Source organism: Pseudomonas sp. MH9.3 (genome assembly GCF_034354675.1).
Taxonomy (GTDB): domain Bacteria; phylum Pseudomonadota; class Gammaproteobacteria; order Pseudomonadales; family Pseudomonadaceae; genus Aquipseudomonas.
The window spans coordinates 2,300,347-2,526,787 of sequence record NZ_CP133785.1; the positions used below are offsets into that span (position 1 = coordinate 2,300,347).

At 61.1% G+C, this 226,441-nt stretch carries 215 protein-coding genes, 3 tRNA genes and 2 pseudogenes (1 of these 220 cut by a window edge); 104 read left to right on the top strand and 116 right to left on the bottom strand.

The window, feature by feature from the left end; all coding sequences use genetic code 11:
* Nucleotides 1-152: 152 nt before the first annotated feature.
* From RHM60_RS09950 to acs, 8 genes are all read right to left on the bottom strand, one after another.
* Nucleotides 153-1,373, bottom strand: a complete 1,221-nt coding sequence (locus tag RHM60_RS09950; protein WP_209984016.1) for an aspartate aminotransferase family protein — start codon at nt 1,371-1,373, stop codon at nt 153-155.
* Nucleotides 1,374-1,596: 223 nt separating this feature from the next.
* The gene (locus RHM60_RS09955) at nt 1,597-2,577 is read right to left on the bottom strand and encodes a GlxA family transcriptional regulator (RefSeq protein WP_057010051.1); all 981 of its coding nucleotides are present in this window, start codon (nt 2,575-2,577) and stop codon (nt 1,597-1,599) included.
* 210 nt (nt 2,578-2,787) lie between these two features.
* On the bottom strand, nt 2,788-3,552 hold the full coding sequence (locus RHM60_RS09960) for an ABC transporter ATP-binding protein (RefSeq protein ID WP_231422917.1): 765 nt from the start codon (nt 3,550-3,552) through the stop codon (nt 2,788-2,790).
* A gap of 27 nt (nt 3,553-3,579) precedes the next feature.
* Nucleotides 3,580-4,692 carry a succinylglutamate desuccinylase/aspartoacylase family protein gene (locus tag RHM60_RS09965; protein ID WP_322214315.1) on the bottom strand — a complete coding sequence of 371 codons (1,113 nt, stop codon included), beginning with the start codon at nt 4,690-4,692 and terminating at the stop codon, nt 3,580-3,582.
* A 1-nt stretch (nt 4,693) separates the two neighbouring features.
* The gene (locus tag RHM60_RS09970; RefSeq protein ID WP_060549693.1) at nt 4,694-5,392 is read right to left on the bottom strand and encodes an ABC transporter permease; all 699 of its coding nucleotides are present in this window, start codon (nt 5,390-5,392) and stop codon (nt 4,694-4,696) included.
* Entirely contained in the window at nt 5,389-6,078 is a 690-nt protein-coding gene (locus RHM60_RS09975; protein ID WP_057010047.1) for an ABC transporter permease, read from the bottom strand. Before RHM60_RS09975 ends, RHM60_RS09970 begins: the two co-directional genes overlap by 4 nt.
* A 92-nt stretch (nt 6,079-6,170) precedes the next feature.
* Entirely contained in the window at nt 6,171-6,956 is a 786-nt protein-coding gene (locus RHM60_RS09980) for an ABC transporter substrate-binding protein (protein WP_003233533.1), read from the bottom strand.
* 599 nt (nt 6,957-7,555) lie between these two features.
* A complete protein-coding gene (gene acs, locus RHM60_RS09985; RefSeq protein ID WP_209984025.1) occupies nt 7,556-9,511 on the bottom strand; it encodes an acetate--CoA ligase in 1,956 nt (651 codons plus the stop codon).
* A 397-nt stretch (nt 9,512-9,908) separates the two neighbouring features.
* Here acs and RHM60_RS09990 point away from each other — a divergent pair, with 397 nt between their 5' ends.
* From RHM60_RS09990 to RHM60_RS10015, 6 genes are all read left to right on the top strand, one after another.
* Nucleotides 9,909-10,178, top strand: a complete 270-nt coding sequence (locus RHM60_RS09990) for a DUF2790 domain-containing protein (protein ID WP_231422915.1) — start codon at nt 9,909-9,911, stop codon at nt 10,176-10,178.
* Nucleotides 10,179-10,750: 572 nt separating this feature from the next.
* The gene (locus RHM60_RS09995; RefSeq protein ID WP_209984029.1) at nt 10,751-12,001 is read left to right on the top strand and encodes a ribonucleotide-diphosphate reductase subunit beta; all 1,251 of its coding nucleotides are present in this window, start codon (nt 10,751-10,753) and stop codon (nt 11,999-12,001) included.
* A gap of 230 nt (nt 12,002-12,231) precedes the next feature.
* Entirely contained in the window at nt 12,232-12,945 is a 714-nt protein-coding gene (locus tag RHM60_RS10000; RefSeq protein ID WP_322214316.1) for an HNH endonuclease, read from the top strand.
* 71 nt (nt 12,946-13,016) lie between these two features.
* Complete coding sequence (locus tag RHM60_RS10005; protein ID WP_322214317.1) at nt 13,017-13,664, top strand: HAD-IB family hydrolase; 648 nt, start codon at nt 13,017-13,019, stop codon at nt 13,662-13,664.
* A gap of 385 nt (nt 13,665-14,049) precedes the next feature.
* Nucleotides 14,050-15,003 (top strand): hypothetical protein, encoded by a 954-nt coding sequence (locus RHM60_RS10010; protein WP_322214318.1) that lies wholly within the window; start codon nt 14,050-14,052, stop codon nt 15,001-15,003.
* Nucleotides 15,004-15,109: 106 nt separating this feature from the next.
* On the top strand, nt 15,110-15,490 hold the full coding sequence (locus RHM60_RS10015) for a helix-turn-helix transcriptional regulator (protein WP_322214319.1): 381 nt from the start codon (nt 15,110-15,112) through the stop codon (nt 15,488-15,490).
* Here RHM60_RS10015 and RHM60_RS10020 read toward each other — a convergent pair.
* Together RHM60_RS10020 and RHM60_RS10025 are read right to left on the bottom strand one after the other, a co-directional pair.
* Entirely contained in the window at nt 15,432-15,737 is a 306-nt protein-coding gene (locus RHM60_RS10020; protein ID WP_322214320.1) for a hypothetical protein, read from the bottom strand. The two genes, RHM60_RS10015 and RHM60_RS10020, sit on opposite strands and share 59 nt — an antisense overlap.
* Before the next feature lie 133 nt (nt 15,738-15,870).
* The gene (locus RHM60_RS10025; RefSeq protein WP_322214321.1) at nt 15,871-16,911 is read right to left on the bottom strand and encodes an MBL fold metallo-hydrolase; all 1,041 of its coding nucleotides are present in this window, start codon (nt 16,909-16,911) and stop codon (nt 15,871-15,873) included.
* Nucleotides 16,912-17,032: 121 nt separating this feature from the next.
* Between RHM60_RS10025 and RHM60_RS10030 the strand changes: the two genes are divergently transcribed.
* The 3 genes from RHM60_RS10030 to RHM60_RS10040 all read left to right on the top strand — a co-directional run bounded on the left by RHM60_RS10030 (nt 17,033) and on the right by RHM60_RS10040 (nt 20,484).
* Nucleotides 17,033-17,671, top strand: a complete 639-nt coding sequence (locus RHM60_RS10030; RefSeq protein ID WP_209984044.1) for a TetR/AcrR family transcriptional regulator — start codon at nt 17,033-17,035, stop codon at nt 17,669-17,671.
* A gap of 177 nt (nt 17,672-17,848) precedes the next feature.
* Nucleotides 17,849-18,907, top strand: coding sequence for a diguanylate cyclase (locus tag RHM60_RS10035; RefSeq protein ID WP_231422908.1), 1,059 nt, complete (start codon nt 17,849-17,851; stop codon nt 18,905-18,907).
* 257 nt (nt 18,908-19,164) lie between these two features.
* On the top strand, nt 19,165-20,484 hold the full coding sequence (locus tag RHM60_RS10040) for a PAS domain-containing methyl-accepting chemotaxis protein (protein WP_322214323.1): 1,320 nt from the start codon (nt 19,165-19,167) through the stop codon (nt 20,482-20,484).
* A gap of 644 nt (nt 20,485-21,128) precedes the next feature.
* Here the strand turns inward: RHM60_RS10040 and RHM60_RS10045 are convergent.
* Nucleotides 21,129-22,016 (bottom strand): LysR family transcriptional regulator, encoded by an 888-nt coding sequence (locus RHM60_RS10045; protein WP_322214324.1) that lies wholly within the window; start codon nt 22,014-22,016, stop codon nt 21,129-21,131.
* An 80-nt stretch (nt 22,017-22,096) separates the two neighbouring features.
* Here RHM60_RS10045 and RHM60_RS10050 point away from each other — a divergent pair, with 80 nt between their 5' ends.
* From RHM60_RS10050 to RHM60_RS10080, 7 genes are all read left to right on the top strand, one after another.
* On the top strand, nt 22,097-22,804 hold the full coding sequence (locus RHM60_RS10050; RefSeq protein ID WP_231422905.1) for a CTP synthase: 708 nt from the start codon (nt 22,097-22,099) through the stop codon (nt 22,802-22,804).
* Nucleotides 22,801-23,121, top strand: a complete 321-nt coding sequence (locus RHM60_RS10055; protein WP_209984054.1) for an antibiotic biosynthesis monooxygenase family protein — start codon at nt 22,801-22,803, stop codon at nt 23,119-23,121. Before RHM60_RS10050 ends, RHM60_RS10055 begins: the two co-directional genes overlap by 4 nt.
* A gap of 178 nt (nt 23,122-23,299) precedes the next feature.
* Complete coding sequence (locus RHM60_RS10060) at nt 23,300-24,427, top strand: glycerophosphodiester phosphodiesterase family protein (protein ID WP_322214325.1); 1,128 nt, start codon at nt 23,300-23,302, stop codon at nt 24,425-24,427.
* An 89-nt stretch (nt 24,428-24,516) separates the two neighbouring features.
* The gene (locus RHM60_RS10065; RefSeq protein WP_322214326.1) at nt 24,517-24,831 is read left to right on the top strand and encodes a PepSY domain-containing protein; all 315 of its coding nucleotides are present in this window, start codon (nt 24,517-24,519) and stop codon (nt 24,829-24,831) included.
* A gap of 169 nt (nt 24,832-25,000) precedes the next feature.
* Complete coding sequence (locus RHM60_RS10070; protein WP_322214327.1) at nt 25,001-26,173, top strand: GAF domain-containing sensor histidine kinase; 1,173 nt, start codon at nt 25,001-25,003, stop codon at nt 26,171-26,173.
* Nucleotides 26,174-26,273: 100 nt separating this feature from the next.
* A complete protein-coding gene (locus tag RHM60_RS10075; protein ID WP_057007087.1) occupies nt 26,274-27,296 on the top strand; it encodes a transporter in 1,023 nt (340 codons plus the stop codon).
* Between the two features lie 230 nt (nt 27,297-27,526).
* A complete protein-coding gene (locus RHM60_RS10080) occupies nt 27,527-29,143 on the top strand; it encodes an inorganic phosphate transporter (RefSeq protein WP_209984062.1) in 1,617 nt (538 codons plus the stop codon).
* A gap of 123 nt (nt 29,144-29,266) precedes the next feature.
* Here RHM60_RS10080 and RHM60_RS10085 read toward each other — a convergent pair whose 3' ends face one another.
* From RHM60_RS10085 to RHM60_RS10095, 3 genes are read right to left on the bottom strand one after another with little or no spacing between them, the layout of a single operon-like run.
* On the bottom strand, nt 29,267-30,241 hold the full coding sequence (locus tag RHM60_RS10085) for a biotin-dependent carboxyltransferase family protein (RefSeq protein ID WP_231422902.1): 975 nt from the start codon (nt 30,239-30,241) through the stop codon (nt 29,267-29,269).
* Entirely contained in the window at nt 30,238-31,116 is an 879-nt protein-coding gene (locus RHM60_RS10090) for a 5-oxoprolinase subunit B family protein (protein WP_209984066.1), read from the bottom strand. The genes RHM60_RS10085 and RHM60_RS10090 overlap by 4 nt, the downstream gene beginning before the upstream one ends.
* Nucleotides 31,117-31,173: 57 nt before the next feature.
* Nucleotides 31,174-31,932, bottom strand: coding sequence for a 5-oxoprolinase subunit PxpA (locus RHM60_RS10095; RefSeq protein ID WP_209984068.1), 759 nt, complete (start codon nt 31,930-31,932; stop codon nt 31,174-31,176).
* Nucleotides 31,933-32,053: 121 nt separating this feature from the next.
* Between RHM60_RS10095 and RHM60_RS10100 the strand changes: the two genes are divergently transcribed.
* On the top strand, nt 32,054-32,971 hold the full coding sequence (locus RHM60_RS10100) for a LysR family transcriptional regulator (RefSeq protein WP_322214328.1): 918 nt from the start codon (nt 32,054-32,056) through the stop codon (nt 32,969-32,971).
* Here the strand turns inward: RHM60_RS10100 and RHM60_RS10105 are convergent.
* Nucleotides 32,968-33,864 (bottom strand): LysR family transcriptional regulator, encoded by an 897-nt coding sequence (locus RHM60_RS10105; protein WP_231422900.1) that lies wholly within the window; start codon nt 33,862-33,864, stop codon nt 32,968-32,970. The genes RHM60_RS10100 and RHM60_RS10105 overlap by 4 nt on opposite strands.
* A gap of 104 nt (nt 33,865-33,968) precedes the next feature.
* Between RHM60_RS10105 and RHM60_RS10110 the strand changes: the two genes are divergently transcribed.
* Entirely contained in the window at nt 33,969-34,727 is a 759-nt protein-coding gene (locus RHM60_RS10110; protein WP_209984072.1) for an SDR family NAD(P)-dependent oxidoreductase, read from the top strand.
* On the opposite strand, the gene RHM60_RS10115 is transcribed toward RHM60_RS10110, so the two are convergent.
* A complete protein-coding gene (locus tag RHM60_RS10115; RefSeq protein WP_322214330.1) occupies nt 34,626-35,138 on the bottom strand; it encodes a multidrug/biocide efflux PACE transporter in 513 nt (170 codons plus the stop codon). The genes RHM60_RS10110 and RHM60_RS10115 overlap by 102 nt on opposite strands.
* Nucleotides 35,139-35,227: 89 nt before the next feature.
* Here RHM60_RS10115 and RHM60_RS10120 point away from each other — a divergent pair, with 89 nt between their 5' ends.
* A complete protein-coding gene (locus RHM60_RS10120) occupies nt 35,228-36,082 on the top strand; it encodes a LysR family transcriptional regulator (protein WP_322214332.1) in 855 nt (284 codons plus the stop codon).
* Between the two features lie 258 nt (nt 36,083-36,340).
* Nucleotides 36,341-36,832, top strand: coding sequence for a GNAT family N-acetyltransferase (locus RHM60_RS10125; RefSeq protein WP_322214333.1), 492 nt, complete (start codon nt 36,341-36,343; stop codon nt 36,830-36,832).
* A gap of 72 nt (nt 36,833-36,904) precedes the next feature.
* On the opposite strand, the gene RHM60_RS10130 is transcribed toward RHM60_RS10125, so the two are convergent.
* The gene (locus RHM60_RS10130; RefSeq protein ID WP_322214334.1) at nt 36,905-37,387 is read right to left on the bottom strand and encodes a GyrI-like domain-containing protein; all 483 of its coding nucleotides are present in this window, start codon (nt 37,385-37,387) and stop codon (nt 36,905-36,907) included.
* Nucleotides 37,388-37,580: 193 nt separating this feature from the next.
* On the opposite strand from RHM60_RS10130, the gene alaC reads away from it, so the two are divergent.
* Nucleotides 37,581-38,792 (top strand): alanine transaminase, encoded by a 1,212-nt coding sequence (alaC, locus tag RHM60_RS10135; protein ID WP_322214335.1) that lies wholly within the window; start codon nt 37,581-37,583, stop codon nt 38,790-38,792.
* Nucleotides 38,793-38,935: 143 nt separating this feature from the next.
* Here the strand turns inward: alaC and RHM60_RS10140 are convergent, their stop codons facing one another.
* Together RHM60_RS10140 and RHM60_RS10145 are read right to left on the bottom strand one after the other, a co-directional pair.
* Nucleotides 38,936-40,288, bottom strand: coding sequence for a GntP family permease (locus RHM60_RS10140; protein WP_186751752.1), 1,353 nt, complete (start codon nt 40,286-40,288; stop codon nt 38,936-38,938).
* A gap of 84 nt (nt 40,289-40,372) precedes the next feature.
* Nucleotides 40,373-40,906: a gluconokinase gene (locus tag RHM60_RS10145; protein ID WP_209984087.1), complete on the bottom strand. Its 534-nt coding sequence runs from the start codon at nt 40,904-40,906 to the stop codon at nt 40,373-40,375.
* Between the two features lie 226 nt (nt 40,907-41,132).
* Here RHM60_RS10145 and RHM60_RS10150 point away from each other — a divergent pair, with 226 nt between their 5' ends.
* The 5 genes from RHM60_RS10150 (at nt 41,133) to RHM60_RS10170 (ending at nt 45,946) form a co-directional block, all read left to right on the top strand.
* Entirely contained in the window at nt 41,133-42,164 is a 1,032-nt protein-coding gene (locus RHM60_RS10150) for a LacI family DNA-binding transcriptional regulator (protein ID WP_209990484.1), read from the top strand.
* A 312-nt stretch (nt 42,165-42,476) separates the two neighbouring features.
* Entirely contained in the window at nt 42,477-42,710 is a 234-nt protein-coding gene (locus RHM60_RS10155; RefSeq protein WP_209984089.1) for a DUF6124 family protein, read from the top strand.
* 506 nt (nt 42,711-43,216) lie between these two features.
* Entirely contained in the window at nt 43,217-43,849 is a 633-nt protein-coding gene (locus tag RHM60_RS10160; protein WP_209984091.1) for a glutathione S-transferase family protein, read from the top strand.
* Nucleotides 43,850-43,939: 90 nt separating this feature from the next.
* Complete coding sequence (locus tag RHM60_RS10165) at nt 43,940-45,355, top strand: MFS transporter (RefSeq protein ID WP_209984093.1); 1,416 nt, start codon at nt 43,940-43,942, stop codon at nt 45,353-45,355.
* Between the two features lie 132 nt (nt 45,356-45,487).
* Complete coding sequence (locus tag RHM60_RS10170) at nt 45,488-45,946, top strand: hypothetical protein (RefSeq protein WP_209984095.1); 459 nt, start codon at nt 45,488-45,490, stop codon at nt 45,944-45,946.
* Between the two features lie 159 nt (nt 45,947-46,105).
* On the opposite strand, the gene RHM60_RS25685 is transcribed toward RHM60_RS10170, so the two are convergent.
* The 3 genes and pseudogenes from RHM60_RS25685 to RHM60_RS10180 form a co-directional block, all read right to left on the bottom strand.
* A complete protein-coding gene (locus RHM60_RS25685; RefSeq protein ID WP_373460631.1) occupies nt 46,106-46,678 on the bottom strand; it encodes a methyl-accepting chemotaxis protein in 573 nt (190 codons plus the stop codon).
* A gap of 21 nt (nt 46,679-46,699) precedes the next feature.
* Nucleotides 46,700-47,425, bottom strand: a pseudogene (locus RHM60_RS25690) (PAS domain-containing protein); the annotation flags it as partial.
* Nucleotides 47,426-47,526: 101 nt separating this feature from the next.
* Nucleotides 47,527-48,468 carry an aliphatic sulfonate ABC transporter substrate-binding protein gene (locus RHM60_RS10180; protein WP_322214336.1) on the bottom strand — a complete coding sequence of 314 codons (942 nt, stop codon included), beginning with the start codon at nt 48,466-48,468 and terminating at the stop codon, nt 47,527-47,529.
* A gap of 169 nt (nt 48,469-48,637) precedes the next feature.
* Between RHM60_RS10180 and RHM60_RS10185 the strand changes: the two genes are divergently transcribed.
* Nucleotides 48,638-49,048: a GNAT family N-acetyltransferase gene (locus tag RHM60_RS10185; protein WP_209984100.1), complete on the top strand. Its 411-nt coding sequence runs from the start codon at nt 48,638-48,640 to the stop codon at nt 49,046-49,048.
* 126 nt (nt 49,049-49,174) lie between these two features.
* Here the strand turns inward: RHM60_RS10185 and def are convergent, their stop codons facing one another.
* The 3 genes from def to RHM60_RS10200 all read right to left on the bottom strand — a co-directional run bounded on the left by def (nt 49,175) and on the right by RHM60_RS10200 (nt 51,033).
* Nucleotides 49,175-49,714, bottom strand: coding sequence for a peptide deformylase (gene def, locus RHM60_RS10190; protein ID WP_057007110.1), 540 nt, complete (start codon nt 49,712-49,714; stop codon nt 49,175-49,177).
* Nucleotides 49,714-50,667, bottom strand: coding sequence for a YihY/virulence factor BrkB family protein (locus RHM60_RS10195; protein ID WP_209984102.1), 954 nt, complete (start codon nt 50,665-50,667; stop codon nt 49,714-49,716). The genes def and RHM60_RS10195 overlap by 1 nt, the downstream gene beginning before the upstream one ends.
* Before the next feature lie 174 nt (nt 50,668-50,841).
* Nucleotides 50,842-51,033, bottom strand: coding sequence for a CsbD family protein (locus tag RHM60_RS10200; protein WP_003237824.1), 192 nt, complete (start codon nt 51,031-51,033; stop codon nt 50,842-50,844).
* A gap of 200 nt (nt 51,034-51,233) precedes the next feature.
* Here RHM60_RS10200 and RHM60_RS10205 point away from each other — a divergent pair, with 200 nt between their 5' ends.
* The gene (locus tag RHM60_RS10205; RefSeq protein WP_057007112.1) at nt 51,234-51,611 is read left to right on the top strand and encodes a hypothetical protein; all 378 of its coding nucleotides are present in this window, start codon (nt 51,234-51,236) and stop codon (nt 51,609-51,611) included.
* Between the two features lie 50 nt (nt 51,612-51,661).
* Here RHM60_RS10205 and fadD1 read toward each other — a convergent pair whose 3' ends face one another.
* Nucleotides 51,662-53,353 (bottom strand): long-chain-fatty-acid--CoA ligase FadD1, encoded by a 1,692-nt coding sequence (fadD1, locus tag RHM60_RS10210; protein WP_231422895.1) that lies wholly within the window; start codon nt 53,351-53,353, stop codon nt 51,662-51,664.
* Between the two features lie 391 nt (nt 53,354-53,744).
* Entirely contained in the window at nt 53,745-55,433 is a 1,689-nt protein-coding gene (fadD2, locus tag RHM60_RS10215) for a long-chain-fatty-acid--CoA ligase FadD2 (protein WP_231422894.1), read from the bottom strand.
* Nucleotides 55,434-55,624: 191 nt separating this feature from the next.
* Here fadD2 and RHM60_RS10220 point away from each other — a divergent pair, with 191 nt between their 5' ends.
* Both RHM60_RS10220 and RHM60_RS10225 read left to right on the top strand, forming a co-directional pair.
* Complete coding sequence (locus RHM60_RS10220; RefSeq protein WP_322214339.1) at nt 55,625-56,569, top strand: alpha/beta hydrolase; 945 nt, start codon at nt 55,625-55,627, stop codon at nt 56,567-56,569.
* Nucleotides 56,570-56,622: 53 nt separating this feature from the next.
* Nucleotides 56,623-57,093: a MaoC family dehydratase gene (locus tag RHM60_RS10225; RefSeq protein ID WP_057007116.1), complete on the top strand. Its 471-nt coding sequence runs from the start codon at nt 56,623-56,625 to the stop codon at nt 57,091-57,093.
* 74 nt (nt 57,094-57,167) lie between these two features.
* On the opposite strand, the gene RHM60_RS10230 is transcribed toward RHM60_RS10225, so the two are convergent.
* Nucleotides 57,168-57,635: a PA2169 family four-helix-bundle protein gene (locus RHM60_RS10230; protein WP_322214340.1), complete on the bottom strand. Its 468-nt coding sequence runs from the start codon at nt 57,633-57,635 to the stop codon at nt 57,168-57,170.
* 208 nt (nt 57,636-57,843) lie between these two features.
* Between RHM60_RS10230 and RHM60_RS10235 the strand changes: the two genes are divergently transcribed.
* Nucleotides 57,844-58,080, top strand: a complete 237-nt coding sequence (locus tag RHM60_RS10235) for a DUF3820 family protein (RefSeq protein WP_231422891.1) — start codon at nt 57,844-57,846, stop codon at nt 58,078-58,080.
* Between the two features lie 10 nt (nt 58,081-58,090).
* Entirely contained in the window at nt 58,091-59,266 is a 1,176-nt protein-coding gene (locus RHM60_RS10240) for an aminotransferase class V-fold PLP-dependent enzyme (protein WP_322214341.1), read from the top strand.
* A gap of 156 nt (nt 59,267-59,422) precedes the next feature.
* On the opposite strand, the gene RHM60_RS10245 is transcribed toward RHM60_RS10240, so the two are convergent.
* Genes RHM60_RS10245 through zwf form a run of 3 tightly spaced genes read right to left on the bottom strand, consistent with a single transcriptional unit; the run spans nt 59,423 to nt 62,272 of the window.
* Nucleotides 59,423-60,088 (bottom strand): bifunctional 4-hydroxy-2-oxoglutarate aldolase/2-dehydro-3-deoxy-phosphogluconate aldolase, encoded by a 666-nt coding sequence (locus tag RHM60_RS10245; RefSeq protein ID WP_057007119.1) that lies wholly within the window; start codon nt 60,086-60,088, stop codon nt 59,423-59,425.
* Nucleotides 60,089-60,105: 17 nt separating this feature from the next.
* On the bottom strand, nt 60,106-60,819 hold the full coding sequence (pgl, locus tag RHM60_RS10250) for a 6-phosphogluconolactonase (RefSeq protein WP_209984118.1): 714 nt from the start codon (nt 60,817-60,819) through the stop codon (nt 60,106-60,108).
* A complete protein-coding gene (gene zwf / locus RHM60_RS10255; RefSeq protein WP_209984120.1) occupies nt 60,806-62,272 on the bottom strand; it encodes a glucose-6-phosphate dehydrogenase in 1,467 nt (488 codons plus the stop codon). The genes pgl and zwf overlap by 14 nt, the downstream gene beginning before the upstream one ends.
* 220 nt (nt 62,273-62,492) lie before the next feature.
* On the opposite strand from zwf, the gene RHM60_RS10260 reads away from it, so the two are divergent.
* Entirely contained in the window at nt 62,493-63,353 is an 861-nt protein-coding gene (locus RHM60_RS10260) for a MurR/RpiR family transcriptional regulator (RefSeq protein ID WP_172832156.1), read from the top strand.
* Nucleotides 63,354-63,473: 120 nt separating this feature from the next.
* Here the strand turns inward: RHM60_RS10260 and RHM60_RS10265 are convergent, their stop codons facing one another.
* From RHM60_RS10265 to RHM60_RS10310, 10 genes are all read right to left on the bottom strand, one after another.
* Nucleotides 63,474-64,319 carry a D-hexose-6-phosphate mutarotase gene (locus RHM60_RS10265; RefSeq protein ID WP_322214343.1) on the bottom strand — a complete coding sequence of 282 codons (846 nt, stop codon included), beginning with the start codon at nt 64,317-64,319 and terminating at the stop codon, nt 63,474-63,476.
* Between the two features lie 99 nt (nt 64,320-64,418).
* Nucleotides 64,419-65,765, bottom strand: a complete 1,347-nt coding sequence (locus tag RHM60_RS10270) for a carbohydrate porin (protein ID WP_003237795.1) — start codon at nt 65,763-65,765, stop codon at nt 64,419-64,421.
* 87 nt (nt 65,766-65,852) lie between these two features.
* Nucleotides 65,853-67,013, bottom strand: coding sequence for an ABC transporter ATP-binding protein (locus RHM60_RS10275; protein WP_209984126.1), 1,161 nt, complete (start codon nt 67,011-67,013; stop codon nt 65,853-65,855).
* A 2-nt stretch (nt 67,014-67,015) separates the two neighbouring features.
* Nucleotides 67,016-67,861, bottom strand: coding sequence for a carbohydrate ABC transporter permease (locus tag RHM60_RS10280; RefSeq protein WP_322214344.1), 846 nt, complete (start codon nt 67,859-67,861; stop codon nt 67,016-67,018).
* Nucleotides 67,854-68,762 carry a carbohydrate ABC transporter permease gene (locus tag RHM60_RS10285; RefSeq protein ID WP_209984129.1) on the bottom strand — a complete coding sequence of 303 codons (909 nt, stop codon included), beginning with the start codon at nt 68,760-68,762 and terminating at the stop codon, nt 67,854-67,856. Before RHM60_RS10285 ends, RHM60_RS10280 begins: the two co-directional genes overlap by 8 nt.
* A gap of 90 nt (nt 68,763-68,852) precedes the next feature.
* Nucleotides 68,853-70,139 (bottom strand): ABC transporter substrate-binding protein, encoded by a 1,287-nt coding sequence (locus tag RHM60_RS10290; RefSeq protein WP_209984132.1) that lies wholly within the window; start codon nt 70,137-70,139, stop codon nt 68,853-68,855.
* Between the two features lie 104 nt (nt 70,140-70,243).
* The gene (locus RHM60_RS10295; protein ID WP_209984134.1) at nt 70,244-71,503 is read right to left on the bottom strand and encodes an AGE family epimerase/isomerase; all 1,260 of its coding nucleotides are present in this window, start codon (nt 71,501-71,503) and stop codon (nt 70,244-70,246) included.
* 787 nt (nt 71,504-72,290) lie between these two features.
* Entirely contained in the window at nt 72,291-73,124 is an 834-nt protein-coding gene (locus RHM60_RS10300) for an ATPase (protein ID WP_322214346.1), read from the bottom strand.
* Nucleotides 73,125-73,247: 123 nt separating this feature from the next.
* Nucleotides 73,248-74,246 (bottom strand): NAD-dependent epimerase/dehydratase family protein, encoded by a 999-nt coding sequence (locus RHM60_RS10305; RefSeq protein ID WP_209984138.1) that lies wholly within the window; start codon nt 74,244-74,246, stop codon nt 73,248-73,250.
* Nucleotides 74,247-74,295: 49 nt separating this feature from the next.
* On the bottom strand, nt 74,296-75,192 hold the full coding sequence (locus tag RHM60_RS10310; RefSeq protein WP_231422888.1) for a LysR family transcriptional regulator ArgP: 897 nt from the start codon (nt 75,190-75,192) through the stop codon (nt 74,296-74,298).
* A gap of 97 nt (nt 75,193-75,289) precedes the next feature.
* Between RHM60_RS10310 and RHM60_RS10315 the strand changes: the two genes are divergently transcribed.
* The 6 genes from RHM60_RS10315 to RHM60_RS10340 all read left to right on the top strand — a co-directional run bounded on the left by RHM60_RS10315 (nt 75,290) and on the right by RHM60_RS10340 (nt 81,129).
* Nucleotides 75,290-75,691 carry an ACT domain-containing protein gene (locus RHM60_RS10315; RefSeq protein ID WP_209984144.1) on the top strand — a complete coding sequence of 134 codons (402 nt, stop codon included), beginning with the start codon at nt 75,290-75,292 and terminating at the stop codon, nt 75,689-75,691.
* 5 nt (nt 75,692-75,696) lie between these two features.
* Nucleotides 75,697-76,299 (top strand): LysE/ArgO family amino acid transporter, encoded by a 603-nt coding sequence (locus RHM60_RS10320; protein WP_209984147.1) that lies wholly within the window; start codon nt 75,697-75,699, stop codon nt 76,297-76,299.
* 177 nt (nt 76,300-76,476) lie between these two features.
* Complete coding sequence (locus RHM60_RS10325) at nt 76,477-77,073, top strand: superoxide dismutase (protein WP_003237774.1); 597 nt, start codon at nt 76,477-76,479, stop codon at nt 77,071-77,073.
* Between the two features lie 155 nt (nt 77,074-77,228).
* Entirely contained in the window at nt 77,229-77,408 is a 180-nt protein-coding gene (locus RHM60_RS10330; RefSeq protein ID WP_209984153.1) for a hypothetical protein, read from the top strand.
* 198 nt (nt 77,409-77,606) lie between these two features.
* Entirely contained in the window at nt 77,607-79,658 is a 2,052-nt protein-coding gene (locus RHM60_RS10335; RefSeq protein WP_322214350.1) for a putative bifunctional diguanylate cyclase/phosphodiesterase, read from the top strand.
* A gap of 127 nt (nt 79,659-79,785) precedes the next feature.
* The gene (locus RHM60_RS10340) at nt 79,786-81,129 is read left to right on the top strand and encodes an imelysin family protein (protein ID WP_209984158.1); all 1,344 of its coding nucleotides are present in this window, start codon (nt 79,786-79,788) and stop codon (nt 81,127-81,129) included.
* Between the two features lie 79 nt (nt 81,130-81,208).
* On the opposite strand, the gene RHM60_RS10345 is transcribed toward RHM60_RS10340, so the two are convergent.
* Nucleotides 81,209-85,357 (bottom strand): DUF6543 domain-containing protein, encoded by a 4,149-nt coding sequence (locus tag RHM60_RS10345; RefSeq protein WP_322214353.1) that lies wholly within the window; start codon nt 85,355-85,357, stop codon nt 81,209-81,211.
* Between the two features lie 136 nt (nt 85,358-85,493).
* Between RHM60_RS10345 and RHM60_RS10350 the strand changes: the two genes are divergently transcribed.
* A complete protein-coding gene (locus RHM60_RS10350) occupies nt 85,494-86,948 on the top strand; it encodes a TrkH family potassium uptake protein (RefSeq protein ID WP_231422884.1) in 1,455 nt (484 codons plus the stop codon).
* On the opposite strand, the gene RHM60_RS10355 is transcribed toward RHM60_RS10350, so the two are convergent.
* A complete protein-coding gene (locus RHM60_RS10355; RefSeq protein WP_231422883.1) occupies nt 86,905-87,963 on the bottom strand; it encodes an AraC family transcriptional regulator in 1,059 nt (352 codons plus the stop codon). The genes RHM60_RS10350 and RHM60_RS10355 overlap by 44 nt on opposite strands.
* A gap of 160 nt (nt 87,964-88,123) precedes the next feature.
* Here RHM60_RS10355 and RHM60_RS10360 point away from each other — a divergent pair, with 160 nt between their 5' ends.
* The 4 genes from RHM60_RS10360 (at nt 88,124) to RHM60_RS10375 (ending at nt 90,220) form a co-directional block, all read left to right on the top strand.
* Complete coding sequence (locus RHM60_RS10360) at nt 88,124-88,435, top strand: DUF962 domain-containing protein (protein WP_322214357.1); 312 nt, start codon at nt 88,124-88,126, stop codon at nt 88,433-88,435.
* A gap of 108 nt (nt 88,436-88,543) precedes the next feature.
* Nucleotides 88,544-88,672, top strand: a complete 129-nt coding sequence (locus tag RHM60_RS10365; protein WP_269457977.1) for a hypothetical protein — start codon at nt 88,544-88,546, stop codon at nt 88,670-88,672.
* Between the two features lie 71 nt (nt 88,673-88,743).
* On the top strand, nt 88,744-88,929 hold the full coding sequence (locus RHM60_RS10370) for a hypothetical protein (protein ID WP_209984174.1): 186 nt from the start codon (nt 88,744-88,746) through the stop codon (nt 88,927-88,929).
* Nucleotides 88,930-89,023: 94 nt separating this feature from the next.
* The gene (locus tag RHM60_RS10375) at nt 89,024-90,220 is read left to right on the top strand and encodes an MFS transporter (RefSeq protein ID WP_209984177.1); all 1,197 of its coding nucleotides are present in this window, start codon (nt 89,024-89,026) and stop codon (nt 90,218-90,220) included.
* On the opposite strand, the gene arfB is transcribed toward RHM60_RS10375, so the two are convergent.
* The gene (arfB, locus tag RHM60_RS10380) at nt 90,217-90,630 is read right to left on the bottom strand and encodes an alternative ribosome rescue aminoacyl-tRNA hydrolase ArfB (protein ID WP_209984180.1); all 414 of its coding nucleotides are present in this window, start codon (nt 90,628-90,630) and stop codon (nt 90,217-90,219) included. The genes RHM60_RS10375 and arfB overlap by 4 nt on opposite strands.
* 35 nt (nt 90,631-90,665) lie before the next feature.
* A complete protein-coding gene (locus RHM60_RS10385) occupies nt 90,666-92,072 on the bottom strand; it encodes an amino acid permease (protein WP_209984185.1) in 1,407 nt (468 codons plus the stop codon).
* A gap of 647 nt (nt 92,073-92,719) precedes the next feature.
* On the opposite strand from RHM60_RS10385, the gene RHM60_RS10390 reads away from it, so the two are divergent.
* Nucleotides 92,720-92,857 (top strand): hypothetical protein, encoded by a 138-nt coding sequence (locus RHM60_RS10390; RefSeq protein ID WP_003237751.1) that lies wholly within the window; start codon nt 92,720-92,722, stop codon nt 92,855-92,857.
* Nucleotides 92,858-92,930: 73 nt separating this feature from the next.
* Nucleotides 92,931-93,890, top strand: a complete 960-nt coding sequence (locus RHM60_RS10395) for a leucyl aminopeptidase (protein WP_322214359.1) — start codon at nt 92,931-92,933, stop codon at nt 93,888-93,890.
* A gap of 72 nt (nt 93,891-93,962) precedes the next feature.
* Here the strand turns inward: RHM60_RS10395 and rluB are convergent, their stop codons facing one another.
* The 7 genes from rluB to RHM60_RS10430 form a co-directional block, all read right to left on the bottom strand.
* Nucleotides 93,963-95,186 (bottom strand): 23S rRNA pseudouridine(2605) synthase RluB, encoded by a 1,224-nt coding sequence (gene rluB, locus RHM60_RS10400; protein ID WP_322214361.1) that lies wholly within the window; start codon nt 95,184-95,186, stop codon nt 93,963-93,965.
* Nucleotides 95,187-95,330: 144 nt separating this feature from the next.
* A complete protein-coding gene (locus RHM60_RS10405; RefSeq protein ID WP_005790815.1) occupies nt 95,331-95,522 on the bottom strand; it encodes a DUF1289 domain-containing protein in 192 nt (63 codons plus the stop codon).
* Between the two features lie 70 nt (nt 95,523-95,592).
* Nucleotides 95,593-95,991 carry a hypothetical protein gene (locus RHM60_RS10410; RefSeq protein WP_322214363.1) on the bottom strand — a complete coding sequence of 133 codons (399 nt, stop codon included), beginning with the start codon at nt 95,989-95,991 and terminating at the stop codon, nt 95,593-95,595.
* A gap of 139 nt (nt 95,992-96,130) precedes the next feature.
* Complete coding sequence (gene scpB / locus RHM60_RS10415; RefSeq protein ID WP_322214365.1) at nt 96,131-97,051, bottom strand: SMC-Scp complex subunit ScpB; 921 nt, start codon at nt 97,049-97,051, stop codon at nt 96,131-96,133.
* A 12-nt stretch (nt 97,052-97,063) separates the two neighbouring features.
* The gene (locus RHM60_RS10420; RefSeq protein ID WP_209990487.1) at nt 97,064-97,762 is read right to left on the bottom strand and encodes a segregation and condensation protein A; all 699 of its coding nucleotides are present in this window, start codon (nt 97,760-97,762) and stop codon (nt 97,064-97,066) included.
* Nucleotides 97,763-97,882: 120 nt separating this feature from the next.
* Nucleotides 97,883-98,512 carry an L-threonylcarbamoyladenylate synthase gene (locus tag RHM60_RS10425; protein ID WP_003237737.1) on the bottom strand — a complete coding sequence of 210 codons (630 nt, stop codon included), beginning with the start codon at nt 98,510-98,512 and terminating at the stop codon, nt 97,883-97,885.
* 13 nt (nt 98,513-98,525) lie between these two features.
* Entirely contained in the window at nt 98,526-99,389 is an 864-nt protein-coding gene (locus RHM60_RS10430) for a PHP domain-containing protein (RefSeq protein WP_209984196.1), read from the bottom strand.
* 87 nt (nt 99,390-99,476) lie between these two features.
* On the opposite strand from RHM60_RS10430, the gene RHM60_RS10435 reads away from it, so the two are divergent.
* From RHM60_RS10435 to RHM60_RS10500, 14 genes are all read left to right on the top strand, one after another.
* The gene (locus RHM60_RS10435) at nt 99,477-100,073 is read left to right on the top strand and encodes a septation protein A (RefSeq protein WP_057007151.1); all 597 of its coding nucleotides are present in this window, start codon (nt 99,477-99,479) and stop codon (nt 100,071-100,073) included.
* A gap of 1 nt (nt 100,074) precedes the next feature.
* Nucleotides 100,075-100,374 (top strand): YciI family protein, encoded by a 300-nt coding sequence (locus RHM60_RS10440; RefSeq protein WP_209984198.1) that lies wholly within the window; start codon nt 100,075-100,077, stop codon nt 100,372-100,374.
* 106 nt (nt 100,375-100,480) lie between these two features.
* On the top strand, nt 100,481-100,888 hold the full coding sequence (locus tag RHM60_RS10445; RefSeq protein WP_322214367.1) for a translation initiation factor 2: 408 nt from the start codon (nt 100,481-100,483) through the stop codon (nt 100,886-100,888).
* Nucleotides 100,889-100,895: 7 nt separating this feature from the next.
* Nucleotides 100,896-101,573: a response regulator transcription factor gene (locus RHM60_RS10450; protein WP_322214369.1), complete on the top strand. Its 678-nt coding sequence runs from the start codon at nt 100,896-100,898 to the stop codon at nt 101,571-101,573.
* Nucleotides 101,574-101,853: 280 nt separating this feature from the next.
* Nucleotides 101,854-102,330 (top strand): Spy/CpxP family protein refolding chaperone, encoded by a 477-nt coding sequence (locus RHM60_RS10455; RefSeq protein WP_322214371.1) that lies wholly within the window; start codon nt 101,854-101,856, stop codon nt 102,328-102,330.
* A gap of 68 nt (nt 102,331-102,398) precedes the next feature.
* Nucleotides 102,399-103,742, top strand: coding sequence for a HAMP domain-containing sensor histidine kinase (locus RHM60_RS10460; protein WP_322214373.1), 1,344 nt, complete (start codon nt 102,399-102,401; stop codon nt 103,740-103,742).
* Nucleotides 103,743-103,782: 40 nt separating this feature from the next.
* Complete coding sequence (locus RHM60_RS10465; protein ID WP_322214375.1) at nt 103,783-105,132, top strand: CoA transferase; 1,350 nt, start codon at nt 103,783-103,785, stop codon at nt 105,130-105,132.
* A gap of 385 nt (nt 105,133-105,517) precedes the next feature.
* On the top strand, nt 105,518-105,880 hold the full coding sequence (locus RHM60_RS10470; protein WP_209984215.1) for a DUF5064 family protein: 363 nt from the start codon (nt 105,518-105,520) through the stop codon (nt 105,878-105,880).
* Nucleotides 105,881-105,990: 110 nt separating this feature from the next.
* Nucleotides 105,991-107,499: a sigma-54-dependent transcriptional regulator gene (locus tag RHM60_RS10475; protein ID WP_322214376.1), complete on the top strand. Its 1,509-nt coding sequence runs from the start codon at nt 105,991-105,993 to the stop codon at nt 107,497-107,499.
* Between the two features lie 307 nt (nt 107,500-107,806).
* Nucleotides 107,807-108,190, top strand: coding sequence for a glycine cleavage system protein GcvH (gene gcvH / locus RHM60_RS10480; RefSeq protein WP_322214377.1), 384 nt, complete (start codon nt 107,807-107,809; stop codon nt 108,188-108,190).
* Nucleotides 108,191-108,200: 10 nt separating this feature from the next.
* Nucleotides 108,201-111,041, top strand: a complete 2,841-nt coding sequence (gene gcvP, locus RHM60_RS10485) for an aminomethyl-transferring glycine dehydrogenase (protein ID WP_322214378.1) — start codon at nt 108,201-108,203, stop codon at nt 111,039-111,041.
* A 53-nt stretch (nt 111,042-111,094) separates the two neighbouring features.
* Nucleotides 111,095-112,219, top strand: a complete 1,125-nt coding sequence (gene gcvT, locus RHM60_RS10490) for a glycine cleavage system aminomethyltransferase GcvT (protein WP_322214379.1) — start codon at nt 111,095-111,097, stop codon at nt 112,217-112,219.
* A 392-nt stretch (nt 112,220-112,611) separates the two neighbouring features.
* Nucleotides 112,612-112,824: a cold-shock protein gene (locus tag RHM60_RS10495; protein WP_003237709.1), complete on the top strand. Its 213-nt coding sequence runs from the start codon at nt 112,612-112,614 to the stop codon at nt 112,822-112,824.
* 94 nt (nt 112,825-112,918) lie between these two features.
* Nucleotides 112,919-113,407 carry an RDD family protein gene (locus RHM60_RS10500; protein WP_322214380.1) on the top strand — a complete coding sequence of 163 codons (489 nt, stop codon included), beginning with the start codon at nt 112,919-112,921 and terminating at the stop codon, nt 113,405-113,407.
* Nucleotides 113,408-113,476: 69 nt separating this feature from the next.
* Here RHM60_RS10500 and nadA read toward each other — a convergent pair whose 3' ends face one another.
* The 19 genes from nadA to RHM60_RS10595 form a co-directional block, all read right to left on the bottom strand.
* Nucleotides 113,477-114,535 carry a quinolinate synthase NadA gene (gene nadA, locus RHM60_RS10505; RefSeq protein ID WP_231423801.1) on the bottom strand — a complete coding sequence of 353 codons (1,059 nt, stop codon included), beginning with the start codon at nt 114,533-114,535 and terminating at the stop codon, nt 113,477-113,479.
* A 221-nt stretch (nt 114,536-114,756) separates the two neighbouring features.
* A complete protein-coding gene (locus RHM60_RS10510) occupies nt 114,757-116,319 on the bottom strand; it encodes a lactate dehydrogenase (protein ID WP_322214382.1) in 1,563 nt (520 codons plus the stop codon).
* A gap of 150 nt (nt 116,320-116,469) precedes the next feature.
* Nucleotides 116,470-116,545 (bottom strand) — tRNA-Lys (locus RHM60_RS10515).
* Nucleotides 116,546-116,656: 111 nt separating this feature from the next.
* The gene (gene queE, locus RHM60_RS10520) at nt 116,657-117,304 is read right to left on the bottom strand and encodes a 7-carboxy-7-deazaguanine synthase QueE (protein ID WP_209984235.1); all 648 of its coding nucleotides are present in this window, start codon (nt 117,302-117,304) and stop codon (nt 116,657-116,659) included.
* Between the two features lie 164 nt (nt 117,305-117,468).
* Nucleotides 117,469-118,302, bottom strand: coding sequence for a tol-pal system protein YbgF (ybgF, locus tag RHM60_RS10525; RefSeq protein ID WP_003237697.1), 834 nt, complete (start codon nt 118,300-118,302; stop codon nt 117,469-117,471).
* Between the two features lie 6 nt (nt 118,303-118,308).
* Nucleotides 118,309-118,809, bottom strand: a complete 501-nt coding sequence (gene pal / locus RHM60_RS10530; protein WP_003209827.1) for a peptidoglycan-associated lipoprotein Pal — start codon at nt 118,807-118,809, stop codon at nt 118,309-118,311.
* Between the two features lie 59 nt (nt 118,810-118,868).
* Nucleotides 118,869-120,149, bottom strand: coding sequence for a Tol-Pal system beta propeller repeat protein TolB (gene tolB / locus RHM60_RS10535; protein WP_032871425.1), 1,281 nt, complete (start codon nt 120,147-120,149; stop codon nt 118,869-118,871).
* Between the two features lie 17 nt (nt 120,150-120,166).
* Complete coding sequence (gene tolA / locus RHM60_RS10540) at nt 120,167-121,240, bottom strand: cell envelope integrity protein TolA (RefSeq protein ID WP_003237694.1); 1,074 nt, start codon at nt 121,238-121,240, stop codon at nt 120,167-120,169.
* Nucleotides 121,240-121,692: a protein TolR gene (gene tolR, locus RHM60_RS10545; RefSeq protein WP_162276088.1), complete on the bottom strand. Its 453-nt coding sequence runs from the start codon at nt 121,690-121,692 to the stop codon at nt 121,240-121,242. The genes tolA and tolR overlap by 1 nt, the downstream gene beginning before the upstream one ends.
* 23 nt (nt 121,693-121,715) lie before the next feature.
* A complete protein-coding gene (gene tolQ, locus RHM60_RS10550) occupies nt 121,716-122,411 on the bottom strand; it encodes a protein TolQ (protein WP_003237690.1) in 696 nt (231 codons plus the stop codon).
* A gap of 1 nt (nt 122,412) precedes the next feature.
* Nucleotides 122,413-122,868 carry a tol-pal system-associated acyl-CoA thioesterase gene (gene ybgC / locus RHM60_RS10555; protein WP_209984239.1) on the bottom strand — a complete coding sequence of 152 codons (456 nt, stop codon included), beginning with the start codon at nt 122,866-122,868 and terminating at the stop codon, nt 122,413-122,415.
* Nucleotides 122,869-123,018: 150 nt separating this feature from the next.
* On the bottom strand, nt 123,019-124,077 hold the full coding sequence (ruvB, locus tag RHM60_RS10560) for a Holliday junction branch migration DNA helicase RuvB (RefSeq protein ID WP_057007167.1): 1,059 nt from the start codon (nt 124,075-124,077) through the stop codon (nt 123,019-123,021).
* Entirely contained in the window at nt 124,078-124,689 is a 612-nt protein-coding gene (gene ruvA, locus RHM60_RS10565) for a Holliday junction branch migration protein RuvA (RefSeq protein WP_046069316.1), read from the bottom strand. It lies immediately after the preceding gene.
* A 63-nt stretch (nt 124,690-124,752) separates the two neighbouring features.
* A complete protein-coding gene (gene ruvC, locus RHM60_RS10570) occupies nt 124,753-125,277 on the bottom strand; it encodes a crossover junction endodeoxyribonuclease RuvC (protein ID WP_322214385.1) in 525 nt (174 codons plus the stop codon).
* Nucleotides 125,278-125,431: 154 nt separating this feature from the next.
* On the bottom strand, nt 125,432-126,178 hold the full coding sequence (locus RHM60_RS10575) for a YebC/PmpR family DNA-binding transcriptional regulator (RefSeq protein ID WP_231423798.1): 747 nt from the start codon (nt 126,176-126,178) through the stop codon (nt 125,432-125,434).
* A gap of 136 nt (nt 126,179-126,314) precedes the next feature.
* Nucleotides 126,315-128,090, bottom strand: coding sequence for an aspartate--tRNA ligase (aspS, locus tag RHM60_RS10580; protein ID WP_209984245.1), 1,776 nt, complete (start codon nt 128,088-128,090; stop codon nt 126,315-126,317).
* 107 nt (nt 128,091-128,197) lie between these two features.
* On the bottom strand, nt 128,198-128,419 hold the full coding sequence (locus tag RHM60_RS10585) for an FmdB family zinc ribbon protein (RefSeq protein ID WP_003237677.1): 222 nt from the start codon (nt 128,417-128,419) through the stop codon (nt 128,198-128,200).
* Nucleotides 128,420-128,590: 171 nt separating this feature from the next.
* Nucleotides 128,591-128,932, bottom strand: a complete 342-nt coding sequence (locus tag RHM60_RS10590) for a ribbon-helix-helix domain-containing protein (protein WP_209984248.1) — start codon at nt 128,930-128,932, stop codon at nt 128,591-128,593.
* Nucleotides 128,933-129,112: 180 nt separating this feature from the next.
* Entirely contained in the window at nt 129,113-129,586 is a 474-nt protein-coding gene (locus RHM60_RS10595) for a Dps family protein (RefSeq protein ID WP_003193874.1), read from the bottom strand.
* A gap of 326 nt (nt 129,587-129,912) precedes the next feature.
* Between RHM60_RS10595 and RHM60_RS10600 the strand changes: the two genes are divergently transcribed.
* Nucleotides 129,913-130,515: a cold-shock protein gene (locus RHM60_RS10600; RefSeq protein ID WP_057007172.1), complete on the top strand. Its 603-nt coding sequence runs from the start codon at nt 129,913-129,915 to the stop codon at nt 130,513-130,515.
* Between the two features lie 72 nt (nt 130,516-130,587).
* Here the strand turns inward: RHM60_RS10600 and RHM60_RS10605 are convergent, their stop codons facing one another.
* Complete coding sequence (locus RHM60_RS10605) at nt 130,588-130,794, bottom strand: SlyX family protein (protein WP_209984251.1); 207 nt, start codon at nt 130,792-130,794, stop codon at nt 130,588-130,590.
* Nucleotides 130,795-130,797: 3 nt separating this feature from the next.
* Nucleotides 130,798-131,223, bottom strand: a complete 426-nt coding sequence (locus RHM60_RS10610; protein ID WP_322214388.1) for an HIT domain-containing protein — start codon at nt 131,221-131,223, stop codon at nt 130,798-130,800.
* Nucleotides 131,224-131,967: 744 nt separating this feature from the next.
* On the opposite strand from RHM60_RS10610, the gene RHM60_RS10615 reads away from it, so the two are divergent.
* On the top strand, nt 131,968-133,248 hold the full coding sequence (locus RHM60_RS10615) for an OprD family porin (RefSeq protein ID WP_322214390.1): 1,281 nt from the start codon (nt 131,968-131,970) through the stop codon (nt 133,246-133,248).
* Nucleotides 133,249-133,450: 202 nt separating this feature from the next.
* Here the strand turns inward: RHM60_RS10615 and RHM60_RS10620 are convergent, their stop codons facing one another.
* A complete protein-coding gene (locus tag RHM60_RS10620) occupies nt 133,451-134,293 on the bottom strand; it encodes a mechanosensitive ion channel family protein (RefSeq protein WP_322214391.1) in 843 nt (280 codons plus the stop codon).
* 19 nt (nt 134,294-134,312) lie between these two features.
* On the bottom strand, nt 134,313-134,798 hold the full coding sequence (locus RHM60_RS10625; RefSeq protein ID WP_076949757.1) for a YajQ family cyclic di-GMP-binding protein: 486 nt from the start codon (nt 134,796-134,798) through the stop codon (nt 134,313-134,315).
* A 123-nt stretch (nt 134,799-134,921) separates the two neighbouring features.
* On the opposite strand from RHM60_RS10625, the gene RHM60_RS10630 reads away from it, so the two are divergent.
* Genes RHM60_RS10630 through RHM60_RS10640 form a run of 3 tightly spaced genes read left to right on the top strand, consistent with a single transcriptional unit; the run spans nt 134,922 to nt 138,503 of the window.
* Complete coding sequence (locus RHM60_RS10630) at nt 134,922-135,839, top strand: putative 2-dehydropantoate 2-reductase (RefSeq protein ID WP_322214394.1); 918 nt, start codon at nt 134,922-134,924, stop codon at nt 135,837-135,839.
* A 46-nt stretch (nt 135,840-135,885) separates the two neighbouring features.
* A complete protein-coding gene (locus RHM60_RS10635) occupies nt 135,886-137,922 on the top strand; it encodes a sensor histidine kinase (protein ID WP_209984266.1) in 2,037 nt (678 codons plus the stop codon).
* A gap of 2 nt (nt 137,923-137,924) precedes the next feature.
* Nucleotides 137,925-138,503, top strand: a complete 579-nt coding sequence (locus RHM60_RS10640; RefSeq protein WP_209984269.1) for a cob(I)yrinic acid a,c-diamide adenosyltransferase — start codon at nt 137,925-137,927, stop codon at nt 138,501-138,503.
* 126 nt (nt 138,504-138,629) lie between these two features.
* On the opposite strand, the gene RHM60_RS10645 is transcribed toward RHM60_RS10640, so the two are convergent.
* The 3 genes from RHM60_RS10645 to secA all read right to left on the bottom strand — a co-directional run bounded on the left by RHM60_RS10645 (nt 138,630) and on the right by secA (nt 143,713).
* Complete coding sequence (locus RHM60_RS10645) at nt 138,630-139,574, bottom strand: Nudix family hydrolase (RefSeq protein WP_322214395.1); 945 nt, start codon at nt 139,572-139,574, stop codon at nt 138,630-138,632.
* A gap of 62 nt (nt 139,575-139,636) precedes the next feature.
* Nucleotides 139,637-140,854, bottom strand: a complete 1,218-nt coding sequence (argJ, locus tag RHM60_RS10650; RefSeq protein WP_057007180.1) for a bifunctional glutamate N-acetyltransferase/amino-acid acetyltransferase ArgJ — start codon at nt 140,852-140,854, stop codon at nt 139,637-139,639.
* A 123-nt stretch (nt 140,855-140,977) separates the two neighbouring features.
* Complete coding sequence (gene secA, locus RHM60_RS10655; protein ID WP_322214397.1) at nt 140,978-143,713, bottom strand: preprotein translocase subunit SecA; 2,736 nt, start codon at nt 143,711-143,713, stop codon at nt 140,978-140,980.
* A gap of 305 nt (nt 143,714-144,018) precedes the next feature.
* Between secA and RHM60_RS10660 the strand changes: the two genes are divergently transcribed.
* The gene (locus RHM60_RS10660) at nt 144,019-144,474 is read left to right on the top strand and encodes a DUF721 domain-containing protein (protein WP_322214399.1); all 456 of its coding nucleotides are present in this window, start codon (nt 144,019-144,021) and stop codon (nt 144,472-144,474) included.
* A gap of 4 nt (nt 144,475-144,478) precedes the next feature.
* Here RHM60_RS10660 and RHM60_RS10665 read toward each other — a convergent pair whose 3' ends face one another.
* The 3 genes from RHM60_RS10665 to purU all read right to left on the bottom strand — a co-directional run bounded on the left by RHM60_RS10665 (nt 144,479) and on the right by purU (nt 147,181).
* Nucleotides 144,479-145,957, bottom strand: a complete 1,479-nt coding sequence (locus RHM60_RS10665) for a helicase HerA-like domain-containing protein (RefSeq protein WP_322214401.1) — start codon at nt 145,955-145,957, stop codon at nt 144,479-144,481.
* Between the two features lie 122 nt (nt 145,958-146,079).
* Nucleotides 146,080-146,250: a hypothetical protein gene (locus RHM60_RS10670; protein ID WP_209984293.1), complete on the bottom strand. Its 171-nt coding sequence runs from the start codon at nt 146,248-146,250 to the stop codon at nt 146,080-146,082.
* Between the two features lie 82 nt (nt 146,251-146,332).
* Nucleotides 146,333-147,181, bottom strand: coding sequence for a formyltetrahydrofolate deformylase (purU, locus tag RHM60_RS10675; protein ID WP_003237644.1), 849 nt, complete (start codon nt 147,179-147,181; stop codon nt 146,333-146,335).
* A gap of 349 nt (nt 147,182-147,530) precedes the next feature.
* On the opposite strand from purU, the gene mvaT reads away from it, so the two are divergent.
* Nucleotides 147,531-147,905, top strand: a complete 375-nt coding sequence (gene mvaT, locus RHM60_RS10680; RefSeq protein ID WP_003175830.1) for a histone-like nucleoid-structuring protein MvaT — start codon at nt 147,531-147,533, stop codon at nt 147,903-147,905.
* Between the two features lie 89 nt (nt 147,906-147,994).
* Here the strand turns inward: mvaT and sbcB are convergent, their stop codons facing one another.
* Nucleotides 147,995-149,422 (bottom strand): exodeoxyribonuclease I, encoded by a 1,428-nt coding sequence (gene sbcB, locus RHM60_RS10685; RefSeq protein WP_322214403.1) that lies wholly within the window; start codon nt 149,420-149,422, stop codon nt 147,995-147,997.
* A 167-nt stretch (nt 149,423-149,589) separates the two neighbouring features.
* Between sbcB and RHM60_RS10690 the strand changes: the two genes are divergently transcribed.
* The 6 genes from RHM60_RS10690 to RHM60_RS10715 are packed head-to-tail and all read left to right on the top strand — an operon-like array spanning nt 149,590 to nt 156,263.
* On the top strand, nt 149,590-150,282 hold the full coding sequence (locus RHM60_RS10690) for an RDD family protein (RefSeq protein WP_231423788.1): 693 nt from the start codon (nt 149,590-149,592) through the stop codon (nt 150,280-150,282).
* A complete protein-coding gene (locus RHM60_RS10695; RefSeq protein WP_209984300.1) occupies nt 150,279-151,259 on the top strand; it encodes a stage II sporulation protein M in 981 nt (326 codons plus the stop codon). Before RHM60_RS10690 ends, RHM60_RS10695 begins: the two co-directional genes overlap by 4 nt.
* Nucleotides 151,246-152,778, top strand: coding sequence for a DUF4129 domain-containing protein (locus RHM60_RS10700; protein ID WP_322214404.1), 1,533 nt, complete (start codon nt 151,246-151,248; stop codon nt 152,776-152,778). Before RHM60_RS10695 ends, RHM60_RS10700 begins: the two co-directional genes overlap by 14 nt.
* The gene (locus tag RHM60_RS10705) at nt 152,775-153,932 is read left to right on the top strand and encodes a DUF4350 domain-containing protein (RefSeq protein WP_322214406.1); all 1,158 of its coding nucleotides are present in this window, start codon (nt 152,775-152,777) and stop codon (nt 153,930-153,932) included. Before RHM60_RS10700 ends, RHM60_RS10705 begins: the two co-directional genes overlap by 4 nt.
* Nucleotides 153,929-154,924, top strand: a complete 996-nt coding sequence (locus tag RHM60_RS10710) for an AAA family ATPase (protein ID WP_209984308.1) — start codon at nt 153,929-153,931, stop codon at nt 154,922-154,924. The genes RHM60_RS10705 and RHM60_RS10710 overlap by 4 nt, the downstream gene beginning before the upstream one ends.
* 7 nt (nt 154,925-154,931) lie before the next feature.
* Nucleotides 154,932-156,263, top strand: a complete 1,332-nt coding sequence (locus tag RHM60_RS10715; RefSeq protein WP_231423785.1) for a DUF58 domain-containing protein — start codon at nt 154,932-154,934, stop codon at nt 156,261-156,263.
* 60 nt (nt 156,264-156,323) lie between these two features.
* Here RHM60_RS10715 and RHM60_RS10720 read toward each other — a convergent pair whose 3' ends face one another.
* Nucleotides 156,324-156,683: a PilZ domain-containing protein gene (locus RHM60_RS10720; protein ID WP_322214407.1), complete on the bottom strand. Its 360-nt coding sequence runs from the start codon at nt 156,681-156,683 to the stop codon at nt 156,324-156,326.
* 222 nt (nt 156,684-156,905) lie between these two features.
* Nucleotides 156,906-157,280, bottom strand: a complete 375-nt coding sequence (locus RHM60_RS10725; protein WP_209984316.1) for a tetratricopeptide repeat protein — start codon at nt 157,278-157,280, stop codon at nt 156,906-156,908.
* Nucleotides 157,281-157,455: 175 nt separating this feature from the next.
* On the opposite strand from RHM60_RS10725, the gene pyk reads away from it, so the two are divergent.
* Entirely contained in the window at nt 157,456-158,907 is a 1,452-nt protein-coding gene (gene pyk, locus RHM60_RS10730) for a pyruvate kinase (RefSeq protein WP_209984319.1), read from the top strand.
* Nucleotides 158,908-158,985: 78 nt separating this feature from the next.
* Here pyk and RHM60_RS10735 read toward each other — a convergent pair whose 3' ends face one another.
* Nucleotides 158,986-159,918 (bottom strand): iron-sulfur-binding ferredoxin reductase, encoded by a 933-nt coding sequence (locus RHM60_RS10735; RefSeq protein WP_231423193.1) that lies wholly within the window; start codon nt 159,916-159,918, stop codon nt 158,986-158,988.
* Nucleotides 159,919-160,137: 219 nt separating this feature from the next.
* Here RHM60_RS10735 and RHM60_RS10740 point away from each other — a divergent pair, with 219 nt between their 5' ends.
* The 6 genes from RHM60_RS10740 to RHM60_RS10765 all read left to right on the top strand — a co-directional run bounded on the left by RHM60_RS10740 (nt 160,138) and on the right by RHM60_RS10765 (nt 168,770).
* Nucleotides 160,138-161,661 (top strand): fumarate hydratase, encoded by a 1,524-nt coding sequence (locus RHM60_RS10740; protein ID WP_209984327.1) that lies wholly within the window; start codon nt 160,138-160,140, stop codon nt 161,659-161,661.
* Between the two features lie 197 nt (nt 161,662-161,858).
* Nucleotides 161,859-163,625 carry a sensor histidine kinase gene (locus RHM60_RS10745; RefSeq protein WP_322214409.1) on the top strand — a complete coding sequence of 589 codons (1,767 nt, stop codon included), beginning with the start codon at nt 161,859-161,861 and terminating at the stop codon, nt 163,623-163,625.
* The gene (locus RHM60_RS10750; protein ID WP_322214410.1) at nt 163,619-164,944 is read left to right on the top strand and encodes a sigma-54 dependent transcriptional regulator; all 1,326 of its coding nucleotides are present in this window, start codon (nt 163,619-163,621) and stop codon (nt 164,942-164,944) included. Before RHM60_RS10745 ends, RHM60_RS10750 begins: the two co-directional genes overlap by 7 nt.
* A gap of 278 nt (nt 164,945-165,222) precedes the next feature.
* Nucleotides 165,223-166,536: an MFS transporter gene (locus RHM60_RS10755; protein ID WP_322214412.1), complete on the top strand. Its 1,314-nt coding sequence runs from the start codon at nt 165,223-165,225 to the stop codon at nt 166,534-166,536.
* A gap of 168 nt (nt 166,537-166,704) precedes the next feature.
* Nucleotides 166,705-168,159 carry a PAAR domain-containing protein gene (locus RHM60_RS10760; RefSeq protein WP_322214414.1) on the top strand — a complete coding sequence of 485 codons (1,455 nt, stop codon included), beginning with the start codon at nt 166,705-166,707 and terminating at the stop codon, nt 168,157-168,159.
* Complete coding sequence (locus RHM60_RS10765; protein ID WP_322214415.1) at nt 168,156-168,770, top strand: hypothetical protein; 615 nt, start codon at nt 168,156-168,158, stop codon at nt 168,768-168,770. The genes RHM60_RS10760 and RHM60_RS10765 overlap by 4 nt, the downstream gene beginning before the upstream one ends.
* Before the next feature lie 51 nt (nt 168,771-168,821).
* Here the strand turns inward: RHM60_RS10765 and RHM60_RS10770 are convergent.
* Nucleotides 168,822-169,291 (bottom strand): annotated as a pseudogene (locus tag RHM60_RS10770) (hypothetical protein).
* Between the two features lie 191 nt (nt 169,292-169,482).
* On the opposite strand from RHM60_RS10770, the gene RHM60_RS10775 reads away from it, so the two are divergent.
* Nucleotides 169,483-170,115, top strand: coding sequence for a flavin reductase family protein (locus RHM60_RS10775; protein ID WP_322214417.1), 633 nt, complete (start codon nt 169,483-169,485; stop codon nt 170,113-170,115).
* Nucleotides 170,116-170,163: 48 nt separating this feature from the next.
* On the opposite strand, the gene RHM60_RS10780 is transcribed toward RHM60_RS10775, so the two are convergent.
* Both RHM60_RS10780 and RHM60_RS10785 read right to left on the bottom strand, forming a co-directional pair.
* The gene (locus RHM60_RS10780; RefSeq protein ID WP_209984343.1) at nt 170,164-170,442 is read right to left on the bottom strand and encodes a hypothetical protein; all 279 of its coding nucleotides are present in this window, start codon (nt 170,440-170,442) and stop codon (nt 170,164-170,166) included.
* A gap of 8 nt (nt 170,443-170,450) precedes the next feature.
* Entirely contained in the window at nt 170,451-170,792 is a 342-nt protein-coding gene (locus tag RHM60_RS10785; RefSeq protein ID WP_209984345.1) for an antibiotic biosynthesis monooxygenase family protein, read from the bottom strand.
* A gap of 327 nt (nt 170,793-171,119) precedes the next feature.
* Here RHM60_RS10785 and RHM60_RS10790 point away from each other — a divergent pair, with 327 nt between their 5' ends.
* On the top strand, nt 171,120-172,049 hold the full coding sequence (locus RHM60_RS10790; protein ID WP_231423198.1) for an AraC family transcriptional regulator: 930 nt from the start codon (nt 171,120-171,122) through the stop codon (nt 172,047-172,049).
* A 63-nt stretch (nt 172,050-172,112) separates the two neighbouring features.
* Here RHM60_RS10790 and RHM60_RS10795 read toward each other — a convergent pair whose 3' ends face one another.
* The 4 genes from RHM60_RS10795 to edd form a co-directional block, all read right to left on the bottom strand.
* A complete protein-coding gene (locus RHM60_RS10795; protein ID WP_231423199.1) occupies nt 172,113-173,582 on the bottom strand; it encodes an ATP-binding protein in 1,470 nt (489 codons plus the stop codon).
* Nucleotides 173,572-174,306, bottom strand: coding sequence for a response regulator (locus RHM60_RS10800; RefSeq protein WP_003237599.1), 735 nt, complete (start codon nt 174,304-174,306; stop codon nt 173,572-173,574). Before RHM60_RS10800 ends, RHM60_RS10795 begins: the two co-directional genes overlap by 11 nt.
* Before the next feature lie 92 nt (nt 174,307-174,398).
* Entirely contained in the window at nt 174,399-175,355 is a 957-nt protein-coding gene (locus tag RHM60_RS10805; protein WP_209984354.1) for a glucokinase, read from the bottom strand.
* The gene (gene edd, locus RHM60_RS10810) at nt 175,352-177,178 is read right to left on the bottom strand and encodes a phosphogluconate dehydratase (protein ID WP_322214419.1); all 1,827 of its coding nucleotides are present in this window, start codon (nt 177,176-177,178) and stop codon (nt 175,352-175,354) included. The genes RHM60_RS10805 and edd overlap by 4 nt, the downstream gene beginning before the upstream one ends.
* 220 nt (nt 177,179-177,398) lie before the next feature.
* Here edd and gap point away from each other — a divergent pair, with 220 nt between their 5' ends.
* The 7 genes from gap (at nt 177,399) to RHM60_RS10845 (ending at nt 186,658) form a co-directional block, all read left to right on the top strand.
* A complete protein-coding gene (gene gap / locus RHM60_RS10815; protein ID WP_057007205.1) occupies nt 177,399-178,400 on the top strand; it encodes a type I glyceraldehyde-3-phosphate dehydrogenase in 1,002 nt (333 codons plus the stop codon).
* A gap of 422 nt (nt 178,401-178,822) precedes the next feature.
* The gene (locus RHM60_RS10820) at nt 178,823-179,341 is read left to right on the top strand and encodes an RNA polymerase sigma factor (protein WP_209984357.1); all 519 of its coding nucleotides are present in this window, start codon (nt 178,823-178,825) and stop codon (nt 179,339-179,341) included.
* 74 nt (nt 179,342-179,415) lie between these two features.
* A complete protein-coding gene (locus RHM60_RS10825; protein WP_231423200.1) occupies nt 179,416-180,384 on the top strand; it encodes a FecR family protein in 969 nt (322 codons plus the stop codon).
* 116 nt (nt 180,385-180,500) lie between these two features.
* Nucleotides 180,501-183,065 carry a TonB-dependent receptor gene (locus RHM60_RS10830; protein WP_322214421.1) on the top strand — a complete coding sequence of 855 codons (2,565 nt, stop codon included), beginning with the start codon at nt 180,501-180,503 and terminating at the stop codon, nt 183,063-183,065.
* A gap of 137 nt (nt 183,066-183,202) precedes the next feature.
* Nucleotides 183,203-183,811 (top strand): biliverdin-producing heme oxygenase, encoded by a 609-nt coding sequence (locus RHM60_RS10835; protein WP_322214423.1) that lies wholly within the window; start codon nt 183,203-183,205, stop codon nt 183,809-183,811.
* A gap of 167 nt (nt 183,812-183,978) precedes the next feature.
* Nucleotides 183,979-184,392: a YbaN family protein gene (locus RHM60_RS10840; RefSeq protein WP_322214425.1), complete on the top strand. Its 414-nt coding sequence runs from the start codon at nt 183,979-183,981 to the stop codon at nt 184,390-184,392.
* Nucleotides 184,393-184,519: 127 nt separating this feature from the next.
* Nucleotides 184,520-186,658: a methyl-accepting chemotaxis protein gene (locus RHM60_RS10845; RefSeq protein ID WP_322214427.1), complete on the top strand. Its 2,139-nt coding sequence runs from the start codon at nt 184,520-184,522 to the stop codon at nt 186,656-186,658.
* 167 nt (nt 186,659-186,825) lie between these two features.
* On the opposite strand, the gene RHM60_RS10850 is transcribed toward RHM60_RS10845, so the two are convergent.
* The gene (locus RHM60_RS10850) at nt 186,826-187,389 is read right to left on the bottom strand and encodes an NAD(P)H nitroreductase (protein ID WP_209984376.1); all 564 of its coding nucleotides are present in this window, start codon (nt 187,387-187,389) and stop codon (nt 186,826-186,828) included.
* Nucleotides 187,390-187,529: 140 nt separating this feature from the next.
* Between RHM60_RS10850 and RHM60_RS10855 the strand changes: the two genes are divergently transcribed.
* The 3 genes from RHM60_RS10855 to RHM60_RS10865 are packed head-to-tail and all read left to right on the top strand — an operon-like array spanning nt 187,530 to nt 191,153.
* Entirely contained in the window at nt 187,530-188,957 is a 1,428-nt protein-coding gene (locus RHM60_RS10855; protein ID WP_231423205.1) for a di-heme oxidoredictase family protein, read from the top strand.
* A gap of 31 nt (nt 188,958-188,988) precedes the next feature.
* A complete protein-coding gene (locus RHM60_RS10860) occupies nt 188,989-190,053 on the top strand; it encodes an imelysin family protein (protein ID WP_231423207.1) in 1,065 nt (354 codons plus the stop codon).
* A gap of 2 nt (nt 190,054-190,055) precedes the next feature.
* Complete coding sequence (locus RHM60_RS10865; RefSeq protein WP_322214596.1) at nt 190,056-191,153, top strand: DUF1513 domain-containing protein; 1,098 nt, start codon at nt 190,056-190,058, stop codon at nt 191,151-191,153.
* A 465-nt stretch (nt 191,154-191,618) separates the two neighbouring features.
* On the opposite strand, the gene RHM60_RS10870 is transcribed toward RHM60_RS10865, so the two are convergent.
* The 5 genes from RHM60_RS10870 to colR form a co-directional block, all read right to left on the bottom strand.
* A complete protein-coding gene (locus RHM60_RS10870; protein ID WP_057007215.1) occupies nt 191,619-191,846 on the bottom strand; it encodes a hypothetical protein in 228 nt (75 codons plus the stop codon).
* Nucleotides 191,843-192,562 carry a lipopolysaccharide kinase InaA family protein gene (locus tag RHM60_RS10875; RefSeq protein ID WP_209984385.1) on the bottom strand — a complete coding sequence of 240 codons (720 nt, stop codon included), beginning with the start codon at nt 192,560-192,562 and terminating at the stop codon, nt 191,843-191,845. The genes RHM60_RS10870 and RHM60_RS10875 overlap by 4 nt, the downstream gene beginning before the upstream one ends.
* Before the next feature lie 4 nt (nt 192,563-192,566).
* The gene (locus RHM60_RS10880; protein WP_057007217.1) at nt 192,567-193,247 is read right to left on the bottom strand and encodes a class I SAM-dependent methyltransferase; all 681 of its coding nucleotides are present in this window, start codon (nt 193,245-193,247) and stop codon (nt 192,567-192,569) included.
* A 155-nt stretch (nt 193,248-193,402) separates the two neighbouring features.
* A complete protein-coding gene (locus RHM60_RS10885; RefSeq protein WP_209984387.1) occupies nt 193,403-194,689 on the bottom strand; it encodes a sensor histidine kinase in 1,287 nt (428 codons plus the stop codon).
* Nucleotides 194,679-195,362: a two-component system response regulator ColR gene (colR, locus tag RHM60_RS10890; RefSeq protein ID WP_003175870.1), complete on the bottom strand. Its 684-nt coding sequence runs from the start codon at nt 195,360-195,362 to the stop codon at nt 194,679-194,681. Before colR ends, RHM60_RS10885 begins: the two co-directional genes overlap by 11 nt.
* 201 nt (nt 195,363-195,563) lie before the next feature.
* On the opposite strand from colR, the gene RHM60_RS10895 reads away from it, so the two are divergent.
* Nucleotides 195,564-197,513 (top strand): LTA synthase family protein, encoded by a 1,950-nt coding sequence (locus tag RHM60_RS10895; protein WP_209984390.1) that lies wholly within the window; start codon nt 195,564-195,566, stop codon nt 197,511-197,513.
* Nucleotides 197,514-197,588: 75 nt separating this feature from the next.
* Here RHM60_RS10895 and groL read toward each other — a convergent pair whose 3' ends face one another.
* From groL to RHM60_RS10920, 5 genes are all read right to left on the bottom strand, one after another.
* Nucleotides 197,589-199,235, bottom strand: coding sequence for a chaperonin GroEL (gene groL, locus RHM60_RS10900; protein WP_057007219.1), 1,647 nt, complete (start codon nt 199,233-199,235; stop codon nt 197,589-197,591).
* Between the two features lie 50 nt (nt 199,236-199,285).
* Nucleotides 199,286-199,582: a co-chaperone GroES gene (locus RHM60_RS10905; RefSeq protein ID WP_003175874.1), complete on the bottom strand. Its 297-nt coding sequence runs from the start codon at nt 199,580-199,582 to the stop codon at nt 199,286-199,288.
* 241 nt (nt 199,583-199,823) lie between these two features.
* Complete coding sequence (locus RHM60_RS10910) at nt 199,824-200,300, bottom strand: FxsA family protein (protein ID WP_209984393.1); 477 nt, start codon at nt 200,298-200,300, stop codon at nt 199,824-199,826.
* 66 nt (nt 200,301-200,366) lie between these two features.
* Nucleotides 200,367-201,098, bottom strand: a complete 732-nt coding sequence (locus tag RHM60_RS10915; protein WP_322214430.1) for a HugZ family protein — start codon at nt 201,096-201,098, stop codon at nt 200,367-200,369.
* Between the two features lie 114 nt (nt 201,099-201,212).
* Entirely contained in the window at nt 201,213-202,220 is a 1,008-nt protein-coding gene (locus tag RHM60_RS10920; protein WP_322214431.1) for a DUF481 domain-containing protein, read from the bottom strand.
* A gap of 194 nt (nt 202,221-202,414) precedes the next feature.
* Here RHM60_RS10920 and RHM60_RS10925 point away from each other — a divergent pair, with 194 nt between their 5' ends.
* From RHM60_RS10925 to RHM60_RS10940, 4 genes are all read left to right on the top strand, one after another.
* Entirely contained in the window at nt 202,415-202,729 is a 315-nt protein-coding gene (locus RHM60_RS10925) for an MGMT family protein (protein ID WP_322214598.1), read from the top strand.
* Between the two features lie 44 nt (nt 202,730-202,773).
* A complete protein-coding gene (locus RHM60_RS10930) occupies nt 202,774-204,306 on the top strand; it encodes an AmpG family muropeptide MFS transporter (RefSeq protein WP_322214432.1) in 1,533 nt (510 codons plus the stop codon).
* Nucleotides 204,307-204,500: 194 nt separating this feature from the next.
* Entirely contained in the window at nt 204,501-206,216 is a 1,716-nt protein-coding gene (locus tag RHM60_RS10935) for a proline--tRNA ligase (protein WP_322214433.1), read from the top strand.
* Nucleotides 206,217-206,236: 20 nt separating this feature from the next.
* The gene (locus RHM60_RS10940; protein ID WP_003238890.1) at nt 206,237-207,190 is read left to right on the top strand and encodes a hypothetical protein; all 954 of its coding nucleotides are present in this window, start codon (nt 206,237-206,239) and stop codon (nt 207,188-207,190) included.
* 130 nt (nt 207,191-207,320) lie between these two features.
* Here the strand turns inward: RHM60_RS10940 and dinB are convergent, their stop codons facing one another.
* On the bottom strand, nt 207,321-208,379 hold the full coding sequence (gene dinB, locus RHM60_RS10945; RefSeq protein WP_209984412.1) for a DNA polymerase IV: 1,059 nt from the start codon (nt 208,377-208,379) through the stop codon (nt 207,321-207,323).
* 279 nt (nt 208,380-208,658) lie between these two features.
* Between dinB and RHM60_RS10950 the strand changes: the two genes are divergently transcribed.
* The 4 genes from RHM60_RS10950 to RHM60_RS10965 all read left to right on the top strand — a co-directional run bounded on the left by RHM60_RS10950 (nt 208,659) and on the right by RHM60_RS10965 (nt 213,274).
* A tRNA-Met gene (locus RHM60_RS10950) sits at nt 208,659-208,735 on the top strand.
* Nucleotides 208,736-208,995: 260 nt separating this feature from the next.
* Nucleotides 208,996-209,072, top strand: a tRNA-Met gene (locus RHM60_RS10955).
* A gap of 279 nt (nt 209,073-209,351) precedes the next feature.
* Nucleotides 209,352-211,994, top strand: coding sequence for a bifunctional lysylphosphatidylglycerol flippase/synthetase MprF (gene mprF, locus RHM60_RS10960; protein ID WP_322214434.1), 2,643 nt, complete (start codon nt 209,352-209,354; stop codon nt 211,992-211,994).
* Nucleotides 211,994-213,274, top strand: a complete 1,281-nt coding sequence (locus tag RHM60_RS10965; protein ID WP_209984413.1) for a virulence factor family protein — start codon at nt 211,994-211,996, stop codon at nt 213,272-213,274. Before mprF ends, RHM60_RS10965 begins: the two co-directional genes overlap by 1 nt.
* 82 nt (nt 213,275-213,356) lie before the next feature.
* On the opposite strand, the gene recJ is transcribed toward RHM60_RS10965, so the two are convergent.
* Complete coding sequence (recJ, locus tag RHM60_RS10970; protein WP_231423214.1) at nt 213,357-215,066, bottom strand: single-stranded-DNA-specific exonuclease RecJ; 1,710 nt, start codon at nt 215,064-215,066, stop codon at nt 213,357-213,359.
* A 58-nt stretch (nt 215,067-215,124) separates the two neighbouring features.
* Nucleotides 215,125-215,667, bottom strand: coding sequence for a YaeQ family protein (locus tag RHM60_RS10975; protein WP_003238901.1), 543 nt, complete (start codon nt 215,665-215,667; stop codon nt 215,125-215,127).
* A gap of 150 nt (nt 215,668-215,817) precedes the next feature.
* Between RHM60_RS10975 and RHM60_RS10980 the strand changes: the two genes are divergently transcribed.
* Nucleotides 215,818-217,017, top strand: a complete 1,200-nt coding sequence (locus RHM60_RS10980) for a CaiB/BaiF CoA transferase family protein (protein ID WP_209984420.1) — start codon at nt 215,818-215,820, stop codon at nt 217,015-217,017.
* A 179-nt stretch (nt 217,018-217,196) separates the two neighbouring features.
* Here the strand turns inward: RHM60_RS10980 and RHM60_RS10985 are convergent, their stop codons facing one another.
* Nucleotides 217,197-217,481, bottom strand: a complete 285-nt coding sequence (locus RHM60_RS10985; protein ID WP_231423217.1) for a DUF3509 domain-containing protein — start codon at nt 217,479-217,481, stop codon at nt 217,197-217,199.
* 299 nt (nt 217,482-217,780) lie between these two features.
* Between RHM60_RS10985 and RHM60_RS10990 the strand changes: the two genes are divergently transcribed.
* Together RHM60_RS10990 and RHM60_RS10995 are read left to right on the top strand one after the other, a co-directional pair.
* Nucleotides 217,781-218,002, top strand: a complete 222-nt coding sequence (locus RHM60_RS10990) for a hypothetical protein (RefSeq protein WP_322214435.1) — start codon at nt 217,781-217,783, stop codon at nt 218,000-218,002.
* Between the two features lie 64 nt (nt 218,003-218,066).
* Nucleotides 218,067-218,288 carry a hypothetical protein gene (locus RHM60_RS10995; protein ID WP_015372877.1) on the top strand — a complete coding sequence of 74 codons (222 nt, stop codon included), beginning with the start codon at nt 218,067-218,069 and terminating at the stop codon, nt 218,286-218,288.
* Nucleotides 218,289-218,372: 84 nt separating this feature from the next.
* On the opposite strand, the gene thrC is transcribed toward RHM60_RS10995, so the two are convergent.
* From thrC to ffh, 9 genes are all read right to left on the bottom strand, one after another.
* Nucleotides 218,373-219,782, bottom strand: coding sequence for a threonine synthase (thrC, locus tag RHM60_RS11000; protein WP_057007235.1), 1,410 nt, complete (start codon nt 219,780-219,782; stop codon nt 218,373-218,375).
* Between the two features lie 67 nt (nt 219,783-219,849).
* Nucleotides 219,850-221,154: a homoserine dehydrogenase gene (locus RHM60_RS11005; protein ID WP_209984430.1), complete on the bottom strand. Its 1,305-nt coding sequence runs from the start codon at nt 221,152-221,154 to the stop codon at nt 219,850-219,852.
* A 129-nt stretch (nt 221,155-221,283) separates the two neighbouring features.
* Entirely contained in the window at nt 221,284-222,015 is a 732-nt protein-coding gene (locus tag RHM60_RS11010; RefSeq protein WP_209984432.1) for a disulfide isomerase DsbC N-terminal domain-containing protein, read from the bottom strand.
* A gap of 142 nt (nt 222,016-222,157) precedes the next feature.
* Nucleotides 222,158-223,054 carry a site-specific tyrosine recombinase XerD gene (xerD, locus tag RHM60_RS11015; RefSeq protein WP_209984434.1) on the bottom strand — a complete coding sequence of 299 codons (897 nt, stop codon included), beginning with the start codon at nt 223,052-223,054 and terminating at the stop codon, nt 222,158-222,160.
* Nucleotides 223,055-223,254: 200 nt separating this feature from the next.
* Nucleotides 223,255-223,605, bottom strand: a complete 351-nt coding sequence (rplS, locus tag RHM60_RS11020) for a 50S ribosomal protein L19 (protein ID WP_003175895.1) — start codon at nt 223,603-223,605, stop codon at nt 223,255-223,257.
* Nucleotides 223,606-223,648: 43 nt separating this feature from the next.
* Nucleotides 223,649-224,422 (bottom strand): tRNA (guanosine(37)-N1)-methyltransferase TrmD, encoded by a 774-nt coding sequence (gene trmD, locus RHM60_RS11025; protein ID WP_209984441.1) that lies wholly within the window; start codon nt 224,420-224,422, stop codon nt 223,649-223,651.
* On the bottom strand, nt 224,404-224,940 hold the full coding sequence (rimM, locus tag RHM60_RS11030; RefSeq protein ID WP_057007239.1) for a ribosome maturation factor RimM: 537 nt from the start codon (nt 224,938-224,940) through the stop codon (nt 224,404-224,406). Before rimM ends, trmD begins: the two co-directional genes overlap by 19 nt.
* Nucleotides 224,941-224,945: 5 nt before the next feature.
* Entirely contained in the window at nt 224,946-225,197 is a 252-nt protein-coding gene (gene rpsP / locus RHM60_RS11035) for a 30S ribosomal protein S16 (protein ID WP_003238923.1), read from the bottom strand.
* 251 nt (nt 225,198-225,448) lie between these two features.
* Nucleotides 225,449-226,441, bottom strand: the 3' portion of a protein-coding gene (ffh, locus tag RHM60_RS11040) for a signal recognition particle protein (RefSeq protein WP_003193965.1). Its footprint extends 384 nt past the window's final position; the window shows 993 of its 1,377 coding nt (coding positions 385-1,377); its start codon lies off the right edge, out of view — the gene reads right to left on this strand; the stop codon is at nt 225,449-225,451.

The window sequence follows — 226,441 nt, forward strand, 5'->3', positions numbered from 1 at the left end:
AAATACCGGGAAGCCCGGGTACAACTCAGTTCCAATGTGGGAGGGGGCTTGCTCCCGATAGCGGTGGATCAGTCTCTGATGTATCAACTGACAGACAGCAATCGGGAGCAAGCCCCTCCCACATTGGGTCCGGTCCGGCGGATAGATTTTTATCAGGCCTGGGTCAGCGTTTTTACCGCACGCTCAAAACGATCCAGGCCTTCGTTGATGTCTGCCTCTTCCACCACCAGACTCGGCGCAAAACGCACCACGTCCGGGCCGGCTTGCAGGACCATCAGGTTTTCTTTCTCGGCCGCGTTGAACACGTCCTTGGCCCTGCCCTTGAATGCGTCGCTGAGCACGCAACCGATCAACAGGCCCAGGCCGCGCACCTCGCTGAAAATGCCGTATTGCGTGCCGATCTGCTGCAGGCGCGCCTTGAACTGCTCGTGCTTGGCGTTCACGCCCGCCAACACGTGCGGGGTGTTGATCACGTCGATCACCGCTTCGGCCACCGCGCACGCCAGCGGGTTGCCGCCGTAAGTGGTGCCGTGGGTGCCGACCACCAGGTGCTTGGCCAGCGCTTCGGTGGTGAGCATCGCAGCAATCGGGAAACCGCCGCCCAGGCTCTTGGCGCTGGTGAGGATGTCCGGCGTCACGCCGTAGTGCTGGTAAGCGAACAGGTGGCCGCTGCGGCCCATGCCGGTCTGCACTTCGTCGAACACCAGCAGCGCGTCGTTGGCATCGCACAGTTCGCGCGCGCCTTGCAGGTAAGCCAGCTCGGCCGGCAATACGCCGCCCTCGCCCTGGATCGGTTCGAGCACCACCGCGCAGGTCTTGTCCGACACGGCGGCCTTCAACGCGGCCAGGTCGTTATAAGGAACGTGGGTGATGCCGGTAATTTTAGGCCCGAAGCCATCGGAGTACTTGGACTGGCCACCGACGTTGACGGTGAACAGGGTTCGGCCGTGGAAGCTGTTGAGCGCGGCGATGATCTCGTACTTCTCAGTGCCGAACCGGTCGAACGCCACGCGACGGGCCAGCTTGAACGCGGCCTCGTTGGCTTCGGCGCCGGAGTTGCAGAAGAACACGCGCTCGGCAAAGGTGGCGTCGATCAGCTTGTGCGCCAGGCGCAGGGCCGGCTCGTTGGTGAAGACGTTGGACACATGCCACAGCCGGTTGGCCTGTTCGGTGAGTGCACCGACCAGCGCGGGGTGCGCATGGCCCAACACATTGACCGCGATGCCGCCGGCAAAGTCGATCAGCTCGCGACCGGCCTGGTCCCACACGCGCGAGCCTTGGCCACGCACAGGGATGAAGGCGGCGGGTGCGTAGTTGGGCACCATTACCTGGTCGAAATCGGCACGTTGCACCGGGGCTTGCTCAACGGACATCGGAGTCTCCTGAAGAGGAACGCCCGCCTGAAACTGGCGGACGATGCAGGGATTGTAAGGACAGTTTTCCGGGCGGCCTTGCCGCCAAGCGACAACTTCTTATAGCGCAAACCCCGGTTTTACGCGGGTTTACGCCAATGCGACATATAGCATCGCAATGGCGCAGTTTAAACGGATGAGACGGTTTTTGCGGCAGTGGCGCAGGAATTTTGCGCCTCACACCTCAACCGCGCTCGGACGGCACCGACGACAACTCGAACGGGCTGCTGCTGCGGCGCTGGTTGCGGTCTTCACGGGGGGTGGCGCCGAAGAAGTTGCGGTAGGCGCTGGAGAAGTGCGGCCCCGAGGAAAAGCCGCACGACAGGCCGATCTGGATGATCGACTTGCTGGTTTGCATGAGCATCTGGCGCGCCTTGTTCAGGCGCAATTCCAGGTAATACTGGCTGGGAACACGGTTGAGGTATTGCTTGAAGATCCGTTCCAGTTGTCGTCGCGACACGCACACGTGCTGGGCGATTTCATCGGTGGTCAGCGGTTCTTCGATATTGGCTTCCATCAGCAGTACAGCCTGGGTCAGCTTCGGATGGCTGGAGCCCAAGCGGTTTTGCAGCGGAATACGCTGGCGCTCGCCGCCTTCGCGGATGCGCTCCACCACCAGTTCTTCGGAGACGGCACCGGCCAGCTCAGCGCCGTGGTCGCGGGCCAGCACCGCCAGCAGCAGGTCGAGCACCGACATGCCACCGCAGGCCGTCAGACGGTCGCGGTCCCAGTCGAACAGGTGGCTGGTGGCAATGACCTTGGGGAAGCGCTCGGCAAAGTCGTCCTGCCAGCGCCAGTGCACGGCGGCACGGTAGCCGTCGAGCAGGCCGAGCTGGGCCAGCGGGTACACACCGGCCGACAGGCCACCGATCACGCAGCCGGCGCGCACCAGTTGCTTGAGCGCGCTGCTGAGCTGGGACGCGATGACGGTGGGCGGCTCGTCCGCCAGCAGAAACAATTTCTGAAAGCCTTCGAGCTTGCCCGCCCACGGCTCGCCCGGCAGTTGCCAGGCGCCATGGATCGGCGGCTCGGCGTGCAGAAACGACAGTTCGTAGATCACCTCCGGATGCACCCGCTGAGCAACGCGCAAAGCCTCCTCAGCCAGCGCAAGCGTCAGTGCCTTGGTGCTGGGCCAGATGAGAAAACCAATTTTGTGGGCGGTCATTGAGGCTATCCGAAACAAAGAACGGTAATGAAGACAAGGGCCAATGCTAGCCCGTAAACCAACACAAATCTCAAAAACTGATGAAGATCAATGTGGGAGGGGGCTTGCTCCCGATGGCGGTATGGCAGATACACACGTGTTGACTGACACACTGCTATCGGGAGCAAGCGCCCTCCCACATAAAGCAAAAGCAATTCCAGGCAGTAAGGGCTATTTCAGGCTGCCGGACAGGAACTGCTGCAAGCGCTCGGACTGCGGGTTCACCAGCACTTCGCGCGGGTTGCCGCGCTCCTCGACGATGCCTTTGTGCAGGAACACCAGCTGGTTCGACACCTCACGGGCAAAGCCCATTTCGTGAGTCACCACCACCATGGTGCGGCCTTCCTGGGCCAGGTCCTGCATCACCTTGAGCACATCGCCCACCAGCTCCGGGTCGAGCGCCGAGGTGGGTTCGTCGAACAGCATCACCTCCGGTTCCATCGCCAGGGCGCGGGCAATCGCCACGCGCTGCTGCTCGCCACCGGACATGTGGCCGGGGAAGGCATCCTTGCGATGGCCTACGCCGACCTTGGCCAGGTAGTGCTCGGCCTTTTCGCGGGCGTCTTTTTTCGACACGCCGAGCACATGCACCGGGGCTTCCATCACGTTTTCCAGCGCGGTCATGTGCGACCACAGGTTGAAATGCTGGAACACCATGGACAGGCGCGAACGCATGCGCTGCAACTGTTTGGGGTCGGCGGCGCGCAGGGCGCCGTCCTTGGTGGCCACCAGGTTCAGCTCTTCGTTGTTGAGCAGAATCTTGCCGGCGTGGGGCTGCTCCAGCAGGTTGATGCAGCGCAAAAAGGTGCTTTTGCCTGAACCGCTGGAGCCGATGATGCTGATCACATCACCGGCCGCGGCGGCCAGGGACACGCCCTTGAGCACTTCATGACTGCCATAGCGTTTATGCAGGTCTTGGACTTCAAGCTTGTACATGCGGTCGGTTCTCACAAAAACAGGTGGTCAGTCGTTGAGCAAGCGCCCGTGACGCAGCGCTTCGCGCCCCGCCACCTTGGCCAGCCAGAAACCCGCTTGGGCATAACGCAGCCGTTCAACGGCGAACAACACCCCCGAGGTGCCCGCACAAATGGTGCTGACGCGGTCGTTGACGGGGTCGATCACTTCAAAAATTTCATCGCCGGCGTCTACCCGCTCACCGGCTTTACGCAGGTAACTGATCACCCCGGCGTGGGGCGCGAACAGCAACTCGGTGCCTTCGAAGGGCACGCCCTCGCAGGCCTCGTACTGCGGCGCGGGCCATTCGCCCCTGATCAGCCCCTGCTCGGCGAGAAACGCGAGGATGCCTTCGGCGTGGAAGATGGCTTCGTCACGCCCGGTATCGGCCTGGCCGCCCAGCTCCAGGGTGGTCGCCAGGCACGCCAGCGGGATCTGCGCCTCGGGGAACGCCCGCGACAACCGCAGCCACGGCAACGAACAGGCCTCGTCGAACGAGCTGCCGCCGGAATCTTCCGCCAGCAGACCGACCTTCACATTCAAATGCGCCGCCAGCGAACGCCACTGCGGCCAGTGCTGGGGCAATGCGTACATGTGCAGCGCGGCTTCGGCGTCGCAATGCAGGTCGAGGACGATGTCGGCAGTGCAGGCATGGCTCAGCAGTACGCGCTGCATGCCCTGCAACTGGCTGCCAGGTTCGGGCAAGGCGTTGAGCGCGTCGCTCATGGCCTGGCGAATCAGACGCACATTGGCATGGGGATCATCGCCAAGCCTGCCGTGCAGCAACTGCGTCACCGGCTCGCTGAGTTCGACGAAATCACGGTTGAAATTCTTGCCGCTGCCCACTTCGAAACGGCCCTGGTGGCTGCCTTGCAACAGCTGGCCCAGGCCCATCGGGTTGGCCACCGGCACCAGCTCGATCACCCCGTTGAGGGCGCCTTGCTGTTCCAGTTCGGTGAGACGTTTTTTCAGCTCCCAGGCGGCACGCATGCCGGGCAGTTCATCGGCGTGCAGGCTGGCCTGGATATAGGCCTTGCGCTCGCCGCTGCCAAAGCGAAACACGCTCAGTTGGCGCTCGCAGCCCAGGTGGCCCCAGGGCAACAGGTGATCGATACGTTCCATATCAGTGCTTCCGTGGAGCCAGGTAGCTCAGCCAGCGGCGCTCGGCCAACTTGAACAGGCGCACCAGGATGAAGGTCAGGCACAGGTAGAACACGCCGGCGGTGATGTAGGCTTCGAACGGCAGGTAATACTGCGCGTTCACCGTGCGCGCGGCACCGGTGATGTCGATCAGCGTGACGATGGAGGCCAGGCTCGTGGTCTGCAGCATCATGATCACTTCGTTGCTGTATTGCGGCAGCGCACGGCGCAGGGCCGACGGCAACAGGATGCGGCGGTACAGCTTATAGCGCGACATGCCCATGGCCTTGGCCGCTTCGATCTCGCCATTGGGCGTGGCCTTGAGACTGCCGGCGATGATCTCGGCGGTGTAGGCGCTGGTGTTGATCGCAAAGGCCAGGCACGCGCAGAACGTGGCGCTCGACAGCCACGGCCAGAGAAAGCTTTCACGTACCGCTTCGAACTGGGCCAGGCCGTAGTAGATCAAAAACAGCTGCACCAGCATCGGCGTGCCGCGAATCACATAGGTATAGAGCCAGGCGATGCCGTTGACGATCGGCTGTTTGGACACGCGCATCAGGCCCAGGGGCAAGGCAGCGAGCAGGCCGAAGAACAGCGAAATGGCGAGCAGTTTGAGGGTGGTCAGCAGGCCGCCGAGGTACAGCGGCATGGCCTCCCAGATGACGTTGTAGTCGAAGATCATAGATCGGCCGCCCTTACGCCTACCGAGTAGCGCTTCTCGAGGTAACGCAAGGCCAGCAACGACACGCTGGTGATCACCAGGTACATCGCCGCCACTGCGAGGAAGAAGGTAAAAGGCTCACGGGTGGCGTCGGCCGCCTGTTTGGCCTTGAACATCATGTCTTGCAGGCCCACCACTGAAATCAGCGCGGTGGCCTTGGTGAGCACCAGCCAGTTGTTGGTAAACCCGGGGATCGCCAGCCGAATCATCTGCGGCACCATCACCCGGAAAAACACCTGGAAAGCGCTCATGCCATACGCCAGGCCGGCCTCGGCCTGCCCCTTGGGAATGGCCATGAAGGCGCCGCGGAAAGTTTCCGACAGGTAGGCGCCAAAGATGAAACCCAGGGTGCCGATGCCGGCGGCCATGGGGTTCAAGTCGATATAGTCGTCAAAGCCGAGCATCGGCGCGACGCGGTTGAGCAGGTCCTGACCGCCGTAGAAAATCAGCAGGATCAGCACTAGGTCGGGGATCCCGCGGATCACCGTGGAGTACAAGTCACCCAGCCAGGCCAGCCAGCGCACCGGCGACAGGCGCAGCGCGACCCCGATCAGACCCAGAACAATGGCCAAGGCCATCGACGACAAGGCGAGCTGAAGCGTCAACCATGCGCCATCGAGGATAACGGCCCCGTAGCCTTTCAACATGATTCAGGTCCTCGAAAAGGGGGATGAAAAAATGGCGCAAACTTCAGAATGCTCTGTTGCTTGCGCCATTGGGGACGGACAGCTACGACGGTTTACTTGGTTTCAGGACCGTAAATGTCGAAGTTGAAGTACTTTTTCTCGATGGCCTGGTACTTGCCGTTGGCACGGATCGCGGCAATGGCTGCGTTGATGCGGTCCAGGTTTTCCTTGTCGCCTTTACGTACCGCGATGCCTACGCCGTCGCCGAAGTATTTGACGTCGGTGAAGGCCGGGCCCACGAACGCGTAGCCTTTGCCGGCGTCGGTCTTGAGGAAACCGTCTTCGAGCAGGGTGGCGTCGGCGACGGTGCCGTCGAGGCGACCGGCGGCCACGTCCAGGTAGATTTCGTTCTGGGTGCTGTAACCCTTGATGTCGGCACCTTTTGGCGCCAGCACTTCACGGGCGAAACGGTCGTGGATCGAGCCACGCTGTACGCCGATCTTCTTGCCCTTGAGTTCGTCCAGGCTGTCACTGACGGTGGTGCCTTCCTTCAATACCAGGCGCGCCGGGGTCAGGTAGTAGCGGTTGGTGAAGTCCACGGACTTCTTGCGGTCGTCAGTGATGGACATGGACGACAGAATCGCGTCGATCTTGCGCACTTTCAGCGCAGGGATCAGGCCGTCGAATTCCTGCTCGACCCAGGTGCACTTGACCTGCATCTCTTCGCACAGGGCGTTGCCGATGTCGTAGTCAAAGCCGACGATACTCCCATCCGGCGCCTTGGAAGCAAACGGAGGATAAGCCGCTTCGATACCAATTTTCAGAGGCTTGCCTTCAGCGAAAGCCTGCATCGACAACACGGACAGCGCCAGGGCGCCCAACAGCACGAGTTTCTTCATCATGGGACTCCATCGGTATAGGGCAAAACAGCAGTATGAGCCATGGCCCACGATGCGGCGAATAGCGGCGCTGCGTCCGTGCTCAGGCACAGCCTGCGACGACGAGCGAGTGATCGGCATTCTAACGACAGGCCGGAAGCCGATATTTCTTCAATGCGACAACAATTTACAGAAGCACTGAGAAAGCGGTTCCAGCACATTGACAGCCTCTGATTTTTATGCAGAGACAAAAGATATTAAACCTGTTGATGCTGCAAATTGCGGGCCTATTATTCGCAAACCCTTCTGGCACGGCAAGTGTGGTGTTAAATCTTATTTCAAAGGGGGATGGGGGTGCGGCTTTTTGGAGCGAGGGTGTAGGGGGATGCCTCAGGTTTGGGCGGCAGGTTACACATTTGCGCCGGGCGGTAACGCCAGGAAGTCGGTCACTGCAGAAGTGGATATTTATTGGTAATAGAGATTGGCCCTGCAAATGTGACTCAAAAAAATGTGGGAGGGGGTTGCTGCCGAGGGCGGTGTGTCAGCCACAGAGGTTTGACTGATACGCCGCCATCGGGAGCAAGCCCCTCCCACATTGGAGTTTCTGTGTTGGCCGAGCCTTACGCGGCGTTCATGGTCTTGTGCGTTTCGATCAATTGCGCCACCACACCCGGATCAGCCAGGGTGGAGATGTCGCCCAGCCCGTCGTACTCAGCCGTGGCAATCTTGCGCAGGATGCGCCGCATGATTTTCCCCGAACGCGTCTTCGGCAAGCCCGGCGCCCACTGGATCACGTCCGGCGAGGCAATCGGGCCGATCTCTTTGCGCACCCAGTTCTTCAGCTCCAGGCGCAGCGCTTCGTTCGGCTCTTCGCCATTTTTAAGGGTGACGTACACATAGATGCCCTGCCCCTTGATGTCGTGCGGCACGCCCACCACCGCCGCTTCCGCGACTTTCGGGTGCGCCACCATGGCACTTTCAATCTCCGCCGTGCCCATGCGGTGGCCGGACACGTTCAGCACGTCGTCCACCCGCCCGGTGATCCAGTAGTAGCCGTCCTCGTCACGCCGCGCACCGTCACCGGTGAAGTACATGCCACGGAAGGTCTTGAAGTAGGTGTCCACAAACCGGTCATGGTCGCCAAACAGCGTACGCGCCTGGCCCGGCCAGGAATCGAGGATCACCAGGTTGCCTTCGGCGGCGCCTTCAATCAGGTTGCCCAGGTTATCCACCAACGCCGGCACCACGCCAAAGAACGGCCGCGCCGCCGAACCCGGCTTGAGCGCATGGGCGCCCGGCAGCGGGCTCATCATGTTGCCGCCGGTTTCGGTCTGCCACCAGGTGTCGACAATCGGGCAACGGGATTGGCCGACGTTCTTGTAGTACCAGTCCCACGCTTCCGGGTTGATCGGCTCCCCCACCGAACCGAGCAGACGCAGGCTGCTGCCGTCGGCGCCTTCGCAGGCAGCGGTGCCCGAGGCCATCATTGCGCGGATTGCGGTCGGTGCGGTGTAGAGGATATTGACCTTGTGCTTGTCGACGATCTTCGCCACCCGGGTGATGTCCGGGTAGTTCGGCACGCCTTCGAACAGCAAGGTAGTCGCGCCATTGGCCAGCGGGCCGTAGACGATGTAGGTGTGGCCGGTGACCCAGCCGACGTCGGCGGTGCACCAGTAGATTTCGCCCGGACGGTAGTCGAACACGCGCTCATGGGTGAGCGCCGCGTACAACAGGTAGCCGCCGGTGGTGTGCTGCACGCCCTTGGGCTTGCCGGTGGAGCCGGAGGTATAAAGGATGAACAGCGCTTCTTCAGCGCCCATCTCTTTGGGCGCACACACGGTGCCGGCCACTTTCATCAGGTCTTCGTACCAGATGTCGCGATGCTGGTTCCACTTGATCGCGCCATTGGTGCGCTTGCACACGATGACCTTCTGGATGCTGCTGGTTTCCGGGTTGGTCAGCGCGTCGTCGACGTTGGCCTTGAGCGGAATCTTCTTACCGGCTCGGATGCCTTCGTCGGCGGTGATCACCACTTTCGACTTACAGTCGATGATGCGACCGGCCAGGGCTTCCGGGGAAAAACCACCGAACACCACCGAGTGGATCGCGCCGATGCGGGTACAGGCCAGCATGGCGACCACGGCTTCGGGGATCATCGGCATGTAGATGGTCACCACGTCGCCACGGTGCACGTCCTGGCCACGCAGGGCGTTGGCGAACTTGCAGACCTGCTCATGCAGCTCGCGGTAAGTGATGTTGCGGCTCTCGGCAGGGTCATCGCCCTCCCAGATGATCGCGATCTGGTCGCCACGCTCGGCGAGGTGACGGTCCAGGCAATTGTAGGAAACGTTCAAGGTGCCATCGGCGAACCACTTGATGTCGACATGGTGATCGTCGAACGAAGTCTGCTTCACCGTGGTGAAAGGCTTGATCCAGTCCAGACGCTGGGCTTGCTCGCGCCAGAAGCCATCGGGATTGACCACCGACTGCTGGTACATCGCCTTGTAGGTCGCCTCGTCGGTCAGCGTGTTGGCTGCTACTTCGGGACGAACGGGGTACAGGGAAGCCGCACTCATCTTTCTTACCTCGGTGACATAGTTGTTGTTGTATGGCCCCGTTGTAGCCGGGCCAGACCTATAGAACCATTCGACGATGGTAGTAACAAGACCCTACAAATTGCCCCGCCATAGCCCTTGCTGCTCTGGCCCGCGCCCCGTGGCGCTTTGCGACGTACTGAAAAAACCCTGGCCGGCCGATTGTTACAAAAACCACCAAAAGTGTTTATCAAAAGCACGGGTATATGAACAACGCCCGCACGCCTAAAATCAACTCCGCCAACAAGGCACCGCGATTAACAACGCAACAGCCCCCACCCAGGCCACGTTAATCCGAACGTCCCAACTCTCAAGTGACACGCGTGGCCTCACAAGGGCCTCGTGACCCCTCTCGCCCTGAAAAAGGTAGACAGACCCGATGAAAGCTTTATTGATAATGACCCTCAGCAGCCTGTGCGCCACCGCCGCCCTGGCCGACGAGGCCCCCACCGAACTGGCCGGCCGCGACGCGCCGATTGTTGAAGATTACAGCTACAGCACCCACCTCGATGTCGCCAAGGTGGTGCACATGAGCAACGTTCCCGATGTATGCCGCGTGGTACCGGTGCAAATGGAATATGACGATTCCCAGGGTCAGCGGCATATTCTCAAGTACCACGTGATGGGCGGCGGTTGCTCCAACGGATAAGCGGATTCTTGCTCGCCGCAGGACATTGCTCTTGCGGCCAAGAGCCATTTGCTGACTGGAATGCGATTCAGGCGCTGCCCCCAATCCCATTGTGGGAGCGGGCTTGCTCGCGAAGGCGATAGCCGCCACACCACCACAATCCTCGCCAAATACCCTCCCCCCGGCATCAACAAACCACCCCACCACCCCTCAAAAATTTCCAGCCTCGCTAACCCCCTGTAAATCCTCGCCTTAGCCCAAATACCCGCCTGCCTGCGCCCCCACCGTGACCATCCGCCACAACACAAAGCCGATTTTTTCCCTATAATGCGCGGGTAAATCGGGCCTGCAATATCCCTTTACACAGGGACGAAGAGCCAGACCTGAGGCATCGCCAGGGCAAGCACCTGCACCTGCACCTGCGCCCCTCAAGCCTCACGCAGCACCCGTTAGCCCATTCCGTTTTTTTGCCTGCGCGAGCTGTTGCAACAAACGATTCCTTAAGATCCACCGCGGCCCGAGGGCCGTGTGAACACCCAACCATCCGGTTTCACACGGGCACCTTTGCGCCCTCACGCAGGAGACGACACGTCATGCTGAGCTGGGACGAATTCGACAAAGAAGAAGACGGCGAAGTCGCCACCAAAGGCGCCAATGCCGGCCACGCCACCGAAGCCAACATGGACCGCCTCGACGGTGCCGGCGCCGCAGCCGCCATCGAAGCCCGCGCCGTTACCGCCAGTGACTCCGCCGCCATCGTGCGCGCCAAGGCAGCGCTGGACAAACTCGACGTCGCCGAAGGCCTCGCCGAACTCGAAGGCTCGGCCGCCCGCGTCGCCGTCGACGAAAAGCGCATGATCAACTGCCGCGCCGACCTCAACCAGCTCGTGCCTTTCAAATACGACTGGGCCTGGCAAAAGTACCTCGACGGCTGCGCCAACCACTGGATGCCGCAAGAGGTCAACATGACCGCCGACATCGCCCTGTGGAAAACCCCCGAAGGCCTCACCGACGACGAACGCCGCATCGTCATGCGCAACCTCGGCTTCTTCTCCACCGCTGACTCGCTGGTCGCCAACAACCTGGTGCTGGCCGTGTACCGCCTGATCACCAACCCGGAATGCCGCCAGTACATCCTGCGCCAGGCCTTCGAAGAAGCGATCCACACCCACGCCTACCAATACTGCATCGAATCCCTGGCCATGGATGAAGGCGAGATTTTCAACATGTACCACGAGATTCCATCGGTCGCTAAAAAAGCAGCCTGGGGCCTCAAGTACACCCGCTCGATCTCCGATCCGAAGTTCGAAACCGGCACCGTCGACACCGACAAAGAGCTGCTGCGCAACCTGGTCGCCTACTACTGCGTATTGGAAGGCATCTTCTTCTACTGCGGCTTCACCCAGATCCTGTCCATGGGCCGCCGCAACAAAATGACCGGCGTGGCCGAGCAGTTCCAGTACATCCTGCGCGATGAGTCGATGCACCTGAACTTCGGTATCGACGTGATCAACCAGATCAAAATCGAAAACCCGCATTTGTGGGACGCCGAGATGAAGGAAGAAGCGACCCAGATGATTCTGCAGGGGACGCAGCTGGAGATTGAATACGCGCGGGATACCATGCCGCGTGGGGTGCTGGGGATGAATGCGGCGATGATGGAGGATTACCTCAAGTTCATCGCTAACCGCCGTCTGTCGCAGATCGGCTTGAAGGAAGAGTATCCAGGGACTACTAACCCGTTTCCGTGGATGAGCGAAATCATGGATTTGAAGAAAGAGAAAAACTTCTTCGAAACCCGCGTGATTGAGTATCAGACGGGTGGGGCGTTGAGCTGGGATTGATTCCTTAGCCAAGCAACACTATGAGCCCTGATCAACTCAGGGCTTTTTTATGCCCGATGAATTCTCCCGCAAACACGTCATGGTGGCGAAAGCTCATTCAACCTTTCCGAACGAAGCAGCGAATTTACTAACGACGACGACCACCGATCCCGTCCAGCTTGTAGGAAATTTCCTAGACGCAATAATGGCTACTCAGTATCGTCCGAGGGTTTTCTACCCTCGGCGGCTGTATGGATAGTACGAAAGACAAAACGGATTGGAGCGACGCGGAGCTGGCAGCGGCGGTCGAGGCTTATCTAAAGATGTGGACCTGGGAAAAGACCGGGCAACCCTTCAACAAAGCCCTCGAGAACCGTCTTCTGCGCGAGGGCCCGGTTGCCGGTCGCGCAAAAGGCTCCATCGAATTCCGTATGCAAAACATCTCCACCGTACTCGTCCAAATGGGTTGGGACCGTATCGAAGGCTATAAGCCAGCCAAAAACGTAGGCTCAGGCGTAGAGCAGCGCATCCGTCATGCCCTCGCTGCACAGGGTATCTTTGAGTCCGAAGACGCTGCCCAAACCGCCGATGAGCAAACACTTATCCGCCGCGCCTGCAAACTTCAGCAACAACCGTTCCCAAAACTACCGGACGGCATCGTCCAACCGCAGAAAGTGTCCACCGTCAGCGCAGCCTTTGTGCGTGACCCAAAGGTTCGCGCTTGGGTACTGAAGCAAGCCAACGGAATCTGCGAAGGCTGCGGTTCAAATGCGCCTTTCGAGGTCGACGGCCAGCCATTTCTTGAAGTACATCACGTCAAGCACCTCGCCCAGAAGGGTTCGGATCGCATCTCCAATGCTGTAGCCTTGTGCCCCAATTGCCATCAGCGTTGTCACCGGTCGAGCGACCGGGATGCTTTCACTGAAGCGCTTTACGCCAAAGTCGGAAGATTGGCACGGGAGTAAACTCCTGCGGTCACACCTGATGCACGTTCAAACATATTCGATAGGACCGAGGCCAACCCGTGAACCCAGACATGCTCGAAGCCGGCCCCGCTGACGCCAAAGTACTCTCTGTCTTTGACTTCGACGGCACCCTCACCCACCACGACAGTTTCGTGCCCTTTCTCAAGTTCGCTTTCGGCACGGGCGCGTTCTATGGCCGCATCGTGAAGCTGGCGCTGCCGGGGCTGCGCTTTCTGGTGCGGCAGATCAGTCGGGACGAGTTGAAGGCGCAGTTGATCCGCACCTTTATGGCCGGGGTGGAGAAGACGTGGGTGCAGCGCAAGGCCGAGGAGTATTGCCAGCGCAATTGGGCGCGGTTGATGCGCCCGGCGGGTGTGTTGTCGGTGGAGCAGGAGTTGGGCTCGGGGGCGGTGGTGACGCTGTGTTCGGCGTCGCCGGCGTTGGTGTTGCAGCCGTTTGCCGATCGGCTGGGGATCCGCTTGATCGGGACCGAGCTTGAGGTGGTGGACGGCGTGCTGACCGGCAAGCTCACGGGGAATAATTGCCGCTGCGAGAACAAGGTGCTGCGCCTTGAAGCCGTGTATGGGGACCTGGGGGCCTATCGGCTCAGGGCCTGGGGCGACACACGCGGAGATCGCGAGTTGCTGGCGGCGGCGCAGGATGCGCATTTTCGGCATTTTCATGCGAAGAAGAAGCGGCGGCCGCGGTTGCAGCGTTGATGCGCGAGGTGGGGGTTGGCGGTGGACCGAGGCGATCCCATCGCTGCCTCGCGGGGCTCGACAGCTCTTATCAAACACAAAATAACTTTTTGATTTAAAACCTGAAATTCCAGGCAGCCACATTCCTGTGGCGAGCAGGCTTGTCCTGCGTTGGGCTGCGCAGCAGCCCCAAAACCGTGCTCCGGGCAGCGTCAGTTACACCGTGTTTCCCTTGATTGGGGGCGCTGCGCCCCCCAACGCGGGGCAAGCCCGCTCGCCACATAGGCTCCAGTTTGCTGCGCGACAGCGTTAAGTCGAAGACTTGGCGGAGCCTCCCACATTTTTGCTCTGCGTCAGCCTGATAGTTGCGTAGTATCGGGCCATCCCTCTCACGGACCCGAGCCCCATGAAGTTCGATACGGCCTATAGCCTGAGTCTCGATGACAAGCTGTCGATCTACGACGTGCGAGACCTGAATTTCGACGAAACCGCCGCCTACGATTCCGACAAGGACAGCTTCCTGTGCCCCAACGATGCATGCCGGGCGGCGTTCGAGACGGGCAATACGCTGGCCACGTTCAACGCGAAAAACGTCAATTACCTGCGTACGCCTCACTTCAAGAACAGGACCGGCACCCAGCATATCGACGGCTGTCGCTATGCCAGCCTGCACAAGGCCGCGAGCGGAGAAAGCGACGACGCGCGCGAGGATAATTTCCCCTCGGAATTTGTATTGACGCGCCGTAGGTACCCGCGCAAAACGCCAGCTGCCGGCAGCCAGGGGCAGACCTTGCCTGAGCCTGCGAACCCGTCCGCCAACCGCGTCAGCCTGCCCGTGAGTTCAAGCGAAACCACCCCGGACAAGACCAGCGTGTTCGCCCATCCGGTGGAATGTTACGTGTCGAACATCGACGACAAGGACCTGCTCAAGGCGATGCCGCTGAAGATCGGCGAGCACACCGCGACCTATTGGACGTTTTTCAAGAAGATCGAATACCTGCAGGACAACAAGGGCCTGATCTACTGGGGCAGGATCAAGGCCATCAAGGACTACACCAGCAGCTTTCGCATCGACTTCGACAAGAAGGTGTGGCTCGACAAAAAGCCGTATTCGGTCAACGTGTACCTGAGCAAAAAACTCATCGAGAACTACCGCAAGCGCACGGCGTTCCTGGAGCAGATCAAGGCGGCGGCGAGCAGTGAGCGGGCGTTGTATTGCTTCTTCTACGGCGTGACGCCGGAGCTGAAACAGGTGCCGAGCAAAAAGAACCCCGAGCAGACGTTCGGGGTGTTCAGTGCGAATATCGAGAACCTGGATCATCTGATTATTCGCGAAGCGCCGGGGCTGCAGACGCTTTAAGCAGTCGCGCGTGCACACGGCGCATTTGCCCAGTAGATGAACGGCGCAAACAACTGTACAAAAAACCAGTATAGTTTGCCTTCCCGTCGAATCCTGGAGAAACCCCATGTCCTCTCTGGCAATGAGCTCGTTCGTAGACCAGCAGATCGTCCTGCACCAATTCACCGCCAAACACAGCGTACAGGCCCGTGCCATGCTGGGCTGGAGCCACGAAGACCTGGCCCGCCAGGCCGGGGTTTCGGTGGCGTCGGTGCAACAGTTTGAAAGCCGCGCGCAGGTGGACGATGAGGTGCGCCTGGCGCTGGCGTTTCGGTTGGAGGCTGAAGGCCTGGTGTTCTTCCCGGGGTTTGCGCCGGGGTGGGGGATGAGTGTGCGCCGGTTTGATACCGCCGCGCCCGAGCCGGCCGCCCCAGGCATTCTCTCGCGGTTCATGGGTTCAACAGCGTCATCAATTGACTCATCAACCCCTCAACCGAATGGTGCGTAGTATCCAATCGAATAACCGGACACTTCAGCGGTTTCAACCAGCGTTCATGCCGACACGCACTGCACAGGCTGTGGTTGCTGCCATGGTAGCGCGCGGCCCAGGCCAGGAATGCCGTGCTGTCAGCATGGCGGCTGCCGCCTTCCAGTATCTGGTCACCGTAGCGCCGCACTTCCCGCAGGCGCAGGCGGTGCAGTCGGGTTTGCGGGCTCAGGCTCTGAAATATCACCTGGGTAAACCAGGAGATCATCGAATCGCCCCAGCCACAGAGTGAGCCGGATAGCGCCCCCTTCATGGCCGTGCCGTGATCAGGTCGCACTCCCCTGCCGCTTGTAGCAACGCTGAAACACCTTGAAAAGTCATTTTCCAAAGGTGTCCGCGCCTCAGCTTGAGACGCGCGCCTGCGCACCTTGAGTCTCAACCTCCAGCCACCAAGTGTGCCCGCGTTCCGGTTGATTCAGGCTGAACGCCTGCCCCATTGGCGGCGTGGTAATCGACACGTTGCGCTCCCAGGCCAGGGCCATGATGCGGTCGAAGGGTTCGTGCCAGGCGTGGAACGCCAGATCGAATGTGCCGTTGTGAATCGGCAGCAGCCAGCGGCCCCTGAGGTCGATGTGGGCCTGCAGGGTTTGCTCCGGTTGCATGTGCACGTGGGGCCAGTCGACGTTATAGGCGCCGGTTTCCATCAGCGTCAGGTCGAACGGGCCGTACTGCTCGCCGATGCGTTTGAAGCCGTCGAAATAGCCGGTGTCGCCACTGAAGAAAATGCGCCGCGCAGCATCGATCATCACCCACGAACACCACAGGGTCTGGTTGCTGTCAAACAGCCCGCGCCCGGAAAAGTGCTGGGCGGGCGTGGCCACGAAACGAATGCCCTCCACCTCCGTTCCTTCCCACCAGTCCAGTTGCCGCACTTTGCTGGCGTCCACTCCCCATTTAACCAGCGTGTCGCCCACGCCGAGCGGTGCCAGAAAGTAACGGGTCTTGTCGGCCAGTTGGATGACAGCCTTGCGGTCCAGATGGTCGTAATGGTTGTGGGACAGAATCACCGCCTCCAGCGGCGGCAGCGCTGCAAGGCTGATGGGCGGCTGATGAAACCGCTTGGGCCCGGCCCAACTGAAAGGCGATGCGCGCTCGGCAAACACCGGGTCGGTGAGCCAGAACTTGCCGCGCATTTTCAGCAACACGGTGGAGTGTCCCAGGCGAAACACGCTGTGATCAGGCGCGGCCAGCAGTTGCTCACGCGTCAAGGGTTGCACCGGGATCTCGCCCACCGGCCGTGTGTTGCGCGGTTTGTGGAACAGCATCTTCCAGAAGATGCCCAGGGTTTTGCCAAACCCGCCGTGGGGCACCCGGGTGCCGTTGCTGAACTGCCCCTGTGCCTGCTCGGCAGGCGCGGTTTCTTGGGATGAGGTGGTGGCCATTACAACAAAGCTCCTGCGAACTGCGGGAAAATTACACTGCACAGTGTAGTTTCAAGATTGCAACAAAACCCGGAGCAAGTAAACTGCCGAGTGTAATTTCTCTCGGAGCCCATCGCCCGCCATGACTGCCCCCCAACGCCTCACCGACCGCAAGCGCGAAGCCATTGTGGCGGCGGCCATCGCCGAGTTTCGCGCCAATGGGTTCGAGGTCACCAGCATGGACAGGATTGCCGCCACCGCCGGCGTCTCCAAGCGCACGGTGTACAACCACTTCCCCAGCAAAGAGGAGCTGTTCGCCGAGATCCTCCATCAACTCTGGGCCAGCAGCGTCGCGCAACTCGACATCAGCTACGCCGGCGACCGCCCGTTGCGTGAGCAACTGCGCGGCTTGCTCGCCGCCAAGATGCAGATGATGTCGGACGCCAACTTCCTCGACCTGGCGCGCGTGGCGATCGCCGCCACCATCCATTCGCCGGAGCGCGCGCAGGATATGGTCAACCGCCTGAGCTCACGCGAAGAAGGCTTTACCCAATGGGTGCGCGCCGCGCGTGACGATGGCCGCCTCAGTTGCACCGACCCGGCGTTCGCCGCGCACCAGATCCAAAGCCTGCTCAAGGCCTTTGCGTTCTGGCCGCAGATCACCCTCGGCCAACCCACCCTGGAAGCGGCCGAACAGGCCCGCGTGATCGAGTCGGCCATCGACCTGTTCCTCGCGGGCTACGAAGTCCGCCCCACGCCCCTCACTGGCACTGTGCCATAAGCGACATCGACGGTCGCTTTTGGCGCATTCGTCACCCGATTTGTGCAAATGGCCTCCAAGGCCACTGATTATTCCCTTACAAATAACTGACAATATTCCCGGTCATTATCCGATCAACGGTTGATCCAGCGAACGCGCACCGCCGTACCTGTAAAAAATCAGCTGGGCCAGGAATTTATGGAAAACAGACGAGGCAAAGGACTTTCATTTGCCAGGCGTATCTACCAGCCAAGGATCATCGGCCTGGTTGTCGGCAGCATCAGTGTCACCGGTGCGTTATACCCGCTGGCCATGCCGGGTTGGGTGTGGGCGTTTCTGCTGTTCAACGGGTTCATATGGGGGCATGCGGCGTACCAGTTATCGACACGTTCGCAATTTCCCTACCAGGCCGAACAGCGCAACTTCCTGTACGACTCGGTGTTCGGCGGCTTCTGGGTCGCTGCCGTGCAATTCACACCGCTGACCACCGTGACCATCCTGTCGATGATCACCATGAACAATGTCGCGGCCGGCGGCAAGCGTCTGTTCCTGCGCGGCCTGCTGGCCCAGGGCGTCGGCATCGCAGTGGCGTGGGCGCTGTTCGGTGTGCGCTTGAACCCCGATGTCAGCCGGCTTCAGGTCTACAGCTGCCTGCCGATGTTGACGCTCTACCCCATGGCCATCGGCATGGTCTGTTACCAATTGGCAATCAAACTGTCGGAACACAAACGCGCGCTCGGCGCCCTGAGCCGTACTGACAGCCTCACCGGCCTGCTCAACCACGGCTCCTGGAAAGACCTGCTGCACCTCAAGTTCCACGAGTGCCAGCAACAGCGCAGCCACGCCACCATTGCGCTGATCGATATCGACCACTTCAAGCAGATCAATGACACCCACGGCCACATCGTTGGCGACACAGTGCTGCGCGAGCTAAGCCTGGAACTGCGACGCAAGCTGCGGGAAAAGGACCTGGCCGGGCGTTACGGCGGCGATGAGTTCTGTGTGATTCTTCCGCAAATGCCTTTGGCTGACGCCGCGCAGATCATGGAACGCATGCGCGAGACCTTCAGCAATTACCGTCACCCGCAGATTCCCGAATTAAGGGTCAGCCTGAGCATCGGCCTGGCGGATTTCCAGCCCTTCTTCAGCGATGCCTCGATGTGGCTGAATGCGGCGGACCGCGCGCTGTACGACGCCAAGGACACCGGACGCAACCGGGTCAAGGTCAGCGACCAGGTGATTGCCCATTTCGCCTGAAGTCGTCGTACGACACCTCGTCAGAATCTTCTTTCATCGCGCTCCGGCGACAGCATAATGCCACTATCGGTCACCTGCCCAAAAAAGGTCCTGCCCCTGGGGCGAACTTGTTGTCAGGCTGATCACTCATAAGCCCGTTCCACCTTCTGTCGGCATCAGGAAGTCGACAATGAGCACGTCCGCCGTAGGCCAAGCGCCAAACGGGGCAAGCGCCAATCCATGGATAACTCACGACGTTGCTTGTCCGAGCACTGCACATGCTATTCAACGCCTACAAAAAAACCATCACTGCCCTGCAACACACCCTTGCCCAGCAATCCAGCCTGCTCGACGCCATTGAGCGCTCCATGGCCGTGATCGAATTCGACCTGCAAGGCACCGTGTTGCGCGCCAATGACAATTTTCTGCAAACCATGGGCTACCGCGCCGAGCAAGTCATCGGCCAGTCGCACCGCCTGTTCTGCACGCCCGAATTTGCCCGCAGCGCGCAATACAGCCAGCTGTGGACCCAACTGCGCAATGGCCAGTTTCAGTCCGGCACCGTTGAGCGGCTGAGCAGCAATGGCCAGTCGGTGTGGTTGGAAGCCAGCTACAACCCGGTGCGTGACGAAGCGGGCACTGTGATCAAAGTGGTGAAGTACGCCCTGGACGTGACCCCACGCCTGCAGGCCGAAAGCGAGGCCAACGCCAAACTCGAAGCCATCGGCCGCGCCATGGCGGTGATCGAGTTCAACCTCGACGGCACCATCATCACCGCCAACGAGAATTTCCTTACGCGTATGGGCTATAGCCTGGCGCAGATTCAGGGCAAGCATCACCGCCTGTTCTGCACGCCGGAATCGGCCAACAGTGCAGCCTATGCCGATTTCTGGAAGCGTCTTAACCAGGGCGAACTGTTCAGCGGACAGTTCGAGCGAATCGACAAAAATGGCCATACCGTGTGGCTCGAGGCCAACTACAACCCGGTGTACGACGCCAGCGGGCGCCTGTGCAAGGTGGTGAAGTTCGCTTCCGACATCACCGCCCGCGTGCAACAACATGCCGCCGACGCCGCGAGTGCGGCGCAGGCGTATCACATCTCCGTCAGCACCCGCGACATCGCGGAACAAGGCGCCGAGGTGATTCAGCAATCGGCCAGTGGCATGCGCGAAATTGCCGCAGACATCGACGGCTCGTCGCAACTGATCGCCAAACTGGGCGAGCGTTCGCAACAGATCACCGCCATCGTTAACACCATTCGCGGGATTGCGGATCAGACCAACCTGCTGGCCCTCAACGCGGCCATCGAGGCGGCACGGGCCGGCGAACAGGGCCGCGGTTTTGCGGTAGTGGCCGATGAAGTACGGCAACTGGCGGCCCGCACCAGCGGTTCGACCATGGAAATATCCGGCATGATCGCAATGATCCAGGAAGAGACCCGCCAGGCCATCGACAGCATGGACGGCACCCGCGACCGCGCAGCCCTCGGCGTGGACCTCGCCAACCGCGCCGGCACGGTGATCCTGCAGATTCGCCAGGGCACCAGCGAGGCGGTGCAGGCAGTGAGTGCGTTTGCCGGTGAGCGGGTCAGCAACTGACCCTGCTTGATCCGCCAAACGGTGCCAATGCCAAAGGGTGCCTAATGTGGGAGGGGGCTTGCCCTAATGCCAGTCAGTTAAGCGCAGCTCCCCTGTGGGAGCGGCGGTGCGACGATTCGACTTGCCCGCGAAAGCGGTGGGTCTTCAGCATCAATGTTTGCTGCGCCGACGCCATCGGGAGCAAGCCCCCTCCCACATTTTGTACAGCGTTCGGCAGACCATTTCGGTCGGCTCTCAGGCCGCCGCGCTTTTGATCTTGATCTTAGGCGCCCCGTCAAACACGCTGGCCGAACGCAGGTTTTGGAGCGTGGGTAACCCGGCAGGACGCCGGGTTAGCCGCGCTGGGCCAAGGATGGCCCATCGCGGCGGCCCACGCTCCAAAGCCTGCGTTCGGGCACACCGAGCCTGGGCGAGGTGCCGAGTGTTGGGGCAAGAGCGTTTTGCTTACTTTTGCGCTTTTCAAAAGTGAGCCGCCGTAAGGGCGGAACCCTAAGTCGTCGTTACCGCAGAAACGGATAGGTACACCGAAAAGTCGCACCGCTCGTTGCTTCGAGCATCACGCTGGCTTAACTGAACGGCATTAGGGCTTGCCCCCTCCCACAGTTGAGCTTGCTCCCACATTGGGAATTGCTGCACTGCATACCTCAGTTGGGCCTCGCTCCGGGCACGTGCTGCGCCAACTGCTCAAACAGCGTCACCACCGAACGCAACGCCCGGCAATCCGGGCGTGTCAGCAGCCATAGCGCGGTATCGTGCCCTGCCAGCGCAGGCCCCAGGGGTTGCAGTTGCGCGTCCAGTAAAAAGTCCGGCAAGGCCGCCACCCCAAGCCCGGCCCGCACCAGTTCGGTCACCGAGAGCATGCTGTTGCAGCGGTAGCTGAGGCGCACACCCGGCAGGTGTTCACGGCGCCAGGCCACGGTGGGGTGATCGGGCAGGAAATCATCCGGCGCGATCCAGTCCAGCTCGGCCAACGCGCGGCCCGCGTGCCGGCGCGCATACTCGGTGCTGGCACACACCCGATACGCCACGCTGCCCAGGTTGCGTCCGACCAGGTGCTGCGGCGGCGTCCGGGTCAGGCGCAGGGCAATGTCGGCATCGCGGCGGCTGAGGTTGGCAAAGTCATTCGACGTGCTCAGCTCCAGCGTCAGCGCCGGGTAAGCCGGCATGAACTGCGCCAGTGCCGGCAACAGCAGGCTTTGCAGCACAGAGTCGGTGCAGGTCAGGCGTACCGTGCCGCTGATCACCTCGCCGCCCTGCTCCACACCGATGCGCGCGGCTTCCAGGGCCTGCTCGGCACGTTCAGCCTGCTGCGCCAGGTTGCTTGCCAGGCCGGTGGGCAGGTAACCGGCGCGGCTTTTTTCAAACAGCGTTTGCCCCAGTGCCGCCTCCAGCCGCCGCACCGCGCGGAACACCGTGGACACATCCACCCGCAACAACGCCGCCGCCCGCGCCAGGCTGCCGCCGCGCACCAGCGCCAGGATCAGGGACAGGTCGGTGTAGTCGATTTGATAGTGCGTGGCTGCATTGAGCATGTGGGAAAACGCCAATTTTGATTGCGTGAGCGCCAATCTATAGTGCGCATCAGGACACAACAAGCCATGGGATGCCTCTGATGAAAACCACCGCTCTGCACATTGCCCTGATCGGCGACTACAACCCGGATGTGATCGCGCACCAGGCGATCCCGCTCGCGCTGCAACAGGCCGCGCACACCCTGGGCCTGACGGTGCACGTCAAGTGGCTCGCCACCGACACGCTCACCTCCACGGCGCTGTTGCAGGGTTTCGACGGGTTCTGGTGCGTGCCCGCCAGCCCCTACCGCGACACGCAAGGCGCCTTGCGCGCGGTGCGTTTTGCCCGCGAACAGCGGCGCCCTTTCCTCGGCACCTGCGGCGGTTTTCAGCACGCTGTGCTCGAATATGCCCGCCATGTACTGGGCTGGGCCGATGCCGAACACGGTGAACTGGTGCCGGATGCCCAGCGTGCGGTGATCGCGCCGCTTGGCTGCGCGTTGGTGGAAGCGATCGACACCATACGTTTGGTCCCCAACACCCGCATCGCCGATGCCTACGGCCAGCTGGATCTCGAAGAAGGCTACCGCTGCCGCTACGGCATCAACCCCGCCTTCGAAAGCGCTCTGCTGGAAGGCGACTTGATTGCCAGCGGCCACGACGCCGCCGGCGAGCCGCGCGCCGTCGAACTGCTGAACCACCCGTTCTTCGTCGCCACGCTGTTCCAGCCCGAACGTGCGGCGCTCAAGGGCACCACGCCGCCACTGGCGATGGCGCTGCTCAAGGCCTGCCAGGCGCTTTCGGCATGATCGCCAACACACCCGCGCCGCCCTACTACGCGGTGATCTTCAGCTCGCTGCGCAGCGAGGGGGACCAGGGTTACGGCCAGGCAGCCCTGCGCATGCTGGAACTGGCCCGCGAACAACCGGGGTTCCTCGGCGTGGAGTCGGCGCGCGAGGACGGGCTGGGGATTACGGTTTCTTATTGGCGCAGCGAAGCGGCGATTCTGGCGTGGAAGCAAAACGCCGAGCACACGCAGGTACGCGAGCAAGGGCGCGCCAGCTGGTATTCGGCGTTTCATACGCGCGTGTGCAAGGTCGAAAGGGCTTACGCCTTTTCAGTCTGAAATGCACACCTCTGTGGGGAGGGGCTTGCTCCCTCCCCACAATTTGATCTTTACCGGGTCAAGAAAGACCCTAAAACACCCCGCGCGCACGTTAATGTCGGTTTGGTGATAGCGCCGTTCACAATCACTTGTTAAAAAGGAAGCCTTCTCAAGTTACCTCCACGAAAGGACTTCGCTTATGCCTGTCACGTTTTCCAAGAGCGCTTTGCTGCTCGCACTGATGCTCGGTCTTGGCCAGGCGCAGGCAGCCGACTCGATCAGCCCGGCCGAGTTGGCGACAAACGAAGGCATCCCCTACCCGGCCGTCATCGCCCACCGTGGTGCGTCCTACGATGCCCCCGAATCCACCGCCGCGGCCTACAAGGTCGCGCGCGACCTGGGCGCCGACTACCTGGAAATGGACCTGCAGCGCAGCAAGGACGGCGTGCTGTTTGCCCTGCACGACAATAACCTGCAGCGCACCACCGACGTGGCCAGCAAGTTCCCCGAGCGCAAAGACGCGCCGGCCAACGAGTTCACCTGGAAAGAACTGCAAACGCTCGACGCCGGCAGTTGGTTCAACGCCGCTTACCCGGACCGCGCCCGCCCGGGCTTCGTCGGCCTGAAAATCCAGAGCCTGGACGACATCATCAAGATCGCCGAAGGCAACCCGCAGCACAAACCCGGCCTGTACATCGAGACCAAGGAGCCCAAGCAATTCCCGGGCATCGAAGCCGACCTCAAAAACAAGCTGCTGGACAAGGGCTGGCTGAGCTCCGCCGGTTCCAAGCTGGGCAAGAGCAACACCGGCGTCGGCCAGGGCAAGGGCCGCGTGGTGCTGCAAACCTTCGAGGTGTCGAGCCTCAAAGAGTTGCAAAAGGAAATGCCGAACACGCCGAAGATTCTGCTGCTTTGGGTGGGTGAAGGCAGCATCGAGCCGAAATCCAAACAGACCTTCGCCGAATCCGGCGAGCCGACCAAGGCCGCCTACTACGCCAAGCAAGAGCCGAAAGACGCCGCCGAGTTCGAAAAATGGGTCGACCAGGCCAAGGACCTTGGCGCCATCGGCACCGGCCCTTCGGCCGAGCTGACCCATCACGGTGACCAGAGCTACACCGACCTGGTGAAACCGCAAATGAACAAACTGACCCACGACAAAGGCCTGCTGGTGCACGTCTACACCGTCGATGAGCCGGTGGATTTCGAAAAAGTGATGAACGCCGGTGTCGACGGCATTTTCACCAACCGCGCGGCCGAACTGCTGAAGTTCTACAAGCGCTGGCCGTCGTCCAGCGTGCAGGACCTGCTCAACGACTATAAATACTGAGGCATTGGTGTCAGTGCGCCATTAAGGATGAATTAAGTTGCGCTGGTTAATCTGGCGCCACTTAAACAGTTCACCCAAGAGGACACACCATGAAAACTTTGACTGCCCTGTTCGCTTCCACCGCCCTGACCCTGACCGCCGGTTTGGCTCAGGCGGACGTTCGTCCGGATCACATTGAAGGCCTGCTCAAGTCGGGCGCCGTGATGCCTTTCGACAAGCTCAACGCAGCAGCCGTGGCAACTCACCCTGGCGCTTCGATCACTGACACTGAGCTGGACACCAAACACGGCTTCGCTGACCAGTATGTCTACGAAGTGGACCTGACCGACACCACCGGCAAGCGCTTTGAAGTGAAGCTCGACGCCAAGACCGGTGTCGTGCTGGAAAACAAGCAAGACACTTGAGTTGAATCCCCAAAAAACCGCGCCACCTTCGGGTGGCGCGGTTTTTTTATGGACGCAGGAAAATTCCTACTTTATTAAAGGAAATTACCCTCACGCCACCCAAGGTCGTTAAAATCCCCCGCATCGGGCAGGGAACCACGCCCTTCACGCTGCGCACAGAGGCTGCTGCATGGAACCAAAAGCTGCCGACATCGCTACCATTGGCCGGATCAGCGCCGTGCCCGCGATGCTTCAGGTCATCAGCGACATGACCGGCCTGCGCTTCGCTGCCGTGGCCAGGGTGACCGACGACACCTGGACCGCCTGCGCCGTGCTTGACCACCTGGAATTCGGCCTCGGGGTCGGCGGCGAGCTGGACCTGACCACCACTATCTGCCACGAAATCCGCGGTTCCCATGTGTCCGTGGTGATCGACAAGGCCAGCGAAGACCCGCTTTATCACGACCACCACACGCCGCGTATCTACCAGTTTGAAAGCTATATTTCGGTGCCGGTATTCCGCACCGACGGGCGTTTTTTCGGCACCATCTGCGCCCTCGACACCAACCCCGCCAACCTGCGCAGCAGCGCGATCCAATCCACCATGGAGTCGTTCGCGCGGGTGCTGTCGCTGCAGATCGAAGCCGAAGAAGCCCTGCAACATACCGAAGCGCAACTGCACGAAGAACGTGGCACCGCAGAACTGCGCGAGCAATTTATCGCGGTGCTGGGCCATGACCTGCGCAACCCCTTGTTCGCCATCAACTTCAGCGCCGAACGCCTGCTGCGCAAGCATTCATCAGCGGCCACCGACCCGCTGGTGCAGCACATTCTCACCAGCGGCCGGCGTGCTGCGCAGTTGGTCGAAGACGTGCTGGATTTCGCCCGTGGCCGCATGGGCAGCGGCATTCCGCTGCACCTGAGCGATTGCGAAGGGTTGCAGAGCGCCCTGCAACACGTGGTGTCCGAAGTGCAGAGCGTGCACCCCACGCGGGTGATTCGCGCCGATATCGGCGACCTGCGTGGCGTCCACGGCGACCGCGAGCGCCTGGCGCAGTTACTCTCGAACCTGGTGGCCAACGCCATCCATCACGGGCGCCCTGAGGGACCTGTGGACGTCACGGCGAAGATCGAGCATGGCCTCTTCACGCTCTCGGTAAAAAATTCCGGGCAGATCAGCCGGCAGGCCTTGCCTCGCCTGTTCGAGCCCTACGCGCGCCCCGTCACCGACACCCCGCAAGCAGGCCTGGGCCTGGGTTTGTATATCGTCAAGCAGATTGCCGACGCCCACGGTGGGGATCTGGAGGTATCGACCTGCGAGCATTCGGGGACGTGCTTCACCTTCATGCTGACGACGCGCTGAGCAAGTTTTCAAAGCGTCACAAAATCGTCATCCTGCCTTGCAATGATTCGCGCATGCGAACCTGTGAAACGTCCTACAGGCGCTTTCCCTGCGAGACTCCATGAACCACAGCATTGACCACAGCCACCAGGATCCCGATCTGTTTGGCCTGCTTTACGGTTTCCGTTTTCGCCCCGGTGAAAAGGGCGAACAGATCGACTCCGCCACCGCCCTGCAGGCCCTGCAACAACCGGCCGACCCCGACGAGTTTTTGTGGCTGCACCTGAACCTGGCCCACGCCGCGTGCGAACGCTGGATGCAGGCGCACCTGGATTTGCCCGAGGAGTTCTTCGAAGCCCTGCACGAAGGCTCGCGCTCCACGCGTATCGAACATGTGGACTCGGCCTTGCTGGCGGTGGTCAACGACGTGGTGTTCAACTTCAGCAGCCTGGTGTCGTCGGACATTTCCACCTTGTGGGTGTGCGCCCGCAGCCGCCTGCTGGTGAGCGCGCGCCTGCAACCGTTGCACTCGGTGGACAAGTTACGTTCCTCGGTGAAGGCCGGTGAGGGCTTTCGCTCGCCGCTGGCGCTGCTGGTGCATTTGCTGCGCGATCAGGGCGAAGTGCTGACGCAGATCGTGCGCAAGACCAGCATCAGCGTCGACCATATCGAAGACCAGCTGCTGTCCTCGCAACTGGCCACCAACCGCGCCGAACTCGGTGCCGCGCGCCGTGTGCTGGTGCGCCTGCAACGCCTGCTGGCGCTGGAGCCGGGCTCGCTGCTGCGCCTGCTCAATCGCCCGCCGCAATGGCTGCAAAAGGAAGACGTGAAGGAGTTGCGCAAATCCACCGAGGAGTTCGCGCTGATCATCAACGACCTCACGGCCCTGGGTGAACGTATCAAGCTGTTGCAGGAAGAAATCGCTGCCAATCTCAACGAGCAGAGCAACCGCACGCTGTTCACCCTGACCGTGGTCACGGTGCTGGCGTTGCCGATCAACATCATCGCCGGTTTTTTCGGCATGAACGTGGGCGGCGTACCGCTCTCCCAGGACCCGGAAGGCTTCTGGATCCTGGTGGCGCTGGTGGCCACCTTCACCTTGATCGCCGGGCGCTGGGCCTTCCGCAAACGCAAAGACTACTGATTGCAATGCAATCAACTGTGGGAGGTGGCTTGCTCCCGATAGCGGTGGGTCAGTGACACATCAGTGCCTGACACTCCGCTATCGGGAGCACGCCCCCTCCCACATGGGGTTGGCGGTGAGTTCTGGACAAGTGGCCATTTCATTCGCGTGAACACTGACCTGTTGCAGTATCTCTGTAACATTTTGTAATGATCATGGGCGACATCCTTCCTCACACAGGATGCTCCGGCATGGCCACCCCTTCACTGACTGCCTCCACCACCGCCTCACACGGCGATCCCAAACCCCGACTGGACAAGAAACCCGGCCTGATCACCGTGATCATGTTCTTCGCCGTGCTTGCCATGGGCCTGTTGTTCACCGCCTACAGCCTGATGCACGACATGAAGGAAATGGGCGCCGTTGTCACCACCTGGACGCCGTTCCTGCTGCTGGGTGTGGCGTTATTGATCGCGCTGGGTTTCGAGTTCGTCAACGGCTTCCACGACACCGCCAACGCGGTCGCAACCGTGATTTACACCAACTCGCTGCCGCCGCACTTTGCGGTGGTGTGGTCGGGGTTCTTCAACTTTCTCGGCGTGTTGCTTTCCAGCGGCGCGGTGGCATTCGGCATCATCGCCCTGCTGCCGGTCGAGCTGATTCTGCAGGTGGGCTCCTCGGCCGGTTTTGCGATGATCTTCGCCCTGCTGATTGCAGCCATCCTGTGGAACCTCGGCACCTGGTGGCTGGGTTTGCCGGCCTCCTCTTCCCACACCCTGATTGGCTCGATCATCGGCGTCGGCGTGGCGAATGCCTTGATGCACGGGCGTGACGGCACCAGCGGCGTGGATTGGGGCCAGGCGATCAAGATCGGTTATGCGCTGCTGCTTTCGCCACTGATCGGCTTCGGCTTTGCCGCGCTGCTGTTGCTGGCCCTGCGCGCCTTCGTCAAGAATCGCGCGCTGTACAAGGCGCCCAAGGGCGACGCCCCGCCGCCGTGGTGGATCCGCGGCATGCTGATCGTCACCTGCACCGGCGTGTCGTTTGCCCACGGCTCCAACGACGGGCAAAAAGGCATGGGCCTGATTATGTTGATCCTCGTCGGCACCCTGCCGATGGCCTATGCCCTCAACCGCGCCATGCCCGCCGAGCAGTCGTTGCAGTTCGCGGCGGTGGCCGAGGTGACCCAGGTGGCGCTGGTGAAAAGCGCACCGCAGCCATTGCTCGGTGACCCGCGCCCGGTCCTCTCCACCTACGTGCGCACCAAGGAGCCCACGGCGGACCTGGTGCCGGCGCTGGCCGCCCTCACCGGCCACATCGGTGACGAAGTAAAAGGCTACGGCTCCCTCGCCAAAGTCCCCGCCGAAGCGGTAGGCAACGTGCGTAACGACATGTACCTGACCAGCGAAACCATTCGCCTGATGGACAAGGGCAAGGTCGGCAACTTCGACGCCGACACCCAGGACAAGCTGCAACTGTTCAAACAGCAACTCGACAACTCCACGCGCTTTATTCCGCTGTGGGTGAAAATCGCCGTGGCCATCGCATTGGGGCTGGGCACCATGGTTGGCTGGAAGCGCATCGTGGTGACGGTGGGCGAGAAGATCGGCAAGACCCACCTGACTTACGCCCAGGGCGCATCGGCGGAAATGGTCGCGATGCTGACCATCGGCGCGGCGGATATGTATGGATTGCCGGTGTCGACCACCCACGTGTTGTCATCGGGCGTGGCGGGCACGATGGTGGCCAATGGTGGTGGGTTACAGATGCGCACCATCCGTAACCTGCTGATGGCATGGGTGCTGACCTTGCCGGCGGCGATTCTGCTGTCGGGCAGCCTGTACTGGCTGTTCACCCAACTGTTCTGACCGGACACTGTTCAAAATGTGGGAGGGGGCTTGCTCCCGATGGCGGCAGGTCAGCTACCTGAAAATTGGCTGACCCACCGCTATCGGGAGCAAGCCCCCTCCCACAGGGGTTTTCTGTGTTTCTCAGGACGTGAATAACCCGGCCATTATGTTGAGGCGCTTCTTGTAGACGCGCCGCGCCTCGAGCGCCTCTTCCAGGCTGACCGCCACAAACCCCGCCCGCTGGTTCGGCTGCATCTGTCCGATCAAATCCAGGTCGGCACTGATCACGGTGCCGATCATGGCGTAGCCACCGCCCGACACCGCGTCGCGGTGCAGCACGATCGGCTCCAGACCCGCCGGTACCTGGATCGAGCCGATCGGGTAGCAGCTGTCGACAATATTCGACGGATCGGAGCCGGCGCCAAACGGCTGCTCCCGTGGCTGAAAGCTCAACGCGCTGCCGCCCTTGAAGCGATAGCCGATGCGGTCGGCCTCGGAGCCCACCGTCCAGGGTTCGGCAAAAAAGCTGCTTTTCGCGCCCGTGGTCAAGCGCTCGTAATACAGCCCCGGCACCACTCGCAGGGTTATGTCGCCGCCCACCGAACGGCGCAAGGCCATCGGCAGACTGTTGCCGACACTGCCGGCGCCGCTGGCTTCGCCGACCGGCAACACATCGCCCTCCTGCAGACGCCGGCCATGGAAACCGCCCAGCGCGCCCAGGGTATAAGTGGAGCGACTGCCGAGCACCAGCGGCACATCAATGCCGCCCGCCACGGCCAGGTATGTGCGTGCGCCGGCCACGGGAAACGTGAAGCGCAGTACCTGGCCGGCGCGCACCGCAAAGGCGGTGTCCTGGTGCACCACCTCGCCGTCCAGGCGCGGTGACATCAATGCGCCGCTGAGTGCCACCAACGCGTCCTGCGTAAACTCAAGCTCAGGGCCGATCAAGGTGCATTCCAGCCCCGCCGCCCCCAGCGGGTTGCCCACCAGGTGGTTGGCCGCGCTCAGCGCGTATTGGTCCAGCGCACCCGAAGGCGGGATGCCCAGGTGGTAATAGCCTTCGCGGCCCAGGTCCTGCACGGAGGTGGCCAGGCCAGGTTTGAGCACCTTGATCATGCCAGCGCCTCCTGCAGGGTTTTCGGGTAGCCGACGGGGTCGGCGAGAAACGCGTCGAGGGAAAATTCCACCGGGCGGATGCGCAGGTCGAAGCGCCCGGCGTCCACTTCAGCCACCGCCAGGTCATAGGCAGCACGGTCAATCGGCTTGAACTGCACGATGTCGCCAGGCCGGAAGAACACCATGTGCTCCTTGAGGTAAGCCAACTGCTGCGCCGGGTCGTAGATCGGTGCCGGGGTCACCCCAAACATCTGATAACCGCCGGCGCCGCGCACCGAGTAGATGCAGCCGAAACAGCCGCCATGGCCCAGGGTCAGTTTGGGCGTGTCGGTGCGCGGGCGCAGGTACTTGGGCACCTGCAACTGCCGCGCGCGCTCGACCATCTGAAACATGAACGGCAAGCCCGCCACAAACCCGACCATCGACACAAACCACGGCGCACCGCTGTGGGCGTGGATGAACGCGTCCACATCGGCCAGGCCGTTGATGCGCGCGGCGTATTCCAGGTCAGTGCCGCTGGGGTCCTGATGACGGTCGCGAAAACGCATCAGGGTTTCATGGGTCCAGGGGTCGTTGTAGAGCACCGGAATTTCGATGATGCGCGTGTGCAGGGTGCGCTCGGCCACGGCCTGGGCCTCGGCGCTTTGCACGGCGTCGAGCAACACGTGGGGCGCGATGCGGTCGGGATCGAAGCGGATCTGGAACGAGGCGTTGGCCAGACAGATATCCAGCACGCCTTCCAGCGCCAGACGCTCCACCGCGCGGGTCACCGCCATGCCTGTGAAGAAGGCCTCCAGGGACATGCTGTCGCTGACCTCGGCGAACAGGTGTTCGTCAGCACCGAAGCTGTAGCGGATGGGGGACGTTTCAGCCATGTCTGTTCCTCTTGGAATCATTGTAGAAAGGCAGGCAAAAAAGTTAGCGGGTCGATCTTATTGGGGGGTTCTGACGTCAATACCGGCGCGGTCCAGCGCTTCACGGGTGGCTTCCACCAGTTCCAGCGCGCCGGGGGTGTCACTGTGCAGGCAGATGGAGTCGAATTCGATGAACAGGTCTTCGCCTTCCACAGTGCGCACCCACCCGCTCTGGCACGCGCGCAGCACCCGCGCCGCCACGGTGGCCGGGTCCAGCGCACGCACGTTGCGGGTAAACACGATGGAGCCGCTGAGGTCGTACTCACGGTCGGCGTAGAACTCGCGCACCACGGGTTGCCCCAGCTCCCTGGCAACGCGCCAGATCACCGAGTTGGGCATGCAGTACAGCAACAGCGTCGGCTCGATGATTTGCAGGTTTTGTACCAGCAGGCGCGCGGCTTCCTCGTCGCGGGCCAGGTGCATGTAGAGCGCGCCATGGGGTTTGATGTGCTGCAGAGTCACCCCCTGGGCCCGGGCGATTTCGCGCAGGGCGCCGAGCTGGTAGAGCATGTCGTCCACCAGTTCCTGGGCCGGCGCGTTGATATGGCGGCGGCCGAAACCGACCAGGTCGCGAAAGCCCGGATGCGCACCGATGGCGACGCCCAGCTGTTTGGCGCGCGCCACGGTGCGGCGCATGGTGCCGGGGTCGCCGGCGTGAAAGCCGGTGGCGATATTGGCCGAGCTGATATAGGCCATCAACTCCGCGTCGACGCCGTCGCCGATGGTCCAGGGGCCGAAGCCTTCGCCCATGTCTGAATTGAAATCCACTGCCTGCATCGCGTGCGCTCCGTCAAAGGGGATGCAGCGAAAGTAGGCTGCCCCTTGACCCCTTGGGAAGATCTATTATCAGATGGGGCATCTTCTGAAAATCAGATACCCCCAAGTACTGGAGAGGCAGATGTCCCTCACCCTGCGCCAGGTCCGTTACTTTGTCGCCACCGCCGAAATCGGCCAGATTTCCCAGGCGGCGATTCACTTGAACATCTCCCAATCGGCGGTCACCACGGCGATCAAGGAGCTGGAAGCCCTGCTCGGCGTGCAGTTGTTCATGCGCTCGGCCCAGGGCATGAACCTCACCGACGCAGGCCGGCACTTTCTCAACCGTGCCTATGTGATCGTGCGCAGTGTCGACGACGCGCTGAACAGCCCCTTGCCGGACCACCGCGCCAGCGGCGTACTGCGCGTCGCCGCCAGTTACACCGTGCTGGGCTATTTTTTGCCGCACCACTTGCAGCGCATGGAGCACTGGCACCCGGACGTGACCATCAAGGTGTTCGAACAGGAGCGCCAGGCCATCGAACAGGGCCTGCTCGACGGCGGGTTCGACATGGCCGTGGTGCTCACCGCCAACCTCACGCACCCGGCGATCGTCTCGGAAATCCTGTTCAACTCCGAACGCCGCCTGTGGCTGCCCAGCCATCATCCGTTGTGCGAACGGGGCGCGGTGAGCCTGGCGGACGTGGCGCAGGAGCCTTATATCCTGCTCACCGTGGACGAGGCCGAACACAGCGCCATGCGCTACTGGGAACAGGCCAGGCAGACGCCAAACGTGCGGCTGCGCACCAGTTCGGTGGAAGCGGTGCGCAGCATGGTCGCCAATGGCAGCGGCGTGGCGATCCTGTCGGACCTGGTGCACCGGCCCTGGTCGCTGGAAGGCAAGCGCATCGAAACCCTGACCGTCACCGACCCGGTAACGCCCATGAGCGTGGGCCTGGCCTGGCACCGCGAGCGCGCGTTTACCCCGGCGATGCAGGCGTTTCGCGACTACTTCCACGACGCGTTCCTGGCGCCGCAGCAGTTGTCGGCGCGGCGTTAGAGCTGCGCTTGCAGCACGCCGGCCAGCCAGTCCATGAACACCCGCACGCGCAACGGCAAATGCCGCTGCCCGGCGTACAGCAATGAAACGTCCAGCGGCGGTGCCGGGTAGTCCGGCAATACCGCCACCAGCTCACCGCTGGCCAGTTCAGCGCCGAGGCCCAGGGCTGGCACCTGAATAATCCCGAAACCGCCCAGGCATGCCGACTTGTAGGCATCGGTGCTGTTGACCGTGACCCGCCCGGCCATGGGCAGGCGCTGCACCTTGTTGCCCAGCAGGTATTCGAACCCCGCCGAGCGTGAGCCCAACGGTCGCACGTAATGCACCAGATGGTGGTTGGCCAGGTCGGCGAGTGTGTGCGGCGTGCCAAAGCGTTGCAGGTAGGTGGCGCTCACGCAGTTGAGCATCGGCAGGCTGCACAGCCAGCGGGCGACCACACTCTGGTCCGGCTGCGCACCCACGCGCAGCACGCAGTCGAACCCTTCGGCGAGCAGGTCGACCTGGCGGTCAGTGGTGCTGATTTCCAGCTCGATCAACGGGTGCGCGTGCATGAAATCGGGCAGGCGCGGCAGGATCAGGTCCCGCGCCATCACGTTGGGCATGTCCACCCGAATGCGTCCCGCCAGTTGCGCTTCATCCTGACGAAACAGCCCTTCGAGCTCCTCCATGTGCGCCAGCAGATCCTTGCTGCGCTCATACAGCACAAGGCCGTCCTGGGTCGCCTGCACCTTGCGCGTGGTGCGCTGCAACAGGTGCGCGCCGAGCAGTTCCTCCAGCGCCTGCACATGCTCGGACACGGTAGAGCGCGGCAGGCCAAGGCGCTCGCCCGCCTGGGTGAAACTCGACAACTCAGTGACCCGTACGAAGGTGCGCAGCAGTTCAAGCTTGTTCATGGATTGTTCGCCTTATCCGGCCAGTGATTCCGGTATAGCGCTGTTTATCACGTTGCGGTCGTACAAATACACTCATTCCACACCCACACGCAGAGGCACTCACCATGACCCGTAAAATTGCATTGATCACCGGCACCAGCCGTGGCCTGGGCAAAAACGCCGCCCTGCATCTGGCAGCGCAGGGCGTCGACATCATCGGCACCTATCACAGCAAGGCCGACGAGGCGCAGGCGCTGGTGACGCAGATCGAGCAACTGGGCGGCCGCGCGGCGATGCTGCAACTGGATGTGGGCCAGAGCGCCACCTTCGACGCGTTCGCTGGCGACATTGCCCGCGTGCTCAGAGATGTTTTCGCACAGGATCACTTCGATTTTCTGGTCAACAACGCCGGGATCGGCATTCACGCAAGCTTTGCCGAGACCACCGAAGCGCAGTTCGATCAGTTGCTGGCGATTCAATTCAAGGGGCCATTTTTTCTGACCCAGAAGCTGTTGCCGTTGATCCGCGACGGCGGACGCATCCTCAACGTGTCCAGCGGCCTGGCGCGCTTCAGCCTGCCCGGTTACGCCGCCTATGCCGCGATGAAAGGCGCGATGGAAGTGCTCACCCGCTACCAGGCCAAGGAACTCGGCACCCGTGGCATCAGCGTCAACATCCTCGCCCCCGGCGCCATTGAAACCGACTTCGGCGGCGGCGCCGTGCGCGACAACGCCGGCCTCAACGCCATGGTCGCCAACAACACCGCCCTGGGCCGCGCCGGCTTACCGGATGATATCGGCGGCGTCATCGCCAGCCTGCTGGCCGACGGCAGCGCATGGATCACCGGGCAACGTATCGAGGCGTCGGGTGGCATGTTTTTGTAGGAACCTGTCGCGCAACACGTCGTAGCCCCAGTGATACACATAGGTGTACGGCAGAAAAAACAGCAGCACGCCAATGTCGAGTATCAGGGCCTGCAGCAGGCTGATCTTCATCCACGCGGCAATCAACGGCACGGCCACGATGATCAGCCCGCCTTCGAACATCAGCGCGTGCAGCACGCGAGTCCAGGCGCCGCCGGCGAGTTGCAGGCGCAACGTGAGGCGGTCGAACAGGCTGTTGAAGATGATGTTCCAGGTCAGCGCCAACAAACTCATGCCCAGGGTCACCGCGCCCATTTCCAGCGCCGGTCTGCCAGTGATCCACACCAGCAACGGCGTACAGATCAACAAGGCCAGGCCCTCGAAACCGAGGGCCTGGCAAACGCGTTCAGTGATCGATTTGGTAGGGTTCATGGCCCGGCTCCGTGATTGACGACGGTTGCCATGTTCACCCGCCACATCGATACTTAATAACCAATAACCATCGACCAAGGCGATACCTCATGGCCTCTCACGAAGTGCTGCAGGCGTTTGTCCAGGCCGCCACCCAGGGCTCTTTTTCAGCGGCGGCGCGCAAGCTGGGCAAGAGCCAGTCGACCATCAGCGCGGCGGTGGCGAGCCTGGAGATTGACCTGGATGTGGTGCTGTTCGACCGCAGCAGCCGCAAGCCCACACTGACCCCGGCCGGGCATGTGCTGCTGCAACGGGCGGAACAGGTGCTGGAGGCCAGCAGCCGCCTGCAACTGGCGGCGAGTCAACTGGCACAGGGCCTGGAGCCGAAGGTGACGATTGCCATGTCGGACACCTACCAGTCGCCGCGCTTCGAAACCGCAATCCTCGCCTTTGCCGAACGTTACCCGGACCTGGAGCTGGAATGGCTGATCGCCGAATGCGATGACCTGGTCGACCTGGTGCAAAGCGGCCGCGCGCACATGGCGTTTATCGAGCAGCAGGACGTCTACCCGCCCGACCTCACCAGTTCGCCGGTGCAGGAGCGCACCGAAACCGCATTGTTCGTGTCGCCGCAGCATGCCCTGGCGAGCCTTGCGCAGGTGGACCCGCAGCGCTTGAAACAGCACCGCGAACTGCGCCTGGCGAGCATCGTCAAACCCTACGACAACCGCGCGGCCGGGCGCGTGTGGTCGGCCGCCAGTTACCTGATGCTGATGGAAATGGCGCAACTGGGGTTCGGCTGGGCCCCCCTGCCCCGCTGGCTGGTGGAGCGCTTCGGCAATGCCAGCCTGGTGGAACTCAAGGTACGCGGCTGGCCGCGTTCGGTGGCGATCGACGCGTTATGGTCACGGCAACGACCACCGGGGCCGGCAGGGAGTTGGTTGCTGGGGCAGATGCTTGACTGAGCCCTGTCAGACAAAGGGCATTTGCGTGTGACCAGCAGGCTTGTTGTGGTGGTGGCGAGCGGGCTTGCCCGCGTTGGGGTGCGAAGCAGCCCCAAACCATACTCCTCGTAGTGTCAGGTACACCGCGTTTTCTTTGATTGGGGGCGCTTCGCACCCCAACGCGGGGCAAGCCCGCTCGCCACAGGAGTGATCTTCTTTGTCTGGGCGATCAGGGAAGGCGTTAAACTGCTTTCCTCACTGCGCCGTTCGGTTTTCCCTATGCAAACCCGCCTTGTTGCCTACGAAGCGCTGACTGCTGTGCAACAGCAGCAACTGCGCGACATCGAAGTTCACCCCGAGCAACTGCCGTTTTCCGGTGACATGTACTGCGCCCTCAATACGCTGCTGGTCAACCCCAGCCCTGGCGTGAAGGGATTTGCCCTGCTGGCCGACGAGATTCCCGTTGCCTTCCTGCTGCTCAAGCGCCCGCCGTGCCTGCCCCAATGGGCCGATGAACACAGCGCGACGCTGCACGCGTTGCAGGTGGATCGGCGCCAGCAAGGGCGCGGGTTTGGCAAGGCTTGCCTGCTGGCGTTACCCGCTGTGGCCATTGAAACCTGGCCGCAGATCAAGGCACTGGAATTGTCGGTGGACAGTGACAACGTCGCGGCGATGGGCCTGTACCTGCGGGCGGGGTGGGTGGACAGCGGGGAGGCGTACAAGGGGCGGATCGGGTATGAGCGCAGATTGCGCCGGGCGTTTGATTCATGACGGTAAATGTCACGTAAACATGACTTCAGAAACGAATGTCATGTTTACGTGACGTCGGCTGCTGGTGCTGGCTCAGGCCTTCTGCCCAACCGGCAACCAGACCTCTACCGTGCCGGTGCCCTTGCGCCCGTCAAAGTCCGCGCTGTAGCGCTCGAAATCCGCCCCCACGACCTTGTAGCCCGACTGCGGCAGCCATTCGAACATGATGCGCTCGTACGTCTGTGCCAGTGCCTGCACCGGCCCGTGATGGGCGAACACGGCGTAGTTGAGCGGCGCTATATCGATGGATTCGAAGTTGCCGGGCACATCGCCTTTGGTGGGTACTTCAACACCGGCCATGTAGTCGAATTCGCCATGGTGCGCGTTATGACACACGCCATAGGTCACCCCGCCGACGCGCTTGCCGATGTCCTTGATGCAGGTGTCGAACAGCTCCCACAGGCGCGGGATGTCACCGACGGTGGCCTTGGAATAACGCCCTTTTACGCCCGCAATCACCATGGCCCTGCCCGCTTCCATGCGTGGCTCCAACGGTTGTTTTGTCTGCTGATCCATACGAACAGTCTCCTTCTTATGAGGGAACAAACCCGCGTCGAGTATAGGGGTATATCGGCGCCCTGCTCCATGCAGAAATTTTTCCCACGCATATGGACAACTGGCCATCATCGACCGTATTGTCTGCCGCAGGCCACCGCAGTGGCCAACGTCGCTCGGACGGTTCCGGGCGCTTACGTACTTCGAGGCAACAATGGCCGACCAAGGTTCGCCGCGCCGCTTTGCGCGCATAGATCGACTCCCTCCCTATGTTTTCAATATCACTGCCGAGCTGAAGATGGCTGCGCGTCGGCGCGGCGAAGACATCATCGACTTGAGCATGGGTAACCCTGACGGCCCCACGCCCCCGCACATCGTGGAAAAAATGGTCACCGTCGCCCAGCGTGAAGACACCCACGGCTACTCCACCTCTAAAGGCATTCCGCGCCTGCGCCGGGCCATTTCGCGCTGGTACAAGGACCGTTATGACGTGGACATCGACCCCGAGTCGGAGGCCATCGTCACCATCGGTTCCAAGGAAGGCCTTGCGCACCTGATGCTGGCCACCCTGGATCAGGGCGACACCGTGCTGGTGCCCAACCCGAGCTACCCGATTCACATCTACGGTGCGGTGATTGCCGGCGCCCAGGTGCGTTCGGTGCCGCTGATTCCGGGCGTGGACTTTTTCGCCGAGCTGGAGCAGGCCATCCGTGGCTCGATCCCCAAGCCGAAGATGATGATCCTCGGCTTTCCGTCCAACCCGACCGCGCAGTGCGTGGAGCTGGATTTCTTCGAACGGGTGATCGCCCTGGCCAAGCAGTACGACGTGCTGGTGGTGCATGACCTGGCCTACGCCGATATCGTCTACGACGGCTGGAAAGCGCCGTCGATCATGCAGGTGCCCGGCGCCAAGGACATTGCGGTGGAGTTTTTCACCCTGTCCAAGAGCTACAACATGGCCGGCTGGCGCATCGGTTTCATGGTGGGCAACCCGGAACTGGTCAACGCCCTGGCGCGGATCAAGAGTTACCACGACTACGGCACCTTCACCCCGCTGCAAGTGGCGGCGATTGCCGCGCTCGAAGGCGACCAGCAGTGCGTGAAGGACATCGCCGAGCAGTACCGCCAGCGCCGCAATGTGCTGGTCAAGGGCCTGCATGAGCTGGGCTGGATGGTCGAGAATCCCAAGGCGTCGATGTACGTATGGGCAAAGATCCCCGAGGCGTATGCCGCCATGGGCTCGCTGGAGTTTGCCAAGAAATTGCTGCTGGAGGCCAAGGTGTGTGTGTCGCCGGGCATCGGCTTTGGCGAGTATGGCGATGACCATGTGCGCTTTGCGCTGATCGAGAACCAGGACCGGATTCGCCAGGCCGTGCGCGGGATTCGCGCGATGTTCAGGGCGGATGGGTTGGTTACCAGGGCCTGAATTCAATGCTGTAACAACGGTGGGAGGGGGCTTGCTCCCGATGGCGATGGGTCAGTCACCAGATGCAGTGACTGACACTCTGCCATCGGGAGCAAGCCCCTCCCACATTGGATTGGGCTCACACCGTTGTTTTGCGGTGTGGCTTACACCACCAGCGACAACAACATGATGAAGATCAGCGCCACCACCGACAGGATGGTCTCCATCGCCGTCCAGGTCTTGAACGTCTCCACCACGGTCATGTTGAAGTACTGCTTGACCAGCCAGAACCCCGCATCGTTGACGTGAGACAGGATCAACGAACCTGCCCCCGTCGCCAGCACCAGCAGCTCACGGTTGACCCCCGGGATCATGCCCACCACCGGCACCACAATGCCCGCGCCGGTAATGGTCGCCACGGTCGCAGAACCGGTGGCCACGCGAATCACCGCCGCCACCAGCCAGGCCAGCAGGATCGGGTTGATCTGCGCGCTCACCGCCATATGGCCGATCACGTCGCCCACGCCGCTGGTCACCAGCATCTGTTTGAAGCCACCGCCGGCGCCGATGATCAGGATGATCGCGGCGGTCGGTGCAAGGCTGGCGTCGAGCAGCTTGAGGATCTGTTTGGCGTGGATGCCCTGGCGATGGCCAAAGGTGTACAGCGACAGCAGCAGCGCCAGCAACAGCGCAGTGATCGGGTGACCGATCATGTCCATCCAGTTGCGCACCACATGGCCGTCCGGCAGGCCGATGTCGGCGAAGGTCTTGAGCAGCATCAGGAACACCGGCAGCAGCACGGTGACCAGCGTGATGCCGAAGCTCGGCAGGGTTTTCGCTTCCGGCTCGCGGGCCAGTTGGTCCACCAGTTCCTGGGACGGGTTGCCCGGAATGTACTTGGAAATGAACGTACCGAAGATCGGCCCGGCGATGATGGCCGTCGGCAGCGCAACGATCAGGCCGTACAGGATGGTCTTGCCGATGTCCGCACCGAACACGCCGATGGCCAGCAGGGGCCCCGGGTGCGGCGGCACCAGACCGTGCACCGCCGACAGGCCGGCGAGCAACGGGATACCGATCTTGATCAGCGACACGCCGGTGCGCCGCGCGACGATGAATACCAGCGGAATCAGCAGCACGAAGCCGATCTCGAAGAACAGCGGGATGCCCACCAGGAACGCGGCGAACATCATCGCCCACTGCACCTTTTCCTTGCCGAAGGCGCGGATCAGGGTCTGCGCGATCTGATCGGCGCCGCCGGATTCGGCCATCATCTTGCCGAGCATGGTGCCCAGCGCAAGGATGATGCCGACAAAGCCGAGCACTCCGCCGAAACCGTCCTGGAAGGCCTTGATGATCTTGTCCACGGGCATGCCCGAGGTCAGGCCGAGAAAGCCGGCCGCGATGATCAGTGCAATGAACGGGTGCACCTTGAATTGGGTGATCAGTACGATCAACCCGATGATAGTGACCACTGCATCAAGCAGCAGGTAGGACTCGTGGGACATGCCAAACATGGGGGGTCTCTCCTGTTTGTTGTTGTTATTAAAGCGGGTGTTGAATTTCCTGCCGGGGATAGCGCTATCTCTTCCGGCAAAAAATCAATGAGTAGGTTCAAAACCGTGCTTGAGCCACCAGGCATTGGTTTGCTCCGCCAGCGCTTCGACGCTGTCTTCGCTGGCGTTGAGGGCCAGGGTCAGCGGCTCGCCTTTGGGCGATTCAAGGGTAGCGAACTGGCTGTCGATCAAGCTGGCCGGCATGAAATGGCCGGGGCGATGGGACACGCGGTCGGCGGCCACCGCACGGGTCAGCTCCAGAAACACGAAACCCAGGCCCGGCGCGGCTTCGCGCAGGTGGTCGCGGTATTTTTTCTTGAGGGCCGAACAGGTGAGCACGGGATGCTCGCCGGCCTTGAGCGAACGGCGCAGCTCATCGCAGAGGATGTCGAGCCAGCCGGCGCGGTCGTCGTCGTTGAGGGGGTGGCCGGCGCTCATCTTTTCGATGTTCGCGGCAGGGTGAAAGCTGTCGCCTTCGATGGCGGTGGCGCCGTTCAGGCGGCACAGGGCCTCGCTGACGCTGGACTTGCCACAGCCGGAAACACCCATGATGACCAGGGCGGTAACAGGTTGACTCATGAAACACCTCAGGACGCAGATAGCGCTACCTTTGCACGCTGTAAGGCTAGTGCAAAAACAGGCTTTTCCCGCGCCGTCTTGTCTTTTTTTATGGAGTGACGCGTGCATCCGTTCCAACTGACTTGCTTGTAGCACTGAACCGGATCAGGCAACCCAGGGTTCAATCATTTGCAGCCCTTCGGAGACAGCGCTACCTTAGTGCCTCGATTTTTGTTTGGCAAGCCGCCTGATGACCTCCAAGAACGATAAGAATACGCGCACCACGGGTCGCCCGACCCTCAACGAAGTCGCCCGTCTGGCCGGCGTCAGCCCGATCACCGCCTCGCGCGCCCTGCGTGGCATCAGCAGCGTGGCCACAGAACTGGCCGAAAAAGTGCGGCAGGCCGCCGCCGAGCTCAACTATGTGGTCAACCCCGCGGCCCGCGCCCTCGCCTCGGCCCAGAGCCATTCGGTGGTGGTGCTGGTGCCGTCGTTGTCCAACCTTTTGTTTATCGAAACCCTCGAAGCCATCCATCAGGTGCTTAGGCCCAAGGGCTTCGAAGTGCTGATCGGCAACTCCCACTATTCGCGCGACGAAGAAGAAAACCTGCTGCGCAACTACATGGCCTACCAGCCACGCGGCCTGCTGCTGACGGGTTTTGATCGCACCGAAAGCGCGCGACGAATGGTCGAATCCAGCAACGTGCCCTGCGTGTACATGATGGACCTGGACCCCAATGCCGGGGTGAACTGCGTGGGGTTCTCGCAACTGGCAGCGGGCGAAACGGCCGCCGCGCATTTGCTGTCCCGTGGGCGCAAACGCCTGGCCTATATCGGCGCGCAGCTGGACCAGCGCACCCTGCTGCGCGGCGAAGGTTTTCGCCGGGCGCTGCAACAGGCTGGCCTGTACGACCCGGCGCTGGAAATACTGACACCGCGCCCATCTTCCGTGGGCCTGGGCGGCGAACTGTTCCTGCAGTTGCTGGCGGCGCACCCCGACGTGGATGCGGTGTTCTTCGGCAACGACGACCTGGCCCATGGCGCGCTGCTCGAAGCCATGCGCCACGGCATTCAGGTGCCAGGGCGAGTGGCGGTGCTGGGGTTCAACGACTTGCCGGCGTCCTCGTTCATGGTGCCGCGCCTGAGCAGCATCAGCACGCCACGCGAAGCGATCGGCCGGCGAGCAGCGGAGCATTTGTTGACGATCATGGCGGGTAATCGGATTGCCAAACCGGTGGTGGATATGGGGTTTGAGTTGCAGGTGAGGGAGAGTACGTAGGAGGCCTGTAGGAATGGGCTGACATTGCGGTAAGCACCTTGCTCCGTTGCCTACGCTTACGTCAGAATCCGCCGGCTTGTGCGCCAGGGTTGGGCTGTCTAAGGTTAGTCCGTCGCCGAATTTCTCGGTGGTCGGGTTTAGTAGCCCGAATTCCTTTGCACAATATGCACAGGCCCATTATGGCGGCTGTGCGTAGGGCGCCCTCGGGCGCGCCGGGTTTTGTGCGGGATTACCGGTCTACTAACCTGCGTACAGCTGCCACCTCTCGTTTAGTAGCGATGCGGGCGCCGGCAAAAAATCAGGTACTTAGCCATGCAAAGTGTCAATCCCCCGCATACGCTCTTCACCCTCGTCCCCGATATTTCCACCGAATCCCTGCTGACCAACAGCTACGAAACCGTATGCTCCGTCAGCACCCTGCTGCTCGACCTGTCCGATGACCTCACGGGCAAACACCGTGATGTTGCGCTCGCCATTCATCAACTGAGTGAGCTGAGCGTATTGCTGGTGGGCAAAGCGATGGATCAACACATGCCACGCACTTGAAAGCCGGCCCCAATAAACGGTGCAGCGCTGTGCCAAGCGAGCGTGTTGTGCCAAGCAGACTTGTTATGGCAAGCAGACTTGTTGCGGCGAGCGGGCTTGTTGTGGCGAGCGGGCTTGCCCCGCGCTGGGGTGCGAAGCGCCCCCAATCGAGCAAAACGCGGTGTACCTGATACGGCTCAGCGTCTGGTTTTGGGCCTGCTGCGCAGCCCAACGCAGGACAAGCCTGCTCGCCACAGGGAATCTGCGCTTAACTGAAACGGCATTAGGGCAAACCCCGCGTTGGGGCGCGAAGCGCCCCCAATCGAGCAAAACGCGGTGTACCTGATACGGCTCAGCGTCTGGCTTTGGGGCTGCTGCGCAGCCCAACGCAGGACAAGCCTGCTCGCCACAGGGAATCTGCGCTTAACTGAACGGCATTAGGGCAAGCCCGCTCGCCACATATTACGGACTGTGCTCGCCTCGCATCCCCTGCTAGATTGGCCATTCTCAATTGCCAGGGGCGCACCATGGGGCATTCGCTGAAAATCTTGGGCCGCACGTCTTCCATCAATGTGCGAAAAGTACTCTGGACGTGCCAGGAACTGGGCATCGACTACGTGCGTGAGGACTGGGGCATCGGCTTCAAGCCCACCCAATCCGCTGAATTCCTTGCCCTCAATCCCAATGCGCAGATACCGGTGATGATCGACGACCACGGCGTGCTGTGGGAGTCCAACACCATCTGCCGCTATCTCGTGGGCCTTTACCAGCGCCATGACCTGTTGCCCATCGAGCCGGCGCCGCGCGCCCGGGTGGAGCAATGGATCGACTGGCAAGCCGTCGAACTCAACCGCGCCTGGGGCGCTGCCTTTACCGCGCTGGTGCGCAACAACCCGGAGGGTCTGGATGCGACACAAATCGCCGCCGCCGTGCAGGTGTGGAACGACAGGATGGGCATTCTCGAACAACAGTTGGCGAACACCGGTGCCTACGTGGCCGGCAATGAGTTCACCCTCGCCGACATCCTGATCGGCCTGTCGGTCCATCGCTGGCAGATGACGCCAATGCAGCGCCCGCACTATCCCGCCGTCGCGGCGTACTACCAGCGCCTGGCCCGGCACGCGGGCTTTCACACCTTCGCCCTGGACGGTCACAACTGAAAAAACAGTGGCGACACGCGTTAAGTTGTAAGTAAACGTGTTTAGCTTGACGCTGAATGCCATTCCTTACCGCTCACCAAAGGGTCCCTCATGTCGACACTCACCGCCTCTTCCACGGACGGCATCGATCCGGTCCGGGCCGCCCATATCAGTGCGCGCATCGACCGCCTTCCTCCCGTTGCGACTATTTGGCGCCTGGTGGCGTTGCTGTCGATTGGCGGTTTTTTCGAGCTGTATGACCTGTTCCAGACCGCCTACATCAGCCCAGGCCTGATCAGCGCCGGCTTGTTCCACATCGGCAGCGAAGGCGTGTTCGGCTTCTCCGACCAGGCCGCCTTCGCAGCGGCGACGTTTCTCGGCCTGTTCTTCGGCGCCAGCCTGCTCAGCCCCATCGCCGACCGCTACGGGCGCCGCGCGATCTTTACCTTCGCGCTGGTCTGGTACACCGTCGCCACGGTGTTGATGGGCCTGCAGACCTCCGCCCTGGGCATCATTTGTATGCGCTTTCTGGTGGGCATTGGCTTGGGGATCGAGCTGGTGACCATCGACGCCTACCTCTCGGAGCTGGTGCCCAAGCGCATGCGCAGTTCGGCGTTTGCCTTTGCGTTTTTCATTCAGTTTCTGTCGGTGCCGACCGTGGCGTTGATGTCGTGGTGGCTGGTGCCCCAGGCGCCGTTTGGCATTGCCGGGTGGCGCTGGGTGGTGCTGAGCAGTGCGGTGTTTGCGCTGTTTATCTGGCAACTGCGCAAGCGCCTGCCGGAGTCGCCGCGCTGGCTGGCGCAGCAAGGTCGGTTCGACGAAGCCGGCGCCATCATGGACAACCTTGAAGCGCGCTGCCGCAAAGATCACGGTAACCCCCTGGATGAACCGGAACCCGAGGCGGTCAACGTGCAGGGCAATGGCCGGTTCGCCGATATCTGGCAACCGCCCTACCGCCGCCGTGCGCTGATGCTGATCGTGTTCCACGTATTCCAGGCCATCGGTTTTTTCGGCTTTGGCAATTGGCTGCCGGCGCTGCTGTCGGGCCAGGGCGTCAGCGTGACCCACAGTCTGTTGTATGCGTTCATCATCACCCTCGCCTACCCGCTGGGGCCGCTGCTGTTCGTGAAGGTGGCCAACCGCTTTGAAAACAAGTGGCAGATTGTCGGCTCGGCCATGGGCGCGATGATCTTCGGCAGCCTGTTCGCCTTGCAGACCAGCGCGGTGGGGCTGATCTTCTGCGGCGTGATGATCACCTTCTGCAACGCCTGGCTGAGCTACAGCTACCACTCGTATCAGGCTGAACTGTTCCCGACCAATATTCGCGCGCGGGCGGTCGGCTTCTGCTACTCGTTCAGCCGCTTGTCGACAGTGTTCAGCAGCCTGTTGATCGGTTTTATCCTCGAACACCTGGGCACACCGGGGGTGTTGGCGTTTATCGCCAGCAGCATGCTCATCGTGATGATCACCATCAGTTGGTTCGGGCCGCGTACGCGCAACCTGACACTGGAAAACATCGCCCATTGACGGCAAGGGTTGGCCGTCGACGGGCCATCGGTTGCCGCGACAGCGGCCCGAGGCCCAATAAAACGCGCACGGCGCACGCGGCACGCTATTTGCTCCAGTGTTCGTACTGAACACTTGCGCAGGTGACCGATCATGCTGGTTAACAACAACACCCAGGCCGTATCGAACGTCCAACAGGTCAATCGGCCCGACATGGACCCGGCCAATGCGGCCGCCAGCACCCTGTACAGCGGCGTGCTGGCAGCAACGCAGCCTGCCTTGACCCTGCCGGCCGCGCAGAAGGATCTGGACAAGGCGAGCGGGCGTATTGACGAGGCGTTTGCCAAGACCCGTGTGCAGCTCCAGGCCTCGGCGCCCGCCTCCGGCACGCGCGCGGAACTCACCGAGTACATGAGCAAATCCCCGGGCGAACGCATTCGTGAGCAGTTGCTCAAGGAACAGGGGTTGACCGAAGAGCAGGCGCAGGCGCTGCCGCAGGAAAAACAGGACGCGATTTCCAGGGAAGTGGCTGCACGGTTGAAGGAACAGCAGCAGGTGGCGTCGACCACCGCGCCGGCTGAGCCGGTAAAACAGGCGCTGGCGGCCCTCTAATCAAGCATTCAAATGTGGGAGGGGGCTTGCTCCCGATTGCAGTGTGTCAGTCGTCAAAGATGTTGACTGAACCACCGCTATCGGGAGCAAGCCCCCTCCCACATTGGCTTCTCTTTCACCGAGTATCGCCTTTCACATGGGTTTGCATGTGTGGGTGAGTTACTGCAATTGCAACGTCGAGTTGAATTGACCGATCGCGTCCACCACGTGCCGTGAGCCTTCCTGGATTTCCAGGATCACCTGCCCGGCCTCGTTGGCCAATTCCACGCCGAGCCCCGTACGGTTCAAGCTCGACTGCATACTCGATACCGCGCTCGCCGACAGGTCGTGGTTCTTGCGCACCACCTCGACAATCTCCAGCGTCGCCTGGCTGGTGCGCGCGGCAAGGCTGCGTACTTCGTCGGCCACCACCGCAAAACCGCGCCCATGCTCACCGGCGCGGGCGGCTTCGATGGCGGCGTTGAGCGCCAGCATGTTGGTCTGCTCGGCGATGCTGCGGATGGTCTGCACGATGGTGCCGATGATCTCCGATTGCTTGTTCACCGCGTCGATGCTCACGGCGGCCTGGTTCAGGTCGTGGGAAATGTCTTCGATAATCTGCACCGTCTGCTGCACCACCTGCGAGCCCTTGCGCGCGCAGACGTCGTTTTGCACCGAGGTGGCGTGGGCCGAATCGGCAGCGGTGCGCAGGCTGGTGACCTGGTCGGTGATGTCGCTGGCGAATTTCACCACTTTGTACAACCGACCGCTGGCGTCGAAGATCGGGTTGTAGGAAGCCTCCAGAAACAGCGTCTTGCCGTATTTGTTCTTGCGCTCAAAACGGTGCGAGTGATACTCCCCCCGGTTGAGCGAGGCCCAGAACGCCTTGTAGGCCGGTGACTCAACCTCCTCACGGTGACAAAACAGGCTGTGGTGCTGGCCGACGATTTCACCCAGCGAGTACTGCACCGTGCTCAGGAAGTTATCGTTGGCGTTGAGGATCTGCCCCTGGGGCGTGAACTCGATCATCGCCATGGAGCGACCGATCGCATCGATCAGGCTTTGGTTTTCGTGTTCGCGGTGGACCCGCGCGGAAATATCCGACGCCACTTTGATCACGCTGAGCACCCGCTGCTCGTCGTCCAGCACCGGCATGTAGCTGGCTTCGAGCCAGACCTCCTCGCCGCGTTTATTCAGACGCATGAAGGTGCCGCTGATGGCTTCTCCCCGCGCCAGGTCGCGCCAGAGCGTGGCGTAGGCCTCGGTGTGGGTGTAGGCCTCTTCGCAGAACAGCCGGTGATGTTTGCCGCGAATGTCTTCCACGCTGTAGCCCATGGCTTTGCAGAAGTTGTCGTTGGCATCGAGGATCACCCCCGCGGGATCGAATTCGATCATGGCCATGGAGCGGCCGATGGCGGCGAGTTTGGCGTTGGACTCGGTGAGGGCGCAGGAGAAACGCTGAATCTCGAGCAGGTCGGATTTGTGGTGGAGGTTGAACATGGTCGGATCTCCCTGATTCCCGGCGCTGAGGGGCGCATTCCATTCGAATGAGCATAGCCACGACCAGGCGCTATGCAAGGCGACAGTGCCGGGACGAACACTCAGGGCGCTTTGAAGACTGCCTGCTGAACATCGACCTTTTTCGGAATCAGGCGGTTGGCGAAAAACAGCTCGGCGGTACCTTGCTGGGTAGCGATGTCGGCGGCTGTCAGCGGGCGGATCGGCGTGGGTGAGCGGTGCTCGAAGTAACTCTTTACCACGGCCGGCGGCAGGCCCAGGGTCTTGGCCATCAGCGCGATACTTTCCTGCGGCTGGTCCAGGGACAAGCGCTGCGCCTTGCCCAAGGTTTGAATGATCGTGGCGATGGCATGGGGGTGCTGTTTGGCGAACCGGCTGCTGACCACGAAGAAACTGCCCGCCGGGTTGAGCCCCTGCCCGTCGCCCAGCACTCGGGCAGAACCGTCGACCACGGCGGCCGAGTAGTAAGGGTCCCACACCACCCAGGCGTCCACCTTGCCCTGTTCAAACGCGGCACGGCCATCGGACGGCGACAGGTACACCACGTTCACGTCCTGCCACTGCAACCCGGCACGCAGCAGGCTCTTGAGGAACAGGTTGTGAGCACTGGAGCCCTTGAGCAATGCAACACGTTTGCCCTTGAGCTCGGCCACGCTGTGCAGCGTGCTGGCCTTGGGCACCAGAATCGCTTCGGTCTTGCCGTCATTGGGCTCGACGGCGATGTATTGCAGGTCGATGCCGGCGGCCTGGGCGAAGATCGGCGGGATGTCGCCGATATTGCCAATGTCCAGGCTACCGGCATTGAGCGCTTCCATCAGCGGCGGGCCGCCGAGAAATTCGACCCATTGCACCTGGGTGCCCGGCAGCGCCGCCTCGAAAAGCTTGTGCTCACGGGCCAGCACCATGCTCACCGAGCCTTTCTGATAGCCGACACGCAAGGTTTCAGTGTCGTCAGCCAGTGCCGTTTGGGCCAGCAACGTCAGCGCCAGCAACGAGCCCGTCAGCAGGTATTTTAGTGGTTTCATGGGTAGCCTCTTGATGATCCATTGGGGCGATCCTAACAAGCAGACTTATTCTTTAATAATATTTAAAACTCACCAATATATGATCAAAAAGAATATAAACCTTGATGGATTAACCCATAACCGAACGCGCTTATAATCCTCGCCCCCTGATCACCCGCGCCTGAACACCATGTCCGAAGTGTCCATCCAATTGCTGAGCGAACCGCTCTGGCCGCTGCTGAACAAGTTTTACCGCGCCCACGGTTCATCGATGAAAGCGCTCAAGGGCGGTCGATTATGGGTGGCGCGTGACGCCGAGATCGTCGCCGGGCTATGCCTGACGCCGGTGGTGGGCGGGCACTGGCTGACGGGGCTGTTCGTCGACCCGGCGTATCGCGGGCAAGGGCTGGCGGCGCGGCTGGTTCTGCGCGCAGTGCAACCGGTAGAGGGCACGGTGTGGCTGTTCTGTCACCCGGACCTGCAGGGTGTGTATGACCGGATGGGCTTCACGCAGGAAACGCTGTTGCCGCAATCGCTCAGCGAGCGGCTGGTGCGCTATAAACGCAACAAGCCGCTGATCGCGATGGGCTTAAAAACCTGAAATGCAGCCCCATGTGGGAGGGGGCTTGCTCCCGATTGCAGTGTGTCAGCTACTCAAGCGTGACTGGCACTCAGCCATCGGGAGCAAGTCCCCTCCCACATGTTCAAGCGGTGTGGCGTCAGAGGGTTACTCTTCTACCGCCGGCTCCAGCTCAGGGAACAGCACGTCGGTAAACCCGAATTTGCTGAAGTCGGTAATCCGCGACGGGTACAGCCGGCCGATCAGGTGGTCGCACTCGTGCTGCACCACCCGCGCATGGAAGCCGTCGGCAAAACGCACAATCGGTTCGCCCTTGGGGTCGAAACCTTCGTAGCGAATCTGCTGGTAGCGGTTGACCGCCCCGCGCAGGCCGGGCACCGACAGGCAGCCTTCGTAGTCCTCTTCCAGCACCGGGCTGAGCGGCGTGATCAGCGGGTTGATCAGGATAGTCTGCGGCACCGGCGGCGCGTCCGGGTAGCGTTCGCTGGCCTCGAAACCGAAGATCACCAGTTGCAGGTCGACGCCTATCTGCGGCGCGGCCAGGCCAACACCGCCGACATGTTCCATGGTCTGGAACATGTCATCGATCAATTGCCACAGCTCGGGGCTGTCGAACATTTCCGGCGGTACAGGCGCGGCGATACGCAGCAGGCGCTCGTCGCCCATTTTCAGGATGTCACGGATCATCAATCAGGCTCTACGGGAGTGGGCTTGGAGTGGTCTCGGCCTAAGCCTGAGACATGCTGTTTCTCATCGGTGTGGCCGGGCTCATCAAATTCCTTTTCGCCCGCGTCCTTGCCCTCGGCCGACATGTGTTCGATCACGGCGTTCATCTCCGCGCCGAGCAACAGCACGGCGGCGGAAATATAGAAATACAGAAGCAGCACGATGATCGCACCGATACTGCCATACATGGCGTTGTAGTCGGCGAAGGTTTTAACGTAGTAACCAAAGCCCAGGGACGCGACGATCCAGACCACCACGGCCAGCACGGAGCCTGGGGTGATGAAGCGAAATTTCTGCTCCACGTCCGGCATCACGTAATACATGAGGGCCACGGCAAACATCAGCAGAATCACGATCAACGGCCAGCGCACAATGGTCCACAGGGTAACGACGAATTCCTGCATGCCGATCTGCCCCGCCAGCCACTCCATCACTTGCGGGCCCAGCACCATCAGTGCGGCGGCGGCCAACAACATGCCGGCGATGCCGATGGTGTAGAAAATCGACAGCGGGAAACGCTTCCAGATCGGCCGGCCTTCCACCACGTCGTAGGCGGCGTTCATCGCGCTCATCATCAGGCGCACGCCGGCCGAAGCGGTCCACAGCGCGATCACGATACCCACCGAGAGCAGGCCGCCCTTGGATTGCTGCAACTGGTCGATCACCGGGTTGACCTGTTCCAGCGCCTGGGGCGGCAACACCAGCTCCGATTGCAGGCGCAACCAGCTGAAGAAGTCCGGCAGGTGCAGGAAACCGATCAGGGCAATGAGGAACAGCAGGAAGGGAAACAGCGAAAACAGCATCTGGTAGGCCAGTGCCGAGGCGTAGGTGGGCATCTCATCATCGATGAATTCGGTGACGGTGCGCATCAGCACCTTATGCAGCTTGAGGCCTTGTAGTACCGGAAAGATCATAGCGTCTCCTTTCGCCGCAAAAAGGTCAGATTCGTGGGCGACTCAGGGGCCGTTTTCTACATCAAAGTAGCCCATTTGGCGACTTTGAAACAATTTCCAAAGTTTAGTTGCAGCAGCTGACACAAAAACGGCCATCCGTGGATGGCCGCAGGTCTGCGCAAACGCAGTGCCGGGTCAGGCTTTGTCGACGGTATTCTTGACCGCATCCTTGGTCTTGCCAACGGCTTGCTGGGCTTCGCCCTTCAGTTCCTGAGCCTTACCTTCAGCACGCAGTTTGTCGTTATCGGTGGCTTTGCCGACGCCTTGCTTGACGTTGCCGACGGCTTCGTTAGCCATGCCTTTTACCTTATCGGAAGTGCTGCCCATGGTATTACTCCTGATAACAATCAAATGGTTTTTAATGACTACCTAAAGATTGACCCGGGGCCGTTCTGTAGAGTTTCAATTATTTTCAGGCGGCATTTGATCGCTCCATAAAGGTTTGGCTTTATGTTTTGCAGCCAACCCACGAGAATGCCCGGCAGATTCAGGCTGAAACGCTGAATAACAGATCCCGTAGGAAGGTTATGAAACTCGATAAGACACAGGCCATCGCCCGCAGAAACCAGGCATTGGGCGGCGCCGTACTCGGCGTCAACAACTGCCACTTCACCGACCTGGACCGCAAACGCAACATCTGGTGGTTCGACCTGCCGCTGGTGCGCATTGGCGTGGGCCAGTACGAGTGGATCCACCTGTTGATGCACAACGCCGAGACCGACCAGTTGCTGCACCTGAAGGTGCCCACGCTGTTCCTGCGCGAGAACCTGGAAGGGCTGGTGGTGCGCAATGCAGGCAAGCGCAAGCCCGAGATCACCCTGGAGTTGAGCGCGGACAAGGATTCATACCTCAAGGATGTGCGCCCGGCGGGTGCAGGAATCAGCTTTGCGCAGTTCGCCCTGTAAAAAATGTGCAGGCCATAAAAAACCCCGCATTGGCGGGGTTTTTTATTGGGTTACTTTTTCAGGCCCAGCTTCTTCAGTTCTTCATCGCGCAACTCGCGGCGTAGAATCTTGCCCACATTGGTGGTCGGCAACACATCGCGGAACTCCACCGCCTTGGGCACCTTGTAGGCGGTGACGTTGGCGCGCATGTGTTCCATCACCTGGTCCTTGGTCAGGGTTGCACCGGGCTTGACCACGATGAACAGCTTGATGATCTCCCCGGATTTTTCGTCCGGCACGCCGATGGCGGCGCACTGCAATACGCCCGGCAGGCCGGCCAGCACGTCTTCCAGCTCGTTGGGGTAAACGTTGAAGCCGGACACCAGAATCATGTCCTTCTTGCGGTCGACAATGCGCAGGTAGCCGTCGGGCTGGATGATCGCGATGTCACCGGTCTTCAACCAGCCTTCGCTGTCGAGCATCTCGGCGGTGGCGTCTTCGCGCTGCCAGTAGCCCTTCATCACTTGCGGGCCTTTGACGCACAGCTCGCCGGTCTCGCCCAGCGCCAGTTCGGTGCCGTCGTCGGCGATGACCTTGCACGCCGTGGACGGCACCGGAATACCGATGGTGCCGATCTGGATATGCTGGATCGGGTTGACCGTGGCCACCGGGCTGGTCTCGGTCATGCCATAACCTTCACAGATGCCACAGCCGGTCACGGCCTTCCAGCGCTCGGCAGCCGCCAGTTGCAGGGCCATGCCACCGGACAGGGTGACCTTGAGCGCCGAGAAGTCCAGCTTGCGGAAGCCTTCGTTATTGCACAGCGCCACAAACAGGGTATTGAGACCGACAAAGCCGCTGAACTTCCACTTCGACAATTCCTTGACCATCGCCGGCAGGTCGCGCGGGTTGCTGATCAGGATGTTGTGGTTGCCGATCAGCATCATCGCCATGCAATGAAAGGTGAACGCGTAGATGTGATAAAGCGGCAGCGGCGTGATGAGGATCTCGCAACCCTCATTGAGGTTAGAGCCCATCAGCGCCTTGCACTGCAGCATGTTGGCGACGAGGTTGCGGTGGGTGAGCATCGCGCCCTTGGCCACGCCGGTGGTGCCGCCGGTGTATTGCAGCACCGCCACATCATCGCTGGCCGGGCTCACTTCGTTGACGGTCTGGCCATGGCCCCTGGCGAGCACATCATTGAACTTGATCGCCTTCGGCAAGTGGTAGGCCGGGACCATTTTCTTCACGTACTTGATGACACTGTTGATCAGCAGGCGCTTGAGCGGCGGCAGCAGGTCGGCCACTTCGGTGACGATCACGTGCTTGACGGCGGTTTTGGGCAAGACCTTTTCCGCCAGATGGGCCATGTTGGCCAGGCACACCAGGGCCTTGGCCCCGGAGTCGTTGAATTGGTGTTCCATCTCCCGCGCGGTGTACAGCGGGTTGGTGTTGACCACGATCAGCCCGGCACGGATGGCACCGAACACGGCGACCGGGTATTGCAGGACGTTGGGCAGTTGCACCGCGATGCGGTCGCCGGGCTGCAGGTCGGTGTGCTGTTGCAGATAGGCGGCAAAAGCGCCGGACAATTCGTACAGCTCACCGTAGGTGAGGGTCTTGCCCAGGTTGCTGAAAGCCGGCTTGTTGGCGAAGCGCTGGCAGGACTGCTTCAATACCGCCTGAATATTCGGATACTCGTCTGGATTGATCTGTGCAGCAATCCCGGCGGGGTACTTATCCTTCCAAAAGTCTTCATTCATGGAAGCCCACTCCTCAGCGACGCGAATTCATCATCGCATTTGATGCGATTATTATTGGTGTATGTTTTTTGTACGGTGAATCCGGCGCTTCAAGCAGGCCCAGACGTCACAAAGCGCGCCGAGAGTAGCAGCTTTGCCAAGGGCCGCCTAGAGCCAAACGAGGGCCCCGCAGTCATAATCACGACTGTCCTACAATATTTGGTCACACTTTAAACACGCGTTGAATATCCCGGCAAACCGCTCTGGAACAAGCCCTCCAGCGCACTCCAAAGCAAATGCGGGAGGGGGCTTGCTGCCGATAGCGGCATATCAGTCACCCAATATGTTGACTGACCCACCGCTATCGGGAGCAAGCCCCCTCCCACACTTTTAGACCATTTCAGTTACAGGTTCAGGCGATGTCGCGCAGCTCCCGTCGCAGGATTTTCCCTACCGGCGTCATCGGCAACGAGTCGCGCAACACGATCTGCTTGGGCACCTTGTAGCCGGTGAAGTTGGCCTTGCAGTACGCCTTCAGCTCTTCAACGCTCACGCCCTGGGCACGCGCCACCACGAACAGCTTCACCGCCTCCCCCGTGCGCTCGTCCGGCACGCCGATCACTGCGCAATTGGCCACGGCCGGATGCGCCATCACCACGTCTTCGATCTCGTTGGGGTACACGTTGAAACCCGAGACGATAATCAGGTCTTTCTTGCGATCGACAATGCGTATGAAGCCGTCCTCATCGATCACGGCAATATCGCCGGTCTTGAACCAGCCTTCGGCGTCCAGCGCCTCGGCGGTGGCCGCCGGTTGCTGCCAATAGCCCTTCATCACCTGCGGGCCCTTGATGCACAGCTCGCCACGCTCGCCCAACGGCAGCTCGACACCTTCGTCGTTGATCACCTTCATTGCAGTGGCCGGCACGGGAATGCCCACGGTGCCCAGTCGCGACTTATCGCCGTACGGGTTGGCGCTGGCCACCGGGGAGGTTTCGGTCAGGCCGTAACCCTCGCCGATCGCGCAGCCGGTGAGCTGCTGCCAGCGTTCCGCGGTGGCCTTGATCAGCGCGGTGCCGCCGGAGTTGGTGGTTTTGAGGTGAGAGAAATCCAGCTGCTTGAACTCCGGGTGATCCATCAGCGCGACAAACAGCGTGTTGAGCCCCAGCAGCCCGGTGAAGCGCCACTTTTTCAGCTCCTTGATAAACCCGCCGATGTCCCGTGGGTTGGTGATCAGCACGTTGTGGTTGCCCGAGACCATCATGCACATGCAGTTCGCGGTGAAGGCATAGATGTGGTACAGCGGCAGCGGCGCGATCATCACCTCCTGCCCCTCCTTGACCAGCGGCAGGCCGTCGTCGCCGGTCTGCGACATACAAGCGCGCACCTGCTGCATGTTCGCCACCAGGTTGCGGTGGGTGAGCATCGCGCCCTTGGCCAGGCCGGTGGTGCCGCCGGTGTATTGCAGCACGGCGATATCGTCCAGGCTCACCGGATGCCGCGTCACGTCCAGGCTTGCCCCCAGACGCAGGGCGCGCTTGAACGGCACTGCGCGCGGCAGGTGGTAGGCCGGTACCATTTTCTTCACCTTGTCGACCAGGGTGTTGACCAGCCAACCCTTGGCGGCCGGCATGAAGTCGCCCATTCGGGCTTCGATCAAGTGGTCGATGGCTGTGTCGGCGCACACCTCCTGCACGCGCGAACCGAACAGGTTGAGGTAGACCAGCGCACGCACGCCGGCATCCTTGAACTGGTGGCGCATCTCGCGCGGGGTGTACAGCGGGTTGGTGTTGACCACGATCAGCCCGGCGCGCAAGGCACCGAACACGGCAATCGGGTAATGCAGCACGTTGGGCATCTGCACCGCGATACGCTCGCCGGGCTTGAGGTCGGTGTGCTGCTGCAGGTAACCGGCGAACGCCGCACTCTGGCGCTCAAGTTCGGCGTAGGTCAGGGTAATCCCCATGTTGCTGAATGCCGGACGGTCGGCGAAGGTCTTGCAGGAGCGCTCGAACACTTCGATCACCGAGGTGTAGGCGGTGAGGTCGATGGTATTGGGAACACCGGGCGCGCGTTTGTCATTCCAGAAATCAGGTTGCATTATTCTTGTCCTCTTACCTGAGTGTGTCCGGCCGCTGCTATAAAAGGCGGAGCTTTGGGGACGGTAGCAGCTATAACCAAACAGGCAAATACGCTAAATCGTGTCATTGATTGTATGAATCTTGCCGCTGAGGCATGGGCAGATACCTGGTGCGCGATACACTGCACCCATCCCGAGCAAAGGAAAGCGCCATGAACCACAGCACCTTCTGGCTGACCGCGACTGACCAAAGCCGTCTGTACGTCAATCAATGGCTGCCGGAGGGTCCCGCCAGGGCCGTGGTGATGGTGTCCCATGGCATGGCCGAACACAGCGGGCGCTATGGGCGCCTGGCCGCAGCATTGTGCGCCGGCGGCTACGGCGTGTATGCGCTGGACCAGCGTGGCCACGGCCGTACCGCCGAGTCAGGCACCCTGGGCCTGTACGCCGAGCAGGACGGCTGGAACACGGTGGTCGGCGACCTCGCCAGCCTGCACCAGCACATCGGCCAGCAGCAGCCGGGGTTGCCGATCATTCTGCTGGGTCACAGCATGGGCAGCTACATCGCCCAGGCCTACCTGCTGCACCACAGCGCCAGCCTGCATGGGGCAATTCTCAGCGGTTCGAATTTCCAGCCGGTGGCCCTGTATCGCGCCGCCCGGGTGATAGCGCGTGTCGAATACGCTCGACAGGGCTTGCGCGGGCGCAGTGCGCTGATTGACTGGCTGTCGTTCGGCTCATTCAACAAGGCGTTCAAACCGACGCGTACAGCATTTGACTGGCTCAGCCGCGACCCTGTCGAAGTCGACCGTTACATCAACGACCCGCTCTGTGGTTTTCGTTGCACCAACCAGCTGTGGATCGACCTGCTGGGCGGCTTGCAGCACATCAGCAAAGCGTCCAACCTCGCGCAGATCGATCCGGGCCTGCCGATTCTGGTCGTGGGCGGCGAATGTGATCCGGTGAGTGACGGCAAGCGTCTCAACAGCCTGGCCCAAGCCCTGCGTGAGGCCGGCTGCCAGCACCTGCAATTGACCGTCTACCCGCAGGCGCGGCATGAAGTGTTCAACGAAACCAACCGCGATGAAGTGACCGCGGATGTACTGCACTGGCTCGACCAGGCCCTGACCCTGCGCAGGCCGGCGCGCTGCGAATAAACTTTGCAGAACCGGCCCATTAATGACCGACTAGCCACAGGATGCACTTTTAGATGACCCAGGTAACCAACACCCCCTACGAAGCCCTCGAAGTCGGCCAGACCGCCAGCTACAGCAAGACCGTCGAAGAGCGCGATATCCAACTGTTCGCCGCCATGTCCGGCGACCACAACCCGGTGCACCTGGACGCCGAATACGCCAAGACCACGATGTTCAAGGAGCGTATTGCCCACGGCATGTTCAGCGGCGCGCTGATCAGTGCCGCCGTGGCCTGCGAGTTGCCTGGGCCGGGCACTATCTATGTGGGCCAGCAAATGAGCTTTCAGAAACCGGTAAAGATCGGCGACACGCTGACGGTGCGCCTGGAAATTCTGGAAAAGCTGCCAAAATTTCGCGTGCGCATTGCCACGCGTGTGTTCAACCAGCGCGACGAACTGGTGGTGGATGGCGAAGCGGAGATCATCGCGCCACGCAAGCAGCTTGAATTAACGCTGACCCAGTTGCCACCGATCAGCATTGGCTGAGTCCGAACTCAAATCCAACGCAAAAAAATGCGGGAGGGGGCAAGCCCCTCCCGCATTGGGTTACAGCGCAGTGCTTACGACTGAGCGCGAGCCTGGTTACGCAGGGCTTTCACTTGGTCGTGGTTGCGTTGCACGCCGTGGTACTGACGCTCTACCAGGTCACGAATGCCCAGCAGGTTGTGCTTGTTGATTTTCTCGATCGCTTCTTTGTAAGCCTTCAGTGCGTGGTCTTCACCGCGCTCGGCTTCGTTCAGTACGGCTTCTTCGTCCTTACCGGTGACCATCGACTTCACGTCGACCCAGCCACGGTGCAAGGCGCCGGCAACGCTGCCGGAATCTTCCGGATCGCCACCCAGAGCACGCACGGCGGTTTTCAGTTCTGCGGCAGCGCTGGCGCAATCAGCCGAACGCTTGGCAAACAGAGCCTTCAGCTCCGGGTGCTTGATGTCTTCAGCGCACTCTTTAAAACCTTTCTGACCGTCAATGCTGGTCTCGATCAGGTCGTTCAGTACGGAGATGGATTCTTTATTGATGTCAGTCATTTTTCAATTCCTTATGGCAGGTTTAAAAGGATGCAAGAGTAATTGCAGTGTCCGTGCCAGCTTTCTGAAAAATATATTCCTATTTAAAATCAAACAGTTATGAATTATTGAACCATCTGCGCCGATGTTATTTGCATGATCTGTCCTTTGGCCTTCATGCAGAATGCCTGTATTTTCACTGTCATCGTCTTAACCGCCCAAGATCGCCATGAATCCAGAGAAACTCGAACTGCTGATCACCCGCCAGATGCCCTTCGGCAAATACAAGGGCCGGATCATCGCCGACCTCCCCGGCCCCTATCTCAATTGGTTCGCCCGCGAAGGTTTCCCCCATGGCGAGCTGGGCGGCCTGCTGGCCTTGATGCAGGAAATCGACAGCAACGGCCTGGCCGAACTGCTGGAACCACTGCGCACCAAACACGGCAAGCCCGCCCCTCGCCATTAGGAGTTTCGCCATGCCAGGGAATGCAAACAACGAGCAGCACTGGCGCACTATTGCCCAGCGCTATGAGCAGGAGCCAGGCCCGATCAACCTGGAGAACGGCTACTTCGGGCGCATGAGCCGCGCAGTGCAGGCGCAGTATCTGGAACACGTAGCGTTCATCAACCGCAGTAATTCGCTGCATGTGCGCCAGCGCTTCGAGCGCGGTGACAATGACGCCATCCGCTGCCAACTGGCCGGCTTGATCAACGCCGATCCGCAGGCGATAGCGTTCACGCGCAACGCCACCGAAGCCCTGCAGTCGCTGATCCGCAATTACAATCGCCTGCAACCGGGCGATCAGGTGCTGATCAGCGATCTGGAGTACGACACGGTCAAGGGGGCGATGCGCTGGCTGGCGGGCTATCGAGGTGTGGAGGTGATCGAAATCGCCCACCTTCATCCGGCCAGTTTCGACATCCTGGTGCACACCTATCGCGAGGCATTTGTGCAGTATCCGCGCCTGAAGCTGATGGCACTGACCCATGTCACCCACCGTACCGGCCTGGTGATGCCGGTCGAAACCATCGCCAGGGCCGCGCAAGCGCACGGCGTGGATGTGATACTCGACGGCGCCCACGCGCTGGGCCAGATCGACTTCAATCTCGCCGAACTGGGAATCAGCTTTGCCGGCTTCAACCTGCACAAGTGGATCGGCGCGCCGCTGACCCTGGGTTTCCTCTACATCGCCCCCGAGCGCCTGGCCGATATCGACCCGGACATGGGCGAGTGCCACTACCCCGCCACCGACGTGCGCGCACGCACGCCCTATAGCACACCAAACTTCCCTGCGTTGATGACGTTGCCATGGGTGCTGGAAGAACATCGCAGCCTGGGTGGCGCGGCGGCCAAGGGTGCGCGGCTCAATTACCTGAGGGACATGTGGGTGAGTCAGGTGCGGTCGCTGCCCGGGATTGAAGTACTCACGCCGGATGACCCCAGACTGTATTGCGCGATTACCGCATTCAAGTTCAGTGGGCGGGACCAACAGGTGATGGTGGACCGTCTGCTCAAGGAGCACGGCCTGTTTACCACGACCCGCACGGGGCCGGCATTTGGCACGTGTATTCGGGTGACGCCAGGGGTGGTGACCTGTGCTGAGGACATCAATGTCCTGATCAACGCAATCACTCAACTGGCCACCGACTGACAGGTGGGAGGGACTTGCTCCCTCCCACACTAGCCCTCGTCCACATCAGGTATGTGTGACTTTGAGGTTTTTTACAGGCAAAAAAAAAGCGGCACACCGACCAAGTGCGCCGCAAAAATGCCGTTAAGCACAGCAACAACGATTCTTTACATCCGATCAGTCCAGCAGGGCCAGCGCTTGCGCAGTGACTTCCTGAATACGTGCCCAGTCGCCGTTCCTGATCCACTCCGGGTCAAGCATCCAGCTACCGCCCACGCACATCACGTTCTTCAACGCCATGTAGCTCTTGATATTGGCCGGGCCCACGCCGCCGGTAGGGCAGAACTTCACTTCGCCGAACGGGCCGCCCAGCGCCTTGATTGCCGCCACGCCGCCGCTGACTTCAGCCGGGAACAGCTTGAAACGGCGATAACCCAGGGCATAGCCTTCCATGATGCCGGACGCATTGCTGATGCCCGGCAGCAGCGGGATCGGGCTGTGCACCGAGGCTTCCAGCAGGTCGCGTGTAATGCCGGGGGTGACGATGAATTGCGAACCGGCCACCTCGGCGGCGTCGAGCATCTGACGGTCAAGCACAGTGCCGGCACCGGTGCACAGTTCAGGGCGCTGCTCGCGCAGCACCTGAATGGCCTTGAGGCCGAACTCGGAACGCAGGGTTACTTCCAGCGCGGTCAAACCACCGGCTGCCAGCGCATCGGCCAGCGGCAGGATGTCCTGTTCGCGGGCGATGGTGATCACCGGCAGGATCCGCGCCCTGGCGCAGAGGCTGTCGATCAGGGCAACTTTGTCCGCCATGGAAACGGTCGGTTGAGGGCTTTTCATAGCGGCTGATCCTTGGCTCATGGGCACCAGTAAATCTCTAAGGTAGGTTGCAAAAACGCGCGAATCGGCATGGCAGCAACGTCGTCACTGGCCAGCGCGGCGCTCAAGGTGGTCAATTTGGCGCTGCCGGAAATCGACAGCACGGTGTACCTGGCCGTGGCCAACAGCGCGCGACTCATGGTCAGGCGCTGATGGGGCACGGTCGGCGCCAGCATTGGCCAGCAACGGCGGGTACCGTCCGGCGCCAGCGCATCGCCAAGGTTCGGGCTGTCGGGGAACAGCGAGGCGGTGTGGCCGTCATCGCCCATGCCCAGCACCAGCACATCAATGCCAGGTAATTCGGCCAGCAGGTGATCGGCCTGCTCGGCCGCGTCTTCAAGGTTGGCCGCAGCGCTGTAGAGGCTCAGGAACTTCGCCTTGGCGGCCGGGCCCTGCAACAGGTGCTGCTTGAGAAGGCCGGCGTTGCTGTCGGCGTGTTCCACCGGCACCCAGCGCTCGTCCGCCAGGGTGATGGTGACCCTGGACCAGTCCAGGCCCTGCTTGGCCAACTGCTGGAAGAACGCCACCGGGCTGCGGCCGCCGGACACCACCAGGGTGGCCTCGCCACGTGCGCTGATGGCCGTGCGCAGTTGTTCGGCCACATCATTGGCCAGGCCGTCCGCCAGCAGCGCAGGCGTGCGGTACTCATGGGCCGTTACGCCCTGAGGCAGTTTCAATTCAGATATCGCCATACCACGACCTCCCATCCCGCGTGATCAGTGCAATCGAGCTCATCGGCCCCCAGGAGCCCGCCGCGTACGGCTTGGGCGCATCACCGGATTTTTTCCACCCGGCGATCAACTGGTCACACCACGTCCACGCGGCTTCGATTTCATCTTTACGGACAAACAGGTTCTGATTGCCGTTCATCACTTCCAGTAGCAACCGCTCGTAGGCATCGGGAATCCGTGCGCTGCGATAGGTATCGGAAAAATTCAGTTGCAGCGGGCCGCTGCGCAGTTGCATGCCCTTGTCCAGGCCCTGCTCCTTGGTCATCACGCGCAAGGAAATGCCTTCGTCCGGCTGCAGGCGGATGATCAGCTTGTTGCTGATCTGCAGGCGCTGCTCGGGGGCGAATATATAGTGGGACGGTTCCTTGAAGTGGATGACGATCTGCGACAGTTTTTGCGGCATGCGCTTGCCGGTGCGCAGGTAGAACGGCACCCCGGCCCAGCGCCAGTTGCGGATATCGGCACGCAGGGCGACGAAGGTTTCGGTGTCGCTCTGGGTGTTGGAATTTTCTTCTTCCAGGTAACCCGGCACCGGCTTGCCGGCGCTGTAGCCGGCGATGTACTGGCCGCGCACCACCTGGGTGGTCAGGCCTTCCGGGCTGATCGGCGCCAGGGCCTTGAGCACCTTGACCTTCTCGTCGCGGATGCTGTCGGCGGACAGGTCGGCCGGCGGGTCCATGGCGATCAGGCACAGCAGCTGCAGCAGGTGATTCTGGATCATGTCGCGCAGCTGGCCGGCCTTGTCGAAATACCCCCAGCGCCCTTCGATGCCGACCTGCTCGGCCACGGTGATTTCCACGTGGGAGATGTAGTTCTGGTTCCACTGGGTTTCAAACAGGCTGTTGGCGAACCGCAGGGCGATCAGGTTCTGGACGGTCTCTTTGCCCAGGTAGTGGTCGATGCGGTAGGTGCGGTTCTCCGGGAAAAACTGCGCCACGGCATCGTTGACCTTGCGCGAGGATTCCAGGTCCGAGCCGATGGGTTTTTCCAGCACCACGCGGGTGTTGTCCGCCAGGCCGACCTTGGACAGGTTCTCGCAGATCGCGCCATACACCGCCGCCGGGGTGGCGAAGTAGGCGATCAGACGTTGCTCGCTGCCAACTTTTTCGGCGAGGGCGACGTAGTCGTCGGCCTTCATGAAGTCGACATGCAGGTAGGTCAGGCGCGCCAGGAAACGCTGGGCCACGTTCTCATCCAGCGCCTTGCCGACGTACTTGCGCAGTTCTGTTTCGATATGGGCCAAGTGCTGCTGCTCGGAACCGGCTTCACGGGCCAGGGCCAGGATGCGCGTGTCGTCGTGCAGCAGATCGGCGCCATCGAGGTGATAGAGGGCAGGAAATAACTTGCGAAGCGCCAGATCACCCAAGGCGCCAAACAGGGCAAAGGTGCAGGGTTCTACGGTTATCGAGGGCATGATGTTTGTTCTTTTATCAAGTTAAGCTACAAATACCTTTTTTCAAGGTATCACTCAAGGAAAAATGTAGTAATAACCACAACATTTTCCCGAATTACGCATTCCGAGTGGTGGTGTTCAGCTACCCTCAGTAGGATAGGCCACCGCGAAAAGCCACTCATCGATTGGTTACCGCCTTTTTATTTGCATCGTCGCCCGAAGGAAAGACTGAATGGACCGCGTGCGAAATCTTCTGGAACAGATCCGGAACCGCCTCGAAGAATTGAACAAGGCCGAGAAAAAAGTCGCCGAGGTCATCCTGCTCAACCCGCAGCAGGCGACCCGCTTCTCCATCGCCGCCCTTGCCCAGGCCGCTTCGGTCAGTGAACCGACGGTCAACCGCTTCTGCCGTTCGTTCGGCGTCAGTGGTTACCCTGAACTTAAATTGCAGCTGGCGCAAAGTCTGGCCAGCGGCGCGGCCTATGTCAGCCGCGCGGTGGAAGCCGATGATAACCCCGAGGCCTACACGCAGAAGATCTTTGGCAGCGCCATTGCCTCCCTGGACAGCGCCTGCCAGGCCCTGGACCCGGCCCTGATCAGCAAGGCGGTGGATTTGCTGATTCAGGCGCGGCAGATCCACTTCTTTGGCCTGGGCGCTTCGGCACCGGTGGCCATGGATGCGCTGCACAAGTTTTTCCGCTTCAACCTTGCGGTCACTGCCCACGCCGACGTGCTGATGCAACGCATGATCGCGTCGGTGGCGCATACCGGCGAGCTGTTCGTGATTATTTCCTACACCGGGCGTACCCGTGAGCTGGTGGAAGTGGCGCGCATCGCCCGCGGAAACGGCGCCTCGGTGCTGGGGGTGACCGCCGAGAACTCGCCGCTGGCCAAGGCCAGTACGGTGAGCCTGAACATCCCGTTGCCGGAAGACACGGACATCTACATGCCGATGACGTCGCGGATCATCCAGCTGACGGTACTGGATGTGCTGGCGACCGGCATGACGTTAAGGCGCGGGGTGGATTTCCAGCCGCATCTGCGCAAGATCAAAGAGAGCTTGAATGACAGTCGGTATCCGGTGGGGGATGAGTTTAACTAAGTCAGCATCTGTGTTGGTTTTACTGGCCTCATCGGGAGCAAGCCCCCTCCCACATTTGAGGTATTCACAAATCAAAGTGTGGGAGGGGGCTTGCCCCCGATGAGGCCATCAGCCACACCACTAGACCCCTGCCCTGGCCTGCAAACTCAAATGCGCCCGCTCCCCCGGCGCCAGGCAGGCCGCCGCCATCGCCGACTCCACGCACACAAACCCTGACGCCTCGTTAAAACTGACGCCCAGCAGCGGCCGGCTGCCGGGATGCCACACCACGGTGTCGGCGCTCTCCCCCGTGTCGATGCACAGCTCGCGCTGCCAGGCGTGATCCTTGAGCTGCAATTCACCTTCGTGCTGGAACACCCGCTGACAGCCGCCGTCCACCCGCAGCTCGCCTTCCTGCTGGCAAACCTGGCGATTGAGCTGGTCATACCCTTGCGCGCCATCCAGGCCAGACAGCGCTACCTCATCGACGTGACCAATACGCCAGTAAGCATGCAACGCGTGGCTCAACTGGCATGGCAGCTCGTCCTGATGCTCGGTGCTCAGGCGCAGCTCCAGGGCATCGCCCAAGTGGGCGTGCAGGTCGACCTGCCAGTCGCACAGCTGCAATTGCCAATGCAGGCGCACGCCATCTTCTGCGGTGCTGCTGTCGAGCAGTTTCCAGTCGATCAGCCGCGCCCAGCCATGGGACGGCCACGCATTTTCACTCGGATGCCGGCCATACCACGGCCAGCACACCGGCACGCCGCCACGGATGGCGCCGACCTGCGGCCATTTGGCCGCGCACCACAGCCAGGGCTTTTGCCCGGCAGGTTGAAAATGCAGCAATTGCGCGCCCTGACGACTGAAAACCGCCTGGCACAGCGGATGGTCGATCACCAACACATCGCGCATCTGAAAGCGCTCCCAGGCGAACACCGGACGTTCGCGCAGGGATTTGAAAAAGCGTTGCAGCGGATGCTCATGCATGTGCCACGGTCCTGAATTTCACAGTGCTGCGCAAAAAAAAGCGGATAGCCATGGCTACCCGCAAAATGCGCACAGAGAGAGGAGCTTATCGCAGCAGGGTTAGAACACCGACTGAATTTTCAGGCCGGCGACTACCGCGTTGTCGACTTTATCCACGCCACCTGGGTGGGTGACGTATTGCAGGTTGGGACGCACGGTCAGCCAGTTGGTAACGTGGAAGCCGTAGTTGATTTCGTAGTTGTACTCGGTAGAACGCAGTGGCGCGAAGCCTGCCTGGTCGTAGTCGGTGAAACCATTGGAGGCGTTGACCAGTTCAGCGTTCTTGCGCACATCGTCGTTGACGTGCAGACGCGCAGCGCCAATACCGATGTCGTCTTTTGGACGCGCATCGAATGGGCCCTTGTACACCAGCATGATCGACTGATAGTTGTCGACCAGGTTGGTTTCCTTGTCGTGGAACGTGGCGTTGGCCGCGATGTTCAGACCACGGGAGGCGTCGCCGTTGTGGGTGGTGAGTTGCTGTTGCGCAACGAACCAGTAGCCCTTTTTGCTGCTGTGGGTACGGAAGGCCGCGCCGGTGGTGCCCGCGTCGTTGCCGTTCACGTCTTCACGAACGTCGGCTGCATCGGCCGCGCTCTTGTAATAGCCCACACGGTATTCGCCCGGCAGGTTGTTGACCTTCGGCGACCAGACCAACTCCACCGGAATCACGGTGCCCTTGGTGCCGCTGCCGCTGAGTTTGAAGCCGTTGCCGTGCTCCAGCTGCGACGGGTTCTGGTTGTAGGCGCCGATCTGCGCATACAGCTCAGGCGTGATGTTGTACTTCACGCGGATGGCCGCCTGGCTGACTGGCCAGTTGTACCAGGTGTTCACGTAGTTACCCACTTGCGAGCCGCAGAACGACAGGTTCTGGAAGTCGCACGGGAAGGTGTTGAAATCTTCGCCTTCGCCGAAGTAACCGAGTTTCACGTCCAACTTGTTGTCGAACATCTGGTGCTGGATCCAGAACTGGGTCAGACGCACCATGTGGCCACGGCCGTAGACTTCCATGGACGAACTCAGCGTGCCGGCACGCGGGTCGCCAATGCGGTCGTTGGAGATGTTCTGGCCATTACGGTTGGTCAGCTGGATCTTGGCCTGGGTGTTATCCCAGCCCCACAGCTTTTGCAGGTCCAGTGCCACGCCCAGACCGAACTGGTCGGAGTAGCGACCGGTCTTGTCATCGTTAAAGCCGCCGTGGGCGTTGTAGCCCATCTCGCCCACGTAGTCGGCCTTGATGTCGATACCTTGCTCGATCAGCTTGGTACGCTCGCCACCCCAATCGCCGGTCATCCACTTGGAATCGGCACTGAATGCATCGGCCGCCATCGCATTGGCGGACAATACCAGGGCTGCTGCTGCGGACAGTTGGCAGAGCAGTCGAGTGTTGTTGTGTTGCTTTTTCATCCCTACATCCTCGTCTTTATTGTTATTAAACTGTTTTTATCTAACGCGGTTTACATTTTTTTCAGCTAAAACAACCAGTTAACTGATTCAACGGCTTTTGAACTGGGCCACATTATCGGCTTGTCCCGATGAAGGCAATGCAGCTGACGTGCCCAGGCGCTCGCCGGTTTTGGCATCGAACAGCAATACCTTGGCCGGATCGAACTGCAGGGTCAGGGTCTCGCCCACCTGCGGTGCCACGTCCGGTGCCAGGCGGCAGCAGACCTTGGTGTCATTGAGCTGCACGAACACCAGAGTGTCCGGGCCGGTCGGCTCGGTCACCTGGACTTCGGCGCGAATGCTCGAAGCGCTGTTGCCCTCGCCCGCCGCCAGCATGATCTGCTCCGGGCGCAGGCCCAGGATTACGTCGCGGTCTTCAAGGCCGGCATCGCTCATGTTCAGCGCCAGCTCGCAACGGGCCTGACCGCTGTCGAGCAGCGCCACCAGACGACCGTCCTTGCGCTGCAGGCGCAGCGGCACGAAGTTCATCGGCGGCGAACCGATGAAACTCGCCACGAACTGGTTGGCCGGGTTGTTGTAGATCTCTTTGGGCGTGCCGAACTGCTGAATGATGCCGTCCTTCATCACCGCCACTTTGTCGCCCAGGGTCATCGCTTCGATCTGGTCGTGGGTGACGTAGACGGTGGTGGTTTTCAGGCGCTGGTGCATCAGCTTCATTTCGGTGCGCATCTCGACGCGCAGCTTGGCATCGAGGTTGGACAGCGGTTCGTCGAACAGGTAGATCTTCGGCCGACGCGCCAACGCACGGCCCATGGCCACACGTTGTTGCTGGCCGCCGGAGAGCTGGCCCGGCTTGCGGTTGAGCAGGTGTTCGATCTGCAGCAGCTTGGCCACGCGCGCCACTTCGGCATCGATATCGGCCTGAGGCATCTTGCGGATCTTGAGGCCGAACTCGATGTTCTCGCGCACGCTCATGGTCGGGTACAGCGCGTAGGACTGAAACACCATGGCGATGTCACGGTCCTTGGGGCTCATGCCGCTGACGTCCTGATCACCGATCATGATCGCGCCGCCAGTAATGGTCTCCAGGCCGGCGATGCAGTTCATCAGGGTCGACTTACCGCACCCGGAAGGGCCGACCAGAATCAGGAATTCACCTTCCTTGATCGACAGTTCGATGTTCTTCAAGGTGTCGGGCAGGCCGGCGCCATAGGTCTTGTTTACATTGCGAAGTTCAAGCGTAGCCATGATTACCCCTTGACCGCGCCGGCCGTGAGGCCGCGCACGAAATACTTGCCTGCGATCACATAGACCAGCAGGGTCGGCAGCCCGGCGATCATCGCCGCCGCCATATCCACGTTATATTCCTTGGCCCCGGTGCTGGTGTTGACCAGGTTGTTCAGCGCCACCGTGATGGGCTGGGAGTCGCCGCTGGAGAACACCACGCCGAACAGGAAGTCGTTCCAGATCTGGGTGAACTGCCAGATCAGGCAGACCATGATGATCGGCGTCGACATCGGCAGAATGATCTGACGGAAGATGGTGAAGAACCCTGCACCGTCCAGGCGGGCCGCCTTGATCAGCGCGTCCGGAATGCTCACGTAGTAGTTACGGAAGAACAGCGTGGTGAACGCCAGGCCATAGACCACATGCACGAACACCAGGCCCGTGGTGGTGCTGGCCAGGCCCATCTTGCCGAGGGTGAACGAGGCCGGCAGCAGCACAGTCTGGAACGGCAGGAAGCAGCCGAACAGCAGCAAGCCGAAGAACAGCTGCGAACCCCGAAAACGCCAGAACGACAGCACATAGCCGTTCAATGCACCAATCGCCGTGGAGATCAGAACGGCCGGAACCGTGATTTTCAGTGAGTTCCAGAAGTAGCCATCCACCGTGGCCCAGGCCTTGATCCAGCCGATGCCGGTGACCACGGTGGGCCAGCTCAGCAGGTTGCCGGTGCTGATGTCTTCCGGGGTCTTGAAGCTGGTCAGCAGCATCACCACCAGCGGCACCAGGTACAGCAATACGGCGAGGATCAGCACCGCGTAGATCGCGATGCGGCTCAGGCTGATCGCCGGTTTGTTAGCGAGACTAGTCATTACGCTTGGTCCTCAGCTCGGAGTAGAGGTAAGGCACGATGATCGCGAGGATCGCACCGAGCATCAGGATCGCACTGGCCGAGCCCATGCCCATCTGGCCACGGCTGAAGGTGAACGAATACATGAACATCGCGGGCAGGTCGGACGAATAGCCCGGGCCACCGGCGGTCATGGCCGCGACCAGGTCGAAGCTCTTGATCGCGATGTGCGCGAGGATCATCACGGCACTGAAAAACACCGGACGCAGGCTGGGCAGCACCACGCTCCAGTAGATGCGCGGCAGGCTGGCGCCGTCGATCTGCGCGGCGCGCACGATCGATTGGTCGACACCCCGCAGCCCGGCGAGGAACATCGCCATGATAAAGCCCGAGGCTTGCCATACGGCGGCGATCACCAGGCAATAGACGACGCGGTCCGGGTCGATCAGCCAGTCCAGACGGAAGCCTTCCCAGCCCCAGTCACGCAGCAGTTTGTCCAGGCCCATGCCGGGGTTGAGCAGCCATTTCCAGGCGGTACCGGTGACGATCATCGAGAGCGCCATCGGGTACAGATAAATAGTGCGGATGAACCCTTCGCGGCGGATTTTCTGGTCGAGGAAGATCGCCAGGGTCACGCCGATTACCAGGGTGATACCGATGAACATGCCGCCAAACAGCGCCAGGTTCTTGCTTGCGACCCACCAGCGATCGTTGTCGAACAACCGCTCGTACTGCGCAAGACCCGCCCACTTGTAGTTGGGCAGGAACGTAGAGGTCGTGAACGACAGTACAAACGTCCACAGGATGTAGCCATAGAAGCCCACCAGAACGATGAACATGCTCGGCGCCAGCACCAGTTTGGGTAGCCAGCGCTGCAGTGCATCGAACGGCGAGGCCTTGCTGAACACAGCAACAGAACTCATGGGAAAATCCAGTACAGGAAAAAGGGACTACACAAACAAGCCTTGTGAGGGGTCAGGGGGTTTCCCCTCACAAGGACCAGCAGCCAAGCGTTACTTGGCCGACTTGATCGCAGCACCAAGCTTCTTGGCAGTGTCGGCCGGGTCGGCTTTCGGGTCGTTGATGTAGTTGGTCACGACGTCAAAGAACGCACCTTGCACCGCCAGGGTAGTGGCCATGTTGTGCGCCATGCTTGGCTGCAGGCCGCCGGACTTGGCGTCTGCCAAGAAGTCCTTGGCAGCGGTCTGGGCGCAGGCGTCGAAGCCCAGCTTGTCCATTTGAGTGAGCATATCGGTGCGCACAGGGATTGAACCCTTGTTGATGCTGAACACTTTCTGGAAGTTTTCACCCAGCACGACTTTGGCGATGTCCTGCTGACCGGCCGCAGTGCCTTTGTCTTTCTGCTTGAACACAGCCAGGGAGTCGATGTTGTAGGTGAAGGCCTTGTCGGTGCCCGGGAAGGCTACGCACTCGTAGTCCTTGCCGGCGACTTTCTTGGCGGCGGTCCATTCGGACTTGGCCCAGTCACCCATGATCTGCATGCCGGCCTTGCCGTTGATGACCTTGCCTGCTTCGAGGTTCCAGTCCTGGCCTTTGCCGTCGACGTCCATATAGGTCGCGACTTTCTTCAACTCGGTGAGCGACTTGATCATTTCCGGACCGGTCAGCGCCGCGTTATCGAGGTCAACCAGAGCCTTTTTATAGCCCTCCGGGCCCATCACCGACAGGACCACGGCTTCGAATACGGTGCTGTCCTGCCAAGGCTGGCCACCATGGGCGAGCGGAATGAAGCCCGCAGCTTTGAGCTTGTCGCCGGCTGCGTAGAATTCTTCGAGGGTGGTCGGGTTTTTGGTGATGCCGGCTTTCTTGAAGACTTCCGGGTTGATCCACAGCCAGTTCACGCGGTGAATGTTCACCGGAACGGCCACGTAGTCACCGTCGTACTTCACGGTATCGGAGACTTTTTTATCGAGCAGGGAATCCCACTTCTCTTCCTTGGCCACGTCCTTGAGGACGTCGGTGTCGAGCAAGCCAGTGGACGCCCATTCCTGAATGTCGGGACCTTTGATCTGGGCAACGCCTGGTGGGTTGCCGGCCACCGCGCGGCTTTTCAGCACGGTCATGGCAGTGGCGCCGCCGCCACCTGCGACGGCACCGTCTTTCCAGGTGAAGCCGTCTTTCTCGACTTGGGCCTTCAAGACATCCACAGCCGCCTTTTCACCGCCCGAGGTCCACCAATGCACGACTTCAACCGTACCTTTGGAGTCGGCGGCAAATACACTGAGGGGAAACAAAGAGGCAACGGAAACAGCTAGAGCGAGGCGATTAATCGCGTTCATCACAATACCTTTTCTTGTTGTTATGCATGCAAGTCTAGAGCTTGCGCTGCACGGAGTTTAAACATGAATTTTTCAAGTGCAGGTAACAAAGGGATGCACAAATGTCACCACTTGGTGACATAGCGCCCGGCGCCCAAAGCGGTCGTCATGCTCGGCCACAACGGCAGTGCAGGCAGCACCACCGCCTGCCAGGCATGGTACAGGTCCGGTTTACCGCCCCAGATCCTGCTGCCGGGCTGGTTATGCGGGCTGAGTTCGTGGTGCCAGCTGCCGTGGACGCGGTCGATGAACTGAGTTTCGCAGAACTCCCAGAGGCGTCTATACCAAATTTCGTAATGCAGCTCACCGGTACGCTTGAGCAAGGCCTGGGCAGCGGCGCTGGCTTCGGCATGGGTCCAGTGCAGGCGCTCGCGCACCACCGGGCGATGGTTCCAGTCCAGCGTGTAGACAATGCCCGGCGCCCCATCCACGGCCCAGGCGTATTCGCAGGCGCTGGCGAACAGGCCTTTGGCGTCGCTCAGCAGCCAGTCAGGCGTGGCCAACCCGGCTTGCAGGCGCGCGGCCTCGAGGTGCAACAGCAGCCGTGCCCACTCGAACCCATGGCCAGGCGTGATGCCGTAGGGACGAAAGCCGTCGGCGGGGTTGTCTTCGTTATACGCAGGCAGCGGTTTCCAGTGCGCGTCAAAATGCTCGATCACCATGAACTGCTTGCCGGCCGCAAAGGTGTGGATCAGCCGTTCGACGATACGCAACGCGCGGTCCAGCCAGCGGGTGTCGCCGGTGACATCAGCCAGGGCGAGGAAGGCTTCGGTGGCGTGCATGTTGCTGTTGGCGCCCCGATAAGCCTCGACGCCGCTCCAGTCTCGGGCGAAGGACTCGAGCATCACGCCCTCCTCTTCGCTCCAGAAGAACTGATCGATGATGTGGATCGCGTCGTTGAGCAGGTTCTGCGCGCCGGGTGCACCGACCACCGTGGCCGAGCTGGCCGCCAGGGCAACGAACGCATGCAGGTAGGCGGCCTTGCCGGTATTGCCATCGCAGGCATTGGCCGCGGCAAACCAGCCACCGTGCTCGCCGTCGCGCAACGGGCCGCTCAAGGCTGCGACACCGTGTGCCACCCGTTCGGCATAGCCGGGCAACCCCATGGCATGGGCCATGGCGAAGCTGTGGGTCATGCGGGCAGTGTTCATGGTTTCAGCGCGAGCGTCGGCCGGCAGTTGACCTTTGTCGTCGAGGTTGCCAAAACCGTCAGGCAGGCGTGAGGCCTTGGCGAATGACAGCAGGCGCTGGCCTTCGGCGGCAAGCCAGGCGTGATGGGCAGGAGCGTTCAGCCAACTGCTGGCAGGCAGTGGTTGCGTGGTCATGGGTGGCCCTTATTATTTTTTGTGGGATGACCGGAGTCTAAACAAGGGCGCAAAAGGGGCAAGTAACGAAGCGGAAGGTAAATGTCACAGACTGGTGACACTCTTGAATTTGACCGCAATCCAGGGAAGGAGCAAGCCTGCGCTGATCAACCACAAATAATTTTTTGATTTTAAGCCTGGAGTTTCAGGCAAGTCGAAGCGTCGCACCGCAATTCCCACATTTGATCGCCGTTCACACTCCCCCTATCGGTCGGCTCTCAGGCCGCCGCGCCTTTGATCTTGATCTGAGGCGCCCCGTCAAACACGCTGGCCGAACCTGGGCGAGGTGCCGAGTGTTGGGGCGAAGCGTTTTTGGTTACTTTTTGCGCTCTTCAAAAAGTGACTCGCTGTAAGAGCGGAACCCCAAGTCGTCGTTACCGCAGAAACGGATATGTACATCACGTTTTTTGATTTGGGGGCTGCTACGCAGCCCAACGCGGGGCAAGCCCTAATGCCGTTCAGTTAAGGAAAATGTGTGGGATTATTGTGGCGAGCGGGCTTGCCCCGCGTTGGGGTGCGAAGCGCCCCCATCGAGCAAAATGCGGTGTACCTGATACGGCTCAGCGCCTGGCTTTGGGGCTGCTGCGCAGCCCAACGCAGGACAAGCCTGCTCGCCACAGGGAATCTGCGTTTAACTGAACGGCATTAGGGCAAGCCCGCTTGCCACAACAGGCCCGCTCACCACAGAGGCTCCAGCTCGCTGGGCGATAGCGTCTGGCGGAGCCTCTCACCGCTGACCCGCATCAGGTCACTGACCGCCTCGCGGCGCGTTGAGCTGCTGACTCAGGGTCTGCACCTGGCTCTGCAGGGTGGTGATATTGCGCGTGGTCTGGATACGGAATACGTCGAACTCTTTGTTGGTCGGCGCATCGACGTTGGCGGGCTGGTTTTCCTGCGCGCTTTTGAGCACAACCATGTCCTGCTCAAGGCGGGCAATGGCGGCCGTCGGGTTGCCCTGCTTTTTCAACGCCGCTACATCAGCCGCCAGCTCCCGGAGCTCGGCATCGCGCTTGCCGGCATCACCCTGCGCCGCCTTGAGCGTCGCCACGGCATCCGTCAGCGCCTGCACCTGGCCCTGCAATGCGGCATTGGCGCTGGCCAGCTCAGTGGTGCTGGCAGTCATCTGCGCCAGGCGCTTGTCCAGCTCGGTAGCCTGGCCGGCCACGCCGACCTGTTGCTTGCCCTGCTCCAGCAGTTGGGTTTCCAACTGCTTGATCTGCTGTTTGAGCGCTTCGCTGCCGGTGTTGACGTTGGCTTCACTGGCCACCACCTTGCCGGAAATATCCTGCAGGCGCCCCGCCGCTTCCTCGCTGATGCGCGCGAAACTTTCCTGGGTGGCAACCAACTGCTGGCCCATCAGGGATATCTGCTGGAAACTCCACCAGGCAAGGCCGGCAAACGCGATCAGCAGCGCGCCGACCAGCGCCCACAACGGCCCGGTGCTGGCGCTCCTGACCTTGACCATGGGCGCGGGCCGCGAGCGTACGGACGTGGCGGGCGTCGGCACGAAATCATCATCGTCCCCGGTATCGGCCCGCAGGCTGGGAACATTGTCGAAATCGTCGTTGGCATCGTTACGCATGAATCAACCCTGAATCGGTGAGATGGCTGGCAAGCCGAGCGACGCGAGTATAAACCGCGCGCCCGCCGCACTGATCGACCCGGAACCGTAAATTCGGTTCCCGATGTGTTGCTGGTTGTGAGCTTATTTAAGCCCCGGATCCTGGGCCTTCCACCAACTGCAGAACTCGTCGAGGGCGGTCCACAGACTGACCTTGGGCTCATAGTCGAGATAATGCCTCGCCCGACTGATGTCCAACGTGAAATCTTTGTTCATTACCTGCATGCCCAGGCGCGACAACGCAGGCTCCGGGCGCCCGGGCCACATCGCGCAGAAGGCTTCGTTGAGCGCCGCCACGCTGTAGGACAAACCGTAGGACCGATAACGGGTCACCTGGGGCATTTCCATCTGGCGCATCACGTAGTTGACCACATCCCATACCGGCACCGGCGTGCCGTTGCTGATGTTGTAGGCCTTGCCCAGCGCGGAACCGGTGGCAAGCAAACCGCTGAGCAAGGCTTCATTGAGGTTGTGGATACTGGTGAAGTCGACCTTGTTAAGGCCATCGCCGACGATCGCCAGGCGGTTCTTGCGCTGCATCTTCAGCAAACGCGGGAAGATGCTCATGTCGCCCGCGCCGGTGACGAATCGCGGACGCAGGGCCAGCACCTGGAGCCCGAATTCCTGGGCGCCGAAGACTTTTTGCTCGGCCAGGTACTTGGTGGCGGCGTACGGATGCTTGAAGCGCTTGGGCACCTGCTCTTCGGTCAGGCCCAGGTGGTCGCGCCCGTCAAAGTAGATCGATGGCGAAGACAGGTGCACCAGGCGCCCGACCCGCTGCTTGAGGCAGGCTTCGACGACATTTTCGGTCACCAGCACATTGCCTTGATGAAAGTCCTGGTACTTGCCCCACAACCCGACGGCGCCGGCGCAATGCACCACCGCTTCGACGTCCCGGCACAGATGGCGCACCAGTTCGGCATCACTCAGATCACCCTGGATAAACTCGGCGCCGCGCCGTACGAGGTGCTCCACGCTTTCGGCGCGCCGCCCGTTGACCCGCACGTCCAGGCCCTGCTCCAGGGCGAAGCGCGCAAAGCGACCGCCGATGAAGCCGCTTGCGCCGGTGACCAGAATCTTCATGTATTACTCCGTGTTCTTTCATTTTTCATCGCTGCTACCTTGACGCCCGTCATCCCTCCAACGGCACCAGCCATTGCCCGCATGACCGCGCCAGATGCTCGGTCAACAGGCCCAACAGTTGCCCGCCGCTGCGCCAATGATGCCAGTACAACGGCACATCAATGGGCTTATCAGGCAACAACTCGACCAACAGGCCACGCTGCAACGAGTCGCGCACCTGCAGTTCCGGCACCAGGCCCCAGCCCAGGCCGGCTTCGGTGAGACGGATAAACCCTTCAGAGGATGGGCATAAATGGTGCTCAAAACCGCCATCCACGCCGAGGGAAGCCAGGTAACGGTGTTGCAGGAAATCATCCGGACCAAACACCAGTGCCGGTGTGCGCACCAGTTGCTCGGCCTTTACCCCGGCGGGAAAGTGCCGCGCGATAAAGGCCGGGCTGGCCAGCGCGCGGTAGCGCATGGCGCCGAGCAGCAGGCTGCGCGCACCGGCCACCGGGCGTTCACTCGCGCAGATGCAGGCCGCCACTTCACCGGCGCGCATGCGTTTGAGACCGACGGTCTGGTCTTCCACCACCAGGTCGAGCAACAGATGCTGCTCGGCGCAAAAGTCGCTGACAGCCTCGGCCCACCAGGTGGCCAGGCTGTCGGCATTCAGCGCGATACGCAGGCGCTCGGGCATGCCCTCCTCGTCCAGGGCGGGCACCTGGCCCTGCAGGTCGCGCTCCAGCAGCCGCACCTGCTGCACATGGTTGAGCAGCCGTCGACCAATCTCGGTGGGCGTAGGCGGCGTGGCCCGCACCAGCACCGGCTGGCCGACACGCGCTTCGAGCAGCTTGATGCGCTGGGAAATGGCCGACTGCGACAGCCCAAGTACCTGCGCGGCACGCTCGAAGCCGGCCTGCTCCACCACCGCCGCGAGGGCGGACAGCAATTTATAGTCGAACATCAGTTTCTCTAATGAGCGATCAGCAATATTGGTTTTTCTTATACAGCCCATCCGATGAAAATAGCCAGCATTGCCTCTCTTTAACAAGGACCTTCACATGGCTGGCGAAACCACCCTGGCGACCCTGCTGCGCAGCATGAGCCCTCATCTGAATGACGGCGACTACGTGTTCTGCACCCTCCCCGATAACCGCATTCCTGATGGTTGCGAGGTAATCGGCAGCTTTCGCGAACAGCAAGGCTTGACCCTGATCGTGGAGCGCCAGCAAGCCGAACAGGCCGGGCTGGCCTTCGACTATGTGGCCGCGTGGATCACCCTGAACGTGCACTCGGCACTCGAAGCGGTGGGGTTGACCGCCGCCTTCGCCGGCGCCTTGGCCCAGGCCGGGATCAGTTGCAATGTGATCGCCGGTTATTACCACGACCACCTGTTCGTCGGCCGCGCCGATGCGCAACGCGCCGTGCAGGTGCTGCGGCAGTTGGCGGCGGACGCGGAGTAAACCCTATGTGGCAAAGTTATGTGAACGGGCTGTTGATCGCCCTCGGCCTGATCATGGCCATCGGCACGCAGAACGCTTTCGTGCTGGCGCAAAGCCTGCGCCGTGAACATCACCTGCCGGTAGCGGCGCTGTGCATCGTGTGCGACGCGCTCCTGGTCGCAGCGGGGGTGTTCGGCCTGGCCACGGTGCTGGCGCAGAGCCCGCTGCTGCTGGCGATTGCACGCTGGGGCGGCGCAGCATTCCTGTTGTGGTACGGCGCCCTCGCCTTGCGTCGCGCGTTTTCGAAACAGAGCCTGGACCAGGACGCAGGCTTCAACGCGCGCTCACTGCGCGCGGTGATGCTCAGCGCGTTGGCGGTGACGTTGCTCAACCCCCACGTCTACCTCGATACGGTGCTGCTGATCGGCTCACTGGGCGCGCAACAGGCGGCACCCGCGGCGTTCGTGGCCGGGGCCGCGAGCGCTTCATTCCTGTGGTTCGCCACCCTGGCGCTCGGCGCCGCGTGGCTGGCGCCGTGGCTGGCGCGCCCGGCAACCTGGCGGCTGTTGGACCTCTTGGTGGCCGTGATGATGTTCAGCGTGGCCTACTCATTAATAAGCACGCCCTGAAGTTATTTCGAAAGGCTCTGGAACCTCTATCCCACACAGTTGTTGCGTGGTTTTGCCGCACCCCCGGTGCTATGATCCTGCCCCTGCGCCGCAAAGAGTACAAACTCCCCGGCGCTTGTTTGGCCGCCCGTGATCGGCCTTGCGCTCACCGCAACTGACCTGATTAGGAGAATCATCATGGCTTTCGAATTGCCGCCGCTGCCCTACGCACACGATGCCCTGCAGCCGCATATCTCCAAGGAAACCCTGGAGTACCACCACGACAAGCACCACAACACCTATGTCGTGAACCTGAACAACCTGGTGCCTGGCACCGAGTTCGAAGGCAAGACCCTGGAAGAAATCGTCACCTCTTCTTCGGGCGGCATCTTCAACAACGCCGCTCAGGTCTGGAACCACACGTTCTACTGGAACTGCCTGGCGCCAAACGCCGGCGGCCAACCGACCGGCGCACTGGCTGAAGCCATCAACGCAGCCTTCGGTTCCTTCGACAAATTCAAGGAAGAGTTCACCAAGACGTCCGTCGGCACCTTCGGTTCCGGTTGGGGCTGGCTGGTGAAAAAGGCTGACGGTTCCCTGGCCCTGGCCAGCACCATTGGCGCCGGCAACCCGCTGACCAGCGGCGACACCCCGCTGCTGACCTGCGACGTGTGGGAACACGCCTACTACATCGACTACCGCAACGTGCGTCCAAAGTACGTGGAAGCGTTCTGGAACCTGGTCAACTGGAAGTTCGTGGCCGAGCAGTTCGAAGGCAAGACCTTCACTGCCTGAGTAACGCTTGCAGGATAAAGAGCCCGGCAATTGCCGGGCTTTTTTGTGGGCGACAATACTGAGCAGGATGCGGGATGCATGGAACTCAGCGGCAACAATTTGCCACGCAGACAGTGAGAGAAATAACTCTCTCATTTCATGCAGGAGAGTTCGTAATGGATCCTATATCGATGGGTATGTCGGCTATGTCAGCGATCATGCCGATGCTGGAAAAAGGCATGGACATGATGAGCAAGATGATGGATCAGCAACAGCAAGGTCAAGATCAGGAGCAGGGCAAAATCGGCGAAGACACACACAAAGCCAACTCCATGCAGATTACGTACAACTCGTAATAAAGCTGACCTGCGCGCGCGGGTCTCACGCCCAAGCGCCGTATCAGAGAGCGGCGGATGTCATCCGCCCTCTTCCCTGCCTCCCCTCCTTCAGCCTCTTCCGGTTGCCCCGTCCGAATGTTCCTTTGACTGCCATGCGTGGATTGCCAATACTCATGGCATATTGAAGGCCACCCGCATGAGACAAGGAATGCCCCTTTGAAGCTGGAACTCAAAAACAGCTTGTCGGTGAAGTTGCTACGGGTTGTGCTGCTGTCGGCGTTGATCGTGGGCGTGACGCTGAGCGTGGCGCAGATCGTTTTCGATGCCTACAAGACGCGCCAGGCCGTGGCAGGCGATGCCCAGCGCATCCTCGACATGTTTCGCGACCCGTCCACCCAGGCCGTCTACAGCCTGGACCGCGAAATGGGTATGCAGGTGATCGAAGGACTGTTTCAGGACGAAGCGGTGCGCACGGCCTCCATCGGCCACCCCAACGAGACCATGCTCGCGGAAAAAAGCCGCCCACTGGAGCAATCCGCCAGCCGCTGGTTGACCGACCTGATTCTGGGTCAGGAACGCTCATTCACCACGTCACTGGTCGGCAAAGGCCCTTACAGCGAGTATTACGGAGACCTGAGCATCACCCTCGACACCGCCACCTATGGCGAGGGTTTTCTGGTCAGCTCGGTGATCATCTTTATTTCCGGCGTGCTGCGTGCGCTGGCCATGGGGCTGGTGCTGTACCTGGTGTATCACTGGATGCTGACCCGGCCGCTGTCGCGGATCATCGAACACCTGACATCGATCAATCCCGACCGGCCCAGCGAACACAAGATCCCTCAGCTCAAGGGCCATGAACGTAACGAGCTGGGGCTGTGGATCAATACCGCCAACCAGTTGCTCGAATCCATCGAACGCAACACCCATTTGCGCCACGAAGCCGAAAGCAGCCTGCTGCGCATGGCCCAATACGACTTTCTAACGGGCCTGCCCAACCGCCAGAAGCTGCAGGAGCAACTGGACAGGATCCTGATTGACGCCGGCCGCCGACAACGCTGCGTGGCCGTGCTTTGCGTAGGGCTGGACGACTTCAAAAGTGTAAACGAACAGTACACCTACCAGGCCGGTGACCGATTACTGCTGGCCCTGGCCGACCGCCTGCGCGCCCACAGCGGACGGCTCGGCACCCTCGCGCGCCTGGGCGGTGACCAGTTTGCGCTGGTGCAGGCTGACATCGAGCAGCCTTATGAAGCCGCCGAACTGGCGCAAAGCATTCTCGATGACCTCGAAGCAGAGTTCGCCCTCGAACACGATCACATCCGCCTGCGTGCCACCATCGGCATCACGCTGTTCCCGGAAGACGGCGACAGCACCGAGAAGCTGCTGCAAAGAGCCGAACAGACCATGACGCTGGCCAAGACCCGCTCGCGCAACCGTTACCAGTTCTATATCGCCAGTGTCGACAGTGAAATGCGCCGCCGCCGCGAGCTGGAGAAAGACCTGCGCGACGCCCTGGGCCGCGAGCAGTTTTACCTGGTGTACCAGCCGCAGATCAGCTACCGCGACCACCGCGTGGTCGGTGTGGAAGCGTTGATCCGCTGGCAGCATCCGGAGCACGGCCTGGTACCGCCCGATTTGTTTATCCCGCTGGCGGAGCAGAACGGCACCATTATTCCGATCGGCGAGTGGGTGCTGGACCAGGCCTGTCGGCAGTTGCGCGAATGGCATGACGCAGGTCTCACCGAGCTGCGCATGGCGGTCAATCTGTCCACTGTGCAGCTGCACCACAGCGAATTGCCGCGCGTGGTCAACAACCTGATGCAGGTCTATCGCTTGCCGCCCGGCAGTCTGGAGCTGGAAGTCACCGAGACCGGCCTGATGGAAGACATCAGCACCGCCGCCCAGCACCTGCTGAGCCTGCGCCGCTCCGGCGCACTGATTGCCATCGACGACTTCGGCACCGGCTACTCATCCCTGAGTTACCTCAAGAGCCTGCCGCTGGACAAGATCAAGATCGACAAGAGTTTCGTTCAGGACCTGCTGGACGACGATGACGACGCCACCATCGTGCGCGCCATTATCCAACTGGGCAAAAGCCTGGGCATGCAGGTGATCGCCGAGGGTGTGGAAACTGCCGAGCAAGAGGCCTACATCATCGCCGAGGGTTGCCATGAAGGTCAGGGTTATCACTACAGCAAACCGCTGCCGGCGCGGGAACTGGCGGCTTACCTGAAGCAATTGGAGCGCAATCGGGTGGTGATTCCTTAGGTTAAGAAATCGATACTTGATGTTTCCCTCGTATAACCCTTTACACAAAATGCAAATCTTTCGCATTATGTCGCAGTTTTTGCGCGCCCCCGCGTGCCCTATCAACACTCGAAGCAGGATGTTCGCCATGATTCGTATGCCCCTGGCCACCGCCAGTCTGCTGGCTATTGCCATTTCTCTTGCCGGTTGCGGCGAAGGTAAAGACAAGGCCGCAGCACCCCAGGCGCCGACCCCGGCTGCCAGCACCACCGCTCCAGCGGCTGCCACAGCGGCAGGCAACGTCGACGAAGCGGCCGCCAAGGCTGTGGTCGCGCATTACGCTGACATGGTGTTTGCGGTATACAGCGATGCCGAGTCCACGGCAAAAACCCTGCAGACCGCCGTCGACACGTTCCTTGCCAATCCGAACGAGCAAACCCTGAAAGCCGCGCGCACCGCCTGGGTCGCCGCCCGCGTGCCGTACCTGCAGAGTGAAGTGTTCCGCTTCGGCAACACCATCATCGACGACTGGGAAGGCCAGGTGAACGCCTGGCCCCTGGACGAAGGCCTGATCGACTACACCGACAAATCCTACGAGCACGCCCTGGGCAACCCGGGCGCCACCGCCAACATCATCGCCAACAACGAAATCCAGGTCGGCGAAGACAAGGTCGACGTCAAAGACATCACCCCGGAAAAGCTCGCCAGCCTCAATGAGCTGGGCGGTTCGGAAGCCAACGTCGCCACCGGCTACCACGCCATCGAATTCCTGCTGTGGGGCCAGGACCTCAACGGCACTGGCCCAGGCGCTGGCAACCGCCCGGCGTCGGACTACCTGACCGGCGACGGTGCCACCGGCGGCCACAACGAGCGCCGTCGCACCTACCTGCGTTCGGTGACCCAGCTGCTGGTCAGCGACCTCGAAGAAATGGTCGGCAACTGGAAGCCCAACGTCGAAGACAACTACCGCGCCACCCTGGAGAGCGAACCTGCCACCGACGGCCTGCGCAAAATGCTGTTCGGCATGGGCAGTCTGTCGTTGGGCGAGTTGGCCGGTGAGCGCATGAAGGTGTCCCTGGAGGCCAACTCGCCGGAAGACGAACAGGATTGCTTCAGCGACAACACCCACAACTCGCACTTCTACGACGCCAAGGGCATCCGCAATGTCTACCTGGGCGAATACACCCGTGTCGACGGCACCCAGATGACCGGCCCGAGCCTGTCATCCCTGGTGGCCAAGGCTGACCCGGCTGCCGACACTGCACTGAAGGCCGACCTGGCCGCAACCGAAGCCAAGATCCAAGTCATGGTTGACCACGCCGGCAAAGGCGAGCACTACGACCAGTTGATCGCCGCCGGTAACGATGCGGGCAACCAGATCGTACGTGACGCCATTGCGGCGCTGGTCAAGCAGACCGGTTCGATCGAAGCCGCTGCCGGCAAGCTGGGTATCAGCGACCTGAACCCGGACAGTGCTGATCACGAGTTCTAAACAAGACGCGTGATGGTTGCACCACACTGAAAATGCCCCGACTGGTTCGGGGCATTTTTTTGCGTGCGGGCCTGTTGTGTCAGATCCGAATCACGTAGATGAGCGGGGCGCGTCCCTCGAAGCTCAACTGAATGCCGCCGATCAGCGGCACCAACGGAGCGCTGCGGGCCTGCGCAGTCATCAGCGAAGCTCTCGGCGCCGCCTGGCTCGCACGGCTGCCCACTGCATGGCCAAACGCGCTGCGCACCTGCATCCAATACACCGTTTCATGCGCCGGGTTCTTGAACAGCAGCTCACCCACCTGATCGTAGCTGGGTATGAGCTGATAACGGTTGCGGGCAAGCACGTCGGCCATCAATGCCTTGAGCGCTTCCTGACTGCCATGGGTAACCGCATCCTGGAGCAGGCCGCGAACCTGATCCGTACGAAAGGTGAGTTGTGTGTACCGCCCTGGCTGACGATGCAATGACCAATCGCCGCTCACCGAACGCGGGGTCACGGGCAGCATAAGCAGCGGGTCAGCCAGCTTTGCCTCAATCAGCGTGCGCTCCCGACGCCAATGCCTAAGGACTCTCTGCAGGGTCGCAACCCCTAGAAAGCTAAGGTTATGCCTGTTGACGTTGTTGAACAGGCTGCGGGCCACGTCACCCTGGCTGGAAACGGACAGCATGGGCCAGGCATCGCCTACATAGGCGGCGAGGGTTTTCTGGAACGGCAGGGCAATATCGTTGATCCAGCGACCGTCTGCCCTCGCGAAGGTCGCTGCACGTGGCTGGCTGTTGGGATCCGTCCTGAGCATCGTTTCAAATTGATCATACGTGCGAATCGCAATGTCGGGATCGTGCATAAGAACAGTGGCGGCCTGCGCCGGCCTGGCTACGCCGTCAGGCAGGATGGGAAAGTAGCGTTCGTCGATTTTGAGGTATTCGGTGCCCCTGAGCGCCGGATCCCCGCCCACCCGCTGATAGACCCCGTAGTCGGCATCTTTTAACAGCATTTCGTCAGCGTCTATGGACCGTCCCCAATCGGCAATTCGTTCATACGCCGGCCTGGCTCGCCGGACCTGGCTGGGGCCTGGTACAGGCTCAATGGACGTGAGCGGCAGCCCTGGGATTTCGCCGCCACGCACACGCAGCGAAAATCGCTGGGGCGTCACTCTCAGATAGTGATAGAAGGTGTCAGGTAAAGTGCCCGCCCCAAGGTGGTGAACCACGCTCAATTGAAGCTCCAGTTCACGCCCGCGCGGGAAATTGAACGACTCGAACACAAGGCGAGCCTGACTCTCGGAGAGGTTCGGGTAGAGCGTCCTTAACGCCTCAATCGGTGAAAGGCCTCCACGCAATCCTCGGCCGGGATGCGAACCCACTTCCCAGCGGCCATTGGCGCCCTGGCGGATCGGGTCATGGTGATAACGGTGAGGTTTACGCACATCCCTGAGGCGCCAGGCCTTTTCGCCGCCCTCGTCGAGGATCGAAAACCAGCGGTTGTGCTCATTGAGAAAATACTGGCGGTTACCCTCGGTGCCAACCGCCTTGTAATAAATGCCCTTGCCTTCCCAGCCGTCAAGTGCCTGTACATCGGCAGGATTTTTCTTCAGGGCCATCAGCGGGTTCAACCCACTCTCCCCAGGTACGGAGGCGCGCGCGCCGGTCAACCCGGCCACAGCGCCGTCGATCAAGGCGCCGGTAAACTCGCCCAGCGCACGCACCAGGTGATGGGCCGACTCGGCACGGTCTCCCAGCGTGGCGGCGTCCACCGCCCTGAACACCGAGAAAAGGCTTCGAGCCAGGCCGATGGGCACCATTATTTTGATCGGTAACACCAGGGTAATGAGATCGAACGCTGCCGTGCCCACCGATATCGCGGTGGACAGGTCGGTTTCGCCGGTGGTAGTCGATTGCGCAGCGGCATCATTGATCGCGAAGCTGGCCTGCGCCTCGTAGGCCTCCTCGAACAGATTGTCGGCAATCCTGGGCATATGCACCATCGTCGCGGAGCCGCGTCCGCGCAGGATGCCGCGGATCCTTGGGCGCTGTGCCAGCTCCACGCGGCTCACCAGATAATCACGCCAGGAGCTGCTGAAGACGAAGTCCTTCAACAATCGTTCGTCGTGATACTCATGAAACATCCGTCCGCCTGGCGCTTGCGGCGTGTAAACGACGGTGGAGGCGACCGCCGAGGACGTCGTGCGAAACAACCACACGCCACGTACCCGCGCGCCACGCAGCATCAAACTTTGCACCATGATTCGATGGGCTTCGACGGTCTGGCGCCGGTCGCTGTCTACAGGCTCATCCAGCACCACCTGCACCCAGTTGAAGCCGCGACCGGCATGATCCGGAAGAAAATCTCCGGCGATTTTTGCCTCGATGGCATCCATCCGTACCTGCAACGCCAGGTATCGGGCGAAATGGCTTTTGCGGGCAATGGCCTCGGGCGAGGTGAGCAGCCGATCCTTTAAAAAGACGTCATAGCGGTTACCAATATTGGCCGTGCGCACCAGGTCCTTGACCTGATCGACGCTCAGGGCGGTGTAGGCCTGCTTTTTTTTGTCGGTCAGATGGGAAAAGTGGGTGAAGTTGAAATCCAGGCCACCAACATTTTCAAGCGCCAGTTCGCTGAGACTGCGTTGGCGATACGTATAAAGCGGCGCACCTGACTCCCTCGGTGCAGGCGCGGGCGCGCCTGGTACGAATGGGGCCAGCGGCACCTCAGGCGCGCGCGTGTGGACCTGAATCTCATCCGGATCCGCCTGCACACCCCATTGCGCTTCAATCAACGCGCTCAGCTGCGCCCTGCTGTAGGCGCGCATGACAGTTTTGTCACTGAATTGGGCGAGCGACGGCAGCCCCTCGGACTCAGGCAGGCCTTTGAGTCCATCGCAATAAGACAGCATCGCCGTTCGCCAGGCTTGCTTGTCGGCGTCGGTCGCCCCGTCAAGAAAAATGTTGAGCTGAGCCTGCGCACGCTTTTGAATGCGGGCCACCAGCACCCGTTCCGTATCCAGAGCGCGCACAAGATCAGTGACGCGATCCAGGCTCTCGGCCAACCGTGCGCTCTCGGTCTGCGCAGTGTGCGTCTGGTAGCGGGCCACGGCCGTGGCGAAGTCTTCATGAAGCTTGAGGCATTGATCTTCAAGTGAATGGCTGAAGGGCGAGTCAAGCCACTCGACGTACTCAAATTGACCGCTCGTTTTCGCCTCGTGGTGCAGCGCCAGAGCATGGGGCTGGTGTTCTTGAGTCATCAAGGCCGACAGCTGAGTGAATTGCACAGGATGGTTCAGGCGTTGGTGCAGTTCGCGATCAAGACTGGCCAGGGAATCGAACGCTTCCAGTCCGTTGCCCGGGCTGCACAACAGCACAAGGCCAAGGTTGCTGGAAGGGTCGACAGGACGCACCTGCGGCGGCGCCGACGTGTCTGTTTCCCAGCCGACCTCGGCATCCCGCGGGTCGCGGGCGGTCAGGATAAACGCGCCGTGGAGCGCCGGATTAACGGCATCCTTGCCCTTGAGCGCCAAACCATACACGCACGGTTTATAGGCCTTGAGCGCGCGGCGCGCCAGCGCATCGGGAAGGCGTGCCACCGTCTCGAACAATGCCTCGTCCGCCGTGGTGAGCAAGCCGTCATTTTTCAGCAGGGCCACTTCGTTGCGCAGTTGCTCGATTCGGCTGTCAACGACTCGCTGCCGGCGGCTGCGCGCATCGGTCGCGCGCTGCTCGTTCCAATAGCGCTGCATGAAGGTTGTGTAGTGGGAAGCCAGGCTCGCAGCCAGGTTGTCGACGAATTCATCGAAGGCCTTGCCGGTCAACTCGGGGATGGGCTGCGGTTCGCCACCGTCCTCGGACGCGCGCAAAAACGCGGGATCACCGCTGGCATGGGTCGATGCCTGGCCCGTCACGATGCGCTGTACCACGGCGTCCAGCACCGTGGGCAGGGGAGCTTTGAGGTCCAGTGTTTCTTCCAGTGTGGTTGGCTCGGATGTTGGCGATTCCGGCCGGGGTGCCTGGCTTTGCACAAACACACTGTGCACCTGCGCAGCAGGGGTGAGATTGAAATGCTGTTCGAAGCGATGCTGTACAAAGTCTTCGAAGCGGGGTTGAGGGGCCAGGTCCTGCATGATCCGAGCGTTGAGCGAGGACAGCTGTTTTACCAGCGCCATTTGCGACGGGCTGTCATTGGCATTCAAGCGCCGTATAAACGGCGTGTCGGTTAGGGCTTCATACGGCATGGACGATCTCTCGAAACACTTAAGAAGCCTTCATGCTGAACACGCGCACAGCCACCCGTGCTTTATACATGTGTCGGTTTACATGCCCTGCACCCCAGGTAGAATGGCGCCTCCCGCGACCATCCGAGCAGACTTCATGGCGTTGCCGACACTACGCATCATCGGTTTCATCATCGGCATCTTCCTGATCACCCTCGCGATCGCCATGGTCGTGCCCATGGCCACCCTGGTGATCTTCGACCGCACCGGCGACCTGCCCTCGTTCCTGTGGGCCAGCCTGATCACCTTTATCGCCGGCCTGGCCCTGGTGATTCCGGGCCGCCCCGAGCATGTGCACCTGCGCCCCCGGGACATGTACCTTCTTACGGTGACAAGCTGGGTGGTGGTGTGCATATTCGCCGCGCTGCCGTTTCTGCTGACCCAGCACATCAGCTACACCGACTCGTTTTTCGAAAGCATGTCCGGCATCACCGCCACCGGTTCCACGGTATTGAGCGGGCTGGATAGCATGTCGCCAGGCATCCTGATATGGCGCTCGCTGCTGCACTGGCTCGGCGGAATCGGCTTTATCGGCATGGCGGTGGCGATTCTGCCGCTGTTGCGCATTGGTGGCATGCGCCTGTTCCAGACCGAGTCCTCGGACCGCTCGGAAAAGGTCATGCCGCGCTCGCACATGGTGGCGCGTCTGATCGTGGCGGCGTATGTGGGCATTACCATCCTCGGCAGCCTGGCGTTCTGGTGGGCAGGGATGGGTTTGTTCGATGCGATCAACCACGCGATGTCGGCGATTTCCACCGGTGGCTTTTCCACCTCCGACGAGTCCCTTGCGCACTGGAAACAACCGGCCGTGCACTGGGTGGCGGTGGTAGTGATGATCCTCGGCAGCTTGCCGTTCACCCTGTATGTGGCCACTTTGCGAGGTAACCGCCGGGCACTGATCAAGGATCAGCAGGTACAGGGCCTGCTCGGTTTGCTGGTGGTGACCTGGCTGGTGCTCGGCACCTGGTACTGGTGGACCACCAACCTGCATTGGCTGGAGGCGCTGCGCCATGTGGCGTTGAACGTCACCTCAGTGGTGACCACCACGGGCTTTGCCCTGGGCGACTACAGCCTGTGGGGCAACTTCTCACTGATGCTGTTTTTCTACCTGGGCTTTATCGGTGGCTGCTCGGGCTCGACCGCCGGCGGGATCAAGATTTTCCGCTTCCAGGTCGCCTATATCCTGCTCAAGGCCAACTTGAACCAGTTGATTCACCCGCGCGCGGTGATTAAACAAAAGTACAACGGCCACCGCCTCGACGAAGAGATCGTGCGGTCGATCCTGACCTTCTCGTTTTTCTTCGCCATCACCATCTGCGCCATCGCCCTGGCCTTGTCGTTGCTGGGCCTGGACTGGATGACCGCGCTGACCGGCGCCGCCAGTACCGTGTCCGGTGTAGGCCCGGGCCTTGGCGAAACCATCGGGCCGGCCGGCAACTTTTCCAGCCTGCCGGATGCGGCCAAGTGGATCCTGTCGCTGGGGATGCTGCTGGGCCGGCTGGAAATCATTACGGTGTTTGTTCTATGCATTCCGGCGTTCTGGCGTCACTGACCGTCGACGCCTGCAGCAGCCGCGCCCGGTACTCGCCGGGGGTGGCATCGAACCAGCGGCGAAACGCGCGGAAGAAGTTGCTCGGGTCGGCAAAGCCCAGCAGGTAGGCGATCTCCAGCAGGGTCATGCTCGGCTGCGCCAGGTACTGCTCGGCCAGTTCGCGGCGAGTGTCGTCGAGCAGCGCCTGGAAACTGGTGCCCTCCTCCTGCAGACGCCGCTGCAAGGTGCGCTGTGACAGGTGCAGGGTCTGGGCCACCACTTCACGCTTGGGTTCGCCCTGGGGCAGCAGGCGACACAGCACCTGACGCGCCTTGTGGGTCACGCGGCTTTCGGAGAACCGCGCCAGGTACTCACCGGCAAAGCGGTCGTGCAGCAGCGCCATGGCTTCGTTGGCCGTGGGCAGCGGCGCGTCCATGTCGGCGCGCTCAAAGATCAGCGCGTCATAGGCCGCATCGAATTCCAGCGGGGCGTGGAACGCTTGCCTGTAGGGCGCAAGATCCGCCGGCTGAGCGCCCTGCAGCAGCACCTTGCGCGGTTGCAGAGTGCGCCCGGTCAACCAGCCGCACAGCGCCAACGCACTGGCCAGTGACGCTTCGGCGCTTTGCCGGGTGGGAGGGAGGTGGTCGCCATGCACGGTCAGAATCAGCGCATAGCCTTCGGGCAAGAGTCTGAAACTCAAGTCGGCGCTTTCGGCAATGATGCGCTGGTAACGCACCAGGCGCATGAAGCCTTCGGCCAGGGTGTTGCTGGACATCAGCGCATACCCCACCACATGAAACGACGCCGGGCGCACCACCTTGCCCATGTTCAGGCCAATCGCCGGATTGCCCGACAGCTCCACCGCACGTTGCCACAGTCGCGTCATCGAATCCTGCGGGAAACGCGCGTCGGGGTCGCTCAGCGCGGCATAGTCCAGACCCAGTTGCCTGAACAGGCTACGGCAGTCCAGGCCGTCCATTTCCAGTGCCTTGACTATCCCCATCGCCCAGCTTGCAGAAGTTGTTCGTTCGCTCATGGCGTCTTCTTAATTAGGCTGGCTTGAACGGCAGCCAGGAAGCCAAGGATACTAAAGTGGCATCTATTGTCACTGGCTGTTGCCACTGATCACTCTAGACTCAATTAAGCTCCCCGCCGAACATCTGTTCGGCGGCACAACAATCAAAGGGCCGCCAATCTTGGAAAACATCAGGAAATTCAACAGCTTTGCTGAGTTTTACCCGTATTACCTGAGTGAACATGGCAATAGCACCTGCCGCCGCCTGCACTTTATCGGCACCACGCTGGTGATCGGGATTCTGGCGTATGCCATCGGCAGAGGCTCATTGGCGCTGTTGATCGCCTTGCCGATTGCCGGCTACAGCTTTGCCTGGATTGGCCACTTTTTCTTTGAAAAGAACCGTCCGGCAACCTTCCAGCATCCGTTCTACAGCTTGCTGGGTGACTTTGTGATGTACCGCGACATGATTCTGGGCAAGGTGCCCTTCTAGCGATTTAATAGTCTGTTTGTCATTTACAGTGCTGTATCCTGCCAAGGCTTTTTGAGCGCGCGCAATCACCTGCGATTGAACAAACAGACTTTGCAAGGAGCGACGACGATGCACGAGATACCTAATCTCCCCTTCCCAAGCCTGCACGAAACTGAGCAGCCAACCCCGCAACAGGCCAGCGAGAAGCAGCCTGAAGCCAAACAAGCACAACCAGTGGCCAGCGAAAGCCAGGACTGACGCCGTACCAGACCGTGTGGAAAGCGCAATGTGAGCGCTTTCCACACTGCCTGAACCATGAGATACCCGCCATGACCGATCAATCCCCCACTACTCCCCCCGACGCCGCCGTACTCGACACTGCCTTGCAGATGGTCGAAGTGTGGAACCGCCTCAGCGAAGACAAGCAAGCGCTATTGCTCAAGCGTTTCGGCACCCAGGAAAACGCCCTCGCCGCCCTGGTCACCACGCAACTGCTCGCCCCTGCCCAGCCCTGATTGCGGATTTTTTCCTTTCGCCGCCCTGCGCAGGCTGAAGCATCGGTATCATTAGCAGCCTATCTTTACCTGCTGCGACAGTGGACTCTCTCCCATGCCAGATACCCAGCGCCCCATGGCGGTCACGCTGCAAGTTGTTTCCATCGTGCTGTTCACCTTTATCGGCTACCTGAACATCGGCATCCCTCTGGCCGTACTGCCGGGCTATGTCCACAGCGAGCTGGGCTATGGCGCGGTCATCGCCGGGCTGGTGATCAGTGTGCAATACCTGGCCACCCTGCTGAGCCGCCCTTATGCCGGGCGCATGATCGACACCCTGGGCTGCAAGCGCGCGGTGCTGATCGGCATGACCGGTTGTGGCCTGAGCGGTGTGTTCATGCTGCTTGCGGCATGGCTTGCGAGCTTTCCGGCGCTCAGCCTGGCCAGCCTGTTCATCGGCCGGCTGGTGCTGGGCAGCGCCGAGAGCCTGGTCGGCTCGGGCGCCATCGGCTGGGGCATCGGCCGCGTGGGTGCTGCCAACACCGCCAAAGTCATCTCGTGGAACGGCATCGCCAGCTATGGCGCATTGGCCATCGGCGCGCCGTTGGGTGTAGTGCTGGTCAGCCAGCTCGGGCTGTGGAGCATGGGCGTCAGCATCATTTTGCTGGGGGTGATGGGCGTGGCGCTGGGCTGGCGCAAGGAAGCGGTGCCGATTGTGGCCGGTGTGCGCCTGCCGTTCATGAATGTACTGGGCCGGGTGTTTCCCCACGGCTGCGCACTGGCACTGGGCTCGATCGGCTTTGGCACCATCGCCACCTTTATCACCTTGTACTACACCACCCAGCATTGGGATAACGCGGTGTGGGCCCTGAGCCTGTTCGGTGCCAGCTTTATCGGCGCGCGGCTGTTATTCGGCAACCTGATCAACCGCATCGGCGGTTTTCGCGTGGCGATTGCGTGCCTGTCGGTGGAAATTCTCGGCCTGCTGCTGTTATGGCTGGCGCCGGACGCACACCTGGCACTGGCCGGCGCGGCGTTGAGCGGCTTCGGGTTTTCCCTGGTGTTTCCGGCGCTGGGCGTGGAAGCGGTGAACCTGGTGCCAGCCTCCAGCCGTGGCGCTGCGGTGGGGGCCTACTCGCTGTTTATCGACTTGTCGCTGGGCATTACCGGCCCGCTGGCAGGAGCCGTGGCGGCAGGCTTCGGTTTTGCCTCGATCTTCCTGTTCGCCGCGCTAGCCGCCCTGGGTGGCATGCTGCTGTGCCTGTACCTTTACCGCCAGGCACCCAAGGCCCGCGAAGCGCGCAACGCCTAGAAATCGACCTTGCCGCGCCCGGCCTTGATGCTGCCACGCTTGGTCTTGGACTCCAGCCGACGCTTTTTCGAACCCAGTGTGGGCTTGGTGGGCCGGCGCTTCTTCTCGACCTTGGTGGCGCTCTGGATCAACTCCACGAGACGCTCCAGCGCATCGGCACGGTTCTGTTCCTGGGTCCGGTATTGCTGGGCCTTGAGCACCAGCACGCCGTCACTGGTAATCCGACTGTCGCGCAGCGCCAGCAGGCGCTCCTTGTAGAACTCCGGCAACGACGACCCTGGAATATCAAAGCGCAGGTGCACCGCACTCGACACCTTGTTGACGTTCTGCCCACCCGCGCCCTGGGCGCGAATGGCAGTCAGTTCGATCTCGGCGTCGGCGAGGTGGACGGTGTTGGAAATCACCAGCATGACAAGCCCGACTCCAGATTCAAGGGTTTATACGATCACGACTTCAGCGCTGCGGTCGCCGCCGCCCGCTTGTTCTTGATGCCATAGCACAGGCCCATGAAGGCCACCCACACCGGAATCGCATACACCGACACCTGAATCCCCGGAATCATCAGCATGATCACCAGGATAAACACCACAAACGCCAGGCAGATGTAATTGCCATACGGGTACCACAGCGCCTTGAACAGCGGCACCTGGCCGGTGCGGTTCATGTGTTGGCGGAACTTGAAATGGGAGAAGCTGATCATCGCCCAATTGATCACCAGCGTGGCCACCACCAGCGACATCAGCAACTCCAGGGCGTGTTGCGGGATGAAGTAATTCATCAGCACCGCCACCAGGGTAACCGCCGCCGAGGCGAGAATCGCGCGCACCGGCACGCCGCGCGTGTCGATCTTCGCCAGGGCTTCGGGGGCGTCGCCCTGTTCGGCCATGCCCAGCAGCATGCGGCTGTTGCAGTAAGTGCCGCTGTTGTACACCGACAATGCGGCGGTCAGCACCACGAAGTTGAGGATATGCGCCGCCGTGTTGCTGCCGAGCATCGAGAACACCTGCACGAACGGGCTGCCGCTGTAGGGATCGCCGGACGCGTTGAGGGTTGCCAGCAGGCTGTCCCAGGGTGTCAGCGACAACAGCACCACCAGCGCACCGATGTAGAAAATCAGAATGCGGTAAATCACCTGATTGATCGCCTTGGGGATCACGGTGCGTGGCTGGTCGGCTTCGGCGGCGGTAAAGCCGAGCATTTCCAGGCCACCGAAGGAGAACATGATGATCGCCATGGCCATTACCAACCCGCCCACGCCATGGGGGAAGAAACCGCCGTGCTCCCACAGGTTGCTCACTGAGGCTTGCGGGCCGCCGCTGCCGCTGACCAGCAGGTAGCTGCCCAGGGCGATCATGCCGACAATCGCCACCACCTTGATGATCGCGAACCAGAACTCGGCCTCTCCGAAGACTTTGACGTTGGCCAGGTTGATCAGGTTGATCAGCACGAAGAACGCCGCCGCCGAGACCCAGGTCGGAATCTCCGGCCACCAGTAGTGCACGTATTTGCCAACGGCCGTCAGTTCCGACATGCCCACCAGAATGTAGAGGATCCAGCAGTTCCAGCCCGACAGGAACCCGGCGAAACCGCCCCAATAGGTGTGGGCAAAGTGGCTGAAGGAGCCGGCGACCGGCTCTTCGACGATCATCTCGCCGAGCTGGCGCATGATCATGAAGGCGATGAAGCCGCAGATGGCATAGCCCAGGATCATCGACGGGCCGGCGGACTTGAGCACGCCGGCCGAGCCCAGGAACAGCCCGGTGCCGATGGCGCCACCGAGGGCGATCAACTGGATATGGCGATTTTTCAGGCCGCGTTTCAGCTCGCCTGACGGGGAATGGGGTTCACTCATGAATAGGCTCTCACGCAAGGTTTGATGATGTTGAATGCAGGTTGCTGCCTTGAATTACCGACTCAAGCAGCGCCGCTCAAACCCCAGCGCAGGCACCAGGAGTACAGCGTCGTTCTAACGGTCATGCGTCACCTGTTTGTTTTTATCTGTGACGAAATCGAACCCGCCAGGCTCGTGGCCGGACGGAGTGATCGGGGTGGGTAAACCCCCGGTTCTTGGCCTTGTGCGTGGTATACGCGAGGCGGTCACAGTAAAACGCGGGGCATTGTACACCGCTCGCCCGCTTCGGCACGCCCCAGGACGGTGCGCGCGACACTCTGTCAGCCAATCCTTACAGCCCAGGCACACGGCTACACGACCGGCCATAACCGTAAATCTATCGTTACAACCCGGAAAGCCTGCGTTACAGCGAGGTTTTTTGGCAGTTTACGAAAAATTGTCGGTTGGAAACTCCTGAAGAATCGGTTCAGCCAACGGCCTGTTTTTTCTGCATAAACCTTTTTTCGAAAAAAACCGAAGAAAAAATCCAAATGAAACCGTGTCAATAAATATTTTGCATTTTGAAACACTCTCTCCTAGGTTCATCCCACTTGCCAGCGAAGCCCGTTGGCAAGCGTTCTCAAACAACGTCCTCTAGGAGATACACCATGCAAGCACTGGAAAAAGACCTGGAAACCGAACTGCAACTTGACGATTGGTTTGAAGCGCCGACCCATGAGGCCGCCGTGGAAATGATGCAAGCCGACGCCGTTGTGCCGTTCGGCACCGCGATGTGGCCGTTCTAACACCCGGCAGGCAATCGGCAGGTGCTGTGCACGGCACCTGCCCCCTTACCCAAGGCACAGAAGGACACACGTCATGGACAAGGCCCGCGCCGTCGAACACTTTCTCTACTACCTCGCTCATCACCCGGCCCTTGAAGGCCTGAGCCGCCCTACCGTGCTGCTGGGCCATACCGAGCGCTATGACGCCATCGCCCAGGCCATCACCCACGGCAGCAACGCCCGTTTCAACTTCCAGGTGCAGCGCCTGGACCTGGCCGCCAGCGACGCCCTGGCCCAGTCCATCGAAGCCTGCGACCTGTACCTGTTTCTCTATGATTCCTCGACCCTGCCCAACCCACGTGCCGAAGGCCCGGATTTCATCCGCGCCTTGCAGGGCGTGATGGCGGAACACTGGAAGAAATCCCTGCTGTTCAAGGACTATGGCGACTACTTCTACGACACCTTCAGCATCGCGCCACAGCGCATTGCCGACCTCAACGCCACGCTGATCCGGCGGATGAGCCAGGCCAACGTGCTGAGCTTCACCGACAAGCACGGTTCACGCATTGAGGCGCCGATGAGCAGCATCAAGAAGTGGACCAATATCAACGGGGTCGGCAACCACGACCTCGCCCCCGGCGAGATCGCCACCCACAGCGAAGCCATCAATGGCCAGGTGCGCTTTGTCGGCACCTTTCTGAGCACCATCCCGTTTGCGCGCAAGTACGGCGTGCTGGAGTCTCCGTTGGAGCTGTGGATCGAGAACTCGACCATCTGCAGCGTGGCCAGCGAGGTGCCGGGGCTGGCCGATGACTTCAACAAATACCTGAATGCCAACCCGTCCAATCGTCGCGTCGAGGAACTGGGGATCGGCACCAACGAAGGGGTCAAGGATTTGTATGCACGCAATGCAGGCTTCGAGGAGCGCCACTGCGGGTTGCACCTGGGATTGGGCGGCGGACAGAAAGGCAGCCACCACCTGGACCTGATCTTTGCCAGCGGCGTGTTGGCGCTGGATGACAAGCCGGTGTTTGATGGCACGTTTGCGTTTTAGCAGAACATCGCAAATTCAGATCGAAAAAAAACGCCAACCCGAAGGTTGGCGTTTTTTTATGCAGCACTTACATCACTGCGGCTTCTTGCGACCAAACCCAGGACGCTGTCCCGAACCCGCAGGGGCGCCACGGCGCTTGCCCGATGGCTCGTCGGCGACCAATTTCGGGCCGGGCCGCTTGTTCGCCGCCGGCTTGGCCGGGCGCTTGGTGCTGGCGTTGTCGGCCGGACGGTCCGCTTCACCACGGTTGCTGCGACCGCCACTCGGCGCTTCGCCACGCGCAGGACGCGGGGCGCGCGGTGCACGCTCGCCTTCCTGGCGCGACGGCGCGACAGGACGACGCTCACCTTCGATGTGCGGCTGACGGGAGATACGCCCGCCGGCGGCCGGTGCATCCAGCGCCGGGCGCAGGGTGCGGGCCACACGCTCGGTGCGGGGCACTGGGCGCGACGATTTGCGCTGCATACGCTCAAGCTTGTCTTTGCTCTTGGCGTTCATCTGCGGCATGGCGACCGGTGTCAGGCCGACTTCGGCGCTGAGAATGTCGACCTCGTACTGGCTCATTTCGCGCCAGCGGCCCATCGGCAGGTCGGAGTTGAGGAACACCGGGCCAAAACGCACACGCTTCAGGCGGCTGACCACCAGGCCCTGGGATTCCCACAGGCGACGCACTTCACGGTTGCGGCCTTCCATCACCACGCAGTGGTACCAGTGGTTGAAACCTTCACCACCGGGGGCCTGCTTGATGTCGGTGAATTTGGCCGGGCCGTCTTCGAGCACCACGCCCGCCTTGAGGCGTTCGATCATCTCGTCGTCGACTTCGCCGCGTACACGCACCGCGTATTCACGGTCCATCTCGTAGGACGGGTGCATCAGGCGGTTGGCCAGTTCGCCGTCGGTGGTGAACATCAGCAAGCCGGTGGTGTTGATGTCCAGGCGGCCGATGTTGATCCAGCGGCCTTCCTTGGGCTTGGGCATCTTGTCGAACACGGTCGGACGGCCTTCCGGGTCGTCACGGGTGCAGATCTCGCCGTCGGGCTTGTTGTACATGATCACACGGCGCACCGATTCGGCGGCCTCTTCACGCTTGATGACCTTGCCATCAATGGTGATTGCATCGTGCAAGTCGACGCGCTGGCCGAGGGTGGCCTCGACGCCGTTGACCTTGATGCGCTTCTGGGTGATCCAGGCTTCGACGTCGCGGCGCGAGCCCACGCCGATACGCGCCAGCACCTTTTGCAGTTTTTCGCCTGCTGGGCCGATTTCCTGGCTGTCGTTCTGGTCTTTTTCGTTCATCTTAAGCACCTCCCGGTGGGTCGATTCAGGCCTGGCCTGAAGAGTGTTGAAAGCGGGGCTTTGCGCGACTGCGTCGGCAAAGGGTCGCGAATCATACGCGTATGGCGCGCGTTGCGCATCACAGAGTAGTCGATAAGAGCACGGTCATTTGCTTTTCCGCCGACCGGTGGCGCCCAGCGCAAGCAGACGCAGCTCGGCTTCGGCCAGCACGGTGCGCTTGTCGACCTTGTCGAGTTTCTTCCAGGCACGGATTTCGCGCTTGCTGCGACCACAGCCGACGCAGATGTCGTCGCTGAATTTGCAGATGCTGATGCAGGGGTCTTTGGTGGAACTCATGGGCGATCCTCCGTGAGCGCTGGCGGCACTCTTGCGCCAGCGCCTATCACAGAAGTCACCTTACCCTAGATCACGGCAGAGCTTTGACACTGAATATTTTGCCGTTCTTCGAAAGCTTGGCTTGCCAGGGCTTTCCATTGCAGTCGAGTTTGACCAGGACAGGAATAGTCGTGCCATCGTCGTCCTTGAAATCAGTGGGTTTGCACCCGGCCGGCAGCGTGTTGCTGGCCCCGATGAATAACGCATCAGACGAACCCGGGCGGAAATACACCGGGCGCTCCACGCCGGTTGGCCCGGTACTCAAACCAACAGCGCCGGTGGGCGCGGCCCCGGCAATGATATTGACGCTGATATCACCACTGAGCGGGTTATAAGGCGCCGCAATCGCCTGAGCAGAAATCAAGGTACCCAGGCCCATTAACGCTATCGCGCCCAATGAAGCCAAGCGGTATCGACGAGTGCTTTTCATAATAGATCATCCTTATCAGCAGAGAGGGACTTCCACCACCGCAGAATGAAAAGGCACAAGCGCAATGGCGTTCGGCAAGTAAACGCCGGACACCTGGGTGGAACAACTGTCAGAACTAACAGGTAAGAAGGCGGGAAAATCAGGGCTCGAAAGAGCGCCGCTCGTTTTCAATCGCTTCAGCCAAAGCCTGAGCTTCGGCCTCTTCGTCACTCAAACGAGGGGGTTCCAGCGCCGCAACGGCGGCCAGAAGCTTTTCCCGAGCGGCCGCGACGCCGAGAATGTCTTCTTCGGGTTCTGCCTGGGCTTGAGACTCAGTGCTCGGCGGAGATTCAGGCTCAACGGCACCCTCCCGCAACAGGTCATCGAAGTCGGTCTTGATGCCCTGCTCCATATCATCCAGCTCCAGCAGCAAGGTATGGAAACTGGTTTCGTCTTTGGGCTCTTCGGGCTCCGCCGTGGCATCGGCCAGTTCCTGCAGGCTCGCCGGGACCGGCGCGTCGTCGAAATCGAGCACCAGCTCGGCTTCCATTTCGCGCAACTCGGCGAGGGGCGGCAAGTCGTCGAGGTTCTTCAGGTTGAAATGGTCGAGGAACACCTTGGTGGTGGCGAACATCGCCGGTTTGCCGGGCACGTCGCGGTAGCCGACGATGCGGATCCATTCGCGCTCCAGCAATGTTTTGACGATATGGCTGTTCACCGCCACGCCACGCACATCCTCGATCTCGCCTCGGGTGATCGGCTGGCGATAGGCGATCAGCGCCATGGTTTCCAGCATCGCCCGTGAATAGCGCTGCGGGCGCTCTTCCCACAGGCGGCCGACCCACGGGGAAAATTTCTCACGGATCTGCAGTCGATAACCCGACGCCACTTCGCGCAGTTCAAAGGCGCGGCCTTCGCAGGACTTGCGCAGGATTTCCAATGCCTTCTTGAACACTGGCGGCTCGGGACGTTCGGCCTCTTCAAAGAGTTCGAACAGGCGCTCAAGAGATTGCGGCTTGCCCGAGGCCAGGAGGAAGGCTTCCAGCAGCGGCGCCAGTTCACGGGGTTCAGTCAGATTCATCGATTCAGCTCTTTATTCGGCTCGCGCCCGCACGTGGATAGCCGCAAAAGGCTCATTCTGCACCAGCTCGACCAGGGATTCCTTGACCAGCTCGAGGATCGCCATGAACGTAACCACTACACCCAAGCGCCCCTCCTCGGCGGTGAACAGCTCGACAAACGGCACAAACCCGCCGCCCTTGAGGCGCTCGAGCACGTCGCTCATGCGCTCGCGGGTCGACAGTGCCTCGCGGCTGACCTGGTGGCTTTCAAACATGTCGCCACGGCGCAGCACTTCGGCCATGGACATCAGCAATTCCTCCAGGCTCACGTCCGGCAGCAGCTTGCGCGCGCGGGCCTCGGGCGCGTCCAGCCTGGGTACCACCACGTCACGGCCCACGCGGCTGAGGCCATCGATGCCTTCGGCGGCGGCCTTGAAGCGTTCGTATTCCTGCAGGCGGCGGATCAGCTCGGCGCGCGGATCGTCTTCCTCGGCCTCGACGGTTTCGGAACGTGGCAGCAGCATGCGCGACTTGATCTCGGCAAGCATGGCGGCCATCACCAGGTACTCGGCGGCCAGCTCCAGGCGAACCGATTGCATCAACTCGACATAGCCCATGTACTGGCGGGTAATTTCCGCCACCGGGATGTCGAGGATGTTGATGTTCTGCTTGCGGATCAGGTACAGCAGCAAGTCCAGCGGGCCTTCGAAAGCGTCAAGGAACACTTCCAGGGCGTCCGGCGGGATGTACAGGTCCAGCGGCATTTCCATCACGGCCTGGCCGTAGACCATGGCAAATGGCAGTTCCTGCTGGGCGCCCGCCTGGGGATCGGCGGTTTCCAAGGCCGACATTCAGGCCTCGACCATGAAGGGCGTCGGGTCGCCGCAACCGACCCGCACCACTTGCGGCTCGCCGTCAGCCAGGTTGATCACGGTGGACGCCTTGCCGCCGCCGAAACCGCCGTCGATGATCAGGTCCACCTGTTTTTCCAGGAGCTGACGCATTTCGTAGGGGTCTTCCAGCGGTTCGGTGTCGCCGGGCATGATCAACGACACGCTCATCAGCGGCTCGCCCAACTCGGCCAGCAGCGCCAGGGCAATCGGGTGCTCGGGCACGCGCAGGCCGATGGTGCGTTTCTTCGGGTGCAGCAGCAGGCGCGGTACTTCGCGGGTGGCGTTGAGAATAAAGGTGTAGGGCCCGGGTAGATGGGCCTTGAGCAGGCGGAAGGTGCCGGTGTCGACCTTGGCGAACAGGCCCAGTTGGGACAGGTCGCTGCAGATCAGCGCAAAGTTGTGGTTCTTGTCCAGGTCACGCAGGCGTCTTACACGCTCGACCGCACTCTTGTCGCCGATCTGACAACCGATAGCGTAGGACGAATCCGTGGGGTAGATCACCACACCGCCGGCGCGGATGATCTCGACCGCCTGTTTGATCAGGCGCGCCTGGGGGTTTTCCGGATGAATCTGGAAGAATTGACTCACGTGCTCTACCTGTTCAGACGGTGGCAATAATGGGGTCATGCTTGAATCGCCCCCACAACAGCGGCAAATCTTCCGGGATGGCGCGGTACTCGCCGATCTCGGACCAGCCGCCTGGGCCATGGAAATCACTGCCGGCACTGACCAGCAGACCAAATTCGCGGGCAAGGATCGCCAGGCTGCCCACCTGATCGGCGGGTTGATGCCCGTTGACCACTTCAATCGCATGGCCGCCGGCTCCCATATAGTCGCCAATCAGCTTGCGACGCTTGCTGCGGGTGAAATCGTAATGCCAGGGATGCGCCAGGCTGACCCAAGCCCCGGCGGCGCGCAGGGTCTGCACGGTGTCTTCCAGGGTCGGCCAATGTTGCTTTACATCGCCCAGTTTGCCGGCGCCCAGCCATTTGCGGAACGCTTCGGCGCGATCCTTCACGAAACCCTCGCGCACCATCCAGTCGGCGAAGTGCGGCCGGGCCGGCGCATTGCCGCTGTCGCCCAGCTCCTGCTGGATGGCGCGCGCGCCATCGAGCGCACCGGGCATGCCTTTGAGGCTTAACTTGCGGCTTATTTCTTCGGACCGCAGCCAGCGACCATCGTGCAACTGGGCGATGGCGGCGACCAGCGCCGGCGCGTTCTGGTCAAAACCATAGCCCAGCACATGAATGGTGGCGCCGCCCCAGGTACACGACAACTCCACGCCATTGACCAGTTGCATGCCCAGGCTCTGGGCTGTCGCGCGGGCCTCGTCGAGGCCTTCGACGGTATCGTGGTCGGTCAACGCCAGGACTCGCACGCCTTTTTCAAACGCACGCGCAACCAGTACCGCAGGCGCCAGGGCGCCGTCGGAGGCCGTGCTGTGGCAGTGCAAATCAACATTCACGGGGGTCTGTAACCTCAAGTCAGCTGGCGCTATCGCAACCAAGGATGTTTGTTATTATGCCGCCACATCCAGCTTCTGGCTCTTACTGTGAAACAATTCATCGACTTCATCCCGCTGTTGCTGTTTTTCATCGTTTACAAACTCGACCCTCGGGTCATCGATCTGGCCGGCCACGAACTCACCTTCGGCGGCATCTACAGCGCCACCGCCGTGCTGATCATCAGCTCTGTCGTGGTCTACGGCGCCATCTTCATCTCCCAGCGCAAACTCGAAAAAAGCCAATGGCTGACCCTGATCGCCTGCCTCGTCTTCGGCAGCCTGACCCTGGCCTTCCACAGCGAAACCTTCCTTAAATGGAAAGCCCCGGTGGTGAACTGGCTGTTCGCGCTGGCGTTTATCGGCAGCCACTTCATCGGTGACCGCCTGCTGATCAAGCGGATCATGGGTCACGCACTGACGCTGCCGGAGCCCGTGTGGACCCGCTTGAACATAGCCTGGATCGTGTTTTTCCTGTTCTGCGGCGCCGCCAACCTGTTCGTCGCCTTCACGTTCCAGGACTACTGGGTCGACTTCAAAGTCTTCGGCAGCCTGGGCATGACCGTGCTATTCCTGGTCGCCCAGGGTATCTACCTGTCGCGCCACCTGCATGACACCGACCCCACCACGCCGAAAACCGAGGACTGACATGCTCTACGCCATCATTGCCACCGACGTTGCCCACTCGCTGGAAAAACGCCTGTCCGTGCGCCCGGCCCATGTCGAGCGCCTGAAAGTGCTGCAAGCCGAAGGCCGGATCGTACTGGCCGGCCCACACCCGGCGGTGGACAGCAATGACCCGGGCGACGCCGGTTTCACCGGCAGCCTGATCGTCGCCGAATTCGCGTCCCTGGCCGATGCCAGGGCCTGGGCCGACGCCGATCCGTATGTCACGGCGGGCGTGTATGCGAACGTCACCGTCAAACCGTTCAAGCAAGTCCTGCCTTGATTCAGGCGGCGCCGAACCTTATCGGTTCGGCGCGCTCCTAATTGTTCATTATTCCCGGTAACCTGCCGACAACATTCTGAATATTCGTGTGGAATCAGGAGTTCCGATGCGCTTACCTCAGTTGTGTCTGTTGGCAGTCATCATGGCCGGGGCCACGGCCCACGCTGAAGAAACCTCGAACAACGGCAGCTCCACATCGTTGTCCCTGAGTACGGGCAGCCAGATGAACGAGTTGCAGCAACGCTTGAAAGAAAGTGAACGGCTGCGTGAAGAACTGAGCAGGCAACTGCAAACCGCGGACACCAGCCGTGAAAGCGCTCAACTGAGCCGTTTGCGCCAGGAGAACCAACGCCTGGCCCAGCAGCTTAAAGAAACCCAGGGCAGGGCCTTGAGCCGCTGGCTGACCGAGCAGCAGCAGTGGTTTGTCACTGGCGCCGCCGTCGCCCTGATCGCCCTGCTGTGCGGGATCTTCGCCAGCGGTGGGCACCGTCGCCGTCGACAATGGCTAAATTGAGTGAGTCATGAGCGAGCTGTTACTGATAGACGATGACCAGGAGCTCTGCGAGCTGCTGACCAGTTGGTTGAGCCAGGAAGGTTTCCAGGTGCGCGCCTGCCACGATGGCTTGAGCGCCCGTAAAGCCCTGGCCGACAGCGCGCCCGCCGCCGTGGTGCTTGACGTGATGCTGCCCGACGGCAGTGGCCTGGAACTGCTCAAGCAACTGCGCAACGACCACCCGGATCTGCCGGTGCTGATGCTCTCGGCCCGCGGCGAACCGCTGGACCGCATTCTCGGCCTGGAACTGGGCGCCGACGATTACCTGGCCAAGCCCTGCGACCCCCGCGAACTCACCGCCCGCCTGCGCGCGGTGCTGCGCCGCAGTCACCCGGCCGCCGTGTCCACCCAGCTCGAACTCGGCGACCTGTGCTTCAGCCCGGTGCGTGGCGTGGTCAGCATCGACGAGCAGGAATTTGCCCTCACCGTCTCCGAAAGCCGCTTGCTCGAAGCCTTGCTGCGCCAGCCAGGCGAGCCGCTGGACAAACAGGAACTGGCGCAGATCGCCCTGGGCCGCAAGCTGACGCTGTACGATCGCAGCCTGGACATGCACGTCAGCAACCTGCGCAAAAAAATCGGCCCGCACCCGGATGGTCGGCCACGGATCGTGGCGCTGCGCAGCCGTGGCTACTACTACAGCCTCTAAATGCCGCGCCGGTCTCTGTGAGTCAGCGAATACCTCTGTGGCGAGCGAGTTTGCCTCGCGTTTTGGGGCTGCTGCGCAGCCCGACGCAGGACAAGCCTGCTCGCCACAGACAAGCCTGCTCGCCACAGAACTATCTGTAGCGCCATTCGCCGTGGCAACTTTGTCAGGCGCCCGCCAAATCGTCTTTACCGAAGCTTTACCCTGTGCTGACAGCGGTTGACCTTGATCGCCGTACTCTACTCACATCCGGACTCACCGGAATAGAGACAGGAGAATCACCATGCGCAAGACCCTTATCGCTCTGATGTTCGCCACTGCCCTGCCCGCTGTTGCCATGGCCGCCATGCCGGAAGGTCCAGGCCCAGGCGCTGGCCAGATGGGCGGCCCTGAAGGTCACATGATGGGTGGCCCAGGCCCTGGCGCTGATCATGGCCCACGTGGCCGGGGTGGTCCGTTGCGCGAGCTGGACCTGACCCCTGAACAGCATCAACAGATCGGCCGCCTGATGCGCGAACAGATGGAAGGCCGTCGCGAGCTGGTCAAAAAGTACCTCGACAAAATGCCGGCTGCCGACCAGAAAGCCATGCAGGATGAGAAGGACGCCAGCCGCAAGAAAACCCAAAGCAGCATTCGCGCTGTGCTGACGCCCGAGCAGCAGAAGCAGTTCGACGAGATCGTCAAGAAGCAGGACCAGCGTCGTGCCGAATGGCGAGAATTCAAAGCCTGGAAAGCGCAACAGCCGCAAAAAGCGCAATAATGCCCTAGTGTTACTCCCCCAGCCCAGCGGCCCTGCGTCGCTGGGCTTTTCCTGTTTGAGGGTTTCCTGTGCGTTCATTGTTCTGGCGCATCCTGGCCAGTTTCTGGCTGGCCATCGCGTTGGTTGCCGGGTTGTCGCTACTGCTTGGGCATATGCTCAATCAGGACGCCTGGATTCTCAGCCGTCATCCCGGCGTCAGCAACCTGGCCGAAGAGTGGACCCAGCTGTACGAGGCCCAGGGCGAGGATGCGGCGCAGGAACTGCTGCAACAGCGCAAGCGCCAATACCACATCGACGTGCAGGTGCTCAACGAAAGCGGCGAAGCGGTGGTGCGTGGCACCTTTCCAAAACGGGCCGCTGCGTTTGAAGCACGCCAGACCGACGGGCAGGACGGTCCTCTGCCCTGGCGGCGCCTGACTGCCGAGTACACCAGCGAAAAAACCGGCGACACCTACCTGTTCATCTACCGTATTCCGCACCCGGAACTCGACCAATGGCACCGCAGCAGCCTGGCGTGGCCATTGAGCGCCCTGGCGATTGCCCTGGTGGTGCTGACCCTGTTCAGCCTGTTCGTGACGCTGTCCATCACGCGCCCACTAAGCCGCCTGCGCGGCGCGGTGCATGACCTGGGCCAGGCCACCTATCAGCAAAACAGCCTGGCGCGCCTGGCCAACCGGCGCGATGAGTTCGGCGTACTCGCCACCGACTTCAACCGCATGGGCGCCCGCCTGCAAAGCCTGATCGGCAGTCAGCGCCAACTGCTGCGCGATGTGTCCCATGAACTGCGCTCGCCGCTGGCGCGCCTGCGTATCGCCCTGGCCCTGGCCGAACGCGCCGGCAGCGAAGAACGGGAAAAGCTCTGGCCGCGCCTGACCCGCGAATGCGACCGCCTGGAAGCACTGATCAGCGAGATCCTGGTGCTGGCGCGGGTGGATGCCGACAACGCCAGCGTCGAGGACATCGACCTCAACCTGCTGCTCAAGACCCTGCAAAAAGACGCCCAGCTCAGCGCGCCGGAACAGACGGTGCAGCTCACCGCCGCCGCCGACCTGCACCTCAAGGGCTGGCCGACCATGATCGAGCGCGCGGTGGATAACCTGCTGCGCAACGCCCAGCGCTTCAACCCGCCCGGGCAACCCATCGAGTTGCAGGCGCAGCTTCAGGGCGAGCGCATCCTGATCAGCGTGCGCGACCACGGCCAGGGCGTCGAGACCGCGCACCTGAGCCAGCTCGGCGAGCCGTTCTACCGCGCGCCCGGCCAGACCGCCCAGGGCCACGGCCTGGGCCTGGCGATTGCGCGCCGTGCCGCCGAGCGCCATGGCGGCAGCCTGATCCTGGCCAACCATACCGACGGCGGGTTTATAGCGAGCATCGACCTGCCGTTGGTGCCCGGGGTTGTCACAGCGGTGTGATGATCTTCTATAGTGGCCCTTCTCTTACGGAGGGCCCTTGATGACTGACCTGCTCAACACCATCCAAGCCGCACTCGCACTGCCCGCCACCGCGCCGACCTTCAACGGGGCCGGCGCCCTGCCCTCGGCCTTCGCCGTCACTGACCTCGCCAGCGCCAGCATCGCCGCCGCCGGCCAGGCCGTGGCCCGGTTGATCGAACAACAGACCGGGCGCCTGCCCGAAGTGAGTGTCGATCGACGTCTGGCGTCTTTCTGGTTCGCCTCCTCGATCCGCCCGCAGGGCTGGCAGGTGCCACCGCTGTGGGACGCCGTCGCCGGCGACTACGCCAGCGCCGATGGCTGGATTCGCCTGCACACCAATGCGCCCCATCATCGCGCCGCGGCCGAACGGGTACTCGGCAAGGTGGCCGACCGTGCCGACATGGCCGGGAAAGTCGCCCGCTGGAATGCCGCCGAACTGGAAGAGGCGATTGTGCAGGCCAACGGTTGCGCCGCGCAGATGCGTTCCGCGCAGGACTGGCAACGTCACCCCCAGGGGCTGGCGGTGAACAGCGAACCACTGGTGCAGCGCGAGACCTTTGCCGCTGCCCGCGAAACGCCCTGGCTCGGATCCATTGCGCGGCCGCTGGCCGGTGTCAAGGTGCTGGACCTGACCCGCGTATTGGCCGGTCCCGTGGCCAGCCGCTTTCTCGCAGGATTGGGCGCGGACGTGTTGCGCATCGACTCACCGACGTGGAACGAGCCGGGAGTGGTGCCGGACATGACCCTGGGCAAACGCTGCGCCCGTCTGGACCTCAAGCGCAGCGACGATCGCCAGGTGTTCGAGGGCTTGCTCAAGGACGCCGACATGCTGATCCACGGCTACCGCGCCGATGCCCTGGAACACCTGGGCTACACGGCGGCTGAGTGGCAGGCGCTGGCCCCCGGACTGATCGACGTCGGCCTCAATGCCTACGGCTGGAGCGGCCCGTGGCGCAATCGTCGCGGGTTCGACAGCCTGGTGCAGATGAGCTGCGGAATTGCCCAGGCGGGCATGGCCTGGAAACAGGCCGACACACCGGTGCCGCTGCCGGTGCAGGCATTGGATCACGCGACCGGTTATCTGATGGCGGCCAGCGCCCTTCAGGCCTTGAGCGAGCGCCTGCGATCAGGGCGTGGCGGTTCGGCGCGCGTGTCCCTGGCGCGAACGGCGAAGTGTTTGCTGGAGGCGGGACACGTACCGGAGCAACCGGCATTGCGCGCCGAAGAGCCCGGCGATCAAGGCCTGGTGGTGGAGCAGACCGCCTGGGGCCCGGCGCATCGGCTGCTGGCACCGCTCAACATCAGCGGCACGCCGTTGCAATGGGATTTGCCGGCGCAGGCATTGGGCTCGCACCGGGCGCAGTGGTAAACCTGTATCTGCGCCTATCAAATACCGATTGCGCATGCGTTATTTCAGGCACCCCCCCTCTTTGTGGCGAGCGGGCTTGCCCCGCGTTGGGCTGCGCAGCAGCCCCCAATCAAGCAAAACGCGGTGTCCCTGATACGGCTCAGCGCCTGGTTTTGGGGCTGCTGCGCAGCCCAACGCAGGACAAGCCTGCTCGCCACAGGGAATCTGCGCTTAACTGAACGGCATTAGGGCAAGCCCGCTCGCCACAGAGTCTCCCGTTTGCCGCGCGACAGCGTTGAGTCCAAATTTAGCGGAGACTCCCACCGTCGAATCGCATTTCAACGGCTGTACGCGGTCAGAGCTGTGGGAGCGGTTCACCTATCTGTGACATAGAGGAGAGATGCCGATGGCCACCTTTGAACCTGGACACCTGCATGTCGAGCGCCATGCGCTCAACCAGGACGACTACAGCTACAACCTGCACATCGATTACGAAGTCAGCCAGGACCCCAAGGAAGGCGCGGGCATGCTGTTCAAGCTGCACGGCTCGGTACAGGGCAAGGACCTCAACGAGGCGTTCTTCCTGCCCAAGGACCAGGCCTTCGATTTTGCCCGGCACGCCATGCACATCGCCTACAGGTACGGCATGCCGAAAACCGCGGTCTTGAATGGCACGATGCACAAGCAATACGACCAGATGTTCGAGGATGTGCGCCATCAACTGGACGTGAAGTCCGGTGACCCGGTCAAACCCGAGCACCTGGAGTAGGAACACCGCCACTCCCCTGTGGGAGCGGGCTTGCTCGCTCCCACATTTTGATCCCCGTCATCTGCAAGGCATACTTGCCGCCTCCCGCTCCCCAGAATGACTAGCGCCCCATGCGTATCCACGTCAGCTTTATCGACCGCGTCGGCATCACCCAGGAAGTCCTGGCGCTGCTCGGTGGGCGCAATCTCAACCTGGATGCGGTGGAGATGGTGCCGCCCAACGTGTATATCGACGCGCCGACCCTCAGCGCTGCGGTGCTGGAAGAGCTGCGCGACGCGCTGTTCAGCGTGCAGGGCGTGCAGTCGGTGACGGTGGTCGACATCCTCCCCGGCCAGCGCCGGCACCTGCAACTCGATGCGCTGCTGGCCGCCATGACCGACCCGGTGCTGGCCCTGGACAGCGCGGGCAAGATCCTGCTGGCCAACCCGGCGTTGATCGCGCTGTACGGACGCGAACCTGCCGGCGAAAGCATCAGTGAGCTGTTCAGTGACCCGGCGCTGCTCGACGCCTTGCTCGAACACGGCTTTCGCCTGCCCTTGCGCGAGATCAGCGTCAACGGCCAGACCCTGTTGCTGGACGCCACGCCGATCACCGATGCCGGCGCACTGCTGACCCTTTACCAGCCCAACCGCATCGGCGAGCAATTGTCGGCGCTGCACCATGACCATGCCGAAGGGTTTGATGCGCTGCTGGGGGAATCCGCGGTGATCCGCACCTTGAAAGCGCGTGCGCAGCGGGTGGCGGCGCTGGATGCACCGCTGCTGATCCAGGGTGAAACCGGCACCGGCAAGGAGCTGGTGGCCCGTGCCTGCCATGCGATCAGCGCGCGGCACAGTGCGCCGTTCCTGGCGCTCAACTGCGCGGCGCTGCCGGAGAACCTCGCCGAAAGCGAGCTGTTCGGCTACGCCCCCGGCGCGTTCACCGGCGCCCAGCGCGGTGGCAAGCCGGGGCTCATGGAGCTGGCGAACCAGGGCACGGTGTTTCTCGATGAGATCGGCGAAATGTCGCCGTACCTGCAGGCCAAGTTGCTGCGCTTTCTCAACGACGGCAGCTTTCGTCGAGTGGGCGGAGATCGCGAGGTGAAGGTCAATGTGCGCATCCTCAGCGCCACCCACCGCGATCTGGAAAAAATGGTCAGCGAGGGCACCTTTCGCGAAGACCTGTTCTACCGCCTCAATGTGCTCAATGTCAAAGTGCCGCCGCTGCGTGAGCGCGGCCAGGACATTCTGCTGCTGGCGCGCTATTTCATGCAGCAGGCCTGCGCGCAGATCCAGCGCCCGGTATGCCGCCTGGCACCCGGCACCTACCCGGCCCTGCTGGACAACCGCTGGCCGGGTAACGTCAGGCAATTGCAGAACGTGATCTTCCGCGCCGCGGCCATTTGCGAAAGCAGCCTGGTGGACATTGGCGACCTGGATATCGCCGGCACGTCCGTGGCGCGCCAGAGCGACGGCGAGGTCGAGAGCCTGGAACAGGCAGTGGAAGACTTCGAGCGCGACCTGCTGGACAAGCTTTACAGCCGCTACCCCTCGACCCGCCAACTGGCGAGCCGGTTGCAGACCTCCCACACGGCTATCGCCCATCGCCTGCGCAAGTACGGCATTCCCAACAAACCCTGAAGCTGTGCACCGATCAAAATGTGGGAGTGCACTTCGGCCTTGAGTTTTGGTCCAGGAACGACATCCAGTGTACTGAAAGCGCTACAGCGGAACGATATCGATACACCCGCTGTTTTGACGCGCCCTGCAAGGCTTTGATCCACATAGGCTTTTTTTCACAGCCCCACCCGTAACGATATCGCTACACACAACGCCTCTAACGTTATATTCATATTTATCAACTCATTGATTTATATTGAATTATTCATATTGGCCGCAATATTGCTAACCAACTCCCATCATTCCGATTCTGGCCCCAGGAGTTTCCATGAGCGAGTTGCGTTTCACTGAAGATCACGAATGGCTGCGCGCCGAAGCCGACGGCAGCGTCACCGTGGGTATCACCGCTTTCGCGCAGAACGCGCTGGGTGATGTGGTTTTCGTGCAACTGCCGGAGTTGCAGGCCTACACCAAAGGCGCTGAAGCCTCCACCGTAGAGTCGGTGAAAGCGGCCAGCGGCGTGTACATGCCGCTGGACGGCGAAGTGCTGGAAGTGAACGACAAGCTCGATGGCAGCCCGGAGCTGGTCAACGAAGACCCGATGGGCGAAGGTTGGTTCTTCCGCTTCAAACCGGTCGATGCTGAAGCGGTCGCCAAATTGCTCGATCAGGACGCGTACGATCGCCTGATCAAAGCCAACGCTGAAGCTTGAGGAGCCCACCATGACCATCACTCTCGGCACTGCCAACGAATTCATCGCCCGCCATATCGGCCCGCGCCCGCAGGACGAGCAGCACATGCTCGCCAGCCTGGGTTTTGACTCCCTCGAAGCCCTCAGCGCCAGCGTGATCCCGGAAAGCATCAAGGGCACCAGCGTGCTCGGCCTGGAAGACGGCCTGAGCGAAGCCGAGGCACTGGCCAGGATCAAGGCCATCGCCGGCAAGAACCAACTGTTCAAGACTTACATCGGCCAGGGCTACTACAACTGCCATACGCCGTCGCCAATCCTGCGCAACCTGCTGGAAAACCCGGCCTGGTACACCGCCTACACCCCTTACCAGCCGGAAATTTCCCAGGGCCGTCTGGAAGCGCTGCTGAACTTCCAGACCCTGATCAGCGACCTCACCGGCCTGCCGATCGCCAACGCCTCCCTGCTCGACGAAGCCACCGCTGCCGCCGAGGCCATGACGTTCTGCAAACGCCTGAGCAAGAACAAGGGCAGCAATGCCTTCTTCGCGTCGATCCACAGCCACCCGCAAACCCTTGACGTACTGCGCACCCGTGCCGAGCCACTGGGCATCGACGTGGTGGTGGGCGATGAGCGCGAGCTGAACGACGTGAGTGCCTTCTTCGGCGCGCTGCTGCAATACCCGGCCAGCAACGGCGATGTGTTCGACTACCGTGAGCTGACCGAACGCTTCCACGCCGCCAATGCGCTGGTGGCCGTAGCCGCCGATTTGCTGGCACTGACCCTGCTGACCCCGCCGGGCGAGTTCGGCGCCGACGTGGCCATCGGCAGCGCGCAACGCTTTGGCGTACCGCTGGGCTTCGGTGGCCCGCACGCGGCTTACTTCTCCACCAAGGATGCGTTCAAGCGCGACATGCCGGGCCGTCTGGTCGGCGTTTCCGTCGACCGTTTCGGCAAGCCGGCCCTGCGCCTGGCCATGCAGACCCGCGAGCAACATATTCGTCGTGAGAAAGCCACCAGCAACATCTGCACTGCCCAGGTGCTGCTGGCCAACATCGCCAGCATGTACGCCGTGTACCACGGGCCCAAGGGCCTGACCCAAATCGCCCAGCGCATTCATCACCTCACTGCGATCCTCGCCAAAGGCCTCACTGCTCTGGGCCTGAAGGTGGAGCAGCAACACTTCTTCGACACCCTCACCCTCCACACCGGCGCCAACACCACCGCCCTGCACGACAAGGCGCGCGCCCAGCGCATCAACCTGCGCGTGGTGGATGCCGAGCGCGTGGGCCTGTCGGTCGACGAAACCACCACCCAGGCCGATATCGAAACCCTGTGGTCGATCTTCGCCGATGGCAAACCTGTGCCGGCCTTCGACAGCGAGATTACAGGCCGTCTGCCTGCCGCGCTGCTGCGCACCTCAGCGATCCTCAGCCACCCGGTGTTCAACCGTTACCATTCCGAAACCGAGCTGATGCGCTACCTGCGCAAGCTGGCCGACAAGGACCTGGCGCTGGACCGCACCATGATCCCGCTGGGCTCGTGCACCATGAAGCTCAACGCCGCCAGCGAAATGATCCCGGTGACCTGGGCCGAATTCGGTGCCCTGCACCCCTTCGCCCCGGCCGAGCAAAGCGCCGGCTATCTGGAGCTGACCGCCGACCTGGAAGCCATGCTCTGCGCGGCCACCGGCTACGATGCGATTTCGCTGCAACCGAACGCCGGTTCCCAGGGCGAATACGCAGGCCTGCTGGCCATTCGTGCCTATCACCAGAGCCGTGGCGATGAACGTCGCGACATCTGCCTGATCCCCTCATCGGCCCACGGCACCAACCCTGCTACCGCCAACATGGCTGGCATGCGCGTGGTGGTTACCGCCTGCGACGCTCGCGGCAACGTCGATATCGACGACCTGCGTGCCAAGGCCATTGAGCACCGCGATCACCTCGCCGCGCTGATGATCACCTACCCGTCCACCCACGGTGTGTTCGAGGAAGGCATCCGCGAAATCTGCGGCGTCATTCACGACAACGGCGGCCAGGTGTACATCGACGGCGCCAACATGAACGCGATGGTCGGCCTGTGTGCACCGGGCAAGTTCGGCGGCGACGTGTCCCACCTGAACCTGCACAAGACCTTCTGCATCCCCCACGGCGGCGGCGGCCCGGGCGTTGGCCCGATTGGCGTCAAGTCGCACCTGGCGCCGTTTCTGCCGGGCCACGCGGCCATGGCACGCAAGGAAGGCGCGGTGTGCGCGGCGCCGTTCGGCAGTGCAAGCATTTTGCCGATCACCTGGATGTACATCAGCATGATGGGCGGCGCAGGCCTCAAGCGCGCTTCGCAGTTGGCGATCCTGAATGCCAACTACATTTCCCGTCGCCTCGAAGAACACTACCCGGTGCTCTATACCGGCAGCAACGGCCTGGTGGCCCACGAATGCATCCTTGACCTGCGTCCGCTCAAGGACAGCAGTGGCATCAGCGTGGATGACGTGGCCAAGCGCCTGATCGACTTCGGCTTCCATGCGCCGACCATGTCGTTCCCGGTAGCGGGCACGTTGATGATCGAGCCGACCGAAAGCGAATCACGGGAAGAACTGGACCGCTTTTGCGAGGCCATGATTGCCATCCGTGAAGAGATCCGCGCAGTGGAAAACGGCACGCTGGACAAGGATGACAACCCCCTGAAAAACGCCCCGCACACCGCGGCGGAGCTGGTTGGCGAGTGGAGCCACCCGTACAGCCGTGAACAGGCGGTATACCCGGTTGCGTCGCTGGTCGACGGCAAGTATTGGCCACCGGTTGGGCGCGTGGATAACGTGTTCGGCGATCGCAACCTTGTCTGCGCCTGCCCGTCCATCGAAAGCTACGCCTGAGCTGGGAGGGAGTTTGCTCCCTCTCACACTTCGCACTTTTTCAGGAGCTGAACATGTCCACCGACACTCTATTGAAAACGCCCTTGCACGCCCTGCACCTCGAACTCGGCGCACGCATGGTGCCCTTCGCCGGCTACGACATGCCGGTGCAATACCCGCTGGGCGTGATGAAGGAACACCTGCACACCCGTGAGCACGCCGGGTTGTTCGACGTGTCCCACATGGGCCAGATCCGCCTCAGCGGCGCCAATGCCGCCAAGGCCCTGGAAACCCTGGTGCCGGTCGACATTATCGACCTGCCGGTGGGCATGCAGCGCTACGCGATGTTCACCAACGAGCAGGGCGGCATTCTCGACGACCTCATGGTGGCCAACCTCGGTAACGACGAACTGTTCCTGGTGGTCAACGCCGCCTGCAAGGATCAGGACCTGGCGCACTTGCGCAAACACATCGGTGATCAATGCAGCATCGAACCGCTGTTCGAAGCGCGCGCGCTGCTGGCCCTGCAGGGCCCGGAGGCGGTAAAGGTACTGGCGCGCCTGGCGCCGGAAGTCACCCGCATGACGTTCATGCAGTTCGCCAGCGTTCGCCTGCTGGGGGTTGATTGCTACGTGAGCCGTTCGGGCTACACCGGTGAAGATGGATTTGAAATCTCCGTACCCGCCGCCAATGCCGAAAGCCTCGCGCGCAGCCTGCTGGCCGAAACCGAAGTGCAGCCCATCGGCCTCGGCGCCCGCGACTCCCTGCGCCTGGAAGCCGGCTTGTGCCTGTACGGCCATGACATGAACACCGACACCACGCCGATTGAAGCGAGCCTGCTGTGGGCGATCTCCAAGGCACGTCGTAGCGATGGCGCTCGCGCCGGCGGCTTCCCGGGCACCGAACACATCTTCAGCCAGCAACAGGCCGGCGTAAACCGCAAGCGCGTAGGCCTGCTGCCCCAGGAACGGACACCTGTGCGTGAAGGCGCAGAGATCGTCGACGAACAGGGCACCGTTATCGGCAGCGTCTGCAGCGGCGGTTTTGGCCCGAGCCTGGGGGGTCCGTTGGCAATGGGTTATCTGGACAGCGCCTTCACTGCGCTGGATACCGAGGTGTCAGCATTGGTGCGTGGGAAAAAGGTGCCATTACGTGTAAGTAAAATGCCATTTGTGCCGCAACGTTACTACCGTGGCTGATTGACCGTTTCTATAAGTAACGCGGTTGCGTTAATGCGCACTAAACTGTCACGCAACCGCCATAAAACAGTGCATCGTCGATAGACTTTCTTATAGGCAATCCCCTATAACAAGTGAACTTCTCTATCGAATAAGGTCGCGCTGGTTTGTTGATCAAAGTGCCACGTGGCCTAGTAAATACTGGGGGTTTGGCAGGGCTTGTTTTTTCTGCGTTAGTTGGCGTAGAGTTTGTCCACTGTGTTTGCATGGGTCGCTTGGAACCTGGACCTGGGCAGTAGCTGCTGTAGTTTGCTACAACCCGTTCGACGTCTCTTACTTTCCTGCAACCCAGCCCAGTGCTCTTTCATGTGAAAGGGGCTGTCATTAATTTTTAGCGTCAAAGGAAAGAAGAAATGTCCACACGTCAGAGCGGTACCGTCAAGTGGTTCAATGACGAAAAAGGGTTTGGTTTTATCACGCCAGAAAGCGGTCCGGATCTGTTCGTGCATTTCCGCGCCATCCAGGGCAACGGCTTCAAGAGCCTGAAAGAAGGCCAGAAAGTAACTTTCGTTGCTGTGCAAGGCCAGAAAGGCATGCAGGCTGACGAAGTACAAGCAGAAGGCTGATCGCGCCTGCAACAAAAAGCCCCTGATATGACATCAGGGGCTTTTTTATGGACGCGAATCCGTAAACTGGGCGTTTTCCTGCGAGAGCCCTGCCATGCCCAAGCCCCTGCTGAGCCCCCAGGGCGCGTTCCCCGCCGCCGGCCTGAGTCGTCGCCTGGCAGCGATGCTCTATGACGCTCTGTTGTGCACTGCGCTGCTGATCGTCACCGCTTTTATCTACACGCTGGTGTGGATTGCGTTCGTGGGGGAAGCGAACATGCGCGCGCTCAGCGAGTCCGGCGCGCTGGACGGTGACCCGATACTGTCGACCCTCCTGCTGTTTGTGCTGTTCGGCTTTTTTGCCAAGTTCTGGACTCACTCCGGGCAGACATTGGGCATGCAGGTCTGGGGCGTGCGCGTGCAGAACGCCGACGGCTCGCGTATCAGCCTGTGGCAGGCGCTGTTGCGCGTTATGGTATCGATTGCGTCGTGGCTGTGCGTGGGGCTTGGGTTCGTCTGGTCATTGTTCGATAAGCACAAACGCAGCTGGCATGACATCTACTCGGACACGCAACTGGTGCGAATCCCCAAGCAGAAAAAATAATCCCGAAATAATGAAAATCCAAATGTGGGAGCAAGCTTCCTCCCACATTTTAGCGATGTCCGGCTGGCGTCAGGCGTTGCCGGCCAGCTTGAGCCGCGCAGCCTGGGTGAAATCCAGCATGCGCTTGAGCGGGCGCACCGCATGGGGGATCACCGACGGCTCGACGAATATCTCGTTACTGCCCTCACGCAAGCACTGCAACGTGCGCTCCAGGGTATTCATCGCCATCCACGGGCAGTGCGCGCAACTGCGGCATGCGGCGCCGTTGCCCGCTGTGGGCGCTTCGACAAAAACCTTGTCCGGGCACAGCTGCTGCATCTTGTAGAAGATGCCGCGGTCCGTCGCCACGATGAAGGTCTTGTTCGGCAGGCGCTGCGCTGCAGCGATCAGTTGGCTGGTGGAACCCACCGCATCCGCCAGTTCGATCACGGCGGTCGGCGACTCGGGGTGCACCAGGATCGCAGCGTCCGGGTACAGCGCCTTCATGTCTTCGAGCTGCTTGGACTTGAACTCTTCGTGGACGATGCAGGCACCGTCCCACAGCAACATGTCGGCGCCGGTCTGACGCTGAATATAGGTGCCCAGGTGCTTGTCCGGCCCCCAGATGATGGTCTCGCCGTTGTCCATCAGGCTCTCGACGATTTCCAGCGCGCAGCTGGAGGTCACCACCCAGTCGGCACGGGCTTTGACCGCTGCCGAGGTGTTGGCATACACCACCACGGTGCGCTCGGGATGCTGGTCGCAAAACGCCGAAAACTCATCCACCGGGCAGCCAAGGTCCAGGGAGCAGGTGGCTTCCAGGGTCGGCATGAGGATGCGCTTTTCAGGGGTGAGGATCTTGGCGGTCTCGCCCATGAAACGCACGCCGGCCACCAGTACGGTTTTGGCCGGGTGAGCAGCGCCGAAGCGCGCCATTTCAAGGGAGTCGGAGACGCAGCCACCGGTTTCTTCGGCCAGGGCCTGAATCACCGGATCGCAGTAAAAGTGGGCAACCAGCACCGCGTCCTGAGCGTTGAGCTCGGCGGCGATAGCGACGCGCAGGGCGGCCTCTTCGTCGGCGCTGAGGGCCTTGGGCGCCTTGGCGTCGAGATGGGCTTGAACCAGTAGGCGTTCGGAAATGTGCGTCATGTTCGCAAGACCTGCAGGCGCAGTTGCGCGAAAGTCGAGTGTACCACCGGCTCTGGAGCCCTTCGGGCGCCGCCGGACGAAGTGATTGTGTTCATCAAGCACGGGTGAAGCTGCGCAAGGCTACAGAATATCGAATCGATTCAAAAGCCTAATCTGGCGCTGACGTGCGCATCTGTCAGGCCTAAAAACAGGAAACCGGGTTTCCTGTTTTATGGACGTTGTCAGCGCGACAGTGCGGAGGGATCTTCCTGCAGCAGCACAGCGGCATGCATGTGCGCCAGTGCCTCCTTGAGCGTCGGCTCTTCCAGCGCCTCCCTGGACTTATTGCTTTCCCGTGCCGCGTGTTCCAGCAATGTCACGTAGTCACGCCTGGCCGAAGCGTGCCGGGGCACAAACGTCTCGTCGACCTGCTTGCCCATCACGTATTTTTGCGTACGCGTATCCTGGCTTGCGGACTGCGAGACAGAGGCCCGGGTAAGCATTCCTTCCTTATACCCCAGATGGGTCGAGCTGCTGGCCGTGTCCTCGACCTGCACATAAAGGTAATTCTGCGATTCGGCCGTGGTGTCGAGCGCGGGGTTTAGGGTGCCGTTCAGATCCTTGTGGAAACTGGCGGACAGGCTCGATTGCTGATCCTGGGTCACGCTGCGGTCCAACGTGCTGCTGCCACCCACGCGGGTGTTCTGCGCCACGTCGTAGGCAAAGCTATCGACCTCGGACGGACGCATCGGGTTGGAAGCCTCGCTGGCCTGTTTGATCGATGCCTTGAAGTCAGCCAAGCCACTGAGCAAGCGCTGATCTGCCGGATTGCGGGTCAGGGCCTCGGGTGCAGCGGCACCTTGAGGATAATTGCTGTTCATGGCGCTGAACGCGTCCTTGAACATGCTCATCAATGGCGCCTTGGCATTGCCCCGCTCCTGCACTCGATCAAACTGAGCCAGGTAGCTTTTCAGCGCCTTGGCCTGTTGTTGAGCTTCGCCGAGGATCGCAGCGTTTTTCAGGTCCACCGCGAGGCTCAATTCGCCATCCGCACCACTCATGCGGGTGGTACGGCTCTGGTTGTCGGCGTGAAACGCAAGGGTCTGCTGCTGCGTGTCCGCTATCTCCAACCTGGCGTTGAGGTCGACGGATGCCAATATTCCGGAATCGAACCGGGTCAGGCCGCCCAGATCGAGCTTCGGCGGCACGGCGGTCAGCCCGTCGACCGCTGCCTGGAACGCGCTGCTCAACTGACCGACGGCCTTGAGCTCATCGTCGCTCAAGGTGCCACCGTCCACAGTGGCCTGAACGCCCAGGCCATCACTCTGGCTGGATAAACTGAAGGTGATGGTCTTGCCGCTGGCGGTCTTGATGTTAAGGCTGACCAGATTGTCGGCCTTACTGTGCAGCAGCGACTGACTGAGCTTGAGCTCGCCGGCACTTTCTGCGCCTGCATAGCGTACCGACTGGGAAATATCCGTACCGCCCACGGCAAACTGAGCCACCAGACTGTCGCCCAGGCCTTTGAAGCGGTTGGCAATGGATAATGCGTTGAAGTTGGTATTGATCGCCTTGCTCAGGGTGTCATGACTGTCACTCTCCCAAGCCAGCGCCGGGGCCTGGCCGGGCAGTTGCCCACGCACAGAGTAGGTGCTGGAGAGCGTGTCGGATACCACGTTGCCCAGACTGACGACGGATGAAGGTCGATCAGCAACAGGGGTATCGCGTGGCTGGGCGGCAAGTGGTTGACCCGCAAAACGCAGAATCGGGCTGAGGCTGGAGCTGATGGGTGAAAGCGTAGTCATGACGATCCCTGTCGTGAGTTGAGCAGTCTCCAATTTAACCAAGATGGGGTGCGATTGACAGCGGGTTGATTTTGACTTTTCAACCAGGCAAAAAAAAACCCGGAAATCCTCACTTTCGTGGGCCTTCCGGATTTTCTAAACCGCCAAATATGGTGGGTCGTGTGGGATTCGAACCTACGACCAATTGGTTAAAAGCCAACTGCTCTACCAACTGAGCTAACGACCCGCTGTGTGGTGGCGCGTATAATACTGATTTCTAAGGATTATTCAACACCTTATTTGAAATAAATCAGAAATACCGCGTTGCATCTGCAATTGTGGCCGTTTTCAGGCCCTCTCAGCGGCCAGGCTCGTCGTTCCACAGGTACTTGTGCAACTGCAATTGCAGACGCACCGGCAGGTTGTCCGCCACTACCCAGTCTGCCAGGTCGCGGGCGTTCAGGTCGTGATGGCTGGGAGAGAACAGCACTTCACCGGCGCGACGGTCCAGGCCATATTGGATCAGTTTGGAGTTGGCCCAGTCGTAGTCTTCACGGGAACAGATGACGAACTTGACCTGATCGTTGGCCGTCAGCAAATCCAGGTTCTCGTAGAGGTTACGGTGTGCTTCCCTGGAGCCCGGTGTTTTGAGGTCGACCACGCGGCTTACACGCGGGTCGACAGCGGAGATATCCAGCGCACCACTGGTTTCCAGAGACACCTCGTAGCCGGCGTCGCACAACTGCTTGAGCAAAGGGATGGCATTCGGTTGGGCCAGGGGCTCACCGCCCGTTACACAGACGTAGCGCGGCCGGTAGCCGGCAACCTGCTCGAGGATGTCGTCGAGGGTGCGCACGGTGCCGCCGCTGAAGGCGTAAGCGCTGTCGCAGTACTGGCAGCGCAACGGGCAACCGGTGAGGCGCACAAAAACCGTGGGCAGGCCGGCGGTTCGCGTTTCACCCTGCAACGAGTAAAAAACTTCGGTAATACGTAATGTGTCTTGCATAGTCGCCACGGGCGTAACAGCTAAACAGGCTGTCCGCCTCCGTCAGGCACTTCAAGGGGTTGCGCCAATGCGCCGACCCCAGGAAGCGGGTGTCATAAAAGGGCGTGGATTCTAACGAAAAAACCCGCGCCAGGCGCGGGTTTCTTCTGAACGGACTGCATGGCTTACAAGCGCTGCAGATCCCGCTGGGCCAACTGCGCAGCTGAGGTGCCCGGATATTGGGCCACTACCTGCTGCAGAATGCCTTTGACCTTGTCGGTATGACCCAGGCGGCGTTCTACGTCAGCGAGTTTGTACAGCGAATCCGGAACCTTGGCGTGCTTGGGGTACAGCTGGCTGACCTTGGCAAACGCCTGGCCGGCACCTTGCAGATCACCCTTGGCCAGGTTGACCTCGCCCAACCAGTATTGGGCATTGCCCGCGTACTGGCTGTTTGGGTATTTACGCAGGAAAGCGGCAAATGCCTGGCTCGCCTTGTCGAAATCCTTGGCTTTGATCAGGTCGAAGGCTGCATCGTAATACAGTTTTTCCTTCGCCGGATCGCCCGGTTCGCTGCTCGCGGCAGGGGCCTGGCTGGCAGCCGCCCCTGCTGCTGCACCACCGGCAGCGGCACTTGGCGCGCCACCGGCAGAAGAATTATCAGGAGTAGCGGCAGGTGTTACGCCGGCTCCAATACGTCGATCAAGATCCTGGTAACGCTCCAGGCCTTCTTGCTTGAGCTGATTCACTTGATTCTGCAGAACTTCAATGGTGCCCTGTTGCTGCGCCAATTGATCCTGCATGCGTTGCAGCTGATTGAACAGTTCGCCCTGTGCCGAAGGGGCGGACGTCGCCGCCCCCCCGGCATAGGCGCCGTTCGTGCCATAACCCGCTGGCGGATAGCTGCTCCCGCTATTGTTATAGCCTGAGTTGCTGTCCGTTACAGGAACCGCAGCCCACACCGCAAGCGGTGCGAGGCTGAGAGCCAATACAGTTAGAGCACGACGGCACGTTCGCATGACGAATTACTTACGCAGTTCGACGCGACGGTTTTGAGCCCAGGACTGCTCGTCGTGGCCAGTAGCAACTGGACGCTCTTTACCGTAGGAAACCAGTTCCAGTTGGCCTGGAGCAACACCTTGCAGTACCAGGTAGCGCTGAACGGCTTTCGCACGACGCTCGCCCAGTGCCATGTTGTACTCACGAGTACCACGTTCGTCGGTGTTACCTTCCAGAACAACGCGAGCGCCGTTAGCTTTCAGGTCCTTGGCGTGAACGTCCAGAGCGCGCATGGCTTCTGGTTTCAGGTCCGAACTGTCGTATTCGAAGTAGAAAGTGGTGATAGCGCGCAGAGCAGCTTCTTCGCTCAGGGAGCCGTCAACTGCACCCGTGTTAGCGCCGTAACCAGCGTTTGGATCAACAGCTGCGCCTTCACCGGCGTTGTCGCCGCCTTTGGACGAGCAACCAACGGCTACGGACAGAGCCAGAGCCAGAGCAGCAAACTTACCAAACTTCAGCATTTCCATCGTGAAACTCCTAATGAACCCCAGTGTGTTAAGCAAATCTCTTTTTTTGTAGCGCCGCGTCAGTTCAGGTAAGGGGACCAGGATGGTTCTCTGACTTCGCCTTGTGCGGTAGGAAGCGGGAGCCTTACGCGTCCATTAATGGACACGAGCATCAAGACTCCCCGGCCCTGCTGGCGGGTGGCGTAGATTACCATGGTGCCGTTGGGCGCAACAGTGGCTGACTCATCAAGGTTGGTATCTGTAAGGATTTTTACGGTTCCACGCTGCAAATCCTGGGCCGCAACCCGGAAATTAGTGAAACCATCCTGACGGTGAATCATCACCAACGTCTTTTCATCGGCCGAAAGCTTCGGATTAGCATTGTAGTTGCCAATGAAGGTTACGCGTTCTGCGCCACCACCACCCACGCTCGTTTTATAGATCTGTGGCTTGCCGCCCCGGTCGGAGGTGAAGTAGATGGTCGAACCATCCTTGCCCCAGAACGGTTCAGTGTTGATGCCAGGACCGCTGGTCACGCGGCTGATCTGGCGCGAAGCCATGTTCATCACGTAGATATCCGGGTTGCCGTCCTTGGACAGCACGAACGCCAGGCGCGAACCATCCGGCGACCAGGCCGGCGCACCGTTGAGGCCTTCGAAGTTGGTGATCTGCTCACGACGCCCTGTGTCGATGTGCTGGACGAAGATGCGCGGGCGCTTCTGCTCGAACGAGACATAGGCAATACGCTTGCCATCCGGTGCAAAACGCGGCGACAGGATCGGCTCACGGGATTGCAGCAGAGTTACGGCGCGTGCACCGTCGTAATCCGAGCGCTGCAGCGTGTAACGGGTGTTGTCCACCGAGAAACGCTCAGCCGTGACATACAGCAGGCGCGTGGAGAACGCCCCTTTGATGCCGGTGAGCTTTTCAAACGACTGGTCCGAAATGTAGTGGGCCATGTCGCGCAGTTGCTCGGCAGTGCCCGACACGCTGCCGGTCAAAACCTGCTGCTCGGTGGCCACGTTGAACAAGGTGTACTGGATCTGCAGACGACCGCCGGCCGGCGTGATGCTGCCGACCATCAGGTACTGCGCGCCCACTGCTTTCCAGTCACGGAAGCTGACTTCGCTGGCCTGGGTTGGCTGGCTGATCATGTTGCCTTTGGGAATCGGTGCGTAGTAGCCGGAGTTGCGCAGGTCGTCGCTGACGATCTGGGCCATGTCATCCGGCAGGACGCTGCCGCCCTGCCAGCCGAACGGCACCACCGCGATCGGGGTGGCCCGATCACTGCCGCTGGTTACCAGGATGTTCTTTTCATCCGCCGCCGCTATCCCTGCCATACAGCAAATAACGACAAGCATTCCTCGAAGAAGGTTTCTCACAAGGCTAGATCCTCAGGTGTGAATGTCATCTTGAATGAACGATAGGGAGCGAAGTCGCTTGGTTTCATTCCCTGCATCTCGGTCAACCGGCCAATGTTCTTGACCGCGGCAACCGCCGAACTGTCGAACGAACCGTCACCACTGGACTTGGCCACGCTGACCGAAGTCACCGTACCGTCCGGCAACATGCCGATCTGCAGCACTACTGTCATGCCTTTACGTGCCGAAGGTGGACGTGTCCAGCCTTCTGCTGCCCGTGCCCGAATCAGGTCGTCGAAACTGCCCGCTACTTCATCGCCACGCTCATCGGCCAAGGCTTGCTGACGCTGCGGCGTGTCGGAGAGCAAATCTGCCAGGGCCTGAGCCTTTTTCTCTTCGGCGGATTTACGCGCTGCTTCCTGGGCCTTCTTCTTGGTGGCGTCGGCGGCAGCTTTCTTCTTCGCGTCGTCGGCGACTTTCTTCTTCGCCTCGTCTGCTTCAGCTTTTTTCTTGGCGTCTTCGGCGGCTTTCTTCTTCGCGTCTTCGACAATCTTTTTCTTGGCTTCTTCAGCGGCCTTTTTCTTGGCCTCTTCTTCAGCAGCTTTTTTCGCTTCTTCTTCAGATTTCTTCTTGGCTATATCAGCCAATTGTTTCTCTTCAGCTTTTTTAGCTTCGGCAGCTTTGTCGGCTTTCTTGGCTTCATCAGCCTTTTTGGCCTCGTCGGCTTTCTTCGCCTCGTCAGCCTTTTTCGATTCCTCGGCCTTTTGAGCCGCCTCTTCTTTCTTTTGTTCCGCAGCCGCCTTCACCGCTTCCTGCTCGACCTTCTTCTGTTCCATCTGCTCGACTTCGGTCTGGCGCGCGGCCGACTTCTGGGCCTCACCCGCAATCTTCTGATTGGTCTGGGTGGTGGCCTGACTTTTCGATTTCAGTTGATACAGGGTCGCCTGCACGATCGGCTTGGCCGGCGGCAGGTCCGGGGTCATGGCAAAGCTGACGAACAGCATGCCGAACACCAGCACGTGCAGGGCTATCGCCCACACGCCAGGCCAGAAGAAGCTTTCCGAGGCGGACGGCTCTCGCTGTTGCTGCATCAGGGCGCCTCGGTGATCAGGCCAACGTTACCGACGCCGGCCTTCTGCAGCCCGCCCATGGCGCCCATGACGGAGCCGTAGTCAACCGATTTGTCGCCGCGGATGAAGACCTGGGTGCGCTTGCCGCCTTCGTTGCCGGAGCGAATGATCTTGGTCACCGCATCGGTCATCGCCGGCAGGGTCAGGGCCTTGTCCTGCTGTTTCTGGGTGTCGACTTCGCTGCCAAGGTTCCAGTAATAGGTCTTGTCGGACTTGATCGAAATGGTCAGCACCTGCGTGTTGTTGTCCTGCGGCAAGGCTTCACTGGAAACCTTGGGCAGATCAACCTTCACGCCCTGGTTGAGCATCGGCGCGGTCACCATGAAAATCACCAGCAGCACCAGCATCACGTCGATGTAGGGCACTACGTTCATCTCGGCGACCGGCTTGCGCTTTTTGCGCGCTCGAGCGATTAAAGCCATTGGGAATTACCTGCTTATTCTTCGCTGGTGTGCACTTTACGGTGCAGGATCGCCTGGAATTCATCGGCGAAGGTGTAGTAACGGCCGATCAGCGTTTCGCTGGTGGCAGCAAAACGGTTGTAGGCGATGACTGCCGGGATCGCCGCGAACAGGCCGATTGCGGTGGCGATCAGCGCTTCGGCGATACCCGGGGCCACGGTGGCCAGGGTCGCCTGCTGGGCCTGGGCCAGGCCGCGGAACGAGTTCATGATGCCCCACACGGTGCCGAACAGGCCGATGTACGGGCTGACGGAACCCACAGTGGCCAGGAACGGCAAGCTTTGCTCAAGCTTCTCTTCTTCACGGGAAATGGCGACGCGCATGGCACGGGCCACGCCTTCCATGACGGCTTCCGGATCGACGCCGGGCTGCTGACGCAGACGGGAAAACTCCTTGAAACCGGCACGGAAGATCTGCTCCACACCCGAATCCGGGTCCGGGTTGCTGCCAGCCTGACGGTACAGCTTGGACAGGTCGATACCCGACCAGAAGCGCTCCTCGAAGCTCTCCAGGGCACGTCGACCGGCACGCAGCATGTTGCTGCGCTGGAAAATCATGACCCAAGAGGTAACCGATGCGGCTACCAGGGTCAGCATGACCAGTTGAACCACAACACTGGCATTGCTGACCAGGCTCCACATGGAGGAATGGTCGACGACGGTAGGTTCCACGCTAAATCTCCTGCTCTGATTGTTTACCCGCGCCGCTCACGGCGGCAAAGGCCGCACGTAGAGTTTCGGGAATGGCCCGAGGTTTCAAACTATTGGTGCGCACACACGCCACCAGAAACTGCCCCTCACAGAGCAGCGTTGCATCCGTTGCCCGCCTGACCTGCTGCTTGAAACGCAGGCTGACACGGTTCAATTCGATTACTTCAGCGCTGACCAGCAACTCGTCGTCCAGGCGCGCAGGTGAGTGGTAGCGCGCCTCACTGGAATGCACGACGAATAACAGGTCCTCCCCTGCCAGCGTGGATTGGGCAAAGCCCAGCTCCCTTAGCCGCTCGGTTCGAGCCCGTTCCATGAACTTGAGGTAATTGACGTAATACACGATGCCGCCGGCATCGGTGTCCTCGTAATAAACGCGACAGCGATGTACGAACGACTGATCCACGTTTTGCGCGCGCATACTCTAGTGCTTACTCCTCAGGTTGCCAATCCGGCCCGCCACTGTTTTTTCATTCCCGTTCTTCATCCTGAAGAATATTTACAACGACTGAATGACGACGCCAGACACTGGGACAGCACAAACCTCAGATAAATCGCGCGGCGCAAGCTTTTAATCGTCCACTGCATCGAGGAATTCGTCTACCACGGGCATCTCTCCCAATCGTGACGGAATATTTAACCCGAAGTGCAAATAAGCATGACGCGTCACCACTCGCCCCCTCGGCGTGCGCATGATGTAGCCCTGCTGGATCAGGTACGGCTCCAGCACATCCTCGATGGTATGGCGCTCTTCGCTGATGGCGGCGGCAAGGCTGTCGACCCCTACCGGGCCACCGTCGAACTTCTCGATCATGGTCAGGAGCAGCCGTCGATCCTGGTGATCGAAGCCATGCTCGTCCACATCCAGCAGGTTCAGCGCCAGGTCCGCCACGGCTTTGGTGATATGCCCCTTGGCGCGCACCTCGGCAAAGTCGCGTACGCGGCGCAGCAGACGGTTGGCGATACGTGGCGTGCCGCGAGCCCGACGGGCGATTTCAAAGGCACCTTCAGGGTCCAGCGGCAGGCCGAGAATACCTGCCGACCGTATGACAATGGTCGCCAGGTCCGCCGTGCTGTAGAACTCCAGACGCTGAACGATACCGAAACGGTCGCGCAGCGGGTTGGTCAGCATGCCTGCACGGGTGGTCGCCCCCACCAGGGTAAAGGGCGGCAGGTCGAGCTTGATCGAGCGGGCAGCCGGCCCCTCGCCGATCATGATGTCGAGCTGGAAGTCTTCCATGGCCGGGTACAGCACTTCCTCGACAATCGGCGACAACCGATGAATCTCGTCGATAAACAGCACGTCATGCGGTTCAAGGTTGGTCAGCAGCGCCGCGAGGTCGCCGGGACGCTCAAGCACCGGGCCCGAGGTGGACTTGATCGACACGCCCATTTCATTGGCGATGATCATGGCCAGGGTGGTTTTACCCAGCCCCGGCGGGCCGAAGATCAGGGTGTGGTCCAGAGACTCGCTGCGCCCGCGCGCGGCCTGGATGAACAGCTCCATCTGCTCGCGCACGGTGGGCTGGCCGATGTAGTCGGCCAGACTCAGCGGGCGGATGGCGCGGTCCTGGACTTCTTCACGGTCGCGCGGGCCGGTGGCCGCAATCAGACGATCAGCTTCAATCACTTAAATCATTCCCTTCAGGGCTCGGCGGATCATGTCTTCGCTGCTCAGGTTCTTGTCCTTGATGGCCGATACCGCCTTGCTGGCCTCCTGCGGCTTGTAGCCCAGGGAAATCAGCGCACTGACCGCATCGCTTTCGGCGCTGGCGACCTGCCCCGCCGGCATGTCCGGCTGGTTCGGCACCAGCGCGAACATGTTCGGTACGACTTCCCAGGCCTTGAAGCGGTCCTTGAGTTCCACCAGCAGGCGCTCGGCGGTCTTCTTGCCCACCCCCGGCACCTTGGTCAGCGCCGAGGTGTCCTGGGCCGACACCGCCCGCACCAGCTCATCCACTTCCAGGCTCGACATCAACGCCAGCGCCAGTTTCGGCCCTACGCCATTCAAGCGAATCAGTTCGCGGAAAAAATCGCGGTCGCGCTTGCCGATGAAACCATAGAGCAATTGCGCGTCTTCGCGCACCACCAGATGAGTGTGCAGCGTAATCGGCTCACCGACCGACGGTAGGCGGTACAAGGTGGTCATGGGCACTTCAAGCTCATACCCAAGCCCGTTTACATCCAGAATCAGGTGCGGCGGCTGTTTCTCAGCCAGGGTGCCGCGCAGGCGTCCAATCACGGTTCGGATCCTTAAAAAGCATAGGGCCAGATCGACGCCTGACCGGAAATAACGCTGATGCTATCAGAGACGCAGGCGCCCGCCACGACTACGTGCCGTGCCAAGCCCGTGGGGCAGCAGACTGGATCGGGTGTGCGCATGGCAAATGGCAATGGCCAGGGCGTCGGAGGCGTCGATCTGCGGTTTGGCGGTGAGTTTGAGCATATGCATGACCATCATCTGCACCTGCTCTTTATTCGCCCCACCCGTGCCAACCACGGCCTGTTTGACCTGGGTCGCGGTGTATTCGGCGATCTCCATGCCCTCCTCGGCACCCGCCACAATGGCGGCCCCCCGGGCCTGGCCGAGCTTGAGCGCGGAGTCGGCGTTCTTGGCCATGAACACTTTTTCGATGCCCATGGTAACCGGGCCATAGGTCTGGATCACTTCACGCACGCCGCGATAGACAATGTGCAGACGCTCAGCCAGCTCGCCCGCCCCGGTGCGGATGCAGCCCGAGGCCACATAGACGCAGCCACGCGGGGTGTGTTGCACCACGCCAAAACCGGTGATGCGCGAACCGGGGTCGATACCAAGGATTAAAGTCATAGCGCCTGCGGGTTGGATAAACACATTTTTTGATACACCAGTTTCAACTGTGGGAGGGGGCTTGCTCCCGATGGCGGTGAGTCAGTTATCTATGACTCGACTGAACCACCGCTATCGGGAGCAAGCCCCCCCACATTTGAACCTGCGTCGTCCTTCAGCCTAGTTGTTCGGCGACGGATTCAGGGATGTCAGCGTTGGAATACACGTTCTGCACATCATCCAGGTCTTCGAGCATATCCAGCATCTTCAGCACTTTTTGTGCACCGTCCAGGTCCAGCTCGGCGCTGGTGGTCGGCAGCATCACGATTTCCGCGTCGGTGCCTTTGAAGCCGGCAGCTTCCAGTGCAGTGCGCACGGCATAGAAGCTGGCGAACGAGGTGAACACGTCGATGGAACCGTCTTCGTTGGTCACCACGTCGTCGGCATCGGCCTCCATCGCCGCTTCGATCAGCGCATCTTCATCCACACCCGGCGCGAAGGATATCTGGCCCTTGCGCTCGAACAGGTAGGCCACCGAACCGTCGGTACCGAGGTTGCCCCCGCACTTGCTGAACGCATGGCGCACGGCAGCGGCGGTACGGTTGCGGTTGTCGGTCATGCACTCGACCATCACCGCCACGCCGCCCGGGCCGTAGCCTTCGTAGGTCAGTTCGACCATGTCGTCGGTGTCGGCGGCGCCGGCACCACGGGCCACGGCGCGGTCGATGATGTCGCGGCTCATGTTGGCGCCCAGCGCCTTGTCCAGCGCCAGGCGCAGGCGCGGGTTGGAGCCCGGGTCGCCGCCACCCTGACGGGCGGCGACGGTCAGTTCACGGATCCACTTGGTGAAAATCTTGCCTTTCTTGGCATCCTGACGCTCTTTGCGGTGCTTGATGTTCGCCCACTTGGAATGGCCAGCCATAACACAACTCCAAAAATTCTCTAGAAACCTTATCAATCACGCTTGCGGCGCAATACAACCCTTGTAACGCAAAGGCGCATCCGAAGATGCGCCTTTTTTAACTGCGTAAACCTCAGTGCGCCAGCACGCAGCAGCCTTACTCAGCCTTTGGCGTCTCGCGCAGGCGAATGTGCAGTTCGCGCAGTGCCTTGGCATCCACCACACCTGGCGCCTGGGTCATGACGTCTGCAGCGCTCTGGGTCTTCGGGAAGGCGATCACTTCACGAATCGACTGAGCACCGGTCATCAGCATGACCAGACGGTCCAGACCGAAGGCCAGGCCACCGTGGGGCGGCGCGCCGTACTTGAGGGCGTCGAGCAGGAAGCCGAACTTCTCTTCCTGTTCCGCTTCGTTGATGCCCAGCAGGCGGAACACCGCTTGCTGCATCTCCTTGCGGTGGATACGGATCGAACCGCCACCCAATTCGGTGCCGTTCAATACCATGTCGTAGGCGCGGGACAAGGCGCCTGCCGGGTTGGCTTCCAGCTCGGCCGGGGAGCACTTGGGCGCGGTGAACGGGTGGTGCAAGGCGCTGAAGCTGCCGTCGTCGTTCTCTTCGAACATCGGGAAGTCAACGACCCACATCGGGGCCCATTCGCAGGTCAGCAGGTTGAGGTCGTGACCGAGCTTGATACGCAGTGCGCCCAAGGCTTCGCTGACGATCTTGGCCTTGTCGGCGCCGAAGAACACGATATCGCCGTCAACTGCACCGACGCGATCGAGGATCGCGTTCAGGTTGTCCAGCGGAATGTTCTTGACGATCGGCGATTGCAGGCCGTCAACGCCGTTGGCGCGCTCGTTGACCTTGATGTACGCCAGGCCCTTGGCACCGTAGATGCCAACGAACTTGGTGTAGTCGTCGATCTGCTTGCGCGGCATGCTCGCGCCGCCAGGCACACGCAGTGCGGCGATGCGGCATTTAGGGTCGTTGGCCGGGCCGCTGAACACCTTGAAGTCGACCTCTTTGAGCTGGTCGGCCACGTCCACCAGTTCCAGCGGGTTGCGCAGGTCCGGCTTGTCGGAACCGTAGCGGCGCATGGCTTCTTCGAAGGTCATGTGCGGGAAGTCGCCGAACTCCAGGTCCAGCACTTCCTTGAACAGGTTGCGGATCATCTGCTCGGTGAGACCCATGATCTCTTCTTCATTGAGGAAACTGGTCTCAATGTCGATCTGGGTGAATTCCGGCTGGCGGTCGGCGCGCAGGTCTTCGTCACGGAAGCACTTGGCGATCTGGTAGTAACGGTCGAAGCCGGCCACCATCAGCAATTGCTTGAACAGCTGCGGCGACTGCGGCAAGGCGAAGAACGAACCGGCGTGGGTACGGCTTGGCACCAAGTAGTCACGCGCGCCTTCCGGGGTGGCCCGGGTGAGGATCGGCGTTTCAACGTCGAGGAAGCCGTTTTCGTCGAGGAAGCGGCGGATGCTGGTGGTCATGCGCGAACGCAGACGCAGCTTCTCGGCCATCTCCGGACGACGCAGGTCGAGGAAGCGATAGCGCAGGCGGGTTTCTTCGCCCACGTCGGAGTATTCGTTCAGCGGGAACGGCGGGGTTTCCGACTCGTTCAGCACTTCGAGTTCATAGCCCAGCACTTCGATACCGCCGGACGCCATGTTCTTGTTCACGGCACCGGCCGGACGCAGGCGCACCTTGCCGGTGATCTTGACCACGTATTCGCTGCGCACGCGGTCGGCGGCAGCGAAGCTCTCGGCGCGGTCCGGGTCGAATACCACCTGGGCCAGACCATCACGATCACGGATATCGAGGAAGATCACCCCGCCGTGGTCGCGGCGACGGTGAACCCATCCGCAAAGGGTGATTTCCTGACCTTCCAGGGTCTCGTTCAGTTGGCCGCAATAGTGGCTGCGCATCATGGTCGTGGTTTCACTTCTCGTAATTCGAAATTCGGTGGAGGCCCGCCTCGTCACCGTACAGTTATGCAGGGGACGGATAATGCAGGAGCCTGCGCGTAGAGTTCAACTCAGTCTGCCTTGTCGCCGCCCGCCAGGTTCTTCTTGGCGCCGGTCTTGAAATCGGTCTCGTACCAACCATTGCCGCTGAGGCGGAAGCCTGGCATGGACATCATTTTTTTCAATTCAGGCGCCTGACAGGCTGGGCAATCGACCAACGGCGCGGCGCTGATCTTTTGAATGGCTTCCAATTGATGACCACAGGAAGCGCATTGATAGTCGTACATAGGCATTGAGATGTCTCGGCGATCAAAACCTGCTGCGCCACGCCCTGCCGTTGTGCATAAAGCCCCGGCATGCGCAGCAAAGCGCGGGATTATATCTGGTAAATCGAGGCAGCGCAGCCGGCTTTCTGCCCAGGGCCGACCAGCCTGGGTGGCAGGCCGGCCCGAAGCACCACCGAACTAACCTGGGCAGGAGGGGGTGACGCAGCCGTTCAATACATGCACTACGCACACCACCCTCACCAGCCCGCTGAAGTTCTTCACGCCGCCGTAGCGCAAATGCACTTCCCGATCGACATAGGACAACAGCGCACTGACCGAGCAGGTATTGATCCTGGCAATTTCCGTGAGGATATTCCAATAGATCTGTTCGAGCCGCAGGCAGGTGGAAAACCCATTGAGCCTGACTGACCGGGACAGTGGCTTGGCCAGCCCCATATCGAACCCTTTTGCAAACGGGTCGACCTTTATCTTATGAAAACCAGCGGTTTCCATTACTCCATTACCGACTCCACGTGACATACACCTGACACTCCATTGCCAAACAGCAGCCCATGGGACTTCCCATTGGGCAATGGCTCTATAAAACAGCAGGGCGCGGCAGGCAGCCAGAAGACGGGGAGTAGATGGGCGTAGGACAACGCCAGGAAGTGCGCGGAAACACGCAGGCGGCGCCAGCACGGCGCCACCGGTGTACGACGTTTACTGATTTTCGAGCAGGGAGCGCAGCATCCACGCCGTTTTCTCGTGCACCTGCATGCGCTGGGTCAACAGGTCTGCCGTCGGCTCATCGCTGACTTTGTCGAGCAACGGGAAGATGCCACGAGCGGTACGCGTGACGGCTTCCTGACCGGCCACCAGCTGTTTGATCATCTCTTCGGCGCTGGGCACACCCTCTTCTTCCTTGATCGAGGACAGGCGGGCATAAATCGAGTAGGCACCCGGTGCAGGGAACCCCAAGGCACGGATACGCTCGGCAATGGAATCCACCGCCAGCGCCAGCTCGTTGTACTGCTCCTCAAACATCAAGTGCAGCGTGCGAAACATGGGGCCGGTGACGTTCCAATGGAAATTGTGGGTCTTCAGATACAGTACGTAGGTATCGGACAGCAACCGTGAAAGTCCGTCGACGATGGATTTACGATCTTCTTCACTGATACCAATATCGATTGCCATGTGTTTCCCCTTCAATTGATGAGTATTCATTGATCAAATGAACGGCCACTCTAGCAAGAAATGCCTGAACGCCGCTCGAAAAGCCTGCATCCGTCTAGGACAAGCGTTTGAAGCAGAAATGCCGCGCTCCGCACAAGTCCCCACCATGCTTGATTTGAGTAGGCACAGCCTTTGCTGTTAAATAGGTGCCGTGTGGCTGCCGTTTATCTGTGCGGCACGTCACATAGGCTGATCCCCGCGCACGTGCCCAACGCCTCCCATTGTTCAGAAGCGAACCGTGCCAGTCAGCTCTTCCTCGTGATCCGTCTTAAAGTGAGTTAATCAAAATGTTGAAAATCGTCCACCTGCTAACGGGCGTTGCGGCTTTGCTGCTGTCCTTTATCCCGAGCCTGCAGCCTGAAAGCCTGCCCTACCTGCAACAACATGATGCCCTGTACCTGGCCTTGTTCGGCCTGCTGAACCTGACGCTCGCACCGGTAATCCCTTACTGGAACAAAGGCACGCGTCATCAACTGCAAAACCTGGTCAGCGCGCTGCTGGTACTGGCCGTTGTCGTGCAAACTCTCACCCTCCTGGCACCCATGCCTGAAGTCGGCGGTCACCCGGCCATTCTGCTCAGCCTGGTTATTGCTGTGGTCGCCATCGTTCTTCACCTGGCCATCAGCTTCTACCGTTCGTCCCCAGCGGCCGCGTCGCAAAATTACGACATGACCAACCGGGATACCGGGACCGTCAAGTGGTTCAATACCTCCAAGGGCTTCGGCTTTATTTCCCGCGATTCGGGCGATGATATCTTCGTCCACTTCCGGGCCATCCGCGGCGAAGGCCATCGCGTTCTGGTCGAAGGCCAGCGTGTGGAGTTCTCGGTAATGAACCGCGACAAAGGCCTGCAAGCCGAAGATGTTATCGCCGCGCTGCCGCGTCGCTGATTAACACACCTTCGCAGCAAAAAAAACCGCGATCCGGCATTGGCCGGGTCGCGGTTTTTTATTGCACGCCCATTAATAGTGAGGCGGCGGCGCTTCTTCTTCGGATGACTCGAACTGGCCACCCATTTCTTCCTGGCGCTTGAGCAGGGCAGCGATCTGCAGTTGCAAGCGCTCGACGGCGCGCTGCTGGGTGACCAGGATATCGTTGAGGGTTTCGATGGTGTCGTCCTGGAAGGCCAGGCGGCTTTCCAGGTCGGTGACGCGGTCTTGCAGGTCCATGATTCAGTCCTGGGTGAAGATGAAGTCGGCAGGCAGCAGGCCACGCAATTGCGCACGAATGGCCGTCACTTGCTCAGGCGTGTAGGGACGGGCCGGATGTTTGCCCCAAACCGGCGCGGGCCAGGCGGCGTCATCACGCTTGCGCACGATGACGTGCACATGCAACTGGCTGACGACATTACCCAATGCGCCAATGTTCATCTTGTCGGCGCCAAGGCCCTCGTTCAGCGAGTGCGCCAGGGTTGTGGTTTCCTGCCACAGCACCTGCTGGTCCGCGACATTCAGCTGAAACACTTCACTGATACCGTCGATACGCGGTACCAGGATGAACCAGGGATAATTCGAGTCATTGGACAGCAGCAGCCGGCACAGCGGGAAATCCCCAAGGGTCAGCGTGTCTTGTTGCAGGCGTTGATCCAGTGCGAACACCGCGGGCACTCCATTGAACAGGTCAGGTTTTGCGCCCCAGCATACCTTCGATTGCGCAAGGCTTCACGGCGAATGCAGGAAGGCGGCGGCGCAGGACGATAAAAACCTGCACCCTTTCGAGGCAAGCACCTGTGGGGGCTACGCAGGAACGGGCCTGGACAGGACGCACCAAAATGATCCGCCCGTGCTTCAAAGCGATTCGCCGAGTACCCACTCGTTGGGGTGAACCGGTAACGTTTTGCCACGGCGCGGGTTTCGTGTAACGCAAGGCACGGGCAAGCGGTGTGCATTCAGCACAGGCCAAACCGCCCAGAAAGCCCGTCTTTATGCAGCGTTTACAGGCTTTTCACGTTTTTCACGAAAAAATGACATTCGATTGCCGGTTTGTGCACGCTTGTTGCAAGCTTCCTCCTATCGTCGGCAACGGCACCCGTGGATGCAGGTGTTTCGCGATAAGAACAGCAGCGATTCAATGCGCATCAGGGAAGCGTTCAAACTTTGAAACCGGTTTGAAGGAAGACAGTATTGAAGTTGTCAGCCCGGTTACAGTTGGGCTGTGAATTTGCGACAGGGAGCTAGCGATTTACGACGCCTCGTAAAGAAGCTGAAAGGAAAGTTGGGTAAGTATCGTCAATAGGGTCTGCGTGATATAACTTTGCGCCGACACAAAAAAGAAAGAGCCGCCCAGATAAAAATACAGGTGGGACGGCAGTACTCTTCCTAAAACCAAAGGAGCAAATCACGATGCGCGTGATGAAGTGGAGCATGATCGCCCTCGCTGTTTCAGCAGGCACCTCGCAGTTCGCAATGGCGTCCGCCCAGGACGATTCCAAGGGCTTTGTTGAAGACAGCACGTTCAGCATCAATACTCGCGCCCTGTACTTCAGCCGCGATTTCCGTAACAACCCGTCGGGTCCGGGCTCCAAGAGCCGTGCAGAAGAATCCGGCCTTGGCTTCAACGCCCTGTACGAATCGGGCTTCACCCAAGGCACCATAGGCGTCGGTGTTGATGTGATCGGTCTGATGGGCCTCAAACTCGACAGCGGCAAGGGTCGCGCCGGCACCGGCCTGTTCCCGACCGGCTCCGATGGTCGCTCACAGGACGAGTATTCCAAAGGCGGCGGCGCGGTCAAGTTCCGCATCTCCAACACTGTGCTGAAGGTGGGTGACCAGTACACCACAGCGCCTGTGTTCGCCTCCGACGACAGCCGCCTGTTGCCAGAGCTGCCACAAGGTATCTCGATCACCAGCAACGAAATCAAGGGCCTGAAACTCGAGGGTGGTCACTTCACCTCGAGCGTGGCGCAGAACCAGACCTTCCATGACAGCCTGGGCCTGACCAAGACAGACTTCGTGGGCGGCGTCTACTCCTTCACGCCAGAGTTCACCGGTAGCCTGTACTACGCGAAGACCGAAGACTACTTCCGTAAGTACTACAACAACCTGAACTGGACCCACGCGCTGGGTGACAATCAGTCCTTCGCCCTGGACTTCAACCTCTACGATACCAAGAGCGAAGGCGCCGGCCTGCAGCGTGCCGAGAAAGATGGCACCACCAAGCTCGACAACCGCGCGTTCAGCTTGCAGGGTGCTTACACCATTGGCGCTCACACCTTTACGCTGGCAGCCCAGAAGGTCACCGGCGACGGCGACTACGGCTACGGCGTAGACGGTGGCGGCTCCGTGTTCCTGGCCAACTCCGTGGCGCGCTCCGACTTCAACGCCGAAGGCGAGAAGTCCTACCAGGCTCGTTACGATATCAACATGGCAACCTTCGGCGTTCCTGGTCTGAGCTTCATGACCCGTTACGTAACCGGCAGTGGCGCCAACACCGCCACCACCTCGAACGGTAAAGAGTGGGAACGCGATATCGAAGCCAAGTATGTGGTGCAGAGCGGTCCGGCCAAAAACCTGAGCCTGCGCCTGCGTCAAGCGACGTATCGTTCGGGTGATGGCGTTTACTACGGTTCACCTTCGATCGACGAACTGCGCCTGATCGCAAACTACCCGTTGAACATCTTGTAATTCGCCGCTTGATTACAACGATGACGTAAGGCTTCTGCCTTAAACAAAAAAGCCGCTCCCTTTTATTGAAGGGAGCGGCTTTTTTATTGCAATACTATTTCAGCAAAACTAACTAGCAAGCTAAGTAACTATGTTCACGGGCTATATTCATTCTTCACATTTAACCTGACCTATCGGCCAAGTTAAACGCGACACTTCTCTGTTACTTCGTCGGCGCTTCCTGCATGACACGAATAACCCGCTGTGGAAACGGAATATCAATCCCCGCCCCTTTCAAACGGTCGCGCGCCAGCTCATTGAACATGAACACCACGTCCCAATAATCCGGCGTATTGGTCCAGCAGCGCAGTGAAACCGTGATGGAACTGTCACCCAGCGTCGAAACCACCGCCGCCGGTGCAGGGTCAGCCAACACACGCGGATCCTTTGCCAGCTCCAACAGCACTTCACGGGCTTTCTGCAGGTCGGCCTCGTAGTCCACACCCACGTCAAACACCACCTTGCGGGTCGGCTGGCGGTTGGTGTTGGTAATGATGCCGTTGGACAGAATGCCATTGGGCACGATCACGGTCTTGTTGTCGCCGGTGCGCAGCACGGTGTGGAAGATCTGGATGCTGTCGACCGTGCCGGAGGTGCCCTGAGCTTCGATCCAGTCGCCGATGCGAAACGGACGGAACAGGAGAATCAGCACACCACCGGCAAAGTTGGCCAGGCTGCCCTGCAAGGCCAGGCCAATGGCCAGGGTTGCGGCACCAATCGCAGCGACGAACGAGGTGGTCGCGACGCCGATCATCGAAGCCACGCTGACCACCAGCATCACTTTCAATGCAATGTTCGCAAGGCTGGTGATGAAGTGCTGCAGCGCCAGGTCCGCTTTACGCAGGGCCAGCAAACGCCCGACGCGATTGGTAAAGACATTGATCAGCCACCAGCCGATGGCCAGCGTAATCACGGCCAGCAACACTCGGCTGCCGTATTCCATGATCATCGGGATCCAGGACTGCGAGGTCTTGATCAAGTGATCCATTTCAGCATTCAAATCCATCTATCTTCTCCTCTTGCAATCAGTCGCGGAAGTTATTGAACTGCAGCGGCATGTCGAACGTCTTGGCGCGCAGGGCCGCGATGGCCTCTTGCAGGTCGTCACGTTTCTTGCCGGTGATCCGCACCTGCTCACCCTGAATGGCGGCCTGCACCTTGAGCTTGGCATCCTTGATGTGGGCGACGATTTTCTTCGCCAGCTCCTTGTCGATGCCTTCCTTGAGTACGGCTTCCTGTTTCATCAGCTTGCCGGAGGCGTAGGCGTCCTTGATTTCAAGGCACTGTGCGTCGATCTTGCGTTTGACCAGCGACAGCTTGAGGATCTCGATCATCGCTTCCAGCTGGAAATCGGCTTCAGCGGTCAGGTTGACGGTCAATTCCTTTTCCTTGAACTCGAAGCTGCCCTTGCCTTTCAGGTCATAGCGGCGGTCCAGTTCCTTGACGGCGTTCTCGACGGCGTTGGTGACTTCGTGTTTGTCCAGTTCGGATACCACGTCGAACGAAGGCATGTCATTTCTCCAATATAAGGGGCAGGCTCAGTAAAGATGGAGCGCGCCCGAGCTAAAATGCCGGGGCATTATAGCGATTCTTTCGTCCTGTTCATCGCAGGCGACCCAACGGAGCACAAACCGATGTCGACCACCTGGCACATTCTCGGCGCCGGCAGCCTTGGCACGCTCTGGGCCACGCGCCTGGCGCGTGCCGGCGTACCAGTGCGGTTGATTCTGCGCAATACAGAGCGGCTGGCCAGTTATCAGGCAGGACCAGGGTTGACGCTGGTCGAGCACGGTGTTGCACAGACTTATCCGGTGAGCGCCGAAACGCCCGACAGCCCAGAGCCGATTCACCGCCTGCTGGTGGCGTGCAAAGCCTACGATGCACAAGGCGCTATCGCACAATTGCAGCACCGCCTTGCGCCGCACGCCGAGCTGATCCTGCTGCAGAACGGTCTGGGCAGTCAGGACGCGGTCGCCGCCGAGCAGCCCCACGCGCACTGTGTATTTGCTTCCAGCACCGAGGGCGCGTTTCGCGACGGCGAGTGGCGCGTGGTGTTCGCCGGGCATGGCTACACCTGGCTGGGGGACGCGTCCCGCCCGACGGCGCCGCCATGGTTGGATGATCTGCACGCCGCTGGAATCCCCCATGAATGGAGCATCGATATGCTCACGCGCCTGTGGCGAAAGCTGGCGCTCAACTGCGCAATCAACCCACTGACCGTGCTTTATCAATGCCGCAACGGCGGACTGCAGGCGCACCCGTGTGAAGTCGCGACGCTGTGCGCCGAATTGACCGAACTGCTCCAATGCTGTGGCCAGCCAGCGGCTGCGCAGAATCTTCACGATGAAGTGCAACGGGTGATCCAGGCCACTGCCGCGAATTTTTCCTCCATGTATCAGGACGTGGCCAACCGGCGCCGTACGGAAATCAGCTACCTGCTGGGGTACGCCTGCCGGGCAGCCGCCCGACACCAGTTGCCCGTGCCTCATCTGCACGCCGTGCAGGCACGTCTGGTCGAGCAGTTGGTTGCACACGGATTGCCCAGCGACTGAGGCACGCGCTACCCTGCCTGCCTGTCTCTAAACAGCGAACACCCTGATGCCCCTGCGCCAGCGTCTTGAAAACCTTCCGGTCGGCCAGAAACTGCTGGCCGCGCTGCTGGTGCTGCTGACCACCGTACTGCTGGTGGCCAACCTCACCTTTATCAGCGCCGCCTACTGGATTTCCCAGGAAAGCATGGCACCGCAGGCGTTACAGGCCATTGGCCGGCTGGTGTCAAACCCGGCCCTTGCCGCCGAAGCCCTCGAATCGCCGGCCAAGGCCGATGCCCTGCTCAACGAATTGACCAGTTATTCGCCACTGCGCGCCGCTGCGCTGTACGACGGCGAAGGTAATCGCCTGGCGCAGATGCAGCACGGCGACCGCCTGCACCTGCCGGACACCTATCGGCATATCGAGGCGTGGCGCGTCACCGAGTTTCGCAGCAACCAGGTCATCACCCTGCCCCGTCCCGGCCAGGCATCCGGGCATTTGCTGCTGGTGGCCAGCAGCGAGCTGCCTGTGGCGTTTTACACCGGCACGCTCACCGCCAGCCTTGGCATCCTGATTTTCAGCGTGCTGTTGTGGTTGGTGATTGCCCGCCAGATCAAGCGGCTGATCACCCGGCCCATCTACGAATTGGAAGAGCTTTCGCGCCAGGTGACACGCGAAGAGAACTACGCCCTGCGCGCCGGGCGCGGCAACCACGACGAAATTGGCAGCCTGGCGGAAGCCTTCAACACCATGCTGTCGCGCATTGAAGCGCGCGAGCAGCAGCTCAAGCGCGCCCGGGACGACTCCCAGGCGGCCTATGACCAGGCTCAAGGCCTGGCCGAAGAAACGCGCCACACCAACCGCAAACTCGAACTGGAAGTGCAGGTTCGCAGCAAGATCGAGAAAAAACTCACCGGTTTCCAGAACTATCTCAACAGCATTATCGACTCGATGCCCTCGGCGCTGATTGCGCTGGATGAGCAGCTGTATGTCACCCAGTGGAACCAGGAGGCAAGCGCGCTTTCCGGTACACGCCTGGATGAAGCGCTGAACCAGCCGATCTTCCTCGCGTTCCAGCCGCTCAAGCCGTTTCTGCCGCAGATCAAGGCCACGATCGAGCAGCATGTGGTGGAACGCATCGAACGCGTCACCTGGATCAAGGATGACGAGCCCAGGCATTACGCCCTGACCTTCTACCCGCTGACGGGCGGCGCGGGGCGCGGCGTGGTGATCCGCATCGACGACATCACCCAGCGCCTGTCTCTGGAAGAAATGATGGTGCAGTCGGAAAAAATGCTGTCCGTCGGGGGGCTCGCGGCCGGCATGGCCCACGAGATCAACAACCCGCTGGGCGCGATCCTGCACAACGTGCAGAACATCCGCCGTCGGCTGTCGGCCGATTTGCCGAAAAACCTGGAATACGCCGAACAGGCCGGCATCGAGCTGGCAACGGTCAACCGCTACCTCGAAGGCCGCGAAGTGCCGCAACTGCTTGACGGCATCCAGCAAGCCGGGGCGCGGGCGGCGAAGATCGTTACCCATATGCTCAGCTTCAGCCGCCGCAGCAACCGGCAAATGGCCCCCTGCGACTTGCCCGCGCTGATCGATCAAGCCGTGGAAATCGCCGGCAATGATTTTGACCTGACCATCGGCTTCGACTTCAAGGGGCAGGCGATCATTCGCCAATTCGACCCGCAGTTGGGCCCGGTGCCCGGCACCGCCAACGAACTGGAACAAGTGCTGCTCAACCTGTTGAAAAATGCCGCCCAGGCCATCCACCTGCGCGAGGACGACAGCGAGCCCGGACGGATCATCCTGCGCACCCGACTCAATCCGCCATGGGCCGAAATCCAGGTGGAAGATAACGGCATTGGCATGAGCGAAAGCGTGCGCAAGCGCACCTTCGAGCCGTTCTTCACCACCAAGGAAATCGGCCAGGGCACCGGGCTTGGGCTGTCGGTGTCGTATTTCATCATCACCAACAACCACAAGGGCCAGATGGAAGTGCATTCCACCCTGGGCCAGGGCACCTGCTTTACCTTGCGCCTGCCTTTGGCCGGCAGCCAATTGTCCCCCACTGCACTTACCCAACTGGAGCAATGACCATGGGCTTTCGCTTGTCGAAGATCTACACCCGTACTGGCGATCAGGGCGAAACCGGCCTCGGCGACGGCCGCCGTGTGCCCAAGGACCATCCGCGCGTGGAGGCCATTGGTGAAGTCGATACACTCAATAGCCAGTTGGGCCTGCTGCTGGCCAATCTTGAAGAGCAGAGCGGCAAGCACCCTGAACTCAGGGACGTGATTGAAGTGCTGACGCCTTGCCAGCATCGCTTGTTCGACCTCGGCGGTGAGCTGGCCATGCCGGTGTACAAAGCGTTGAATGCGGCCGAGGTGGACCGGCTGGAAGCGGCGATTGATCGCTGGAACGAAGAAGTCGGGCCGCTGGAAAACTTCATCCTGCCCGGAGGCTCAGCCTTGATTGCCCAGGCACACGTATGCCGCAGCCTGGCACGCAGCGCGGAGCGTCGGTGTCAGCACCTGAACGCGGTGGAACCGCTGGAGGGGGTCGGGCTTGCGTATATCAATCGGTTGTCGGATCTGCTGTTTGTGGCGGCGCGGGTCATTGCCAGGCGCCAGGCAGTGGCGGAGGTGCTGTGGCAGGCGGCGGCCAAGCCGCACTGATTATGCAGTGCCTTGTCTGGCCTCATCGGGGACAAGCCCCCTCCCACAGGTGACCGCATTCCAGCGTTGGAACCGGGTCAACTGTGGGAGGGGGCTTGCTCCCGATGAGGCCCTTCAGAGCCCCCCTCAACCCTGCGGCCAGAACGCCCTGATACCCGCCACACCCTGAGCCCCTGCCTCCCAGGCCCGCTCCCGCTCGGCAGGTCCTACCCCGCCCAGCAGAAACACCGGTTTGCTGAAACCGGAAATCAACTGCGACGCCGGTTCCCAGCCCAACGGCTGCGCATCCGGATGGGTCTGGGTCGGTTGCACAGGCGACAACGTGACAAAGTCCACGTCCATCAATTCGGCCAGCGCCAGTTCCTCGGCGTTATGGCAGGACGCAGCCAACCAGCGGTCCTTCGGCAACGGCCGGCCCTTGCTCGCGTATTTGCGCAGTTGCGCCGAGGTCACGTGCCAACCCGCCGCAGGAAAATCCCCCAGCCATTCGAACGGTCCCTTGAGCATCAATTGCGCTTTGCCGGCACACAATCCCACCGCATCCACCGCCAGGTCGCGGTATTTCGGGTCGTAACCATTGGGCGCACGCAGTTGAATCAGCTTGATGCCGGCGGCGACAGCCTGTTGGATGCCACGCAACAGCGTCGGGGTTTCCAGCTCACCGGGGGTGATCAGGTAGTCGGCAGGCAGGCGCGCGGCCGCGACAATCGGTGTGTTGGCTGCGGGAAACGCATAGTTAAGCAGATCCCGAGGGGCCACCCACGCCAGGGGCTGCCCTTCGACGCCGTGAGGCTGGCCGGTAAACGACGAGACTTCCCAGACATCCAGCAACACCTGCTTGTCCGGGTAGTCGTGCTGCACCTTGATCAACGGACGCGCCGTCGTGACCTGAATGCCCAACTCTTCCTGCAGTTCGCGGGACAGCGCAGTGGAAACCGACTCGTCAGCCTCCACCTTGCCGCCGGGAAACTCCCACAAACCGCCCTGATGCTGGGTGTCGGCACGGCGCGCCAGCAGAATCCTGCCGTCGAGGCCGCGGATCACCGCCGCTGCTACATGTACTCGTTTCACGCCACTGCTTCCTCGTGTGGTAACCCCTGCAGGCGCGAACGCCTACAGGGGGAGGGTCATTGTCAGGTGCGATATTCCGCGTTGATCTTCACGTACTCGTGGGACAGATCAGTGGTCCAGATGGTTTCGCTGCAATCGCCGCGGCCCAGCTCGATGCGGATGGTGATTTCTTCCTGCTGCATCACTGCCGAACCTTGGGCTTCAGTGTAGGTTTCGGCCCGTGCGCCACGGCTGGCGATGCACACGTCACCGAGGAATACGTCGATCTTGCTCACGTCCAGCTCCGGCACGCCGGCGCGGCCGACGGCAGCGAGGATGCGTCCCCAGTTCGGGTCGGAGGCAAACAGTGCGGTCTTGATCAACGGCGAGTGGGCCACGGTGTAGCCCACGTCCAGGCATTCCTGATGGTTGCCGCCGCCATTGACTTCAACGGTGACGAACTTGGTTGCGCCTTCGCCGTCACGCACGATGGCCTGGGCCACGTCCATGCACACTTCAAACACCGCCTGCTTCAACGCCGCGAACAGCGGGCCGCTGGCGTCGGTGATTTCCGGCAGGTTGGCCTGGCCGGTGGCAATCAGCATGCAGCAGTCGTTGGTCGAGGTATCGCCATCGATGGTGATGCGGTTGAACGACTTGTTGGCGCCATCCAGGATCAGGCTGTGCAGAACGTTGCGCGACACCTTGGCGTCGGTGGCAATGTAGCCGAGCATGGTGGCCATGTTCGGGCGGATCATCCCCGCGCCCTTGCTGATGCCGGTGACGGTCACCGTCACGCCGTCATGCACGAACTGACGGCTCGCGCCCTTGGGCAGGGTATCGGTGGTCATGATGCCAGTGGCCGCTGCCGCCCAGTTGTCCACAGACAAATCATCCAGCGCGGCTTGAAGAGCCCCTTCGATTTTCTCGACCGGCAGCGGCTCGCCGATCACACCGGTGGAGTACGGCAGCACCTGGCTGGCATCCACGCCGGTCAATTGCGCAAGCTTTGCACAGGTGCGCGCAGCAGCGACAAGGCCAGGCTCGCCAGTACCGGCGTTGGCATTGCCGGTGTTGGTCAGCAGGTAACGAATCGGGCCGGCCACGCGTTGCTTGGCCAAAATCACCGGCGCGGCACAAAACGCATTGAGGGTAAACACGCCAGCGACGGTCGAACCCTCGGCACAGCGCATCACTACCACATCCTTGCGACCCGGCCGCTTGATGCCGGCCGAAGCGATACCGAGCTCAAAGCCGGCAACCGGGTGCAATGTGGGCAAAGGACCAAGACCAACAGCCATGAATGCGCTCCTCAACAATAGATGATGTCTGTGCCGTCTTGATTGACGGTGAGATTAATTGCAAAACGCCGCGACGGCAGAGGCCGGTCGCGGCGCGGGGTGTTGCAGCGTCAGGCGAAAATACTAGTTGATTTCGCCGTGGCAGTGTTTGTACTTCTTGCCCGAACCGCACCAGCACAGTTCATTGCGACCCAGCTTCTGATCGTTGCGCACCGGGGTTTGCGCCAGGGCTACATCGATCTCTTCGCCAAGCACTTGCGGCGCGTCCAGGCCCGGTGCCTCGTCATGCTGGAACTGCATGCGCGCAGCCAGTGCCTCGGCTTCCTGGCGCAGACGCGCCTCTTCTTCGATCGGGTCTTCGCGACGCACCTGAACGTGGGAGAGCACGCGAATCGAATCGCGCTTGATCGAATCGAGCAATTCGGAGAACAGCGTGAACGACTCGCGCTTGTACTCCTGCTTCGGGTTCTTCTGGGCATAGCCACGCAGGTGGATGCCGTGACGCAGGTGGTCCATGGTCGACAGGTGGTCTTTCCACAGGTCGTCCAGCACGCGCAGTACGATCTGCTTCTCGAACGTGCGCAGGGCTTCGGCGCTCGCCTGCTCTTCTTTCTCGTTGTACGCGGCCAGCAGCTCGGCCATCAGCTTCTCGCGCAGCGTCTCTTCGTAGAGGTGGTCGTCTTCGTCCAGCCATTGCTGGACCGGCAGGTCGACACCAAAGTCGCTCTTGAGCGCCGCTTCCAGACCGGCAACATCCCACTGTTCAGGCAGGGACTGTGGCGGAATGTGTGCGGTGACGGTGGCGTTGAGTACGTCCTGACGGAAATCGGCAATGGTCTCGCCGATGTTGTCGGCAGCCAGCAACGTGTTGCGCATGTGATAGATCACTTTACGCTGTTCGTTGTTGACGTCATCGAACTCGAGCAGTTGCTTGCGAATGTCGAAATTGCGCCCTTCAACCTTGCGCTGGGCCTTTTCGATGGCGTTGGTCACCATGCGGTGCTCGATCGCTTCACCGGACTGCATGCCCAGGGCCTTCATGAAGTTCTTCACGCGGTCCGAGGCGAAGATACGCATCAGGCTGTCTTCCAGGGACAGGTAGAAACGGCTGGAACCGGCGTCACCCTGGCGACCGGCACGGCCACGCAGCTGGTTGTCGATACGACGTGATTCGTGACGTTCGGAAGCGATCACCTGCAGGCCACCGGATTCCAGCACGGCCTGATGACGCTTCTGCCAGTCGGCCTTGATCTGGGCGACCTGCTCGGGCGTTGGGTTATCCAGCGAGGCCACTTCCACTTCCCAGTTGCCGCCCAACAGAATGTCGGTACCACGACCGGCCATGTTGGTGGCGATGGTCAGCGCGCCTGGGCGACCGGCCTGGGCAATGATTTCGGCTTCCTTTTCGTGGAATTTGGCGTTGAGCACCTTGTGCTCGATGCCTTCCTTATTGAGCAGGTTGGACACGTGCTCGGACGTCTCGATGGTCGCGGTGCCCACCAGGATCGGGCGGCCCTGGGCCATGCCGTCCTTGATGTCGTTGATGATCGCCGCATACTTCTCTTCGGCGGTCAGGAACACCAGGTCGTTGAAGTCCTTGCGCGCCAGCGGCTTGTTCGGCGGGATAACCACGACCGACAGACCGTAGATCTGGTGAAATTCGAATGCTTCGGTGTCGGCCGTACCGGTCATGCCGGACAGCTTGTTGTACAGACGGAAGTAGTTCTGGAAGGTGGTGGACGCCAACGTCTGGCTTTCGGCCTGGATGTTGAGCACTTCCTTGGCCTCGATGGCCTGGTGCAGGCCTTCGGACAGACGACGCCCCGGCATGGTACGGCCGGTGTGTTCGTCAACCAGCACGACCTGGCCGTCCTGCACGATGTATTCGACGTTGCGATGAAACAGTTTGTGCGCGCGCAGACCGGCATACACGTGGGTCAACAGGCCCAGGTTGTGCGCCGAGTAGAGGCTTTCGCCTTCGGCCAGCAGGCCGATCTGGGTGAGCATGTCTTCGACGAACTGGTGACCGGCTTCGTTGAGTTCGACCTGGCGGGTCTTCTCATCGATGGTGAAGTGACCTTCTTTGGTCACTACGCCTTCCACTTCCTCGATGTGCTGCTCCAGACGCGGGATCAACTTGTTGATCTCGGTGTACAGGCGCGAACTGTCTTCGGCCTGGCCGGAGATGATCAGCGGGGTACGGGCTTCGTCGATCAGGATGGAGTCGACTTCGTCGATCACGGCAAAATTGAGTTCGCGCTGGAATTTTTCTTCCATGCTGAACGCCATGTTGTCGCGCAGGTAGTCGAAACCGAATTCGTTGTTGGTGCCGTAGGTGATGTCGGCGGCGTAGGCCGCGCGCTTCTCTTCCGGCGGCTGGAACGGCGTGACCACGCCGACGGTGAGGCCGAGGAATTCATACAGCGGGCGCATCCAATTGGCGTCCCGGCGGGCCAGGTAGTCGTTCACGGTGACAACGTGCACACCCTTGCCGGACAGTGCGTTGAGGTAAACGCCCAGTGTCGCCACCAGGGTCTTGCCTTCACCGGTACGCATTTCGGCAATCATGCCTTCATGCAGGGTCATGCCGCCGATCAACTGGACGTCGAAGTGGCGCATACCCATTACGCGCTTGCCGGCTTCACGGGCAACCGCGAAGGCTTCGGGCAGCAGTTTGTCGAGGGTTTCACCTTTGGCTATGCGGGCCTTGAACTCTTGGGTCTTGGCGCGCAATTGCTCGTCGGAAAGGGCAACCATCTGCTCTTCGAAAGCATTGACCAGCTGCACCGTCTTGAGCATGCGTTTGACTTCGCGCTCATTCTTGCTTCCAAAAAGTTTCTTTAACAAAGGCGCAAACATATCGGCAGGTTCTTCCACACATAGGGATGGAGGGCGCACCGTCAGTGGCCCGAGCAGCCCTCACGGCCGCATGCGAACGCGCATTCTACCCGGAAACGTGGGTGAGGAAAGTGGCGTTATTCCCAGATGCTGGCATGGGGCTGTGAGAGGGCCTGTTTAAAATAAGGGCTTTTGCGCGAACTTCAACCCATCGAATGCAGAAGTTACCTATTGATTTCGCGGGAAAAGCCGGGCATCGGCATTGCCCAGGGCCGCCTGCGCGCTTTCTGTTAAGATGGCCGCTCTGTTACTTAAGGTGTCCGCTTATGGCATTTCGCCCTCTTACAGCCCGCGCGCCCAGCGTGTTGCTTCGCGAAGCCAAGCCGTTGAAAGCCATCTTCGGCCACGCCCAACGCCTGGGACAACTGCAACGCCTACTCGAAAGCCAGCTGCAACCCGCCGCACGCGAACATTGTCACGTGGCGTCCTGGCGTGAAGGCAATTTGCTGCTGATCGTCACTGACGGCCATTGGGCGACGCGCCTGCGCTACCAGCAAAAACGCCTGCAGCGACAATTGATGGCATTTGATGAGTTCGTCAGCCTGACGCGCATCCAGTTCAAGGTACAGCCGCCCACCGTGCAGCAAGGTGCAGTGGGCCATACCATGGACCTGTCGGAAAACGCCGCCGAAACCATCCAGGCCACGGCCGACGGGATCAGCGATCCAGGTTTGCGCGCGGCACTGGAACGCCTGGCCGCCCACGCCAGGCCCAAGGCCTGAGCCGCTACTTGCGCTTGCTGCCGCCGAGCAACGAGCCCAGCAAACCGCGCACCAACTGCCGCCCCATTTGATTGGCTGCCTGCTGCATCGCGGACTTGAGCGCCTTGCCTGCCGCCGTCCCCAGAAACGCGCCGGCCCTGTCGGTGAAGCTCGGCTCCTGGGCGGCAGGCGTAGAGTCTGCGCCAGGCCCCAATTCCTTGCGCGCCATCAGCACTTCATAGGCGGATTCGCGATCGATCGGTTTGTCATAACGGCCTTGCAGGGGCGAGCTGGCGATCAGCGCCGCACGTTCGACCTCACTGAGCGGGCCGATCCGCGATTGTGGCGGTGCCACCAGCACCCGCTGGACGACCTCCGGCGTGCCCTTTTCCTGCAACGTGCCGACCAACGCCTCACCCGTGCCCAGCTCCGTCAGCACCGTTAATGCATCGAACGCCGGATTCGCTCGGAAACCCTCGGCCACGGCGCGCAGGGATTTCTGTTCTTTAGTGGTGAACGCGCGCAAGCCGTGCTGGATACGCAGGCCAAGTTGCGCCAGTACGGTGTCAGGCAGATCCCCCGGGGACTGCGTGACGAAATACACGCCAACGCCTTTGGAGCGAATCAACCTCACCACTTGCTCCAGGCGATCCTGCAACGCCTTGGGGGTATCGGCGAATAACAAATGGGCCTCATCGAAGAACAGCGCCAGCAGCGGCTTTTCGGCATCGCCGCGCTCCGGCAATTGCTCGAACAGCTCCGCCAGGAGCCACAACAGGAACGTGGCGTACACCTTCGGCGCTTCATGCACGAGGCGGCTGGCGTCCAGTAGATGAATACGGCCGCGGCCCTCTGCGGCGGGCTGCAAAATATCTTCAAGTTGCAACGCGGGCTCGCCAAACAAAGCGTCGGCGCCCTGCTGCTCCAGCACTGCCAGACGTCGCAGCAGCGCCTGGCTGGAGCCCGTGTTCATCAATGCCGCGTCATCGCCCAGCAGTTCTGGGTGATAGTGCAGGTGATTGAGCAGCGCCTTGAGGTCCTTGAGGTCCAACAGCAACAGGCCTTCGCGGTCGGCCACCTTGAAGGCCGCGTACAGTGCCGACTGTTGGCTGTCGGTGAGCTCCAGCAGGCTGCCGAGCAACAGCGGCCCCATTTCGCTGATGGTGGTGCGCAATGGATGACCGGACTGGCCGTGAATGTCCCACAGCGTGACGGGATACGCCCTGGCGGTGTAATTAATGAAAGGCATGCCGGCGATACGCTCGGCCACCTTGCCCTGGGGGTTGGCGGCGGCGCCGAGGCCACAGAGGTCTCCTTTGATATCGGCGGCAAATACCGCCACCCCCGCATCGCTGAAGGCTTCCGCCAGGCGCTGCAAGGTCACGGTCTTGCCCGTGCCCGTTGCCCCGGCGATCAATCCATGACGATTGGCCAGGCGCATGGGCTGGGCGATGGGCTGGCCGTCTGAGTCGGCACCGATCAGGAGTTGTGTGGAATCAGGCATTTCGTCACCCATGGTTGATGTCCAGTGCCGCAGGTAGGCGCCTGGAATATTAAGACATTAGCCGCCTCTATCACGCGATGAATAAAATCTGCGCTTGAAAGATGGGTAACGTTCGAACTTGATCAGTCCTTGTCAGGCTCGGACTTGCTGCGCTCGCGTTCCCATAACTGGGCGGCACCGGGAAAGTCCGTGCCGTCTTCACTGTTCAGGTCATCCGGGTCATAGCGGCTCAAACAGCCCTCACCCAGGGTCGCCGGCGCCTTTGCGGTCGCTTTGTCCAAAGGGTCATTCATGACTCAATCCTCGACATACAGGCAAAGAAAAAGGGCCTGGGACGATTTAACGCCCAGGCCCTTGATTCTTCAATCGCTGAGATCAGAACACAACTGTCTTGTTGCCATGCACCAGCACGCGATCTTCCAGGTGATAACGCAGGCCACGGGCCAGCACCATCTTCTCGACGTCACGGCCGAAACGCACCATGTCTTCGATGCTGTCGCTGTGGCTGACACGCACCACGTCCTGCTCAATGATCGGGCCGGCATCCAGCTCTTCAGTGACGTAGTGGCAGGTTGCACCAATCAACTTCACACCGCGCAGGGACGCCTGATGGTAAGGCTTGGCGCCGACAAACGAGGGCAGGAAGCTGTGGTGAATGTTGATCACCCTGCCAGCGTATTCGCGGCACAGTTCCGGCGGCAGGATCTGCATGTAGCGCGCCAGCACTACCACGTCGGCTTCATGCTGCCCGACCAGACGGGAAACCTCGGCAAACGCAGGCTCCTTGTCCTGCGGGTTGACCGGCACGTGGTAGTACGGGATGCCATGCCATTCGACCATGCTGCGCAGGTCGTCATGGTTGGAGATCACGCAGGCAATCTCGCAGTCCAGCTCATCGCTGTGCCAACGGTGCAGCAGGTCGGCCAAACAGTGGGACTCACGGCTGGCCATCAGCACCACTCGTTTTTTCTGCTCGGTGTCAGTGATGTGCCAGGTCATCGAAAACTCTTCGGCAATCGGCGCAAACGCCTCGCGGAAGGCCTGCAGACCAAAGGGAAGCGTGTCGGCACGTATTTCGTGACGCATGAAAAACCAACCGCTGAGATCGTCCGAGTGATGGCTCGCCTCGGTGATCCAACCGTTGTGGGAGGCCAGAAAGTTACTGACTTTGGCAACGATGCCAACCCGGTCCGGGCAAGCAATCACCAGCCGAAAAGTGCGCATTAGGGGGAAACTCCAGAACTTCGCAAAGGCCGCCATTCTAGCGATTGCGCAGAAAAACTGCAGTATTCCTTCGCGCTTATTCTGCCCTCCCGCTCTGCCGGTGCCCCTTAATTGTGTAAGGTTTTACCGCCCTTAGATAAATGTACAACCTGTATGCGTGAGCAGTAAGCGAGAAATTAATCAGAATGTCGTTGCACATACCGCTACTTATTAAGTCGATTGCATCGCGGTGCCGCTTACATTCAACGTAATTCACCTGAATACACGCTTAAATGTTTACTTGAGCAAATTGCCTGACTATTATTGGCCCACTGTCCCTGTCATCCGCGTTCTACATAAGGTAGTCCACATGTCCCTGATCAACGAATACCGCGCCACCGAAGAAGCTATCAAAGAGCTGCAAGCCCGTTTGAAGAATCTGTCCCAAGACGACAAACTGAAAACCGAGCTGGAATTCGAAGGCAAGCTGCGCACCCTGATGGGTGAATACTCCAAGTCCCTGCGTGACATCATCGCGCTGCTGGATCCAGAGTCGAAAGTTAAAGCACCGCGTGGCGCTGTGAAAACTACCGGCACCAAACGTGCTCGCAAGGTCAAGCAATACAAAAACCCGCACAACGGCGAAGTGATTGAAACCAAAGGTGGCAACCACAAGACGCTGAAAGAGTGGAAAGCCAAGTGGGGCGGTGACGTGGTCGAAGGTTGGGCCACTCTGCTGGGCTAAGCCTTGCCAGGCCCCGCCTGATTTGCGCCCCCCTGAAACGCCAGCTTGCTGGCGTTTTTTATTGCCGGAACACTTCTGCAGTTATCCTCCTACAGATTCATCCGCGCCGCCAAAGCATCGACATAATCCTGCCATTGATCCAGTACCTGACACTGAATCGATGTAGCACTAACCGCCAACTCCCGTCGTGCAAGATTAAATGCCTCCAGCGTATTGGGAGCCCCCCATTGTGCGTCCGACAAACGTTGCTGACAGAAAAGTTTCCAGCGTTGTTGCTCCTCACTGCTCAAGGTGTCAGCAAAGTTACGGGCGCGGTAGCGAAATAATAATTCCGGTAAACGGTGATCATCAAATGGCCACTGCTGACGGGCGAGTTGTGCGGGTTCTGCGGCTCGGACTTGTTCACATAATCGGCGGTCGCGGTCACCGATAAAACCGGCGTACAGCTGCTGCTCGGGATCTTCACTCGCGGCAAAATCTTCCTCGGCATAAATAGCCGTCAACTTGTCACGCCATACAGCCTGTGCGTCAGTTAGCCGCAGCGCACGTGCCTGATAACTGTCCATGTCCAATTGCAGCCGTTCACGGTCCTGCGCCCGCAGCACACTCAAGGGAGCAACCACCGGGCAACGGTTGATATGCACCAACTTGAGCGGCACAGGCATCTCGCCCTCGGCCAGTTCATCGCGGCGCTTATAGAGATGCTGACGTAAAGTTTCAGCGTCCAGCTCGATCAGCCCCTGCGGATCAAGCCCCAGGTCGCACACAATCAAGGCATTGCGGTTGCGCGGGTGCCAGGCCAGGGGGAGCACCACGCCCAAATAGTGACGCTCGGCGGAAAAGCGCCCGGATATATGCACCATCGGCTGCAACAGGCGGATCTGATCCATGACGCGCTGTTTGCTGCGCAGTTGAAACAGCCAGTCGTACAGCTTGGGCTGTTTCTCGCGGACCAGGCGGGCCAGCGCAATCGTGGCGCGTACGTCGGACAACGCATCGTGCGCCTGGCCGTGATCAATCCCGTTGGCCTGGGTCAGGCGTTCAAGCTTGAGGGTGACGCGCCCGTCCTGTTCGGGCCAGGTGATCCCTTCGGGACGCAATGCGTAGGCCGTGCGCACCACATTGATCAAGTCCCAGCGACTGTTGCCGCCCTGCCACTCCCGCGCATAAGGGTCGAAGAAATTGCGGTACAGGCTGTACCGCGTCATTTCATCGTCAAACCGCAAGGTGTTGTAACCGGCGCCACAGGTGCCGGGGGCTGCCAGTTGCGCATGCACACGGGTCATGAAGTCCGCCTCGGCCAGGCCCTGTTGCGCCAGTATTGCAGGCGTGATGCCGGTAATTGCGCAAGCTGCCGGGTGCGGCAGGATATCGTCACTGGGCAGGCAATACAGATTGACCGGCGCGTCTATCTCGTTGAGGTCGTGATCGGTGCGAATACCGGCGACCTGAAGAGGACGATCGCTGCGTGGATTGATGCCGGTGGTTTCATAGTCGTACCAGAAAATCGAGGTCACGGGCCATTCCTGAGCTGAAGATTGATAAAGTCTAGGCGCTGCAAGGCGTCCAGGGCCAGCGCCAAATCAGCTGTACAAACATCCAGTAAAATCTTGGATGGTTGCTTCCGCCGTCGACACTGCTAGCATCCGTGTCTTCCAGCCGCTCCGCACTGCCAGGGACCGCGATGCAATCAGCCCCATTGGACACCCGCTACCAGATCGAGACCCCGGAGGGCATCGACCTGCCCCTGCGTCCCGCCGGCCTGCTGCCACGGGCGCTGGCCTTTGCCTTCGACCTCGGCGTACGCGCGCTGGTCATGGGCATCCTGCTGGTGCCACTGGCGCTACTGGGCAATATCGGCATCGGCCTGGGTTCGCTGCTGCTGTTTCTGGTCAGTTGGTGGTACATGGTGCTGTTCGAAGTGCTCAACCAGGGCTGCTCACCCGGCAAGCAGGTCATGGGCCTGCGCGTGGTACAGGATGACGGCACACCCGTCGGCTGGTCCGCTTCGCTTATCCGCAATCTGCTGCGCTTTGTCGACATGCTGCCCTTCGGCTACTTTTTCGGCGCCGTCAGTTGCCTGCAACATCCCCATTTCAAACGACTCGGCGATCTCGCCGCCGGCACGCTGGTGATTTATCGCGAACAGCCACTGGCCCGCCCCAAAGTGCCGCAGGCCGCACCTCTGCGCCTGCCGTTCGCCCTGCACCTCAGCGAACAACGCGCCATCCTCGGATTTGCCGAGCGCCAGAGCGAATTGTCCGCAGAGCGGGTGCACGAACTGGCTTCCATCCTCGCAACGCCCCTGCAGGTGCCGGCGGCTCATGCCGCAGAGCAACTCAATGGCGTCGCGCGTGGTTTGCTGGGGCCTACATGAAACAGAGCCTGTTCGAAAGCCGTCACCAACCGCAGTGGCAAGCCTTTGCCGCACAACTGAAACAGTTGGAGCAAGGCAAGCTCAAGACCGGCGATATGGCCGACTTTCCCCATCAGTATCGGCGTCTGTGCCAGCACCTCGCCCTGGCCCAGGAGCGCGGCTACAGCAGTTATCTGGTCGACCCGCTGCAACAACTGGCATTGCGCGGTCATCAGCAGCTGTACCGGCACCGCAGCCAATTGACCGCGAACGTATTGAGCTTCGTGCTGGCCGATTTTCCACGACTGGTGCGCGAGCAGTGGCGCTTCGTGTTGATCGCCGGGCTGCTGTTCTTCGGCAGCCTGATGGTGGTTGCGCTGCTGGTATACCTGTTTCCCGAATTGATCTACAGCATTGTCAGCCCGCAGCAGGTCGCCGAGATGCAAGGCATGTATGACCCCGATTCCAGTCGCCTGGGCCGCGTCGCCGAGCGAGCATCCAGTGAGGACTGGATGATGTTCGGCTACTACGTGATGCACAACATCGGGATTGCCTTCCAGACATTCGCCGCAGGCTTGCTGTTCGGGCTGGGCAGTGTGTTTTTCCTGATTTACAACGGCTTGATCATCGGCGCCATCTCCGGGCACCTCACTGAAATCGGCTACGGCCAGACCTTCTGGTCGTTCGTTATCGGCCATGGCGCTTTCGAACTCACTGCCATCGCCCTCGCCGGCGCGGCAGGCTTGCAGTTGGGCTGGGCATTGATCGCGCCCGGTCGCCTCACACGCGCCGAGTCACTGCGGCTGGCAGCGCGCAAAAGCATACAAATGCTCTGCGGCGTCATGATATTGCTGCTCATCGCAGCCTTTATCGAAGCCTACTGGTCGTCCTCCACCACCACTGCACTCTGGATCAAATACCTGGTGGGCGCCGTGCTATGGCTGCTGGTGATCGCTTATCTGACATTGACCGGACGCACCCGCCATGCGCCTGAGTGATTCAAGCGTAGTCATTCGGCCGCGCACGCCTTGGGAAGCCATGGACCTTGGCGTACTGATGGCCCGTAAACACCGTTGGCTGCTGATAGCCAGTTGGGCGATTGTGAGCTTGCCAGTATTTATTTTGCTCAGCGCTGCGTTTTGGAAGTATCCGTCCACCGCCATGCTTCTGTTCTGGTGGCTGAAACCGGCGTTCGACCGCTTGCCGCTGTACATCCTGTCCAGGGCCTTGTTCGGCGAGACTCCCAGCCTCAGGCAGGCTGTGCGCCAGTGGCCGCGTCTGCTTAAAGGCCAGTTGTTGAGCAGCTTGATCTGGAGACGGCTCAGCCTGAGTCGCAGCTTTGTGATGCCCGTCAGCCAGCTCGAAGGACTGGACGGTGACGCGCGTCAGAAACGCCTGGGCGTGCTGCTCCAACGTAACGGTGGAGCTTCGCGCTGGCTCACCCTACTTGGGATGTGCCTTGAAATAACGTTGTGGTTCGGCGCCATGGCATTGTTTTACCTGTTCATCCCCCAGCAGATCGAGCTGGACTGGGACTGGCAACGCCTGGCACAGGCCACCGGTTCGCAAGCGCTGTGGCTGGAACACATGAGCAATGCGTTCTACGCATTGATTCTGGTGTTCTGGGAACCGATCTACGTCGCCTGCGGCTTCAGCCTGTACCTCAACCGCCGCACCGTACTCGAGGCCTGGGACCTGGAACTGGTATTTCGCCGCCTTCGAGAGCGCCTGGGCAGCGTCGCGCCGCTGTTGCTGTTGGTAGCAGGCCTGATGCTGATGCCCTTCTTCAGCCAGCCGTCCATGGCGGATGACGCCAGCCCGCCCAAACCGGTCAGCACCCAGGCCGCCAGCCAATCGATCAAGACCCTGCTGGACAAGCCACCCTTCAAGAACCCCGAGACCGTCACGCGCTATCGCTTCGGCGACGAAAAACCCGCCGTAAAAAACCAGCCGCGAGGTGATGGCAAACTTCCCGCATGGCTGCAGGCACTGCTGGACAACTTCAACAGCGCCAGCTTCAAACATCTGGCCCAGGTCGTCGAAGTCCTGTTGTGGGGTTTGCTGGCGAGCGGCGTGGCGTTGCTGGTCTGGCGTTATCGCGACTGGCTGCGCACCTTTGTCAGCCGACGAAGGCCACGCAAGTCCGACACAGCCTTGCCTGTGCCCACCCAGTTATTCGGGCTGGCGGTGGGCATCGAGACCCTGCCCAACGATGTTGCCGGTGCGGCCGAACAACTGTGGCCCAGTCAGCCACGCGAAGCCCTTGGACTGCTCTACCGTGGCCTGCTTAGCCGGTTGCTGCACGACTTCAACCTGCCACTGAAAAGCGCCGATACCGAGGGCCAGGTGCTGGAGCGCATTCAACAATTGCAACAACCACACCTGCTGGCCTTCAGCAAAGACCTGACTCGCCATTGGCAAAACCTCGCCTACGGTCACCGGCCACCTCCCCCGTTGGCGCAACAACAACTGTGCAGCGATTGGCGCAGCCTGTTCAACGCAGGTACTGCCCAATGAACCGGACATTGCTGTGTGTAGGATTGCTGCTGGCAGGCCTGCTGGGGGCAGGCGGGTTGTTTCTGTGGAGCAAGGCCATTCCCTATGACGAAGTAGTGGATCGAGGCCCATCGCCGGAGGCGCTGGCCAATCCCTACCTTGCGGCAGAGCAGTTCCTGCGCGGGCAAGGCCTTGTGGTTGAGCATGCCCATGGCCTGGATCGGCTCGCCGACCTTCCCGCCAAAGGCAATAGCCTGTTGCTGCTGGGCGAGCGCGGCAACATGACCCCACGCCAGGCAGAGCAACTATTGGACTGGGCAAGGTCAGGCGGACATCTGTTGCTGGTCGCTGAAGCACTCTGGGATGAAGAGACCGATAAAAGCGGCGACTTGCTGCTCGATCGCCTGCACATTCATCAGTGGTTGAGTGACGATCCCGAGGAACCGGCTCCCGCGCGCAAAGGGAGCAAGCCGGACCTGACCAAACTTTACGTCGACAATGAAACCGCCCCGGCCTATTTCAGTTTCAACACCGACTTCAACCTCACCGACCCCACGCATCTGGCCCAGTTTTCCGCCAACAGCGCCAGGGCCAGCCACCTGATGCAGCTCAACCTCGGGCAAGGCCGTGTGACAGTGGTCACCGACAGCGACCTGTGGAAAGCCCCCATCATCGGCCAGCACGATAACGCCTGGCTGCTGTGGTACCTGAACCGGGACACAGCCGTCACATTGCTGTTCAACAGTGACGTCGACAACCTGCTCAGCCTGCTGATGCACTATTTCCCCCAGGCTCTGGTAACGCTTGCCGCGCTGATTGTCCTGGCACTCTGGCAGGCCGGCATGCGCCAGGGCCCGGTGCAGACTCCGGCCCCCAAAGCGCGTCGGCAATTGCAGGAACACTTGAAGGCCAGCGCTGACTTCCTGCTGCGCCGCAGCGGCCAGGGCACGCTGCTGCAGGCCTTGCAGCGCGATATCCTGCGCACCGCGCGGCGCCGCCACCCAGGCTTTGAACACCTCGATAACGCGGCACAGTGCCAGGTCCTTGAACACCTTACCCGCCAACCTTCTCACGTCATCAGCCAGGCCCTCGGGCCACTTGCGGCAAAACGGCTCTCCAGCGCCGATTTCAGCCATCAGGTGGCTTGCCTGCAAACCCTCAGGAATGCCCTATGAGTGAATTTCCCAGCGCCACGCCCCTGACCAGCGCCACCTTGCTACAGGCCAGCGAACTGGCCAGCGCTTTGCGCGTTGAACTGCGCAAGGCGGTGATTGGCCAGGACGACGTGATTGATGACGTACTGACGGCATTGATTGCAGGCGGCCACGTATTGCTTGAGGGCGTGCCTGGGCTGGGCAAGACGTTGCTGGTACGCGCATTGGCGCGCTGCTTCGGCGGTGATTTCGCGCGTATCCAGTTCACTCCCGACCTGATGCCCAGCGATGTCACCGGCCACGCTGTCTATGACCTGCACACCGAACAGTTCAAGTTGCGCAAGGGTCCGTTGTTCACCCACCTGCTGCTGGCCGACGAAATCAACCGCGCACCCGCCAAAACCCAGGCGGCGCTGCTCGAGGCCATGCAGGAACGCCAGGTGACCCTGGAGGGCGAGGCGCTGCCCATCGGGCAGCCGTTCATGGTGCTGGCCACTCAGAACCCCATTGAGCAGGAAGGCACTTACCCACTGCCGGAGGCTGAACTGGACCGCTTCATGCTCAAAATTCGCATGGACTACCCGGATGCTCGGCAGGAACTGGACATGGTGCGCGAAGTCACGCGTTCTTCGCGTGCCGACATGCTGGATGTACAACCGCTGCGTACCGTGCTGCTCGCTGCGGATGTGCTGCACCTGCAGCGGGTCGCCACTGAGCTGCCGCTGGATGAGCAAGTGCTCGACTATGCCGTACGCCTGGCCCGGGCCACCCGCAGTTGGCCAGGACTGACCATCGGTGCCGGTCCGCGCGCCTCAATTGCCCTGGTCAGCGGCGCTCGTGCCCGCGCCCTGTTGCGCGGCGGCGAGTTTGTCACCCCGGACGACATCAAGAGCTGCGCCATGGCAGTGCTGCGCCACCGGGTACGAATTGCCCCCGAACTGGACATCGATGGCCTGGACGTGGATCAGGTGCTCAAACAACTGCTGGATCAGATTCCGGCGCCGAGGCAATGAGCCACCCATGAAGCCAACCCGTCTGCTGCTGATCTGGCTCGGTGTCCTGCTGGGTTTGAACACTCTGCTGGGTATCACCGCAGCGTTGCAGCTCAAGCTGCCCGACACCCTGCACCAGGTGGCGTGGGGCCTGTTGCTGGCGCTGTTGCTGCTGGCCCTGCTGGACGCCCTTCGCCTGCGCCGCCGCCCGGGCATCCGGGTGCAACGGCAGATGCCTGGCAGCCTGGCCCTGGGTCGCTGGGGCGACGTGCGCCTGACCCTGCACCACGATTATCCGCAGCCGCTGACCGTGCAGGTATTCGATCACGCACCCGATGGGCTGAGCGTGGAGAACATGCCCCAACTGATTGAACTGCGACCCGGCACGCGCAGCGAGTTGGGCTATCGCCTGCGCCCGTTGCGGCGCGGGCATTTCAGCTTCAGTCGGTGTGAAATTCACCTGCCCAGCCCACTGGGGCTGTGGTCGGCTCGACGCTTTGTGGAGGTATCCGACGCCACCCGCGTCTACCCGGACTTCGCGCGCCTGTATGGCGCACAACTGCTGGGCGTGGACAGCTGGCTGAGCCAATTGGGTGTTCGACAGCATCCGCGACGCGGCCCAGGGCTGGAGTTTCATCAGTTGCGCGAGTTTCGCGAGGGCGACAGCCTGCGGCAGATCGACTGGAAGGCCACCGCACGCCAACGCACACCCATCGCCCGGGAGTATCAGGACGAGCGCGACCAGCAAATCGTGTTCATGCTCGATTGCGGTCGGCGCATGCGCAGCCAGGACGCCGAGCTTTCCCACTTCGACCACGCCCTCAATGCCTGCCTGCTGCTCAGCTACGTCGCCTTGCGTCAAGGCGATGCGGTGGGGCTGTGCACCTTTGCCTGCGATCAGCCCCGTTATCTGGCGCCCGTCAAGGGCACCGGCCAGTTGAACCTGTTGCTCAACAACGTCTACGACCTGGATACCACGCAACGCACCGCCGATTACGAAGCCGCTGCCAGCCAACTGCTGGCCCGACAGAAACGCCGTGCGCTGGTCATTGTAGTGAGCAACCTGCGGGACGAGGACGATGAGGCATTACTGACTGCAGTCAAACGCATCGGCCGCCAACACCGGGTGCTGGTCGCCAGCCTGCGCGAGGAAGTGCTCGACCAACTGCGCCAGTCTTCCGTGCAAACCTTGCCCGAGGCATTGGCCTACAGCGGCGCCGTCGACTACCTCACCCGGCGCGACGAATTGCATGATCGTCTGAACGCCCACGGGTTGGCCGTACTGGATACCCTGCCCTCAGCGCTGGGACCGGCGTTGGTGACGCGTTACATGGACTGGAAAAAAGCCGGGGTGCTATAAAAAATGCGCACGACCACGGCGAAGGTAAACACACCTGCCCGGGTCGACAACGCGCGATGTCTAGGCAGAAGCCTGCAAGTGGTCAAAACTGAAGTAACGCAACAAGGCGGTGATCAGTTGTCTGTACTCCGCAGGCGCGGCGACCACACTGAAACCTGAGTCATAGTGCTGCGGATTGACGTCCTCACGACTCCACAAACATGTAGCAGTGAGGTCGATTGCCTGAACGTCCCCATTCGCCATGGGAACCTTCACGCACAGTTCAAACGTCGCGCCGATCATCATCGGTAATTGGCTGATCAACATCAGCCCGTCTTCAGACACATTGCCCAGGTAACCAATAGGCTTGTCCGTAAACCGATTGAACACTTGCAGGAAACGGGATAACTCATGCCGCTCAATACGTCGATTAGTAAACATGATGAGTGCCATCCATTGGATATTACTCTGGCCGAGCCAGTGATTCGGAACGGCGATACAGGCCCGCTCTCCCCGAGGTCGGCGCGACGACGGTGTTGTGCGTCATCGCTATGAATCTACCAACTCCAGACATTCAATCCATTTGAATATAAAAATATCGAACAGACATACAAATATTAGCCTAAGACGTGAGACAGGCCAGTTACAGCGTGACAAATATTATCAAAGGGATGCGGGCCGGGGTTGCGCGACGCTGGCGCCGGGGTAATGACCCAGTTGCTGCAGCGTGTCCAGGCGGGCGCGGGCGCGGTACGCGTATTCGCTGGACGGGTACTGGCTGATGATGAACTGATAGGTTTGCACCGCATCCACAAACAGCTTCTGTCGCTCCAGGCATTGCCCGCGCAACATCGAAACTTCCGGCTGTACGTAGCGCCGGGTACGGCTTTCACGGTCGACCTGGGACAATTCCAGGGTCACGCGCTCACAGTCACCCACCTTGTACGCACGGTAGGCGTTGTTCAAATGATGGTCCATGGACCAGCGGGTGCAGCCGACAACACTGACGGCCAGGGCAGCAACGAGCAAAATTCGCATGGGGGTTCTCCTGTCTTGTGCAGTGTATCGACCCCTCGTCGAAAATCTTCAAGGATGTTCGTCTATTCAATTGACGCTCAAACCAGCCAATCGTCGATAAGTAGTGCAAACGAACAATGACTACAACCAAAGAGCATAGTAGCCTTCCCCAGCGCTTGAACTCAGGAGTCTGTGCATGTCCGTCCGTCGCACCAAAATCGTCGCCACCCTTGGCCCGGCCAGTAACTCGCCGGAAGTCCTCGAACAGCTGATTCTGGCTGGTTTGGACGTTGCCCGTCTGAACTTCTCCCACGGCACCCCGGACGAGCACAAGGCTCGCGCCAAGCTGGTGCGTGATCTGGCCGCCAAGCACGGCCGCTTCGTCGCGTTGCTGGGTGACCTGCAAGGCCCGAAAATTCGTATCGCCAAATTCACCAACAAGCGCATCGAGCTGAAGATTGGTGACAAGTTCACCTTCTCCACCAGCCATCCGCTGACCGACGGCAACCAGCAGGTCGTGGGTATCGATTACCCGGATCTGGTCAAGGACTGTGGCGTCGGCGACGAACTGCTGCTCGACGATGGCCGCGTGGTCATGCGCGTCGACACCGCCACCCCGACTGAACTGCATTGCACCGTGATCATCGGTGGCCCGCTGTCGGACCACAAAGGTATCAACCGTCGCGGCGGTGGCCTGACCGCCCCGGCCCTGACTGAAAAAGACAAGGCCGACATCAAGCTCGCCGCCGAGATGGAAGTGGACTACCTCGCCGTATCCTTCCCGCGCGACGCCGCCGACATGGAATACGCCCGTAAACTGCGCGACGAAGCCGGCGGTACCGCCTGGCTGGTGGCGAAGATCGAACGCGCTGAAGCCGTGGCCGATGACGAAACCCTCGACGGCCTGATCAAGGCCTCCGACGCCGTGATGGTTGCCCGTGGCGACCTGGGTGTGGAAATCGGCGACGCCGAGCTGATCGGCATCCAGAAAAAGATCATCCTGCACGCACGCCGCCACAACAAAGCGGTCATCGTGGCGACCCAGATGATGGAGTCGATGATCCAGAACCCGATGCCGACCCGCGCCGAAGTGTCCGACGTGGCCAACGCCGTGCTCGACTACACCGACGCCGTGATGCTCTCGGCCGAAAGTGCCGCTGGCCCGTACCCACTGGAAGCCGTGCAGGCGATGGCGCGTATCTGCGTCGGTGCCGAAAAGCACCCGACCAGCAAGACCTCCAGCCACCGTATCGGCAAGGTCTTCGAAAGCTGCGACCAGAGCATCGCCCTGGCGGCCATGTACACCGCCAACCACTTCCCGGGCGTGAAAGCGATCATCGCCTTGACCGAAAGTGGCTACACGCCGTTGATCATGTCGCGTATCCGTTCCTCGGTGCCGATCTACGCGTTCACCCCGCACCGCGAAGCCCAGGCCCGCGCGGCGATGTTCCGTGGCGTCTACACCGTGCCGTTCGATCCTGCTTCGCTGCCGCCTCATGAAGTCAGCCAGGCCGCCATCGACGAGTTGATCAAACGCGGTGTTGTGGAGAAGGGCGACTGGGTCATCCTGACCAAGGGCGACAGCTACCACACCACCGGTGGCACCAATGGCATGAAGATTCTGCACGTAGGTGACCCGCAGTTCTGAGTGACTCGCTGAAAAACAAAAGCCCCGCCATGTGAATGGCGGGGCTTTTTGCCTTTCAAAGGGGCTGATGTGCTCCGCTTAACCGCGGGACAGGAACACATCGGCCAGCAGTTGATTGCGCGGCAGGCCCGCCAGGAACAGGCGCTTGGAAAACGCCTCGACGCTGGCGGGATGCCCGCAGAGCAACGCCAGGGTTTGCCGGGAAACCACCCGCAGTTGCGCCAATGCCTGGTCAAGCTCTGCCGCCGTCCACAGCTCCACCGTCAGGTTGGGATGGCTGGTGGCCAGGGCCGCCAAGGGGCCTGCCAGGTAATGGCCGTCGACATCATGCGCCAGGTGAATCACGCGGATCGCACCCTGGTGATCCTGACGTACCGCCTCGCGTAATACGCCCCACAGCGGGCCGAGGCCTGTGCCGGAGGCCAGCAGCCACAAGGGTCGCGCCTGCCAGTCCGAATCGTAGTGCAGCGCCCCGCCGCGCAGTTCGCCCAGGCGCAGGCGATCACCGACGGCCAACCCTCGTGCGGCATCGCTGAATTCGCCGGGCAAGCGGCAATCCAGATGAAACTCCAGAAACGGATCCTCCTGCGGCAAGCTTGCCAGCGAATACGGCCGCGCCACCTGCCCCGCCCACAACACCACATGCTGCCCCGCCCGGTAACGCAAACCACGCTCCGGCTGCACACGCAGGCGCAGTACCGAAGCGCTCAGCCAGTCGACCGCCATTACCTGTGCCGCCACACCGTCACGCAAGGGATCGAAGGCTTCGACCTGCACATCACCGATCACCTGGCACTGGCAGGCCAGGCGCCAGCCGTCCTGGCGTTGTGCCGGGCTCAGGGCATCGGGCTGTTTGTCTGCAACTTCGCCGCGACAGCGCACGAGGCAGGCATGGCAACTGCCCGCCCGGCAACTGTAAGGCACGGCCGCGCCCGCCTGATTCAAGGCATCCAGCAGGTTGCTGCCGGTGGGGACCGACCAGTGGCGTTCACCGACGTGCAGTTCAGGCATATAAAGGCTCAATCAGAAGGGACGCGCACAGGGAATCATGCCTGCGACAGTTTGACCATAGCCGGGTGTATCACCCACCGCACCGGGTTATACTGCCGCGCCTTTTTAGCGTCGCGCCTTGCACCACTGTGACGTGCCTTGGAAAGGTGGCTTCAGCCGACCGATGCACTTCACTGAAGCCACCTTTATTGAATGTTCCCTTATAGAGGAGCGCGACTCATGACCGTGATCAAGCAAGACGACCTGATTCAGAGCGTTGCCGACGCCCTGCAATTCATCTCCTATTACCACCCCGTGGATTTCATCCAGGCGATGCACGAAGCCTACCTGCGCGAAGAATCGCCAGCGGCCCGTGACTCCATGGCGCAGATCCTGATCAACTCGCGCATGTGCGCCACCGGCCATCGCCCGATCTGCCAGGACACCGGTATCGTCACCGTGTTCGTGCGCGTGGGTATGGACGTGCGTTGGGATGGCGCCACCATGGGCCTGGACGACATGATCAACGAAGGCGTGCGTCGCGCCTACAACCTGCCGGAAAACGTCCTGCGCGCCTCCATCCTTGCCGACCCGGCCGGCGCGCGTAAAAACACCAAGGACAACACCCCCGCCGTGATCCACTACTCCATCGTCCCGGGTAACACCGTGGAAGTGGACGTGGCCGCCAAAGGCGGTGGTTCCGAAAACAAGTCGAAAATGGCCATGCTCAACCCGTCCGACTCAATCGTCGACTGGGTGCTCAAGACTGTTCCGACCATGGGCGCCGGCTGGTGCCCACCGGGCATGCTCGGCATCGGCATCGGCGGCACCGCCGAGAAAGCTGCGGTAATGGCCAAGGAAGTGTTGATGGAATCCATCGACATCCACGAGCTGAAAAAGCGCGGCCCCTCCAACCGTATCGAAGAGATGCGCCTGGAGCTGTTCGAGAAGGTCAACCAACTGGGCATCGGCGCCCAGGGCCTCGGTGGCCTGACCACCGTGCTCGACGTGAAGATCATGGACTACCCGACCCACGCAGCTTCGCTGCCGGTGTGCATGATCCCCAACTGCGCCGCCACCCGTCACGCGCACTTTGTGCTGGACGGTTCCGGCCCGGCGTCGCTGGAAGCGCCACCGCTGGATGCCTACCCGGAGATCGTCTGGGAAGCCGGCCCGTCGGCCCGTCGCGTCAACCTCGACACCCTTACTGCTGAAGACGTGCAAAGCTGGAAGCCGGGCGAAACCGTATTGCTCAACGGCAAGATGCTCACCGGTCGCGACGCCGCGCACAAGCGCATGGTCGAGATGCTCAACAAGGGCGAAAGCCTGCCGGTGGACCTCAAAGGCCGCTTCATCTACTACGTCGGCCCGGTTGATCCGGTGCGCGAAGAAGTGGTTGGCCCAGCGGGCCCGACCACCGCGACGCGGATGGACAAGTTCACCCGGCAGATCCTCGAGCAGACCGGTCTGTTGGGCATGATCGGCAAATCCGAGCGCGGTCCGACCGCCATCGAAGCGATCAAGGACCACAAGGCCGTGTACCTGATGGCTGTGGGCGGCGCCGCTTACCTGGTGGCGCAGGCCATCAAGAAGTCGCGTGTAGTGGCCTTCGCCGAACTGGGCATGGAAGCGATCTACGAGTTCGACGTCAAAGACATGCCGGTCACCGTTGCGGTGGACAGCAAGGGCGAATCCGTCCATATCACCGGTCCCGCCATCTGGCAGAAAAAGATCAGTGAAAGCCTGGCGGTGGAAGTGCAGTAAGCACAGTCCCGCAAGGAGAAAGGCGACTGCGGCGCAAAGCCCAGTCGCCTTTTTTATTGTGAAAATACAGTCAAATGTGGGAGCGGGCTCAACTGAACGACATTGGGCAAGCACCCCTCCCACACAAGCCCATTCGCCACAGACTCAAGCAGCGCATGCTATGGTGCGCTCCCCCCACTGCGCCTGCTCATCACCGTATGATCGTGATCACCCGCCCCCTGCGCCTCACCTTCTACGCCCTGCTGATCATCGCCGGTGCGCTATTGGCCGCCGCCCTTGCCACACGTCAAGCCGAGCGCCAGGCGCTGGTGGAGGATGCCGCTCGCGCCAATCAGCAGCTCGCGTTGTACGCCAACTCGCTGCACACCCTGATCGAACGCTACCGCGCGCTGCCTGCCGTGCTGGCGCTGGACTCGGAAATGATCCGCGCCCTGAAGGGCCCGCTGGACGCCGCCACTCAGGATGTGCTCAATCGCAAGCTGCAACGCATCAACAGCGCCGCGCAGTCTTCCACCCTCGAATTGATGGACCGCACTGGCCTCGCGGTCGCAGCCAGTAACTGGAACCTGCCGAGCAGCTACGTGGGCCACAACTACGCATTTCGTCCCTATTTCAGCCAGACCCTGAGCCAGGGCACCGGGCGTTTTTATGCGGTGGGGGTAACGACCGGCATACCGGGTTACTTTCTCTCCAGCGCGGTGCTCGACGAGAACGAACAGTTCCTCGGCGCCATGGTGGTGAAACTGGAATTCCCCGAACTTGAACGCGAGTGGGCCCAGGGCAACGACCTGCTGCTGGTCAGCGATGCGCGGGGCATTGTGTTTATCGCCAATCAGCCGGGCTGGCGTTATCGCAATCTGCGGCCGTTGTCCGACAGCGACCAGGCCGAACTCAAAGCCACGCGCCAGTACGACAAGAAATACCTGCAAGCGCTGGACACCAGCACCCTGCAACGCTTCGGCGAAAACAGCCACCTGATGCGCGTCAACGGTCCTGACGGCAATGCCAATTACATCTGGGAATCCATGCCGCTCAAAGCCGAGGGCTGGACCCTGCACCTGCTGCGCAAGCCGCAGTCCGCCTTCGAAGACCAGCGCAACGCGGGCCTGGCCGCCGCCGGGTCCTGGCTGGCGCTGGTGTTCCTGGTGCTGTTCCTCAGCCAGCGCTGGCGCCTGGCCCGTCTGCGCCAGCGCAGTCGCGAAGAGCTTGAACAACTGGTCGATGAACGCACCCAGGCGCTGCGCACTGCCCAGGACGGCCTGGTGCAGTCGGCCAAGCTGGCGGCGCTGGGGCAGATGTCGGCCGCCCTTGCCCATGAAATCAATCAGCCTCTGACCGCCCAGCGCATGCAATTGGCGACGCTGCGCCTGCTGCTGGACCACGGCCGCGTGGATGACGCCTACCAGGCGCTCACGCCGCTGGACGAAATGCTCACGCGCATGGCCGCCCTCACCGGCCACCTCAAGACGTTCGCCCGCAAGAGCCCCAGTGGACTGCGCGAACGGCTCGACCTGGCCACGGTGGTCGACCAGTCCCTGCACTTGCTCGACGCGCGCCTGCGTGATGAAGCCATCGGCGTGAGGCTGGACCTGACTCGCCCGGCCTGGGTGCGCGGCGACGCAATCCGCCTGGAACAGGTGCTGATCAACCTGCTGCGCAACGCCCTCGACGCCATGGCCGACACGCCGCGCAAACGTCTGGAAATACGCCTGCACGCCGATGAGCAATGCTGGCAACTGACTGTCAGCGACAGCGGCGGCGGGATTGCCGAAGAGCATCTGCCCTGCGTGTTCGACCCGTTCTTTACCACCAAGCCGGTGGGCGACGGACTCGGCTTGGGGCTGGCGGTATCCTACGCTATCGTGCACGAACTGGGCGGGCGCCTGAGCGCCGGTAACCGTGGCGATGGCGCGGTATTCACCCTAACCCTGCCCGTCGCGCTGGAGACGCCAGACCTATGTTGAACGCAGTAATGGTGGTCGATGACGAAGCCGGCATTCGCACGGCCGTCGAGCAATGGTTGAGCCTGTCCGGATTTGACGTGCAGTTGTTCAGCCGTGCCGACGAGTGCCTGGCGCAACTGCCCAGGGATTTCCCCGGAGTCATTCTGAGCGACGTGCGCATGCCGGGTTTGAGTGGCCTGGAGCTGCTGGCCGAAGTGCAACGCCGCGATGCCGACTTGCCAGTGATCCTGCTCACCGGCCACGGCGATGTGCCGATGGCGGTCGAAGCCATGCGCGACGGCGCCTACGACTTCCTGGAAAAACCGTTCAGCCCGCAGGACCTGCTCAACAGTCTGCGCCGTGCGCTGGACAAACGCGGGCTGGTGCTGGAGAACCGTCGCCTGCATCAGCAGGCCGATCATCGCGCGCAGCTGGAAACCAGCCTGCTGGGCGTGTCCAAAGGCCTGCAAACATTGCGCCGCCAGGTGCTGGACCTGGCGAGCCTGCCGGTCAATGTGCTGATTCGCGGCGAGACCGGCAGCGGCAAGGAGTTGGTCGCGCGCTGCCTGCATGATTTCGGGCCGCGGGCGAAGAAGCCGTTCGTGGCGCTCAATTGCGCGGCGATCCCCGAGCCGTTGTTTGAAGCCGAACTGTTCGGCCACGAAAGCGGCGCCTTCACGGGTGCTCAGGGCAAGCGCATCGGCAAGCTCGAGTACGCCCACGGCGGCACAGTGTTCCTGGATGAAATCGAAAGCATGCCCCTGGCCCAGCAAGTGAAATTACTGCGGGTGCTGCAGGAGCAAAAACTGGAGCGACTGGGTTCCAACCAAAGCATCCAGGTGGACCTGCGCATCATCGCCGCCACCAAGCCGGACCTGCTCGAAGAGGCCCGCGCTGGACGCTTTCGTGAAGACCTGGCGTATCGATTGAACGTCGTCCAACTGCGCCTGCCGCCGCTGCGCGAACGTCGCGAAGACATTCCACTGCTGTACGAGCACTTTGCACAAAGCGCCGCCGAACGCCTTGGCCGCAACGTCGAGCCGTTGAGCGGGCCGCAGTTGGGCCGCCTGCTCAGCCACGACTGGCCGGGCAATGTGCGGGAGCTGGCCAACGCCGCCGAGCGTCAGGTGCTGGGGCTGGGCGAGCCAGAACCGGAGGGGATTGAGGTCGGGCAATCGCTGGCGGCGCAGCAGGAGGCGTTTGAGGCCCATTGCCTGAAAGCTGCGTTGAGCCGACATAACGGCGATATCAGAGCGGTACTGGCGGAGCTGCAACTGCCGCGTCGGACCCTGAATGAAAAGATGCAGCGCCATGGGTTGGTGCGGGAGATATTTCTGTAGGTCGATATCGGCGTCGCCTGCCAAGCCGCCATCGCGGGCAAGCCCGTCTCCCACAGGGGAATGCATTGCAAAGGTGGGCGCTGGCTTGCCTGCGATGACGCCAGCAGCCATCAGCGGATTTTCGCTCATCACCGCAAAACCATCAGCGACTTTCCGCTCAAAAAAATCTTGTAGCCCTTCTATCGCGGGCCTTCATCTGTTTGGCACAGCTCCTGCTACAGCCGAACCACGCTGCGTTCGCGCCGCGCCATAAAAACAACTAGATGAAGGATCCTTAGATGGATAACTCCAACTCCCTGCCTCTGGGCTCGGCGGCTGCGCCGGCACGCACCACTTCCAGCCGTATCAAGTCGATCTTCAGCGGATCGGTCGGCAATATGGTCGAGTGGTACGACTGGTATGTCTATGCTGCTTTCTCGCTGTACTTCGCCAAGACCTTCTTCCCCAAAGGCGACACCAACGCCCAACTGCTCAACACGGCCGCGATCTTTGCCGTAGGCTTCCTGATGCGCCCGATCGGCGGTTGGCTGATGGGCCTTTATGCCGATAAGGTCGGGCGTAAAAAAGCCCTGATGGCCTCGGTCTACTTGATGTGCTTTGGCTCATTGCTGATTGCTCTCAGCCCGGGCTATGAAATCATTGGTATCGGTGCACCCATCCTGCTGGTATTTGCCCGTTTGCTGCAGGGCCTGTCAGTTGGCGGTGAATACGGCACGTCCGCCACCTACCTCAGCGAAATGGCGACCAAGGAACGTCGTGGTTTCTACTCCAGCTTCCAGTACGTGACCCTGATCTCCGGCCAGCTCATCGCGCTGGCGGTGCTGATCGTGCTGCAACAATTGCTCACCACCGAGCAGCTGTACGCCTGGGGCTGGCGTATCCCGTTCGCCATCGGCGCCCTGTGCGCAGTGGTCGCGCTGTACCTGCGGCGCGGCATGGAAGAAACCGAGTCGTTCATCAAGAAGGAAAAAGCCAGGGAAAGCGCCATGCGCACCTTGATGCGCCACCCCAAGGAACTGATGACCGTGGTCGGCCTGACCATGGGCGGTACACTGGCCTTCTACACCTACACCACCTACATGCAGAAATACCTGGTGAACACGGTGGGGATGAGCATTTCCGACTCCACCACCATTTCGGCGGCGACGCTGTTTCTGTTCATGTGCCTGCAACCCCTCGTCGGCGGCCTGTCGGACAAGATCGGTCGGCGGCCGATCCTGATCGCCTTCGGCATTCTCGGCACCCTCTTCACTGTGCCAATCCTGACCACCCTGCACACCATCCAGAGCTGGTGGGGCGCGTTCTTCCTGATCATGGCGGCGCTCGTCATTGTCAGCGGCTATACCTCGATCAACGCGGTGGTCAAGGCCGAGCTGTTCCCGACCCAAATCCGCGCACTGGGCGTGGGCCTGCCCTACGCACTGACCGTGTCGATTTTCGGCGGCACCGCCGAATACATCGCGCTGTGGTTCAAGAGCATTGGCATGGAGACCGGCTACTACTGGTACGTCACCGCGTGTATTGCGGTGTCGCTGTTGGTGTATGTGACCATGAAGGACACCCGCAAGCATTCGCGGATCACCACGGACTAAGGGTTCGGGAGGTGTAAAAAAGGGGCCATGTCAGCTGATGACATGACCCCTTTTTCATTTGAACCGACTGCGGAAGCCACCTACACCAGACCAAGAAGCGTCTGACTTCTCGTACATCGCCCACTCCCCTAGAGTGCTCGTCCCTTCTAATAAAAAGACATATCCGGCATGCGGCGATATTTCATTACCCGAGGAGCCAAAACGACTGCGGGCGGTACCGTAATAGGCGGTTTGAGCGGCTTCGGCATCAAGCAGGTAGACATCGCACTTGAAGGCCACGAGGTACTTTGCCCGGCCTGCAAAACCACGGGAGTGATTGCCTGCGTCGGCCCGCGCCTGAGCCAGAACGCGCGGGGGCGAAAAGTGGCGCTCTCGGACGATCTTTGTTACTGCAAATGCGACCCGTCGCCTCGCCTGATTGCTGACCAGTTCGAGCGGTATCAGACCATTACCGCTGAAGACACCTCGGTATTCAACAGAGCCAGCCCCGCATCCACCACACCCCAAGCCCAAGCGGCCACGGTACGACTCTCCCCGCCTCCAAAGCCCTCCGCTTCAGCCTTGAGCCAGATGCTCGACTCATCCTGCGAGCGCAATTGGCGCTTCTACCAGAAGCAGGCAGAAGACATCGTTGCTCCTGGCGGCCAGTTGATTGCCGATCCCCGGTTGCGCAACCGGGTCATCAACTCGGCTTACGCACAGCTATGGCTATTGGATAACCGCTTTCAGTGGGCAGGGCTGGCGGCATTTGCGTCCAAGCAAGTGGGCTGCGGGCTGCTGCATGCGGCTGAATCCATCGAGAACATTCAGACGGAATACGAGGCGGCGGAGCTGTTGAGAAGAAGTGCCCGCAAAGGGGTTTGGGGATTGTTCAGCGCCGAGGAGCGTGAACGACGGGCGAAGCTACAGGAGTACGAGCAACGGCAGCGTGAATATGAACGTGCCAATCGCGAGAACCCGGTGCCGGGAATTGATTGGCGGCCTAACGGTGAGCCGTTATCGACCGTGCAACAGCTCTATCAGCATGTGTACGAGATGATGGCGATGGGGAATACGACGCTGTTTTTGGATGTGTTTCCGTTGCATGCTTTTTATAAAGATAAGGGATTGGATGGGCTGAGGACCTGCTTGCGCTTACGCAGGAATATCTATGGGGACAGCCAATCTCCAGTGCTTTGGCCGGTTGGGCAAGAGACGCTGACGTTTGGTACGAGCCACAAGGAAATCCTGCAAGCCTTCGAGGCCATAGATGCTGGCAACATTGCCGAAAGTGTTGAGTATCTCGCTGACCACGAACAACGAAATATCCTTCAACCCACAATGTACGGTGACCCAAAACTGGTAGCCCTACTCCGTAGCAACCATCTCTCCTACGTCACCGGGATACCGTCCGGTGTCGCTCAAGCCATTGAACTGACGCTGGCAAGCCAATGCCGCCACGTCGAAGACGGCCGAACCATTGAATTCAGCAATAATCCCGTCGCCAACCTGGCCGATATCGACCAACGCATGACCTTCGTGCTGAAGGCTGCTGCGCAGTTTGACGCACTTCTGCATAGCATTGAGCGGCAGCGAATCGAACAGTCCCTGCAAGATATCGCTGGAGGCCGGGGTGTCCAATGAGCAGGATCACGCAAACCGGTCGGCGACGTGTCGGATTTGGACTGGTCGCTGCCATACTTCTCGTAGGGTTAGCGATACGCCTCGGTGCCGACGAGCCGGAGATTGCGTTGACGCCTGGCGAGGCCTGGGAAGACATGCGGCAGCGCTCCAGCGCAACGATAGACCCCGCCATTACCGGACGTCACTGGTTCAGGATCCCCAAGTCGGATGCCCGATTGCGGCTTGTGGATGCGGAATATGGATTCGTGACACCTCTCGCTCGCTTCTTCACGATAGGCTTTGATAATGAGCGGATAGGCAGTATTCGAATGTCCCCTCAAATCGAGCCCATATCGCTCGACGACACACTCAAGGTCGTATTGGACTTGCAAGACCAATGGCGCAAAGGCGGCTGGCTCCCGATTCATATCAAGGACAATCCACCCTTTGCCGACACGCCGCAATGGCACGCCCAGTTGCGAGATGTGAACCGTGGAGGCGTGTCGTATTGGCAAGCCGGGGACAAGTACCAAGTGATGTTGTTGGTTAATCGGTTCAAGGATTATCGTAATCCCAATGAAGAGCGCTACCTCATCACGCTAGCCCTGGCCACACCATGGATACCGCAATGATGAAATTTCCAAGCTCGCAATATGGCGGGCCTGGAAACGCACCAGCCCCCATCATGAGAACTGTACAGCCTCCTTATGCCCATACCGGCGCTGGGCATACGCCGCCCCGGCGATCATCACCACCAGCACCGCCGACGAGCCGATGGTGCCAAAGTCCAGCCCGCCCTTTTCATGGGGTTTGGTCAGGAAGTCACCCAGAGTTGCACCGAACGGCCGGGTCAGCACGCGCCGTGCCCAGGGTGTTGGAAAACAGAATCGCCATCCAGTAGAACAGCTCACCGCGAAAGGTCTGGATCTTGTTCACGTGGCATAACCCAGCCCCAGCGTACGGTCCATGAAGTCGGACATGGTAGTGTCGGCAGTGCTGGTGGACAGTCTCACGATCCAGTACAGCACGGGGTTATAGATTTTCGACCGACATTCAAGGTCATAGACAACAAGTCACCGGCGGTTTCACCCAGGGTGGTTGCGCAGACTTTCATGACCCAGAACGCAAGCGTGATCTGAGGAAGTTTATTCATGGGCGAGAAGGCTCCGACGCACAATCTTTCATTAGTCGACCGACAGGGTGTCGACCTCGGGCGCAGACTGAACGGCACGCTGTGAAAAATAGGTGGGCAATGAATGAAAATTCCATGGGGTCGATGGAAATTCGCAACCATGGGCTGCACTATGACCGCCATCGAGAACCACTCAGCAGGAACCCCGGCCCATGTCTGACGCTATCCATTTCTACGAACCCGCCAACGGCCACGGCTTACCCCATGATCCTTTCAACGCGATTGTCGGCCCGCGCCCGATTGGCTGGATCTCTTCCCACGACCGCGAGGGTCGCCTGAATCTGGCGCCCTACAGCTTTTTCAACGCGTTCAACTACATTCCGCCGATCATCGGGTTTTCCAGTGTCGGACGCAAAGATAGCTTGAATAACATCGAACAGACCGGCGAGTTTGTGTGGAACCTGGCCACCCGCCCGCTGGCCGAGCAGATGAACCAGAGTTGCGCGGCCGTCGCGCCGCAAGTGGATGAATTCGAACTGTCCGGCCTGACGCCGGTGGCCTCGAAAATCGTCGGTGTGCCACGGGTGGGCGAAAGCCCGGTGTCATTCGAGTGCAAAGTGACGCAGATCATCCAGTTGCAGCGCGCTGACAAAGCGTTGGTGCCAAGCTGGCTGGTGTTGGGCGAAGTGGTGGCGGTGCACATTGCCAAGTGGCTGCTCAAGGACGGCATCTACGATACCGCCGCCGCCGAGCCGATCCTGCGTGGCGGCGGTCCGGCAGATTACTTCCAGCTGGGCCCGGAGGCGCTGTTCAAGATGTACCGCCCAGGCGCCGGCAAACCCTGATTGCAATGCAGCCACAAGTGGGAGGGGCGCAAGTCCCTTCCCATAGGTTCAGTTATTGGCGGGCTCCCAGTTCAGCACGCCCTCTTCGTCGACATCGATCAATCGCTCGAGCTGCACGGCGGCCGCGTCATCCGCGTCGGACGCCGTCTTGAACCGCTGCCCGTCAAGGATCTTGTGAAACTGCGGTGCGCCCATGCCATCCAGTGCCTTGACGGCAACGGCGGCGCTGTAGCCTCCTTCACCCGGTACTACGGCGGAAACGGCTTCGTGATGGGCAAATTGTTTGCGTGCCATGTTGCAGGTCCTGGCCAATTGAAAGTCGGCCATTCTAAACCCTAACCGGCCAGTTGCAGGTACTCGCCATAGCCGTTGATGGCAGAGGCATCGGTGAACGTCTGGAAGTCGATGCTGCGCACCACCATGTCGTTCAACAGCTCGGTGAAGATCATCAGCGCCGGCGAATTGAAGTAGGTACTCATCGCCTGCTCGCTGCTCCAGAAGCCCGAAATCAGCCATACATCGGGATCGGTGTGGGAATGCTGCAACGAAAATTGCAGGCAACCCTGAGCCTGACGGCCCGGTTCGATCAAACTGCTCAAGCGTGCACCGAGTTCGGTGCTGCACCCGCTACGGGCACGGATAAAGGCCATATGGCTCGCGGGAATGGGGGTGGACATGTTCGACTCTCCCGTTGAGAAGTGATGCTCGGCAAGCACTGAGGGGGCGTGTTGCCACAGGATCAACGATAAGGCCACCGCTGGACGCGCGGTTAGTCGAATCCTGCAGGCTTATTGCACAATCCTGCGAAAAGCGTAGGCAGGACGTTTGCCGCCCACTGTTTATTCCAGACGCTGCCCAGTATTTGCGGACGATGACAGCCCGCGTCATTGCCTGATTCACGCCTATTCGCAGGATCAGGCAATGATTGTGCAGGATCGACGTAACACGCTTTGAAAATCCGCCGCTAAGCTCAGTCCATCAAAGCAACACGCAGAGGACGTTCCATGTCGTTGCCCGACCCCAAGCTTCTTCCCCTCGACGCCGAGATGGAAAAACAGCGCGCTGAACTCGCCGGCATCGTGCAACGCCACACCTGGGAAGAAGGTTCCTACGGCACGGCGATTACCTCGCTGTACCTGAACCGTCAAAATACGCCGCGCGACTTCATGCCGGTACTGGTGGAGCCTGCCCTGTGCATCCTCGCCAGCGGCAGCAAGGAAGTGCGCCTGGCCGACGAAATCTTCGCCTACGACCCGCTCAACTACCTGGTCTTTTCGGTAGCGATGCCGGTGGCAGGAAGGGTCATCGATGCCACGCCGCAAGATCCCAACCTGTCGGTGCGCATCAATATCGACCCGGCGCAACTGACGGCCCTGATTGCAGAAGCGGGTCCGATGGGCGTGCCTTCGCGGCCGACGTCGCGCGGGATGTACGTCGACCGCATCGACCACGCGCTGCTCGATGCGGTGCTGCGCCTGACGCGGCTGCTGGATACCCCAAAGGATATCGCGATGCTCGCGCCGCTGATCAACCGCGAGATTCTCTATCGCCTGCTGCGTGGGCCGCAGGGTTATCGGCTGTATGAGATTGCCGTGGCCAACAGTCAGAGTCATCGCGTCAGCCAGGCGATCACCTGGCTGAACGGCAACTATGAGCAACCGCTGCGCATCGATGACCTGGCCAGGGAGGTGAACCTCAGCGTCTCGACCTTGCACCACCGCTTCAAGGCGATCACCGCCATGAGCCCGCTGCAATACCAGAAGCAACTGCGCCTGCAGGAAGCGCGCCGGTTGATGATTGCCGAAGGGTTGGAAGCGTCGGCGGCGGGGTATCGGGTGGGGTATGAAAGCCCGTCGCAGTTCAGCCGGGAATACAGCCGGTTGTTTGGTGCGCCGCCCCTGAGAGACCTGGCCCGCCTGCGCCAAAGCATCTGACCGAATGAAGACCAAAATGTGGGAGGGGGCTTGCTCCCTCCCACAGTTGAAACCTGTTGCTCTTCAGTCCAGCGTTCGGGGCAGCTGTAACGTGACCCGCAACCCACCCTCGCGCAGATTCTGCAAACTCACTTCCCCGCCATGACTATGGGCAATGTTGCGCGCAATCCCCAGCCCCAGTCCATAACCCTGCTGGTGCCCGGCGAGGCGGAAGTGCGGCTCGAACACCTGTTCCAGACGCTGCTCCGGCACGCCGGGCCCTTCATCGTCCACGTGCAGAATGAACTGCGCGCCATCGTCCTCGATGTGCAAATGGGCGTTCTGCCCATACTTCAAAGCGTTGTCGATCAGGTTGCCGATGCAGCGCTTGAGCGCCAGCGGCTTGCCCGCATAGGCCGCCAGGGCATATCCATTCAGCGTCACGCGACCATTGCCGTTGGGCGCCAGATAAGGCTCCACCAGGCATTCGAGCACGTGGTTGAGGTCTACCGGCTGGATGTTTTCGTGGATGTCGGTGTCTTTCACGCATTGCAGCGCGCCCTTCACCAGCAGTTCCAGCTCGTCCAGGTCCCGGCCGAACTTGGCTTGCAGGTTTTCGTCTTCGAGCAATTCCACGCGCAGGCGCAGGCGGGTGATCGGCGTGCGCAGGTCGTGGGAAATCGCGCTGAATAACTGGCTGCGCTCGGTCAGGTAGCGGCTGATGCGTTCGCGCATGGCATTGAAGGCGCGCCCCACTTCCACCACTTCACTGCCACCGCCCTCGGCCACCGGCTCCACATCGGCACCCAGGGACATGTCCCGCGCCGCCCGTGCCAGACGTTTGAGCGGGCGACTCTGCCAATGCACCAGCAAGCCGATGAACAGCAGCAGCAAACCGCTGGTCAGCACGATAAACCACACCTGCTGCGATGGCAGGCTTTGTTCTTCAAGACTGGTGTACGGCTCGGGCAGCAGCGAGGCGATGTACAGCCATTCGCCGGGGGCGAGCTGAATCTGCGTGACCAGCACCGGCGGGTTCACCGGCTCCAGGGTCAGCGCGTAATGCGCCCAGGAGCGCGGCAGCTCATCGAGCTTGAGGCCGGCATTGAAGATGCGCAGGTCTTCGGCGCTGACGAACTCCACTGAGATCAGCACATCGCCGCCCAGGGTCTGGCGCAGCACCTCGTCGACCGCCTGCAGCACCGCCTGCTTGCGCGGGGTCTGCGGCAGCACCGCCATGTCCAGCGGACGATCATTGAGGGTCACGACAAACCGCGTGCCGCCCATGCTGCGCAATTGGTCCAGCACCAACGGGCGATAGGCCACCGGCAGCGAGCGGAAATAGCTCACGCTGGCGGTCATTGAGTGCGCCAGGCTGCGCGCGCTGGTGACCAGGCCTTCAAGTTGAGTAGCGCGCAGTTGCGACACCCAGATCACGCTGGACAGCGCCTGGGCAAACAGCACCACCAGCAAGGTCAGCAGGAGCATGCGCCCCAGCAGCGAGCGCGGTACCGGAAAGCGGCGCCGGCGTTCGGCTACCGGCTCAATGGGCATTGCCGGCAACCACGCTGGCTGCCAGTTGGTAACCGCTGCCGCGCACGGTGCGGATCAGCCTCGGCGGTTTTTCGGTGTCGCGCAGGCGTTGGCGCAGGCGGCTGACGGCCATGTCGACGATCCGGTCCAGGGGCATCAGGTCACGGCCACGGGTGGCGTTGCCGATGGTGTCGCGGTCGAGGATCTGTTGCGGGTGATCCAGAAACAATTTGAGCAGGGCAAAATCGGCGCCGGACAGAATCACCTCTTCACCGTCCACGTGAAACAGCCGGTGGCTAATCATGTCCAAGCGCCATTCATCGAACACCAGCACATCCGCCGTGCCGCTGCGCTCCTGGCCGAACTGGCAGCGCCGCAACAGCGCCTTGATCCGTGCCTGCAGCTCACGGGGGCTGAAGGGCTTGCCGATGTAGTCATCGGCGCCCAGTTCCAGGCCGATCACGCGGTCGGCTTCGTCGGAGCTGGCAGTGAGCATGATGATCGGCACCTGCGCCTGACGCGGATGCTGGCGAATCCAGCGGCACAGACTGAAGCCGTCCTCGTCCGGCAGCATCACATCGAGAATGACCAGGTCGCACGGTGCCTCGTTCATCGCCTGACGGAACCCCGCGCCGTCGGGCACGCCACGCACCTGGAAGCCGGCGCGACTGAGGTAGGTTTGCAGCAATTCGCGGATTTCCTGGTCGTCGTCGACGAGGAGAATGGATTTACTGATTACGCTCACGGGGGGCCTCCTGGATGGTGGGGACAAGCTTAAAGCATCTGGCGCCCTTTAGGCCGCCATCGCAGGCAAGCCTGCGATGAGGCCATCAGCCCCTACGCAAAAGCCTGTTCAAGCGCGACGCCCGCACCGGTCAACCCGGAATACGGCGCCGTCACCAACCACACAGGAATGCCGTTGAAGTAGTCGCTCATGCAGCCCTTGTCGCTGAAACTCTTGGCAAAACCACTGTTGATGAAGAAGTCGGCAAACCTGGGGATCACGCCGCCCACGATATACACGCCGCCGCGCCCGCCAGTGGTGAGCACGTTGTTGCCGGCAACCCGGCCCAGCCAGATGCTGAACTGATCCAACACCTCCGTCGCCACCGGGTCGCCGGCCAGGCCGGCCGCCGTGATGGCTTCAGGCGTATCCAGCACCGGCACGTGCCCATCCACCGCACAGATCGCCCGGTACAGACGCGGCAGTCCGCCACCGCTCAATGCGGTTTCGGCGCTGACGTGGCCGATTTCGCCGTGAATGTGCTGCCACAGTTGGGTTTCGCGCACGCTGCTCAGGGGCAGGTCGACGTGGCCGCCCTCCCCCGGCAATGCGGCAAACCGGCCTGCACCAAGGTCCAGCAACGTACCGACGCCCAGCCCCGTGCCCGGCCCGATCACCACGGCCGGGCGCAACGGCTCCGGCGTGCCTTCGCAGACCACGCGAAATTCATCCGGCTGCAGGCGGGTCATGCCCAGGGCCATGGCCGAAAAATCATTCACCAGCAGCAGCTCATCCACCTGCAACGTCTGGCAGAACGCCGTCTTGCTCAGGCGCCAGTGGTTGTTGGTGAACCTGAATTCATCCCCGCTCACCGGCCCGGCCACCGACAGGCACACCGCGCCGATGTCCCCGATTTCCAGGCCTTCTTCTTTGAGATAAACCTTGATCGCCTCTTCCGGGCTCTGGTGATCCGCCGTGGCGTGCACCCGGATCGAATGCAGCGCCTGATCGCGCCACAACGCAAAACGGGCATTGGTGCCCCCGATATCACCGACCAGCGCTAACTTCACTTAAGCGTCTCCAAGGCAGAGGTAAAGGCGCTGGCGCCCTGCTCTGCGGAGCTTGCGGCCAAGCGCATGAATGCAAACAGCTCGCGCCCCGCCCCCACGTTATTGCCCAACAGTCCCGTGGCAGGTATGCGTGCTGCAAACTCTTCGGCGTCCACCTTAAGCTCCAGGGTGCCGGTAACGCCATCCACGCGAATGATATCGCCATCGCGCACGCGCGCCAGCGGCCCGCCGCTCTGGGCTTCGGGGTTCACATGGATCGCGGCAGGAATCTTACCCGACGCGCCGGACATGCGCCCATCGGTAACCAACGCCACTTTGAAACCGCGGTCCTGCAATACGCCGAGAAACGGCGTCATCTTGTGCAGTTCGGGCATGCCATTGGAGCGCGGGCCCTGGAAGCGCATCACGGCGACGAAGTCTTTTTCCAGTTGGCCGGCCTTGAAGGCATCGGCCAGGTCCTGCTGGTCCTGGAACACCACAGCCGGGGCTTCGACTACCTGGTGCTCCGGCGCCACCGCGGACACTTTCATCACGCCACGACCGAGGTTGCCTTCCATCACGCGCAAGCCGCCTTCGGGCGAGAACGCACGGGCGACGGGACGCAGGATGGTTTCGTCGAGGCTTTCGATGGGGCCGTCGCGCCAGATCAGCTCGCCGTCGACCAGGAACGGCTCCTGGGTGTAACGGCTCAGCCCCTTGCCGGCCACGGTGTTGACGTCTTCGTGCAGCAGCCCGGCTTCGAGCAGTTCGCGGATCAGGAAGGACATGCCGCCCGCCGCCTGGAAATGGTTGATGTCGGCCTTGCCGTTGGGGTAGACGTGGGACAGGGTCGGCACCACTTCGGAGAGGTCGGCCATGTCCTGCCAGGTGAGGATGATGCCCGCCGACATGGCGATGGCCGGCATGTGCAGGGTGTGGTTGGTGGAACCGCCGGTGGCGTTGAGGGCAACGATGGAATTGACGATGGATTTTTCGTCGACGATCTCGCCGATAGGCGTGAAGTTGCCGTTGGCCTTGGTCAGGCGGGTGACCTGGTGCGCCGCTTCGCGGGTCAGCGCGTCACGCAGCGGCGTGTACGGATTGACGAACGAGGCGCCCGGCAGGTGCAGGCCCATCACTTCCATCAGCAGCTGATTGGTGTTGGCAGTGCCGTAGAAGGTGCAGGTGCCGGGACTGTGGTAGGACTTCATCTCCGATTCCAGCAGCTCTTCGCGGCTGGCCTTGCCTTCGGCGTAGCGCTGGCGCACATCGGCTTTCTGCTTGTTGGAGATGCCCGACGGCATCGGGCCGCCCGGGACGAAAACCATCGGCAGGTGGCCGTAACGCAGCGCGCCCATCATCAGGCCCGGCACGATCTTGTCGCAGATACCCAGCATCAGCGCCGCGTCGAACATGTTGTGGGACAGCGCAACCGCCGTGGACATCGCGATCACTTCGCGGCTGAGCAGGCTCAGCTCCATGCCGGGCTCGCCCTGGGTGACGCCGTCGCACATCGCCGGGGTGCCGCCGGCGAACTGGCCGACCGAGCCGACTTCGCGCAGGGCTGTCTTGATCTGTTCCGGAAAGTGTTCGTAAGGCTGATGCGCCGAGAGCATGTCGTTATATGAAGAAACAATTGCCACGTTGGCGGCATTCATCATGCGCAGACTATTTTTATCTTCAGTGCCGCAACCGGCCACGCCGTGGGCGAAATTGGCGCATTGCAGCTTGCCGCGCATCGGACCGTCGCTGGCTGCGCCGCGAATGAGCGCAAGGTAGGCCTCACGGGTGGCGCGGCTGCGGGCGATAAGCCGTTCGGTGACCTCAAGGACGCGGGGATGCATGTGTAGAACTCCAGGCTAACGGATGTGGCGACCTGAGTGTCTATGCTGATCAAACGCCCGCGCGCATGGGATGGCAGGGTGTCGTTTGGATCATCGGACCAGTTGATTCAGGTCACTCGTTGTAGATTGAACAAAATATTGCCACTAAAAAGGCTTGTTTTCTATTTTTATGCGAATAATCTTGTAATTCTTACAACAAATCGACGACAGGCACCTTCCAATGACTCTTCGTATCGCAATCAATGGTTTTGGCCGTATCGGCCGTAATGTCCTGCGCGCACTGTATACCCAAGGCTACCGCCAGGATTTGCAGATCGTCGCCATCAACGATCTGGGCGACAGTTCGATCAACGCCCACCTGCTCAAATTCGACACCGTACACGGCACTTTCGACGCAGAGGTCGCCCACGATCAGGAAAGCCTGACCGTCAATGGTGACCGGATTGCCGTCAGCGCCATCCGCAACCCGGCCGACCTGCCATGGGCCGCGCACAAGATCGACGTGGTGTTCGAATGCACCGGTCTGTTCACCGAGCGTGACAAGGCTGCCGCCCATATTACCGCCGGCGCGCGCAAGGTGATCATCTCCGCACCGGCCAAGGGCGCGGACGCCACCGTGGTCTACGGCGTAAACCATGACATTTTGCGTCAGTCCCACCAGATCATTTCGAACGCCTCGTGCACCACCAACTGCCTGGCGCCGGTGGCCCAGGTGCTGCACCGCGAACTGGGCATCGAAAGCGGCCTGATGACCACGATTCACGCCTACACCAACGACCAGAACCTCACCGACGTCTACCACACCGACCCATACCGCGCGCGTTCGGCCACGCAGAACATGATCCCGAGCAAGACCGGCGCGGCCGAAGCAGTGGGCCTGGTGCTGCCGGAACTGGCGGGCAAGTTAACCGGCATGGCGGTGCGGGTCCCGGTGATCAACGTGTCGCTGGTCGACCTCACCGTGCAACTGAAGAAAGAGGCCACGGCCGACGAGGTCAACGCACTGCTCAAGGAAGCCAGCCAGCACTCGAAGATCCTCGGCTACAACACCCTGCCGCTGGTTTCCAGTGACTTCAACCATAATCCGCTGTCGTCGATCTTCGACGCCAACCACACCAAGGCCAGCGGCAAGCTGCTCAAAGTGCTGGCCTGGTACGACAACGAGTGGGGCTTCTCCAACCGCATGCTGGATAACTGCCTGGCGCTGTGCAACGCCGAGTAAGCAGGCAACAGAGGTCCCTGTGGGAGCTGGCTTGTCTGCGATAGCATCACCTCGTTCGAACTGAAATACCGAGGTGCCTGCATCGCGGGCAAGCCCTAATGCCGTTCAGTTAAGGAAAATGTGCGGGCTTATTGTGGCGAGCGGGCTTGCCCCGCGTTGGGGTGCGAAGCGCCCCCAATCGAGCAAAACGCGGTGTACCTGATACGGCTCAGCGCCTGGCTTTGGGGCTGCTGCGCAGCCCAACGCAGGACAAGCCTGCTCGCCACAGGGAATCTGCGCTTAACTGAACGGCATTAGGGCAAGCCCGCCTGCCACAAAAGCCCCCTCCCACATTTGATCGGTACCCGCTCACAGCAATAGCCACTTGCCATTTCCGTTGTTGATAAGCATTATCATTTGCTTGCAATCGGCCTGGTATCCCTGTGAGCCAATCTCGCTTCAACCATGTCTTTCTCACCCAACGGGTGATTCTGCTACGCACCTTGCAGCGGATGGTGAATAACCACAGCACCGCCGAGGACCTGTTGCAGGAAACCTACCTGCGCGTCACACGGGCCCTGAGCGAGCGGCCGATCGATCACCTCGAACCCTTCGTCTACCAGACGGCGCGCAACCTGGCGCTGGACCATCTGCGCGCGCGCCGAATTCAGGCCCGCACGTTGCAGGAAGACGTGCCACTGGATGTGCTGCAAAGCGTCGCATCCCCTGTCAGCACGCCCGAAGACGCCACCCAGGCCGAGCAACTGCTGGAGCATCTGAGCGTCAGCCTCGGTCAGTTGAGCGCACGCCAACAGCAGATCTTCATCCTCAGCCGCCTGCACGGCTGCAGTTACCAGGAGATTGCCGATCAATTGGACGTGTCCTTGAGCACCGTGCAAAAGGAACTGAAGCTGATCATGGCCATCTGTGTAGGTGTGGCCCAGAGGCTGGATCAGCCGTAAGCTACATCCGACAGAACTGTCGAACCGGCCTGCAGGAACAATGACTAGAACGTGGCGAAGACCCGAGGCACACCGTGACCGACCCGAATAACCTGCGCCCCCATGAGCTGGCTCATGAGGTGTTGCAAGACGCGGCTATGGACCAGGCGCTCGACTGGCTGATCGCGCTGCAGTGCCCGCAACCGGGGCAGCAGGCTGCGTTCGAGGCCTGGCTGGCCAGCGACCCGGCGCACGCCCTCGCCTTCGCCAACGCCCAGGCAGCCTGGGGCGGCGCGCCGGTGCACAGTGCCGCAATCGCCCTGGCAGCGCCGCGCAAACCGGGCGTCTGGCGCCGTATCAAGCCACACTGGAAACCCCTGGCCACCGCCGCCGTGCTGGTGCTGGGATTGCTGAGCTTCAGCAACCTGCCCGCGCGCTTGCAGGCTGACCACCTCACCGTGGTGGGTGAGCGCCAGCGCCTGCAACTGGACGACGGCTCCACAGTGCTGCTCAACACCAACTCGGCGTTCTCCAGCAGCATCAAGGACCACCAGCGCGTTGCCCGCCTGTATCAAGGTGAGGCTTTTTTCGAGGTCATGCCCAGTCGCGGCCTGCCCCTGGAAGTCGATGCCGGCCCGGTGCGGGCCAGCGTGCGCGACACCGCCTTCGCCGTGCGCTACCTCAACGGCGAAGCGCAGGTGCAGGTGCAGCGCGGCGATGTCGACCTGCGCAACACCTTCGACGATGCCCGCGTGCGCCTGAGCGCCGGCGAAAGCATCCGCATCGGTCCCAAGGGATTTGGCCCGCCTGCCCGACTGGATCCGGCCAAGGACCTGGCCTGGGTACAGGGCCGGCTGGTGTTCGAAAACTGCCCGATGAGCGAAGTGCTCGCCGAACTGCGCCGCTATTACCCTGGCTGGATCGTCAACACCAACGACAAACTCGCCAGCGTCGCCGTCACCGGCAATTATCGCCTCGACCAGCCGCTGGACGTGGTGCGCTCCCTGGCTCATATCACGTCGGCCAGGCTCGCGGAATTCCCGGCGCTGGTCATTCTCAACTAAATGAGAATTATTTTTACTCGATGTTAACCGGCGATACGTCTCGTTATAGCCAATGCAACTGATTCCTATTTGGAACGGTTCGCAACTATAAGATTCGTACCTCCGGAGCGTTCACGATGTCCTCTTGTTTCAACCGTCGGTCTTCCTCGCCCGTATTGTCCCTGCTGACTGCCGCTCTCCTGCTGGCCGGTGCGCCGGTGATGGACGCTGCGGCTGCCGAGCCGACCCCGCGCAGCCATGGCAATTACGCGTTCAGCATTGAACAGCAGCCACTGGTCTCGGCGCTCAATGCCTTTACCGCCGTGACCGGCTGGCAAGTAGGCCTGCCGGCCGAGCTGGGCCAGGGTGTGTCATCGCCAGGCGTGCGCGGCGCACTGCCACCCGAGAGAGCGCTGGATCGGCTGTTGGTGGGGACCAACCTGAGCTACCGCAAACTGGGCAATAACAACATCGTGCTGGAAAAACGCGCCGTCGGCGGCACCGTCAACCTGCAACAGGTGACCATCAGCGCAACCCGTACCGAGCAGGCGGTGGACAGCGTACCGAGCACCGTCACCGTGCATGAGCGCCAGGAACTGGACCGCCAGAACGTGAACACCCTTCGCGAACTGGTGCGCTACGAACCCGGCGTATCGGTGGGCGGCGCAGGTACTCGCTCCGGTAACGGGGGGTACAACATTCGCGGGATCGACGGCAACCGCATCCTCACCCAGGTCGATGGCGTCGAAGTGCCGGACAACTTCTTCAACGGCCCCTACGCCAAGACGCGCCGCAACTACGTCGATCCGGAAATCGTCAAGCGCGTGGAAATCCTCCGTGGCCCGGCCTCGGCCCTTTACGGCAGCAGCGCCATCGGCGGCGCCGTGAGTTATTTCACCCTCGACCCGGACGACATCATCAAACCGGGCCAGGACGTCGGCGCCCGCCTGAAAACCGGCTATAGCTCCGCCGACGACAGCTGGCTGACCTCCGGCACCGTCGCCGGCCGCGTACAGGACATCGACGGCCTGCTGCACCTGAGCCAACGCAGGGGTCATGAAACCCAGTCCTACGACGGCAACAACGCCACCGGCCTGGCCCGCACCGGCGCCAACCCGGAGGATGCGCGCACCACCAACGTGCTGGCCAAACTGGGCTGGAACTACGGGGACGACAACCGCCTGGGCCTGACCTACGAAAAGTACAAGGATGATCGCGACGTCAACCTGAAAAACGCGGTGGGCGGCCCGTTCATTGGCGGCCGCGGCTTCAACCTCTACCGCGACCGGCGCGGCAACGACACCATCACCCGGGAACGTTTCGGCCTGGAAAACACCTTCTCCCTCAAGTCGCCGATAGCCGACCGCATCAAGACCAGCCTCAATTACCAGATCGCCAAGACCGACCAGACCACCGCCGAGATCTATCAGTCGGGCCGCCGCGTTCTGCGCACCCGCGACACGCTGTACGAAGAAAAACAATGGGTATTCGATGCACAACTGGACAAGGCCTTCAGCCTCGGCGATACCGATCACCAGGTGACTTACGGCACCACGCTCAAACAGCAGAAAGTCACCGGTTCGCGCGAAGGCGCCGCCACGTGCCTGGCGGTTGGCAGTGGCTGCACCGCCATCGGTGCACCGAGCCCGCAAGCCGGCGACAGCGTGAAGAAATCCAGCGACTTCCCGGACCCGACCATCAACACCTATTCGCTGTTCGCCCAGGACCAGATCACCTGGGACCAATGGACCTTCCTGCCCGCCGTGCGCTACGACTACACCCAGCTCAAGCCGAAACTGACCCAGGCGTTTCTCAACACCGTAAACCCCACGGGTGCGGCTTCGGTCAGCGACAAGGACAAGACCTGGCACCGCGTGACGCCCAAGTTTGGTCTGACCTACGCCCTTACCGATCAATACACCTGGTTCGGCCAATACGCCGAAGGTTTCCGCACGCCCTCCGCCAAGTCGCTGTACGGCCGCTTCGAAAACCTCAACCTGGGTTACACCGTCGAACCCAACCCCGACCTCAAGCCGGAAACCAGCAAAGGGATCGAGACCGGGATTCGCGGCGCATTCGACGCAGGCTCCTTCGAGATCGCGGTGTTCTACAACAAGTACCGCAACTTCATCGACGAAGACAACGCCGTGGTCGGCGGCACCGTGGAGCAGTTCCAGGCCATCAACATCAAGCGCGCCACCGTCAGGGGCGCCGAAGCCAAGGGCCGCCTCAACCTGGATACCTTCGGCGCGCCGCAGGGTCTCTACACCCAGGGCGCGGTGTCCTATGCCTACGGTCGTAACGATGAGAACGGCGAACCGCTCAACAGCGTCAACCCGCTCAAGGGCGTGTTCGGCCTGGGCTACGACCAGGACAACTACGGCGGCCTGCTGAGCTGGACACTGGTGAAAAAGCAGCATCGCGTCGACAGCAGCACCTTCCACGCACCGGACGGCGACACCAGCGGCCCGTTCAAGACACCGGGCTTTGGCATCCTCGACCTGAGCGCGTACTACAAAGTCAGCCAGGACGTGACCATCAACGGTGGCCTCTACAACCTCACCGACAAAAAATACTGGAACTGGGATGACGTGCGCAGCTACGACAGCGTCGGCGAAGCGGCAGTGACCGGCCCGGCCAACCTCGACCGCCTGACCCAGCCCGGCCGCAACGTTGCGATCAACCTGATCTGGGACATCTGACGACATCAGCCTCACCTCGCCGCGATTGTTCAGCGCCGGGGTGAGGATTTTTTACTGTGCCGCGTCTTCTTGTTCGTCTAGTTGATAACCGCTCTCTTCAGGGCAACCAGGCGCTACCCTTCTCAAGGACTTTTTCGATGACCGCTTCCCCTACTGCAGAACGCCCGAGCCTGCGCTCCCAGCGCCTGAACCAGATCACCCACGCGCCACACACCCGGCTCGACGCCCTGGTCAAGGCCCACGCGCCGTTCGACACGCGGGCCAACTTCGCCCGTTTCGTGGTGGCGCAGTACCTGTTTCAGTCGGAACTGGTGGCGCTGTACAACGATGCCGAGCTGATCGACATCATCCCCGACCTCGCCGAACGCTGCCGCGCCGACGCCGCCCGGCTCGACCTGGGCGACCTCGACACCGAAGTGCCGACACCGGTCGCCGGCGCCGTGCAGAACCCGAGCAGGGCCGAAGCCCTGGGCTGGCTGTTTGTGTCCGAGGGTTCCAAGCTCGGCGCCGCGTTCCTGATCAAGCGCGCCGTGGGCCTTGGCCTGAGCGAAACCTTCGGTGCCCGCCACCTGGGCGAGCCGGCCGGTGGTCGCGCCGAAGGCTGGAAGCGCTTCACCCGCACCCTCGACGCCCTCGAGTTCAGCGCCGAAGAAGAAGCCACCGTGGAAAAAGGCGCGATTGACGCGTTTGTACGCTTCACCGTGCTGCTCGAACAGGCGTACGCTAGCGCCCCCGAACTGGCCTGATACCTGAATTGGAATGCGATCAAATGTGGGAGCTGACTTGCCCGCGAAGACGTCGGCCCAGCAAGCATTGATGTTGACTGACCCACCGCTTTCGCGGGCAAGCCCGCTCCCACAGGGGGTTCGCATTTCAAACTGATTTTTTGCTTTATTTTATATTGCGCACAGACATGACCGGCAAACCCCACTCCACCTCAAAAATCGCACAGCTCCTGTTCGGCCTGCTGGCCTACGTCAGCCTGGGCATCGGCCTGGTGGCGATTGTAATCCCGGGGTTGCCCACCACCGAATTCATCCTGCTGGCCGCCTGGGCCGCCACCAAAAGCTCACCGCGCCTCAGCGCCTGGCTGGAAAACCACCGCCTGTTCGGGCCCATCCTGTTCAACTGGCGCAACGGCAAAATCATCGCGCGCCGGGCCAAGGTCAGTGCCACCGTCAGCATGCTGGTGTGCGCCTTGCTGATGCTGGTGATGCTTGATCACGGCTGGCCGATCTACCTGGCAATTGCCGGCATGGGCCTGGGCAACCTGTGGATCTGGTCGCGCCCGGAACGGCTCGCAGCCCCCACCCAACGTGGCATGTAGTCTTTTTCCTACCGCTCATCGCCTTGCCCTCACGAATTGATTCATGACGCCGATGTTTCAGGCATAGCGCCGAATGGACTTGGCTCGTCCTGTTTGCACTCAACTTTGTCCTTTCGCGAGTTAACCCATGCTCAACACTCTTTCAATTCGCCTGAAAATTGTGCTGCTGTCCGGCCTCTGCCTGTTGGGGGTGATTGCGCTGATCGTCAGCATCAACCTGCGCGAGACCGACAAGAACGATCAACTGACCAGCGACTCAAGCTCGCGCATGCTCACCAGCAACGTGCAGAAACTGCTGCAGGCCAACGCTGCTGAACAAGCTCTGCAGTTGCAGAAAACCTTCGGCGACAACCTCACCGCCGCGACCGCCCTCGTCGACCAGATCAAGGACCTGCGCAACCTCGCCGCCAAACGCGGGCTGGAACCTGCTGCGCTGCGCGAGGAGCTCAACCAGAGCCTGAAAACTGCCTTCGAGCGCAACAGCAAAGTGCTGGGCATGTGGCTATCGTTCGAGCCCAATGGGCTGGACGGCAAAGACAGCGAATTCGTCGGCGACAAGGCCCGCGTGTCCAATGAGTCAGGACGCTTCGCCAGCTACTGGAGCCGCGCCGGCGGCACAGACGTGAACACCATCATGATCGAGGAGGATCTGAACAAGACCGCCCTCAACCTCAGCGGCACGCCCTACAACATTTGGTACACCTGCTCACGCGATACCCGCAACACCTGCCTGCTGGACCCTTACGAAGACACCGTCGCCGGCAAGACGGTGCTGATGACCACCCTGTCGCAGCCATTGATCGTGGACGGCAAGGTGATCGGCGTGGTCGGTGTCGACATCGCCCTCGGTGCCCTGCAAGTGGCCACCGAGGAGGCGCAGAAAAATCTCTTCGACGGTGCCGCGCACCTTGAGGTGATCTCCAGCACCGGCCTGATTGCGGCCTACAGCGGCGAACCGGGCAAAGTCGGCAAGAACCTGGCGCAAATCATGGGCGCCGAAGGCAAGGAAGTCGTGCAACTGCTGGCCACTGACAGCCACGTCAACCGCGAACAGGGCGACACGATCCGTGCGGTCTACCCGTTCAAGCCGATTGCCGATGCCAAGGCCTGGGGCGTGGTGGTCAAGCTGCCCAAGCACGTGATGCTGGCTGATTCGACCAAGCTGCAAGGGGTCATCGATGAGGCCCAGGCCGCCAGTGCGCTGTTGTCCATCGGCGTGGGTGTCGGCGCGGGGCTGCTCGGATTGCTGCTGATCTGGCTGACCGCCACCGGCGTCACCCGGCCGATCAACAGCGTGGCCGCCATGCTCAAGGACATCGCCAGCGGCGACGGCGACCTCACCCAGCGCCTGACGTACACCCGCAAAGACGAATTGGGCGAACTGGTGAACTGGTTCAACCGCTTCCTCGACAAGCTGCAACCGACCATCGCGCAGATCAAGCAAAGCATCACCGAAGCGCGAGGCACGGCCGATCAGTCATCGGCCATCGCACGCCAGACCAGCGAAGGCATGCAGGTGCAGTTCCGCGAAATCGACCAGGTGGCCACCGCGTCCAATGAAATGAGCGCCACCGCCCACGACGTGGCCAACAGCGCGTCCAGTGCCGCCAGCGCGGCGCGCGGCGCGGACCAGTCGGCGCGTGAAGGCATGTCGATCATCGAGCAAAGCACCCGTGACATCACCACTCTGGCCGACGAAGTGAGCAAGGCCGTGAGCGAAGTCGAGGCTCTGGCGGTCAACAGCGAGCAGATCGGTTCGGTACTGGAAGTGATCCGCAGCATCGCCGAGCAAACCAACCTGCTGGCCCTGAACGCGGCCATCGAAGCGGCTCGCGCCGGCGAAAGCGGTCGTGGTTTTGCGGTGGTGGCCGACGAAGTGCGCAACCTGGCCAAGCGCACCCAGGACTCGGTGGAAGAAATTCGCCTGGTGATCGAACGCATCCAGAGCGGCACCCGCGGGGTGGTGGCGACCATGCACTCCAGCCAGCAACAGGCCCAGAGCAATGCCGGGCAAATCCATCAGGCGGTCGCGGCGCTGGGCAAGATCAGCGAAGCAGTGACGGTGATCAGCGACATGAACCTGCAAATCGCCAGCGCCGCCGAAGAACAGAGCGCAGTGGCCGAAGAGGTCAACCGCAACGTATCGGCGATTCGCACCGTGACCGAGACCCTGACCGGCCAGGCCACCGAGTCGGCGGCCATCAGCAGCCAACTGAATGCCCTGGCCAGCCAGCAGATGAAGCTGATGGATCAGTTCAAGGTGTAGAGCTGGCCCCCTCCCACACTTGGATCTCCATTTGCCTGATGGAGATCACACTGTTTTTGATCTCCGGCGCCCCGTCAACCTTGCTGGCCGGCGTGCGCGCACACCGAGCATCAGCGAGGCGCCGGAACCAATCTCAGCCTTCACCGCAGCAACCGATGTGCCCCCTGTCAAACGCCGGACCACCCCTGCACAAACGCCGCCACATCCTCCTTGGGCGCACTACGCGGCGGATTCTGCGGCGTCCCCAAATACAGAAAACCAATCACCTCTTCCCCCTCCACCAGCCCCAACCCCTTGGCCACATGCGGCGAATACGACAATTCCCCGGTACGCCACACCGCACCAATCCCCTGCGCATAAGCCGCCAGCAAAATGCTATGGGCCGCACAGGCTGCTGCCAGCAGCTGTTCGGATTTGGGCACCTTGAAATGCGCCTGCAGGCGAGCAATCACCACCACCACCAACGGCGCACGCAGGGGGCCGTTCCGAGCCTTGTCGATGGCCGCTTGCGGCGTCTCGGCATCATTGAGCAGCGCCGCTTCGGCCAGCAAGGTGCCCATCTGCTCACGGGCAGCGCCTTCCACCGTGAGGAAGCGCCACGGCCGCAATTGGCCGTGGTCAGGCGCGCGCATGGCGGCGGCGAACAGCACATCGCGCTGCTCCTGGGTCGGTGCCGGCTCCAGCAGACGCGGCACGGAAACACGATTGAGCAAAGCGTCGAGAGCCTGCATGGGCCACCTCCAGAAAAAAATGTGGGGTCATTCTAGCGGGAATGAAACGCGATGCCAGCAAACGATAATTGCTCTTATTCATTGCCCCCGGCCCTGTTAGACTTTGCGACCCCTTTTTCGCCATCGCCTCAGGAAACTCGATGTTCCGTTCGCTTTTTCGCCTGTGCGCAGCATTGATGGCCTTGAGCCTGACCGCCTGCGACGACGCCCCCAGGTTCACCAAGGCAGAGCCTGGCGAAGCGCGGGCCGGTGGCGCAGCGACGGTGAACAAGCGTGACCAGAACGCGTTTTCCCTGCCCTCGGCCAACTTGTCGCCCACGCGCCGCGTGGACTTCAGCGTCGGCAACAGTTTCTTTCGCAGCCCCTGGGTAATCGCCCCCTCCACCACCACCGCCCGCGATGGCCTGGGGCCGCTGTTCAACACCAATGCCTGCCAGAACTGCCATATCAAGGATGGACGCGGCCACCCGCCGCTACCCGATGCGCCCAACGCCGTGTCGATGCTGGTGCGCCTGTCCCTACCGGATACGCCGGACTACGCCAGGCTGATCGAACAGGCCGGCGTGGTGCCCGAGCCGGTGTACGGCGGCCAGTTGCAGGACATGGCCGTGCCGGGCGTGGTGCCGGAAGGCAAGGTGCGGGTCGACTACACGCCCGTCAACGTCACCTTCAAGGACGGCACGGTGGTCGAGCTGCGCAAGCCTGCGCTGCAGATCACCCAGCTCGGCTATGGGCCAATGCACCCGGACACGCGCTTTTCCGCACGCATCGCCCCGCCGATGATCGGCCTGGGCCTGCTCGAAGCCATCAGCGAAGCCGATATCCTGCGCAACACCGACCCGAAGACCGCCGGCAGGGACGCACTCATCGGCCGCGCCAATCAGGTGTGGGATGACGCCCGGCAAACCACCGTGCTCGGCCGTTTTGGCTGGAAAGCCGGGCAACCGAACCTCAATCAACAGAATGTTCACGCGTTTTCCGGTGATATGGGCCTCACCACTTCCCTGCGACCGTTCGATGACTGCACCGACGCTCAGGTCGCCTGCAAACAGGCGCCCAACGGCAATGGCCCCGAGGGTGAGCCGGAAGTCAGCGACAATATTCTGCGCCTGGTGCTGTTCTACACCCGTAACCTTGCGGTGCCGGCACGTCGCGGCGTCGACACGCCGCAGGTGCTGGCTGGCAAAAACCTGTTCTACCAGGCCGGCTGCCAGGGCTGCCACACGCCGTCGTTCACGACGGCTGCCAATGCCGCCGAGCCCGAGCTGGCCAATCAGTTGATTCGCCCCTACAGCGACCTGCTGCTGCACGACATGGGCGAAGGCCTGGCCGACCACCGCAGCGAATTCAAGGCCGGTGGCCGCGACTGGCGCACGCCGCCGTTGTGGGGCATCGGCTTGACGCAGACCGTGAGTGGCCACACCCAGTTTCTGCATGACGGCCGCGCCCGCAACCTGCTTGAGGCCGTGCTGTGGCACGGCGGCCAGGCACAGCCGGCGCAGCAGCAGGTGCTGTCCTTTGATGCCGAGCAGCGTGCCGCGTTGCTGGCGTTCCTGAATTCTCTATAAGCTTTGCCCCAATCCGATAAGGGAGCTCGACATGTTCCGTCCCAAGTTGTTGTTCACCAGCCTTGCCGCCCTCGCCCTCGGCGCCTGCTCACCGCAAGACCCGCAGGCCGTGACCTCGGCAGCCATCGCCAAGCAGGTGATCCTGCCGACCTACAGCCGCTGGGTCGACGCCGACCGTCAACTGGCCGTCAGCGCTCTGGCCTATTGCCAGGGCAAAGAGAGCCTGGACACCGCCCGCGCCGACTTCCTCCACGCACAAAAAGCCTGGGCCGAGCTGCAACCGCTGCTGATCGGCCCGCTGGCCGAAGGCAATCGCGCGTGGCAGGTACAGTTCTGGCCGGACAAGAAAAACCTGGTAGGCCGCCAGGTCGAACAACTGGTTACCGCGCAGCCGCAGATTGACGGCGCAGCCCTGGCCAAGTCCAGCGTGGTGGTGCAAGGCCTGTCGGCCTACGAATACATCCTGTACGACGCCAGGACCGACATCGCCGACGCCGCGCAAAAAGCCCGTTACTGCCCACTGCTGATGGCCATCGGCGAGCGTCAGAAAGCCCTGGCCGAAGAGATCCTGGCGAGCTGGAACAGTACCGACGGCATGCTCGCGCAAATGAGCAAGTTTCCCAACCAGCGCTATGCCGATTCCCACGAGGCCATCGCCGACCTGCTGCGCGTGCAGGTGACCGCGCTGGACACCCTGAAGAAAAAACTCGGCACGCCGATGGGCCGCCAGACCAAGGGCATCCCGCAGCCGTTCCAGGCTGATGCCTGGCGCAGCCAGTCGTCCCTGCAAAGCCTGGAGGCCAGCCTCGCTGCCGCGCGCACTGTGTGGGTGGGTGTTGACAACAAGGGCCTGCGTGGCCTGTTGCCGGCCGAGCAAAAGCCGTTGGCCGACAAGATCGACGCCGCCTACGCCGCCTCGCTCAAACTGTTCGCCAGCAACCAGCGCCCCCTCAATGAACTGCTGGCCGATGACGCCGGGCGCCAGCAGCTCAACGACCTCTACGACAGCCTCAACGTCGTCCACCGCCTGCACGAAGGCGAGCTGGCCAAGGCGTTGGGCATTCAGCTTGGCTTCAACGCCAATGACGGTGACTGATGATGCTCAGGCGACAGGCTTTGGCGGTGGGCAGCGTATTGCTCAGCGCCCTCACCCTTGGTGGCTGGACATTGTTCAAGCAGAAGGACAAGGGCCCGCTGCTGCTGTCGGCGCGTGATGATGCCGATGGTAACCACTACGCCGTGGGCTACCGCCTGGACGGCAAGCCGGTGTTTGCCACCCAGGTCGGCCAGCGCTGCCACGACATCATCAACCATCCGACGCGGCCGATTGCGCTGTTTGTCGCCCGTCGTCCGGGCACCGAGAGCTACCTGATCGACCTGCGCGATGGCGCACTGCTGCAGACCCTCACCGCCAACGCCAACCGTCATTTCTACGGCCATGCGGTGATTCACAAAGGCGGCGATTGGCTGTACGCCACCGAGAACGACACCTGCGACCCCGGTCGTGGCCTGCTCGGCGTGTACCGCTTCGACGGCGAGCGACTGGTGTACAGTGGCGAGCTGTCCACCCACGGCATCGGCCCGCATCAGGTGTCATGGATGCCCGATGGCGAGACCCTGGTGGTGGCCAACGGCGGTATTCGCACCGAGGCCGAAAGCCGTGTGGAGATGAACCTCAACGCCATGGAGCCGAGCCTGGTGCTGATGCAGCGCGACGGTACGCTGATCAGCAAGGAGACCCTCGCCCAGCCGATGAACAGCGTGCGCCATATGGGCATCGCCAGCGATGGCACCATCCTCACCGGGCAGCAATTCATGGGGCCGTCCCAGGAGCGTTCCGAGCTGCTGGCGATCAAACGTCCCGGTCAGCCCTTCGTCGCGTTCCCGGTGGCCGATGAGCAGTTGCAGACGATGGGGCATTACACCGCCAGCGTCGCCGTGCACAGTGAGCTGCGCCTGGTGGCGTTGACCGCGCCGCGGGGCAATCGCTTCTTTATCTGGGACATGGACAGCGGAGAGCTGCGCCTGGATGGACCGTTGCCTGACTGCGCGGGTGTGGGAGCGGTGGCGGATGGGTTTGTAGTGACGTCAGGTCAGGGGCGCTGCCGGTTCTACGATTGCCGACAGAAACAGCTGGTCGCCCAACCGCTGGAGTTGCCGGCGGGGCTTTGGGATAACCACCTGCACCTGGTCTGATCTGCGCCATGACGACGCCTCTGTGGCGAGCGGGCTTGCCCCGCGTTGGGGTGCGAAGCGCCCCCAATCAGGAAACCCTCGGTATACCTGATACTACGCGGAGGCTGGTTTTGGGGCCGCTGCGCAGCCCAACGCGCGGCAAGCCCTAATGCCGTTCAGTTAAGCGCAGATTCCCTGTGGCGAGCAGGCTTGTCCTGCGTTGGGCTGCGCAGCAGCCCCAAAGCCAGGCGCTGAGCCGGATCAGGTACACCGCGTTTTGCTCGATTGGGGGCGCTTCGCACCCCAACGCGGGGCAAGCCCGCTCGCCACAATAAGCCCACACACTTTCCTTAACTGAACGGCATTAGGGCAAGCCCGCTCGCCACACCAAGCCCGTTCCCCTAGGTGATGGGCGTTGATTTCAGATCCGTTGCCCACAAAAAAAGGGCCTCACGGAGTAAGGCCCTTTCGGGGGTTTCAATCGCTTCAACTTTGCGGCCTCATCCCTTGGGACATCCCGAACATGAACAACAGCAAATCATGATCGGGCCTGGCCGCCACATTCGCCTTGGCAACCCGCGGCAGCAGGCATTGCCCGCTGCCTTGAGTTGCACTGAGCACCTGTGTCCGAGGCTGCTCCCATGCAGCCAGGGCAAGGGCTGACACGCCCAACGCCCCGACCAGAAACAAACCTCGTGCTATTTCTAGCTTCATTTGGTTAAACCCTTGATAGCGCTGCCAAACGCCGTCTCGTAAAAATAGCTCAGTTTCTTCCAGTCGCTATCGCTGAACGACGAATGGCGACGCAGCTGCAGCATGTCGTGGGAGGCGGCGCGATAAGCGGTCAGCCGCTGGCGGCATTTTTCGAAGTCCAGCAGTGCCACTTCCACCTTGGCCGAGTCGACGTCGCCTGTCACTTTTACGAACACATGCTTGATGTACAGGCAACCATGCTGCCAGCGCCCTTTATGCATGCGGGCCAGGGTTTCGGCCAATTCCTTGAGCAGGCGCTCATGCACCGCTTCGCCATACTGTTCACGGCCGCCGGCGGCGTACCAGTTTTCGATCTCGTCGAAACCATCCAGCGATGCCGTCACCAATAAGGCTTTCCATTGGTGTTCGGGGTCGCGACGCGCCTCACAGAACACCATCTCGGGCACTCGCACGTCCAATAGCCGCAAGCCCTTGAGCGCATCGCGCTCGCGCAACACGGTCGGGCGCCCGAACGGGTGCAGCCAGCTACGGTAGATATGCCCGGTCTGGCGCTTGCTGTAGAGCAAGCGACCGTTGGCGCTGACGACACGTTGCACACCGCTCTCACCGCCACGTCGACGGTTGGGTTCCTCGACCCACTCGCCCTGCTGGCGCCAGAAATAATCAAATCGCTCCTCGGGAGCTACATGACTGCCTGCTACGCACTCAACTGCCATCCTGTTACCTCTTGCGCAATACATAAACTCGCCACATGGCGTAGAGCGGGATGAAATCCAGGGATTCCTGAACACGGAAACCGGCCTGCTCGAATTCTGCCTCAACAGTAGCAGCCGGTAACACAAATCTGTTTTGGTAACCGTCCTGCTCACCTTTCCTGCGACGTTTGACCTCGGCGCGCTTGCGTTTCCAGGCCTTGAAATTGCCATCCACCCACAGCGAAATGATCACGCTGTCACGGGTAACCCGTTGGAACTCCCGCAGAATCGCCAGCCTGTGCGCCGGGTCACCGATATGGTGGAGCAGGCGCATGCAGAAAATGCTGTCGACCGAACTGTCTGGCAAATCAATATCAAAGGCTGAAGTCTGCAAAGGCCGTACCCGTTTCACCACATCCGCCGGTTGGGCCAGCGTTGCGACCTTCAACATGGATGCGGAATTGTCCGCACCGATGATCACACGGTTGGGCTTTTCGGCCAGCAGCGGCCAGAAACGTCCGGCACCACACGGCAGGTCCAGCACCAGGCCTGGCTCACCGGCCATGGCCAGTGCACCGCGTGCCAATTGTTCGTCGCGTTTGTGGGACAGCCGACGCGCCAGATTGTCCTGATGCTTGAGCAAATAATTCTGCGCATGCTGATCATCGTACTTTTCGGAAAACTCAAGCTTGATTGGGGAAGGCATCTTATGTCTCCGGTCACTGATGCCTGCAACCTTAAGCAGCGAACTGTGATCAACAGGTCAACCAAGTGTGAAAAACTTGTCCTGTCTATTCTGATACATTTCAAGACGTTACTGAAAACTGCAGGAGCGAATGTATTCGCCCCTGCATGCCGCGCTTACAGCTTGGGCGGGTTCAGCTCGACACGAAAGCAGCAACCGCTGGGCTCCATGGTGCTCAAGCTGACGCTCCAGCCCTGGTTCTCGCAGATGCGTTGTACCAGCGACAACCCGAGCCCCAGGCCTTCGCCGCGCTTCTCGCTGCCAGTGCCGCGTACGAAGGGCTCGAACATCGCTTCGCGTTTTTCCTCGGGAATGCCGACGCCGGAGTCCTCCACCACGAACCCGCTGGGTTCAAGGGTGAGGCGAATAAAGCCGTGTTCGGTGTAGTGCAAAGCGTTGCGCAACAGATTGCCCATCACCGCGTGCAAAAAGGTGGTGTTGTAACGTGTGTCCAGCGGGCTGCCCGGGTGGTAGATGAGTTCCAGGCCCTTGCGCTCGATGGGCTCGCGCCAGATCCCGAGCAGGTCTTCAGCCACCTGCGGCAAGGTCACCTGGGGCGACATGGTTTCCTCGCTGTGTTCGGCGCGGGCGAGCATCAGGAAGGTCTGCACCAGTTCGCGCATCTCTTCACAGGCCCGGGCAATGCGCTGCACCTGGTTGCGTCCGCGCTGATCGATCGCCGGGTTCTCCAGCAGCAGTTCGCAGGAGCTGGCCAGCACCATCAGCGGGGTGCGCAATTCGTGGCTCACGTCGCTGGTAAACAGCTGCTCGCGCGACAGCGCCTGGCGCAGGCGGCCCAGGGTGGCGTCGAACGCTACGGCCAGTTCACCCACTTCGTCAGCCGCATAATCCGGCGCCAGGGGCGGTGCCAGGCCGAGCAACTGGTCGCGGTGGCGTACCTGACGCGCCAGACGTACCACCGGCGCCATCACTTTTCGCGCCAGCACCCAGCCGAGGAATACCGCCAGCGCCAGGCTGAGCACAAAGCCCACCAGCACCACGGCAAACAGCACACGCTCGCGCTCCTCGAAATCGCTCTGGTCCTGCAGCAACACATAGCGCCGGCCATCCACCACTTCGACCATGGCGTGATACGACAGCGACTCGCGAAACACCTCATGGAAACCCGGCTCCAGGTGCCGCAGGTCCTTGGGCAGTTCGAAGTCGCCCGGCCCGCCGCTGAAATAAAACAGCTGGTCCGGCTCGGGACGGTGGCGCCAGTCTTCGACGCTGTCCATCATCAGCAGGCGCTGCAGGTCGCCGCCCAGGCCGGCCGAGATGAGTTTCTCTTCCACCAGGTGCACCGTGGCAACGATGCCCATGGCGAAGGCCCCCGCCACCAGCGCGCTCATCAGGGCAAACGCGATGATGATCCGCTGGGCAAGGCTTTGCTTAAACTCCATCTCGACCCTCGGCCAGGCGGTAACCCACGCCGTGCACGGTTTGCAGCAGCGGCTTGGCAAACGGCTTGTCGATCACCTGGCGCAATTGGTGGACGTGGCTGCGCAGGCTGTCGCTGTCCGGGCAGTCGTCGCCCCACAGCGCTTCTTCGAGGATCTCGCGACGCAACACGTGGGGGCTCTTCTGCATCAAGACCGCCAGCAGCTTGAGGCCGACCGGGTTGAGTTTGAGCAGGCGGCCCTCGCGGGTTACCTCGAGGGTGTCGAGGTCGTAGCTCAGGTCGCCCACTTGCAGCGCACGGCGTCCGCCACCCTGGGCACGGCGCAGCACCGCTTCGATACGTGCGGCCAGCTCCGACAGCGCGAACGGCTTGAGCAGGTAGTCATCGGCGCCGGACTTGAAGCCTTGCAGGCGGTCATCCAACTGGTCGCGGGCGGTGAGCATGATGACGGGCGTGTCACGCCGCGCATCTTCGCGCAGGCGTTTGCACAGGGTGTAGCCGTCGATGCCCGGCAGCATGATGTCGAGCACGATCAGGTCGTAATGCTCGGTGGCGGCCAGGTGCAGGCCCGACAAACCGTCCTGCGCACAGTCGACGGTATAGCCCTTGAGCCCCAGATAATCCGCCAGGTTGGCGAGGATATCGCGGTTGTCTTCAACCAATAAAATTCGCATGGGCAATGTCTCCGTACGCGGTAACGGCCATGTTGGCTCGCGCAGCTTAAGGGCAAGTGTGGCTGAGGGATAGAGCCGAAACGGCGCTCGATAACAGTTTTCAACTGATCGCATGGACAAACGAGATTTTCACTATAGCTTCACAAGTTGACCACAGCCTCAGGCTGAAGATCGCCGCCCATCGATATAAGGAATATAGACATGGCATTTTTCAAAACCGCTCCTATGCGGTACTTGCTGTTGATAACCGGTGCCTGGTTACTGGTTTTCCTGCTTACCCGCAGCGTGCTGCTCATCACCCACATGAATGAGGTCGGCGGCAATCTGCTGCCGGTGTTCGGCGTGGGACTGCTTTACGATCTTGGGTTCCTGGCCTATGCGGCCCTGCCGCTGGGACTGTATGTGTTGCTATGCCCGCCTGCGATGTGGCGCCTTCGTGGCCATCGCTGGTTCCTGCAAGCGGTGCTCACGGTGAGTCTGTTTGCGATGCTGTTCACTGCGGTGGCCGAGTGGCTGTTCTGGGACGAGTTCGGCGTGCGCTTCAACTTTATCGCCGTCGACTACCTGGTGTACTCCGATGAGGTGCTGAACAACCTGTTGGAGTCGTACCCGATCGGCAAGCTACTGAGCCTGCTGGCGATGCTGGCCCTTGTCTTCAGCGTCGCATTGCGCAAACCGTTCAATGCTGCAATGCACGCACCGCTGCCCGCCGCGCGTGACCGTCTGCTGAATGCCCTTGCCCTGATGATGGTGGCCGGCGCGAGTCTGCAATTGATAAGCCAGGACAGCCCGCGCGCCCAGGGCGGCAACGCCTACAACAACGAACTGGCAAGCAATGGACCGTATCAGTTCTTTGCCGCCTTTCGTAACAACGAACTGGATTATCCAAAGTTCTATACGACTTTGCCTACTGAGGTGGTCGCCAAACAATTGCGTGTCGAACTCAGCGAACCTAATGCACGCTTCATCAGCCAAGACCCACTCGATATCCGTCGCGCCATCACCAACCCGGGCACCCTGCGTAAACCCAATATCGTGCTGGTGACCATAGAAAGTTTCAGCGCCAAGTACATGGGCAGCAACGGCGACGGTCGCAATCTGACGCCAAACCTGGACGCGTTACGCTCGCAAAGCCTGTACTTCAATAACTTCTATGCCACCGGCACCCGCACCGACCGCGGACTGGAGGCCATCACGCTAGCCATCCCGCCTACCCCGGGACGCTCTATCGTCAAGCGCATTGGCCGCGAAAGCGGTTTCGCCAGCCTTGGCCAACAACTCTCGGCCATCGGTTACGACAGCGTGTTCGTCTACGGCGGGCGCGGTTACTTCGACAATATGAATGCATTTTTCAGCGGCAACGGTTATCGGGTCGTGGACCAGAGCAGCGTGCCCGAGGCAGAAATCTCGTTTAAAAATGCCTGGGGCATGGCCGACGAGGATCTCTATAAACAAACCCTGAAACTGGCCGATGCCGATTACGCCAGGCAGCAACCGTTCCTGTTGCAATTGATGACCACCTCCAATCACCGCCCCTATACCTACCCGGACGGGCGCATCGATATCAAATCCGGTAATGGCCGCGACGGTGCGGTGAAATACACCGACCACGCTATCGGCCAATTTCTTGAAGCAGCACGTCAGAAGCCGTGGTTCGACAACACGATCTTTGTGTTCGTCGCCGACCACACCGCTGGCAGCGCAGGCAAGGAAGACCTGCCTATCACCAACTACCAGATTCCACTGTTTATTTATGCGCCAAAGCTGATCGATGCGCGCGAAACTGCGCAACTGGCCAGCCAGATCGACCTGGCGCCCACGTTGTTGGGGTTGATCAACCTGAGCTATGAGTCGACATTCTTTGGCCGCAACCTGCTGCAGGACAATCCGCTTCCTGCACGCGTTGTAGTGGGTAACTATCAGCATCTGGGTCTGTTTGACGGCAAGGACCTGGCGATCCTCAGCCCGCGACTGGGACTGCGCCGCCACAACCTGGCTTTGGACGAGAGCCTGGAGTTGCGCGTGGGCAGCGATGACCCGTTGATCCAGCGGGCGATCACCTACTATCAGGCAGCCAGCTATGGGTTCAAGCAGCGACTGTTGGGCTGGAAAGCGCCAACGGAGGTGGTACCCACCATTGGTGCACGCTGACAGCAGACTTTGAATATAAAAAAGCCCCGCCTGCATCACTGCAGGCGGGGCTTTCGGTACAGGGGTAAGGCTGGCTTACATCATGCCGCCCATGCCACCCATGCCGCCCATGTCTGGCATACCGCCGCCAGCCGAGCCTTCAGCCTTCGGCTTGTCAGCAATGGCGGCTTCGGTGGTCAGGATCAGACCACCGATGGAGGCTGCTGCCTGCAATGCCGAACGGGTCACCTTGGTAGGATCCAGGATGCCCATTTCGATCATGTCGCCGTAGACGCCAGTTGCAGCGTTGTAACCGTAGTTACCTTTGCCGTTCTTGACTTCGTTGACCACAACGCTTGGCTCGTCGCCGGAGTTGGCAGCGATCTGGCGCAGCGGTGCTTCAACAGCGCGACGCAGTACCGCAATACCGACGTTCTGGTCAGCGTTGTCGCCGGTCAGGTTGGTCAGCGCTTCCAGAGCACGGATCAGCGCAACGCCACCGCCAGGTACCACGCCTTCTTCGACGGCTGCGCGGGTTGCGTGCAGGGCGTCTTCAACGCGGGCTTTCTTCTCTTTCATTTCAACTTCGGAGCCAGCGCCAACCTTGATCACTGCAACGCCGCCGGACAGCTTGGCCAGACGTTCCTGCAGTTTTTCACGGTCGTAGTCCGAGGAAGTTTCGGCAACCTGGGCACGGATCTGGTTGATACGCGACTGGATGTCGCCTTCAACGCCAGCACCGTCAACGATGATGGTGTTTTCCTTGGAGATGGTCACGCGCTTGGCGCTGCCCAGGTTTTCCAGGGTGGCGCTTTCCAGGCTCAGGCCGATCTCTTCGGAGATAACGGTACCGCCGGTCAATACGGCGATGTCCTGCAGCATGGCCTTGCGACGGTCACCGAAGCCCGGCGCCTTGACGGCGGCAACTTTAACGATACCGCGCATGTTGTTCACGACCAGCGTCGCCAGGGCTTCGCCTTCAACGTCTTCGGAAACGATCAGCAGCGGACGGCCGGCTTTGGCAACAGCTTCCAGCACCGGCAGCATTTCGCGGATGTTGGAGATTTTTTTGTCGACCAGCAGGATCAGCGGGCTGTCCAGCTCGGCAACCATGGTCTCAGGCTTGTTGACGAAGTACGGGGACAGGTAGCCACGGTCGAACTGCATGCCTTCTACAACCGACAGTTCGTTTTCCAGGCCGCTGCCTTCTTCAACGGTGATCACGCCTTCTTTACCGACTTTTTCCATGGCTTCGGCAATGATGTCGCCGATGGAGCTGTCGGAGTTGGCGGAAATGGTACCGACCTGAGCGATAGCCTTGGTGTCAGCGCATGGCTTGGACAGGTTTTTCAGCTCGGCAACAACGGCGATGGTCGCCTTGTCGATGCCGCGCTTGAGGTCCATCGGGTTCATGCCGGCAGCGACGGCCTTGTAGCCTTCGTTGACGATTGCCTGAGCCAGCACGGTAGCGGTGGTGGTGCCGTCGCCTGCGTCATCGTTGGCACGGGAGGCAACGTCTTTGACCAGCTGCGCGCCCATGTTTTCGAAACGGTCTTCGAGCTCGATTTCCTTGGCGACGGAAACGCCGTCCTTGGTGATGGTCGGAGCGCCGAAGCTCTTCTCGATGATCACGTTACGGCCTTTAGGGCCCAGGGTCGCTTTTACTGCGTCAGCCAGGACGTTGACACCGGTGAGCATTTTTTTGCGGGCGGAATCGCCGAATTTAACTTCTTTAGCAGCCATGATCGATATTCCTTAAATACTTTGTAGTAACGGGAAAATGAGCGGGGAAATCAGTCTTCCAGAACAGCGAGAATCTCGTTCTCAGCCATAACCAGCAGGTCTTCGCCGTCGACTTTCACAGTGTTGCTGCCCGAGTAAGGGCCAAATACAACCTTGTCACCGACTTTAACGGCCAGCGCACGGACGTCACCGTTTTCCAGAGTCTTGCCTGGGCCTGCAGCGACGATCACACCGTGGTTGGCTTTTTCAGCAGCCGAACCTGGCAGAACGATACCGCCAGCGGTTTTCTTTTCTTCTTCGCTGCGACGGATTACGACGCGGTCGTGCAGAGGACGAAGCTTGCTCATTGTCGATCTCTCCTAATTGTGTTTTTCATCGGCCGGTATCAGTACCGGCGGGTTGTAATCCGGCTATGCCGGTCGCGTCTCGCCAGGCAAGACGCGGAAGTCTGTCTGGCGTTGCCACCAGAAAACCTTTCGGTGACCGATACATAAGGGCGCATAAGCTTATTACAAGGGGCCGAGACGGTTTTTTTGCATCTGCGGCCCAAAGCAACACGGCACCCGAGGGTGCCGTGTCAGTGAAGCGTTATTTGTTGTCGCGGTGTTCGAACTCGCCTTCGATCACGTCGCCTTCACGCCCAAGAGGCTGGCGCGGTGCCGGGCCACCTCGGGGTTGCAGGTCGTCGGCGAACGCGCGTTGGCGCATCGCAGCCTCTTCGGCACGCTGGCGCATCTTGCCGGCCAGACGTTTGCGAGTGAACGGCAGCAGCATCACCAGGCCGACTGCATCACTGATGAAGCCGGGAAGGATCAACAGGCCGCCCGCCAGGGCCATCATCAGGCCTTCCAGCATGGTCTGGGCCGGCAGTTCGCCGCGGTTCAGGCTTTCACGGGCGCGCAGCGCCGTGGCCAGGCCGGCGACGCGCAGCACCAGTACGCCGAGCATCGAGCCGAGAATGATCAGCAACAGGGCCGGGAAAAACCCGATTGCGCTGCTGACTTGAACGAAGACGAACAGCTCCAACACCGGGAACAGCAGAAAGAGCAATAAAAAAGGGCGCATCAAATGGTTCCTCAACGCAAGAATGCCTTGCCAGTCCACCCTAGATGACGTCGCAATTGTGTGAATTCAAGCGCTGGCAGGCTCTTTTTTCGGCCAGGCCTGGGCATGGGCCAGTGAAACCAGGGCCTCGCGCACTTGTGTCGGCGTGTTGCAAGGCGTTGCAAACGGCAACCAGTGCAGCGATTGGCCGATACGCAGGTGCAGGCCTTCGCTGTCGATGCCGGCCAATTGCGCGGGCTCGCGGGTCGGCAAGTCGCCCAGTTGCACGTAGTGGGCAATGGCCTTGGCGTGATCGCTGTTCATGTGCTCGATCATGCTGCGTTCGGTCTTGCCGGCGAACGGATTGGCCAGGGTCAGTTGGTCGACCCAGTGAATCGCGCCGAACCCGCCGATATAACGGTGGCGCACCGGCTTGAGTACCCAGAAGTCGAAATCGTGGGCCTTGTGATAGTTGGCAGAATCAGGGAAGTAGCGGTAATAGCGCTCGGCGGCGGCCTCGATGGCAGCGGCGTCTTCGAGCTTTTCGGCTTCGCCGAGGTAAGTCAGACGCCCCACGGCCTGCACATCATCCGCCTCGCGCTCACCCACCAGCAGCGAGCACTTGGGGTCTTTTTGCAGGTTATGGGTGTGTTGGGCAATCCGGCTGATGAGGATCAACGGCCGGCCCTGCTCGTCCAGGCAATACGGCACGACCGAGCCGAACGGAAAGCCGGGCATGGCTTTGGACAGGGTGGAGAGAGCCCCACGGTATTCCTTGAGCAACAGCTCTCGGGCATTTTTGGCAACCTGCGCGCTCAACGTATGACTCCTCATGTATTCCGCTGCCCATGGTTTATGGGAATGGATCTCAACACAAGGTAATCAATCTACGCGCCGGTTGCCAGCAACGATCCCGCAGTGTGCTCGACTTTATTACCAGGCCACGCCAAAGCCTGCGGTGTAGCGAGTTTTGCTCAAGTCGCTTTGCTCTTCACCGCTGACCACATCGCGTTCGGCCTTGAGGTTGAGCGACGCCCATTCGGTGACCTTGTAGCGCAGACCGACTTCCGCATCCAGCGAGTAGTCGGCCGGTGCGTCGATCGGCTTGCCCAATTCGCCGTTGGTGAAGAACTCCACAGTCTTGCCAATCAGGTAGCGGTTGTAGTTCCACTTCATGGCCAGGGAGTAGAAGTTGTCCTTGCCGCCGTTGGCATATTCGTAATCGGTGCGGTTGACCAGCGAGCCGAGAGAGAACGCGCCCAGTTCGTCATCCCAGAACTGATAGCCCGGGCCGGTACCGACGGTGCGTTGGCGCGCCAGCTCTTCAACCTTGTCGCGCTTGTAGGTCAGGCGACCCTGCCAGAACCAGTGTTCGGTGATGAAGCGGTCCAGGTCGTATTCCAGGGCCCAGTTATCGGTGGTGGTGACATCGTCCTGAAACTCGCGGTTGTATTCGCCCTGCCCGGTATGACGCCATTGGCCATGGCGCGCAGTGGTCTTGAAATCGATGTCGTAGTCGTTGGTGTCCCGTTCGGCGCGCTTGTAGTCCAGGGCCATGTCGACGTTGCCTTTCCACACCAGGTCCTGGATCACAGGCTTGGGCTTGAGGATCTGCTGGATGCTTGCCAGCTCGACGGTCTTGGGCGCTTCGCCATTGGCCAGTATCACTTTGCCGTCATCCGCAGGCTTCAGGGACTTGGCCTTCTCACCGCTGTAGGCGTCCTGTTTGACCAGCAGTTCCTGGTCGCTTTCCAGGGTTTTCACCTGTTTCCAGTCCACCGGAATGGCGCCGCCATAGCTGGTCTGGATCAGCAGTTTGCCGCCATCGAAGACCTTGATCTTGCCCGTCAGGCGGTCACCGTTCTTCAACCAGACGGTATCGGCGAGCACGGGGGTTGAGGCGCTGAAAATAGCGAGGCACAGCAGGGTTCTGGACAACATAAGCGGATTCGGGGCTCAGGGTTGGCGAAAAAAGGACGGTTATCGTGTTAGATAGCTAGCACTGACTCAAGTATGAATGTTCAGTTCAACCAATGCCCTTATTTTTACAGACGTTTCTTACAAACAGACAGACGATCTCAACGGATAGGCCCACAGTGAATCAAGCTGCCGACACCCCGCAAAGCCCCGCCGACATGCGTCGCACGGCGTTATACCTGACTCTGGCGCAAGTTCCCGAAGGCCGCGTGGTGAGTTATGGCGAACTGGCGCACCTGGCAGGGCTGGGCCGCGCTGCACGCTGGGTGGGGCGCACCCTCAGCCAGTTGCCGGGCGACACGCGCCTGCCCTGGCATCGGGTGCTGGGTGCCGGTGGTCGGATAAGCTTGCCGGCAGGCAGCGCCTCGGGCGACGAGCAACGCGCGCGATTACGCGCTGAGGGCGTCACGGTGCACAACAATCGTGTGGATATTCAGCGCCATGGCTGGCGCCCGGTAGAGCACAGCGGTTAGAGTGCGCGCTTTGTTTCCCGTGAATCTGAGGCAGACTCCAGCCCATGCCCCGTAAAACCTGGCGCGCCGCGCTCGCCGCCTATGCCAGCCCTTCGACGCTTGTCCTGTTGTTGCTTGGCTTTGCCGCCGGCCTGCCTTACATGTTGGTGTTTTCAACGCTGTCGGTGTGGCTGCGCGAGGCCGGAGTGGCCCGTGAGACCATCGGCTATGCGAGCCTGATCGGCCTGGCGTATGCCTTTAAATGGGTCTGGTCGCCGCTGCTCGACCAATGGCGCCTGCCACTGCTCGGCAAACTCGGACGTCGTCGCTCCTGGCTGGTCCTGGCCCAATCGCTGGTGATCCTCGGATTGATCGGCATGGGCTTTTGCGACCCGCAAAAACATTTGTCGTGGCTGATCGCGATTGCGGTGGTGGTGGCGTTTGCATCGGCCACCCAGGATATCGCGGTGGATGCCTATCGCCTGGAAATCGCCGACGACAGCCGCCAGGCCGCCCTGGCTGCCAGCTATATGTCCGGTTATCGCATTGCTGCTCTGCTCGCCACCGCAGGCGCGCTGTTCTTTGCCGAGGGTTTCGGCTCAACGGGTTTCAACTATAAGCATTCGGCGTGGACCGGCACCTACGTGCTGTTCGGCGCGCTGATGGTGCCGGCGCTGCTGACCACCCTGTTCATGCGTGAACCCAACGTACCGCTGCGCACGCAGTTGCAGGCGGGGCGCTACAGTTTTGCGCATCAACTGGTCTCGGTCTTTGTGTTGATCGTGCTGCTGGTGTCGGTGCCGGCGATGTTCACCCAGTTGTACAACACCGATTTCGCCAGCGTGCTGTTCCAGGGCGTAAGCCTGTGGCAATTGCTGATGGAAGACCGCGCCTTCCTGCGCGCCATTCTCTACATCACCCTGACTGCACTGTGCCTGTCGGCCATGGGCCGCCGAGGCCTGGCGCCGGTGCTCACGCCGGTCAACGACTTTATCCTGCGCTACCGCTGGCAGGCATTACTGCTGCTCGGGCTGATCGCCACCTATCGCATGTCGGATACCGTGATGGGCGTAATGGCCAACGTGTTCTACATCGACCAGGGCTTCACCAAGGACCAGATTGCTGGCGTCAGCAAGATCTTCGGCCTGATCATGACGCTGCTCGGCGCCGGCATGGGCGGGCTGCTGATTGTGCGGTTCGGCATCCTGCCGATCCTGTTCATCGGCGGCGTGGCCTCGGCCGCTACCAACCTGCTGTTCGTGATGCTCGCCGACATGGGCCCCGACCTGCAGATGCTGATCTTCACCATCTCGCTGGATAACTTCAGTTCGGGCCTGGCGACCTCGGCGTTCGTGGCCTACCTGTCGAGCCTGACCAACCTGAAGTTCTCCGCCACCCAATACGCCCTGCTCAGCTCGATCATGCTGCTGCTGCCACGCCTGATCGGCGGGTACTCGGGCGTGATGGTGGAGAAGTTCGGCTATCACAGTTTCTTCCTGATCACCTGCATGCTGGGGGTGCCGACGCTGCTGCTGATTGCGCTGCACTGGTATCAGGAAAATCAGCGGGCGCGGTTGAATCCTCCCGCCGAAGAGTGACACGCCTCGATCAATGTGGGAGCGGGCTTGCCTGCGATGCAGACACCTCGGTACATCAGGCACGCCGCGTTGACGCCATCGCAGGCAAGCCAGCGCCCACCTGAATCCCTTCAGTTCTGATGCCTGTACTCCGGCAGCAAGCGCCCGTACAATCCCAAGTCATTTCAAGTCCAAGCAACCGACAACGGCCTACCATGCGTACCAGTCAATATTTGCTCGCCACACAGAAAGAAACGCCTTCCGACGCGGTTGTGATCAGCCATCAGCTGATGCTGCGCGCCGGCATGATCCGCAAACTGGCCTCGGGCCTGTACACCTGGCTGCCCATGGGCTTGAAGGTGATGCGCAAGGTCGAGGCCATCGTTCGCGAAGAGATGAACGCCGCCGGCTCTCTGGAAGTGTTGATGCCGAGCACCCAACCGGCTGAGCTGTGGCAGGAATCCGGGCGCTGGGAAGAGTACGGCCCTGAGCTGCTGCGCTTCAAGGACCGTCACGGCCGCGATTTCTGCGCCGGCCCGACCCACGAAGAAGTGATCACCGACCTGATGCGCAACGAGCTGAGCAGCTACAAGCAGCTGCCGCTGAACCTGTATCAGATCCAGACCAAATTCCGTGACGAAATCCGCCCGCGCTTCGGCTTGATGCGCGGCCGTGAATTCATCATGAAGGACTCGTATTCGTTCCACGCCGACCAGGCCTCGCTGCAGGTCACCTATGACCGCATGCACCAGGCCTATTGCAACGTGTTCACGCGCCTGGGCCTGAAATTCCGCCCGGTTGAAGCGGACAACGGCTCCATCGGCGGCGCCGGCTCCCACGAGTTCCACGTACTGGCTGAATCCGGTGAAGACGATATCGCCTTCAGCAACGGTTCCGATTACGCGGCGAACATCGAGAAAGCCGAAGCCGTGCCACGGGAAACCTCGCGCCCGGCGGCGGAGCAAGAGCTGCGCCTGGTGGATACGCCCGAGACCAAGACCATCGCGGCCCTGGTGGAAAAATTCAATCTGCCGATTGAAAAGACCATCAAGACCCTGATCGTGCGTGCCGAGGAAGAAGGCAAGCTGATCGCCCTGGTGATCCGTGGCGACCACGAGCTCAACGAAATCAAGGCTGCCCAGCAACCTGGCGTGGCCAGCCCGCTGGTGATGGCCACCGATGCCGAACTGCGCGACGCCATTGGTGCCGGCGCCGGTTCCCTCGGCCCGCTGAACCTGCCGCTGCCAATCATCATCGATCGTTCCGTTGCACTGATGAGCGACTTCGCCATCGGCGCCAACATCGACGACAAGCACTACTTCGGCGTGAACTGGGAACGTGACCTGCCGGTTCCGACCGTGGCCGATCTGCGCAACGTGGTGGCCGGCGACCCGAGCCCGGATGGCAAGGGCACCCTGGAAATCAAGCGCGGCATCGAAGTCGGGCACATCTTCCAGCTGGGCAACAAGTACAGCAAGGCGATGAAGTGCGAAGTGCTGGGCGAGAACGGCAAGCCGATCACCCTGGAAATGGGCTGCTACGGCATCGGGATTTCCCGCGTGGTGGCGGCTGCCATCGAGCAGAACAACGACGACAAGGGCATCATCTGGAGTGACGCCCTGGCGCCGTTCCAGGTTGCCCTGGTGCCGCTGCGCTATGAAACCGAGCAAGTACGCGAAGCCACCGACAAACTGTATGCCGAACTCACGGCCGCCGGTTTCGAAGTGCTGCTGGATGATCGGGACAAGAAGACCAGCCCGGGCATCAAGTTCGCCGACATGGAACTGATTGGCATCCCGCACCGGATCGTGGTCAGTGACCGCGGCCTGGCCGATGGCAATCTGGAATACAAGAGCCGGACCGAAGCCGAAGCCCAACCGTTGCCGGTGGCTGACGTGCTGTCTTTCCTTCAGGCGCGTATTCGTCGCTGAAAACCAGATCAAGAGAAGTCATGTTCAAGCGAAACACCAGAGCCCTGGGGGGCGCCGCCTTGTGCGGCGCCCTGCTGGTCAGCGGCTGCGCCAACCAGATGTCACAACGCAGTGAGCACGAGGAGCGGGTCGAGCGCAAATTGCTCGATCACAGCCTGCAGATCGATGTAGGCGAGCCCAAAGTGCTGGAGCTGCCGCAGCGCCGGGTTCGCATTCACGAACAGAAGACCTTCGAAGTCACCGAGTTCGAAGTCACCCGCCGTTACGACCGCTACACGCCCTACCAGCCCTGGCGCAAACTCTATGAGATGCCCCTGGGCGCGGTCGCCCTGGTGGCGGGCGCGGGCGCCAACGTGGCGAACATCTTCGCCCTCGGCAACCTGCCTGACAGCATGACCCACGACTGGCTGATCTACGGCGTGGACGGGCTCAACCCGTTCATGAACGTGCAATCCCATGGCCGTGCGCAGCAAAACCTCGCCGGCATCGATGAAGTCCAGCGCGACAAGCGCCTGGAGTATTCGAGCCTGCCGTGGAGCGAGCGCCCGGTGCAGGTCACCGCCGGCAGACAGACCCACGAGCTGACCACCGACCGCAATGGCGTGCTGCGCCTGAACCTGTTGGACAGCCCGTTCGCCGAGCAGGACCTGAACCACATCACCACCCTGCTGATCAGCGTGCAGGATGGCCAGGACGATGTGCATTCGGATGCTTCCCTGGCGGTCAGCAGCGGCCTGCGCGGCAAGTTGCTGGAAGCCCACGGGTTGATTTTCGACGACCTGGAAGATGACGAAGTGAGCCAGTGGGTGCACCGGGTCAAGCGCCTGTCGGAACTGGGCCTGGAAGAAGAGGCCAGTGAGCTGGAGCAGAGCCTGATCGAACTGACCCGCAATGATCCGGAGTTGCAGCAGGAGTTTCTGCAGGCGCTGACCAAGGAGGCGGGGCGGCTGGTGGCGGATCCAGGCGCTCGCTGAGTTTTCGCAAACGCTGTAAATCTAAATGTGGGAGGGGGCTTGCTCCCGATAGCGGTGGATCAGTCAGCTTATATATAGCTGACCCACCGTAATCGGGAGCAAGCCCCCTCCTACAGTTTGCTCCGGGTTTCTACCAGGAGAATTCCAACTGTTCATTGCCATTGCTGAGGTCGAGCAACCGCACCCCAATCCCCAACAACCGCACTGGCTTGCCCCCACGATTGAACGCCTGCGTCATCAGCTGTTGATAACTTTCCAGGTCCCGCCCTGCCCCGGCCTGCTCCAGGGTTGTCTGGGTAAAGTCATGAAACTTCACCTTCACGAACGGCTTGCCCGCGCGGTAGCTGCTGTCGATGCGCGCCATGCGCCCGGCCAGGGTTTCCATCAGTTCGGGCAGTTTGGCCAGGCAACTGGCAAGATCGGGAAGGTCCGTATCAAAGGTATTTTCCACGCTGATGGACTGCCGCCGACTGTCATTGTGCACCGCACGGTCATCGATCCCACGGGCAAGGCTCCACAAGCGCTCACCGAAGCTGCCGAATTCGCGCACCAGCGCCAGCTTGTTCCACTCACGCAGTTGCAGGCAGTCCTCGATTCCCAGGCGCGCAAGCTTGTCGGCAGTGACCTTGCCCACACCGTGCAGTTTGCTCACGCGTAACTGGGAGACGAAGTCTTCGATCTGGTCCGGGGTGATCACAAACAGGCCGTTGGGTTTTTTCCAGTCACTGGCGATTTTGGCCAGAAACTTGTTCGGCGCCACCCCGGCGGACACGGTGATATGCAGTTGATTGGAGACGCGGCGGCGGATGTCCTGGGCGATTCGGGTGGCGCTGCCGCCAAAGTGCGGGCTGTCGGACACGTCGAGGTAGGCTTCGTCCAGCGATAACGGTTCGATCAGATCGGTGTAGTCGCGAAAGATCGTCTGGATTTCCTTCGAGGCTTCTTTATAGGCGTCCATGCGCGGCTTGACGATGGTCAGGTCCGGGCACAGTTTCAGGGCGTGGCGTGACGACATCGCCGAGCGCACCCCGTAGGCCCGCGCTTCATAGTTGCAGGTGGCGATCACCCCGCGTCGATCCGCCGAGCCACCCACCGCCAACGGTTTTTGCGCCAGGCTCGGGTCATCGCGCATCTCGATGGCGGCGTAGAAGCAATCACAGTCGACGTGGATGATTTTGCGCTGCGTCATATAAACAGGGGTGTATTTCAACGGGTGGCCAGTATCGCACTCACCCCTGTATATAGCACCAGTAGTTTGATTCTTCCGCCTGAGCGGTAGGAAATTTACCCGATGAATGTGTTTTCTCAATCGAATCAGGGCCAGCGATAGAGCTTAGAGCCCCGGCCACGCTGGCCCAGCGCGGCCCACAGCGCCCCAATGGAGAGCTAACCAATTGAACCACAAGCGCTTTTCTTCAATTTACGGGTTGACACACTCGCGTTCCTCTGTAGAATACCGACACACAGACGCGGGATGGAGCAGTCTGGTAGCTCGTCGGGCTCATAACCCGAAGGTCGTCGGTTCAAATCCGGCTCCCGCAACCAAACATCAAAAAAGGCTACTCGAAAGAGTGGCCTTTTTTGTGCGTGCCTGTTTTATCAACAACTGGACCGCGCGTTATTCGAAACGGACGGCCTGGCAGTACAGCGCGAGGCAAGCCCGCTCGCCACACACCCCCGCTTTCCATAAAAGTGTTTTCAATCGAGCACTTAGGCGATATGAGTGGATTAATCACACTTATTTTCCGCATCCGCCCATTAACGGTTGACACCTCGTCGCTGGGCTGTAGAATGCCGCCCACAGACGCGGGATGGAGCAGTCTGGTAGCTCGTCGGGCTCATAACCCGAAGGTCGTCGGTTCAAATCCGGCTCCCGCAACCAAACATCAGAAAAGGCTGCTCGAAAGAGTGGCCTTTTTTGTATGCGGTGAAAAAGCTCTTCTTAAACAATGACCTGGCATCTTTCATGAAACCCTCCACGGTTTGTTGAGTCCATCTCATTGCACGCTATGCTCAATGTTCAAGCATTACCCTCTACGACCAATGGCCGCTGTCGCCGCCCCCGGTGTTCCGCGTTAATATTCGTACTTATTTTGTCCATAGGGATTGGTAACTTGGCTGGATACCTCCATCCTGTCGCGCACAATCCACGAGGTGATTGATGCGCGCCAACTCGTCTGAACCACAAGAGACCGTCACAGCAGAACAACCGATCGCTCCCGGCCGTTTGCGCTGGCTGGATCTGTTGAGCAAATACCGTCAGCCCATCGGGCTGGCCGTGACCTTGCTGCTGTTCGCTATCGCTCTGATCGCCTGTCGGCATCTGCTGCTGGAGCTGGACCTTTACGCACTTCATGATTCGATTCTGGAAGTGCCCAGGCCCGCCCTGCTCGGTGCGTTCGGCGCGGCCGTCGCCGGCTTTATCATTCTGCTGGGCTATGAGTTTTCCGGCGCACGCTACGCCGGGGTGAAGCTGCCTGCCAAGACCCTGGCCCTCGGCGGCTTCACCGCCTTTGCCATCGGCAACGCGATTGGCCTGTCGATGCTCTCCGGCGGATCGGTGCGTTACCGTTTATATGCACGCCACGGCGTCGGCGCCTCGGAAGTCGCGCACATGACCGTGTTCGCCAGCCTTGCCCTGGGCTGCGCACTGCCACCGCTGGCCGCCCTGGCCACCTTGAGCAACCTGCCGGCGGCTTCGACCTACCTGCATTTGCCGCAAAGCCTGCTCGGCGGTGTGGCCGGCGCCGTGCTGCTGTTGTCGGCCGCGCTGTGCATCGGCATCTACCGCCGTCGCCTGCCGGAACAGCCTTACCCGGACAACCTGCTGGTCAGGGCCGGACGCCGCACCCTGCGCCTGCCGGGTCGTCGCCTGACGTTCCTGCAGTTGATCATCACCGCACTGGATGTGGCCGCAGCCGCCACCGTCCTTTACCTGTTGCTGCCGGAAGCGCCGCCCTTCGGCCCGTTCCTGCTGGTGTACCTGCTGGCCCTGGCCGCTGGCGTACTCAGCCATGTACCGGGCGGGGTCGGGGTGTTCGAGGCGATCCTGCTGGCGGCGTTTGCCGACAAGCTCGGCGCTGCCCCCCTGGCTGCCGCGTTGCTGCTGTATCGCATGATCTACGTGGTGCTGCCGCTGCTGATCGCCTGTGTGTTCCTGCTGGTCAATGAAGCCCAGCGCCTGTTCCAGACCCAGCAGAGTCTGCGGGTTGCTTCAGGGCTGGCGGCGCCAGTGTTGGCCGTACTGGTTTTTTTGTCCGGCGTGGTCCTGCTGTTCTCCGGCGCCACGCCCGAAATCGACTCACGCCTGGAAAACATCGGCTTCCTGATTCCCCACCGCCTGATTGACGCCTCGCACTTCGGCGCCAGCCTGATCGGCGTGCTCTGCCTGTTGCTGGCCCAGGGCCTGCGTCGGCGCTTGTCGGCCGCCTGGATGCTGACCATGGTGCTGTTGCTGACGGGCGCTCTGCTCTCGCTGCTCAAGGGTTTCGACTGGGAAGAAGCCAGCCTGATGACCATGACAGCAGTGCTGCTGGCGATCTTCCGCCGCTCGTTCTACCGTGCCAGCCGCCTGACCGAGCTGCCGTTCTCGCCGCTTTACTTGGTGGCCAGCGTGTGCGTACTGGGCGCGTCGATCTGGCTGCTGCTGTTTGCCTATCAGGATGTGCCTTACAGCCATCAGCTATGGTGGCAGTTCACCCTCGATGCCAACGCGCCGCGCGGCCTGCGCTCGCTGCTGGGCGCCGCGGTGCTGCTGGTGATCGTTTCGCTGACCTGGCTGCTGCGCACCGCCCGCCCGATCATTCACCTGCCGACTCCGGACGAACTGGAGCGCGCCACTCAAATCCTGATGGCCTCATCGCAACCCGACGGCGGCCTGGCACTGACCGGCGACAAAGCCCTGCTGTTCCACCCCAACGACGAAGCCTTCCTCATGTATGCCCGTCGTGGGCGCAGCCTGGTGGCCTTGTACGACCCCATCGGCCCGACCCAGCCGCGCGCCGAAATGATCTGGCAGTTCCGCGACCTGTGCGATATCCACCACGCACGGCCGGTGTTCTATCAGGTGCGCGCTGAAAACCTGCCGTACTACATGGACATCGGCCTCACCGCGATCAAGCTGGGCGAAGAAGCCCGGGTCGACCTCAAACGCTTTGACCTGGAAGCCAAGGGCAAGGAGATGAAGGACCTGCGCTACACCTGGAACCGCGGCACTCGCGATGGCTTGTCCCTGGAGATCTTCGAACCGGGCCAGGCGCCGATGGACGAGCTCAAGGTCATCTCCGATGCCTGGCTGACCGGCAAGAATGTGCGCGAAAAAGGGTTTTCCCTGGGACGCTTCAGCGACGACTACCTCAAGCACTTTCGCATCGCGATCATTCGCTTCGAAGGGCGCCCGGTGGCCTTCGCCAATTTGCTCGAGACCTACAACCACGACCTGGCCAGCCTCGACCTGATGCGCGCGCACCCCGACGCACCGAAGCTGACCATGGAATTCATGATGGTCGGCTTGATCCAGCACTATAAGAACCACGGCTACGCCCGCTTCAGCCTCGGCATGGTGCCGTTGTCGGGCCTGCAACCGCGCCGTGGCGCGCCGCTGACCCAGCGCTTGGGTTCGATGGTGTTCCGCCGTGGCGAGCAGTTGTATAACTTCCAAGGCTTGCGCCGTTTCAAAGACAAATTCCAGCCTGACTGGGAACCTCGTTATATGGCCGTGCCCGCCGGACTTGATCCGCTGGTGGCACTGGCCGATACCGCCGCCCTGATCGCGGGCGGCTTGACTGGATTGGTGAAACGCTGATGATTCGACGTTCCTGGCGGTATGTATTGGCCATCGTGGTGCTGCTCGCTCTGATCGCAGGTGGCGGCTTCTGGTACTGGACCCGCCCTGCACCGCAGCCGGTGCTGGAGCAGATGCCCCAGGCCGATGGCACGGTGATGACCCTTGTGACCCCCGCCACCGCTGCCAAAGCCCGTGTGGCCGTGGCCGTGCCGGCGGACGACACCCTCACCGACAGCCAGTTGATCGCCCTGAGCCAGGGCGGCAAGGCGCAGATCGTTCAGGTGATCCTGCCCAAGGACGATTGCAAGCTGCAGGAACAGGCGCTGCAAAACGCCCTGGGCCAGCTCAAGGGCCCCGCGACCCTGGTCAGCGGCATTGGCCCTGGCGCCGCCCTCGCCTGGCGCTGGCTGGCCACTCAGAACGACGACAAGGCCAACGCCATCTCCGTCGGCTTCGCCCTGGTGCAGGAAGGCTGCAAGGACCCGCTGCCGAAAACCGCCGCCCATGGCAATTGGCTGGTGGCGTGGAACGATAACCCTGACGATGAAAGCGCCAGCTTCGTACGCGATACACCGCGCGCCACCACCAGCATCAGCGACTACGACATCCATTACCCGCAAGTGCTGAACAACGAACTGCGCAAGCAACTGGTGGGTTCGGACAACGGTGGTCTGGCCATCCCAGTGGTCGAAGTGCCCGCCGGTCAAGCCAAGGATACCGTCACGCTGTTCCTCTCCGGTGACGGCGGCTGGCGCGACCTGGACCGCGACGTGGCCGGTGAAATGGCCAAGATCGGCTACCCGGTCGTGGGCATCGACACCCTGCGCTACTACTGGCAGCACAAGAGCCCGGAACAGAGCGCCAAGGACCTCACCGAGCTGATGCAGCACTACCGGCAGAAATGGGGCACCAAGCGCTTCGTGCTGACGGGCTATTCGTTCGGCGCCGACGTACTGCCGGCGATCTACAACCGCCTGCCGGAAAACGAACAGCAACGGGTCGATGCAATCATCCTGCTGGCATTCGCCCGCACCGGCAGCTTTGAAATCGAAGTGGAAGGCTGGCTGGGCAACGCCGGCAAAGAGGCCGCCACCGGTCCGGAAATGGCCAAGCTGCCACCGGAGAAAGTGGTGTGCATCTATGGCGCCGAAGAAGTCGACGAGAGCGGCTGCACCGACAAGACGGCGGTGGGTGAAGCGTTGAAATTGCCGGGCGGGCATCACTTTGATGAAAACTACCCGGCACTGGCCAAACGCCTGGTGGAGATCATCGTCAAGCACCAGGCCAAAGCCGAGTAATGACGCAAAACCCAATGTAGAAGAGGGTTTATGTGGGAGGGGGCTTGCTCCCTCCCACATGTGTTTATGGTGAGGCTGAAATTTATCGCGGTTCGATGTGGGCAATCATCAACTGCACGGTTTCATTGCCACGAAACTCGTTCACATCCAGCTTGTAGGCCAACTCCACCCAACGCACCGTCGGGTTCGGCCAGACCTCACGGTCCACCCCAAATGCAATGCCGTCGAGCTTCACCGAGCCGCATTCGCTCTTGAGCACCACCTTCAGGTGCCGCTCGCCCACCACGCGCTGTTCCACCAACTGGAACACACCATGGAACACCGGCTCGGGAAAGTGCTGCCCCCATGGCCCGGCATGACGCAGCGCGCGGGCCAGTTCCAGGTGAAATTCTTCCACGGCCAGGGTGCCGTCGGTCAGCAGGCGACCGGTGAGGTCTTCTTCGCGCAGTTGCCGACGCACTTCGGCATCGAACGCCTGGGCAAACAACGGGAAGTTCGCCTCGGGCAATGTCAGCCCCGCCGCCATGGCGTGGCCGCCGTATTTGGCGATCAGGTTGGGATGCTGGCTGGCAACCACGGCCAACGCGTCACGGATATGAAAGCCCTGCACCGAACGGCCCGAGCCCTTGAGCAAGCCATCGCCCGCATCGGCGAACGCGATGGTCGGGCGAAAATAGCGCTCCTTCATGCGCGAGGCCAGGATGCCGATCACGCCCTGGTGCCACTCCGGGTCGAACAGGCACAAACCGTAGGGCATCGACTCCACCGGCAGGTCCTTGAGCTGGGCCAGGGCCTCGCGCTGCATGCCTTGCTCGATGGACTTGCGGTCCTGGTTCATGCCGTCCAGTTGCGCGGCCATTTCCCGGGCGGCGGCAATGTCGGTGGTGAGCAGGCATTCAATGCCCAGGCTCATGTCGTCCAGGCGACCGGCAGCGTTGAGCCGTGGGCCGAGGATAAACCCCAGGTCGGTGGAGGTGATGCGCGCCGCGTCGCGCTTGGCCACTTCCAGGATCGCCTTGATCCCCGGCCGGGCGCGACCGGCGCGAATGCGTTCCAGGCCCTGATGCACCAGGATGCGGTTGTTGGCATCCAGCGGCACCACGTCGGCGACGCTGCCCAGGGCCACCAGGTCGAGCAGATCACCGATGTTCGGCTGCGGCTTGTCCGCGTACCAACCCAGGTCGCGCAAGCGCGCACGCAGGGCCATGAGCACATAGAAGATCACGCCGACGCCCGCCAGGGCCTTGCTGGGAAATTCACAGCCCGGCTGGTTCGGGTTGACGATCGCGTCGGCCGCCGGCAGTTCGTCACCCGGCAAGTGGTGGTCGGTGACCAGCACCTTGAGCCCGGCCGCCTTTGCCGCCGCCACGCCTTCGACGCTGGAAATGCCGTTGTCCACGGTGATCAGCAACTGCGGCTCACGCTGCAGCGCCACGGCGACGATTTCCGGGGTCAGGCCGTAGCCATACTCGAAACGGTTGGGCACCAGGTAATCCACATGGGCCGCGCCGAGCAAGCGCAGGCCCAGGGTGCCTACGGTGCTGGCAGTGGCGCCATCGGCATCGAAGTCACCGACGATCAGGATGCGCTGGCGCTGCTCCAGGGCGACCACCAGCAAGTCCACCGCCGCGTCGATGCCCTTGAGCCGCTGATAGGGAATCAACTGCTTGAGGCTTTTATCCAGCTCGACCTCGGAGCGTACCCCGCGCGCAGCGTAAAGGCGGGTCAACAGCGGTGGCAGATCACCGAGAAACGGCAAGACAGCGGGCAACGGACGGGGATCGATACGCATGGGACGGGATGGGATCTCTATGGGGGGATTTTAGCTTCAAGCTTGCGGCTGCAACTCTTCAACCGCGCTCGCCAACCAGCCACTGCAATTGCACTTCATGCTGACCACGGTCGTCGGTGACAAAAATGGTGCCTTCACTGATCATCACGTCCCATTTGATCACCCGTGGCATGTCCTTGGCCAACACCTCCAGGATTTCCTGGGGCACGGCGGCGATGTGCACGTTCTTCAGGTTATTGGCCACCGGGACCACCTTGCCTTCCCACACACGCAGGCTGCCGTAGGCCAGCAGGCTGGTGCGTTCGGTTCGGCGCGAGCACCAGGTCAGACGGTCGGCATCCGGCTGGCCGACTTCGATCCAGTGCAACACACGGTCATCCAGGCTTTTTTCCCACAGGGCGGGCTCGTCCACATCCGACAGGCCGCGCCCGAACGCCAGTTGCTCGTTGTACCAGAGGGCGTAGGCCAGCAGGCGTACGGTCATGCGCTCTTCGGTTTCCGAAGGGTGGCGGGCGATGGTCTGTTTGACGCTCTCGTACACCGAACGATCAAGGTCGGTGAGGTTGAGTTCGAATTTGTAGGTCGTGGACGGCTGGGCCATGAACGGGCTTCTAGAGACAGGGAAAGGCGGCCAGTCTAACCGATGGAGAGCTCATTCAACGAATCCTGCGCTGCATCATCCTTATCCCTGAGCGGCGCGCCTATGTTAAAAGCATCACATCCCCTCCCCGCCCAGCGCAGAAGGATCACTATGTCGTTTAATGCCAAGCCGCTTGCCGGCCTCAAAGTCATCGAACTCGGCACCCTCATCGCCGGCCCGTTTGCTTCGCGCATCTGCGCCGAGTTCGGTGCCGAAGTGATCAAGGTCGAGTCACCGGACGGCGGCGACCCGCTGCGCAAATGGCGCAAGCTGTATGAAGGCACTTCGCTGTGGTGGTTCGTGCAGGCGCGCAACAAGAAGTCGCTGACGCTGAACCTCAAGCATCCCGATGGCCTGGCGATTCTCAAGCAGTTGCTGGCAGACGCCGACATCCTGATCGAAAACTTCCGCCCCGGCGTGCTGGAAAAGCTCGGCCTGGGCTGGGAAACCCTGCATGCGTTGAACCCGAAACTGGTGATGGTGCGCCTGTCGGGCTTTGGCCAGACCGGCCCGATGAAAGACCAGCCAGGGTTCGGCGCGGTGGGCGAGTCGATGGGCGGGCTGCGCTATATCACCGGCTTCGAGGACCGTCCGCCGGTGCGCACGGGCATCTCCATCGGCGATTCGATTGCCGCACTGTGGGCGGTGATCGGCGCATTGATGGCGCTGCGTCATCGTGAGGTCAATGGAGGGCTGGGCCAGGTGGTGGATGTGGCGCTGTATGAAGCCATCTTCGCCATGATGGAAAGCATGATCCCGGAATTCGATGTATTCGGGTTTATCCGCGAGCGCACCGGCAACATCATGCCCGGTATAACACCGTCCTCGATCCACACCAGCGCCGACGGCAAGCACGTGCAGATCGGCGCCAACGGCGACGCGATTTTCAAGCGTTTCATGTCGGCCATCGGCCGTGAAGACCTGGCGAACGATCCGCAACTGGCCAGCAATGACGGGCGTGACAGCCGTCGCGATGAGCTGTACGGCGTGATTGATCGTTGGGTCAATTCCCTGCCGCTGGAGCAGGTGGTGGAGCAGTTGAACAAGGCCGACGTACCCGCCAGCCGAATCTACAGTGCCGAAGACATGCTCGGCGATCCGCAGTTTCTCGCGCGGGAGATGTTCCTCAAGGCCCAATTGCCGGGCGGTAAGGACTTCAAGATGCCGGGCATCGTGCCCAAGCTTTCGGACACGCCGGGCAGCTGCGAATGGGTCGGGCCGCAATTGGGCGAGCACAATGGCGTGTTGCTGACCGAGTTGGGCTATGACGCGGCGGCGATTGTTCGCCTGCGCGAACAAGGCGCGATCTGACGCCGTGACAAATCGCGGGTAAAAAGAAACCCCGAAGCGTGGGGAGACACTTCAGGGTTAAACGTGGCCTTACAATGACCAGTACAACAAGCCACAAACACCGGAGCACAATGTTTGCTCTTGCTGTTACAAAATCTGACCGAGCATGCTGTGGGAAGTTTCCATCAATAAACAATTCTTCATGCCAGCGCGGCGCCACGTGTCTGGGCCGCGCTGCGCAGGGCTGCGATGACCGAGGGCTCCAGGCGCCCTTCGGCAATCTTGATGTCGCGCAGCAGGCAATCCACCACATCCACCAGCAAACGTTTATCCATCAATTGCACCTGGTCGACTTCACGCTCGACCACGATGGCGCCGGCAGGATTCTTCACGGTCACCAGGCTCTCGCCCTGCACACCAGAGGTGGTCAGCGTAACCTGATAAGGGCTCAGTGCTTCGTCGAGCAATAGGCTGATACTTTCCATCTCGATCACCACTCAATAGTTCGGGAACAATCGTCTTAACGGGTGCTGCATCTATCTTAAGTGACTGGTTCTGACGTAGGAAAGTTCGCTTTTTCGTCTTTCAACGGTTGCAGGGGGATGACGAGACCAGCATGCGCTCGCAACATGACAAGTAAAAAACGGCGGCACATACCTGCTTACGCAATGGGCTGCTGTTTTGGGGTTTGCCGGGCGTTGAGGCTGGAGGTGAATCCTATACTCGGTGAGCGCTGCACGACTGAGCGCATGTCAAAAGGCCCTGATTGCGAAGGATGATTACGATGGTGGAACCCAATGAACAGCAGAACTCAACAGACAGAATGCATGCGGAGGTGTCACGCATTTTTGCCGAGATTGCCCGGATGAACGCGGAGCAGAACAAACTCAACAAGGAATCCTTGAAGATAACCTGTGAAACGTTCTGGTACCCAGTGGCTATCGCGACGGGCTTTTACGCCGCTGTTGGCACGGTAATAGTAGTGGCACAGAAACTATTCTCGTGACGCTGATGTTTTTGCCGGGCAAAAGAGCGCATGTCAAAGGCCCCTGTTGCGAAGGATGATTACGATGGTTGAAAACAAAGAGGAGCAGGCAACAATGGAGAGGATGCATGCCGATGTAAGGCGTATCTACGCCGAGATATCACGCATGCAGGCAGAGCGAGACAAGCTCAAGTCCGAGTCACTGAAGATTACCTGTGAAACGTTCTGGTACCCCATGGGGGTGGCGATGGCCGTAGTGGCAACCATCGCTTCAATCACCGGAGTGGCAATCAAACTGCTTATGTAGTCAGGACGCTGCCGGGCCTGCCACATACAAAAACGCCGCTGCCCCAGAGATGGGAAAGCGGCGTTTCGATTCTCGCGGGATGCCTTACAAAGGCTTGCCTCGATTGCCATGCTGGCTGACAAACGCCTGCACCGCCTTCAGGTCATTGGCCAGCACTGTGCAGCGCTCTTCACGCTCAAACAGGTCGGCCATGTGCTTGGGCAACTCCAGCGCCTTGCCAACGCCAGCCTTCTCCACCGCTTCCGGGAATTTGACCGGGTGGGCGGTGCCGAGGATCACCATCGGAATATCCAGGCTGCGACGGCATTCGCGCGCTGCCTTTACGCCGATGGCAGTGTGCGGGTCGAGCAGTTCACCGGTCCGGGCATAGACTTCAGCGATGGTTTCGCAGGTTTGCGCGTCGTCCACGGCCAGGGAATCGAACAGCTTGCGGGTTTCGGTCCAGCGCTCCTGCTCGACGCTGAAACCGCCACCGCTCTTGAAGTTGCTCATCAGGTCGGCAATAGCAGCTCCGTTGCGACCGTGCATATCGAACAGCAGGCGCTCGAAGTTCGACGAGACCATGATGTCCATCGACGGTGACAGCGTGGCGTGCAGGGTTTCCTTCACATACCCGTTGCCGCTCATGAAGCGGTGCAGGATGTCGTTGCGGTTGGTGGCGACGATCAACTGGTTGATCGGCAGGCCCATGTTGCGCGCCAGATAGCCGGCGAAGATGTCGCCGAAATTGCCGGTCGGCACCGAGAACGACACCGAACGCGCCGGCCCGCCCAGCTGCAGCGAGGCATGGAAGTAGTAGACGATCTGGGCCATGATCCGCGCCCAGTTGATCGAGTTCACCGCCACCAGACGCGTACCTTTGAGGAAACTCTGGTCAGCAAAGCTGTTCTTGACCATTTCCTGGCAGTCATCGAAGTTGCCTTCGATGGCGATGTTGTGGATGTTCTCGCCAAAAATCGTGGTCATCTGCCGACGCTGCACTTCCGATACACGCTGATGCGGGTGCAGGATGAAAATGTCGACGTTCTCGCAGTGCTTGCAGCCTTCGATGGCCGCCGAACCGGTGTCACCGGAGGTGGCGCCCATGATCACCACGCGCTCGCCGCGCTTTGCCAGCACGTAATCAAGCAGACGACCCAACAGTTGCAGGGCAAAGTCCTTGAACGCCAGGGTCGGACCGTGGAACAGCTCAAGCACCCACTCGTTGCCGTCCAATTGGCGCAAGGGTGCGATGGCACTGTGGGAAAACACGCCGTAGGTTTCTTCCAGGATCTTCTTGAAGTCCGCATCCGGGATGCTACCGGTGACGAACGGGCGCATCACCCGGAACGCCAGCTCGTGGTATGGCAAGCCCACCCACGAAGCGATTTCTTCCTGGGTGAAACGTGGCAGGTTTTCCGGCACGTACAGGCCGCCGTCGGTGGCGAGGCCTGTCAGTAAAACGTCTTCGAAGTTCAGGGCCGGTGCCTGGCCGCGGGTGCTGATATAACGCATGACTGGCTCCTCTACAACATTCTCGAACAGAGGCCGCCGTGCTCACGGGGCCCCTGGAACAGATCGGTTAATTCAAGTGTTCGACACGAATCCGTACCACCGGCCCCACCACGCCTTGCAGGGCTTCCATGGCGGCGATGGCTTCGTTGATATGCCGTTCGAGCACACGGTGGGTCAGCAGGATCATCGGCACCTGGCCGTTCTGCTCCTCGACTTCCTTCTGCATGATCGACTCGATGTTGATCCCGCGCTCCGACAGGATGCTGGCGACCTGGGCCAACACGCCCGGATGATCCTGGGCCTGGATACGCAGATAGTAGGCACTTTCGCACGCCTCGATCGGCAGGATCGGATGGGCCGACAGCGAGTCCGGCTGGAAGGCCAGGTGCGGCACGCGGTTTTCCGGGTCGCTGGTCATGGCGCGAACCACATCCACCAGGTCGGCGATCACCGACGAAGCGGTCGGCTCCATGCCAGCACCGGCGCCGTAGAACAGGGTGGAGCCAGCGGCGTCGCCGTTGACCATCACGGCGTTCATCACGCCGTTGACGTTGGCGATCAGGCGATCAGCCGGGATCAGCGTCGGGTGTACACGCAACTCGATACCTGCCGGGGTGCTGCGCGCCACGCCAAGGTGCTTGATGCGGTAGCCCAGGGCTTCGGCGTAATTCACGTCGGCGGTGGTCAATTGGGTGATGCCTTCGGTGTAGGCCTTGTCGAACTGCAGCGGGATACCAAAGGCGATGGAGGCCAGGATGGTCAGCTTGTGGGCAGCGTCGATGCCTTCCACGTCGAAGGTAGGGTCGGCTTCGGCGTAACCCAGGGCCTGGGCTTCGGCGAGCACGTCTTCAAAGGTACGGCCCTTCTCGCGCATCTCGGTAAGGATGAAGTTACCGGTGCCATTGATGATGCCCGCCACCCAGTTGATGCGGTTGGCGGACAGGCCTTCCCGGATCGCCTTGATCACCGGGATGCCACCGGCCACGGCGGCTTCGAACGCTACGATCACGCCCTTCTCCCGCGCCCTGGCGAAGATTTCGTTGCCGTGCACGGCAATCAGCGCCTTGTTGGCGGTGACCACGTGCTTGCCGTTTTCGATGGCTTTGAGCACCAGCTCGCGGGCCACGGTGTAGCCGCCCACCAGCTCGATGACGATATCGATTTCAGGGTTGCTGGCCACGGCGAAGACATCGTTGGTCATCGCAATACCGGTCGTTTGGAACTGAGGCTTTGGCGAACGCGTGGCAATCTGCGCCACTTCAATCCCGCGACCTGCACGGCGGGAAATTTCCTCAGCATTGCGCTGAAGTACGTTGAAGGTACCGCCACCGACGGTCCCTAACCCACAGATGCCTACTTTGACCGGTTTCACTGAAGAACTCCCCATGAAACGGCCGACGCTAGGTCGGCCGTGGAAAACAGCCGCACAACTGCGGCTTTCAATTAGTGGCCCGCAGGTTTGGCGGCGAGCCCTGATCGTCGAAGCATCGACGATGCTGGTTTATTTGGCATTCAAAGCCAGTTTGGCAACTTGTGGTGCCGGCTGGTAGCCCGGAATCACCTGACCGTCAGCCAAAACGATGGCCGGTGTACCGTTCACGCCGATGGACTGACCGAGGGCAAACTGCCTGGAAACCGGGTTGGCGCATTTGGCGGCCTTGATTTCCTTGCCATCGACCATCTTGTCCATGGCAGCTTTCTTGTCGGCCGAGCACCATACCGCCTGCAACTGCTCGTCACCCGGCGAACCCAGGCCCTGACGCGGGAAGGCGACGTAACGCACTTCCACACCCAGCTTGTTCAGCGCCGGCACTTCGGCGTGCAGCTTGTGGCAGTAAGGGCAGGTGGTATCGGTGAACACGGTGATGTGGGTCTTGGTCTCGCCGATCGCCGGGTACACGACGGTCTCAGCCACCGGAATGCCGTTGATCAACCTGGACACGCCCAGCCGTTCGGCTTTCTCGGTCAGGTTGACCGGTTTGCCGTCCTTGAGCTGGAACAGGTAGCCCTGGACGACGTACTGGCCGTCGGCACTGGCGTACAGCACGCGACTGCCCTTGAGCTTGACTTCATACAGGCCGGCCATGGGGCTGGCGCCGATGCTTTCGATGGGTGTGTCGAGCTGCAGGTTGGCCAGGCTCTTGCGAATGGCCTGCTCGGCGGCGTCATCGGCGAAGGCAACGCTGGAAACCAACGCAATGGCTGCGGCGGCAATAATCTGGATCAAGCGCATGGAAACTCCTGAGGGGCAGATGCAGGGACGGTACAGTTATGCCGATTGGAAACTCGGGGGGTGGACCGTCGCCTTTGCTAACCGGCAAAGCCTACCACAGTTGGGCCGCAGGGCAGCCCGTGGCGGCATAAATTGGGCGTTTTCAGCCCCTCGGGTGGTGCCTGGCATGCATATCCTGCAGGCGTGCCCGCGCAACGTGGGTGTAGATCTGGGTGGTGGACAAGTCGCTGTGGCCGAGCAGCATTTGCACCACCCTTAAATCGGCGCCGTGATTGAGCAAGTGGGTAGCAAAAGCATGGCGCAAGGTGTGCGGCGACAGGGCCTTGCCGATCCCGGCGACTTTCGCCTGGTGCTTGATCCGATGCCAGAAGGTCTGTCGCGTCATCTGCTCACCGCGCTGGCTGGGGAACAGCACATCGCTGGGACGCCCGCCGAGCAGTTCATGGCGCGCATCGCGCATGTAGCGCTCCACCCACACAATCGCCTCCTCGCCCATGGGCACCAGCCGCTCCTTGCTGCCCTTGCCCATTACCCGCAACACGCCCTGGCGCAGGTTGACCTGCTCCAGGGTCAGGCTGATCAACTCGGTCACCCGCAGGCCGCACGCGTAGAGCACCTCCAGCATGGCCCGGTCACGCTGGCCGATGGCTTCGCTCAGGTCGGGGGCGGCGAGCAAAGCGTCTACGTCGGCCTCCGACAGCGATTTGGGCAATGGCCTGCCCAGTTGCGGCATGTCGATCTGCAGGGTCGGGTCGAGGGCGATGAGCTTTTCCCGCAGCAAATAACGGTAAAAGCCACGCACGCCCGAGAGGAATCGTGCGGTGGAACGCGGCTTGTAATGCTGCTCCAGGCGCCAGGCGAGGTGATCGAGAATCAGCTCGCGACCAGCGTTGATCAGTTCGAGTTGCTTTTCCTGCAGCCAGCCGTTGAACAAGGCCAGGTCGCTGCGGTAGGCCTGGCGAGTGTTGTCCGACAGGCCTTTTTCCAGCCAGAGGGCGTCGAGGAAGCGGTCGATCAGAGGGTGGTCGATGGCGGGCATGGGGGCTCAGGCTGGTGGCGGTGGTGTCGGGTAGATCCTATCGCAGGCAAGCCAGCTCCCACACTTGAATATGTTTACACATCAACATGTGGGCGCTGGCTTGCCCGCGATAGCTGCAACTCGGCTGTGGGCCAGTCAACAAATCCCGGGCACAAAAAAGCAGCCCGAAGGCTGCTTTTTTCTGCATCGGAACGCTGGACTTAAGCCAGTTTTTCCTTGATGCGAGCTGCTTTACCGGACAGGTCACGCAAGTAGTACAGCTTGGCTTTACGTACGTCACCGCGACGCTTGACGGCCATGCTGTCGATCTGCGGGCTGTAGGTCTGGAAAGTACGCTCTACGCCAACACCGTTGGAGATTTTACGAACAGTGAAAGCACTGTTCACACCACGGTTACGCTTGGCGATTACCACGCCTTCGAACGCTTGCAGACGCGAACGGTCGCCTTCCTTCACTTTCACCTGAACGACAATGGTGTCGCCCGGGGCAAAGGTAGGGATCTCTTTGGTCATCTGCTCTGCTTCGAGTGCAAGGATGATTTTGTTAGTCATGCTGTGCTCCTAAGGTAAGTCAATGGACCTACCATCGATACGTTTAACTATCGTCCCGCGCGAGGATGTATTCCTCGAGCAGCTTCTTCTCTTCTCCAGAAAGCGAGCGGCTATCCAGAAGATCGGCGCGTCGTTCATAGGTCCTACCAAGGGACTGCTGTAAACGCCAACGCCGGATGTGTGCGTGATTGCCACTTAGCAACACGTCGGGAACACGCTGATCCGCATACACCTCCGGGCGGGTGTAGTGCGGGCAATCCAGCAAACCATCCGTGAAGGAATCTTCCTCCGCGGAGTCCGCATGCCCTAAAGCTCCAGGCAGCAGCCGTGTAACCGCATCTATCAGGACCATCGCCGGCAGCTCACCGCCAGACAGGACATAGTCCCCAATCGACCACTCTTCATCGACATGAGCGTCAATAAAACGCTCGTCAATGCCTTCATAGCGACCGGCAATCAGGATCAATGCTTCCTCATTCGCCAGTTCGCGGACCCCAGCCTGTTTCAGCTGACGGCCTTGAGGGGACAGGTAAATTACCTTCGCCTTCTCCCCTGCAGCTGCCTTGGCCTGAACCAGTGCGTCTTCCAGGGGCTTGATCTTCATCACCATGCCCGGGCCACCGCCAAATGGGCGGTCGTCCACAGTGTGATGCCGATCCGTCGTGTAGTCTCGCGGGTTCCAACAGGTGAGCTGCAACAGCCCCTGTTTCACCGCCCGACTGGTGATGCCGTACTCGCTGATGGCGGAAAACATCTCGGGAAACAAACTGATCACTTCAATGCGCAAATTAGCCACGCCTAGAAGTCCGCATCCCATTCCACCTTCATCTCGCCTGCGGCAAGGTCGACGGCCAACACGCAGTGCCCGGTATAGGGCAACAGCCGTTCGCGATCATCCAGGCTGCCAGCGCAAGGCTTGACCACCATTACATCATTGGCGCCGGTTTCCAGAAGATGATCGATTTTCCCGAGCAATTGCCCCAGTTGATCAATAACCTTCAGACCTTCCAGCTGGTACCAGTAGTACTCGCCGTCGGTCAATTCAGGGAACAGGTTGCGCGGCACGCAGATCTCATAACCGGCCAGAAGACGAGCTTCTTCACGATCATCAAGACCCTTGAGCTTTGCGACCAGGAACTTGTCGCTCCCGCGTCCACTGACCAGCTCGACCTGTTTCACACTACCTTCGCGCTTGAGCGTCCAGGTCTTGTACTGCAACAGGTTTTCAGTCGGATCAGTAAAGGAATACACCTTCACTTCGCCGCGAACGCCATGAACAGAGTAAATCTTGCCGATAACGATCAAATCATCAGCAACAGTTGGCGTCGCGTTCATATTGCTCAGGCTGCGGCCTTAGCCGAGTCCTTCAACAACTTTGCAACGCGCTCGGATGGCTGTGCACCCACGCTCAGCCAGTAGGCTACGCGCTCTTGGTTCACGGACAGACGAACTTCTTGACCACGAGCGATCGGGTTGAAGAAACCAACCTGTTCCTTGTGCGAACCGTCGCGCGGGTTGCGGCTGTCGGTTACGGTCAAGTGGTAAAACGGGCGCTTTTTGGAGCCGCCAAGGGCAAGACGGATTGTTAGCATGTGAACATCGTTCCTGTAGTCGGTGCTGCAAATCTAAATGCACAGCGGGCATAGGTGCCCGAAAGGCCGCATATTCTAAGGAATATCCGGACTTTTGCAAATGTCTTTTTCCGGCGCCTGCCCGCGTGCCATTCAGATCTGCTATAGAGCCGTCGTTAAAAACGGCGAGTCAGCCCCCGCCAACGGCGGGTTTGCTGGAGATCCCACATCCCTGTGGGTCGGAGCGCACGCTGTGCCTGCGCTCGAATACTTTACATTTTCGGCATGCCGCCGCCGGGCAACATACCGCCCATGCCGCGCATCATCTTGGCCATTCCGCCCTTGGCGGAGAATTTCTTCATCATCTTCTGCATCTGCTTGTGCTGCTTGATCAAGCGACCGATGTCCTGCACCTGAGTGCCGGAGCCCATGGCGATCCGACGCTTGCGCGAACCGCTGATCAGCTCAGGGTCGCGGCGCTCGGCCGGGGTCATGGAATTGATGATGGCTTCCATCTGCTTGAACTGCTTCTCTGCCGCGCCCTGGGCATTGCCCATCTGCGCCAGGTTCACACCGCCGATGTTCGGCAGCTTGTCCATCAGGCCACCAAGGCCGCCCATGTTCTTCATCTGCTGCAGCTGATCGCGGAAGTCTTCGAGATCGAAGCCCTTGCCCTTCTTCAGCTTCTTGGCCAGCTTGTCGGCCTTGTCCTTGTCGAGGGTGGCTTCTGCCTGCTCGATCAGGCTGAGCACGTCGCCCATGCCGAGGATGCGCGAAGCGATACGCTCAGGGTGGAACGGCTCGAGCGCTTCGCTCTTCTCGCCCATACCGATGAACTTGATCGGCTTGCCGGTGATGGCACGCACCGACAGCGCGGCACCGCCACGGGCATCGCCGTCGACCTTGGTCAGGATCACGCCGGTCAGCGGCAGCGCGTCGCCGAAGGCCTTGGCGGTGTTGGCCGCATCCTGGCCGGTCATGGCGTCGACCACGAACAGCGTCTCGACCGGGTTGATCGCGGCATGCAGCGCCTTGATCTCGCCCATCATCTCTTCGTCGATGTGCAGGCGACCGGCGGTGTCGACGATGACCACGTCGATGAACTTCAGTTTGGCTTCTTTAATAGCTGCGTTGGCAATGTCGACCGGCTTCTGGCTCAGGTCCGACGGGAAGAAGGTCACGCCCACTTCGCCCGCGAGCATTTCCAACTGCTTGATGGCGGCCGGACGGTAGACGTCAGCCGACACCACCATTACCGACTTCTT

What these genes read in the sequence shown, in the direction of transcription:
- scpB (WP_322214365.1), bottom strand. Translation starts at nt 97,051, where the DNA reads ATGAATCTGACTGAACCCCGTGAACTGGCGCCGCTGCTGGAAGCCTTC.
- RHM60_RS10280 (WP_322214344.1), bottom strand. Translation starts at nt 67,861, where the DNA reads ATGACTAGTCTCGCTAACAAACCGGCGATCAGCCTGAGCCGCATCGCG.
- rluB (WP_322214361.1), bottom strand. Translation starts at nt 95,186, where the DNA reads ATGAACGAAAAAGACCAGAACGACAGCCAGGAAATCGGCCCAGCAGGC.
- RHM60_RS10785 (WP_209984345.1), bottom strand. Translation starts at nt 170,792, where the DNA reads ATGTCCACCCCCATTCCCGCGAGCCATATGGCCTTTATCCGTGCCCGT.
- RHM60_RS10495 (WP_003237709.1), top strand. Translation starts at nt 112,612, where the DNA reads ATGTCCACACGTCAGAGCGGTACCGTCAAGTGGTTCAATGACGAAAAA.
- gcvT (WP_322214379.1), top strand. Translation starts at nt 111,095, where the DNA reads ATGTCCACCGACACTCTATTGAAAACGCCCTTGCACGCCCTGCACCTC.
- rimM (WP_057007239.1), bottom strand. Translation starts at nt 224,940, where the DNA reads ATGAACGCGACGCCAACTGTTGCTGATGATTTGATCGTTATCGGCAAG.
- RHM60_RS10010 (WP_322214318.1), top strand. Translation starts at nt 14,050, where the DNA reads ATGAAGTTCGATACGGCCTATAGCCTGAGTCTCGATGACAAGCTGTCG.
- RHM60_RS10160 (WP_209984091.1), top strand. Translation starts at nt 43,217, where the DNA reads ATGGGGCATTCGCTGAAAATCTTGGGCCGCACGTCTTCCATCAATGTG.
- RHM60_RS10080 (WP_209984062.1), top strand. Translation starts at nt 27,527, where the DNA reads ATGGCCACCCCTTCACTGACTGCCTCCACCACCGCCTCACACGGCGAT.
- RHM60_RS10155 (WP_209984089.1), top strand. Translation starts at nt 42,477, where the DNA reads ATGCAAAGTGTCAATCCCCCGCATACGCTCTTCACCCTCGTCCCCGAT.
- RHM60_RS10350 (WP_231422884.1), top strand. Translation starts at nt 85,494, where the DNA reads ATGGCGTTGCCGACACTACGCATCATCGGTTTCATCATCGGCATCTTC.
- tolA (WP_003237694.1), bottom strand. Translation starts at nt 121,240, where the DNA reads ATGCAGCAACAGCGAGAGCCGTCCGCCTCGGAAAGCTTCTTCTGGCCT.
- RHM60_RS10100 (WP_322214328.1), top strand. Translation starts at nt 32,054, where the DNA reads ATGTCCCTCACCCTGCGCCAGGTCCGTTACTTTGTCGCCACCGCCGAA.
- RHM60_RS10990 (WP_322214435.1), top strand. Translation starts at nt 217,781, where the DNA reads ATGGTGGAACCCAATGAACAGCAGAACTCAACAGACAGAATGCATGCG.
- RHM60_RS09975 (WP_057010047.1), bottom strand. Translation starts at nt 6,078, where the DNA reads ATGTTGAAAGGCTACGGGGCCGTTATCCTCGATGGCGCATGGTTGACG.
- RHM60_RS10500 (WP_322214380.1), top strand. Translation starts at nt 112,919, where the DNA reads ATGCCCAAGCCCCTGCTGAGCCCCCAGGGCGCGTTCCCCGCCGCCGGC.
- RHM60_RS10345 (WP_322214353.1), bottom strand. Translation starts at nt 85,357, where the DNA reads ATGCCGTATGAAGCCCTAACCGACACGCCGTTTATACGGCGCTTGAAT.
- RHM60_RS10070 (WP_322214327.1), top strand. Translation starts at nt 25,001, where the DNA reads ATGGAACCAAAAGCTGCCGACATCGCTACCATTGGCCGGATCAGCGCC.
- RHM60_RS09955 (WP_057010051.1), bottom strand. Translation starts at nt 2,577, where the DNA reads ATGACCGCCCACAAAATTGGTTTTCTCATCTGGCCCAGCACCAAGGCA.
- RHM60_RS10295 (WP_209984134.1), bottom strand. Translation starts at nt 71,503, where the DNA reads ATGACCACGCAACCACTGCCTGCCAGCAGTTGGCTGAACGCTCCTGCC.
- RHM60_RS10635 (WP_209984266.1), top strand. Translation starts at nt 135,886, where the DNA reads ATGCCCCTGCGCCAGCGTCTTGAAAACCTTCCGGTCGGCCAGAAACTG.
- RHM60_RS10440 (WP_209984198.1), top strand. Translation starts at nt 100,075, where the DNA reads ATGCTCTACGCCATCATTGCCACCGACGTTGCCCACTCGCTGGAAAAA.
- queE (WP_209984235.1), bottom strand. Translation starts at nt 117,304, where the DNA reads ATGCAAGACACATTACGTATTACCGAAGTTTTTTACTCGTTGCAGGGT.
- RHM60_RS10310 (WP_231422888.1), bottom strand. Translation starts at nt 75,192, where the DNA reads ATGTTCGACTATAAATTGCTGTCCGCCCTCGCGGCGGTGGTGGAGCAG.
- RHM60_RS10035 (WP_231422908.1), top strand. Translation starts at nt 17,849, where the DNA reads ATGGAAAACAGACGAGGCAAAGGACTTTCATTTGCCAGGCGTATCTAC.
- RHM60_RS10700 (WP_322214404.1), top strand. Translation starts at nt 151,246, where the DNA reads ATGCGCCTGAGTGATTCAAGCGTAGTCATTCGGCCGCGCACGCCTTGG.
- RHM60_RS10865 (WP_322214596.1), top strand. Translation starts at nt 190,056, where the DNA reads ATGCTCAGGCGACAGGCTTTGGCGGTGGGCAGCGTATTGCTCAGCGCC.
- RHM60_RS10385 (WP_209984185.1), bottom strand. Translation starts at nt 92,072, where the DNA reads ATGAGTGAACCCCATTCCCCGTCAGGCGAGCTGAAACGCGGCCTGAAA.
- RHM60_RS10140 (WP_186751752.1), bottom strand. Translation starts at nt 40,288, where the DNA reads ATGTTTGGCATGTCCCACGAGTCCTACCTGCTGCTTGATGCAGTGGTC.
- ruvC (WP_322214385.1), bottom strand. Translation starts at nt 125,277, where the DNA reads ATGACTTTAATCCTTGGTATCGACCCCGGTTCGCGCATCACCGGTTTT.
- RHM60_RS10205 (WP_057007112.1), top strand. Translation starts at nt 51,234, where the DNA reads ATGAAACTCGATAAGACACAGGCCATCGCCCGCAGAAACCAGGCATTG.
- RHM60_RS10860 (WP_231423207.1), top strand. Translation starts at nt 188,989, where the DNA reads ATGTTCCGTCCCAAGTTGTTGTTCACCAGCCTTGCCGCCCTCGCCCTC.
- RHM60_RS10410 (WP_322214363.1), bottom strand. Translation starts at nt 95,991, where the DNA reads ATGAAAAGCACTCGTCGATACCGCTTGGCTTCATTGGGCGCGATAGCG.
- RHM60_RS10940 (WP_003238890.1), top strand. Translation starts at nt 206,237, where the DNA reads ATGTTCAAGCGAAACACCAGAGCCCTGGGGGGCGCCGCCTTGTGCGGC.
- RHM60_RS10325 (WP_003237774.1), top strand. Translation starts at nt 76,477, where the DNA reads ATGGCTTTCGAATTGCCGCCGCTGCCCTACGCACACGATGCCCTGCAG.
- nadA (WP_231423801.1), bottom strand. Translation starts at nt 114,535, where the DNA reads ATGACGCACATTTCCGAACGCCTACTGGTTCAAGCCCATCTCGACGCC.
- RHM60_RS10270 (WP_003237795.1), bottom strand. Translation starts at nt 65,765, where the DNA reads ATGAAAAAGCAACACAACAACACTCGACTGCTCTGCCAACTGTCCGCA.
- RHM60_RS10225 (WP_057007116.1), top strand. Translation starts at nt 56,623, where the DNA reads ATGACCCAGGTAACCAACACCCCCTACGAAGCCCTCGAAGTCGGCCAG.
- RHM60_RS10375 (WP_209984177.1), top strand. Translation starts at nt 89,024, where the DNA reads ATGCCAGATACCCAGCGCCCCATGGCGGTCACGCTGCAAGTTGTTTCC.
- RHM60_RS10005 (WP_322214317.1), top strand. Translation starts at nt 13,017, where the DNA reads ATGCTCGAAGCCGGCCCCGCTGACGCCAAAGTACTCTCTGTCTTTGAC.
- RHM60_RS10090 (WP_209984066.1), bottom strand. Translation starts at nt 31,116, where the DNA reads ATGGCTGAAACGTCCCCCATCCGCTACAGCTTCGGTGCTGACGAACAC.
- RHM60_RS10875 (WP_209984385.1), bottom strand. Translation starts at nt 192,562, where the DNA reads ATGGCAGTTGAGTGCGTAGCAGGCAGTCATGTAGCTCCCGAGGAGCGA.
- RHM60_RS10290 (WP_209984132.1), bottom strand. Translation starts at nt 70,139, where the DNA reads ATGAACGCGATTAATCGCCTCGCTCTAGCTGTTTCCGTTGCCTCTTTG.
- RHM60_RS10025 (WP_322214321.1), bottom strand. Translation starts at nt 16,911, where the DNA reads ATGGCCACCACCTCATCCCAAGAAACCGCGCCTGCCGAGCAGGCACAG.
- RHM60_RS09970 (WP_060549693.1), bottom strand. Translation starts at nt 5,392, where the DNA reads ATGATCTTCGACTACAACGTCATCTGGGAGGCCATGCCGCTGTACCTC.
- RHM60_RS10245 (WP_057007119.1), bottom strand. Translation starts at nt 60,088, where the DNA reads ATGAAAAGCCCTCAACCGACCGTTTCCATGGCGGACAAAGTTGCCCTG.
- RHM60_RS10740 (WP_209984327.1), top strand. Translation starts at nt 160,138, where the DNA reads ATGACCGTGATCAAGCAAGACGACCTGATTCAGAGCGTTGCCGACGCC.
- RHM60_RS10870 (WP_057007215.1), bottom strand. Translation starts at nt 191,846, where the DNA reads ATGAAGCTAGAAATAGCACGAGGTTTGTTTCTGGTCGGGGCGTTGGGC.
- RHM60_RS10395 (WP_322214359.1), top strand. Translation starts at nt 92,931, where the DNA reads ATGGACAAGGCCCGCGCCGTCGAACACTTTCTCTACTACCTCGCTCAT.
- RHM60_RS10275 (WP_209984126.1), bottom strand. Translation starts at nt 67,013, where the DNA reads ATGGCTACGCTTGAACTTCGCAATGTAAACAAGACCTATGGCGCCGGC.
- RHM60_RS10705 (WP_322214406.1), top strand. Translation starts at nt 152,775, where the DNA reads ATGAACCGGACATTGCTGTGTGTAGGATTGCTGCTGGCAGGCCTGCTG.
- RHM60_RS10365 (WP_269457977.1), top strand. Translation starts at nt 88,544, where the DNA reads ATGCACGAGATACCTAATCTCCCCTTCCCAAGCCTGCACGAAACTGAG.
- RHM60_RS10085 (WP_231422902.1), bottom strand. Translation starts at nt 30,241, where the DNA reads ATGATCAAGGTGCTCAAACCTGGCCTGGCCACCTCCGTGCAGGACCTG.
- groL (WP_057007219.1), bottom strand. Translation starts at nt 199,235, where the DNA reads ATGGCTGCTAAAGAAGTTAAATTCGGCGATTCCGCCCGCAAAAAAATG.
- RHM60_RS10615 (WP_322214390.1), top strand. Translation starts at nt 131,968, where the DNA reads ATGCGCGTGATGAAGTGGAGCATGATCGCCCTCGCTGTTTCAGCAGGC.
- alaC (WP_322214335.1), top strand. Translation starts at nt 37,581, where the DNA reads ATGGCCGACCAAGGTTCGCCGCGCCGCTTTGCGCGCATAGATCGACTC.
- gcvP (WP_322214378.1), top strand. Translation starts at nt 108,201, where the DNA reads ATGACCATCACTCTCGGCACTGCCAACGAATTCATCGCCCGCCATATC.
- RHM60_RS10045 (WP_322214324.1), bottom strand. Translation starts at nt 22,016, where the DNA reads ATGCTCAATGCAGCCACGCACTATCAAATCGACTACACCGACCTGTCC.
- fadD1 (WP_231422895.1), bottom strand. Translation starts at nt 53,353, where the DNA reads ATGAATGAAGACTTTTGGAAGGATAAGTACCCCGCCGGGATTGCTGCA.
- RHM60_RS10370 (WP_209984174.1), top strand. Translation starts at nt 88,744, where the DNA reads ATGACCGATCAATCCCCCACTACTCCCCCCGACGCCGCCGTACTCGAC.
- RHM60_RS10040 (WP_322214323.1), top strand. Translation starts at nt 19,165, where the DNA reads ATGCTATTCAACGCCTACAAAAAAACCATCACTGCCCTGCAACACACC.
- gcvH (WP_322214377.1), top strand. Translation starts at nt 107,807, where the DNA reads ATGAGCGAGTTGCGTTTCACTGAAGATCACGAATGGCTGCGCGCCGAA.
- RHM60_RS10200 (WP_003237824.1), bottom strand. Translation starts at nt 51,033, where the DNA reads ATGGGCAGCACTTCCGATAAGGTAAAAGGCATGGCTAACGAAGCCGTC.
- RHM60_RS10735 (WP_231423193.1), bottom strand. Translation starts at nt 159,918, where the DNA reads ATGCCTGAACTGCACGTCGGTGAACGCCACTGGTCGGTCCCCACCGGC.
- RHM60_RS10760 (WP_322214414.1), top strand. Translation starts at nt 166,705, where the DNA reads ATGCGGCGATATTTCATTACCCGAGGAGCCAAAACGACTGCGGGCGGT.
- RHM60_RS10455 (WP_322214371.1), top strand. Translation starts at nt 101,854, where the DNA reads ATGCGCAAGACCCTTATCGCTCTGATGTTCGCCACTGCCCTGCCCGCT.
- RHM60_RS10265 (WP_322214343.1), bottom strand. Translation starts at nt 64,319, where the DNA reads ATGCATGAGCATCCGCTGCAACGCTTTTTCAAATCCCTGCGCGAACGT.
- RHM60_RS11010 (WP_209984432.1), bottom strand. Translation starts at nt 222,015, where the DNA reads ATGCGCTTGATCCAGATTATTGCCGCCGCAGCCATTGCGTTGGTTTCC.
- RHM60_RS10910 (WP_209984393.1), bottom strand. Translation starts at nt 200,300, where the DNA reads ATGCGCCCTTTTTTATTGCTCTTTCTGCTGTTCCCGGTGTTGGAGCTG.
- RHM60_RS10925 (WP_322214598.1), top strand. Translation starts at nt 202,415, where the DNA reads ATGCGTCGCACGGCGTTATACCTGACTCTGGCGCAAGTTCCCGAAGGC.
- RHM60_RS10835 (WP_322214423.1), top strand. Translation starts at nt 183,203, where the DNA reads ATGACCGCTTCCCCTACTGCAGAACGCCCGAGCCTGCGCTCCCAGCGC.
- RHM60_RS10230 (WP_322214340.1), bottom strand. Translation starts at nt 57,635, where the DNA reads ATGACTGACATCAATAAAGAATCCATCTCCGTACTGAACGACCTGATC.
- RHM60_RS10575 (WP_231423798.1), bottom strand. Translation starts at nt 126,178, where the DNA reads ATGGCTGGCCATTCCAAGTGGGCGAACATCAAGCACCGCAAAGAGCGT.
- RHM60_RS10780 (WP_209984343.1), bottom strand. Translation starts at nt 170,442, where the DNA reads ATGGCCGACTTTCAATTGGCCAGGACCTGCAACATGGCACGCAAACAA.
- RHM60_RS10995 (WP_015372877.1), top strand. Translation starts at nt 218,067, where the DNA reads ATGGTTGAAAACAAAGAGGAGCAGGCAACAATGGAGAGGATGCATGCC.
- RHM60_RS10840 (WP_322214425.1), top strand. Translation starts at nt 183,979, where the DNA reads ATGACCGGCAAACCCCACTCCACCTCAAAAATCGCACAGCTCCTGTTC.
- RHM60_RS10180 (WP_322214336.1), bottom strand. Translation starts at nt 48,468, where the DNA reads ATGAAACCACTAAAATACCTGCTGACGGGCTCGTTGCTGGCGCTGACG.
- RHM60_RS10195 (WP_209984102.1), bottom strand. Translation starts at nt 50,667, where the DNA reads ATGATCTTTCCGGTACTACAAGGCCTCAAGCTGCATAAGGTGCTGATG.
- RHM60_RS10105 (WP_231422900.1), bottom strand. Translation starts at nt 33,864, where the DNA reads ATGAACAAGCTTGAACTGCTGCGCACCTTCGTACGGGTCACTGAGTTG.
- RHM60_RS10935 (WP_322214433.1), top strand. Translation starts at nt 204,501, where the DNA reads ATGCGTACCAGTCAATATTTGCTCGCCACACAGAAAGAAACGCCTTCC.
- RHM60_RS10625 (WP_076949757.1), bottom strand. Translation starts at nt 134,798, where the DNA reads ATGCCTTCGTTCGACGTGGTATCCGAACTGGACAAACACGAAGTCACC.
- RHM60_RS10130 (WP_322214334.1), bottom strand. Translation starts at nt 37,387, where the DNA reads ATGGATCAGCAGACAAAACAACCGTTGGAGCCACGCATGGAAGCGGGC.
- acs (WP_209984025.1), bottom strand. Translation starts at nt 9,511, where the DNA reads ATGAGTGCGGCTTCCCTGTACCCCGTTCGTCCCGAAGTAGCAGCCAAC.
- RHM60_RS10715 (WP_231423785.1), top strand. Translation starts at nt 154,932, where the DNA reads ATGAAGCCAACCCGTCTGCTGCTGATCTGGCTCGGTGTCCTGCTGGGT.
- RHM60_RS10775 (WP_322214417.1), top strand. Translation starts at nt 169,483, where the DNA reads ATGTCTGACGCTATCCATTTCTACGAACCCGCCAACGGCCACGGCTTA.
- rplS (WP_003175895.1), bottom strand. Translation starts at nt 223,605, where the DNA reads ATGACTAACAAAATCATCCTTGCACTCGAAGCAGAGCAGATGACCAAA.
- RHM60_RS10725 (WP_209984316.1), bottom strand. Translation starts at nt 157,280, where the DNA reads ATGCGAATTTTGCTCGTTGCTGCCCTGGCCGTCAGTGTTGTCGGCTGC.
- RHM60_RS10405 (WP_005790815.1), bottom strand. Translation starts at nt 95,522, where the DNA reads ATGAGTTCCACCAAAGACCCCTGCATCAGCATCTGCAAATTCAGCGAC.
- RHM60_RS09965 (WP_322214315.1), bottom strand. Translation starts at nt 4,692, where the DNA reads ATGGAACGTATCGATCACCTGTTGCCCTGGGGCCACCTGGGCTGCGAG.
- RHM60_RS10895 (WP_209984390.1), top strand. Translation starts at nt 195,564, where the DNA reads ATGGCATTTTTCAAAACCGCTCCTATGCGGTACTTGCTGTTGATAACC.
- RHM60_RS10845 (WP_322214427.1), top strand. Translation starts at nt 184,520, where the DNA reads ATGCTCAACACTCTTTCAATTCGCCTGAAAATTGTGCTGCTGTCCGGC.
- RHM60_RS10665 (WP_322214401.1), bottom strand. Translation starts at nt 145,957, where the DNA reads ATGCCTGATTCCACACAACTCCTGATCGGTGCCGACTCAGACGGCCAG.
- RHM60_RS10690 (WP_231423788.1), top strand. Translation starts at nt 149,590, where the DNA reads ATGCAATCAGCCCCATTGGACACCCGCTACCAGATCGAGACCCCGGAG.
- RHM60_RS09990 (WP_231422915.1), top strand. Translation starts at nt 9,909, where the DNA reads ATGAAAGCTTTATTGATAATGACCCTCAGCAGCCTGTGCGCCACCGCC.
- RHM60_RS10125 (WP_322214333.1), top strand. Translation starts at nt 36,341, where the DNA reads ATGCAAACCCGCCTTGTTGCCTACGAAGCGCTGACTGCTGTGCAACAG.
- gap (WP_057007205.1), top strand. Translation starts at nt 177,399, where the DNA reads ATGACTCTTCGTATCGCAATCAATGGTTTTGGCCGTATCGGCCGTAAT.
- RHM60_RS10880 (WP_057007217.1), bottom strand. Translation starts at nt 193,247, where the DNA reads ATGCCTTCCCCAATCAAGCTTGAGTTTTCCGAAAAGTACGATGATCAG.
- argJ (WP_057007180.1), bottom strand. Translation starts at nt 140,854, where the DNA reads ATGGCTGTTGGTCTTGGTCCTTTGCCCACATTGCACCCGGTTGCCGGC.
- RHM60_RS10390 (WP_003237751.1), top strand. Translation starts at nt 92,720, where the DNA reads ATGCAAGCACTGGAAAAAGACCTGGAAACCGAACTGCAACTTGACGAT.
- RHM60_RS09980 (WP_003233533.1), bottom strand. Translation starts at nt 6,956, where the DNA reads ATGAAGAAACTCGTGCTGTTGGGCGCCCTGGCGCTGTCCGTGTTGTCG.
- RHM60_RS10145 (WP_209984087.1), bottom strand. Translation starts at nt 40,906, where the DNA reads ATGAGTCAACCTGTTACCGCCCTGGTCATCATGGGTGTTTCCGGCTGT.
- RHM60_RS10185 (WP_209984100.1), top strand. Translation starts at nt 48,638, where the DNA reads ATGTCCGAAGTGTCCATCCAATTGCTGAGCGAACCGCTCTGGCCGCTG.
- RHM60_RS10975 (WP_003238901.1), bottom strand. Translation starts at nt 215,667, where the DNA reads ATGGCCCAGCCGTCCACGACCTACAAATTCGAACTCAACCTCACCGAC.
- xerD (WP_209984434.1), bottom strand. Translation starts at nt 223,054, where the DNA reads ATGCCCGCCATCGACCACCCTCTGATCGACCGCTTCCTCGACGCCCTC.
- colR (WP_003175870.1), bottom strand. Translation starts at nt 195,362, where the DNA reads ATGCGAATTTTATTGGTTGAAGACAACCGCGATATCCTCGCCAACCTG.
- edd (WP_322214419.1), bottom strand. Translation starts at nt 177,178, where the DNA reads ATGCATCCCCGCGTCCTTGAGGTCACCGAACGGCTTATCGCCCGCAGC.
- RHM60_RS10050 (WP_231422905.1), top strand. Translation starts at nt 22,097, where the DNA reads ATGAAAACCACCGCTCTGCACATTGCCCTGATCGGCGACTACAACCCG.
- RHM60_RS10595 (WP_003193874.1), bottom strand. Translation starts at nt 129,586, where the DNA reads ATGGCAATCGATATTGGTATCAGTGAAGAAGATCGTAAATCCATCGTC.
- ybgF (WP_003237697.1), bottom strand. Translation starts at nt 118,302, where the DNA reads ATGCGAACGTGCCGTCGTGCTCTAACTGTATTGGCTCTCAGCCTCGCA.
- RHM60_RS10620 (WP_322214391.1), bottom strand. Translation starts at nt 134,293, where the DNA reads ATGGATTTGAATGCTGAAATGGATCACTTGATCAAGACCTCGCAGTCC.
- RHM60_RS10450 (WP_322214369.1), top strand. Translation starts at nt 100,896, where the DNA reads ATGAGCGAGCTGTTACTGATAGACGATGACCAGGAGCTCTGCGAGCTG.
- RHM60_RS10795 (WP_231423199.1), bottom strand. Translation starts at nt 173,582, where the DNA reads ATGCCCATTGAGCCGGTAGCCGAACGCCGGCGCCGCTTTCCGGTACCG.
- RHM60_RS10165 (WP_209984093.1), top strand. Translation starts at nt 43,940, where the DNA reads ATGTCGACACTCACCGCCTCTTCCACGGACGGCATCGATCCGGTCCGG.
- RHM60_RS10015 (WP_322214319.1), top strand. Translation starts at nt 15,110, where the DNA reads ATGTCCTCTCTGGCAATGAGCTCGTTCGTAGACCAGCAGATCGTCCTG.
- RHM60_RS10475 (WP_322214376.1), top strand. Translation starts at nt 105,991, where the DNA reads ATGCGTATCCACGTCAGCTTTATCGACCGCGTCGGCATCACCCAGGAA.
- RHM60_RS10640 (WP_209984269.1), top strand. Translation starts at nt 137,925, where the DNA reads ATGGGCTTTCGCTTGTCGAAGATCTACACCCGTACTGGCGATCAGGGC.
- RHM60_RS10605 (WP_209984251.1), bottom strand. Translation starts at nt 130,794, where the DNA reads ATGGACCTGCAAGACCGCGTCACCGACCTGGAAAGCCGCCTGGCCTTC.
- aspS (WP_209984245.1), bottom strand. Translation starts at nt 128,090, where the DNA reads ATGATGCGCAGCCACTATTGCGGCCAACTGAACGAGACCCTGGAAGGT.
- RHM60_RS10885 (WP_209984387.1), bottom strand. Translation starts at nt 194,689, where the DNA reads ATGGAGTTTAAGCAAAGCCTTGCCCAGCGGATCATCATCGCGTTTGCC.
- purU (WP_003237644.1), bottom strand. Translation starts at nt 147,181, where the DNA reads ATGCGCACTTTTCGGCTGGTGATTGCTTGCCCGGACCGGGTTGGCATC.
- pgl (WP_209984118.1), bottom strand. Translation starts at nt 60,819, where the DNA reads ATGGCGATATCTGAATTGAAACTGCCTCAGGGCGTAACGGCCCATGAG.
- trmD (WP_209984441.1), bottom strand. Translation starts at nt 224,422, where the DNA reads ATGGGATGCGGACTTCTAGGCGTGGCTAATTTGCGCATTGAAGTGATC.
- RHM60_RS09960 (WP_231422917.1), bottom strand. Translation starts at nt 3,552, where the DNA reads ATGTACAAGCTTGAAGTCCAAGACCTGCATAAACGCTATGGCAGTCAT.
- dinB (WP_209984412.1), bottom strand. Translation starts at nt 208,379, where the DNA reads ATGACGCAGCGCAAAATCATCCACGTCGACTGTGATTGCTTCTACGCC.
- RHM60_RS10985 (WP_231423217.1), bottom strand. Translation starts at nt 217,481, where the DNA reads ATGGAAAGTATCAGCCTATTGCTCGACGAAGCACTGAGCCCTTATCAG.
- RHM60_RS10340 (WP_209984158.1), top strand. Translation starts at nt 79,786, where the DNA reads ATGATTCGTATGCCCCTGGCCACCGCCAGTCTGCTGGCTATTGCCATT.
- pal (WP_003209827.1), bottom strand. Translation starts at nt 118,809, where the DNA reads ATGGAAATGCTGAAGTTTGGTAAGTTTGCTGCTCTGGCTCTGGCTCTG.
- RHM60_RS10285 (WP_209984129.1), bottom strand. Translation starts at nt 68,762, where the DNA reads ATGAGTTCTGTTGCTGTGTTCAGCAAGGCCTCGCCGTTCGATGCACTG.
- RHM60_RS10670 (WP_209984293.1), bottom strand. Translation starts at nt 146,250, where the DNA reads ATGAATGACCCTTTGGACAAAGCGACCGCAAAGGCGCCGGCGACCCTG.
- RHM60_RS10765 (WP_322214415.1), top strand. Translation starts at nt 168,156, where the DNA reads ATGAGCAGGATCACGCAAACCGGTCGGCGACGTGTCGGATTTGGACTG.
- RHM60_RS10710 (WP_209984308.1), top strand. Translation starts at nt 153,929, where the DNA reads ATGAGTGAATTTCCCAGCGCCACGCCCCTGACCAGCGCCACCTTGCTA.
- RHM60_RS10355 (WP_231422883.1), bottom strand. Translation starts at nt 87,963, where the DNA reads ATGAGCGAACGAACAACTTCTGCAAGCTGGGCGATGGGGATAGTCAAG.
- recJ (WP_231423214.1), bottom strand. Translation starts at nt 215,066, where the DNA reads ATGCGTATCGATCCCCGTCCGTTGCCCGCTGTCTTGCCGTTTCTCGGT.
- RHM60_RS10320 (WP_209984147.1), top strand. Translation starts at nt 75,697, where the DNA reads ATGTGGCAAAGTTATGTGAACGGGCTGTTGATCGCCCTCGGCCTGATC.
- rpsP (WP_003238923.1), bottom strand. Translation starts at nt 225,197, where the DNA reads ATGCTAACAATCCGTCTTGCCCTTGGCGGCTCCAAAAAGCGCCCGTTT.
- RHM60_RS10315 (WP_209984144.1), top strand. Translation starts at nt 75,290, where the DNA reads ATGGCTGGCGAAACCACCCTGGCGACCCTGCTGCGCAGCATGAGCCCT.
- RHM60_RS10330 (WP_209984153.1), top strand. Translation starts at nt 77,229, where the DNA reads ATGGATCCTATATCGATGGGTATGTCGGCTATGTCAGCGATCATGCCG.
- RHM60_RS10600 (WP_057007172.1), top strand. Translation starts at nt 129,913, where the DNA reads ATGTTGAAAATCGTCCACCTGCTAACGGGCGTTGCGGCTTTGCTGCTG.
- def (WP_057007110.1), bottom strand. Translation starts at nt 49,714, where the DNA reads ATGATCCGTGACATCCTGAAAATGGGCGACGAGCGCCTGCTGCGTATC.
- RHM60_RS10850 (WP_209984376.1), bottom strand. Translation starts at nt 187,389, where the DNA reads ATGCAGGCTCTCGACGCTTTGCTCAATCGTGTTTCCGTGCCGCGTCTG.
- RHM60_RS10470 (WP_209984215.1), top strand. Translation starts at nt 105,518, where the DNA reads ATGGCCACCTTTGAACCTGGACACCTGCATGTCGAGCGCCATGCGCTC.
- thrC (WP_057007235.1), bottom strand. Translation starts at nt 219,782, where the DNA reads ATGCGTTATATCAGCACCCGCGGCCAGGCACCGGCCCTGAACTTCGAA.
- RHM60_RS10630 (WP_322214394.1), top strand. Translation starts at nt 134,922, where the DNA reads ATGTCGACCACCTGGCACATTCTCGGCGCCGGCAGCCTTGGCACGCTC.
- RHM60_RS10240 (WP_322214341.1), top strand. Translation starts at nt 58,091, where the DNA reads ATGCCAGGGAATGCAAACAACGAGCAGCACTGGCGCACTATTGCCCAG.
- RHM60_RS10660 (WP_322214399.1), top strand. Translation starts at nt 144,019, where the DNA reads ATGGCATTTCGCCCTCTTACAGCCCGCGCGCCCAGCGTGTTGCTTCGC.
- RHM60_RS10060 (WP_322214325.1), top strand. Translation starts at nt 23,300, where the DNA reads ATGCCTGTCACGTTTTCCAAGAGCGCTTTGCTGCTCGCACTGATGCTC.
- RHM60_RS10110 (WP_209984072.1), top strand. Translation starts at nt 33,969, where the DNA reads ATGACCCGTAAAATTGCATTGATCACCGGCACCAGCCGTGGCCTGGGC.
- RHM60_RS10855 (WP_231423205.1), top strand. Translation starts at nt 187,530, where the DNA reads ATGTTCCGTTCGCTTTTTCGCCTGTGCGCAGCATTGATGGCCTTGAGC.
- RHM60_RS10980 (WP_209984420.1), top strand. Translation starts at nt 215,818, where the DNA reads ATGTCGTTTAATGCCAAGCCGCTTGCCGGCCTCAAAGTCATCGAACTC.
- secA (WP_322214397.1), bottom strand. Translation starts at nt 143,713, where the DNA reads ATGTTTGCGCCTTTGTTAAAGAAACTTTTTGGAAGCAAGAATGAGCGC.
- tolB (WP_032871425.1), bottom strand. Translation starts at nt 120,149, where the DNA reads ATGCTTGTCGTTATTTGCTGTATGGCAGGGATAGCGGCGGCGGATGAA.
- RHM60_RS10905 (WP_003175874.1), bottom strand. Translation starts at nt 199,582, where the DNA reads ATGAGCAAGCTTCGTCCTCTGCACGACCGCGTCGTAATCCGTCGCAGC.
- RHM60_RS10235 (WP_231422891.1), top strand. Translation starts at nt 57,844, where the DNA reads ATGAATCCAGAGAAACTCGAACTGCTGATCACCCGCCAGATGCCCTTC.
- RHM60_RS10120 (WP_322214332.1), top strand. Translation starts at nt 35,228, where the DNA reads ATGGCCTCTCACGAAGTGCTGCAGGCGTTTGTCCAGGCCGCCACCCAG.
- RHM60_RS10030 (WP_209984044.1), top strand. Translation starts at nt 17,033, where the DNA reads ATGACTGCCCCCCAACGCCTCACCGACCGCAAGCGCGAAGCCATTGTG.
- RHM60_RS10170 (WP_209984095.1), top strand. Translation starts at nt 45,488, where the DNA reads ATGCTGGTTAACAACAACACCCAGGCCGTATCGAACGTCCAACAGGTC.
- RHM60_RS10445 (WP_322214367.1), top strand. Translation starts at nt 100,481, where the DNA reads ATGCGCTTACCTCAGTTGTGTCTGTTGGCAGTCATCATGGCCGGGGCC.
- RHM60_RS10755 (WP_322214412.1), top strand. Translation starts at nt 165,223, where the DNA reads ATGGATAACTCCAACTCCCTGCCTCTGGGCTCGGCGGCTGCGCCGGCA.
- ybgC (WP_209984239.1), bottom strand. Translation starts at nt 122,868, where the DNA reads ATGCGCGCGCAAAACGTGGATCAGTCGTTCGTACATCGCTGTCGCGTT.
- RHM60_RS09995 (WP_209984029.1), top strand. Translation starts at nt 10,751, where the DNA reads ATGCTGAGCTGGGACGAATTCGACAAAGAAGAAGACGGCGAAGTCGCC.
- RHM60_RS10065 (WP_322214326.1), top strand. Translation starts at nt 24,517, where the DNA reads ATGAAAACTTTGACTGCCCTGTTCGCTTCCACCGCCCTGACCCTGACC.
- arfB (WP_209984180.1), bottom strand. Translation starts at nt 90,630, where the DNA reads ATGCTGGTGATTTCCAACACCGTCCACCTCGCCGACGCCGAGATCGAA.
- RHM60_RS10830 (WP_322214421.1), top strand. Translation starts at nt 180,501, where the DNA reads ATGTCCTCTTGTTTCAACCGTCGGTCTTCCTCGCCCGTATTGTCCCTG.
- RHM60_RS10695 (WP_209984300.1), top strand. Translation starts at nt 150,279, where the DNA reads ATGAAACAGAGCCTGTTCGAAAGCCGTCACCAACCGCAGTGGCAAGCC.
- RHM60_RS10745 (WP_322214409.1), top strand. Translation starts at nt 161,859, where the DNA reads ATGATCGTGATCACCCGCCCCCTGCGCCTCACCTTCTACGCCCTGCTG.
- RHM60_RS10585 (WP_003237677.1), bottom strand. Translation starts at nt 128,419, where the DNA reads ATGCCTATGTACGACTATCAATGCGCTTCCTGTGGTCATCAATTGGAA.
- RHM60_RS10000 (WP_322214316.1), top strand. Translation starts at nt 12,232, where the DNA reads ATGGATAGTACGAAAGACAAAACGGATTGGAGCGACGCGGAGCTGGCA.
- RHM60_RS10055 (WP_209984054.1), top strand. Translation starts at nt 22,801, where the DNA reads ATGATCGCCAACACACCCGCGCCGCCCTACTACGCGGTGATCTTCAGC.
- mprF (WP_322214434.1), top strand. Translation starts at nt 209,352, where the DNA reads ATGCGCGCCAACTCGTCTGAACCACAAGAGACCGTCACAGCAGAACAA.
- RHM60_RS10075 (WP_057007087.1), top strand. Translation starts at nt 26,274, where the DNA reads ATGAACCACAGCATTGACCACAGCCACCAGGATCCCGATCTGTTTGGC.
- RHM60_RS10220 (WP_322214339.1), top strand. Translation starts at nt 55,625, where the DNA reads ATGAACCACAGCACCTTCTGGCTGACCGCGACTGACCAAAGCCGTCTG.
- RHM60_RS10720 (WP_322214407.1), bottom strand. Translation starts at nt 156,683, where the DNA reads ATGTTTACTAATCGACGTATTGAGCGGCATGAGTTATCCCGTTTCCTG.
- RHM60_RS10965 (WP_209984413.1), top strand. Translation starts at nt 211,994, where the DNA reads ATGATTCGACGTTCCTGGCGGTATGTATTGGCCATCGTGGTGCTGCTC.
- RHM60_RS10020 (WP_322214320.1), bottom strand. Translation starts at nt 15,737, where the DNA reads ATGATCTCCTGGTTTACCCAGGTGATATTTCAGAGCCTGAGCCCGCAA.
- RHM60_RS10300 (WP_322214346.1), bottom strand. Translation starts at nt 73,124, where the DNA reads ATGCGTAACGATGCCAACGACGATTTCGACAATGTTCCCAGCCTGCGG.
- fadD2 (WP_231422894.1), bottom strand. Translation starts at nt 55,433, where the DNA reads ATGCAACCTGATTTCTGGAATGACAAACGCGCGCCCGGTGTTCCCAAT.
- RHM60_RS10305 (WP_209984138.1), bottom strand. Translation starts at nt 74,246, where the DNA reads ATGAAGATTCTGGTCACCGGCGCAAGCGGCTTCATCGGCGGTCGCTTT.
- RHM60_RS09950 (WP_209984016.1), bottom strand. Translation starts at nt 1,373, where the DNA reads ATGTCCGTTGAGCAAGCCCCGGTGCAACGTGCCGATTTCGACCAGGTA.
- RHM60_RS10095 (WP_209984068.1), bottom strand. Translation starts at nt 31,932, where the DNA reads ATGCAGGCAGTGGATTTCAATTCAGACATGGGCGAAGGCTTCGGCCCC.
- RHM60_RS10930 (WP_322214432.1), top strand. Translation starts at nt 202,774, where the DNA reads ATGCCCCGTAAAACCTGGCGCGCCGCGCTCGCCGCCTATGCCAGCCCT.
- RHM60_RS10115 (WP_322214330.1), bottom strand. Translation starts at nt 35,138, where the DNA reads ATGAACCCTACCAAATCGATCACTGAACGCGTTTGCCAGGCCCTCGGT.
- RHM60_RS10590 (WP_209984248.1), bottom strand. Translation starts at nt 128,932, where the DNA reads ATGTCACGTGGAGTCGGTAATGGAGTAATGGAAACCGCTGGTTTTCAT.
- RHM60_RS10465 (WP_322214375.1), top strand. Translation starts at nt 103,783, where the DNA reads ATGACTGACCTGCTCAACACCATCCAAGCCGCACTCGCACTGCCCGCC.
- zwf (WP_209984120.1), bottom strand. Translation starts at nt 62,272, where the DNA reads ATGCCCTCGATAACCGTAGAACCCTGCACCTTTGCCCTGTTTGGCGCC.
- RHM60_RS10750 (WP_322214410.1), top strand. Translation starts at nt 163,619, where the DNA reads ATGTTGAACGCAGTAATGGTGGTCGATGACGAAGCCGGCATTCGCACG.
- RHM60_RS10510 (WP_322214382.1), bottom strand. Translation starts at nt 116,319, where the DNA reads ATGACTACGCTTTCACCCATCAGCTCCAGCCTCAGCCCGATTCTGCGT.
- pyk (WP_209984319.1), top strand. Translation starts at nt 157,456, where the DNA reads ATGTCCGTCCGTCGCACCAAAATCGTCGCCACCCTTGGCCCGGCCAGT.
- mvaT (WP_003175830.1), top strand. Translation starts at nt 147,531, where the DNA reads ATGTCCCTGATCAACGAATACCGCGCCACCGAAGAAGCTATCAAAGAG.
- RHM60_RS10790 (WP_231423198.1), top strand. Translation starts at nt 171,120, where the DNA reads ATGTCGTTGCCCGACCCCAAGCTTCTTCCCCTCGACGCCGAGATGGAA.
- RHM60_RS10920 (WP_322214431.1), bottom strand. Translation starts at nt 202,220, where the DNA reads ATGTTGTCCAGAACCCTGCTGTGCCTCGCTATTTTCAGCGCCTCAACC.